216 protein-coding genes and 5 tRNA genes (1 of these 221 running past the window's edge) are annotated in these 229169 nt (G+C 56.8%); 110 read left to right on the top strand and 111 right to left on the bottom strand.

Going from position 1 to position 229169, the window contains the following annotated elements; all coding sequences use genetic code 11:
• Window positions 1–231 carry the 3' portion of a UDP-glucose--hexose-1-phosphate uridylyltransferase gene (locus tag P4L78_RS07255; protein WP_309327419.1) on the top strand. 855 nt of this gene lie to the left of the window's left edge, so the window shows 231 of its 1086 coding nt (coding positions 856–1086); its start codon lies beyond the left edge, outside the window; the stop codon is at window positions 229–231.
• On the top strand, window positions 231–1394 hold the full coding sequence (gene galK, locus P4L78_RS07250; RefSeq protein ID WP_309327418.1) for a galactokinase: 1164 nt from the start codon (window positions 231–233) through the stop codon (window positions 1392–1394). The genes P4L78_RS07255 and galK overlap by 1 nt, the downstream gene beginning before the upstream one ends.
• Window positions 1395–1471: 77 nt before the next feature.
• Here the strand turns inward: galK and P4L78_RS07245 are convergent, their stop codons facing one another.
• Entirely contained in the window at window positions 1472–2122 is a 651-nt protein-coding gene (locus P4L78_RS07245) for a hypothetical protein (protein WP_309327417.1), read from the bottom strand.
• 90 nt (window positions 2123–2212) lie between these two features.
• Here P4L78_RS07245 and P4L78_RS07240 point away from each other — a divergent pair, with 90 nt between their 5' ends.
• Complete coding sequence (locus tag P4L78_RS07240) at window positions 2213–2602, top strand: helix-turn-helix domain-containing protein (RefSeq protein ID WP_309327416.1); 390 nt, start codon at window positions 2213–2215, stop codon at window positions 2600–2602.
• Window positions 2603–2702: 100 nt separating this feature from the next.
• On the opposite strand, the gene ssb is transcribed toward P4L78_RS07240, so the two are convergent.
• The 3 genes from ssb to P4L78_RS07225 are packed head-to-tail and all read right to left on the bottom strand — an operon-like array spanning window position 2703 to window position 5870.
• A complete protein-coding gene (ssb, locus tag P4L78_RS07235; protein WP_309327415.1) occupies window positions 2703–3221 on the bottom strand; it encodes a single-stranded DNA-binding protein in 519 nt (172 codons plus the stop codon).
• Complete coding sequence (locus P4L78_RS07230; RefSeq protein WP_309327414.1) at window positions 3222–4583, bottom strand: MFS transporter; 1362 nt, start codon at window positions 4581–4583, stop codon at window positions 3222–3224.
• 36 nt (window positions 4584–4619) lie between these two features.
• Window positions 4620–5870 (bottom strand): MFS transporter, encoded by a 1251-nt coding sequence (locus tag P4L78_RS07225; protein ID WP_309327413.1) that lies wholly within the window; start codon window positions 5868–5870, stop codon window positions 4620–4622.
• Window positions 5871–6124: 254 nt separating this feature from the next.
• Here P4L78_RS07225 and uvrA point away from each other — a divergent pair, with 254 nt between their 5' ends.
• Together uvrA and P4L78_RS07215 are read left to right on the top strand one after the other, a co-directional pair.
• On the top strand, window positions 6125–8980 hold the full coding sequence (uvrA, locus tag P4L78_RS07220; RefSeq protein WP_309327412.1) for an excinuclease ABC subunit UvrA: 2856 nt from the start codon (window positions 6125–6127) through the stop codon (window positions 8978–8980).
• A gap of 87 nt (window positions 8981–9067) precedes the next feature.
• Complete coding sequence (locus tag P4L78_RS07215; RefSeq protein WP_309327411.1) at window positions 9068–9661, top strand: pyridoxamine 5'-phosphate oxidase family protein; 594 nt, start codon at window positions 9068–9070, stop codon at window positions 9659–9661.
• Window positions 9662–9764: 103 nt separating this feature from the next.
• On the opposite strand, the gene P4L78_RS07210 is transcribed toward P4L78_RS07215, so the two are convergent.
• Both P4L78_RS07210 and gloB read right to left on the bottom strand, forming a co-directional pair.
• Complete coding sequence (locus P4L78_RS07210) at window positions 9765–11399, bottom strand: LysM peptidoglycan-binding domain-containing protein (protein ID WP_283150624.1); 1635 nt, start codon at window positions 11397–11399, stop codon at window positions 9765–9767.
• Window positions 11400–11499: 100 nt separating this feature from the next.
• Complete coding sequence (gene gloB, locus P4L78_RS07205) at window positions 11500–12255, bottom strand: hydroxyacylglutathione hydrolase (RefSeq protein WP_309327410.1); 756 nt, start codon at window positions 12253–12255, stop codon at window positions 11500–11502.
• On the opposite strand from gloB, the gene P4L78_RS07200 reads away from it, so the two are divergent.
• A complete protein-coding gene (locus P4L78_RS07200) occupies window positions 12254–13015 on the top strand; it encodes a methyltransferase domain-containing protein (protein WP_283150622.1) in 762 nt (253 codons plus the stop codon). The two genes, gloB and P4L78_RS07200, sit on opposite strands and share 2 nt — an antisense overlap.
• A gap of 13 nt (window positions 13016–13028) precedes the next feature.
• Here the strand turns inward: P4L78_RS07200 and P4L78_RS07195 are convergent, their stop codons facing one another.
• Window positions 13029–13343, bottom strand: coding sequence for a hypothetical protein (locus tag P4L78_RS07195; protein ID WP_283150621.1), 315 nt, complete (start codon window positions 13341–13343; stop codon window positions 13029–13031).
• Between the two features lie 22 nt (window positions 13344–13365).
• Here P4L78_RS07195 and rnhA point away from each other — a divergent pair, with 22 nt between their 5' ends.
• The 6 genes from rnhA to P4L78_RS07165 all read left to right on the top strand — a co-directional run bounded on the left by rnhA (window position 13366) and on the right by P4L78_RS07165 (window position 17270).
• Window positions 13366–13809: a ribonuclease HI gene (rnhA, locus tag P4L78_RS07190; protein WP_283150620.1), complete on the top strand. Its 444-nt coding sequence runs from the start codon at window positions 13366–13368 to the stop codon at window positions 13807–13809.
• Between the two features lie 76 nt (window positions 13810–13885).
• Window positions 13886–14623: a DNA polymerase III subunit epsilon gene (gene dnaQ / locus P4L78_RS07185; RefSeq protein WP_283150619.1), complete on the top strand. Its 738-nt coding sequence runs from the start codon at window positions 13886–13888 to the stop codon at window positions 14621–14623.
• Window positions 14620–15339 (top strand): 2-C-methyl-D-erythritol 4-phosphate cytidylyltransferase, encoded by a 720-nt coding sequence (ispD, locus tag P4L78_RS07180; RefSeq protein WP_283150618.1) that lies wholly within the window; start codon window positions 14620–14622, stop codon window positions 15337–15339. The genes dnaQ and ispD overlap by 4 nt, the downstream gene beginning before the upstream one ends.
• On the top strand, window positions 15332–15829 hold the full coding sequence (locus tag P4L78_RS07175; protein ID WP_309327409.1) for a GAF domain-containing protein: 498 nt from the start codon (window positions 15332–15334) through the stop codon (window positions 15827–15829). The genes ispD and P4L78_RS07175 overlap by 8 nt, the downstream gene beginning before the upstream one ends.
• The gene (ispF, locus tag P4L78_RS07170) at window positions 15826–16299 is read left to right on the top strand and encodes a 2-C-methyl-D-erythritol 2,4-cyclodiphosphate synthase (protein WP_283150616.1); all 474 of its coding nucleotides are present in this window, start codon (window positions 15826–15828) and stop codon (window positions 16297–16299) included. Before P4L78_RS07175 ends, ispF begins: the two co-directional genes overlap by 4 nt.
• 50 nt (window positions 16300–16349) lie before the next feature.
• Window positions 16350–17270, top strand: coding sequence for a homocysteine S-methyltransferase family protein (locus tag P4L78_RS07165; protein WP_309327408.1), 921 nt, complete (start codon window positions 16350–16352; stop codon window positions 17268–17270).
• Here the strand turns inward: P4L78_RS07165 and P4L78_RS07160 are convergent.
• The 3 genes from P4L78_RS07160 to P4L78_RS07150 form a co-directional block, all read right to left on the bottom strand.
• Complete coding sequence (locus P4L78_RS07160) at window positions 17255–18052, bottom strand: UDP-2,3-diacylglucosamine diphosphatase (protein ID WP_309327407.1); 798 nt, start codon at window positions 18050–18052, stop codon at window positions 17255–17257. The genes P4L78_RS07165 and P4L78_RS07160 overlap by 16 nt on opposite strands.
• A gap of 77 nt (window positions 18053–18129) precedes the next feature.
• Window positions 18130–18633 (bottom strand): peptidylprolyl isomerase, encoded by a 504-nt coding sequence (locus P4L78_RS07155; protein WP_283150613.1) that lies wholly within the window; start codon window positions 18631–18633, stop codon window positions 18130–18132.
• Window positions 18634–18676: 43 nt separating this feature from the next.
• Complete coding sequence (locus tag P4L78_RS07150; protein WP_309327406.1) at window positions 18677–19246, bottom strand: peptidylprolyl isomerase; 570 nt, start codon at window positions 19244–19246, stop codon at window positions 18677–18679.
• A 110-nt stretch (window positions 19247–19356) separates the two neighbouring features.
• On the opposite strand from P4L78_RS07150, the gene coq7 reads away from it, so the two are divergent.
• From coq7 to P4L78_RS07135, 3 genes are all read left to right on the top strand, one after another.
• The gene (gene coq7 / locus P4L78_RS07145; RefSeq protein ID WP_309327405.1) at window positions 19357–20010 is read left to right on the top strand and encodes a 2-polyprenyl-3-methyl-6-methoxy-1,4-benzoquinone monooxygenase; all 654 of its coding nucleotides are present in this window, start codon (window positions 19357–19359) and stop codon (window positions 20008–20010) included.
• Window positions 20011–20172: 162 nt separating this feature from the next.
• Window positions 20173–21027, top strand: a complete 855-nt coding sequence (locus tag P4L78_RS07140; RefSeq protein ID WP_309327404.1) for a formate/nitrite transporter family protein — start codon at window positions 20173–20175, stop codon at window positions 21025–21027.
• 43 nt (window positions 21028–21070) lie between these two features.
• Window positions 21071–21781 (top strand): aspartate/glutamate racemase family protein, encoded by a 711-nt coding sequence (locus P4L78_RS07135; RefSeq protein WP_309327403.1) that lies wholly within the window; start codon window positions 21071–21073, stop codon window positions 21779–21781.
• A 122-nt stretch (window positions 21782–21903) separates the two neighbouring features.
• Here P4L78_RS07135 and P4L78_RS07130 read toward each other — a convergent pair whose 3' ends face one another.
• Complete coding sequence (locus P4L78_RS07130) at window positions 21904–22323, bottom strand: OsmC family protein (RefSeq protein WP_309327485.1); 420 nt, start codon at window positions 22321–22323, stop codon at window positions 21904–21906.
• Window positions 22324–22669: 346 nt separating this feature from the next.
• Between P4L78_RS07130 and rplM the strand changes: the two genes are divergently transcribed.
• The 10 genes from rplM to recQ all read left to right on the top strand — a co-directional run bounded on the left by rplM (window position 22670) and on the right by recQ (window position 31780).
• On the top strand, window positions 22670–23098 hold the full coding sequence (gene rplM, locus P4L78_RS07125) for a 50S ribosomal protein L13 (RefSeq protein ID WP_283150607.1): 429 nt from the start codon (window positions 22670–22672) through the stop codon (window positions 23096–23098).
• Window positions 23099–23107: 9 nt separating this feature from the next.
• Window positions 23108–23500, top strand: a complete 393-nt coding sequence (gene rpsI / locus P4L78_RS07120; RefSeq protein WP_309327402.1) for a 30S ribosomal protein S9 — start codon at window positions 23108–23110, stop codon at window positions 23498–23500.
• A gap of 239 nt (window positions 23501–23739) precedes the next feature.
• Window positions 23740–24783 carry an N-acetyl-gamma-glutamyl-phosphate reductase gene (gene argC, locus P4L78_RS07115; RefSeq protein ID WP_283150605.1) on the top strand — a complete coding sequence of 348 codons (1044 nt, stop codon included), beginning with the start codon at window positions 23740–23742 and terminating at the stop codon, window positions 24781–24783.
• 9 nt (window positions 24784–24792) lie between these two features.
• Window positions 24793–25506 (top strand): DUF6776 family protein, encoded by a 714-nt coding sequence (locus tag P4L78_RS07110; protein ID WP_309327401.1) that lies wholly within the window; start codon window positions 24793–24795, stop codon window positions 25504–25506.
• Window positions 25506–25919: a polymer-forming cytoskeletal protein gene (locus P4L78_RS07105; RefSeq protein ID WP_283150603.1), complete on the top strand. Its 414-nt coding sequence runs from the start codon at window positions 25506–25508 to the stop codon at window positions 25917–25919. Before P4L78_RS07110 ends, P4L78_RS07105 begins: the two co-directional genes overlap by 1 nt.
• A 107-nt stretch (window positions 25920–26026) precedes the next feature.
• Window positions 26027–26377, top strand: a complete 351-nt coding sequence (gene erpA / locus P4L78_RS07100) for an iron-sulfur cluster insertion protein ErpA (RefSeq protein ID WP_283150602.1) — start codon at window positions 26027–26029, stop codon at window positions 26375–26377.
• A 111-nt stretch (window positions 26378–26488) separates the two neighbouring features.
• Window positions 26489–28009, top strand: a complete 1521-nt coding sequence (gene pap / locus P4L78_RS07095; RefSeq protein WP_309327400.1) for a polyphosphate:AMP phosphotransferase — start codon at window positions 26489–26491, stop codon at window positions 28007–28009.
• Between the two features lie 73 nt (window positions 28010–28082).
• The gene (locus P4L78_RS07090) at window positions 28083–28673 is read left to right on the top strand and encodes a malonic semialdehyde reductase (RefSeq protein WP_309327399.1); all 591 of its coding nucleotides are present in this window, start codon (window positions 28083–28085) and stop codon (window positions 28671–28673) included.
• 131 nt (window positions 28674–28804) lie between these two features.
• The gene (locus P4L78_RS07085; protein WP_283150599.1) at window positions 28805–29884 is read left to right on the top strand and encodes a hypothetical protein; all 1080 of its coding nucleotides are present in this window, start codon (window positions 28805–28807) and stop codon (window positions 29882–29884) included.
• 102 nt (window positions 29885–29986) lie between these two features.
• The gene (gene recQ / locus P4L78_RS07080; RefSeq protein ID WP_283150598.1) at window positions 29987–31780 is read left to right on the top strand and encodes a DNA helicase RecQ; all 1794 of its coding nucleotides are present in this window, start codon (window positions 29987–29989) and stop codon (window positions 31778–31780) included.
• Between the two features lie 70 nt (window positions 31781–31850).
• Here recQ and P4L78_RS07075 read toward each other — a convergent pair whose 3' ends face one another.
• Both P4L78_RS07075 and P4L78_RS07070 read right to left on the bottom strand, forming a co-directional pair.
• The gene (locus P4L78_RS07075; RefSeq protein WP_309327398.1) at window positions 31851–34313 is read right to left on the bottom strand and encodes an FtsX-like permease family protein; all 2463 of its coding nucleotides are present in this window, start codon (window positions 34311–34313) and stop codon (window positions 31851–31853) included.
• Window positions 34310–35026 (bottom strand): ABC transporter ATP-binding protein, encoded by a 717-nt coding sequence (locus P4L78_RS07070; protein WP_283150596.1) that lies wholly within the window; start codon window positions 35024–35026, stop codon window positions 34310–34312. The genes P4L78_RS07075 and P4L78_RS07070 overlap by 4 nt, the downstream gene beginning before the upstream one ends.
• Between P4L78_RS07070 and P4L78_RS07065 the strand changes: the two genes are divergently transcribed.
• Window positions 35010–35624 carry an arylesterase gene (locus P4L78_RS07065; RefSeq protein ID WP_283150595.1) on the top strand — a complete coding sequence of 205 codons (615 nt, stop codon included), beginning with the start codon at window positions 35010–35012 and terminating at the stop codon, window positions 35622–35624. The genes P4L78_RS07070 and P4L78_RS07065 overlap by 17 nt on opposite strands.
• Before the next feature lie 81 nt (window positions 35625–35705).
• On the opposite strand, the gene P4L78_RS07060 is transcribed toward P4L78_RS07065, so the two are convergent.
• From P4L78_RS07060 to P4L78_RS07045, 4 genes are read right to left on the bottom strand one after another with little or no spacing between them, the layout of a single operon-like run.
• The gene (locus tag P4L78_RS07060; protein WP_283150594.1) at window positions 35706–36317 is read right to left on the bottom strand and encodes a BON domain-containing protein; all 612 of its coding nucleotides are present in this window, start codon (window positions 36315–36317) and stop codon (window positions 35706–35708) included.
• 3 nt (window positions 36318–36320) lie between these two features.
• A complete protein-coding gene (locus P4L78_RS07055; RefSeq protein ID WP_283150593.1) occupies window positions 36321–36911 on the bottom strand; it encodes a phosphoheptose isomerase in 591 nt (196 codons plus the stop codon).
• A gap of 9 nt (window positions 36912–36920) precedes the next feature.
• Window positions 36921–37280, bottom strand: a complete 360-nt coding sequence (locus P4L78_RS07050; protein ID WP_283150592.1) for a YraN family protein — start codon at window positions 37278–37280, stop codon at window positions 36921–36923.
• Window positions 37277–38494, bottom strand: a complete 1218-nt coding sequence (locus tag P4L78_RS07045) for a penicillin-binding protein activator (protein ID WP_309327397.1) — start codon at window positions 38492–38494, stop codon at window positions 37277–37279. The genes P4L78_RS07050 and P4L78_RS07045 overlap by 4 nt, the downstream gene beginning before the upstream one ends.
• Here P4L78_RS07045 and rsmI point away from each other — a divergent pair.
• Both rsmI and P4L78_RS07035 read left to right on the top strand, forming a co-directional pair.
• On the top strand, window positions 38489–39382 hold the full coding sequence (gene rsmI / locus P4L78_RS07040) for a 16S rRNA (cytidine(1402)-2'-O)-methyltransferase (RefSeq protein WP_390901569.1): 894 nt from the start codon (window positions 38489–38491) through the stop codon (window positions 39380–39382). The genes P4L78_RS07045 and rsmI overlap by 6 nt on opposite strands.
• A gap of 47 nt (window positions 39383–39429) precedes the next feature.
• Window positions 39430–39514 (top strand) — tRNA-Leu (locus P4L78_RS07035).
• 682 nt (window positions 39515–40196) lie between these two features.
• Here the strand turns inward: P4L78_RS07035 and P4L78_RS07030 are convergent.
• The 3 genes from P4L78_RS07030 to P4L78_RS07020 all read right to left on the bottom strand — a co-directional run bounded on the left by P4L78_RS07030 (window position 40197) and on the right by P4L78_RS07020 (window position 43565).
• The gene (locus P4L78_RS07030; RefSeq protein ID WP_309327396.1) at window positions 40197–41285 is read right to left on the bottom strand and encodes an endo-1,4-beta-xylanase; all 1089 of its coding nucleotides are present in this window, start codon (window positions 41283–41285) and stop codon (window positions 40197–40199) included.
• 106 nt (window positions 41286–41391) lie between these two features.
• Window positions 41392–42366, bottom strand: a complete 975-nt coding sequence (locus tag P4L78_RS07025) for a dienelactone hydrolase (protein WP_309327395.1) — start codon at window positions 42364–42366, stop codon at window positions 41392–41394.
• Between the two features lie 338 nt (window positions 42367–42704).
• Entirely contained in the window at window positions 42705–43565 is an 861-nt protein-coding gene (locus P4L78_RS07020) for a LysR substrate-binding domain-containing protein (RefSeq protein WP_309327394.1), read from the bottom strand.
• A gap of 363 nt (window positions 43566–43928) precedes the next feature.
• Here P4L78_RS07020 and P4L78_RS07015 point away from each other — a divergent pair, with 363 nt between their 5' ends.
• From P4L78_RS07015 to P4L78_RS07005, 3 genes are read left to right on the top strand one after another with little or no spacing between them, the layout of a single operon-like run.
• A complete protein-coding gene (locus P4L78_RS07015; RefSeq protein ID WP_309327393.1) occupies window positions 43929–46139 on the top strand; it encodes a hypothetical protein in 2211 nt (736 codons plus the stop codon).
• A gap of 11 nt (window positions 46140–46150) precedes the next feature.
• Window positions 46151–46465: a hypothetical protein gene (locus P4L78_RS07010; protein WP_309327392.1), complete on the top strand. Its 315-nt coding sequence runs from the start codon at window positions 46151–46153 to the stop codon at window positions 46463–46465.
• 52 nt (window positions 46466–46517) lie between these two features.
• On the top strand, window positions 46518–48689 hold the full coding sequence (locus P4L78_RS07005) for a phosphocholine-specific phospholipase C (protein WP_309327391.1): 2172 nt from the start codon (window positions 46518–46520) through the stop codon (window positions 48687–48689).
• 158 nt (window positions 48690–48847) lie between these two features.
• Here P4L78_RS07005 and P4L78_RS07000 read toward each other — a convergent pair whose 3' ends face one another.
• Window positions 48848–50296, bottom strand: coding sequence for a 4Fe-4S binding protein (locus P4L78_RS07000; protein WP_309327390.1), 1449 nt, complete (start codon window positions 50294–50296; stop codon window positions 48848–48850).
• Between the two features lie 486 nt (window positions 50297–50782).
• Between P4L78_RS07000 and P4L78_RS06995 the strand changes: the two genes are divergently transcribed.
• Window positions 50783–51028, top strand: coding sequence for a hypothetical protein (locus P4L78_RS06995; protein WP_309327389.1), 246 nt, complete (start codon window positions 50783–50785; stop codon window positions 51026–51028).
• Window positions 51029–51174: 146 nt separating this feature from the next.
• Complete coding sequence (locus tag P4L78_RS06990) at window positions 51175–51570, top strand: nuclear transport factor 2 family protein (RefSeq protein ID WP_309327388.1); 396 nt, start codon at window positions 51175–51177, stop codon at window positions 51568–51570.
• 73 nt (window positions 51571–51643) lie between these two features.
• On the opposite strand, the gene P4L78_RS06985 is transcribed toward P4L78_RS06990, so the two are convergent.
• The 3 genes from P4L78_RS06985 to P4L78_RS06975 form a co-directional block, all read right to left on the bottom strand.
• Entirely contained in the window at window positions 51644–51838 is a 195-nt protein-coding gene (locus P4L78_RS06985) for a hypothetical protein (RefSeq protein ID WP_309327387.1), read from the bottom strand.
• Between the two features lie 289 nt (window positions 51839–52127).
• Window positions 52128–54413 carry a catalase gene (locus P4L78_RS06980; protein ID WP_309327386.1) on the bottom strand — a complete coding sequence of 762 codons (2286 nt, stop codon included), beginning with the start codon at window positions 54411–54413 and terminating at the stop codon, window positions 52128–52130.
• A gap of 214 nt (window positions 54414–54627) precedes the next feature.
• A complete protein-coding gene (locus P4L78_RS06975; RefSeq protein ID WP_309327385.1) occupies window positions 54628–55194 on the bottom strand; it encodes a hemerythrin domain-containing protein in 567 nt (188 codons plus the stop codon).
• Between the two features lie 496 nt (window positions 55195–55690).
• Here P4L78_RS06975 and P4L78_RS06970 point away from each other — a divergent pair, with 496 nt between their 5' ends.
• The 7 genes from P4L78_RS06970 (at window position 55691) to P4L78_RS06940 (ending at window position 65183) form a co-directional block, all read left to right on the top strand.
• Window positions 55691–56032 carry a hypothetical protein gene (locus tag P4L78_RS06970; RefSeq protein WP_309327384.1) on the top strand — a complete coding sequence of 114 codons (342 nt, stop codon included), beginning with the start codon at window positions 55691–55693 and terminating at the stop codon, window positions 56030–56032.
• A 128-nt stretch (window positions 56033–56160) separates the two neighbouring features.
• A complete protein-coding gene (locus P4L78_RS06965) occupies window positions 56161–57051 on the top strand; it encodes a Ku protein (RefSeq protein WP_309327383.1) in 891 nt (296 codons plus the stop codon).
• 15 nt (window positions 57052–57066) lie between these two features.
• On the top strand, window positions 57067–59673 hold the full coding sequence (ligD, locus tag P4L78_RS06960) for a DNA ligase D (protein ID WP_309327382.1): 2607 nt from the start codon (window positions 57067–57069) through the stop codon (window positions 59671–59673).
• A gap of 723 nt (window positions 59674–60396) precedes the next feature.
• Window positions 60397–62229 carry a beta-galactosidase gene (locus P4L78_RS06955; protein WP_309327381.1) on the top strand — a complete coding sequence of 611 codons (1833 nt, stop codon included), beginning with the start codon at window positions 60397–60399 and terminating at the stop codon, window positions 62227–62229.
• Window positions 62230–62630: 401 nt separating this feature from the next.
• Window positions 62631–63092 carry a hypothetical protein gene (locus P4L78_RS06950; protein ID WP_309327380.1) on the top strand — a complete coding sequence of 154 codons (462 nt, stop codon included), beginning with the start codon at window positions 62631–62633 and terminating at the stop codon, window positions 63090–63092.
• Between the two features lie 492 nt (window positions 63093–63584).
• Window positions 63585–63890, top strand: a complete 306-nt coding sequence (locus P4L78_RS06945; RefSeq protein WP_309327379.1) for a DUF1272 domain-containing protein — start codon at window positions 63585–63587, stop codon at window positions 63888–63890.
• 483 nt (window positions 63891–64373) lie between these two features.
• Window positions 64374–65183 carry a PEP-CTERM sorting domain-containing protein gene (locus P4L78_RS06940; protein WP_309327378.1) on the top strand — a complete coding sequence of 270 codons (810 nt, stop codon included), beginning with the start codon at window positions 64374–64376 and terminating at the stop codon, window positions 65181–65183.
• Between the two features lie 218 nt (window positions 65184–65401).
• On the opposite strand, the gene P4L78_RS22895 is transcribed toward P4L78_RS06940, so the two are convergent.
• The gene (locus P4L78_RS22895) at window positions 65402–65608 is read right to left on the bottom strand and encodes a DUF1289 domain-containing protein (protein ID WP_283150570.1); all 207 of its coding nucleotides are present in this window, start codon (window positions 65606–65608) and stop codon (window positions 65402–65404) included.
• A 167-nt stretch (window positions 65609–65775) separates the two neighbouring features.
• Here P4L78_RS22895 and P4L78_RS06935 point away from each other — a divergent pair, with 167 nt between their 5' ends.
• The 4 genes from P4L78_RS06935 (at window position 65776) to P4L78_RS06920 (ending at window position 69346) form a co-directional block, all read left to right on the top strand.
• Complete coding sequence (locus P4L78_RS06935) at window positions 65776–66591, top strand: UDP-2,3-diacylglucosamine diphosphatase (protein ID WP_283150569.1); 816 nt, start codon at window positions 65776–65778, stop codon at window positions 66589–66591.
• A complete protein-coding gene (locus P4L78_RS06930) occupies window positions 66588–67646 on the top strand; it encodes a glycosyltransferase family 1 protein (protein WP_283150568.1) in 1059 nt (352 codons plus the stop codon). Before P4L78_RS06935 ends, P4L78_RS06930 begins: the two co-directional genes overlap by 4 nt.
• A 105-nt stretch (window positions 67647–67751) precedes the next feature.
• Entirely contained in the window at window positions 67752–68597 is an 846-nt protein-coding gene (locus tag P4L78_RS06925) for a zinc-dependent peptidase (protein ID WP_309327377.1), read from the top strand.
• On the top strand, window positions 68594–69346 hold the full coding sequence (locus P4L78_RS06920; RefSeq protein WP_283150566.1) for a class I SAM-dependent methyltransferase: 753 nt from the start codon (window positions 68594–68596) through the stop codon (window positions 69344–69346). The genes P4L78_RS06925 and P4L78_RS06920 overlap by 4 nt, the downstream gene beginning before the upstream one ends.
• 20 nt (window positions 69347–69366) lie before the next feature.
• Here P4L78_RS06920 and P4L78_RS06915 read toward each other — a convergent pair whose 3' ends face one another.
• Complete coding sequence (locus P4L78_RS06915; RefSeq protein WP_283150565.1) at window positions 69367–69900, bottom strand: transposase; 534 nt, start codon at window positions 69898–69900, stop codon at window positions 69367–69369.
• Window positions 69901–70248: 348 nt separating this feature from the next.
• Here P4L78_RS06915 and P4L78_RS06910 point away from each other — a divergent pair, with 348 nt between their 5' ends.
• Entirely contained in the window at window positions 70249–71073 is an 825-nt protein-coding gene (locus tag P4L78_RS06910) for a symmetrical bis(5'-nucleosyl)-tetraphosphatase (RefSeq protein ID WP_309327376.1), read from the top strand.
• A 37-nt stretch (window positions 71074–71110) separates the two neighbouring features.
• Here the strand turns inward: P4L78_RS06910 and P4L78_RS06905 are convergent, their stop codons facing one another.
• The 10 genes from P4L78_RS06905 to P4L78_RS06860 form a co-directional block, all read right to left on the bottom strand.
• Entirely contained in the window at window positions 71111–71998 is an 888-nt protein-coding gene (locus tag P4L78_RS06905) for a 1-acyl-sn-glycerol-3-phosphate acyltransferase (protein ID WP_283150563.1), read from the bottom strand.
• A gap of 159 nt (window positions 71999–72157) precedes the next feature.
• A complete protein-coding gene (locus P4L78_RS06900) occupies window positions 72158–72910 on the bottom strand; it encodes a GNAT family N-acetyltransferase (protein ID WP_283150562.1) in 753 nt (250 codons plus the stop codon).
• Between the two features lie 92 nt (window positions 72911–73002).
• Window positions 73003–73200 carry a DNA gyrase inhibitor YacG gene (locus tag P4L78_RS06895; RefSeq protein ID WP_283150561.1) on the bottom strand — a complete coding sequence of 66 codons (198 nt, stop codon included), beginning with the start codon at window positions 73198–73200 and terminating at the stop codon, window positions 73003–73005.
• Window positions 73201–73242: 42 nt separating this feature from the next.
• On the bottom strand, window positions 73243–74001 hold the full coding sequence (gene zapD, locus P4L78_RS06890) for a cell division protein ZapD (protein WP_283150560.1): 759 nt from the start codon (window positions 73999–74001) through the stop codon (window positions 73243–73245).
• Window positions 74002–74164: 163 nt separating this feature from the next.
• Window positions 74165–74773 carry a dephospho-CoA kinase gene (gene coaE, locus P4L78_RS06885; RefSeq protein WP_309327375.1) on the bottom strand — a complete coding sequence of 203 codons (609 nt, stop codon included), beginning with the start codon at window positions 74771–74773 and terminating at the stop codon, window positions 74165–74167.
• 25 nt (window positions 74774–74798) lie between these two features.
• Complete coding sequence (locus P4L78_RS06880) at window positions 74799–75557, bottom strand: prepilin peptidase (RefSeq protein WP_405051507.1); 759 nt, start codon at window positions 75555–75557, stop codon at window positions 74799–74801.
• A 116-nt stretch (window positions 75558–75673) separates the two neighbouring features.
• Entirely contained in the window at window positions 75674–76912 is a 1239-nt protein-coding gene (locus P4L78_RS06875; RefSeq protein ID WP_283150557.1) for a type II secretion system F family protein, read from the bottom strand.
• Window positions 76913–76976: 64 nt separating this feature from the next.
• Window positions 76977–78686: a type IV-A pilus assembly ATPase PilB gene (pilB, locus tag P4L78_RS06870; RefSeq protein ID WP_283150556.1), complete on the bottom strand. Its 1710-nt coding sequence runs from the start codon at window positions 78684–78686 to the stop codon at window positions 76977–76979.
• 300 nt (window positions 78687–78986) lie between these two features.
• Complete coding sequence (locus P4L78_RS06865; RefSeq protein WP_283150555.1) at window positions 78987–80255, bottom strand: HlyC/CorC family transporter; 1269 nt, start codon at window positions 80253–80255, stop codon at window positions 78987–78989.
• A gap of 72 nt (window positions 80256–80327) precedes the next feature.
• Window positions 80328–81134 (bottom strand): inner membrane protein YpjD, encoded by an 807-nt coding sequence (locus P4L78_RS06860; protein WP_283150554.1) that lies wholly within the window; start codon window positions 81132–81134, stop codon window positions 80328–80330.
• An 81-nt stretch (window positions 81135–81215) separates the two neighbouring features.
• Between P4L78_RS06860 and ffh the strand changes: the two genes are divergently transcribed.
• From ffh to P4L78_RS06815, 9 genes are all read left to right on the top strand, one after another.
• Entirely contained in the window at window positions 81216–82559 is a 1344-nt protein-coding gene (gene ffh, locus P4L78_RS06855; protein WP_283150553.1) for a signal recognition particle protein, read from the top strand.
• A 106-nt stretch (window positions 82560–82665) separates the two neighbouring features.
• Complete coding sequence (gene rpsP / locus P4L78_RS06850) at window positions 82666–82917, top strand: 30S ribosomal protein S16 (RefSeq protein WP_283150552.1); 252 nt, start codon at window positions 82666–82668, stop codon at window positions 82915–82917.
• Window positions 82918–82927: 10 nt separating this feature from the next.
• Window positions 82928–83479, top strand: a complete 552-nt coding sequence (gene rimM / locus P4L78_RS06845; RefSeq protein WP_309327373.1) for a ribosome maturation factor RimM — start codon at window positions 82928–82930, stop codon at window positions 83477–83479.
• Window positions 83480–83507: 28 nt separating this feature from the next.
• Entirely contained in the window at window positions 83508–84308 is an 801-nt protein-coding gene (gene trmD, locus P4L78_RS06840; protein ID WP_283151407.1) for a tRNA (guanosine(37)-N1)-methyltransferase TrmD, read from the top strand.
• Window positions 84309–84312: 4 nt separating this feature from the next.
• On the top strand, window positions 84313–84696 hold the full coding sequence (gene rplS, locus P4L78_RS06835; RefSeq protein ID WP_283150550.1) for a 50S ribosomal protein L19: 384 nt from the start codon (window positions 84313–84315) through the stop codon (window positions 84694–84696).
• Window positions 84697–84803: 107 nt separating this feature from the next.
• Window positions 84804–85331 (top strand): methylated-DNA--[protein]-cysteine S-methyltransferase, encoded by a 528-nt coding sequence (locus P4L78_RS06830; protein ID WP_309327372.1) that lies wholly within the window; start codon window positions 84804–84806, stop codon window positions 85329–85331.
• 4 nt (window positions 85332–85335) lie between these two features.
• Window positions 85336–86247 (top strand): site-specific tyrosine recombinase XerD, encoded by a 912-nt coding sequence (gene xerD, locus P4L78_RS06825; protein ID WP_309327371.1) that lies wholly within the window; start codon window positions 85336–85338, stop codon window positions 86245–86247.
• An 85-nt stretch (window positions 86248–86332) separates the two neighbouring features.
• The gene (locus P4L78_RS06820; protein ID WP_309327370.1) at window positions 86333–87163 is read left to right on the top strand and encodes a mechanosensitive ion channel family protein; all 831 of its coding nucleotides are present in this window, start codon (window positions 86333–86335) and stop codon (window positions 87161–87163) included.
• 328 nt (window positions 87164–87491) lie between these two features.
• Window positions 87492–89105, top strand: a complete 1614-nt coding sequence (locus P4L78_RS06815; protein ID WP_309327369.1) for a response regulator — start codon at window positions 87492–87494, stop codon at window positions 89103–89105.
• A 102-nt stretch (window positions 89106–89207) separates the two neighbouring features.
• On the opposite strand, the gene clpA is transcribed toward P4L78_RS06815, so the two are convergent.
• Both clpA and clpS read right to left on the bottom strand, forming a co-directional pair.
• Window positions 89208–91475, bottom strand: coding sequence for an ATP-dependent Clp protease ATP-binding subunit ClpA (gene clpA, locus P4L78_RS06810; protein WP_283150545.1), 2268 nt, complete (start codon window positions 91473–91475; stop codon window positions 89208–89210).
• The gene (gene clpS / locus P4L78_RS06805) at window positions 91472–91783 is read right to left on the bottom strand and encodes an ATP-dependent Clp protease adapter ClpS (protein ID WP_283150544.1); all 312 of its coding nucleotides are present in this window, start codon (window positions 91781–91783) and stop codon (window positions 91472–91474) included. Before clpS ends, clpA begins: the two co-directional genes overlap by 4 nt.
• A gap of 245 nt (window positions 91784–92028) precedes the next feature.
• Between clpS and P4L78_RS06800 the strand changes: the two genes are divergently transcribed.
• Window positions 92029–92232 carry a cold-shock protein gene (locus P4L78_RS06800; protein ID WP_053939930.1) on the top strand — a complete coding sequence of 68 codons (204 nt, stop codon included), beginning with the start codon at window positions 92029–92031 and terminating at the stop codon, window positions 92230–92232.
• A 230-nt stretch (window positions 92233–92462) separates the two neighbouring features.
• Here the strand turns inward: P4L78_RS06800 and icd are convergent, their stop codons facing one another.
• The gene (gene icd, locus P4L78_RS06795) at window positions 92463–93686 is read right to left on the bottom strand and encodes an NADP-dependent isocitrate dehydrogenase (RefSeq protein WP_283150543.1); all 1224 of its coding nucleotides are present in this window, start codon (window positions 93684–93686) and stop codon (window positions 92463–92465) included.
• Window positions 93687–93824: 138 nt separating this feature from the next.
• On the opposite strand from icd, the gene P4L78_RS06790 reads away from it, so the two are divergent.
• The 3 genes from P4L78_RS06790 to mnmA all read left to right on the top strand — a co-directional run bounded on the left by P4L78_RS06790 (window position 93825) and on the right by mnmA (window position 96368).
• Window positions 93825–94373 carry a pseudouridine synthase gene (locus P4L78_RS06790; protein ID WP_283150542.1) on the top strand — a complete coding sequence of 183 codons (549 nt, stop codon included), beginning with the start codon at window positions 93825–93827 and terminating at the stop codon, window positions 94371–94373.
• 477 nt (window positions 94374–94850) lie between these two features.
• The gene (locus P4L78_RS06785) at window positions 94851–95303 is read left to right on the top strand and encodes an NUDIX hydrolase (RefSeq protein WP_283150541.1); all 453 of its coding nucleotides are present in this window, start codon (window positions 94851–94853) and stop codon (window positions 95301–95303) included.
• Window positions 95304–95309: 6 nt separating this feature from the next.
• Window positions 95310–96368 (top strand): tRNA 2-thiouridine(34) synthase MnmA, encoded by a 1059-nt coding sequence (gene mnmA / locus P4L78_RS06780; RefSeq protein ID WP_309327368.1) that lies wholly within the window; start codon window positions 95310–95312, stop codon window positions 96366–96368.
• 90 nt (window positions 96369–96458) lie between these two features.
• Here mnmA and P4L78_RS06775 read toward each other — a convergent pair whose 3' ends face one another.
• Together P4L78_RS06775 and purB are read right to left on the bottom strand one after the other, a co-directional pair.
• Window positions 96459–97985, bottom strand: a complete 1527-nt coding sequence (locus P4L78_RS06775) for a YdgA family protein (protein ID WP_309327367.1) — start codon at window positions 97983–97985, stop codon at window positions 96459–96461.
• Window positions 97986–98077: 92 nt separating this feature from the next.
• Window positions 98078–99448 carry an adenylosuccinate lyase gene (gene purB, locus P4L78_RS06770; RefSeq protein ID WP_283150538.1) on the bottom strand — a complete coding sequence of 457 codons (1371 nt, stop codon included), beginning with the start codon at window positions 99446–99448 and terminating at the stop codon, window positions 98078–98080.
• A gap of 253 nt (window positions 99449–99701) precedes the next feature.
• Between purB and P4L78_RS06765 the strand changes: the two genes are divergently transcribed.
• Entirely contained in the window at window positions 99702–100613 is a 912-nt protein-coding gene (locus P4L78_RS06765) for a 2OG-Fe(II) oxygenase (protein WP_309327366.1), read from the top strand.
• An 89-nt stretch (window positions 100614–100702) separates the two neighbouring features.
• Here the strand turns inward: P4L78_RS06765 and P4L78_RS06760 are convergent, their stop codons facing one another.
• The gene (locus P4L78_RS06760) at window positions 100703–101896 is read right to left on the bottom strand and encodes a pyridoxal phosphate-dependent aminotransferase (protein WP_283150536.1); all 1194 of its coding nucleotides are present in this window, start codon (window positions 101894–101896) and stop codon (window positions 100703–100705) included.
• 205 nt (window positions 101897–102101) lie between these two features.
• Between P4L78_RS06760 and P4L78_RS06755 the strand changes: the two genes are divergently transcribed.
• Entirely contained in the window at window positions 102102–105029 is a 2928-nt protein-coding gene (locus P4L78_RS06755; RefSeq protein WP_309327365.1) for an HD domain-containing phosphohydrolase, read from the top strand.
• 54 nt (window positions 105030–105083) lie between these two features.
• Here the strand turns inward: P4L78_RS06755 and murJ are convergent, their stop codons facing one another.
• Window positions 105084–106622, bottom strand: a complete 1539-nt coding sequence (gene murJ / locus P4L78_RS06750) for a murein biosynthesis integral membrane protein MurJ (RefSeq protein WP_309327364.1) — start codon at window positions 106620–106622, stop codon at window positions 105084–105086.
• Between the two features lie 205 nt (window positions 106623–106827).
• On the opposite strand from murJ, the gene rpsT reads away from it, so the two are divergent.
• Complete coding sequence (rpsT, locus tag P4L78_RS06745; RefSeq protein ID WP_283150533.1) at window positions 106828–107100, top strand: 30S ribosomal protein S20; 273 nt, start codon at window positions 106828–106830, stop codon at window positions 107098–107100.
• Between the two features lie 302 nt (window positions 107101–107402).
• On the top strand, window positions 107403–108518 hold the full coding sequence (locus P4L78_RS06740; RefSeq protein WP_283150532.1) for a diguanylate cyclase domain-containing protein: 1116 nt from the start codon (window positions 107403–107405) through the stop codon (window positions 108516–108518).
• A gap of 103 nt (window positions 108519–108621) precedes the next feature.
• Here the strand turns inward: P4L78_RS06740 and P4L78_RS06735 are convergent, their stop codons facing one another.
• Both P4L78_RS06735 and tsaE read right to left on the bottom strand, forming a co-directional pair.
• A complete protein-coding gene (locus P4L78_RS06735; RefSeq protein ID WP_283150531.1) occupies window positions 108622–109989 on the bottom strand; it encodes an N-acetylmuramoyl-L-alanine amidase in 1368 nt (455 codons plus the stop codon).
• Window positions 109959–110438 (bottom strand): tRNA (adenosine(37)-N6)-threonylcarbamoyltransferase complex ATPase subunit type 1 TsaE, encoded by a 480-nt coding sequence (gene tsaE, locus P4L78_RS06730; protein ID WP_309327363.1) that lies wholly within the window; start codon window positions 110436–110438, stop codon window positions 109959–109961. Before tsaE ends, P4L78_RS06735 begins: the two co-directional genes overlap by 31 nt.
• Here tsaE and queG point away from each other — a divergent pair.
• The 5 genes from queG to P4L78_RS06705 all read left to right on the top strand — a co-directional run bounded on the left by queG (window position 110433) and on the right by P4L78_RS06705 (window position 115350).
• Window positions 110433–111518, top strand: a complete 1086-nt coding sequence (gene queG / locus P4L78_RS06725) for a tRNA epoxyqueuosine(34) reductase QueG (RefSeq protein ID WP_309327362.1) — start codon at window positions 110433–110435, stop codon at window positions 111516–111518. The two genes, tsaE and queG, sit on opposite strands and share 6 nt — an antisense overlap.
• A complete protein-coding gene (gene pxpB / locus P4L78_RS06720; RefSeq protein WP_283150528.1) occupies window positions 111515–112162 on the top strand; it encodes a 5-oxoprolinase subunit PxpB in 648 nt (215 codons plus the stop codon). The genes queG and pxpB overlap by 4 nt, the downstream gene beginning before the upstream one ends.
• On the top strand, window positions 112159–113091 hold the full coding sequence (locus P4L78_RS06715; protein WP_309327361.1) for a biotin-dependent carboxyltransferase family protein: 933 nt from the start codon (window positions 112159–112161) through the stop codon (window positions 113089–113091). Before pxpB ends, P4L78_RS06715 begins: the two co-directional genes overlap by 4 nt.
• Window positions 113079–113816, top strand: a complete 738-nt coding sequence (gene pxpA / locus P4L78_RS06710) for a 5-oxoprolinase subunit PxpA (protein WP_283150526.1) — start codon at window positions 113079–113081, stop codon at window positions 113814–113816. Before P4L78_RS06715 ends, pxpA begins: the two co-directional genes overlap by 13 nt.
• Before the next feature lie 91 nt (window positions 113817–113907).
• Window positions 113908–115350: a peptide MFS transporter gene (locus P4L78_RS06705; protein WP_309327360.1), complete on the top strand. Its 1443-nt coding sequence runs from the start codon at window positions 113908–113910 to the stop codon at window positions 115348–115350.
• A 90-nt stretch (window positions 115351–115440) separates the two neighbouring features.
• Here the strand turns inward: P4L78_RS06705 and P4L78_RS06700 are convergent, their stop codons facing one another.
• Together P4L78_RS06700 and P4L78_RS06695 are read right to left on the bottom strand one after the other, a co-directional pair.
• A complete protein-coding gene (locus P4L78_RS06700) occupies window positions 115441–116100 on the bottom strand; it encodes an amino acid ABC transporter permease (protein WP_283150524.1) in 660 nt (219 codons plus the stop codon).
• Between the two features lie 148 nt (window positions 116101–116248).
• Window positions 116249–117031, bottom strand: a complete 783-nt coding sequence (locus P4L78_RS06695) for a transporter substrate-binding domain-containing protein (RefSeq protein WP_283150523.1) — start codon at window positions 117029–117031, stop codon at window positions 116249–116251.
• Window positions 117032–117252: 221 nt separating this feature from the next.
• Between P4L78_RS06695 and P4L78_RS06690 the strand changes: the two genes are divergently transcribed.
• A complete protein-coding gene (locus P4L78_RS06690; RefSeq protein WP_283150522.1) occupies window positions 117253–117678 on the top strand; it encodes a hypothetical protein in 426 nt (141 codons plus the stop codon).
• A 118-nt stretch (window positions 117679–117796) separates the two neighbouring features.
• Here P4L78_RS06690 and P4L78_RS06685 read toward each other — a convergent pair whose 3' ends face one another.
• Complete coding sequence (locus P4L78_RS06685; protein ID WP_283150521.1) at window positions 117797–118648, bottom strand: nidogen-like domain-containing protein; 852 nt, start codon at window positions 118646–118648, stop codon at window positions 117797–117799.
• Window positions 118649–119151: 503 nt separating this feature from the next.
• Window positions 119152–119236 (bottom strand) — tRNA-Leu (locus P4L78_RS06680).
• A 167-nt stretch (window positions 119237–119403) separates the two neighbouring features.
• On the opposite strand from P4L78_RS06680, the gene P4L78_RS06675 reads away from it, so the two are divergent.
• Entirely contained in the window at window positions 119404–119973 is a 570-nt protein-coding gene (locus tag P4L78_RS06675) for an NADPH-dependent FMN reductase (RefSeq protein ID WP_309327359.1), read from the top strand.
• A gap of 84 nt (window positions 119974–120057) precedes the next feature.
• Here the strand turns inward: P4L78_RS06675 and P4L78_RS06670 are convergent, their stop codons facing one another.
• The 12 genes from P4L78_RS06670 to P4L78_RS06615 all read right to left on the bottom strand — a co-directional run bounded on the left by P4L78_RS06670 (window position 120058) and on the right by P4L78_RS06615 (window position 126228).
• Window positions 120058–120279: a DUF1653 domain-containing protein gene (locus P4L78_RS06670; protein WP_309327358.1), complete on the bottom strand. Its 222-nt coding sequence runs from the start codon at window positions 120277–120279 to the stop codon at window positions 120058–120060.
• A gap of 106 nt (window positions 120280–120385) precedes the next feature.
• Window positions 120386–122266, bottom strand: coding sequence for a methyl-accepting chemotaxis protein (locus tag P4L78_RS06665; RefSeq protein WP_309327357.1), 1881 nt, complete (start codon window positions 122264–122266; stop codon window positions 120386–120388).
• Window positions 122267–122671: 405 nt separating this feature from the next.
• Complete coding sequence (locus tag P4L78_RS06660) at window positions 122672–122977, bottom strand: hypothetical protein (protein WP_309327356.1); 306 nt, start codon at window positions 122975–122977, stop codon at window positions 122672–122674.
• An 83-nt stretch (window positions 122978–123060) separates the two neighbouring features.
• On the bottom strand, window positions 123061–123312 hold the full coding sequence (locus tag P4L78_RS06655) for a GlsB/YeaQ/YmgE family stress response membrane protein (protein WP_283150468.1): 252 nt from the start codon (window positions 123310–123312) through the stop codon (window positions 123061–123063).
• A 155-nt stretch (window positions 123313–123467) separates the two neighbouring features.
• Window positions 123468–123935 carry a hypothetical protein gene (locus P4L78_RS06650; protein ID WP_283150467.1) on the bottom strand — a complete coding sequence of 156 codons (468 nt, stop codon included), beginning with the start codon at window positions 123933–123935 and terminating at the stop codon, window positions 123468–123470.
• Between the two features lie 71 nt (window positions 123936–124006).
• A complete protein-coding gene (locus tag P4L78_RS06645) occupies window positions 124007–124189 on the bottom strand; it encodes a hypothetical protein (RefSeq protein ID WP_309327355.1) in 183 nt (60 codons plus the stop codon).
• Between the two features lie 142 nt (window positions 124190–124331).
• Window positions 124332–124574, bottom strand: a complete 243-nt coding sequence (locus P4L78_RS06640; protein ID WP_309327354.1) for a hypothetical protein — start codon at window positions 124572–124574, stop codon at window positions 124332–124334.
• Window positions 124575–125135: 561 nt separating this feature from the next.
• Window positions 125136–125387, bottom strand: coding sequence for a hypothetical protein (locus tag P4L78_RS06635; protein WP_309327353.1), 252 nt, complete (start codon window positions 125385–125387; stop codon window positions 125136–125138).
• Window positions 125360–125536 (bottom strand): hypothetical protein, encoded by a 177-nt coding sequence (locus tag P4L78_RS06630; RefSeq protein WP_283150463.1) that lies wholly within the window; start codon window positions 125534–125536, stop codon window positions 125360–125362. The genes P4L78_RS06635 and P4L78_RS06630 overlap by 28 nt, the downstream gene beginning before the upstream one ends.
• A gap of 367 nt (window positions 125537–125903) precedes the next feature.
• Window positions 125904–125977 (bottom strand) — tRNA-Cys (locus P4L78_RS06625).
• 54 nt (window positions 125978–126031) lie between these two features.
• Window positions 126032–126107 (bottom strand) — tRNA-Gly (locus tag P4L78_RS06620).
• Between the two features lie 45 nt (window positions 126108–126152).
• Window positions 126153–126228, bottom strand: a tRNA-Gly gene (locus P4L78_RS06615).
• Between the two features lie 259 nt (window positions 126229–126487).
• Between P4L78_RS06615 and nadA the strand changes: the two genes are divergently transcribed.
• The 3 genes from nadA to P4L78_RS06600 all read left to right on the top strand — a co-directional run bounded on the left by nadA (window position 126488) and on the right by P4L78_RS06600 (window position 128876).
• Window positions 126488–127405 carry a quinolinate synthase NadA gene (nadA, locus tag P4L78_RS06610; RefSeq protein ID WP_283150462.1) on the top strand — a complete coding sequence of 306 codons (918 nt, stop codon included), beginning with the start codon at window positions 126488–126490 and terminating at the stop codon, window positions 127403–127405.
• Between the two features lie 66 nt (window positions 127406–127471).
• Window positions 127472–128530, top strand: coding sequence for a bifunctional nicotinamide-nucleotide adenylyltransferase/Nudix hydroxylase (locus P4L78_RS06605; RefSeq protein WP_283150461.1), 1059 nt, complete (start codon window positions 127472–127474; stop codon window positions 128528–128530).
• 70 nt (window positions 128531–128600) lie between these two features.
• Window positions 128601–128876, top strand: a complete 276-nt coding sequence (locus P4L78_RS06600) for a hypothetical protein (RefSeq protein WP_309327352.1) — start codon at window positions 128601–128603, stop codon at window positions 128874–128876.
• Between the two features lie 124 nt (window positions 128877–129000).
• On the opposite strand, the gene P4L78_RS06595 is transcribed toward P4L78_RS06600, so the two are convergent.
• The 13 genes from P4L78_RS06595 to P4L78_RS06535 form a co-directional block, all read right to left on the bottom strand.
• Window positions 129001–129471, bottom strand: coding sequence for a type II secretion system protein (locus tag P4L78_RS06595; protein WP_283150460.1), 471 nt, complete (start codon window positions 129469–129471; stop codon window positions 129001–129003).
• A 1-nt stretch (window position 129472) separates the two neighbouring features.
• The gene (locus tag P4L78_RS06590; RefSeq protein ID WP_283150459.1) at window positions 129473–129862 is read right to left on the bottom strand and encodes a type II secretion system protein; all 390 of its coding nucleotides are present in this window, start codon (window positions 129860–129862) and stop codon (window positions 129473–129475) included.
• Window positions 129863–129865: 3 nt separating this feature from the next.
• The gene (locus P4L78_RS06585) at window positions 129866–130339 is read right to left on the bottom strand and encodes a type II secretion system protein (RefSeq protein WP_283150458.1); all 474 of its coding nucleotides are present in this window, start codon (window positions 130337–130339) and stop codon (window positions 129866–129868) included.
• Between the two features lie 10 nt (window positions 130340–130349).
• Entirely contained in the window at window positions 130350–132332 is a 1983-nt protein-coding gene (locus P4L78_RS06580; protein ID WP_283150457.1) for a secretin N-terminal domain-containing protein, read from the bottom strand.
• 13 nt (window positions 132333–132345) lie between these two features.
• On the bottom strand, window positions 132346–132936 hold the full coding sequence (locus P4L78_RS06575) for a hypothetical protein (protein ID WP_283150456.1): 591 nt from the start codon (window positions 132934–132936) through the stop codon (window positions 132346–132348).
• The gene (locus P4L78_RS06570; protein ID WP_309327351.1) at window positions 132936–133460 is read right to left on the bottom strand and encodes a hypothetical protein; all 525 of its coding nucleotides are present in this window, start codon (window positions 133458–133460) and stop codon (window positions 132936–132938) included. The genes P4L78_RS06575 and P4L78_RS06570 overlap by 1 nt, the downstream gene beginning before the upstream one ends.
• Window positions 133457–133984, bottom strand: a complete 528-nt coding sequence (locus P4L78_RS06565; RefSeq protein ID WP_283150454.1) for a hypothetical protein — start codon at window positions 133982–133984, stop codon at window positions 133457–133459. Before P4L78_RS06565 ends, P4L78_RS06570 begins: the two co-directional genes overlap by 4 nt.
• A 1-nt stretch (window position 133985) precedes the next feature.
• Window positions 133986–134816, bottom strand: coding sequence for a hypothetical protein (locus P4L78_RS06560; protein ID WP_309327350.1), 831 nt, complete (start codon window positions 134814–134816; stop codon window positions 133986–133988).
• The gene (locus P4L78_RS06555) at window positions 134797–136455 is read right to left on the bottom strand and encodes a GspE/PulE family protein (protein ID WP_309327349.1); all 1659 of its coding nucleotides are present in this window, start codon (window positions 136453–136455) and stop codon (window positions 134797–134799) included. The genes P4L78_RS06560 and P4L78_RS06555 overlap by 20 nt, the downstream gene beginning before the upstream one ends.
• Window positions 136452–137624 carry a type II secretion system F family protein gene (locus tag P4L78_RS06550; protein ID WP_283150451.1) on the bottom strand — a complete coding sequence of 391 codons (1173 nt, stop codon included), beginning with the start codon at window positions 137622–137624 and terminating at the stop codon, window positions 136452–136454. Before P4L78_RS06550 ends, P4L78_RS06555 begins: the two co-directional genes overlap by 4 nt.
• A gap of 23 nt (window positions 137625–137647) precedes the next feature.
• A complete protein-coding gene (gene gspG / locus P4L78_RS06545; protein ID WP_309327348.1) occupies window positions 137648–138073 on the bottom strand; it encodes a type II secretion system major pseudopilin GspG in 426 nt (141 codons plus the stop codon).
• Window positions 138074–138433: 360 nt separating this feature from the next.
• Window positions 138434–138829 carry a nuclear transport factor 2 family protein gene (locus tag P4L78_RS06540; RefSeq protein ID WP_309327347.1) on the bottom strand — a complete coding sequence of 132 codons (396 nt, stop codon included), beginning with the start codon at window positions 138827–138829 and terminating at the stop codon, window positions 138434–138436.
• A gap of 33 nt (window positions 138830–138862) precedes the next feature.
• Entirely contained in the window at window positions 138863–139816 is a 954-nt protein-coding gene (locus P4L78_RS06535) for a YafY family protein (RefSeq protein ID WP_309327346.1), read from the bottom strand.
• 111 nt (window positions 139817–139927) lie between these two features.
• Here P4L78_RS06535 and P4L78_RS06530 point away from each other — a divergent pair, with 111 nt between their 5' ends.
• Both P4L78_RS06530 and P4L78_RS06525 read left to right on the top strand, forming a co-directional pair.
• Entirely contained in the window at window positions 139928–140617 is a 690-nt protein-coding gene (locus tag P4L78_RS06530) for a LysE family translocator (RefSeq protein WP_309327345.1), read from the top strand.
• Window positions 140618–140690: 73 nt separating this feature from the next.
• Entirely contained in the window at window positions 140691–142127 is a 1437-nt protein-coding gene (locus P4L78_RS06525; protein ID WP_309327344.1) for a DEAD/DEAH box helicase, read from the top strand.
• Between the two features lie 76 nt (window positions 142128–142203).
• Here the strand turns inward: P4L78_RS06525 and P4L78_RS06520 are convergent, their stop codons facing one another.
• The 4 genes from P4L78_RS06520 to P4L78_RS06505 form a co-directional block, all read right to left on the bottom strand.
• Window positions 142204–142950, bottom strand: a complete 747-nt coding sequence (locus tag P4L78_RS06520; protein WP_309327343.1) for an SOS response-associated peptidase family protein — start codon at window positions 142948–142950, stop codon at window positions 142204–142206.
• Entirely contained in the window at window positions 142951–143787 is an 837-nt protein-coding gene (locus P4L78_RS06515; protein WP_283150444.1) for an ABC transporter substrate-binding protein, read from the bottom strand.
• Between the two features lie 103 nt (window positions 143788–143890).
• A complete protein-coding gene (locus P4L78_RS06510; RefSeq protein WP_309327342.1) occupies window positions 143891–145204 on the bottom strand; it encodes a tetratricopeptide repeat protein in 1314 nt (437 codons plus the stop codon).
• Window positions 145205–145381: 177 nt separating this feature from the next.
• A complete protein-coding gene (locus tag P4L78_RS06505) occupies window positions 145382–146770 on the bottom strand; it encodes a beta-1,3-glucanase family protein (RefSeq protein WP_309327341.1) in 1389 nt (462 codons plus the stop codon).
• A 950-nt stretch (window positions 146771–147720) separates the two neighbouring features.
• Between P4L78_RS06505 and P4L78_RS06500 the strand changes: the two genes are divergently transcribed.
• Entirely contained in the window at window positions 147721–154650 is a 6930-nt protein-coding gene (locus P4L78_RS06500; protein ID WP_309327340.1) for a beta-1,3-glucanase family protein, read from the top strand.
• 100 nt (window positions 154651–154750) lie between these two features.
• Here the strand turns inward: P4L78_RS06500 and P4L78_RS06495 are convergent, their stop codons facing one another.
• The 3 genes from P4L78_RS06495 to P4L78_RS06485 all read right to left on the bottom strand — a co-directional run bounded on the left by P4L78_RS06495 (window position 154751) and on the right by P4L78_RS06485 (window position 157193).
• The gene (locus P4L78_RS06495; RefSeq protein ID WP_283150440.1) at window positions 154751–155575 is read right to left on the bottom strand and encodes an alpha/beta fold hydrolase; all 825 of its coding nucleotides are present in this window, start codon (window positions 155573–155575) and stop codon (window positions 154751–154753) included.
• A 325-nt stretch (window positions 155576–155900) separates the two neighbouring features.
• Window positions 155901–156392 carry a hypothetical protein gene (locus P4L78_RS06490; protein ID WP_309327339.1) on the bottom strand — a complete coding sequence of 164 codons (492 nt, stop codon included), beginning with the start codon at window positions 156390–156392 and terminating at the stop codon, window positions 155901–155903.
• A 210-nt stretch (window positions 156393–156602) separates the two neighbouring features.
• Window positions 156603–157193 carry a superoxide dismutase gene (locus P4L78_RS06485; protein WP_283150438.1) on the bottom strand — a complete coding sequence of 197 codons (591 nt, stop codon included), beginning with the start codon at window positions 157191–157193 and terminating at the stop codon, window positions 156603–156605.
• Between the two features lie 369 nt (window positions 157194–157562).
• On the opposite strand from P4L78_RS06485, the gene P4L78_RS06480 reads away from it, so the two are divergent.
• The 3 genes from P4L78_RS06480 (at window position 157563) to P4L78_RS06470 (ending at window position 159752) form a co-directional block, all read left to right on the top strand.
• Window positions 157563–158489, top strand: a complete 927-nt coding sequence (locus P4L78_RS06480) for a CobD/CbiB family protein (protein ID WP_283150437.1) — start codon at window positions 157563–157565, stop codon at window positions 158487–158489.
• 145 nt (window positions 158490–158634) lie between these two features.
• Entirely contained in the window at window positions 158635–159288 is a 654-nt protein-coding gene (locus P4L78_RS06475) for a fumarylacetoacetate hydrolase family protein (protein ID WP_309327338.1), read from the top strand.
• Window positions 159285–159752 (top strand): GNAT family N-acetyltransferase, encoded by a 468-nt coding sequence (locus P4L78_RS06470; protein ID WP_309327337.1) that lies wholly within the window; start codon window positions 159285–159287, stop codon window positions 159750–159752. Before P4L78_RS06475 ends, P4L78_RS06470 begins: the two co-directional genes overlap by 4 nt.
• Window positions 159753–159796: 44 nt before the next feature.
• On the opposite strand, the gene tsaD is transcribed toward P4L78_RS06470, so the two are convergent.
• Entirely contained in the window at window positions 159797–160813 is a 1017-nt protein-coding gene (gene tsaD, locus P4L78_RS06465) for a tRNA (adenosine(37)-N6)-threonylcarbamoyltransferase complex transferase subunit TsaD (RefSeq protein WP_309327336.1), read from the bottom strand.
• A gap of 159 nt (window positions 160814–160972) precedes the next feature.
• On the opposite strand from tsaD, the gene rpsU reads away from it, so the two are divergent.
• The 24 genes from rpsU to P4L78_RS06345 all read left to right on the top strand — a co-directional run bounded on the left by rpsU (window position 160973) and on the right by P4L78_RS06345 (window position 190156).
• Complete coding sequence (gene rpsU, locus P4L78_RS06460) at window positions 160973–161185, top strand: 30S ribosomal protein S21 (RefSeq protein ID WP_053936257.1); 213 nt, start codon at window positions 160973–160975, stop codon at window positions 161183–161185.
• A 111-nt stretch (window positions 161186–161296) separates the two neighbouring features.
• Window positions 161297–161737 carry a GatB/YqeY domain-containing protein gene (locus P4L78_RS06455; protein WP_283150433.1) on the top strand — a complete coding sequence of 147 codons (441 nt, stop codon included), beginning with the start codon at window positions 161297–161299 and terminating at the stop codon, window positions 161735–161737.
• 81 nt (window positions 161738–161818) lie between these two features.
• Window positions 161819–163822 (top strand): DNA primase, encoded by a 2004-nt coding sequence (gene dnaG, locus P4L78_RS06450; protein WP_309327335.1) that lies wholly within the window; start codon window positions 161819–161821, stop codon window positions 163820–163822.
• Window positions 163823–163970: 148 nt separating this feature from the next.
• Window positions 163971–165923: an RNA polymerase sigma factor RpoD gene (rpoD, locus tag P4L78_RS06445; RefSeq protein WP_309327334.1), complete on the top strand. Its 1953-nt coding sequence runs from the start codon at window positions 163971–163973 to the stop codon at window positions 165921–165923.
• An 880-nt stretch (window positions 165924–166803) separates the two neighbouring features.
• Entirely contained in the window at window positions 166804–168054 is a 1251-nt protein-coding gene (locus tag P4L78_RS06440; RefSeq protein ID WP_309327333.1) for a glycosyltransferase family 4 protein, read from the top strand.
• Window positions 168055–168493: 439 nt separating this feature from the next.
• On the top strand, window positions 168494–169663 hold the full coding sequence (locus P4L78_RS06435) for an outer membrane beta-barrel protein (protein WP_309327332.1): 1170 nt from the start codon (window positions 168494–168496) through the stop codon (window positions 169661–169663).
• A gap of 365 nt (window positions 169664–170028) precedes the next feature.
• Window positions 170029–171555 (top strand): undecaprenyl-phosphate glucose phosphotransferase, encoded by a 1527-nt coding sequence (locus tag P4L78_RS06430; RefSeq protein WP_309327331.1) that lies wholly within the window; start codon window positions 170029–170031, stop codon window positions 171553–171555.
• 76 nt (window positions 171556–171631) lie between these two features.
• On the top strand, window positions 171632–172489 hold the full coding sequence (locus P4L78_RS06425) for an EpsD family peptidyl-prolyl cis-trans isomerase (RefSeq protein ID WP_309327330.1): 858 nt from the start codon (window positions 171632–171634) through the stop codon (window positions 172487–172489).
• Entirely contained in the window at window positions 172486–173277 is a 792-nt protein-coding gene (locus P4L78_RS06420) for a polysaccharide biosynthesis/export family protein (RefSeq protein ID WP_283150426.1), read from the top strand. The genes P4L78_RS06425 and P4L78_RS06420 overlap by 4 nt, the downstream gene beginning before the upstream one ends.
• Window positions 173278–173300: 23 nt before the next feature.
• Window positions 173301–174689: a Wzz/FepE/Etk N-terminal domain-containing protein gene (locus P4L78_RS06415; protein WP_309327329.1), complete on the top strand. Its 1389-nt coding sequence runs from the start codon at window positions 173301–173303 to the stop codon at window positions 174687–174689.
• Window positions 174686–175546 carry a polysaccharide biosynthesis tyrosine autokinase gene (locus P4L78_RS06410; RefSeq protein WP_283150424.1) on the top strand — a complete coding sequence of 287 codons (861 nt, stop codon included), beginning with the start codon at window positions 174686–174688 and terminating at the stop codon, window positions 175544–175546. The genes P4L78_RS06415 and P4L78_RS06410 overlap by 4 nt, the downstream gene beginning before the upstream one ends.
• Window positions 175547–175558: 12 nt before the next feature.
• The gene (gene xrtB, locus P4L78_RS06405) at window positions 175559–176443 is read left to right on the top strand and encodes an exosortase B (protein ID WP_283150423.1); all 885 of its coding nucleotides are present in this window, start codon (window positions 175559–175561) and stop codon (window positions 176441–176443) included.
• Window positions 176440–177135: an exosortase-associated protein EpsI, B-type gene (epsI, locus tag P4L78_RS06400; RefSeq protein ID WP_283150422.1), complete on the top strand. Its 696-nt coding sequence runs from the start codon at window positions 176440–176442 to the stop codon at window positions 177133–177135. Before xrtB ends, epsI begins: the two co-directional genes overlap by 4 nt.
• Window positions 177132–178433, top strand: a complete 1302-nt coding sequence (locus tag P4L78_RS06395; RefSeq protein WP_309327328.1) for an O-antigen ligase family protein — start codon at window positions 177132–177134, stop codon at window positions 178431–178433. Before epsI ends, P4L78_RS06395 begins: the two co-directional genes overlap by 4 nt.
• 182 nt (window positions 178434–178615) lie before the next feature.
• Window positions 178616–179770: an acyltransferase gene (locus tag P4L78_RS06390; RefSeq protein WP_309327327.1), complete on the top strand. Its 1155-nt coding sequence runs from the start codon at window positions 178616–178618 to the stop codon at window positions 179768–179770.
• Window positions 179767–180672: a glycosyltransferase family 2 protein gene (locus P4L78_RS06385; protein ID WP_283150419.1), complete on the top strand. Its 906-nt coding sequence runs from the start codon at window positions 179767–179769 to the stop codon at window positions 180670–180672. The genes P4L78_RS06390 and P4L78_RS06385 overlap by 4 nt, the downstream gene beginning before the upstream one ends.
• A complete protein-coding gene (locus P4L78_RS06380; RefSeq protein WP_283150418.1) occupies window positions 180669–181733 on the top strand; it encodes an acyltransferase family protein in 1065 nt (354 codons plus the stop codon). The genes P4L78_RS06385 and P4L78_RS06380 overlap by 4 nt, the downstream gene beginning before the upstream one ends.
• Window positions 181734–181771: 38 nt before the next feature.
• On the top strand, window positions 181772–181900 hold the full coding sequence (locus tag P4L78_RS06375) for a hypothetical protein (RefSeq protein WP_283150417.1): 129 nt from the start codon (window positions 181772–181774) through the stop codon (window positions 181898–181900).
• Entirely contained in the window at window positions 181897–183378 is a 1482-nt protein-coding gene (locus P4L78_RS06370; protein WP_309327326.1) for a lipopolysaccharide biosynthesis protein, read from the top strand. Before P4L78_RS06375 ends, P4L78_RS06370 begins: the two co-directional genes overlap by 4 nt.
• Window positions 183371–185314, top strand: coding sequence for a heparinase II/III family protein (locus P4L78_RS06365; RefSeq protein WP_309327325.1), 1944 nt, complete (start codon window positions 183371–183373; stop codon window positions 185312–185314). The genes P4L78_RS06370 and P4L78_RS06365 overlap by 8 nt, the downstream gene beginning before the upstream one ends.
• A gap of 16 nt (window positions 185315–185330) precedes the next feature.
• Window positions 185331–186605 carry a glycosyltransferase family 4 protein gene (locus P4L78_RS06360; protein ID WP_309327324.1) on the top strand — a complete coding sequence of 425 codons (1275 nt, stop codon included), beginning with the start codon at window positions 185331–185333 and terminating at the stop codon, window positions 186603–186605.
• 37 nt (window positions 186606–186642) lie between these two features.
• Window positions 186643–187551, top strand: a complete 909-nt coding sequence (locus P4L78_RS06355; RefSeq protein WP_309327323.1) for a glycosyltransferase — start codon at window positions 186643–186645, stop codon at window positions 187549–187551.
• A 48-nt stretch (window positions 187552–187599) separates the two neighbouring features.
• The gene (locus tag P4L78_RS06350) at window positions 187600–188913 is read left to right on the top strand and encodes a nucleotide sugar dehydrogenase (protein ID WP_283150412.1); all 1314 of its coding nucleotides are present in this window, start codon (window positions 187600–187602) and stop codon (window positions 188911–188913) included.
• On the top strand, window positions 188897–190156 hold the full coding sequence (locus tag P4L78_RS06345) for a glycosyltransferase family 4 protein (protein WP_309327322.1): 1260 nt from the start codon (window positions 188897–188899) through the stop codon (window positions 190154–190156). The genes P4L78_RS06350 and P4L78_RS06345 overlap by 17 nt, the downstream gene beginning before the upstream one ends.
• Before the next feature lie 327 nt (window positions 190157–190483).
• Here the strand turns inward: P4L78_RS06345 and P4L78_RS06340 are convergent, their stop codons facing one another.
• The gene (locus tag P4L78_RS06340; RefSeq protein ID WP_309327321.1) at window positions 190484–191050 is read right to left on the bottom strand and encodes an FxDxF family PEP-CTERM protein; all 567 of its coding nucleotides are present in this window, start codon (window positions 191048–191050) and stop codon (window positions 190484–190486) included.
• 597 nt (window positions 191051–191647) lie between these two features.
• Between P4L78_RS06340 and earP the strand changes: the two genes are divergently transcribed.
• Together earP and efp are read left to right on the top strand one after the other, a co-directional pair.
• Window positions 191648–192769, top strand: a complete 1122-nt coding sequence (gene earP / locus P4L78_RS06335) for an elongation factor P maturation arginine rhamnosyltransferase EarP (RefSeq protein ID WP_309327320.1) — start codon at window positions 191648–191650, stop codon at window positions 192767–192769.
• 114 nt (window positions 192770–192883) lie between these two features.
• Window positions 192884–193447: an elongation factor P gene (gene efp / locus P4L78_RS06330; protein WP_283150408.1), complete on the top strand. Its 564-nt coding sequence runs from the start codon at window positions 192884–192886 to the stop codon at window positions 193445–193447.
• A 295-nt stretch (window positions 193448–193742) separates the two neighbouring features.
• Here efp and P4L78_RS06325 read toward each other — a convergent pair whose 3' ends face one another.
• Window positions 193743–194465, bottom strand: coding sequence for a pseudouridine synthase (locus P4L78_RS06325; protein WP_309327319.1), 723 nt, complete (start codon window positions 194463–194465; stop codon window positions 193743–193745).
• Window positions 194466–194480: 15 nt separating this feature from the next.
• Window positions 194481–196499, bottom strand: a complete 2019-nt coding sequence (gene uvrB / locus P4L78_RS06320; protein ID WP_309327318.1) for an excinuclease ABC subunit UvrB — start codon at window positions 196497–196499, stop codon at window positions 194481–194483.
• Window positions 196500–196910: 411 nt separating this feature from the next.
• Here uvrB and P4L78_RS06315 point away from each other — a divergent pair, with 411 nt between their 5' ends.
• A complete protein-coding gene (locus P4L78_RS06315; RefSeq protein WP_309327317.1) occupies window positions 196911–197252 on the top strand; it encodes a hypothetical protein in 342 nt (113 codons plus the stop codon).
• A gap of 407 nt (window positions 197253–197659) precedes the next feature.
• On the opposite strand, the gene acs is transcribed toward P4L78_RS06315, so the two are convergent.
• On the bottom strand, window positions 197660–199630 hold the full coding sequence (gene acs / locus P4L78_RS06310; protein WP_309327316.1) for an acetate--CoA ligase: 1971 nt from the start codon (window positions 199628–199630) through the stop codon (window positions 197660–197662).
• Window positions 199631–199906: 276 nt separating this feature from the next.
• Here acs and P4L78_RS06305 point away from each other — a divergent pair, with 276 nt between their 5' ends.
• A complete protein-coding gene (locus P4L78_RS06305) occupies window positions 199907–200566 on the top strand; it encodes an MIP family channel protein (RefSeq protein WP_309327315.1) in 660 nt (219 codons plus the stop codon).
• 54 nt (window positions 200567–200620) lie between these two features.
• Here the strand turns inward: P4L78_RS06305 and P4L78_RS06300 are convergent, their stop codons facing one another.
• The 4 genes from P4L78_RS06300 to P4L78_RS06285 all read right to left on the bottom strand — a co-directional run bounded on the left by P4L78_RS06300 (window position 200621) and on the right by P4L78_RS06285 (window position 205285).
• Window positions 200621–201244, bottom strand: a complete 624-nt coding sequence (locus tag P4L78_RS06300; protein ID WP_309327314.1) for a 3'-5' exonuclease — start codon at window positions 201242–201244, stop codon at window positions 200621–200623.
• The gene (locus P4L78_RS06295) at window positions 201241–203049 is read right to left on the bottom strand and encodes a putative nucleotidyltransferase substrate binding domain-containing protein (RefSeq protein ID WP_309327313.1); all 1809 of its coding nucleotides are present in this window, start codon (window positions 203047–203049) and stop codon (window positions 201241–201243) included. Before P4L78_RS06295 ends, P4L78_RS06300 begins: the two co-directional genes overlap by 4 nt.
• Before the next feature lie 242 nt (window positions 203050–203291).
• Entirely contained in the window at window positions 203292–204977 is a 1686-nt protein-coding gene (locus tag P4L78_RS06290; RefSeq protein WP_283150400.1) for a cation acetate symporter, read from the bottom strand.
• Window positions 204974–205285, bottom strand: coding sequence for a DUF485 domain-containing protein (locus P4L78_RS06285; RefSeq protein WP_283150399.1), 312 nt, complete (start codon window positions 205283–205285; stop codon window positions 204974–204976). The genes P4L78_RS06290 and P4L78_RS06285 overlap by 4 nt, the downstream gene beginning before the upstream one ends.
• Before the next feature lie 267 nt (window positions 205286–205552).
• On the opposite strand from P4L78_RS06285, the gene P4L78_RS06280 reads away from it, so the two are divergent.
• Window positions 205553–206440, top strand: a complete 888-nt coding sequence (locus P4L78_RS06280) for a LysR family transcriptional regulator (protein ID WP_283150398.1) — start codon at window positions 205553–205555, stop codon at window positions 206438–206440.
• A gap of 145 nt (window positions 206441–206585) precedes the next feature.
• On the opposite strand, the gene rpmG is transcribed toward P4L78_RS06280, so the two are convergent.
• The 4 genes from rpmG to P4L78_RS06260 all read right to left on the bottom strand — a co-directional run bounded on the left by rpmG (window position 206586) and on the right by P4L78_RS06260 (window position 211632).
• Window positions 206586–206741 carry a 50S ribosomal protein L33 gene (gene rpmG, locus P4L78_RS06275; RefSeq protein WP_283150397.1) on the bottom strand — a complete coding sequence of 52 codons (156 nt, stop codon included), beginning with the start codon at window positions 206739–206741 and terminating at the stop codon, window positions 206586–206588.
• An 18-nt stretch (window positions 206742–206759) separates the two neighbouring features.
• Window positions 206760–206993: a 50S ribosomal protein L28 gene (rpmB, locus tag P4L78_RS06270; protein WP_070530970.1), complete on the bottom strand. Its 234-nt coding sequence runs from the start codon at window positions 206991–206993 to the stop codon at window positions 206760–206762.
• Window positions 206994–207138: 145 nt separating this feature from the next.
• The gene (locus P4L78_RS06265) at window positions 207139–210582 is read right to left on the bottom strand and encodes a DNA translocase FtsK (RefSeq protein ID WP_309327312.1); all 3444 of its coding nucleotides are present in this window, start codon (window positions 210580–210582) and stop codon (window positions 207139–207141) included.
• Between the two features lie 147 nt (window positions 210583–210729).
• Window positions 210730–211632, bottom strand: coding sequence for an ion channel (locus tag P4L78_RS06260; protein ID WP_309327311.1), 903 nt, complete (start codon window positions 211630–211632; stop codon window positions 210730–210732).
• A gap of 275 nt (window positions 211633–211907) precedes the next feature.
• Between P4L78_RS06260 and bioA the strand changes: the two genes are divergently transcribed.
• Together bioA and P4L78_RS06250 are read left to right on the top strand one after the other, a co-directional pair.
• Window positions 211908–213320 carry an adenosylmethionine--8-amino-7-oxononanoate transaminase gene (gene bioA, locus P4L78_RS06255; RefSeq protein ID WP_309327310.1) on the top strand — a complete coding sequence of 471 codons (1413 nt, stop codon included), beginning with the start codon at window positions 211908–211910 and terminating at the stop codon, window positions 213318–213320.
• Entirely contained in the window at window positions 213304–214917 is a 1614-nt protein-coding gene (locus P4L78_RS06250) for a hypothetical protein (RefSeq protein ID WP_309327309.1), read from the top strand. The genes bioA and P4L78_RS06250 overlap by 17 nt, the downstream gene beginning before the upstream one ends.
• 19 nt (window positions 214918–214936) lie before the next feature.
• Here P4L78_RS06250 and P4L78_RS06245 read toward each other — a convergent pair whose 3' ends face one another.
• The 12 genes from P4L78_RS06245 to dusA all read right to left on the bottom strand — a co-directional run bounded on the left by P4L78_RS06245 (window position 214937) and on the right by dusA (window position 223753).
• Window positions 214937–215836, bottom strand: coding sequence for a tyrosine recombinase XerC (locus P4L78_RS06245; protein WP_283147936.1), 900 nt, complete (start codon window positions 215834–215836; stop codon window positions 214937–214939).
• A gap of 21 nt (window positions 215837–215857) precedes the next feature.
• Window positions 215858–216568, bottom strand: coding sequence for a DUF484 family protein (locus tag P4L78_RS06240; RefSeq protein WP_309327308.1), 711 nt, complete (start codon window positions 216566–216568; stop codon window positions 215858–215860).
• 66 nt (window positions 216569–216634) lie between these two features.
• On the bottom strand, window positions 216635–217465 hold the full coding sequence (gene dapF / locus P4L78_RS06235; RefSeq protein WP_309327307.1) for a diaminopimelate epimerase: 831 nt from the start codon (window positions 217463–217465) through the stop codon (window positions 216635–216637).
• A gap of 316 nt (window positions 217466–217781) precedes the next feature.
• On the bottom strand, window positions 217782–218195 hold the full coding sequence (locus tag P4L78_RS06230; protein WP_283147939.1) for a CoA-binding protein: 414 nt from the start codon (window positions 218193–218195) through the stop codon (window positions 217782–217784).
• Window positions 218196–218224: 29 nt separating this feature from the next.
• The gene (locus tag P4L78_RS06225) at window positions 218225–218608 is read right to left on the bottom strand and encodes a Rid family detoxifying hydrolase (protein WP_283147940.1); all 384 of its coding nucleotides are present in this window, start codon (window positions 218606–218608) and stop codon (window positions 218225–218227) included.
• 47 nt (window positions 218609–218655) lie between these two features.
• Window positions 218656–219843, bottom strand: coding sequence for a radical SAM family heme chaperone HemW (hemW, locus tag P4L78_RS06220; RefSeq protein ID WP_309327306.1), 1188 nt, complete (start codon window positions 219841–219843; stop codon window positions 218656–218658).
• A 110-nt stretch (window positions 219844–219953) separates the two neighbouring features.
• Window positions 219954–220304: a hypothetical protein gene (locus P4L78_RS06215; RefSeq protein WP_309327305.1), complete on the bottom strand. Its 351-nt coding sequence runs from the start codon at window positions 220302–220304 to the stop codon at window positions 219954–219956.
• A 105-nt stretch (window positions 220305–220409) separates the two neighbouring features.
• Window positions 220410–221147, bottom strand: coding sequence for a metallophosphoesterase (locus tag P4L78_RS06210; protein ID WP_283147943.1), 738 nt, complete (start codon window positions 221145–221147; stop codon window positions 220410–220412).
• 21 nt (window positions 221148–221168) lie between these two features.
• The gene (locus P4L78_RS06205; RefSeq protein WP_309327304.1) at window positions 221169–221390 is read right to left on the bottom strand and encodes a hypothetical protein; all 222 of its coding nucleotides are present in this window, start codon (window positions 221388–221390) and stop codon (window positions 221169–221171) included.
• A 2-nt stretch (window positions 221391–221392) separates the two neighbouring features.
• On the bottom strand, window positions 221393–221986 hold the full coding sequence (gene rdgB / locus P4L78_RS06200) for an RdgB/HAM1 family non-canonical purine NTP pyrophosphatase (RefSeq protein WP_309327303.1): 594 nt from the start codon (window positions 221984–221986) through the stop codon (window positions 221393–221395).
• A gap of 79 nt (window positions 221987–222065) precedes the next feature.
• A complete protein-coding gene (locus tag P4L78_RS06195) occupies window positions 222066–222707 on the bottom strand; it encodes a retropepsin-like aspartic protease (protein WP_309327302.1) in 642 nt (213 codons plus the stop codon).
• Window positions 222704–223753, bottom strand: a complete 1050-nt coding sequence (dusA, locus tag P4L78_RS06190; protein ID WP_309327301.1) for a tRNA dihydrouridine(20/20a) synthase DusA — start codon at window positions 223751–223753, stop codon at window positions 222704–222706. Before dusA ends, P4L78_RS06195 begins: the two co-directional genes overlap by 4 nt.
• A gap of 101 nt (window positions 223754–223854) precedes the next feature.
• Here dusA and P4L78_RS06185 point away from each other — a divergent pair, with 101 nt between their 5' ends.
• Window positions 223855–224970 carry a site-specific integrase gene (locus P4L78_RS06185; protein WP_309327300.1) on the top strand — a complete coding sequence of 372 codons (1116 nt, stop codon included), beginning with the start codon at window positions 223855–223857 and terminating at the stop codon, window positions 224968–224970.
• A 54-nt stretch (window positions 224971–225024) separates the two neighbouring features.
• Here P4L78_RS06185 and P4L78_RS06180 read toward each other — a convergent pair whose 3' ends face one another.
• The 5 genes from P4L78_RS06180 to P4L78_RS06160 all read right to left on the bottom strand — a co-directional run bounded on the left by P4L78_RS06180 (window position 225025) and on the right by P4L78_RS06160 (window position 228916).
• Complete coding sequence (locus P4L78_RS06180; protein ID WP_309327299.1) at window positions 225025–225279, bottom strand: pyocin activator PrtN family protein; 255 nt, start codon at window positions 225277–225279, stop codon at window positions 225025–225027.
• Window positions 225280–226605: 1326 nt separating this feature from the next.
• Window positions 226606–226761, bottom strand: a complete 156-nt coding sequence (locus tag P4L78_RS06175) for a hypothetical protein (protein ID WP_309327298.1) — start codon at window positions 226759–226761, stop codon at window positions 226606–226608.
• A gap of 279 nt (window positions 226762–227040) precedes the next feature.
• On the bottom strand, window positions 227041–227817 hold the full coding sequence (locus P4L78_RS06170) for a DUF5984 family protein (protein ID WP_309327297.1): 777 nt from the start codon (window positions 227815–227817) through the stop codon (window positions 227041–227043).
• Window positions 227818–228036: 219 nt separating this feature from the next.
• Complete coding sequence (locus tag P4L78_RS06165) at window positions 228037–228297, bottom strand: hypothetical protein (RefSeq protein WP_309327296.1); 261 nt, start codon at window positions 228295–228297, stop codon at window positions 228037–228039.
• 382 nt (window positions 228298–228679) lie between these two features.
• The gene (locus tag P4L78_RS06160) at window positions 228680–228916 is read right to left on the bottom strand and encodes a DUF4926 domain-containing protein (RefSeq protein WP_309327295.1); all 237 of its coding nucleotides are present in this window, start codon (window positions 228914–228916) and stop codon (window positions 228680–228682) included.
• Between the last annotated feature and the right edge of the window lie 253 nt (window positions 228917–229169).

The raw sequence follows: 229169 nt of genomic DNA, 5'->3' as shown, positions 1-229169 counted from the left end.
CGCCCGACCGGCCCGACTGCGGCGGACGACAGCCGTCACTGGCAACTACATGCGCACTTCTATCCGCCGCTGCTGCGCTCGGCTTCGGTGCGCAAGTTTATGGTCGGCTACGAAATGCTGGCCGAAACCCAACGCGATATCACGCCGGAGCAGGCGGCCGCGCGCTTGCAGCAAACCAGCGAAATCCATTATTTGAGTGCACCCGATCTGCCAGGTGCAGGAGCTGTTTGATGTCCACCCCGCAACAATTTGCTACCTCACATTTTGCCAATCTGTTTGGCGTTGCCCCGCAATGGCTGGTGCAGGCACCGGGGCGCGTTAACCTGATTGGTGAGCACACCGATTACAACGACGGCTTTGTGCTGCCGTGCGCGATCGATTTTCATACCGCCATTGCCGTCAGCGCGCGCAGCGACCGCCTGGTGCGCGTCGTGGCCGCCGACTACGCGGATGAGGCGGATGTATTTTCGCTGGATGAGCCCATCGTTCCGCATCCAGACAAACTCTGGTCCACCTATGTGCGCGGCGGTTTGTTGCATTTGCAGCAAGCTGGCCACCAGTTTGGCGGGCTGGATATGGTTATCAGCGGCAATATCCCGCAAGGTACCGGCTTGAGTTCATCGGCTTCTTTGCTCGTGGCGGTGGGCGAGGCAGTCAAATGCGCCTGGCAACTGGCGCTCACGCCGCAAGCCAATGCCTTGAACGCCCAGCGTGCCGAAAACCAGTTTGTCGGCGTGCAGTGCGGCATCATGGATCAACTCATTTCGGCGTGCGGTCAGACCGGGCATGCGCTGATGATTGACTGTCGCTCACTGGAACTGACGCCAGTGTCCGTGCCTACCGACTTGACGGTGATGATCATCAATTCGCGCATCCGGCGCGGCCTGGTGGATGGCGAATACAATCTACGCCGCCAGCAATGCGAAGCGGCTGCCGCGCACTTCGGCGTCAAGGCGTTGAGGGACGTGACGCTGGCCCAGTTGCTGGAACAACGCGAACAACTGGACCCGCTACTGTTTCGGCGGGCCCGGCATATCGTCACTGAAAACGCCCGCGTCGAACAGGCCGTGGTAGCGCTGGCCGCGAATGACATGCCCACGCTGGCGCGTTTGATGGCGCAATCTCATGACTCCATGCGCGACGACTTTGAAATTACCGTGCCACTGATCGACCAGTTGGTGGACATCGTCAAAAACGTAGTGGGCGATGCCGGTGGCGTGCGCATGACGGGCGGCGGCTTCGGCGGCTGCGTAGTGGCCTTGCTGCCCCATGCGCTGGTGGCTCCGGTCGAACAGGCGCTGGCACAGCAATATCGAAATGCGGCAGGCGAAAGCGCTGTGGTTTATCGCTGCGTGGCTTCCAGCGGGGCAGGTCATCAGGCAATGCTGGACTGATCTGCCCACCACTGGCCGGTGACCAAACTGTTATCGGCCAGTGGTGATGCGTTATTCGCAGAGGCCCACGACACTGCTCAGTGCGTTTTGCGCCAGTTTCGCGCCTGCAATAAAGCTGCGATATGCAGCATGAGAAAGATCGGCACGAAATAGACCGGAATCAGCAACAACGGCAGTTGCGCCATCGGCGTAGTGGAAATTTCCCCGGCCGCGCCTGTTGCCAGAAACGCATCAAGACCACCCGAACCCACCGCCACGAATAGATCGAGTATTCCCAGCAGATTCCAGAACACGAAGGTTCGGCTGCTCGCGAAGTCAGGCCGTTTGAGTAGCGCGATCAGCATCAATGGCGCGGTGACCCCGATTGCAATGTCGCCTAGTCCGGCTGGCAGCGCGAAATGCCCCGGCAAGATGTGGTGCGCATACAGCGCCAGGAAACCAAACCCGGCGAAGCGCCAGGCCTGCATGGCCATGATCGTGCGTAGATCAGCGGCGAGTATCCATTCGCGAAACGCCAGCGAGCGCCAGTACAACAGCAGAAATATCGCCACGGGCCCCATAAATCCGGCCGCAATTTGTACCGGCGGGCTACCCGGCGGCCCGACAAAGCGCCCGGCCACACCGAGCATGACGATGGCAATAAACCAGACAGCAAGGACAACCGCTGCGCCAAGCGTTATAGCTGGCGGTGAGGATTGTTCGGGCGAGGACAAGGCGATCTGCGACATGATGGATAGCTCCATTAAGTTACTTGCATTTTGCAAGTAACTGGATTTGTAGCATACTGACTTTCACTATGCAAGTGACTGAGGCGAGCCATGCCCCTACCAGACAAGACCAATGCCGACGACCCCCAGACTTTCCGCCGCTCCCCCTGCGCTGTGGCCAATACGCTCGACCTGATAGGTGACAAATGGTCACTGCTGGTGGTGCGCGATCTGCTTTATGGCAAGCAAACCTTTAGCGAACTGCTGGACTCGCCGGAGAAGATATCGACCAATCTGCTGGCTGATCGACTCAACCGTCTGGAAGAGGCAGGCATCGTTGTGAGTACCGCTTATCAAGAGCGTCCCGTGCGGTACGCTTACTCGCTGAGCGAGAAGGGAAGGGCCTTGGGTAGCGTGCTGCTGGCGCTGGTGAAGTGGGGCACAGAGCATATCCCCGGCACTGAGGTCATGCGCAAAGCGGGATCAGCAACGAAGCCGTGACTGGACCGGATGCTGGGCGTTCAGAAAAGAGAAGACATAAAAAAAGCCTGCCACCACTGGGGTTGCAGGCCTTTTAGTTACATTCCTCTAAAGATGCCCATTAGAAAGGAATGTCGTCCTCAAAGTCATCAAAGCTACGGGCTGGAGCAGGCTTTGCCGCCGGTGCTGCAGCTTGCTGCGGACGTGGTGCCGGAGCCGGGGTTGGCGCGGATTGTTGCGCGCTGTATTCCTGGTTGAACTCGTCGTAACCGCCGCCGCCTTGTTCCGCACCGCCACCCGCACCACCGCGGCCAGCCAGCATCTGCATCTGGTCAGCGATGATTTCAGTGGTGTAGCGATCCGCGCCGGTTTGTTTGTCTTGCCATTTACGGGTCTGCAGACGGCCTTCAATGTAAACCGCGCTACCTTTTTTCAGGTACTGACCGGCGATCTCAGCCAGGCGGTTGTACATGGTGATGTTGTGCCATTCCGTCTTTTCTTGCTGCTGACCTTGCTTGTCTTTGTAGCGATCGGTGGTGGCGATGCTGAAATTGCACACGGCACCGCCCGAAGGCAGGTAGCGGGTTTCAGGATCACGGCCCAGGTTGCCGATCAGCAACACTTTGTTGAGCGATGCCATTTATTGGGTTTCCTCGATAAGTAATCGAGCGCGGGCTTCATCCCAGCCGCTTTGCAGCACTTTCAGCAAAGCCACACGCTCTTCAATCAGAACAACGGCCTCTTTTACACCGTCGATTTGGGCGAGTTTAGCAGAGAGCTGCGTTACATCGCCTGACCAATTTTCGCCGATATGAAACATGCGGGTCTTGACTGGCAACGGGGGCACCAGACCAAAGGTGACGATCAACCAGATCGCCATCAACCCGGCGCACAGCCAGAATACCGGTGTTGCTCCGGAGTGTTGATACAACCAGCCCGCTGCTGCGGAACCGACAAACATCGCCAGCGACTGGCAGGTGTTGTACACGCCCATGGCCGTGCCTTTGGCATCAGTCGGGGCGATTTTGGAGATCAGGCTCGGTTGGGTGGCTTCCAGGATATTGAAAGCAATAAAGTACAAACCCAGCCAGAAGCAGATCATCAGCAAGTTGGGCATGTACAAGGCCATGCCGGTTTGCGCGACCAGCATCAAGGCAATGGCCAACAAGAACACGCGTTTGAGCTTGTTGCGTTTCTCCGCGACGATTACTGCTGGCACCATAAACACAAAGCCGATCAGCACCACCGGCAGATACACCTTCCAGTGCCCGTCTACCGGGATATGTCCGGTGCTGGCCAGCAACAAGGGCATCACCGTAAACATGGCCATTTGCGCGGCATGCAGGGCGAACACGCCGTAATTCAGGCGGCGCAGCTGCGGGTGTTTGAGTACGGCGGGCAAGCGGCTGGTGCTGGCTTCAGCGTCGGAGTGAAAGCGCGAGATGGTCGGGGTGGGGATGATCTTCCATACGCCGATGATCGCGGCAATGGTCAACCCGGCAGTCAGCAGAAAAATCCCCGGCAAGCCTATCCACTCTGCCAGTGCGGGCGCGGCTACGAGCGAGATGGCGAAGGTGGTGGCGATACTGCCACCAATCATCGCCATCGCTTTGGTACGGTTTTCTTCGCGGGTGAGGTCGGCCAGCAGCGCCGTAATCGCCGCAGAGATTGCACCGGCACCTTGCAACGCGCGACCGGCAATCATCCATTCAATGCTGGTGGCGCTGGCGCATACAAGGCTACCAATGGCAAACATCACCAGGCCAAAGTAGATCACCTTTTTGCGGCCAACCCGGTCGGACCACATGCCAAACGGCAATTGCAGGATGGCTTGGGTTAGCCCGTAAGCACCGAACGCCAGCCCCACCAGGGCATGGTTTTCGCCGCCGGACAAGTGTGTGGCATACACCGTAAACACCGGCAGGATCAGAAACATGCCCAGCATGCGCAGGGCGTACAGCCCGGCCAGACCGAGCGAGGCGCGTAATTCCAGTGGAGTCATTGAGTTTTCAGATGATGCAGAAGCCATGCGAGCCGGTTAAGCCTTTTTCGGTTGTTCCAGGTTGGGCAAAAACGCCGTCAACAAGCCAATCAGCGGCAGGAACGCGCAGACGTGGTAAACAAAATCAATACTGGTGTGATCGGCCAGCGTGCCCAGTACTGCGGCGCCAATCCCGCCCATGCCAAAGGCAAAGCCGAAGAACAGACCGGAAACCATGCCCACTTTGCCGGGGATGAGTTCCTGGGCGTACACCAGAATGGCCGAGAACGCGGAGGCCAGAATCACGCCAATGATGGCCGTGAGCACGCCAGTCCAGAACAGATCGGCGTACGGCAATGCCAGCGTAAAAGGAGCAACGCCCAGGATCGAACCCCAGATGACATACTTGCGGCCGATTTTATCGCCCAGCGGGCCGCCAATCACCGTACCGGCAGCCACCGCAAACAAGAAGATAAACAAGTGCACCTGGGCCGACTGCACCGACAGGTGAAACTTGCTCATCAGGTAGAAGGTGAAATAGCTGCCAATGCTGGCCATGTAGAAATACTTGGAGAAAATCAGCAGCAGCAAGATACCGATGGAGAATCCCACCTGCTTGCGGCTCAGATTATGCACCGCCTTGCGACCGGCTTTGCCGCGTGCGCCCAGATGATGCGCCCGATACCAGGTGCCGACCTTGAACAACACCGCAATGGCCACCAGCGCCGCGACGGAGAACCAGGCGATGCTGGGCTGGCCATACGGCACGATGATTGCGGCGGCCAGCAAGGGGCCAAACGATGAACCCAGGTTACCGCCCACTTGAAACAGCGATTGCGCAAGGCCGTGACGCCCACCGGAAGCCATGCGCGCTACGCGGCTGGATTCCGGGTGAAAGATCGACGAGCCCGTGCCAACCAGCGCCGCCGCCGCCAGCAAGGTGCCAAAGTTGGGCGCCACTGACAGCAGTAACAGACCGCACAAGGTAAAGCCCATGCCGATCGGCAGCGAATACGGTTGCGGTTTTTTGTCGGTATACAAACCCACCAGCGGCTGCAGCAAGGAAGCCGTGATCTGGTAGGTGAGGGTAATCAGGCCAATCTGGGTGAAGCTCAGATTGAAACCGCCCTTCAGGATCGGATAGATCGCCAGAATCAGCGACTGGATCATGTCGTTCAACAGGTGCGAAAAGCTGATTGCCCCCAGCACCCGGTAGGCGGTGCCTTGTTCATGGGCGGTAGTGGAATTGGCCGTGGTGCTCAGGCTGTTCTGCATGACGTGGGGTAGGGGCGGCGGTAAAAGTGACATTCTAGCAGGCGGCAGTACGCCGTCTGGCATTGGTATGGCGATTTTATGTTTCGAATGTTTGGAGTTTCGCGCTATCGGCCCCATTTCATGCTCTGTTGCGCAGGCTTGGGGTATTTGCTGTCTATGGCTGCGCGTTTTGCAATCTCCCATCCGCTGGCGCACAAATCAGTGCTGTTCTGACCGGGCAAGGCTCCGGCTGGGCAGGCTGATTCTGTTATATTGACGGATTGGCTTTCGAGAATGGCATCAGGCGCATGAACTATCGTTCCACTATCGATCAAGATATCCCGCTGATCCGCATTCGCGGGGCCCGCACCCATAACCTGAAGAACGTCAGCCTGGATTTGCCGCGCGGCAAGCTGGTGGTGATTACCGGGTTGTCTGGCTCGGGTAAATCGTCGCTGGCGTTTGATACCTTGTATGCCGAAGGCCAGCGTCGCTACGTGGAGTCGCTCTCCGCCTATGCGCGCCAGTTCCTGCAACTGATGGAAAAGCCAGACGTGGATCTGATCGAGGGCCTGAGTCCGGCGATCTCCATCGAGCAAAAAGCCACCAGCCATAATCCGCGTTCTACCGTCGGCACCGTGACCGAAATCCACGACTATCTGCGCTTGCTGTTTGCCCGCGTCGGCACGCCGTATTGCCCGGATCACGACTTGCCACTGGAATCGCAAACCGTCAGCCAGATGGTGGACCATGTATTGTCGCTGCCGGAAGACACCCGCTTGATGATCCTGGCGCCAGTGATTATCGGCCGCAAAGGCGAGAACCTGGAGCTGTTTGAAGAGCTGCGCGCCCAAGGTTTCGTGCGAGTACGCGTAGATGGCGAGGTGTGCGAACTAGAGAACGTGCCCAAGCTCGACAAAAACAAGAAACACACCATTGAAGTGGTCATCGACCGCCTGAAAGTGCGCGCCGATCTCAAGCAACGCGTAGCGGAATCGTTTGAAACCGCGCTGCGTCACGCTGACGGTCGCGCCATTGCCGTGGAAATGGAAAGCGGCAAAGAGCACTGGTTCTCTGCCAAGTTTGCCTGTCCGGTATGCAGCTTCAGCCTGCCGGAACTCGAACCCCGCTTGTTCTCGTTCAACAATCCGATGGGTGCCTGCCCCAAGTGTGACGGCTTGGGCCAAATCACGTTTTTTGATCCCAAACGCGTGGTCGCTCATCCGGACTTGAGTCTGGCCGCTGGCGCGATCAAGGGTTGGGACCGGCGCAACCAGTTTTACTTCCAGATGCTGTCCAGTCTGGCCGCGCATTATGAGTTCGACCTGAACACGCCGTGGGATGACCTGCCGGAAGAAACGCGCAAAGTGGTGTTGTATGGCTCGGGTCGCGATGAAATCCGCTTTATCTATCTGAACGAGCGCGGTACCAAGTTTGAGCGGGCGCACACCTTTGAAGGGATCATTCCCAATCTGGAGCGCCGCTACCGCGAGACCGATTCGGTTGCGGTGCGCGAGGAGCTGGCCAAATACCAGAACAACCAGTCGTGCCCGAGCTGCGGCGGTTCGCGTTTGCGCCGTGAAGCGCGCTTTGTGAAAGTGGGTACCGAAACTCTGCACCAGATTGCGCAGATGGCATTGCGTGATTCCAGCAAGTTCTTCACCGAACTGGCGTTTGAAGGCAACAAGGCGCAAATCGCCGAGAAGATCGTCAAGGAAATCCGCGAACGCCTGGGCTTCCTGGTGAACGTGGGGCTGGATTACCTCAGTCTGGAACGCAGCGCCGATACCTTGTCGGGCGGCGAAGCGCAGCGGATTCGGTTGGCATCGCAGATTGGTTCCGGCTTGACCGGCGTGATGTATGTGCTGGATGAACCCTCAATCGGTCTGCACCAGCGCGATAACGATCGCTTGATCGGCACGCTGATGCGCCTGCGCGATCTGGATAACACGGTGATCGTGGTTGAGCACGATGAAGACGCGATCCGCGCTGCCGATTACCTGGTCGATATGGGACCAGGCGCGGGTGAACACGGCGGCGAAATCATCGCCGAAGGCATTCCGTCTGAAGTGATGAAGAACCCCAATTCGATCACTGGGCAGTTTTTATCCGGTGCGCGTCGTATTGCTCTACCGGAAACCCGCCGCACGCCTGATCCGGAAAAATGGTTCACGCTCAAAGGTGCTCATGGTAATAACCTGAAGTACGTTGATCTGGCATTACCGGTTGGCCTGCTGGTCTGCGTGACCGGCGTATCGGGCTCGGGAAAGTCCACGCTGATCAATGACACGCTGTATGCCATTGCGGCGCGTGATCTGAACGGGGCTTCGACTGAGCCCGCGCCATATCAAGAGATCAACGGTATGGATCACTTTGACAAGGTGATCAATGTCGATCAGTCGCCCATTGGCCGCACGCCGCGTTCCAATCCGGCCACTTACACCGGCTTGTTTACGCCGATCCGCGAGTTGTTTGCGGGCGTGCCAACCAGCCGCGAACGCGGTTACGGGCCGGGCCGTTTCAGTTTTAACGTGAAGGGCGGGCGCTGCGAAGCGTGTCAGGGCGATGGCGTGATCAAGGTGGAAATGCACTTTCTGCCGGACGTTTACGTGCCGTGCGATGTTTGCCACGGCAAGCGCTACAACCGCGAAACGCAGGAAGTCCAGTACAAGGGCAAGAACATTACCGAAGTGCTGGAAATGACGGTGGAGAACGCGCTGGCGTTCTTCCAGGCCGTGCCGACCGTGGCGCGCAAGCTGCAAACGCTGATGGACGTGGGCTTGGGCTATATCCGGCTCGGCCAGTCCGCCACGACGTTGTCGGGTGGTGAAGCGCAGCGGGTGAAGCTGGCGCTGGAGTTGTCCAAGCGCGATACCGGGCGCACGCTATATATCCTGGATGAGCCAACTACCGGTTTGCACTTCCACGATATTGATCTACTGCTGGGCGTGGTGCGGCGCTTGCGCGAACATGGCAACACCGTGGTGGTGATCGAACACAATCTGGACGTGATCAAAACTGCGGACTGGATTGTCGACTTGGGGCCGGAAGGTGGCGCGGGCGGTGGCGAGATCATTGCCGTGGGTACGCCAGAAGAAGTGGCCAAGAGCGAGAAATCGCATACGGCCAAGTACCTCAAGCGCGTGCTCGATAGCCACCAATAACTGGCTGACGATCTGTCTGGCGGATGTATGCAAGAAAAGCCTCCCTTTGTGGAGGCTTTTTCACGAAGAGGCAAACAGGAGGACCCAATGGTGCAGCCGGTTGAATATCTGCAGCAGTTGTATCTGACGGCGATGGCAGAGGGCGATCCCTGTGCCCGCTTTGTGACGCTGATGACCGTGGACGCTGACGGTTACCCGGTATCGCGCATGGTCACGGTGCGCCAGTTTACGGCGGACGAAATTGCGATTTCGGTCAACATGCTCAGTCCGAAAATCCGCCAGCTGACTGCCAATGACAAATGGGAACTGGCTGGATTCTGGCCGCAATCCATGACGCAATTTCGCTTGCGCGGCAGTTATTCCCTGCATTGTGGTGCGGCAGAACACTCCCTGTGGCGTAACAAACCACATGCCAGCCAGATCATGGATCTATATGCCGAAAGGGTTCGCCAGCAAAGTACGGAGGTGGCATCGCGGGCAATCATGCAGCAAGAGGTTGCTCAATTGACGTCACAACTGGAACAACTGCCGCAGTTGCCAGTGGCGGAACATATCGGTTTGCTCTGGCTGCAGCCGCAGATGATCGAGCTATGGCAACAATCCGACGCAGATCGCATGCATGACCGTCGTTTGTGGTGTTTGCAGAATGGCGCTTGGTCAGAGAGCACGCTGGTGCCATGATGGACTGATAGCCCCGAGATATTTGTACTGCTAACGGTCTGTCCAAACGACAACAAAAAACCCGCAAAGCGCGGGTTTTTTGTTGGGCCAACCAGGCAAGCGTTTAGCTATTGGGTTGGTAAATCACCAGGTGCACGCCGGGCGTGAACGATTGCTGCGGGTTCCAGCGCTTCAGGTCTGCAGTATCGACATTGTGACGGCGGGCAATGGAGCTGACCGTGTCACCCTGCTTGACCACATACTTCTGAGCTTCTGGCGGGCTGTAGCTGATGCGCTTGATCCCGCCAGTGTTGCTCGCCAGCTTGAGTGTCTGACCTTGCGAAATATGGTTGCTGCGCAGGCCATTCATGGATTTCAGCGACGCTACCGTAATGCCGTAGCGCTTGGCGATGTTGAACACGGTATCGCCACGCGCCACGCGGTAGGAAACCACGTTGCTATCGTCAGTGGCGATCTGGCGGGGGCTGGCTACCGCGCTGACACGACGTACTTGCGGCTTGTCGTTCGCGCCGGTATCCAGTGGGTCAGCTGCGCGGTTGGCGGCCAGAGCCAGCAAGGTTTGCTGCTCAGCGCCATCCACATCGGCACTCTTGGGCACCAGGATCGTCTGACCACGCGCTACACGCTCGCGGGTGTTGATATCGTTGACGTCTTTCAGTTCGCCAGCCGGAATGCCAAATGAAGCGGCCAGTTTGTCAAAGTTTTCACCCTGGTGAGTGACATAGGGCTGCCAGTTCAGCAGCGGCTTGTCATAACTGGCCAGGTTTTTCTGGAATACATCGACTTTGTCGGCTGGCAAGACCAATTGGCGATCATCTTTATGCGCAATGACCGGGCGGATAAAGCCTGGGTTGAGTCGCAGCAGTTCTTGCACTGGCGTTTCGGCCAGTTCCGCTGCCACTTTTACGTCCATGTGCCGATCCGGGCTGACAGTCGCAAAGTAAGGGCGATTGGGGATGTCGGTCAGCTGGATGCCGTACGCTTGCGGGTTGGCGATGATATTGCGGATCGCCAGCAGCTTGGGTACGTAATTGCGAGTTTCATCGGGCATACGCAGGCTGGCGTAATCGGTCGGCATACCTGCGGCCTGATTTTTGGCCACGGCTCTGGCTACTGCGTTTTCGCCCCAGTTGTAGGACGCCAGCGCCAGTTGCCAGTCGCCGAACATCCCGTGCAGTTCTTCCAGATAATCCAGTGCGGCCTGGGTTGCGGCAACCACATCGCGGCGACCGTCATACCACCAGGTACGTTCCAGCCCGTAACGCTTGCCGGTATCAGGAATGAACTGCCACATGCCAGCGGCACGGGCGGGGGATTCAGCCTTGGGGTTGTAGGCGCTTTCAATCATCGGCAGCAGCGCCAGTTCCATCGGCATGCCGCGCTTTTCAACTTCACCCGCCACGTAATACATATAGCGCTGGCCGCGATCCATGATCCGGTTCAAGTATTCCGGGCGAGCGGCGTAATAGTTTTCCCACTTGGTGACCAGTGCAGGGTCGGTGTCCTGCATGGCAAAGCCGCCGCGTACGCGATCCCACAACGAATCGTACTGAATGGCTTGCACCACAGCGTCATCAAACAAAATGGAAACAGTTTGACGGGTGTCGTCGGTGATCTGGAAAGCGGGGTCGTGGAGTTGGTAGTCGAGCCGGGCAGAACCGACTGGAGTGGTGCTGTCAGCAAAAGTGGCTGCGCTGAGCAGGCTGGCAATAATGCCAGCGAGCAGTCGGTATTTCATGATGCCAAGGCCCTGATTATTCGCAAATTCGGTCGATGTTGCCGGTGCATGCCAACACTGTCAACAAGGTATTTTCGATCGGCGGCAGGGCCTGCGCCGATCAACCGCGAAAACCATCCTTCCATTGGCGAAGAGTGGCAAAAATACCAATCGGGTCACGGCTGCTGGCTCCACGCGCTTCGGCGGCGCTGATTACGGCTGGAACCGTGGTTCGCAGGAAGGGATTGGTAGCGCGTTCCAGGGCGATACTGGACGGCAAAGTCGGCTGGCCCGCCGTGCGTTTGGCGGTTTCTCGCGCCACGCGTTGTGCCAGTTCCGGGCTGTCTGGCTCAACCACGCTAGCAAAACGCAAATTAGCCAGCGTGTATTCGTGGGTGCAGCACACCAGCGTGTCCGCGGGCAGCGCAGCTAACTGGGCCAGCGACTGGAACATTTGCGCTGGCGTGCCCTCGAACAGCCGACCGCAGCCGGCGGCAAACAGCGTGTCGCCACAAAACACCGCGCCCGCTCCCACATAGCCGATATGATCCAGCGTGTGGCCGGGCAGGGCGATAATCCGGAAGCCCTGATCCAGCAGACGAATGGCATCTCCCGCTGTGACAGGATTGGTCACTAAGTCGATACTGCCCGGGCCGTACACCGGACACGGCGCGGCGGTTGCCAGTTGGGCCAGCCCGCCGGTATGGTCCGCATGGTGATGCGTGACCAAGACCGCGGCCAGATGCAGATGATGGGCCGCCAGGTAATCAAGCAAAGGCTGGGCAGTACCGGGGTCGACGGCGACAGCAGCGCTGCCATCGTCTAAAAGCCAGATATAATTGTCATTAAAAATGGGAATCGGGGTGATCTTGAACATGGACATGCCCGTCGATGTGGAAAACACGTTTGATTATTTTGCCGCCTGGCTGCAAAGCCCGCTAGGCAGCTACGTGCTGGCCGAAGAAGCCAGCTGGTTTGATCGTACAACCACAGATATCTTTGGCTACAAGGCCATTCAGCTGGAATTGCCGCAGGTTGATTGTTTGCGCAGCAACCGCATGCCGTGGCGAGCCATTGCAGGTCAGTCTGCCGGATCGCGCGTGCGCTGTCTGCCAGAACAGCTACCGTTCGAGAGCCAGTCGCTGGATTTGCTGGCGCTGCCGCACGTGCTGGATTTCTGCAAAGACCCGCATCAGGTACTGCGCGAGGCGGAACGGGTGCTGGTGCCGGAGGGGCGTTTGCTGATTACCGGTTTCAATCCGTGGAGCCTGTGGGGTATGCGCCGTTTGCGCAATCGGCAGCAAGAGGTGCCGTGGCGTGGCCAGTTCATCGCGTTGCCGCGCTTGAAAGACTGGTTGTCGCTGCTGAATCTGGAATCCATGCGCGGCGAATATCTATGTTACAGCCTGCCGGTGCAGCAAGAAAAATGGCTGCACAGGTCGCGCTTTCTGGAAAACGCCGGAGATCGCTGGTGGCCGGCGGCAGGTGGCGTGTATTGCCTGGACGTAGTTAAACGTGTGCGCGGCATGCGGGTGATTGGCCCGAAATGGCGGCGCGTGCCCACGCCGGCAGGTGCTCCGGCTACAGCGATCGACAAAATGCACTATCAGGCACAAAAGGATCGCTGTAAGCCCTGAACGAATGAGGACATCAGGAGGATTTATCTTCCCGATCACACGTCCGCGCAGTTTCAGTCAGATCTTTCAGGATTTTTTGCGCATCGTCGCGGTTTTTGACCGGGATATGCAGATCGTGCCCGCTGCCCAGATTGCCGCCACCAAACACGACGTGCACATCGTTATCGGTGACGTCGACATATTGCACCACGGTGAGATTTAACCAGCGATCCGGTTTGCCCTGCACATCCTTGCCCCACGGGGCATGCCACAAGCAAAATGGCGCGGCTGCAACACTGGCCGAGGTGAGGGCCGCAAACAAGGACGCAACCAGGAAAGTAGAACGCATTGTGTTCTCCATAAGGATTTGAATGGCCATTGTAGAGATGTATACCGACGGTGCCTGCAAGGGCAACCCGGGACCGGGCGGTTGGGGCGCTTTGTTGCGTTATGGCACCAAAGAAAAAGAATTGTTTGGCGGCGAAGCCCATACCACCAATAACCGCATGGAATTACTGGGCGTGATCAAGGGGTTGTCGATCCTGGTGCGGCCATGCGAGGTGCTGGTGTACACGGATTCGCAATATGTCAAAAACGGCATTGAGACCTGGATTCATGGCTGGAAACGCAATGGCTGGAAAACCGCCGACAAGAAACCGGTCAAGAATGCCGATCTGTGGCAACAACTGGACACCGAAGTGCAACGCCATCAAGTCACCTGGAAATGGGTGAAGGGCCACTCCGGCCACGAATTCAACGAACGTGCAGATCAACTGGCCAATCGCGGTGTCGATCTTGTACTGGGTCGTGCGTAGGCGGCTGCAGGCCGCGTCATAAAGCAATCATTCTCTCCGGATTGAATCCGGACCAGACAGAAGCCATATAGCCATCATGCGCCAAATTATTCTTGATACTGAAACAACCGGTCTGCGCGTTGACGACGGCAACCGCATTCTGGAAATCGCCGCGCTGGAAATGATCGATCGCAAGATCGTTACCGAGCACACGCTGCATTTGTATATCAACCCTGAACGTGACAGCGAAGAGGGCGCACTGAACGTCCACGGGCTGACCACCGAGTTTTTGGCGGACAAACCCAAATTTGCGGCAATCACTGATGACTTTCTCGCCTTCGTCACCGGCGCCGAGTTGATTATCCATAACGCGCCGTTTGATGTGGGCTTTTTGAACGCCGAGCTTGGCCGTTTGGGTAAAGGCAAGATCGGTGATTACGTGGCGGGCGTGATCGACACGCTGGCCATGGCTAAAGACCAGTTTCCGGGCAAGCGCAATAGCCTGGATGCACTGTGTGACCGCTTTGAAGTGGATCGCTCCGCGCGGGTGCTGCACGGCGCACTGATCGACTGCGAGTTGCTGGCGGAAGTCTACCTGGCGCTTACGCGCGGCCAGGACAGTTTGCTGATCGACTTCCAGGTAGATGACAGTCCGGCCGGTACCGCCAGCCTGGCGCTGGCGCGGGCATCGCGTGCGCCCTTGCGCGTGCAACAGCCCAGCGAAGCGGAACTGGCCGCACACAATGCTTATCTGGATGATCTGGATAAGGCCATTAAAGGCCAGTGTCTGTGGCGGGCCATCGAGTCGCCGGTTACGCCCGAGGCCGGGCAATGACCTGCATCGCGCTGGTGCCTGCTGCTGGCAGCGGTAGCCGCATGGGCGCTGCCAGTCCCAAGCAATATCTGGATTTATGCGGTCAAGCCGTGGTTCGGCACACCGTCGCCGCGCTGCACGCGGTGCCGGAGATCGATATCGTTGCGGTGGTATTGTCGGCAGATGATGAGCACTGGGATCAACTGGATTGGCAGGGTTTTGCGCGCCTATTGCCGCTGCGCTGTGGTGGCGATAGCCGCGCTGAGTCCGTGCGCAATGGCCTTGAAGCTTTACGTGCCGCTGGTCATGCAGCGGACGTTTGGGTGCTGGTGCATGATGCCGCCCGCCCGTGTATCTCGCCCGCGCTGGTTTCCAGCATGATCGCCGAACTGCGCGATGACCCGGTCGGTGGCATTCTGGCCGTGCCGGTGGCCGACACGCTCAAGGCCGCCACTGCCGATCAGCGCATCGCCCAGACCCGCTCGCGCGATGGTTTGTGGCAAGCGCAAACGCCGCAGATGTTCCGCTTGCAGGCTTTGCACGACGCGCTGGTGAGCGGTGCTGGTCCGGATATCACCGACGAAGCCAGCGCCATCGAAAAAACCGGGAAAGCGCCGCGACTGGTGGTTGGTAGCCCGTGGAATCTCAAAGTGACCTATCCGCAAGATCTGCACTTGGCAGCATTGATCCTGCGTGACGCACGCGAACAAATAAACAAGGAGCCAACGCATGGCTGAAACATTGGTAATTGAAGCTGGCAGCAAGGCCGAACGTTACGCCTCGCTGGAACGCCAACTGGTCGCTTTGCTGGATGGTGAGCACGACGAAATCGCCCGCATGGCCAACACGGCCGCGGCGTTGCAACAGACCTTTGGCTGGTTGTGGATTGGTTTTTACCGCGTAGTGGGCGAGCAACTGGTGCTTGGACCGTTTCAAGGCCCCATCGCTTGCACCCGCATTGCCTTTGGCAAAGGCGTGTGTGGCGGTGCCTGGGCGCGCAATGAAACGCTGGTGGTGCCAGATGTGGATGCATTTCCTGGTCATATCGCCTGCTCGTCGCTATCGCGCTCTGAAGTTGTTGTGCCGCTGCATGATGCCGCAGGCAAAGTGACTGGCGTACTGGATGTGGACAGCACTGAACTGGCGACTTTTGACCAGGAAGACGGCTACTGGCTGGAGCGGCTAATGGCTGTGATGACTGCTGCAAAGATCGAGGCAACCGTATGAGAATCGGTCAGGGTTGGGATGTGCACCGGCTGGTGGAAGGTCGCAAACTGATTCTGGGCGGGGTGGATATCCCGTTCGAACTGGGCTTGCTCGGCCACTCTGATGCTGACGCGCTGCTGCATGCCATTACCGATGCCATTCTCGGTGCTGCCGGGCTAGGAGATATTGGCCGGCATTTCCCGGATACCGCTGACGAATTCAAAGGTGCGGATAGCCGTGTTTTGCTGCGCGAAGCCGTGCGGCGAGTGGCCGAAGCCGGTTGGCAGGTCAGCAATGTCGACGCCAGCATTTTGATCCAGCGTCCAAAGATGGCGCCGCATATTCCAGCCATGGTTGCCAATATTGCCGCTGACCTGGGCGTGGCGGTCACGCAAGTGAATGTAAAAGCCAAGACTTACGAAAAACTCGGCCCTGTCGGTGCGTCTGAAGCCGTCGAAGCTCAAGCTGTCTGTTTGTTGTTGCCGCGCTAAAGGCGTGGCTCCGCTCGTTAAGCGTCAAATAAATCACCAGGCGGTGCGCAATGCGTGAAGTGACTTTGCTGGATGGCGGCATGGGCCGCGAACTGAATCGCATTGGCGCGCCGTTTCGCCAGCCAGAGTGGTCGGCGCTGGCGCTGATTGAGGCGCCGCATTTCGTGCGCGCCGTGCATGATCATTTCATCGCCGCTGGCGCGCAGGTGATCACCACCAACAGTTACGCCGTGGTGCCGTTTCATGTCGGAGAGGCGGTGTTTGCGGTGGAAGGGCGTGAGTTGGCGACGCTGGCCGGGCAACTGGCGCGTGATGCCGCCAACGATGCTACTCATCCTGTGCGCGTAGCCGGATCGTTGCCGCCGACTTGTGGCTCTTACCGGGCTGACTTGTTCGACCGGCAGCAGGCCGACCGGATTCTGGCCTGCCTGATCGGGGGCTTGTCGCCCTTTGTTGATTTCTGGCTGGCTGAAACGCAAAGCACCACTGCTGAAATCCTCGCCGTGCGGGCTGCGCTCAATGCCGCTGGCGAACAAAAGCCGCTGTGGGTGTCCTATACCCTGGCCGATGAAAACCCTGGCGCAGGTATTTCGCGGATTCGTTCTGGTGAAACCGTTGAACAAGCAGTCACGGTGGCGGTGGAACAAGGTGCCGCAGCTGTCTTGTTCAACTGCAGCCAGCCTGAAGTGATGAGCGCCGCAGTGCGGGCCGCGCAAACCACGCTGGCGCAACTGGGCGTGCCATTACCGATTGGCGTGTATGCCAATGCCTTTCCACCGCAATCAACCGATGCCGAAGCCAATGATGGCCTGGATGAGTTACGCCCGGATCTGGACCCGAAAGGCTACGCACGCTGGGCACAGCAATGGCTGGACGAGGGCGTGGGCATTGTTGGCGGTTGCTGCGGCATCGGGCCGGACCATATCGCCTGCGTGCATCGTTTGATCGACCAGACTCACTCCGACCATTGATGCGCTGGCGGCAGGCTGTCTGGCAACGACTTGCCAGTGTCGTCAAGCAGCGGCGTATCGTTGAGCGTCAACATCTGCCATTGGCCATCTTGCCATTGCAGATAACCGCCCATTCCGGCGTACCAATCCGGTAGCACCCAGCGCGTACCAGCCGCTTCCTGGTGACGGGCGGGGCGGTGAGTGTGGCCGTGGATCAGCGTATCCACTTGTGCCCTGCGCAGTGCGTTCTCGATCGCCGCAGCGTTGACATCCATGATTGAGCGCATCTTGTTGCGATTCATCGCCGAAGATTGCTGGCGCAGTTGTCCGGCTTTGCGATTGCGCCAGCCAAACGGCAAGGCCAGCCAGATCATGCGGACCAATGGATTGCGGATAATGCGCCGGAACCGCATATACGCGACGTCATCGGTGCAATAAGCGTCGCCATGCGCCAGCAGTACGCGTTGCCGGTTGGCCAGCGTAATCACCGAGGGATCAGTAAGAATTTGCAGTTTGGCGGCTTGGGCAAAGCGCGTGCCGCATACAAAGTCCCGGTTGCCAGGCATGAAAAACACCGCAACGCCTTGCTCGGCCAGCGTTGCGATGCTCGCGGCGACCTCGGCGTAAAACGGATCATCCAGCTGGTCGTCGCCGATCCACATCTCGAACAGATCACCCAGGATATATAACTGGCTGGCATGCCGCGCCTGCTGCGTCAGAAAGCGCTGGAATGCCTGCGCCGTTGCCGGGTCGGCGGGCGAGAGATGAAGATCAGAGATGAACAGGGTCTTGGACAGGGTCATGGGGCAAGAGCATACAAAAAGCGCGGCATGAAAGCCGCGCTTTTTTTACTAACCGGCCAGCTGGGCCGATGGCAGGATCAGGCCAGTACTTCGGCGCTATTGATCAGTACGTCGTCACGCGGCACGTCCTGGTGGAAACCCTTGTTGCCGGTTTTCACCCCTTTCAGCTGGTCAACCACATCTTTGCCTTCAACAACCTTGCCGAACACGGCATAGCCCCAGCCTTGCGGAGTAGGCGATTTGTAGTTGAGGAAGTCGTTGTCGCTGACATTGATAAAGAACTGCGCAGAGGCCGAATGCGGTTCTGGTGTGCGTGCCATGGCCACGGTGTAGGCATCGTTCTTCAAGCCGTTGCCGGCTTCGTTCTCGATATTTTCGCGGGTCGGTTTTTGTTTCAGGCCGGGCTCAAAGCCGCCGCCTTGAATCATGAAGCCATCAATCACGCGGTGAAACACGGTGCCGTTGTAATGACCGTCTTGTACGTACTGTACAAAATTGGCTACCGTTTTCGGTGCCTTGACTTCGTCCAGTTCCAGCACGATATCGCCCAGAGTGGTAGAGAGCTTGACTTTAGTCGCCATGATGGGGTCCTTTGAGGTTCTGCTAACTGATTGATGGGTTGGATTATTTACCGGCAGCGGCGCCTTCAACGCGCACGCTTTTGATCAGTACCGGAGTAGCCGGGAAGTCGCCAGGCAAAACGGGCACGGCGGAAATGGCATCGACCACATCCATGCCTTTGACTACACGCCCGAACACCGTATAGCCATAATTGTCGCGGCCAGGGTAGTTCAGGAAGTCATTGTTTTTCAGATTGAAATAAAACTGGCTGGTTGCCGAATCAGGATCATTGGTACGGGCCATGGCCAGTGTGCCGCGATCATTTTTCAGCCCGGCTTTGAATGCGTGTTCTGCCTCGTTTTTGACCGGTGCATTGGTCGGGCGTTCACTCATTTTTGGATCGTAACCACCGCCTTGCACCACAAAATCTTTCACTACCCGATGAAAGATAGTGCCATCGTAGTGTTTCTCTTTCACATATCGCAGGAAGTTGGCGACAGACGCCGGGGCTGCATCGGGATACAGCTCGACGGTGATCTGGCCTTTGGCGGTATCAAGCACCACTTGCGGATTTGCAGCTGCGGCAACGCTGGCGATCAGCGTCAGGCCCAGTGCCAGCAAGAACTTTTTCATGCATCGTGACTCGGTTAGGGACAAGAGCGGCAATGATATCACGGGCCGCTATGCCGCCATTGCGCTAGAATGGCACGCAATTAATTGCCGCAAAACCAAGAGTCCCCGCCATGTTGCCGCTGCCCAAACTGCCTGCTTTGCCTTCGGTTGATCGCCTGATCAATGAGTTTGACGTGATGCTGCGTACGCTGGCGGCACCGGCAATCAGTGAACGTGCTCATCCGGATGCCCACATCGACGAAGCCGAAATGAGCGAAGCCGACAAAACACACGCGGCCGGTTTGATGCGGGTGAATCATAGTGGCGAAGTCTGCGCGCAAGCCTTGTATCAAGGGCAAGGATTGACGGCACGTGACCCCAAGGCGCGGGAAGCGCTCAAGCAAGCCGCGCATGAAGAAGTCGAACATCTGGCGTGGACTGAGCGTCGCTTGCAGGAACTAGGCAGCCGTCCAAGTCTGCTAAACCCGTTCTGGTATGCCGGAAGTCTGGCCATGGGTGTCGCAGCGGGCGTGATTGGCGACAAGTGGAATCTGGGCTTTTTGGCCGAGACCGAACGGCAGGTCGGCGCGCATCTGCAATCGCATCTGCATACTTTGCCGCAGCAAGATGCCAAAAGCCGCGCCGTGGTCGAGCAAATGCATACCGATGAACTGGGTCATGCGGAACAAGCCGTGCAACTGGGCGCGGCACCACTGCCTGCACCGGTGGCCGGTTTGATGGCAACAACATCCAAGGTAATGACATCTCTGTCGTACCGCTTGTAAATCGGCCAAACGAGCTAGTTCGGCACTAATTCACAGCCTAAATTTGATATCAATCAAAGGTCGGCTTATTCACATGGCATAACCGGAAATTGTTCACAGCAGCCGGGTAAAGTGGCCGCGTATAACTGCATGTCATACCAATCTGACCTTGCAGGCGCCCCAATGTCGCAAATACGCACCCCAGCCGAAATAGTTGAATACATGTCGCACCACGGTGCGGAGAAGGCAACCACTCCCACGTGGCGCCTTGGATTGATGGCCGTGCTCGGCGGCATGTTTATTGGCCTGGGTACGTTGCTGGCAATGGAAGTAGCCGGAGGTTCGACTGGGCTGGCAGCCAGCAACCCGGGGCTGGTCAAGCTTCTGTTTGGTGCAGTGTTCCCGTTGGGCTTTATTGCGGTGACACTGACCGGCGCTGATTTGTTCACTTCCAATTGTGCCGGCGGTTTTGTGTCCTGGTGGCGACGCGAGATCGACTGGCGTTTGCTGAGCCGTTTCTGGGCAATCTCATTTGCGGGTAATGCAGTTGGCGCAATTGCCGCTGCCTGGGTGTTCGGCCTGGAAACCCATTTGCTGACCACAGACGCCGCAACTCAATACTTGATTACCATTGCTAACGGCAAAGTGTCGCATCCGTTCTGGATGACCTTCACCAAGGGTATGTTGGCCAACTTGCTGGTGTGTGTCGCTTCGATGCAGGGTTATTCGGCCAAAGACACATTGGGTCGCATGTTGGGCATCTGGTTCCCGGTGATGGCCTTTGTCACCCTGGGTATGGAGCACAGTATCGCCAACCTGTTTATTATTCCTGCAGCGATGATGGCCGGCGCCGATATCAGCGTCAGCCAGTTTGTCTTTGCCAATCTGATCCCGGCAACATTGGGTAATCTGGTGGGCGGCGCCCTGCTGATTGGCCTGCCGTACGCCTTGATCTATCTGCCGCGGCGGAAGGCTGCGGTAACTGCAGCCAAAGCCGAAATGCCGAATGCGGCATGTGTGCCCGACCTGGTGCCCTGAATGGCAGGCAGGTTGATTTCAGCCTGAACTGCACGGAGCAACAATGAAAACCATCGGCGTAATTGGTGGGATGAGCTGGGAATCTTCGGCGGAGTACTACCGGTTGTTAAACCGCTACGCCAAGGAAAAGCTGGGTGGACATCACAACGCACCCAGCCTGATGCTGACGCTGGACTTCGCTGCCATTGAGGCGAGCCAGCGTGCCGGAGACTGGGAAGGCTTGGGCGAGCAATTGGCCGCTGCGGCGGCGCAATTGCAGCGCGGTGGTGCTGAACTGGTGATTCTTGCCACCAACACCATGCACCGGGTTTACGAACCGATTGTGCAAGCCATTAACGTACCCTTTATCCATATTGCCGATCCCACCGGGCGGGCATTGCGAGTGGCGGGAGTCGAGCGCGTTGGCTTGCTGGGAACTCGCTACACCACGGAGCACGCCTTTTACGCTGGGCGACTGCGTGAAAAGTATGGGCTGCAGACGGTGATTCCCGACGAGCTTGATCGCCAGCAGGTGCATCGCATTATTTATGATGAGTTGTGTCATGGCGTGATCAACCCGGATTCGCAGCGCATTTACCAGAACGTGATTGGCGATCTGGCTGCGCGTGGCGCTCAGGCGGTGATTCTGGGGTGTACTGAAATCACACTGTTGATCGGGCAGCAAGACTCGGTTTTGCCGGTTTTCGATACCACGGCATTGCATGCACAGGCGGCAGTGGATTTTGCGATTGGCACGGAAGATGCGACAGCCTGAATGCGGCTGCCGGTAGTGAAGCTATTTATAACGTATAAAAAAATGGAAAAAGCCACGACTTGATCGTGGCTTTTCTTTTGGCTATTGCCGACCTGCGCCGGACGGCGATCAACACGTGGGGGTCAGTCAGCTTCACGAATCTCAAAGTCGTGCGTGATATCCGCTGTTTTGCCCAGCATGATCGACGCCGAGCAATATTTTTCTGCAGACAGCTTGATCGCCCGTTCCACCACTTCCGGCTTGAGTGCTTTGCCAGTCACCACAAAGTGAAAGTGAATCCGAGTAAAGACTTTCGGATCTTCATCCGCGCGGTCGGCATCCACTTCAACTATGCAATCGCGCACATCGGCGCGACTCTTCTTCAGAATATGGATAACGTCATACGTGGTGCAGCCAACGGTGCCCATTAATACCAATTCCATGGGGCGCGGACCCAGGTTGCGACCGCCGCCTTCCGGGGCGCCGTCCATCAGAACGGCATGACCGGAGCCGGATTCGGCCAGGAAGCTGACCGCTTCAACCCATTTCAAACGTGCTTTCATCGCAGATTCCAAGGTAGGTAGGTTCGGGCTGGATTGTAGCGCGCCCAAGCCTGCGCTTGCCAGCAAGGGCGCCGCCTGGCGTATTGCCGCACTGCAACAAAAATGCTTGAAATGCCGTATTTGTTTGTCATATACTGCAATTGCAACGTCGGGGCCTGCCTTGATGTTGTCTCCTCCATCCTCCTTCTTTGGTGGAATTCTGCGCAATCCACTCCCTGGATTGCGTTTTTTTTACTGCTACCCGATATAATTCTTGTCCGCTAACCCGAATAGGTTTGACAGCGCCTTGAATACGGGGCTAAAATCCGCGACTTTCTCCAAATCGAAATTGTGGACACGAGCAGTTATGAAAACTTATTCTGCCAAGCCGCACGAGGTAAAGCGCGAGTGGTACGTCGTTGACGCCACTGACAAAGTGCTGGGTCGTCTCGCGGCTGAAATCGCCAAGCGTTTGCGTGGCAAGCACAAAGCCGAATACACCCCGCACGTTGATACGGGCGACTACATCGTAGTGGTTAACGCAGATAAGCTGCGCGTTACCGGTGACAAGGCCACCTCTAAAATCTACTATCGCCATTCCGGCTTTCCGGGCGGTATCTACGAACGTACCTTCACCGAACTGCAAAACAAGTTCCCGGGCCGTGTGCTCGAGACCGCAGTGAAGGGCATGCTGCCTAAGGGTCCCCTTGGCTACGCTATGCTCAAAAAGATGAAGGTGTATGCAGGTACTGAACATCCGCATACCGCGCAATTGCCGAAAGTTCTGGATATCTAAGGATCGACCATGGTAGGTAAATACTATTACGGTACCGGCCGCCGCAAGAGCGCAGTTGCTCGTGTGTTCCTGGCTAAGGGTACTGGCAACATCGTGGTCAACGGCAAGCCGCTGGACCAATACTTCGCTCGCGAAACTGGCCGCATGGTTGTTCGTCAGCCGTTGCAAATCACTGAAAACCTGGAAGCATTCGACATCCTGGTTAACGTGGTTGGTGGTGGTGAGACTGGCCAGGCCGGTGCACTGCGTCACGGTATCACCCGTGCCCTGATCGACTTCAATGCTGACCTCAAGCCAGCTCTGAAGGCAGCCGGTCTGGTGACTCGTGATGCTCGTGAAGTCGAACGTAAGAAAGTCGGCTTCCGCAAAGCACGTCGTCGCAAGCAGTTCTCCAAGCGTTAATCCGCTTCGAGCGCTCTGCGTTCAAGAAAAACCGCCTTCGTGGCGGTTTTTTTCATTTCTGGTGCGGTTTGCGTCACTCGCGAGTCCACGCGCTCTGTGTTATTGCCCTGAACACGGATACGGACGAGCGGCCCGATCAGGCGGATTTGCGTCCGGCTGGTCGTCCGATATGACAGTAAGGTAAGCGATTTAGTCTGCTAGAATCGCTGGTCTGACTTTTTAGCTGAAGGAGAAGCAACATGATCAAGGTTGGTATTGTTGGCGGCACCGGGTACACCGGAGTGGAGTTGCTGCGCCTGCTTTCCCGTCATGGTGGCATCGAGCTTAAAGCAGTCACTTCCCGCAAAGAAGCCGGTATGCCGGTCGCTGATATGTTCCCCAGCCTGCGTGGCTCGGTGGATATCGCCTTCTCTTCGCCGGAAGAGTCCGATTTGAAACAGTGCGACGTGGTGTTCTTTGCCACGCCGCACGGTGTAGCCATGGCGCAAGCCCGCGAACTGGTCGATGCCGGCGTAAAGGTGATCGACCTGGCGGCAGATTTTCGTCTGAAAGACGCGGCCGAGTTCCAGAAATGGTACGCCATGGAACACAGCTGTACTGATCTGCTGGCCGAAGCCGTCTACGGCTTGCCAGAGGTTAACCGTGAAGCCATCAAACAAGCCCGCATCATTGGCATGGCCGGTTGTTATCCGACATCGGTGCAACTGGGTTACATGCCTTTGCTCAAAGGCGGCAAAAAACTGATCGACACCCAGACCCTGATCGCCGATTGCAAATCCGGTGTTTCCGGTGCTGGCCGCAAGGCTGAAGTCGGTACACTGCTGGCCGAAGCGGGCGACAATTTCAAAGCCTATGGCGTGAAGGGTCATCGCCATCAGCCGGAAATGATCCAGGGCCTGACTGCCATTCATGGTGCGCCGGTCAATCTGACCTTTGTGCCGCATCTGGTGCCGATGATCCGTGGCATTCATTCCACGCTTTATGCCCGCATCCTGCCTGAAGCGCGCGATACCGATTTCCAGAAACTGTTTGAAGAGTGTTTTGCCGACGAGCCGTTTGTGGACGTGCTGCCCGCAGGCGCAACGCCGGAAACACGTTCGGTGCGCGGCTCCAATATCGCGCGTATCGCGGTCCATCGTCCGGGCAATGGTGATTTGCTGGTGATTCTGGTGGTGGAAGACAATCTGGTTAAAGGCGCATCCGGCCAGGCGGTGCAAGTCATGAACCTGATGTTCGGCTTGCCCGAGCGTCAGGGTCTGGACATCGTTCCGTTGTTGCCATAAGTGGCGACCATGCGACGGCTTTACCGTCTGCAAAGGGCGCGGCTTACTGCCGCGCCATTGTCCGTGCGCCCGGCGCTGGGTTTGCCGGGTCGGCTACTGCAACTGACCGCGCTGATTGGCGCGCTGGTGCTGGCAGTCGTGGCTGGAGTCTGGTGGGGCTATCACTCGGGTCAGGAGCAAGAGCGCGTGCGCTTGGGTAATGCGGCCAAAGCGGTGGTGGCCAATGCCAGTGCGCTGGCCCAAGCCAACGCGCAGCTGGCCGAGAAAGGGCAGCAACTGCAGATTGCGGAAGCCGCACGCGCCGCATTGGCCAGCGATCTGGCCAACGCACAACAGGATCTGGCGAGCAGTCATGAGCGGCTGGCCTTTTTTGAAACATTGTTGACCGCAAATGATCGGACGCACACAGTCAGTTTTGCCTCCTGCGAGTTTGAAGCCGGGGGCAACAACCTATGGCACTACCGGTTGACTGTCGTGCAAGGTGTTGATCGAGCGCCTGAGTTTGATGGCGTACTCAATATCGTGGTGCTCAACAAACCAGGTAACAAAACCGTTCGTATCGAATTTCCAGAGCAAGCGGTGCGGGTGAAGCACTACCAGCGCCTTGAAGGGGATGTGACGTTACCAGCAGGGGCCAAGCCAGAGGCGTTTGTGGCCACGCTGGGAGTCAAGGATGCCAAGACCACATTGGCGCAATGTCAGAAAAAACCGGGAGCAACGTGATGTTCAAGAACAAAAAAGGTAGTCAGCGGATTGATAGCCTGATTGGCCAGGGTAGTTCCGTGAGTGGCGACGTCGCGTTTGCCGGTGGCATGCGCATTGATGGTACTGTTCGCGGCAGTGTGGTGGCGGCCGATGAAAAAAATGGCACGCTCGTCGTCTCGGAAAAAGCAAAGGTTGAAGGTAGCGTCCGGTGCAGCCATCTTGTACTGAATGGCGAAGTGGTAGGGCCGATTGAGGTCTCGCAATTTGTTGAATTGCAACCCAAAGCCCGCGTGATTGGCGATCTCACCTACAAAACCCTGGAAATGCATCCGGGCGCGGTGATTGAAGGCCGGTTGATTCCAATGGCTGGCGCTCGCGTGGTTACGCCAGAGCCAGGCAAGGAAAAGAGCAAAGCCTTTGCTGAAGTGTGAGCGTGGCATCGTATTGACGGTGATGCGCTGCGGCAAGATGGATTGACCGTACGGCGTGCCGGGCGGATAATCCCACTATATTAGTCAACTATTTGCAGGAGCATCCCATGAATGCGGTAGCCGAAATGCCAAGCCCGTTCATTTTTACCGATTCCGCAGCTGGCAAAGTGCGCGAGCTGATCGAGGAAGAAGGTAATCCCGGTCTGAAGCTGCGCGTATTTGTGACCGGTGGCGGTTGTTCGGGCTTCCAGTACGGGTTCACCTTTGACGAAATCGTCAATGAAGATGACACCGCAGTGGAAAAAAGTGGCGTGACTCTGCTGGTTGATCCAATGAGCTACCAATATCTGGTTGGTGCCGAGATTGATTACGTGGAAAGCCTTGAGGGCTCGCAGTTCACTATCAAGAATCCGAACGCGACGTCGACTTGCGGTTGCGGTTCTTCGTTCTCTGCCTGAACATCAAGCACGCTGCACACTGCAGCCTGATCAAAAAAGGAAGTCTTCGGACTTCCTTTTTTTTTGCTTTGTCGCGCCATAATGGGGTTTTGCCGGTAACAGGAAAACATCATGTTTGAAGCCGCAGAGCTCGGGCACAAAATCAGCAAAGCCGTTTACAAAGAAGAAGAGCCCAAGTTGCGCGAGGCTTTGCTGGACTTGCAGTATCAGTTGCATGAGCGGGCAGACCGCTCGGTGGTGATTTTGCTGAGTGGCGTGCCGACTGCGGGCAAGGGCGAAATGGCCAATCAGTTGATGGAGTGGATGGACCCGCGTCATATCTCCACTCACGACTTTGGTGCGCACACGGATGAAGAAGCTGCTCGTCCGGAAATGTATCGCTTTTGGCGGACTTTGCCGCCCAAAGGCCAGATCGCCATTCTGTTTGGTGGCTGGTATACCGGACCGATCTGGGCGGGAGAGCACCAAAAAGATCAGGCCTTGCTCGAGCGCGAAGCGGAGCGGCTGGTACGGTTTGAAAGGATGCTGGCTGGCGAGGGCACCTTGTTGCTCAAGTTCTGGCTGCATCTGCCGCATGCAGGGCTCAAAGCGCGGATGCAAACGCTTGCCGGTAATCCACGCACCGCGTGGCGAGTTAACGATGAAGACCACGCTTACCTGAAGCACTACCAGCAAAACGTGGATATGGCCCGCAAGCTGTTGATGGCGACCAATCTGGCCGATGCCCCATGGCGCGTTGTCGAGGGCTCCAATGACAACTTCCGTGCGCTGTCGGTGGGACGCCAATTGCAGGAGGCGCTGGAGCATCATCTGGCCCGCGGCAATGCAGGCGAAAGCCGGATCGATGCGCCGCCTTTGCTGCCACCGGTGGATGGTGTGCGTTTGCTCGACACACTCGAACTCAATCACGAACTCGACAAACCCGCTTATCTTGAACAACTGGAAGTATTGCAAGGCCGCTTGAACCGTCTGTGCCGCGAGCCCGGGTTTCGCAAGCTGGCGGTCGCCGTGGCATTCGAGGGCATGGATGCGGCCGGCAAAGGCGGCAGCATTCGCCGTATCACCGAGGCACTGGATGTACGGCAGTACCGGGTGACGCCCATTGCAGCACCTACCGACGAAGAAAAGGCGCAGCCGTATTTATGGCGCTTCTGGCGCCATGTGCCGGCTCATGGTCGCTTCAGTATCTTTGACCGTACCTGGTACGGCCGGGTGCTGGTTGAGCGCATTGAAGGTTTTGCCAGCCAGGCCGAATGGATGCGCGCATACAACGAAATCAACGACTTTGAAATGCAACTGGATGCGGCCAATGTCATTGTGGTGAAATTCTGGCTGGCGATTGATCCGGATGAGCAGCTAAAGCGCTTTCAGGAGCGCGAGCGGGTTGAGTACAAGCGCTTCAAAATCACCGATGACGATTGGCGCAATCGCGAGAAGTGGAGCCAGTACATCGAGGCTGCCAGCGATATGGTCGAGCGCACCAGCACCCCATTTGCACCGTGGCACCTGATCGGTGCCAATAACAAGTATCATGCGCGAATTGCCGTGTTGCAGACGCTGTGCGACGCCATCGAAGCCCGGTTACGCAAGCGCCCGTCTGACAAAACGGCCGGTTCGCGCAAGAAAAAATAATCGTGAGGCCGCCCGGGATGGGTGATCTCTCCTGTATGACTGTTTATCCGCCATGTCCGTTGGAGAAATGCGTATGAAGCCAATTCTTGATGCTGCCGTGCTTGATCAACTGTTTGTTGAAGCGCGTACCCATAGCCACTGGAAAGACACCCCGGTGACCGATGAAACGCTCAAGCGCTTGTATGAGCTGTTGCGTTACGCACCCACGTCGGCCAACTCTTCCCCAGCGCGCTTTGTATTTGTGAAGTCGCAGGAAGCCAAAGCAAAGCTCAAGCCCACACTGGCACCCGGTAACGTGGATAAAACCATGGCTGCGCCCGTGACCGTGATCGTGGCGCACGACATGGAATTCTACGAAAAACTGCCAAAGCTGTTCCCGCAAGCCGATGCCCGCAGCTGGTTTGTTGGCAACGACGCCATGATTCAAGGCGGGGCTTTTCGCAATGGCAGTCTGCAAGGCGGCTACCTGATCACCGCAGCCCGTGCGTTGGGTCTGGATTGCGGCCCGATGTCCGGTTTTGACAATGCCGCAGTCGATGCCGCTTTCCTGGCTGGCACAACCTGGAAATCCAACTTCCTGATCAATCTGGGTTATGGCGACGATACTTACCTGCACCCGCGCAATCCACGTCTGGATTTCGACGAAGCTTGCCGTATCGACTGATATGCCCGGTTGCTGGTTAAATTGATCAATACCGTTTTACAGAAAAATGATAATGCCAGCGCCGATCCCCAGCCGGGATCAGGCGCAGGCCGGTGGATGCAACGCATCCACCTTGGGGAGACACAAGCACGATGAGCGACTGGAGTGTCTGGAGAGCGCTGGAAGAGTGGCGCAGCCGCAAGCATGAACTGGACCCATTGTTTGCCACTGCCGGCGTTGCGCCGGAACTGGAATCCATGGTCACGCGCGTGTTGGTGGATCTCCGGCGCGCGCCGCCCACAGCCCCGTTGAGCAGCGGCAACAAGCTGCATGACGAAGAAGAGTTCAAGCGGTTCTTTGATGCCTTTGAGCGGCATTACGACGACAGCTTGTTCAAGGCTGAATCCTTGCTGCGCCACCCATGGGTGCCCGAGGCCGAACCGATAGCGCAAGCCGTGCGCGCCGAAGTGAGTAAAATCCGGCAGCTACTGGCTAAACAGCCTGGCAAACAACCCGACTTCAGTCAGCTGGAAACGTTGTTGCAGCACTACATCAAGCTCAATCACCCGGCGGCCACCGTCAGCGAGCAAACGCTGGAATCGCGGCGCCGTACCCTGACTGACATCGCAGGTTTTCCGTTGCTGGTACAGCACGTGCAAGGGCAGCCGTTCAACGACGCGGTACCACCGCTGGCTTCGGCGGCCTTCCAGCAAGAATTCAACGACCGTATCCAGTCTTATCTGCAAACACCGTGGCTGCATTGCCGGCTGGTTTCTCAATGGTTCATTACCGTAGCCATCGACATGGCTCTGGCGCGCAAGAAAAAGGATGCGGTTGACGATGCATATATCCGCGAATCCTTGTCTTTTCGCTGGCCGGCGCCGTCGGTGTGGTTCTCCGATTTTGAGCAGGGCGACCAGATCTGGTATCTGTTTCTTATCATCATCGCCATTGCGGCCTTGTTTCTGGAATGGTGGTGGGTGGCGTTTGGGCTGATTCTCTGGCTCAACCTGTCATTGGGCGCTTTTCGACGCGAACGCAAGCAAATTGAAGCCCGCCGCGCGCAAATCATCGCGCGTATCCAGACCATGAAAAAAGTCCGCGACCGCTTTGCCGCTGGCCATACCACGCTAGAGAAACTCGAAACCCAACTGCAACAGCTGGATGAGCGTGGCGAATTCTTCGATGAGTCGATTCTCTCGGTATTGCATCTGCACCAACACCTTGCCTGAGCATTCAGGCGCAAGGGCAGGGTGGCGCTGGCAGTTTGTCCATGATTCAGCGGCGCGCTGGCCGGGTGCGGTACAATCGCTTCTTTCCTGCAGTTAGCGCCCATGTCCGCCCGTCCAGCTCCCCTCGAAATCCTGCATCATGTCTTTGGTTACCGCGAATTTCGCGGCATGCAGGCTGATATCGTCCAGCAAGTTGTGGGCGGCGGTGATGCGCTGGTCCTCATGCCCACCGGCGGCGGCAAATCTTTGTGTTATCAGATTCCGGCGCTAGCGCTGCCTGGCTGCGCGATTGTGGTGTCACCGCTGATCGCGCTGATGCAGGATCAAGTCGACGCCCTCAAGGAACTGGGTGTTGCGGCAGCGTTTCTGAACTCCACCTTGAGTCAGGACGAATCACGCGAAGTCGCGCAAGCCTTTGCCAATGGCGACCTCAAATTGTTGTATGCCGCGCCAGAGCGGCTGGTGACGCCGTCGTTCATGGCCTTGCTGCAACGTGCGCAAATCTCATTGTTTGCCATTGATGAAGCGCATTGCGTGTCGCAATGGGGCCATGACTTCCGCCCGGAATATCTGGGTTTGTCGGTGCTGGCAGAGCAATTTCCTGGTGTGCCGCGCATCGCCCTGACGGCCACGGCAGACCACGCCACCCGTGAAGAAATCGTCAACCGACTGGCGTTGCAGAACGCGCGCCAGTTCGTCACCAGTTTTGACCGCCCGAACATCACCTACACCATTGTTGAAAAGAAAAATGCTCGTGATCAGTTGCTTACCATGCTGCGGCGCGAGCATGAAGGTGACGCGGGCATTGTTTATTGCCTGTCACGCAAGCGCGTAGAAGAAACTGCGACGTGGCTGCGTGAGCGCGAAATCAAGGCGCTCCCGTACCATGCTGGTCTGGATGCCTCTACCCGCGCCAAGCACCAGCAGCTGTTTTTGCGGGAAGAAGGCATTGTGATGGTGGCGACGATTGCCTTTGGCATGGGCATCGACAAGCCTGATGTGCGCTTTGTGGCGCATCTGGATTTGCCTAAATCCATCGAAAACTACTATCAGGAAACCGGTCGTGCTGGCCGTGACGGTTTGCCCGCAACCGCATGGATGGCCTATGGCTTGAACGAAGTGGTGATGCTGGCCGAAATGATCGAGCAGGGGAACAGCGGCGACGCGCAGAAGCAGGTGGAACGGCGCAAGCTCGATGCCATGCTCGGGTTGTGCGAAGCCACCGGCTGTCGTCGTCAGGCTTTGTTGAGCTATTTTGGCGAACGCACTGAACCCTGTGGTAACTGCGATAACTGCTTGAATCCGCCACAACTCAATGACATGAGCGAAGCTGCGCGCAAGGCGTTGTCCTGTGTATTCCGGACTGGCAACCGTTTTGGCGTTGGCCATCTGGTCGATGTGCTGCGCGGCAAGACCAACGACAAAGTCAAAAGCTGGTCACACGACAGCATCAGCACCTTCGGTATTGGCAAAGATGTCGATGAGCCCACTTGGCGTGCCATTTACCGCCAGCTACTGGCCGCTGGCGCCTTGCAGGTGAGCGGGGACGGGCACGGTGGTCTGGCCTTGGGCGACGCAGCCAGACCCATTTTACGGGGCGAGACGCCCTTGTATTTGCGCGCCCGCACCGAGAAATTTCGCGTGCGTGATCGTGATGTCGAGTTTACCGAGCCTGAAGACAAGCATTTGTGGGCCGCATTGCGGCGGCGGCGCAAAGAACTGGCCGACGAACAGAATGTGCCAGCCTACGTGATCTTTGGTGACGCCACGCTCAAAGAGATGGTACGGCTGCGCCCGGCCGATCGCTACGAACTGGCGCGGATATCCGGCGTGGGTGACCGCAAGCTGGAAAAATACGGCACGGACTTCCTCGACGTGATCGCGGGATTTGCCTGATTAGCCTGGCGCTGCAGGCTAAACAGTCTCTTGTGTGTCCGAGTCAACGCCAGTAATCAGGTCGAGCCGTCTAGGCCGGATCACGCAGCAATTCAAGCGCAGTAACCCGGCTAAGCCGACGTCGCTCCCATGCGGTGACCACGCTGGCCAGCAGCACGCCGCTGATCAAGCTTGCCAGTGGCAGCCAGAAATTGAAGGTGACTGGCAGGTTCAACACCTGCTGGCCCAACAACCAGCCCGCAGCACTGGCTCCCACCCCCGCTACCAATCCCGCAACCGCGCCAATCGCCAGACCCTCCCAGCGCTGAATTGCCGCAATATGCTGTCGCTGCGCACCGAGCGCCCGCAAAATGGCCACCTCGCGTTGGCGTTCAGGCGCGGTGGTTTCCAGCGCGGCTATCAATACGACCACTGCGGCCACCAGGCAGAACATGAACACCATGCTCAAGGCGCTGGTTGCCAGCCCTAGCACCCGCCGCACTTCCGCCAGCACTTCGCCCACATCAATGATCGTCACGTTCGGGAAGGCATTGACCAACTGCCGTATGAGCGTGGCGTTATTGGCCGGTAGATAGAAGCTGGTGATCAGGCTGGCGGGCAGGTTGCGGAACAGCGCCCGCGTGCCGGTGACAAAGAAATTAACCTTGAACGAATCCCAATCCACCTTGCGCAGGTTGATCACCTTGGCCGTGATGGGGGTGCCGGCCACATCGAAGGTCAGCTGATCGCCAAGCTTGATCTTGAGCGTTTCTGCCAGCCCGGCCTCAACTGAAAAACCGGGTTCGGATTCACGCAGAGGGACGCCACTCACCAGTCGGTTATCTTCACGCAGCGTGTCGCCCCAGGATAAATTGAATTCGCGCTCGGCCAGTTGGCGGGCCCGATCTTCCGACATTTGGGTTGGCTGCACCGGATGGCCGTTCTGGGTAGTCCAGCGCCCGCGTATCATCGGTTGCAGATGCACATCGGCAATTCCGCCCGCATTCAGAGCATGCATAAACTGCATCGACTGGTTGGGCTGGATGTTGATGGCGAATTGATTGGGCGCTTGCTCCGGAATCCGGCTTTGCCAACTGCTCAACAAATCGTTTTCAACCACGGTGAGCAACCAGACTCCCAACAGCCCCATCGCCAGTGCAGCCATTTGCGCCATAGACAACCAGCGGCGCCGTAGCAGCTGGCGCAGGGCGATTCGCGCCGCAAAGCCACGGCTAAAGCGCCCCAACAGCGCCAGGCAACCCCAACCCAGAATCGCCGCAGCGATCAACGCCGCTGCCATTGCACCCAGCACGATCAGCGTGAGTTTGAGATTGCCGCCGAGCCAGAACAGCAGGGCGATGGCGCAGATGCCCGCCAGCAGCCAGCTTGCCCACAATGCGGGTGGCGCAGTGCTGTCGTGCCGCAGCACGCGCAATGGTGGTGTACGGGCCAGTTGCAACAGCGCCGGGCCAGCAGTCCCGAGCAACAAAATGCCGCCCAGTAACGAGGCGATAAGCCAGTGCCACCAATCACCAGGCGGCAATGGCGCGGGCAAGTGGTCACGTACCAACCAGCCCAGCCCGGCTTGCGAGCCCCAGCCCAGAGCGCCACCTACCAGTACCGCCGCTAGCCAAAGGATGATCAGTTCTGTCCAAAGCATCAGTGCAATTCGGCGTCGCGATGCACCTAGCGCCACAAACAGCGCTACCGCATCGGTCTGGCGTAGTGCATGGCGGCGGGCTGCCAGCAACACGGCAGCGGCGGCCAGTGCGGCGGCGAGTAAGGTCACCAGACGCAAGAAGTCTTCTGCGCGTTCGAGTGTCACTTTGACTTCAGGCCGGGTATTGCGTACGTCTTCCAGCCGCTCGCCGCGCTGCAGATGCTCGCGGGTATTGGTCTTCCAGAGCGCAACGTCGGCATCTGCCCCGGCCACCAGCAGGCGATAGCGCACCCGGCTGCCAAAGCCGATCAGGCCGGTTGCTGGCAGGTCCGCAGCGTTCATGATCAAGCGCGGTTGCAGACTGGAGAAATCCAGTGCTGCGTCGGGTTCTTTATCCAGTAAAGCGGCAACCTGCAAGGTGCTGCGACCCACCTGGAATTCCGAACCTGGTCGCAAACCCAACAATGCCGCCAGTCTCGGATCGATCCAGGCCTGGCCGCTGGCCGGTATACCCACTGCCGGTTTGATGGATTTGCCATCCAGCAAGGTCACAGTCCCGCGCAAGGGATACCCAGCGCTGACCGCCTTGATCGCGGCCAGATGGGTTTTGCCATTAAAGCTGACCATGCTGGGGAACGCCGCGCTGTTGGCGGTGCGCAACCGTGCCTGATGCGCGCTTTGTTCGTGCTCGGCAGAAATCGGGTGATCGGTAGAGAGAATTGCATCGGCCGCCAGCAAATTATTGGCTTGGGCGTTCAGCAAGCCGCCGATGCGCCCGGTGAGTAGTCCCACGGCAGTGAGCGCCGCAATGGTGACAATCAACGCCGCCAGCAAAGTGCGATAGTCGCCCGCTGCCAGACCACGCCAGAAGCGCCGCAAGGTCAGCCGGATCATGCGTTAACCCAGTCGATCATGCGGCCCGCTTCCAGCCGCAAACGGGAGCCACAACGGGCGGCCAGGGTTTCGTCGTGAGTGACTAGCACCAGCGTGGTATTGGTTTCGCGATTCAGTTCAAACAACAACTCGGCCACGTGTTCGCCGGTGTGGCTATCCAGGCTGCCCGTGGGTTCGTCAGCAAACAGGATATCCGGACCCGTGACAAAGGCCCGTGCCAGCGCGACCCGTTGTTGCTCGCCACCAGACAAGGTACGTGGCGTGTGAGCCAGCCGCTTGCCCAAGCCGACGCGATCCAGCCAGCTCTGGGCAGTCTGGCGCATTTCGTCGGTGCTGGTTTTTTTACCAAGCAGCTCCAGCGGCAGCATGACGTTTTCCAGTGCAGATAATTCGGGTAACAGCTGGAAGGACTGGAATACAAATCCTGCATGTTGACCCCGCATGCGGGCACGGCCATCCTCATCCAGTTGGGTTAATGACTGGCCAGCCAGCAGCACTTCGCCGTGACTGGGGGTGTCCAGTCCAGCCAGTAAAGACAGTAATGTCGATTTACCGGAACCAGACGCTCCGACGATGGCCAGACTGGCACCCGCCGTGAGCGTGAACGAGATCTCGTGCAGAATGTCGATGGTTTCATCACCGGCAGTAACCCGTTTACCCAGTTTGGTCACAGTCAGCATGTCAGGAGAAAGTCCGTTGCGTATATCGTTCATTGTTGCTGCTTTGATCCTGTTCTTGAGTCAGGCGGTTTACGCCGTGGCACCGGCGCCAGTCATTCTGGTATTTGGCGATAGTCTATCAGCGGGCTATGGCCTTGCGGCAGACCAGGCGTGGCCCAGCTTGCTGCAGCGCGATCTGGCCGGTACCAGCAAACAATATCGCGTCGTCAATGCCAGTGTGTCCGGTGAAACCACAGCGGGCGGATTGACGCGTTTTCCAGCGGCGCTCAAAGCGCATCAGCCCAAACTGGTGGTGCTGGAGCTGGGCGCCAACGATGGCTTGCGTGGTTTGCCGCTGGATGTTGCGCAGCACAACCTTGCCCGGATGATTGAGCTGGCGCAAGCCTCTGGCGCGAAAGTGCATCTGGTGGGCATGCAACTGCCACCCAACTTTGGCCCGGATTACACCCAACAGTTCGCCAATATGTATTCAACGCTGGCAAAAAAATATCGGACCGGTCTGACTCCGTTCTTGCTGGCTCCGGTGGTGATGCATCCGGAGATGTTCCAGGCTGATCAACTGCACCCCACTGCTGCTGGACAACCACTATTGGCCAAACAGATACAGAAGGACCTGGCGCCGCTGTTGTAGTCGTGAACTCGCAGGGCGCAGACAAACAAAAAGGCGCGAATCTTCGCGCCTTTTTGTTTGTTCCAGAGGCCAGCCCCGCGCTTAGTTAGCGCGATCCGCCGGGCCTTGTGGCTGGAATTCCACCAGCTTCACGACCTGTTCCACACCAGAGACCAAGCTAGCGGCCTGTGCGGACTGATTGGCCACATCAGGTTTGGCGATGCCCATCAGGTAAACCACTTTGCGCTCGGTCACTACCATCAAGTGGAAACCACTGGTATCGCCGCCCTGACCGATGATCGACGCTTTAACGCGCGTGGTCAGTTGGGTGTCATTCAGGCGGTCTGTGGTCGAAGAAAGCGGGGCAACCACCGTCTCGTTGTAAACGTGACGCACGCCAGTCTGGCTTTGCGCAATCTGTTGTACACGGGCGCGGGCGGCTTCATCCGGGACTTCGCCAGTCAACAGGATATTGCTGTTGAACGTGTTCACGTTAACGTGCGCCTGATCTTTCCAGGTATCAATAATGGTGGCGCTGATTTTGCCCCCGAGATCCAGATCGCCCTTCATGGTTTCGGCCGGACGCGGATCAGTGCCGACCAGGACGCCCACGGCAGCCCCGCCCACAAACACCAATGGCACACATCCTTGCAGGCCCAGCAATACGGCTGCGCCGATAACGGCCAGATGCTTTTTGTTGATCAATCTGGTCATGTTTTATTCGCCCCCTAACAACAAGTAATCGATAGCGTCACACACCGCATGAATGATGGTGACATGCATTTCTTTGATTCGCGCCGTGCGTTCGACCGGCACGCACAGCAAGGTGTCATCACCGGAGAGGATGTCGGCTACTTGCCCGCCGTCCCGTCCTGTCAGCGCGATCACGCTCATTTGCCGATCATGTGCTGCGTGTATGGCAGAGATGACGTTGGCGGAGTTCCCCGAAGCCGAAATCGCCAGCAGTACGTCGCCTGCCCGGCCCACAGCATGCACCTGGCGGGAAAATACCATGTCAAAGTCATAGGCGTTAGCGATGGCGGTCATTGCGGAGGTATCGGTAGACAACGCAATGGCGCTTAAGCCAGGACGTTCGCGCTCAAAGCGGCCGACCATTTCCGAGGCAAAATGTTGGGCATCGGCCGCCGAACCACCGTTACCACAGGTCAGAATCTTGCCATCGGCGATGAGCGTCTGCATCAAGCGCTCGGCTGCTTGCGCAATCTGCGGCGACAGGATTTCCCGCGTTAGCTCAGCGGCAGTAATGTTGTCGTCGAAGTGCTGGCGCACGCGTTGCATCAAATCCATTCAAATTCCTTAGTAGCTCGCTGAATAATCTTCAGTGGCATCAATACAGTTCTTCAACCACGTCAGCGCCGATCCTTCAATGCAGATTGCATCAAAGCGGCACGGTGGCTGGGGGTGCAATTGGGCCAGATAAAGGGCCGAAGTGGCAAGCAATCTGGCGCGTTTGGCCGGGGTGATGCTGAACGCCGCACCCCCAAAGCGCCGGTTGCTACGTTGACGAACTTCCACAAATACCAGTGTTTCGCCGTCGTGCGCAATCAGGTCGATCTCACCAAAGCGGCAATGCCAGTTGCGCTCGATGATGACCAGCCCGTTTGCGCCCAGATAATCAGCGGCGCGGGCTTCGGCGTTTTCTCCGGTGCGGTTCATTGTTCCGTGGACGGAACAGAGGCGGGGGCCTCGGTATAGCCGGGGGCTTCGGCATTGGGAATCTGCACTGTCAGCACTTGTGGCACCAGCGAGCGCTGTATGGTGCCGGTCGCATCAACGTGCAAGCTGCCCGTCAAACCATCGGTAATACCCAGTTGGTCTGGCGGCGTATCGAGCAAGGCCGCGGTTATTTTCCAGGCATCGACGCCCATGGCGAACAAGCGCTCCAGGTCATTTGAAGGCGAGCGTGCGTGTTCATAGATTTTGTATTCTGGCGTATTGGGTTGGGTAATCCACGGCATGTCCAGGAAATGGATACCAGCCAAGTCCAGCAGCGCTGTGGCGGGTTGTTTGCCGATATTGATCTGGCTGGTGGCATAGATAGCACGCGTAGTGCCGATAAATGGTCTGATCTTGCGAGCCTGGCGCGCATCCATGGCCAGAAACACCGCGTCTGCGCCGTCGATATCCAGTTGGGCTTTGAGCTGCGCGTAATCTTTGCCCGTAGTTTTCAGAATGGGGACAATGGTTTGATTGGCACTGCGCCAGCCATCAGTAAACCCTTGGGTCATGCGTTGCGCCAGCGCACCATCGACTGTAACGATGACGGGGTGGGTAAAGCTGTCATCCCGCATTTGTTGTGCGACCTGGGCCGCTTCGGATTCCACCGACAGGCTAAAACTGTAAAAGCCGGGGCGGTGCAGGGTATTACTATCAAAACTATTCAGCGCCAGAACCGGAATATCAAAATGGCCATTATCGCCGATATTGTTAACAGCGCTTTTGGTCAGCGGCCCTATCACCGCTGCTGCACCCAGGCTAATGGCCCGGTTGAATTGCGCCAGGATATCGTCGTCCGCGTCGGTGGTATCAAAGATGCGTAAGGGTGGTTGGTCTCCGTCCGACAAGGCTGATTCGGCGGCAAACAAGCCGCTCTTGATCGCCTCAACGGCGGGTTTCCAGGCTTTGGCTTTGGCGGGCAGGATTACCGCTATAAAATTGCCGCCCTTGTGAGTGGCGGCTGGAGCAGAAGCGGTTTCATCCGCTGGCTGCGAGGCATCGGCAGTTGCACTGGCAGCAAGCTGCGCCGGGCTCGAAGCAATCTGGGTGCGAACAACGGGCTCTGCATGCGCCGCGCTGGTCGACAGCAAGGCCACACCGTATAGTACGGCCGCTACACCGCGCATTACCGCAGGGAGAACCCGAGCGTGCATATAGAGCCTTTTGCTGTCAGTAAGTCTTCATTATATGTGGTGGCTACGCCCATCGGAAATCTACAGGATTTGACGCCCCGAGCGCAGACGATTCTGCGTTCCGTCAGTGTCATTGCCGCAGAAGACACCCGCGTTACCGGTCAAATGCTCAAGCATTTTGGCATCACCACACCAATGATCAGTTTGCGTGAGCACAACGAACGCGCTATGTCGGAGAAACTGGTCGCCCGCTTGGCCGCCGGAGAAACCGTCGCCCAGGTTTCTGATGCCGGAACGCCAGCCATTTCTGACCCCGGTGCGCAGCTGGTAGCGGCCGTACACGCGGCAGGTTTCAAAGTGGTGCCAGTACCGGGCGCCAGTGCTTTAACCACGGCCCTGAGCGGCGCCGGTTTCATGTGCCCGCACACTTTGTTTTACGGTTTTCTGCCGCCTAAATCCCGGCAACGTCAGGATGCGATTGCACCGCTGGCGGGCTTGCCTTATGCCACTGTATTTTATGAAGCGCCACACCGCATTCTGGATACGCTGAACGATCTGGCCAACGGCTTTGGACAAGACCGCATCGCACTGGTCGCGCGCGAACTGACCAAAACCTTTGAAACCTTGCGCCGCGCTCCACTGGGTGAACTGCTGGCTTGGGCCACGGCCGACGCCAACCAGCAACGTGGTGAGTTCGTCATCGTGATCGACGCCGCTCCACCGGCCGAGCCAGATGAAGCCAATGCGCACGACCACGTGTTGCGTCCATTGATGGCCGAATTGCCGCTCAAACAAGCCGTCGCGCTGGCGCAGCAAATTACCGGTGCTCCCCGCAATGCCCTGTACGAGCGCGCGCTATCGCTCAAGGCCGATAACCAGAACGACGAAGAAATCGACACGGAATCGTAATAAGCACTTGCCAGTTTTCGCACTCTGGTTGATAATCCGCCCCTCCTGCCCGAGTGGTGGAACTGGTAGACGCGCCGGACTCAAAATCCGGTTCCGAAAGGAGTGTCGGTTCGATTCCGACCTCGGGCACCAGACACTGAATCACGCAAGTGATTCAAAAGCCCGCAAAGCCCCGTTGATAAAGGCTTTGCGGGCTTTTTTACGTCCCTCGTTTTTTCCCCTTCTCCGCAATAAATCGCAGTTTTACACTACGCGGTGTGTCCCGACGGTGTTCCAAACGGCGACGATAGAGAGTTCGCAGACTCTCGCAAAAGTGATCATGTTTGCTGTTAAAACTGGTCAGTGAATTGCTAGAACCTGCACATCACGCTGTTCCGGTCGATAATTTTATGCAGGTTGCGGTAGGGCTATTACGGATTAGGGTGAGTGCTGATGGGGTTGCACTTCGAATCCTGGAGAAGCTGATGCTCAGCTTCTCTCCCCAGTGGGTATTTCGTAGCTGCTGATTAAGCATTCCTGAATGAGTGAGCATGCGCACTGTAGATTCAGGGCCTGTTATTCCGGAAGTAGTGAGTTAGTGCGACGTGGTAATGGCTCATGTGAGGTGGCCCGTATCTTTCAGGGTTGGCAATCGTTGAAGTTGTCACGCTCGACCAACTGCAGACTATCGGCCCAATCCACTGGATTGGATGGATTTCGGCCAAAGTGCCCATCTAGTCGCTGGGGCTAAATGTCTGGAGTGCGATGCAAAGCAATCTGTCGCCATCGCCTGGCACTACAACTGGCGATTGCGCCAAGCGACCGGTCATGAGCCCTACCGCCGCGCCGCTTTGAACACCGCCCAGAACGCGCCTTTGGGTTGACCTTGCGCGTCAAACAACAGTGGCTGGTCATTGTGGTCCGCCGGGGCGTCCTGGTTGAGCCAGGTGCCGGCATCGGTCACGCCCCACCAGGTTGCGGCGGTCACGTCCGGGTGGTTGTGGATCATGCGCATGATGTCGCCATAGCGCCGTGCTTGCAGCGCTAGCAGGTTGTCGCGGGTGTCGTACAGGTGGTTGTCTTTCCACTTGTACAGGCTCATGTCGATTTCCGTGATCTGGTTTTCCAGACCAAGGCGGGCGAAGGCGGTCAGGGTCTGGTCAATGTCTTCTACACGCGGGTAGAACACAGAGATGTGCATCTGGTGGCCAATGCCGTTTACAGGCACGCCACGTTCTTGCAAGCCTTGTATCACACGCAGCAGGCAGCGTTGTTTGGCCGTTTCAGTGGTGGAGTATTCGTTGATGAACAGGCGCGCGGCGGGATCGGCGGCGTGGGCATAGCGAAAGGCGTAATCCACGTAGTCCAGGCCCACCACTTGATGCCATTTATCGTTGCGCAGGCAGTCGGGCTGTTTTTCGTCGATGACCTCGTTGACGACATCCCAGGCATACACCTGACCTTTGTAGTGTCCTACTTCGGCGTCGATGTGCCGTTTCAGACGCGCCAGCACCAGATCACGATCTGCGGGCTGGCCATTTTTGCCCTGCCACATCCAGTCTGGTGTGTGCAGGTGCCAGAGCAACGTGTGGCCGCGGATGGCCATATTATGGCTCTGGGCAAAGCGGACGATGGCATCGGCGGCTTCAAAATGAAATTCGCCTTCACGTGGTTCGGTCGCCATGGGTTTCATGGCGTTTTCTGCCACCACGCTACTGAACTGGTCGGCAATGAGCGTTCCCTGACTTTGGATGTTCTTCTCATCCACCGCCGCGCCGATCAGCACTTGGCCCTGCCAGGCTTTTGCCAAGGAGGGCGTGGGCACGGCGCTGGCGGCAACATGCGGCGTCACGGGCGTACCCGTGCAGGCGCCAAGAATGATGATCGTGCTGGCAAGCCCAAAGCCGCGCAGACGCTTATGCATGCATTTATTCCTTTGCGTGGCTCGTCGGCCCGCCTTGTAAATTTTGGGCTACCGTTGCCAGCACGCGGGTCCGTGGGCTTCCATTTTTTCCGACCGGCCTCAGGCATCAACGCGTTGGGGGTCCGGCCAGATGTGCCCGGAAAAACGCTGTGACCTGGGTATTGAAGCGCTGGTGAAATGCTACGCGATCAAAGCCCGGCCGGTCGGTGCACAGCCTCGGCACAGAGGCGGTCATTTGCGCCGGGCATGGGCTCAGAAAGCTGAAGTGGCCTGATCCTGCCACGCTGTAAAACTCCGGCGCATGGGGCAAGCCTTTGCGGATGGCCGCCACGCTTTCCGGCGTAACTCCATCGCCGCCATATTCAGAGGCCCACAACTGCACGGGCACGCTGATTTTTGCCAGCCCCTCTTTACTGAACACCGACAGCGGATCGGCAATTACCGCCACCTTGATGCGGGTATCAGCCGGTGGCATTGAGGGTAGCGGGCCTTTAATTTCAGTGCAGAATGGCAAATCAGGCTGGTGCACGCAGAACGCTTCACCCAGCGTCAGGTCTGGCACCGCACCGATACTGACCAAGCCGGTGTAGCCACCGCGAGAAAACCCGAAAAAGCCAACGGCCTGTTCATTGACGTGGTTGGCACCTGACCAGCCATGGGTCATCCACGAGATCAGCCGCGATATGTCACGTGGTCGCGAAATAAATGGCGCGACATGCATCTGCTGGCTCAGGTCTTGGTAGTTATCGCCGGGGTGGTTGATGGCTGCGACCACAAACCCGGCATCAGCCAGTGCGATAGCAGTGTCCTGATGCCCCAGCGCACTGCCACCAGTGCCGTGCGACATGACCACCAACGGTAAATGATCACCCTGCACCGGCGCGTCTTTGGCCACGTTCATGGTAAAAGGGCCAAGCTCCAGTGCAGCCGGTGGCGTGGCACTTGGATACCAGATGGCGCCCTTCAAAGCCGGGCCATCGGCATCAGCCGGAACGCTGATCCAGGCAAACTCGGCGGCATTAGCCAGGAAGCTGCTCATGGCCAGGACGCCGGCAGCAAGGTATTGGTGAATGTGGTTCAACGCTTGCTCCTTCTGCTATGCCCAGCTCGCATGGGAATCATCAAACGGGTGTGCAGCGCAGGCTGTACGGTATCTCGTGGCGAATTCAGGAGGTGTTCGTTCAAGTACGGGGCGATTCTCCGCTTCCTGGCCACGTTGCGGCAACCCCATCTGAATTGAGCGCGTTGATGGTTGAATTGTCTGAGCTTTCATAGCCGGTTAATGGCCGTTCTCCAGCGTAGAGGGGACGTGAATTGCTGTGCGCCGCGCCGGTTGTTTTGGCCGCACGCGGAGCATGGGCTGCGGGGGTGGTATCGGCCGAAGCGGATATTGGCTGTCACCAAGTTCAAGGCCCTCAGTTACCTGCCAGGACGGCGACAACGTTCAACGGCGGTAAAAAATGAGGAGACCAGCCGGCTATCACGTCGTTCGCTAAGGCAGCACACATGGATGTGCGTCTCAACGGGCTCGCCTTCAATTCGCAGTGGCCGCAGCCTGTCATCAGAGATGTACTCCGCTTGAGAGACCGTCCCGACCCCCAGACCCCGTGCCACCGCTTCGCGCAAAGCTTCCCGGCTCCCAATATCCATGACCACGCGTGGCTTCAGCCTGGCAGCGTCCATTGCATCTTCCAGCGCGCGGCGCGTGGTGGAACCTGGCTCACGCATGAGTAGCGGCTGCGTGGCCAGATCCTGCAGGGTCACGCTGGAACGGCGGGCAAAAGCGTGCGATGCCGCGACGAAGGCAATGACCGGAAACGACCCATAGGGCTGGGTAAAGTAGCGTGCATCTTCGAACGCGCGAGCAACAACGCCCACGTCACAGCTGTATTCATCGAGATTGCGCAGGATTTCTTCAGAATTGCCCAGCTTCACCGACAGATGCATTCGTGGGTGGATGCCGTGATAGGCCTCGATCATTTCGGTGACATGAAAAGGGCCAACTGCACCGACCTTGAGCGTGCCACTGTCGTGCAACATCGAGATCGCATCTGCTTCGCAGCCCGCCATGCGCCGTGCCACCGGTAAAAACTCGACGCCCAGGGCAGTCAGCTCGACGCGCCGACCGCGTCGATGGAACAACTCCACGCCATGGTCTTGTTCCAGCGTCTGGATTTGCGATGTAAGTGTGGTCTGACTCATCGAAAGCGCCCGCGCCGCAGCGGTGAAACCACCATGTTGTGTCACAGCGATAAAGCTTCGGATTTGTGTGAGGGTCATGGCCATCCACCTGGAAAATGGGTTGCAAGCGCGCTAAGTGATCGAATTTTTAAATATACCGACGCAGTGTGACAAAACCCGTCGTCTCACTGGACTCTGACATCAGGCAGGTCAATGCGCACAACGCTCTTCGCCCAAAAACAGTCTGCAATGGTGCCAGTTTAAAAACGAAAAAATCGGTGTATAGAGCGGAATCGATTGGTAAATCCGTCATTTCGACGTAGTGGGCCTTCCCTATCCTCTGCTCATACTTACCCATCCCAATAAAAAGGCATGAGCATGCGAGCAAAACGATGTGGTTCCGTTTTTACGGAAAGCCGATTGTTGCCCCGATTTCGATCTGCTGTGGGCAAAGATTTCACCGTGGTCATTCCCCATCTCGAGCAGGTGAATACATCCGGATCGCGGCTGAGCGTGGGTCGTCTCGGCGGCCTGCTCGCACTGTTTCTGGCTACGGCGGTCACGCTGACGGCCTGTGGTGGTGGCCAGGCGACATCTGCAGCACCCATAGACGGTGCGACAACGCCCACAGCGGACAACACGCAAACCAGCAGTTCACCGGTTTCGCCAAGCAATCAGTCCACCGGGACCCCAATCAATCACGCGCTGGTTATTGATCTGGATGGGGCAACATATAACGCCTTGCAAGCGGGTATTGCGGCTGGCACCTTGCCGAACCTTGCCAAGCTGAAGGTACAGCTTGCGTACAACGGTGGCATAACCGGAACCGTCGGTCAGCAACCGACACTGGACACGCCGGGATGGGCCACGCTGCTGACCGGGGCATGGGCGGTACGTCACCAGGTTCTATCCGATGCGCCTCAACAGACACCCCACAGCAAAAGTGTATTTCAGTTGACTAAGGCAGCGAGCAGCGGCCTGAATGGCGTGGCTGTGGCGTCGAGCGGGCTCGCCCAATTGCTGTCGATGGACCACAGTGCCGGGTACCTGGACACCCTGGCCGATTGCTCCACCAGCGCCACGGCCTCTGACTGCGTAACAGGCCAGGCCGTGCAAATGATCGACAATGGCTATGCCTTGATTTTTGCGCAGTACCACGCGGCGCAAGACGCCGCCGTCAATTACGGGCAAGGGGCAGCGCAGTACGCCAATACCTTGACGCAGCTGGATCAGTCCGTCGGCACCCTGGTGGCTGAAACCGTGAAGGTGTCAAATAGCCAGTGGTTGATCGTGGTCACCGGCAATCATGGGCTGAGCGCCAACAGCCAGGCTGATGGCTTGCCGCTGGTGCCGGAGTCCACCACCTTTATCGGCCTGAACCAGAGCACCAATCGCACCGCTGGCTTCACGGGTTCGGTGGCACCCTCAACCTTCAGCCAGCTGTATGTGGCACCCAGCGTGGCAGACGTATCGCCGTCACTGCTGGCTTACCTGAACATCCCGCAGACCGCTGCCAGTTACGCTATGGACGGTGCAGAACTGCTCGGCGCACAGCCGGTGTCGCAACTGGTTGCCACCGTCAATAACAACAACTCAACCAGCGCGAACGTCGGCCTGAGCTGGACCGCCCCGGCGAGCGGCACGATCAACGTGCTGCGCGACGGCGTGGTGATCGCCTCGAACCTGCCCGCCGGGACAAGCAATTACACCGATACGCAACTGGCGCAGGAACTGACGACCCAGGGCAGCTATCTGCTGAACTACACGGTACAGGTCGGTGCGACATCGAGCGCTGCCCTGCGCTCGACCCTGTCGCGGGTATCGTTCGTGCCGCCGGTCCCGCTCGCGGCCACCCTCAGCAATGGCCTTACGGTCTACTACCCATTCAGCAGCACCTTGCCGCCAATCGACAAAATGGGCCACAGCACCATGGTGCCATATGCAGCCGATCTACCTGCTGGGGCAGGGGCAGTCGTCTCAGGGTCACCAGGCAGCGCATATGGGCTCCTGATCGATACCCACTTTGTTGATAGTAATGGCCTGGAAGGTTACAAACTGGCGCCAGCGTCCGGGTTCGACGTCTCACAAGGGACCACGCCGCAATTCACCATCGGCTTCTGGTTCAAGGTGCAGTCTTGTGTCGCGACAAACGATGTACCGGTGTTTTCCAACAAAAACTACGTCAGTGGCGGCAATGCCGGCGTGGCGATTGGCTTGTTCGCCAGCAGCACCGCCAATCAATGTGGCATCGCTTTCAATATCGGTTCGGGCGGCGTACGTGCTGACGGCCCAACCAGCCCCTACACCCAGATCAGTGTGGGGCAATGGGTCTACATCGCACTCTCGGTCGACGGCGTGGCCAAGACGATGAGCATGTATGCGCTGGACCCGGTACTTGGCAAAACTGAAATCCTGGGCAAGACCACCGGCTCGGTAGACCTGACCAAGTTGTCGCCGTTCGCGCAGTGGGGTGTGGGTGAAGATGGTACAGGCAGCTATCTGATGAACAAATGCAGCATGACTCCGCCCTATACGGCTGGCAAATGCACTACCGCACCGATGTACCAGGAAATGTTTGGTGATCTGGCCATGTGGAACCGGGCGCTCAGTCAGGCCGAAGTCGAATCCATCTTCCTGTCGCAAAAGCCGCTCTCCACACTGTTGCCCAATTGAAGGGGATTGAGATGAACACATTGATCCCGTTTGCGCGACATTGCGCCTGGGCATTGCAACGCGTATGCGCGGCCGGGGCAGCGACCACCACTGTTGCCGCGTGCCTGCTGCTATCCGGATGTGGTGGCGAGACCGGAAACACTTCGGCCAGCAACAGCCCTTCAACCAACCAGGCGGTGAGTGGCAACACGGCACCATTGGGCGCGGGTGGCGTCACCACCGCAGTGCCGATCGTGCTGACGCCGGCACCTGGGCCGTGCGCCGCTTCGGGCACCGCCGCGCTGCAATCGCCGCTGCTGAATTCACAGATCGACTGCGCACCTTGAGTCGAGCCGCAAAGACCTGCCTTGATAAAACACACTCCACACTGGATCTACCATGACCCAAATGAGTCGCCGCAATTTTTTGCGCGCAGCCGCTGCCACAGCCGCATTCAGCGCTTTTCCGCCGGCCATCCAGCGCGCGCTGGCCATTCCGGCCAACAACGCGACCGGCACCATCAACGATGTCGAGCATGTCATCATTTTCATGCAGGAGAATCGCTCATTCGATCATTACTTCGGCACGCTGCCTGGAGTACGGGGCTATAGCGACCGCTTCACCATTCCCATGGCCTCCGGCAACCCGGTGTGGATCCAGCAGGGGGCGTCGGGCAATGTACAGCCGTATTACCTTGATCCCGCACTGGGTAACGGGCTCTACATTGGCGGCACCCACTCATGGAGCGACCAGCAGGGCGCATGGGACGGCGGCCGGATGGCCGCATGGCCCAAGGCCAAGAGCATTGCCGCATCAATGGGCTATCTGCAGCCCAAAGATCTGCCTTTTCATGCGGCGCTGGCCAATGCATTCACAATTTGTGACGCCTACCATACCTCGACGCATACCGGGACTTTCCCGAACCGTATTTTTCTGTGGAGCGGCACCAACGGCTCGAACGTCGTCAACCACTCGGTCACCAGCAACACCAGTTGGGGCTACACCGTTTCCGGCAACACAATCGGCTCTTCTGCCACAGGCTTGCCATGGACAACGTACCCGGAACGCCTGGAAGCCGCGGGCGTAAGCTGGAAGGTGTATCAAAGTCCCACCAACAACAGCAACAACAACCAGTTGGGCGCATTTGCCAGCTACCGCGCCGCCGTCGAAGCCATGGTGGCGCAAGGCTATACGGTCAATACGCCTTATTCCTCGTCGGTGATGAACCCGATTTCGCCGCTACTCAAAGGCGTCGGCAACACCATGCCGGACGGAGGATATTTGCAGGCTTTCGCCGATGACATCGCGGCGGGCACCTTACCGCAGGTGAGCTGGATCGTGGCACCGGCGGCTTATAGTGAACATCCCATCTCGTCGATTCCGGACCAGGGCGCCTGGTATATGCAGACGATACTGGACATGCTGACCGCCAATCCGGATGTCTGGAGCAAGACGATCTTGCTGATCCCCTACGACGAGAACGATTGTTTCTTTGATCATGCCCCACCGCCCGATCCGCCATGGCGCAATAGCGACGGCAGTTATCTGGGCAAGTCGACCGTCGACATTTCAGCGGAACATTTCACCATGCCGCACCTTCCGTATGACGCCGACACCACCGCGCCGGATGGCCGACCATTTGGCGCTGCAGCTCGTGTACCTATGCTGGTGGTTTCGCCGTGGAGTACAGGCGGCTGGGTTAACTCCCAAGTGTTCGACCATACCTCGACGCTGCGCTTTCTTGAACAGCGTTTTGGCGTCATTGAAACAAACATCAGCCCATGGCGGCGTGCGGTCTTTGGCGATCTCACTTCGTGCTTCAATTTCAGCACCCCCAACAACGCCACGCCAACGCTGGCGACTGCACCAAGCAAGGCGCAGGCCGATGCCACCTATTCACAGCAAAAGGCGGCAGGCGTGGTGCCCGTACCTGCGGTTGGGTCCGTGCCATTACCCACGCAACAGGCCATGTCGAGACCGTCTCGGGCATTGCCGTACCACCTGCATACCAGCGCCAATGTCGACACGGCTGACGGCCTGGTGTGGCTGACTTTCAGCAACACCGGTACTCAGGGTGCGCTATTCCACGTCTACGACCGCTTGAACCTGGCAAGTTACCCACGGCGCTTTACCGTGGAAGCTGGCAAGGAGATATCCGACTCGTGGAATGTCGCCGTCAACTCGCCGACCGGTCAGTACAGCCTGTGGGTGCTCGGCCCGAATGGCTATCATCGACTGTTTGAGGGCAATGCCGCAACGGTAGCGACCGGCGCCAATCCGGAGGTTCGGGTTTGCTATGACCATGGCAATAACGCCATCTACCTGACCATCATGAATAGCGGTGACGCCGCAGCCCAAGTAACTGTCACCTCTAACGCTTATCGCAGCGACGGCCCGTGGACCTACACGGTGGCCAGCAATATGCAGGTAGAGCCGTACTGGACCTTGTCGCAATCCGGTGGCTGGTATGACTTTACGGTCAGTGCGGGAAACCAGTTTGTGCGACGCTTTGCCGGGCGCCTTGAGACCGGTAAGGATGGCATGAGTGATCCGGCGATGGGCGTGAGCTGATCATTCTGGCGCCCGGCATTCGTTCATGATGGAATCATGGGTCTGTCCACGCCTGTGTGGACAGGCCAACTTATCGGCTAGTGCTTTGGACTCGCACCAGAGACGGGGCGGAATGACAGCCAACCTGATTTCACATTTTCGGGAGCCAAAATAGTGCGTTATGCGCCGAAAATTGCTGGCCACCAGCAGGCTCCGATCACGATGCTTCCCGCAATTCCAGGGAGAATTGGCAGCCATCGCTTCGATGCACGCACGCCCTGACGAGCCAGAATTTTCTGGCTAAGCCAGACACTCCACACGACACCAACCACATACAGGCTACCTTTGAGGATCTGCACGCCTGCCGGGCCGAGGGGCGTAAATTTGATCGGGTCGAACAGCATGGCACCCAAGCCGATGACCAGAGAAACCATGGCCACAGGCGCGTATTGATAACCCAGCTCACTGAAGCGTCGGCCGAAACTGCCGTCACCGCCAACCAGCCGGGACAGGTGTGCGGCGGCGCTCGTGGTCGCTGCCAGTAACGCGGTCAAGGCAATCATCCAGGTGACCATGAAGCCGCTGATGGTGAAGAAATCGAGCCAAAGGAACACTTCGCCGCGTTGCGGGTGAACACTAACTAACCAGGATGGCCCGATTTCAAGAAACCATGTCCATCCCTTTTCTATAAACCAGACACCAATACTCTGCCGTATGGCCTGATACTGAGGTAACACTAACCAGAGAAAAGCACCGAGCGCCACACCCGTATCCAGGAAAAGAAACCAGGCTTCAGCCGGGTTTGCGCGATTATCGCGGATGTTCTCGATCTCCAGCCCTGGTCGGCGAAATTCCATGCGAACGCTGCCCTTGGCGGCTGGATTGACGCAGCGAAAGCATTCAATGCAATGACGCGATTCGTTCTTCCCGACAAGATCAATCATGGTTGGGCATGCTCCTTTCTGGCTGTAGGCATCCCGCCCCGGACGTCTTACCTGGGGGGCGAACTCGATCGCGCCTAGCCTGGAGTACAGACCAAGTAGACGGCCAATCGGGCATAAGTGCCGACACCAGGCCCGTTTCTTGCGCCCATAAAAAAAGCCAACCACAAGGGCGGCCAGCATCGTGCCACCCAAAATTTCAGCGGCGGCTTCTGGGTGATCCCGCACGCCGAGCGTTTGCCCCAGAATCGTGGTGAGTACAAAGCTGACAGCGGGCGTCCCTTCCCAGCGCATCCAGGCTGGAATGGGTCGCTGTGGCCCGATTTTGTTCAACCATTCGGAGGCGGCGCCCATCGGGCAAAGCAATCCGCACCATGAGCGCCCGGTAAAAATGACCGAAAGAAAGACCAATGGAAACCACAGTCCCCACATCGCGTAATTCGCGAAGGTAGTGAAATGGGTGAACGGTGTAGCAGTTTCCGGGGGTTCCGAAAGAAACAGCGGAAGAAAGATGACTGCAATAAATGCCACGAAAGCTGCAGCATGTACCCAGATCAATTGATGTCGGTGTCGGACAAAAAAACCTTCTATCGCATCACGGACAGGCTTGGCTGAACTGGACTGCATCCCAACAGAGTTCTCCGTGATGGGGAGAACAGGGATGGTGACATGTTGCTTCTGAGACATTGGTGCACTTTTGGCAAAGGGATAGACAAAACAAGCCCAAGGTGAAATCTCAGAGCCACTTTTGGATATCTGCTACGACGACAAACCGGCGTGGAGCCCCTTGAACTGGCGAATCGACTGCAGCAAAAATAGCCTCATCAATGAGAACCATTATCACTTCTTTGGGAGAGGGGGCGGATTTTCAATAATGCGAATTTGATTTGAATCACTAAAACCACCGTGGGCGTACCTGTCCTGGCAGTCCGCCCGCCAACTGCCCCACGCACCAACTCTTCCATCACGTACAGGATCCGGTCGGCGAACAGAGGCCTCTCTCCCTTGCGCCACTGTCCGCGATTCCTGCCAGATTTTTCCCACTTCAAAACAGGCGTACATCGTGTTTTTACAGGTGGGGAAATCTCCTAGATTTCTGCCTGATACATCTCGCAATATCCGGGCTTGGCGATCGTTCATCTCAATAAGCTCATTTTTCGGGAAGAGACAGCCATGGCGCGCGAAATCAAAAGCAGGGAGTTCATCCAGGAGTGGCTTTCGGATGAGATCAACGGCAGCTGCGAAGTGGTGGACGATGGTCGGTACTTGCGGGTAGCGACGCCAGTCTGGAGTGCCGAAGCGGCCGACGGGTGCAATTGGCTAATTGCCGCGTGGAAAAATGCGCAGCCCTACGCAATGGTCATACAGGAAGCATTGAACAAAGCCCGCGCCAGATTCAATCTGCCCGAGCCAGAATAAATCCGCATTAAATGTGCCCGGCAAGCTCCCATACTGCGTGCCGGGCGTTGTGTCTGCGGTGGAATACCCGGCAGTCTGGTCAGCCGTCAATACGCGGAACAGACCTTGGGGCTTGGCCCATACTGGTTCTTTGGGGGAAATGAACTGTGGTATCTGTAAATCGTAACGAGCCAGTCCTGCCCAAGTCGAACAAAGAAATTGTCACGGAGTTGATGGACGCCATTTTCTTGAGCAACAACCCCCTTCAGGCAATGGCGGCGATATCCGAACGTTGTGTCGACCACTCCCCGATTACCAATGCCAACGCCGTTGCGGCCCGCAAGGTGCTGCAAAGCCTCCCGCCTGGAACCTCTTACACTCCCGGCGCCGTAGTGGGCGAAGGGGACGTGGTAATGGTTCATGGACGCTACTACTGCGAAGGGCAGCCCGTGGTTTCGGTCATTGATACCTTCCGGCTGGCGAACGGCAAAATCTTTGAACACTGGGTGGTATTGCAAGACGACGTCGTGCCGGACGATGTGCTGGACCGACGAGCCGGGTGAGCGAGTGCATCCCCACCGAAACGACAAAGGCCCGGAGATAATCCCCGGGCCTTTGTCGTTTTGCCAGTTTCATTTAGCTGTTCTTGTGGCTTTGGCGGCCAGCCTCGACATGCTGTTCATGCGACCCGCCGCGCGACCCGCTCTTCTCATCGGCATTGCGGGACTGGCTCTTGTTCGAGTCGGATTTATTTTGTGAAGCAGAATGCTGCTGACTGGTGCCAGTGTGCTTAGAGGATTGGTTCGACGAATGGGGTTGATGATTAGCCATGATGAACTCCTGAAAATTTTGAAGAAATCGTTCCACCCCAAAAGAGGGGAACGCGTTGCGATGCAACGTGACTTCAGATTAACGGAGCGCCCTGGCCCACTTGATCAGCCAATGCCGGGGATTCGGGTAGGAGATTCCGAATAAAAAAAGCCGGTTTTAAAGGCTTTGGAGGACTCCTCCTGCAAACCGCCGACAGGATGGCAGTACGGGGGTAATACAAAAAAACGCCTGGCAAGTTAAAAACCTGGTCAGGCGCTGCACCGTTCATGCTCTTGGAAAAGTGCGCAAATCAGGTACTCGGTGGATTGGTTTCCCGGCTGTAAATCCGTTGTGAACCCAGCACATTGATGAACTCGGCAAGCTGGGCAGTCGGGTCGTCACTTTCGACGCGAAACAGGGCGGGATCGTCTGAGCCATCGGGCAAAACGCTTGGGATGCCCGCGAGCGACAACAAGTCTGCCGCGCTTCCTATCACCAGCAACGGTTTGCCGTGGCGGTACTGCAGTCTTATAAATTCCCAGACCAAGGCATCGTCACTCAATTGCCTCACGGTATCCGCTCCATCGGCAATGATCACGGCATCGAACAGGACGGGCGGACTAGCCGACAACGGCATATCCACTTTCAAGGTGTCGCCATTGCTGGTCAGCGGCACCATGCTGGAAGCAATCACCTTGGCCACCGCGCCTTGCTTTTGCAGGGTCTCCCGGATCGCGTTGATAACGCCCGGCTGTGTGTCGCTACCCACCAGGATGGCAACCTTGCGGGTTCGGATACCCTTTTCGCCGGGGTGAGCAAACAACGAAAGGCTGGGCGAAGGCGAGTATTCGGGAATGGGCTCCGTGCTGGCCAAGGGCATGGCGAGGGGAACGGCAAAGCCCAAACCCTTGGCAACTTGTCCGGCCAGCGCTGGGTCCACATTCACCAGCATGGAGACCACGCGTTCGCGGATCGCCGGAGTCTGCACATGCGCCAGTTCAAAACAAAACGCATTGATGATGTGCTGCTGCTCTGGCGGGCTCTGGCTTTGCCAGAACAGACGGGCTTGCGAGTAATGATCCGCAAACTTTTCCGGCTTGCCGCGTACTTTATCGGCCTCGATATGCTCGGCAAAACTGGTAAAGCCTGCCATGCCGGCCTGAAACGGACATCCGCCTGCCAGCGAATTGGGCTCATAAGCCACGCGTCCTCGCGGCAACGCTTGCCGGTGAATGCCATCGCGCTGGTTGTTATGGACCGACGCGAGCGGGGCGTTGATGGGCAATTCATGAAAGTTGGCGCCACCCAAACGGCTGATCTGTGTATCCAGATATGAATGGATGCGCCCCTGCAATAGCGGGTCATTGCTGAAGTCGAGACCCGGCACAATGTGCGCGGTGCAGAAGGCGACCTGTTCCGTTTCAGCAAAGAAATTATCCGGATTGCGGTTCAGTACCATTCGGCCCACCGGCGTCAGCGGCACCAGTTCTTCGGGCACCAGCTTGGTCGGGTCCAGCACATCAAACGCAAAGCTATCCGCCAGCGCTTCGCCAAAAATCTGCAGACCCAGTTCCCATTCAGGATATTCGCCAGCCTCGATCGCTTCCCACAGATCGCGCCGGTGGAAGTCGGGATCGGCTCCGGTCAGTTTGGCCGCCTCATCCCACACCAGCGAATAGGTGCCGTCGACTGGCGTCCAGTGAAATTTGCAGAACACAGACTCGCCCTCGGCGTTGACCAGCCGAAAGGTGTGCACGCCAAAACCTTGCATCATGCGGTAGCTGCGCGGGATCGCCCGGTCAGACGTGTGCCACATCAGCATGTGCATCGTTTCCGGCGATAAGGAGGCGAAATCCCAGAACGTGTCGTGGGCGCTGGCCGCTTGTGGAATGCCATTGTTGGGTTCCGGTTTTACCGCATGAATCAGGTCCGGAAACTTCATGGCGTCCTGGATAAAGAACACCGGAATATTATTGCCCACCAGATCCCAGTTGCCTTCATCCGTGTAGAACTTCACGGCAAAACCGCGCACGTCGCGCACCGTATCGGCAGAGCCACGCTCGCCCGCGACCGTAGAAAACCGGGTAAACACGGGCGTGATTTTGCCGGCCTCGGCAAACGGCGCTGCGCGAGTTAAATGCGACAGGTCGACGTAGCTTTCAAAATAGCCATGGGCACCCGAGCCTCGGGCATGCACCACGCGCTCCGGGATGCGCTCATGGTCAAAATGGGTGAGTTTCTCCCGGAGGATGAAGTCCTCCATGGCGGTGGGGCCGCGCAAACCCGCTTTGAGCGAGTTCTGGTTGTCGGCCACCGGCACGCCCTGGTTGGTCGTCAAGCGCTGATCAGAGGCGTCGGTGCGGGCACGGTCCAGTGATTCACTGGCGGGGCTTGCACCGTACAGTGGCCGCCCACCGCCAGTTTTGGCAGACGAGGTGGTTTCGCTCACCGTGCTGGCAGTAGCAAGCAAGGACTGCGAAGCCAGATGATCTCCCTCTGCGGGGCAACTGGCTTCTTCGCCGTACTCCCGCTCTTTGGTGCGGTTGAACGGCATTCCCTCGGCCAAGGCCTCGACGGCGTTTGATTGTTCCGCCATGGTGTTCTGACGCTGTTGCCGCTCCGACGCGCTCACATCGGTTTTGCCCGTATTTCCGCCGCCAGCCAACGGGCGATTACCCAAATCGGGCGCCAACGGTTTTCTGAAATTGCTCTGCATAGCCCACCTCACATCAAACAACATCGTGCAATGCCCGCCGACTGGCGAACCGGAGTCACCGCACAAGGGCGATCTCCGGTTCAGGTGCCAGGAATCAGTGCGCGCTCGCTACTGCAGTGTCCGCAGATAGCGTCTGCTTGAGCTCTTTCATTTGCTCGCCCAGTTCATCCAGGTTCAGCCCCTTCAATTTGCGGACCTTGGGGAAAAGCTCGGTTTCCTCTTCTTCAACATGGTGTTCGATGAACTCGGACAAGACCGTGAAGCGGGCATCAAACAATTCATCGCCCGGTTTCATGACGGAAAGCTGCGCGATCAAGTCTTTGCAACTGGCATGCTCGACGACCGCTTCGTCGATCATGTCGCCGTCTTTACCCAAGGCGGCTTTCACTGCCGGGTAGAAAATTTCTTCTTCCACCCGGGTGTGAATTCGTAGTTCAAGACAGGCCTGCGCCACGATTTGCGCTTTTTCGGCCGGGGTGCCTTTGGTTTTACTTTTTTCAAACTGTTTGAAGAGCTTTTTGACCTTGGCGTGATCAGCCATCAGCAAGGCGGTCGCTGGGTCATGGTCCCTGGTAGTGGTGGTTTTGCTTTTGGCTGGGGCACGGGTTTGTGCGGGCTTGCGGGTAGCGCTGCTGTGGGCAGGCGTATGCGATGTGGCCATGATGATCTCCTGAAGTGTGGAACGAACCGCAGTTGATGCTATGCGCACTGCAAAACGACCGTTGTCCGCCGTCGGCGTATTCCGGTGAAAGCGCATCGCCTGCTTGCTCCTACACAGGTGCAAATTCGATCCTCTCCCGCCACGCGCTGATCACGATCTGGTCAGCGGCCCTCTGAAAAACTCGTAGTCCTGCCGGTCATTATTTTTGTTTGATCACAGTAAAGCGCGCCGGGCAACGGTTCGCGTCTGCAACGGGTGGAAGTCCTACAACTCGTAGGCGCGGGCCGGATGGCACAGCCCAGGGTTGCCGCGGAAGATGTTTATCGTGGCCGCGTACTGCCGCCTTCCCCAACGTGGTGTCCGGGGAGCTAGCCACGTCTGGAAAATCCGCTTTGCCACCGAAGCAGCAGGAACAGCGGCCAGGTATTCAAAGCTGGATGAAAAGCTGGATGACTGACTCACTCTCGCTCGCCATGTGGATATCTGGAGCTTCGATATGAGTAAACCTCGCAGTGATACGGTGGACGCATTGGCAAAGAACACGCGCTCCAACGACAAGTTACAAAGTGACTTCGACTCCAATTATCCGGACGGCGCGACCCCTTCGTCCGGCCGAAGCGAGCGACCCCAACCCGACCCGCCGGTGCAGACCACCACGCAGCATCACGACGATCAATACGGGTCGTCACCGCCGCGTGACCAGATTCGCCCGCCGCAAATGGACCCTCCGGCCCAACGAGCCAGAAAGAAGCATGAACAGGTGCCGAAATCGGTTACGGAACGCAAGGAAGGTGAAGAATACGCCCGGCATTACGGGGTCAAAGGCAGCAAAAGCTAAGCCGCGTGTAGGTTGTGTCTTTCCTGAAAAGATGCTGCAAATGGGCAGTAATTGCCGCGCCAGGCTGACAGGCCACGACGCTGCGCCGGGCCAGACTAAACATGTTGCCTGTGAAGTGGAGTACGACCATGCCACGCGCCTTATGGACGGGAGCCATCAGCTTTGGACTCATTTTCATTCCGGTTTCGCTCAAGTCTGCCGAAGCGCCGGATGAGCTTGACCTGACTTTGCTCGACAAGCGTGACTTTGCGCCGGTGGGCTACAAACGGGTGAACAAAACGACCGGAAAAGAAGTCGCTTGGGATGACATCATCAAGGGCTACGAGCACGAGCCCGACCAATACGTGGCGTTGTCAGAAAAAGATTTTCGCAAGGCCAACGTCGCTGCAACCCAGACCATTGATCTGCTCGCCTTCGTTGAGCAAAGCGACATTGATCCGATCTACTTTGAAAAGCCCTATTACCTGGTTCCCGGAAAACGTGGCGAAAAGGTGTATGCGCTGCTGCGTGATTCGCTCAAACAGTCGGGCAAAGTGGGTGTGGCGCAGATTGTGATCCGGGTGAAGCAGCATCTGGCCGTCGTCGCTGCAGTCGATGACGCATTGGTCCTGAATACCTTGCGTTACCCGCAGGAAATCAAAAGTGTGGCGTCGCTGGAGCTGCCGGCTGCTGCAGTTGGCACTGAATTGACTACCAAGGAAATTGCCATGGCCGTGGCGCTGATCGAGAGCATGTCTGAGCCATGGCAACCCAGCCAGTATCGCGACCAATATCGCGACGACTTGCTCAAGTTGATCCGCCAAAAAATCAAGGCTCACCAGATTCATAGCGTGAGCCCGGCAGATGACGAGCCGGAAAATGCTGAGGCCGAAGCCCCGGCGGCGGACGTCATTGATCTGATGGCGCTACTGAAAAAAAGTTTGCCCAAGACGGCCGAGGCAGCTGCTTCCGCGCGCTCATCGACCACCCAAACCGGCAAGGCCCGGGCATCCGCCAAAACCCGGGCGAAAGCCGCATAAAACCGGGAGCTCGCCATGGCCTTGCACGCCTACCGCGCCAAACGTAATTTCAAGGCAACGCCGGAACCCGAAGGCAAGACGACCAAGTCAGGGCCAGTGTTGCGCTATGTGATCCAGAAACATGACGCGCGCAATCTGCATTACGACTTTCGGCTGGAGCTGGATGGTGTGCTCAAAAGCTGGGCGGTTCCCAAAGGGCCGAGCCTTGATCCCGCAGTTAAACGCCTTGCTGTGCAGGTGGAAGATCATCCGATTGCCTACGGCGACTTTGAGGGTGTCATTCCGCCGCATCAATATGGTTCAGGCAAAGTCATGCTGTGGGATCGCGGTACCTGGCAGCCACTGGAAGATGCCGCCAAAGGTTATGCCAAAGGGCATCTGCATTTCCGGTTGAATGGCGAAAAACTGAAAGGGACTTGGGATCTGATTCGCATGCACCACCGTCCTGACGACAAACGCGATGTGGAAAACTGGCTGTTGGTCAAAGTGGACGACGATGCCGCGCGAACTGGCGCGGCGGCGGAAGTTACCGATGAGCTGGATAAAAGCGTGGCAACAGGCCGCTTGATCGACGAAATCGACGACGCCCCGGTTGCCGCCCGCGCTAGTAGCCGGACAAACGACGCTGTGGCCCACACCGCTGCCAAACGCTCGCGCGGTAAACCAACGTCACCAGCAGAAAGTACGCTGCCGATCATGGTCAAGCCGCAACTGGCCAGCTTGGTCACCACCTTGCCCGTTAATCACCAACACTGGATTGCCGAAATCAAGTTTGACGGTTATCGCATGCTGGCGCGAATCGAAGCGGGCTCTGCCAGGCTGTATAGCCGGAATGCCAAAGACTGGACTTCCCGCCTGGAAAAGATCGCCAGCGAACTGGCCCAACTGCCGCTGGATACCGCTTGGCTGGATGGCGAACTGGTTGGGGTCAAACCGGATGGCAGCATGAGCTTTCAGTCATTGCAGAATGCGTTTGCGGACGACCCGGGCAACGACAAACCGCCGCGGCTGATGTACTACATTTTTGACGTGCTATTCCTGGATGGCGTAGATATCCGCCCCGAGCCCTTGCTGACTCGTAAACAAAAGCTGGCGGCATTGCTCGATAAATTGCCCAAGAATAGCGCGTTACGGCTTAGCGACCACTTGCAAGGTCAGATGGACGACGCCTTCGCCCATGCTTGTCATCATGGGCTGGAAGGTTTGATCCTGAAGCGCGCCGATGCACCGTACGAGTCGGTGCGCAACCGTAACTGGCTCAAGCTCAAGTGCCAGCAACGACAAGAGTTCGTGGTGGGTGGCTTCACCGCGCCGGAAGGCAGCCGCAGCGGATTTGGCGCGTTGTTGCTGGGCACTTACGATGCCGACGGCCATTTTCAGTATGCCGGGCGCGTAGGGACTGGTTTTAATGAAAAAATGCTCAAGCTGCTCGCCACGCGGCTTGAACAACTGGAACGCAAGACAGCCCCATTTGACGACGCAACGAGCCGGATTGCACCGCGCGAACGGGCGCATGTGCACTGGGTAAAACCGGAACTGGTGGTGGAGGTGCGCTTTGCCGAATGGACCGCAGAGAAGCGTCTGCGCCAGGCTGCTTTTCTTGGTCTGAGGCCAGACAAACCGGCTCACGCGGTCGTGCCGGAAACGCCCGTCGACGTGCCGAAGGCTCCATCAAAACCAGCCGCGCAAGCCATCAAAGTCAAGGCCAAACCCGCCTCACAGTCCGCAGCGACGGATGTTGCGGGTGTCTCCATCACTCATCCTGGCCGGATTGTTTTCCCGGGCACTGGCGACACCAAACTGGCCATCGCGCGCTATTACCAGGCAGTTGCCGATTACGTGCTGCCGCAATTGCACGATCGGCCATTGACGCTGGTCCGCTGTCCGCAAGGCGCAGAGCATCCGTGTTTTTTTCAAAAACATCTAAGTGATTCTTTGCCTGAAGGACTCACCGCCATTGATATCGCTGGCGAAAGTGGTTCCGCCAGATACATGATCGCCAATGACTTGCACTCGGTGATCGCACTGGTCCAGTCGGGCGTGCTGGAACTCCATACTTGGGGTTCCACGGCCAAAACACTGGAGAAACCGGACCGACTGATCTTTGACCTGGACCCGGCACCAGAGGTCGCTTGGCAAACCGTCGTAGAAGGCGCGCAACTGTTGAAAGGCTTGCTGGAAGAACTGGATTTACCGACGTTTCTGAAAACCACCGGCGGCAAAGGCTTGCACGTGGAAGTGCCCCTCAAACCATCTTTGAACTGGGAAGAGGCGAAGGCATTGACCCATGTGCTGGCCTCACATCTGGCCACTGCCTTGCCGGAGCGCTTCGTCGCGATCATGAGCAAAGCCCAGCGTACAGGTCGGATATTTGTGGATTACCTGCGTAACGCGCGGGGCGCAACAGCCGTGGCCGCATACTCGACACGGGCGCGCGAAACGCCGAGTGTTGCCACCCCCATCTCATGGGACGAACTGCCCTGGTTGGAAAGTGCCTCTTTCTGGACCATCCACAACGTCCCCGACCGTCTTGCACAGCAAAAGGTCGGCCCTTGGGCGGAATACGACCAGCAGCGCGTGCGACTGACTGACTCTTTGAGACAGCGGTTTGCGTCATCGTGACGGATTACGACACGGGTTGGTCTGCGGAACCGAAGTGGATACACAGTTGATGGCGTTAGCTATTGCCACGTGATCAGTCCGCTTAGGCCGGGAAGCAGGCATTGCTTATTGAGGATAGTTCTGGCTTCCTGAGCGTTGCAATCCAGAAACTCTCAGACACATACCACAATGTTGAGCCGCAGACCGTATCGACCTGATCCCGCTTGATCAGCCTTGTTGCGCTGGCTACCGGTCTTCTTCCTTCTTTCCTGTTTTTCTCATCCAAGAAGAAGTGGCATCAGCCCAATAATGCCGGCTTGCTGATACGCGCTTGATTGCGGAGCTTGTCACAGACCAGGCTGCGGAGCCGGTTTTCTCATTGGCGTACCGGATGACGAAGCGCCATTTGCGCAGTCCTTTGAAAACAGCTGTTTTAGCTTGATTTCAGTTAAAGTTCACGCCTGCTTCCTGTTCTTCCGTTCTGCTCAGATTTGCTCAGGCTCACTCTTCTGAAATCCATTAAAAGAGAACGTTTACCACTCACGTCCATCGTTGATCCATTGCAAACCGCATGGAGCGGGGTGGTTACATTGCAATTTATCTCAGAGTTAGTTTATGGACCGCAGGGCATTCCTGGCATTTGCTTCGTTGATTCCCGTCCTGTCTGCATGTGGTGGCGGCGGAAACGACTCCCCCAGCACAGGCTCTTCGGGAGGCACGGGCAGTCCAGTTGAACCGGTACCCGTGGGGCGGCACGCATTCTCATTTGCCACCAACAGCAACGACTTCCTGATTGACGGGCAGTCGTTCCAGATTCGCAGCGGTGAAATGCACCCGGCGCGCATTCCAGTCGAATACTGGCAGCACCGTATTCAAATGGCGAAGGCGATGGGGCTGAATACCATTTCCATCTACATCATGTGGAACTACCACGAGTCCAGCCCAGGCGTGTTCGACTTCAGCACCGAGAACAGGGATATCGAGTCGTTTATCCGGCTGTGCCAATCCGAGGGCTTGTGGGTGTTGGTCCGCCCAGGTCCCTACGTGTGTGCTGAGTGGGATCTTGGCGGTATTCCCTCATATCTGCTTGCTTACCCTGACATCAAACTACGCACAGACAGCGTTTCCGACCCACGCTATATGGCCGCAGTCCGACGCTATATTGCCGAACTGGCACCGCGTATCGCGCCGCTGATGGCCAGCAATGGCGGCCCAATCCTGATGTTGCAGGTTGAAAACGAATTCGGCTCGTTCGACAGCAACGCTGTATATATTGAAGAAATCCGGCAATGCTGGCTGCAGAACGGAATTGCCGGGCCGTTCTACACCGAAGATGGCATAGCCGAACTGATGCATAGCCGCTCCAACGTGGCCGGCGGTGCCATTGCCCTGAGTAACGGGTCGTCATCCGCGATCAGCACGTCCCGCAGTCACTTTGCTGCGGTGCCTGCGATGGCAGGCGAGGTCTATACGGGGTGGTTCTCGCATTGGGGTGATGCCGAATTGGGCGGATCGACAGCTGACATTTCGTCGGAACTGGCCAGCTTCATGCAGAGAAAGCAGTCATTCAATCTGTATATGGTGCATGGCGGTACGAGCTTTGGCTTTTTTGCTGGCGCCAATCTTGAAATAGGGACTGGGCAGTATCAGCCTGACATTACCAGTTACGATTACTTCGCTCCGATCAGCGAACAAGGTGCGGCAACGGCCAAGTTCCAGACATATCGTAATCTGATTGCATTTCATTTGAGTACACCACCCGCCGCAGCACCTGCACTTCCCGGCACTCTGACACTGACCGGTGCCAGTGCACCGCTTCCGACGCTTTATGCATCGATCTGGGACAACTTGCCTTCGGCGCTGCCTGCCAGCCAGACGATTGCCCCGTTGCCCTTTGAGATGTTTGGCCAATCCTTCGGATTTGCGTTGTATCGGAGGACATTGGGCTCCAGTGGCGCCGAGAAAATGAAAGTGACCGAGCTACACGACTACGCCACGATTTTCCTGGCGGGCCAATATGCCGGCGCTCTTTCCCGGCCAGCAGTCCCCGTTGGCTACACGCGGGACTACGCGGCGGTGACCCCGGGAACTGACATGACACTTCCCGCGGTGCCATCAAACGCGTTGCTGGAGATTCTGGTTGAAGGTATGGGGCGGGTTAATTATGGCACCGACATGATTGACCGGAAGGGCATAACGCAGTCGGTTTCGCTGACCGATTCGATGGGCCAGACCAGCCAGTTGCAGGGATGGGAAATCGTGCCACTGCCAATGGATGAGTTGTTCATTGCCAATTTAAAAAGCGTATGCACGAATCCAGCGAAGAGCGGCCTGTTTTTCAAAGTGAGCTTTAATCTGACCGAAACAGGGGACACTTTTCTAGACATGAGTCAGTGGACCAAGGGCGTTGTGTGGGTCAATGGCCGCAATCTTGGGCGCTACTGGAAAATCGGTCCACAGACGCGGCTTTATTGCCCAGCGCCCTGGTTGCGAGCAGGGATAAACGACATCATCATTTTTGACTTGCACCAGCTTGCAGCCGCTCCAATTCCGCTAGTGGGACGGCCTGACGCTTGATTTTCAGTTATTCGTTTTCACGCAATTACTTGCTGCAGCACCTTGGGCCCAAAAATATAAAGACGGAGCGGCGACAATTTTTGGAGGGTTCTTGTTTTGGCTGCCTCCACACAAAGGATGTACGGCAAATGCGGACAGTGAATACCTGATCATCGCGACAAGGGGGGCGCATGGGTGACGATTTCGAAGACCGCAGAGGCGACCGTCCAGCAGGAGCGTGTTGGGCGCTGCTTATTAGAGTAGCCAGCGGCGAAGGGCTGACTACAATGCAGGGTTGAATGCGAAGCAGTAAAGGCGGTCTGTTCAGACATAAAAAATCGGGGGCGTGACGTTTCAATTCCTTTATTGGAGGCCTCTCTATGAGCTGCCTGAGCGAAAGGATTGTCGACGCAGTTTTCTTTATGCTGAGCGGATATGCATTCGCGGATGGCATTGTCATTGAGTCGCCCCGTGAAGTGACCATTGCGAATATCGTGCCGCCGCCCGTGACGATTGCGCGGGCCAATTCGGAACCAGGCTATTTGCACCGCTCTGAATTGGAATATCGGGTGACTCAGGGCAAGCCGTTTTACGTGCAAGCTGAGAACTTCTATAACGCACAGTTCGCCCACGACTTCCCGATTGCTCCCGCAGGGAAGGCCGCGCCATCGACTGCGGCCGGGCAGCAGACTCCGAATTATTTTCATATGGGTACTTCAACGGCGCCGCAACTCATGCTTGCCCAGTCGTCGAACCCGACATCACCGTTTGGCCCACAACCGCAGCGACGACTATCGTTGATCGTTAGCGACTGGGCGTTTTCTGGTTCCGCGCGGGTCACCCACAACAAGGGTGCGACGCTGACCGTTCGGCATAGCTTTTAATCTGCGGTTTACCGTGCGACCCGATGTCCGCGACTGCCTTGGGCATGGGGTGCGGTTTCCTAATGGCGATCGAACCCATAAAGCGAGGGAGTGGCCTGCTGATCTCGAAAAGTAGCCACCTCTTTCATCCCAGGTTGGGATTTTATCGATTAAAAGACAGGTAAAAATACGGCCTTGGGTTGATGTGATCGATAGATAACTCGGCGCTAAATATCCTTTCAAGAAATATCTTGGGAATTCAAAGAACCCCTGAAAGCCAGGCTTTCAAGGGTTCTTTGCGTTCGTACACAAATGGCACGGTGGAGATCGAAGCTTGGGAGTGTTTTTGACGTTTTTGACGTTGGCCTCGGTGGAAAGGGCCGCAGAATGCCAGGTAACTCCAGTCCGACCGACGTGACCTGAATTGTCCGGGAGTGGTCTTGGGCAGGCATTGGCTGGATGACGATTTGTCCATATGGTTATGGTTCAATCAACCGAAGTGGATGATCTGCCATGCTGGAACTCAGGCCAAGTTGTGAACAATGCAATAAAGCATTGCCTGCCGATTCGCCCGAGGCGCGCATTTGCTCGTATGAGTGCACCTTTTGCGCGGATTGCGTCGAGGCGTTGCTGAATGTGTGCCCTAACTGCGGCGGGGGCTTTGTGCTTCGGCCCATTCGCCCGGCGCAGGATCGCAAGGATGGCAATTTTTTGGGGAATGATCCGGCGAGCGCTGTCGTGAGGTACAAGCCCGTTGATCTGGCGGCACATCAACGCTGGGCAGCGGCACTGAGTGTCATCGCGCCGGGGCAGCGTTAACCGTCTGGCCGCGCTAATGTCTGGCTTCGCCAGTGTTCGATAGTACTGGGCTACTCTTCTTTTGTAAGTAACTTCCAATTAGTGCTGCGGTGGCGTTTGTCAGCGGCTGAAGGGCCATTTCAGTCTTGTCTGTAGCATCCGCCTGGCAGCTATTTGTTTTTAATACGACTCGTAATGCTCTGGGCGGGATAAAGACAAGCATGTCGCATGGCCGCAGTGTGCTATTTGACTGGGTTTTGAAAATTGCTCGACACTTGGGCGGATGTATTTTTACTGCCGCGTTGGCTGCGAGTGCAGGCTCGAATCTAGCAGAGACTCTTTCGCCACGCTTATCGCGGGCGTCTGCGATTTTGTTCAGATGAAAGGCACTTGCGTAAGAATTTAACTTTCTATAAATTTAATTTTACTTACAAAATAAATAATAATTACATCGGAAAGTAAGCGATTTGAATTTAGGCAAGTAGTTTTTCCGGAGATGCAAGCATGTACAAAAATGCGGCGAAAATAGCGTTGTTGCTGGCGGGGCTGGGGGTCAGCGCGATAGCTGGGGCTTATACGGTCACGGGGACGTTGATGGCTGACTATTATTCAGACACCAATCACGACCCGGATTTTGAGGGGCACTGTTGCAGCGATGTTTTTTACAACATGGTTAACCCGACGCTCTATAACGGTCTGCCGACGTTGAACACCGCATATTCAAGCAATCCCTCAAATCCTGTGGTGCATGATATTGATGCCAATCGCAATATCAACTGGTGGGGACGAGGGAGCGACGTCAGCAACAACAGCCATTTGAGCTACGACGGCTCGGGCTACACCACGATGTTGCCGGTTGCGCTTAACGATATTTATGCGCCGCATGCTTCCGGCAGTAATGATTCTTCTGCGTTCCAGACGGCGGTCTATACCGGCTGGTTCAAAACCACAGGCACTACAGCGCTTACTTTTTCGCTGCGGGCTGATGACGACGCGTTCGTATTCCTCGATGGTCATCTTGTGCAGCAAGTAGGGGGCGTGCATCCGCTGCCGTCGTTTGCCGACCTGGCCACCGACACCGTGGGTCATGGCTGGCACGAACTGGAGATTTTCTACGCTGACAGGCATACCGTTGATGCCAGTCTGGATTTCAGTATCAACGCTTCGATTCCCAGCGTGCAGTTACTGTCAGCGGTTCCCGAGCCGGAAACCTGGGCTTTGCTGGGTCTGGGCATGATCGGGATGGGATGGCTGTCGCAGCGAAGCAAAAAGCGCGCAGACTCATCGGATGAACCGGCATTGCTGGTGTCCTGATCGCCCAGTCTTGATCTGCACACTGTGCAGCGAGCGCCTGAAAAAACCCGCGATTTGCGGGTTTTTTGTTGTTTGGACTCCGGTTGCCACTACAGCTGACAAACCTCGTCGTCACTTCATCGGGGCGATGGCCCTTGCTGCAAGGTTTGCTTCATCAAACCGTCACGCGAGAAGACTAGCGTGGGCGGTCCGGATCAAACATCGAGTGGAAACGGGCACTACTTGCGCAGCCACGGCGGCGTCAGGCCAAGTCCGGCCCAGTGGGCTTCCAGCCTTTGCCAGACGGCTTCGCGCTCCTGTGCCGTCAGCGCTACCCAGTGGGCAACCTCCTGAAAGGTTCTGCCGCAACCACGACAAACGTCGTCACCGAGCCCGGTGGAGCAAACGGCGATGCAGGGGGTGTCGGGGCGGACAGGCTGGTTCATGGTGATGCTTTGGTCAGGCAAAGGTACGGCCCTGACTATCCCTGTCGCAGTTACGGTATGTCAAGAACCTGCCGCCTGGCGCGAGTCACGCAGTCGTCATCAAAACGACGCGGCTTTGTCATGCGCGCTGGGCAAGATGCGCCAAACCAACGGCTGGAAACCTCGTCATGGCGGATCACTCCCTGAAATTCCGCAGTATCTGGATCTCCGATCTCCACCTTGGCACGTCGGGCTGCCAGGCAGATTATCTCCTCGACTTTCTCAAAAATACTGAGTCTGAATATCTCTATCTGGTCGGAGATATCGTCGATGGCTGGGCGCTCAAGCGCTCGTGGTATTGGCAACAAAGCCATAACGACGTCATCCAGAAAGTGCTGCGCAAGGCGCGCAAAGGCACTCACGTTATCTACATTCCCGGCAATCACGACGAAGGCGCCCGGCAGTTTCTGGGGCTGATGTTTGGTGATATCCGCATTGAAGATGAAGTGATCCACAAAACCGCAGACGGCCGCCAGTTGCTGGTGCTGCATGGCGACAAGTTTGACGGTGTAGTGCAGTGCGCCAAGTGGCTGGCGATTGTCGGTGACCGCTTGTATGGCGTGACGCTGAAGCTCAACTACTGGTTCAACCGCCTGCGGGCCCGCATGGGGCTGGGTTATTGGTCGCTCTCGCAATATCTCAAACACAAAGTCAAAACAGCGGTGAACTTCGTCAGCAGTTTTGAAAATGCCGTGGCGCAAGAGGCGCGCGAGCGCGGGCTGGATGGCGTGGTGTGCGGACATATCCACAAAGCCGAGATGCGCGAGATTGACGGCATTCTTTACTGCAATGACGGCGACTGGGTGGAAAGCCTGACCGCACTGGTAGAACTCCCCACCGGCGAGTTGCGCATCGTGACCTGGCAAAAGTTTTTTGACGAACAATCTGCGCAAATTAACGCGCTGACCATTCCATCCATGGGACTGCACGGAGCTGCCGCATGAATATCCTGATTGTGACCGATGCATGGGAACCGCAAGTCAACGGCGTGGTACGTACCCTCAAGCAAACTCGAGCCGAGTTGCTAAAGATGGGCCACGCGGTAGAAATGATTACCCCGCTGCAGTTCAAGACTTTTCCTTGCCCGACCTACCCGGAGATTCGTCTGTCATGGCGACCAGGTAAAAAAATTGCCGAACATATCGACCGCTTCAAGCCGGACGCCATTCACATCGCGACCGAGGGTCCGCTGGGCATGGCAACGCGGCGTTACTGCATCAAGCACAAGCTGCCGTTTACTACCGCGTATCACTCGCGGTTTCCGGAATATGTGCAACTACGCTTTGGTATTCCACTGAGCTGGACTTATGGCTTTCTGACCCGGTTTCACAATGCCGCTCACGCCGTGATGGTGCCGACCAAAGTGGTGGTGGACGATCTGGAAGCGCGCGGCTTCAAAAACGTGGTGATGTGGTCACGCGGGGTGGATCTGGACATCTTCAAACCCGGTGCCCGTGATCGCCTGCAAACCCGGCGGCCGATTTTTGTGTACGTCGGGCGCGTGGCAGTAGAAAAGAATGTAGAAGCCTTCCTGCAACTGGAGCTACCTGGCTCGCGCTGGGTTTGCGGCGATGGTCCGGCAGCGGCGTCACTCAAAGCCAAATATGGCGAGGCGCAGGGCGTGCATTGGCTAGGCGTGCTGAGTCAATCAGAACTGGCTGAGGTCTACAACGCCGCGGATGTGTTCGTATTCCCCTCAAAGACCGACACGTTTGGCCTGGTGTTGCTGGAAGCCATGGCCAGCGGTTGCCCGGTAGCAGCATATCCGGTCACGGGCCCGATTGACGTGATCGGCACGGACGGCCCGGGCGCGCTTAACGACGATTTGCAGAAAGCGTGTCTGGACGCACTGCGCGTGGACCGGGAAGCAGTACGCAAGCATGCCGAGAAATTCTCTTGGGCTGCGGCCAGTCGGCAGTTCCTGACGCATCTGCACCCATTTACCCAGTCGGCGCAGCGCGAAGTGGAGCTGGTTGCACAAGGCGCGCTCGGCAAATAAGGGGTGTTCGCCCGCGCTGGCGGGCTGAGCAAGAGGGGGCGGCTTGAAATGTGCTGACGACCCCCTCACCTGAAGAGGGTCGATCCCTCTTCGGTTCACCCCTGCATGTTTGAATTTCTGCGCACCCGTCGTCGCGAGCATTACCTGGCCGCCAATCCGATTCCGGATGCGCTGTGGTATCCCGTCCTTGCCATGCCGCTATTTCTCGGGTTGACCGAGGACGAAAAGCAGCGGCTGCGCGAACATACCGCCTGGTTCCTGCACGAGAAAACCATTACCCCGGTGCATGAGCTGGAATTGACCGAACATGCGCGGGTGTTGCTGGCGGCACAAGCCGTGCTCCCAGTCATCAACCTGGATTTCGACGCTTATGACGACTGGTCAGAAGTGGTGGTTTATCCCGGACGTTTTCTAAGTCGCGATCGCTACACCGACGCCATTGGCCTGGTGCACGAATACGAACAGCATCTGGCCGGGCAAGCGCGCCCGGAGGGGCCGGTACTGTTGTCCTGGATGGATGTGGCTGAGTCGCCCTGGCTGGATGGCTGGAACGTAGTGATCCATGAGCTGGCTCATAAACTGGATATGCGCAATGGTGAAGCCAATGGTCGGCCAGCGTTACATGCCGGTATGGATGCCGCTGAGTGGAAGGCGGCTTTTTCGGATGCGTTTTCCCATTTAAGCAAACTGGCGCACCTGGGCTTGTATAGCCCGATTGACCTGTATGCCGCCGAAAATCCGGCCGAGTGCTTTGCGGTATTTAGCGAATATTTCTTCGAAACACCGCATGCGGTATCCGAGCACTATCCTCGCGTCTATGAACAACTCAAACAGTTTTACCGGCAAGACCCGCTGCAACGCTTGCCCCGAGTGCGCTATCGCCCGGCTTTCGAGCCGTTGGCCATGGCACCGGTGATTATGCCGACGACAGCACCGGGGGCGTGGGCGTGAATATCGGGATTGTGGCAACAGAAGTGGCTGACGAACTCACGTTGCTGGCTGAGCGGTTCGGCTTGACCTTGCTGGAAAACGCACCGGAAACCGGGCATTACCTGGTCTGGCAAGATGACCGCTTGGCGCTGGCGCAGGCGGATGAAAAGGCTTTGGTGTGCGTGGATCTGGTCGATGGCGCTCAAGCGCATCGCCGTAAATTTGGCGGCGGCCGCGGGCAACCGGTGGCCAAAGCAGTGGGTCTGAAAGCGGGCAATACGCCCACGGTACTGGATGCGACGGCCGGTTTGGGGCGGGATGCCTTCGTGCTGGCTACTTTGGGGTGTGAGGTACAGATGCTGGAACGCAGCCCGGTGGCGTGCGCCTTGCTGGCCGATGGCTTGCGCCGGGCCATGATGCATGATGAAACGGCATCCATAGTCGCGCGTATGCGATTGCTGCAAAGCAATGCTCTGGAGTGGCTGGTGCAAGAGGGCAAGCCCGCAAGTTTCGATGTGGTCTATCTAGACCCGATGTTTCCCGAGCCCGATAAACGCGCGCGCGCCAAGAAAGAGATGCACGCTTTTCAGACGCTAATCGGCGGCGATACCGATGCCGATGCACTACTGGAACCCGCTCGCCGGATCGCCCGGCAACGAGTGGTCGTAAAAAGACCCCGCACAGCACCATGGCTGGCGGGGCTAAAGCCGGACTTTTGTTTTGATGGAGAAAGCACGCGGTTTGACGCGTATTTGCCGCTCAAAACTTGAGGATGTGCACGGCGACGCGCTCAAGGCGTGATGCCGCCATCCTCAATCAGCCGCTTGTATCGATATAGCGTGGCAATCGACACGCCCATGTCCCGCGCCACTTCTTTGCTATGGGTGCCGTTGCGCAGGCTTTCAGCCAGTGTGCGCACGGCCGTGGCATTGAGCTTGGGGCGGCGCCCACGTTGTTTGCCCAATGGCTTGCTGCGGGCAGGGCGCTCTGAGCGCAGTTGCTGAATCAGCAGGCTCAGCAGAATGCGCTGACCGTCCGGCGTATTGGAGCTCAGACCCAGCGAGGTGATCTCCAGCGCCGAACCACGGCGATCCAGTTGTTCCAGCAAGCACAACAATTGATAAGCGCCAAGCCCCGCGCCATCCATGTTCTGGATCACCAGGGTGTCGTGGCTGACCATGCTGGCCAGCGCCATCGAGAGTTGCCGGCGCGAATGGCTACTCTGGTCAATGAAAATAGCCTGACAACTCCAGGTTTGCATCAGGGCCTGGCGTTTTTGGTCCAGCCCATCGCGGTTTTCTTCCAACAAATACCCGATTCTCATTTTGCGTCCCCATTTGCTCCCAGTGCATGAATCCGGAGTGCGCTATCGGCAAGCGGCTAAATCCGGTACTGGTAGAGAACCGACAAGTTAACGGTCTGGCAAATTACGATCTATGAGACTTTTCTGAAATTCGCATAAGCAATGGACGCCTTTATCACAATTACGGCAAAAGACGTCGGGCAAAGATTTATTCCGTCACACGTCGGGCCGTGCGGCGGCGTTTTATGTTGCCATGCAGCGTTGCCGGGGGCTTGCGGGTATACTTTCAGGAATATTTCGCCAGAGCAAAATGCACCTGAGACGCTCGGGTCGGCTGGCTGGAAGCGGTATTTCTCGCAAAGGATCAGGATGTCGCGTTACGTAATTGGAGATGTTCAAGGCTGCTTTGACGAACTGGTCTTGTTATTGAAACAACTGGATTTTGACCCGGCAAACGATCACCTGTGGCTTGTCGGTGATTTGGTGAATCGCGGCCCGCGTTCGCTGGAAGTATTACGTTGGGTGATGGGCCAAGGCGCGGCGGTTCAGACCGTGCTTGGGAATCATGATCTGCATTTGCTGGCCGTGGCTGCAGGCGTTTCCAAACGCAAAACGGGCGATACGCTGGATGCCATTCTGGAGCATCCGCAGTGCGCGGCCTTTTGCGACTGGTTGCGCTACCAACCGTTGATGATTGATCTGGGCGACGCGGTGGTAGTGCACGCAGGCGTCTGGCCCGGCTGGAACAAAGAGAAGGCGCTCGAAGCGGCTGCAGCGGTCGAGGCGGTCTTGCGCGGCGAGCAGTGGCGGGACTTTCTGACTGAAATGTATGGCAATCAGCCCACACACTGGAGCGAGGCCAAAAGTAAAGCAGACCGTTTACGATTTACTGTAAACGCGTTTACCCGCATGCGTTTTGTCGACCAGAGTCTGAATTTGCAGTTGAAGTACAAAGGTGAACTGGACCAGGCGCCCGCCGGATTGCAGCCCTGGTTTGCCGTGGCTGGCCGCAAGAGCGTGCCACGGGTATTGTGCGGACACTGGTCCGCCTTGGGTCTACTGCAGTCGGAGTCGGTCTGGGCGACGGATACTGGGTGCATCTGGGGCGGGCAACTCACCGCGATCAACCTCGATACGGGTGTGGTAGTGCAGCAACCGGCGTTGCAAAGCTATCAAAGCATCACTCAGGAATGACCACATCAGCCGTCGGGTGAGGCCATGAGCCCGCCAGCTAAACGGCGATACGGCTCGCGTGGCAGAGCGTTTCTTCCATATCTTCAGGGTCTTGCTGTCGCGGCGTAGCCGGACTGGCCGATGCAGCGACGGTGCAAGGCGCAAACAGCGCCTCGCAGTCACCATTGCCTTCATTGAGTGCGCGATGGGCGGCGATGATGCGCGCCTCCACAAACTGCGTCAGATGGCGCCGGTCGGCATGGTCGGCTGGAAACGGTGCCAGGAAGGTGATTTCGGCATGCAAGCCACGGGCTCCCAAAATCTGCCACAGCGACTTGCCAATCGACATGTCATCTACGTAGGCCGGGGTCGGGTTGTAATTGCCATCAGCATCGGTGTAGCGCAGGTAAACCGGCTGGATGGTGGCATGGCTTTCGAGCGCCGCCTGCATCAGCGATGAGCGAAAAGGCAGAATACGCGACCCATCAGAAGTAGTGCCTTCCGGAAATACGGCGACACAATGTTCTGATTGCAGAGCCTCAATCATGGCGTTGTTCACGCGGGCAGCATCACGCTTTTTTTCACGTTCGATAAACAGCGTGCCGGTGTGATGGCACAACCGCCCAATCAGGGGCCAGCTGCGGATTTCCGACTTGGCAACGAAACGCGAAACGGTGACCGCATTCAGGATAAAGATATCCAGCCAGGAAATATGATTGGCCAGCAGCAGGTGATTAGGCGGATACAGCCCCGGTGCAATCCCCTGCACCCGCACAGTAATGCCCAGAATCTGCGCCAGTTTTTCGGACCAGCGCTGGATATAGACAATGCGCTGTTCCTGCGTAAGGCCGGGAAAACGCCAAGCACCTGCTGCAAGACCGCGCAGCAGGTGTAGGCCTAATCGGGAAAGTCGGCTGACTCGCAGCGCGGTGCGTAGAAGCGGCATGGCGATCAAGACAGTGGGGTAGCACGCCTCTCGATATTCTGAGGAAAGAACACGCCCCATCTGTTTCAATTTGATAAATGAGAACCAAGTTTAGTCGCTTGCCGCGCATGCCGAAATGGTCTTATTGCAGACTGTCTCGCATGGGCGACTAATAACCAACTAGCGCATGAAGTGCTTGGCGTAACGCTGGTCAACCTGGTGCATGGACAGCAGCAAGAACAGATCGGCGGTGTTGAAGTCCGGGTCCCAGGCAGGCGTGCCGCACAACTGTGCACCAGCGCGCAGATAGCCTTTGATCAGGGCCGGAATCTCGACATCCAGCTTCTGGTTGAGGGCGGGCAAGGGCAATGGGCAGCGTGGGAAAACCCGCCATTCCACCGGCCCCATGGCGGTGTCTGCCAGCTTGCGATAGATACTGGCCGCGGTATGCCCGCCATCCGCCAACGAGACGCTGGCACAGCCGACCAGGTAGCGGTAATTGCGCTCACGCATGTAGCTGGCCAGACCATGCCACAGCAGGGTAATGGTGGCGCCGGTGCGGTAATCCGGGTGCACGCAGGAGCGGCCGATCTCTACAATCTGCGAGCGGATATGGCCCAGTCGGGTCAAATCGAATTCGGTGTCGGAGTAATAGCTGCCCAGCTTGCGGGCTTGATGCGGCGGGAGAATGCGGTAAGTGCCGACGACTTCGCCGGTGTCGTCATCCTGCACCAGCAAGTGGTCGCAATATGGATCGAACAGATCCTGGTCCAGACCGGCTTCACGAGCGTGGATGCGAGCGCCCATTTCTTCGGCAAAAATGCGGTAGCGCAATGCTTGCGCGGCGCGGACCGCGCCTTCGTGATTCGCCAGCGTAACCGACAGGCGACGTTTCTGTTTTGTGGGTGCGGCGTTCTGAGTCTGGAGCATCATTTCCCTCCTGTAGGTATGGAGAGAAATTAAGCGGAGCGCATGACCACGCAATGACGATTTATTGAAGAAACAGTGACGGGACTGCGACGAAACTATGACAGTCGGGGCGGTGTCTGTTCGTCCAGGTCATCAGATTCGACTGGCACGCGATAGCTTTCCGATGCCCATTGCCCAAGGTCAATCAAGCGGCAACGCTCGGAACAGAACGGCCGGAACGGATTTTCGGGCGAGTACGCGCTTTGCTTTTTGCAGCAAGGGCAGGTGACAAAGCGGGAGGTGGATTGCGTCATGAGTGTTTCAGATCTTTCGCGATTGTGTGGCGAACGTGTGAATTACAGATTGCAGTAACCCAGCGCGAATTCAATATCGGCCTCGACCAGTTTGGTGCGCTCGCCTGAGGTTGATGGCTGAATGAAGCGAACGTTGATGGCGTAGCGATTGGCCGACAGTTCTGGTACCACCGGTAAGTCCGTTGGCAAGGTGACGCGCAGCATCTGGATCGTCTTGCCCCCCGACATTTGCTGGAAAGCCCCTTGGCGCGCGGTAAAATGCGACACCTTGGCCGAATCGCGTAACAGGCGCAGCACAATCTGGATGCCGTTACGAATCGGCATCAGTGGCGACAACCAGCGCTCCAGGTCTGCCTGGCGCCGCTCAGGTGCCAGCTGGCGCCAGTAGTGGTACGACGGCAGATCAAACTCACAGGCACCACCAGGAATCGCCAGGCGCTGTTTGATAGCCATTAGCCACTCGTTCTCACGCAAATACTGGCCGACCTTGCCGGTCATTTGCAGTAACTGGCCATGCGTGTCTTCGATATCCGAGAGCACGCGCTCCAGCGCTTCTTCCGAGATATGCGGGTTATGGCGCAACGCTGACAGGGATTGACGCTGGCGTTCCAGTTCTTGCAACAAGTCGGATTTGAGATCCGCCCGACTCGCTACTTCCATAATCTCAAACAAGCCGATCAACGCTGTGTGATGGTCGAGTGAATGCTCCCGAGCGGCCAGCGTGGTGGTTCGGTCGTAGATGTCTTCTAGACGCAGCAGCGTGCGGATCCGCTCGTTGATGGGAAATTCGTAGCTAATCACGGTGTGCCGGGCTGTTGGGGGAGGGCAAAGATACACAATTCTGCAGCAACCGTAGACGTTTGAAAACCCGTCTGTAAGTTTGCATGTGTCAATTTCACAGGAATTGGGCTTAACTCAATTCGTGTCTTGTAACAATACGCGAAAAATGGGTGTAGCGCGGGGATTATGCCGATTTTGTCAGCTTTATAAAGGTCCGGTGAAGCGTAGCAACCTGGTCGGCAAGCTCTTCGTGGCTGCCGTCATTGCGGATGACCTCATCGGCCAGAGCCAGCCTTTGCTCTCTGGAAAATTGCGCAGCCAGCAATTGGTCGATAGCTTGCGTGGTCAAGCCCGCGCGCTGGGCAAGGCGAGTCCGCTGACGCTCAACCGTGCAATCCACAGTGACAGTACGGGAGACTAAAGGCAAAAAGCGCCCAGACTCGAACAGCAAGGGCACTACAACCAAGGCGTAATGGTGCGTTGCGGTGAGCGTTTGCAGCTGTTCTTTAGCCAATTGCAAAATTCTGGGATGAAAAACGGCCTCAAGTCGCCCCCGCGCCGATACATCCGACAAGACCAGCTCCCGCATGCGCGGACGATCCATGCTGCCATCTTGCGCAATGAACTTATCGCCGAAAACGGTGCGGATTTCATCCAGTGCGGCTGACGGCGGGCGGGATAGCTGATGGGCAATCACATCCGTATCGACAATGCCGGCACCATGCTCGGCAAATAGATCTGCCACCGTTGATTTGCCGCTGCCTGCTCCGCCAGTCAGACCGATTACCAGCATATCCCGCCTCGTTTGTTCTGGGGTTTTACAAGCCACCAAAGAGCAGGCTTTGCAGCTGAGGTCCCCACAACAAGGTGGCGAAACCGGCGACCGCCAGATAGGGGCCGAATGGCATAGGCTTGCCAAAGCCGCGTTTGGCCGCCACGGTCATGATGATACCCAACACCGCGCCAGCAACTGAAGACAGCAAGACGATGATGGGCAGGCTTTGCCAGCCAAACCAGGCGCCCAGCGCAGCGAGCAGTTTAAAGTCGCCGTAGCCCATCCCTTCCTTGCCGGTGGCCAGTTTGAATAACCAGAACACACACCACAGCGCCAGATAACCGGCAGCTGCGCCGATCACGGCAGATTGCAGCGAGACAAAGCCATGATCGATATTGAATAGCAGACCGATCCATAGTAGCGGGAGCGTAATGGAGTCAGGCAACAAATACGTGTCTGCGTCAATAAAGAACAGCGCAATCAGGGCCCAAGTCAGCACAATGGCGGCCAGTGCCTCACCTGAAAAACCGTAATGTGCCCCGACCCAGGCTGTTAGCAGGCCTGTCAGTAGCTCCACGGCCGGATAGCGGATGCTGATTGGGGCTCGACAGCCCTTGCATTTACCGCGCAAGGCCAGCCAGCTAAGCAGAGGGATGTTCTCCAGCGCGCTAATCTGATGTCCACACGATGGGCAAGCCGAACGCGGCACCACCAGATTGTAACGGCTCGCTGGCGCGGGTAATGGTGCATCAACTGGAAGATCAATGACGGCGCATTCCTGGCGAAATTGGGCTTCGATCATGCGTGGCAGTCGATGAATCACCACGTTGAGAAAACTGCCGACCAAAAGGCCTAGAACTAAACAAAACCCGCTGAAAAGCAGCGGGTTTTGTGTGAACAACCAAGCAAATTCCTGCATTAACCGACCGCCTGACCCATTTTGAAAATTGGCAGATACATGGCGATCACCAAACCGCCAATCAAGGTGCCCAAGACCACCATGATGATAGGTTCCATCAGGCTGGACAAGGCTTCTACCGCATTATCCACTTCTTCTTCGTAGTAGTCGGCGACCTTGCTGAGCATGGCGTCCAGCGAGCCGGACTCTTCGCCAATCGAAGTCATTTGCAAAACCATGTTGGGAAACACATTTACGTTCTGCATCGCCGTGGTCAGACTGGTCCCGGTGGAAACTTCGGTCTGGATTTTGCGAGTGGCAATCTTGTACAGATGATTGCCGGCGGCGCCACCCACAGATTCGAGCGACTCAACCAGCGGCACACCCGCAGCAAACATGGTGGACAACGTCCGGCTCCAGCGGGCCAGAATCGAGTTCTTCATGATGTCGCCCAGCACCGGCAGCTTGAGCAACCAGCGATCCATTACGATCTGCATGGCCTCGGAACGTCGCCATGCTTTCATGAAGAAATAGAAACCGCCAAAAATGCCGCCAAAGATTAACCACCAGTAATGCACAAAGTAGTCGGAGATGGCCATCACCAGCAGCGTTGGGCCTGGCAAATCGGCGCCGAAGCTGGAGAACAAATCTTTAAAGGCTGGAATCACGAAGATCATGATGACGGCGGTGATGACAAACGCCGCCACAATCACGGCCGTTGGGTAAAACATGGCCGACTTGATCTTCTTTTTAACACCCAGCATCTTTTCTTTGTAAGTTGCCAGACGTGCCAGCAGCGTATCCAGAATACCGGCTTGCTCACCGGCCTGGATCAAGTTGCAATACAGCGCGTCGAAATATTTGGGGTGCTTGCGGAACGCCTGGGTCATGGAAAACCCGCTCTCGATATCCGATTTGATTTCCATCAGCAGCTTGGTCACCGATGGATTGCTATGACCCTTGGCCACAATATCGAACGACAGCAACAACGGCACGCCCGACTTGAGCATGGTGGAAAGCTGCCGGGTAAACATGGTGATATCTTCGTCGGTAATGCGTTTGCCGCCGCTGACGCGCTGACGCTTCACCCGGATAACGTTGATACCTTGCCGCCGCAAATGGGTTTTGATCACGGCTTCGCCGCTGGCCCGGCTTTCGCCTTTGACGATCTTGCCGTTGCGATCCTTGCCTTCCCAACTGTAGGTATATTCCTTGACCTTCAGCGTCTGCTTGGCTGGCCTGGCTGTTGTTGTCGCCATTTACTGGTTCCCTTTCCTGCTTGGGGCGGTTGTATGCCCGTTTGATGAGTTTGCAGAGCAATGATTATTCATTGGTAATTGCCATGACTTCTTCTAGCGAAGTCACTCCCAGCTTGACCTTGATCAGCCCGGACAAACGCAAATCGCGCACACCTTCGCGCCTGGCCTGATCGGCAATATCGATGGCGGTGCCGTTTTTCATGATGATACGGTTCATTTCGTCAGAAATCGGCATGACCTGATAAATGCCCACCCGGCCCTTATAGCCGGTACCTTTACAGTGATCACAGCCCACCGGGCGATAAGGTGTCCAGCTGCCATCCAGGTCGGCTTCAGTAAAACCGGCATCCAGCAATGCCTCGTGCGGGATGTCCATTGGTACCTTGCATTGCGAACACAAACGCCGGCCCAAACGCTGCGCCGTGATCAAAATGACCGACGAGGCGACGTTAAATGGTGCGACACCCATATTCAACAAACGGGTGAGCGTGCTCGGCGCGTCGTTGGTGTGCAGGGTAGAGAACACCATGTGACCCGTCTGCGCCGCCTTGATCGCAATGTCGGCGGTTTCCAGGTCACGGATTTCGCCGACCATGATCACGTCCGGATCTTGCCGCAAGAAGGCCTTGAGCGCGACGGAGAACGTCAGCCCGGCTTTTTCATTGACGTTCACCTGATTCACGCCGGGCAAGTTGATTTCGGCCGGGTCTTCCGCCGTCGAAATGTTGGTGCCCGGCACATTCAGAATATTCAAACAGGTGTACAACGACACCGTTTTGCCGGAGCCCGTTGGGCCGGTCACCAGCACCATGCCGTAAGGCCGGTTGATGGCACGCATCAGATATTCTTTCTGATCCGGGTCGTAGCCGAGCGCGTCGATGCCGAGCGTGGCTGATGACGGGTCCAGAATCCGGATACAAATCTTTTCGCCGTGCAAAGTCGGCAGCGTGGAGACCCGGAAATCAATGGCACGGGTGCGCGATAGCACCAGTTTCATCCGACCATCTTGCGGCACGCGTTTTTCCGAGATATCCAGCTTGGAGATCACCTTGATCCGCGAAGCGATTTTTTCTTTGATGGCCAGCGGGGGCTGCGCCACCTCGCGCAAAATACCGTCTTGGCGATAGCGGATGCGGTAGAACTTTTCGTATGGCTCGAAGTGGATATCCGAAGCCTCGGCTTTGATCGCATCCAGCAGGATTTTCTGGATATATTTCACCACCGGCGCATCGTCAACATCGACCGATGCGACTTCTGGCTTGTTCTCTTCTTCACCGCCGCTTAATTCAAGTTCGGCGTCATTGACTTGCAGGTCTTTAATGGAAGCGCCCGAGGCCTCAATCAGCTTGAACAGCAAGGCCAGCAATTTGGCATCTTCGACCACGATGGGTTCGATTTGCTGGCCGGTCTGAAAGCGCACTTCTTCCAGCGCCTGCATGTTGGTGATGTCAGAAATGCCGATAAACAGCCGCGTGCCGCGCTTGAATAGCGGCACCAACCGCTGCGCTTGCATCAGTTTCGGATCAAGCACCCCTTGTGGAATATAACTGTCGTCAATCTGGTCCAGATCCAGTAATGGATAACCAAAGGCCTGCGAGCTGAACTCGGCAATTTCTTTGCCCGTCATCTTTTTGCTCTGGATGAGCTGTTCGATGAACGAGTTTTTGCCTTCACCTGGCGTCTGGTGAATGGCTTCGATATCGGATTCGGCCAAGCGCCCGTGCTGAACCAGCAGGCGTGCCAAGCCGGAAATAGGGGCTGAAGTTGTGGACATAGGCGTCGTATTCAGTTTCGAGCAGATTCAATCAAGCCGGCATGTGCTCTGGTCCATGGGGACAACCCGGTTAATCCGCGAATCTTTTGAATCCCGAATCACCACAAAGCGCATAACGGTACGGCTGCGGCAGAACCATGCAAGGGATACCGCGTTATCTGCCCGAGCATTTTAAGAATTGGTCTAATAGCTCAGTCTAACAAAGGCCACACCGTATTGTGCGTATTCTGCGAGTCATAGCAAGCTACCGGCGCGCGGCGCTGAACGGTGTCGCGCTTTTGGCACATTTATGCGTATTGGCTACCGGGGTTCAGGCTGCGGATAAAGGCGGATCATCTTGATGCTGCGATCCTGGGTTTGCATGATTTCCAGGCGCTCGCCAGCAATGGTCAGGCAAGTGCCCGCATCCGGAATGTCTTCAAAGTATTCCAGCACCAGGCCGTTGAGCGTTTTCGGGCCATCCAGTGGAAAATTGCGTTTGAGCTTGCGATTGAGTTCGCGCAGGCTCATGGAGCCATCCAGCAAATAGCTGCCGTCGGACTGTTTTTCCAGGCGCGAGCCGGTGCCGGGTGCGTTGGTGGTGAATTCGCCAATGATCTGTTCGAGGATATCTTCCAGCGTCACCAGCCCACGCAACTCGCCATACTCGTCGACCACCAGCCCAATGCGCCGCCGGTTTTCCTGAAAATTCTGCAACTGGGTAAATAGTGGTGTGCCGGAAGGAATGAAATACGGCGGGCGGATCAGCGCGCGCAGGGTGTCCCCGGTGACTTCATCTTCGTGCAATGACAGGGCTTTGCGTGTGTGCAATATGCCGACCATATTGTCCGCATTGCCTTCATACACCGGCAAGCGAGTGTGATGGCAAGTATAGAGTTGATGGCTCAGTTCTTCGTGCGGCGCTTCCAGATCAAGCGCCTCAATCTGATGGCGCGGAGTCATTACGTCATCGACGGTAATGTTGGCCAGTTCAAACAGATTCACCAGAATGGTGTGATGCTTCTTTTCCATGAAGCGGCCAGATTCGAGCACCAATAAACGCAATTCCTCCGGGCTCAAGCTGGTGTGGTCCTGCTTCTTGCCGGACAACTGAAACAAGCGCAGCAGCGCGTGCACAAACAGGTTGATGAACCAGACTGCCGGGTAAAACACCTTCAACAACAAGGTAAGCGGGAAACTCGCCAGAACAGCGGTTTTTTCCGGATGCGTTGCGGCGATTACCTTGGGGGTGGCTTCTGAGAAAACCAGAATGGCAAAGGCAACCAGCAGCGTGGCAATGCCGAGCGCGTAATGCGTGCCAGCGAACAAGCGCGTGGTAATCAGCGTGGCCAAGGTCGCTGTGGCGGTATTGATCAGCGTATTGCCCAACAGAATCACACCCAGCAAACGGTCAGTGTGATCAAGCAGCTTGCGTGTGAGGATGGCGCCTTGATGGCCTTGCTGGGCACGGGCTTTGAGGCGGAAACGATTGACCGCCATCATGGCGGTTTCCGAGGCGGAAAAAAAAGCGGAACTGAAAAGGCAGATGATCAGGGCAGCGATCAGTCCACCTATGGGGATGTCGTCCAAAGCGGCATTCCGGAGTGGCAATGGCGTGGATTATAGCAGCGCCAGGCTCGCTTTAATTCAATAACCTGGGCTTTAGCCTGGGCGGTGCAGCAAGACATCCAGTACAAAGCGGCTGCCGATATAGCCCAGAATCAGCAAGCAGAAGCCGGTGGTTGCCCACAGTGTGGCAACACGACCACGCCACCCACGTAATTTACGACCCACCAGCAACAGTCCATAAACCACCCACGCGGCTACCGACAACACAATCTTGTGATTGAACTCCAGCGCTTTGCCAAAGATTTCTTCGCTGAAAGTCACACCGGTAATCAGTGCAATAGTCAGCAACAAGAAGCCGGTGGTAATGCAGGCAAAGAGCAGTTTTTCCAGCGCCAGTAGCGGCGGCAACTTCTGGACCAGCAAATTGGCCGAGGCGTGATGCAGCCGTTTATCTGCCAGCCGCATCAAGATGGCGACGCCAGTGGCGTTGGTAAACAAGCCGTACGCCAGCATCGCGGCCATAAAGTGCAGGCGGGAAATGCCGTTCTGGGTGTAGGTCAAAACGTGACCCGGAGGTAGCAGCAGACTTGCGCCCAGTAATAACACGGTCATGCCCATAACGGGCGGCTGCAAACCTTCCAGCGGGAAGGCCAGATGACCGACCAGATAGGTGATCAAAGCCAGCCAGGCCACAATCGACAGTGCCTCTGATGCGCCGAAATGCAACGGTGGCGCGGCCAGTGAGGGCCACAACGCCAGGCCATGAACTGCCAGTGCCAGGAGCAAGAGTGCGTGTTCGATGCCCGGGTGAATGGTGCCGCGACCAGCTAGCCGGGTGCGGCAAAAATGCCACCCAAGAGCCAGATAAATGAACAAAGCGATCAACGCGAGCCAGGACACGGATATCAAATCAGTTAGAATCGGGGGATTGATTAGTCTAACAGAGCCGGCTTGGCCGTCGAGCCTGCAAGGAAAGAATTTATGCTGGATAACCTCTCCAACCGCCTGAGCGGGGTTGTTAAAACCCTGCGCGGTCAGTCCCGCCTGACTGAAACCAATATCCAGGATGCCCTGCGCGAAGTGCGCATGGCGCTGCTAGAAGCCGATGTGGCCTTGTCGGTGGTTAAGCAATTTATCGCCGATGTGAAAGAGCGCGGGCTGGGGCAGGACGTCATTGGCAGCCTGACGCCGGGTCAGGCATTCATTGGCGTAGTGTATGAAGAACTGACCAAGCTGATGGGCGCGCAGAACGATGCGCTCAATCTGGCTGCGGTGCCGCCCGCTGTGGTGTTGATGGCGGGCTTGCAAGGCGCGGGTAAAACGACCACCTCTGGCAAGCTGGCCAAACGGCTGAAAGAAGAACACAAGAAAAAAGTCTTGCTGGTGTCCACCGACGTGTATCGCCCGGCGGCGATTGAGCAGTTGAAAACGCTGGCGGCACAAATCGAGGTGGAGTGGTTTCCGTCTGATGTGGCGCAAAAACCGGTCGACATTGCCCTTGCTGCACACGATTACGCCAAGAAGCATTTTCACGATGTACTGATCGTCGATACGGCGGGCCGTCTGGCGATTGATGAAGCCATGATGGCCGAGATCAAAGAACTGCACGCCTCGGTGAATCCGGTCGAAACGCTGTTCGTAGTCGACGCCATGCAGGGCCAGGATGCGGTCAACACGGCCCGTGCGTTTAATGAAACGCTGCCGTTGACGGGTGTGATTCTGACCAAGCTCGATGGCGATTCGCGCGGCGGTGCGGCGTTGTCGGTGCGCCAGGTTACCGGTAAACCGATCAAGTTTATCGGTGTCGGTGAAAAGCTAACCGGTCTGGAACCGTTCTACCCGGATCGTATGGCCAGCCGCGTGCTGGGCATGGGCGATGTGCTGTCGCTGATCGAAGACGTGCAGAAAAACGTCAACGAAGCTGAAGCGCTGCAGATGATGAAAAAGGTCAAATCCGGCAAGGGTTTTGACCTGGAAGATTTCAAATCGCAGATCGGCCAGATGAAAAAAATGGGTGGCATGGGTGCTTTGCTGGACAAATTGCCAGGCCAGGTCAGCCAGATGGCAAATAGCCAGGTGACCGACAAATCCGTAGCGCGCATCGAGGGCATTATCAATTCGATGACCCCACTGGAAAGACGCAAGCCGGAATTGATCAAAGCCAGCCGCAAACGCCGTATTGCGGCGGGTGCAGGCGTGAGCGTGCAAGAAGTAAACCGTCTTTTGAAGCAATTTGAAGAGACGCAAAAAATGATGAAGCAGTTCTCCAAAGGCGGCATGATGAAGATGATGCGCGGCATGAAAGGCATGCTGCCGGGGATGTAAATCGTTGGTCCGGGCGCAGGCTTTCGAGCTAAACACTTGTATTGCTTTGCGCTTTTCACATACAATCGCTGGTTTCGCGTAAACCGATTTCTACTGGGTATCAATCATGGTTGTGATTCGTCTGTCCCGCGGCGGCGCCAAAAACCGTCCGTTCTACAATGTTGTTGTTACTGATTCGCGCAATCGCCGCGATGGCCGCTTCATCGAGCGCGTGGGTTTCTATGACCCGTCCGCCGGCGAAGGCCAGGAACCAGTTCGTTTCGCGCTTGATCGCGTGAACCACTGGGTTGGCGTTGGCGCGCAAGTGAGCGACACCGTTGCTCGCCTGCTGAAGGGCTACAAGCCAGCTGCTGCATAAGCAGTTGATCGTGGCTAGCAATAAACCGACAGCCCCGCAAACGCAATCTGTTGCGACCGTTCCAGAAGATCTGGTCTCAATGGGTTATATCAGCGGGGCTTTTGGCATTCGTGGCGGCATTAATGTCGTTGCGGATACCGAACATCCCGACAGCTTGCTCGACTACAAAACATGGTGGATCGGGCGAGACGGTCAATGGCGCGCCTACACACTGGTAGAAGCCGCAGTACAGCCGAAAAAGCTGTCTGTGACGCTGGCCGGTGTGGATGATCGTGACAAGGCATTTGCCCTCAAAGGCTGCCAGGTCGCGGTGCCGCGTAGCCTGATGCCGCAAGCTGGCGCTGATGAATATTACTGGGCTGACCTGGTCGGCCTGGCAGTAGTCAACGCTCAGGGTGAACACCTTGGTGTGGTCGAGAAGTTATTCGAGACCGGTGCCAATGATGTGATCGTAGCCAAAGACGGCGATGTCGAGCGCCTGCTGCCCTTTGTCGGGCATGTGGTGCTCAAGGTCGATCTGGCAGCAAGGATCATCACGGTGGACTGGGGCCTTGACTACTGAGGCTGTAGTACCGGAAGCAGTGGTCAAAATGCGTTTCGACGCCATTACGCTGTTTCCCGAAATGTTCGAAGCGATCACGCGTTACGGGATTACCCAGCGCGCGGTTGACCAGGGCATTATCGATTTTGCAGGGTGGAATCCACGTGATTTCACGCATGATAACTATCGCCGGGTAGACGACCGCCCTTATGGCGGTGGTCCAGGCATGGTGATGCTGCCGCAACCGCTGGAAGACGCCATCGCGTCGGCCAAGGCGCGGCAAGCGCAGTTCGGCATTACGCCGAAAGTGGTTTATCTGTCACCGCAAGGTGCACCGTTAACCCATGCAAAAGTGCTGGAGCTGGTGAATGAGCCCGGTCTGATTCTTTTGTGTGGCCGTTATGAAGGGGTCGACGAGCGCGTGTTGCAACGCCAGGTCGATCTGGAAATTTCGGTCGGTGACTATGTCTTGTCTGGCGGAGAATTGCCCGCCATGGTGCTGATGGATGCGCTGGCAAGACACTTGCCCGGCGTGTTGAACACGGCGGCGAGTGCTGTCGAAGATTCGTTTGTGGATGGGTTGCTGGATTGCCCGCATTACACCCGTCCCGAAGATTACCGCGGTATGGCGGTTCCGGAAGTTCTGCTTTCGGGAAATCATGCCAACATACGTCGCTGGCGTTTGAAGCAGTCGCTGGGCCGCACCTGGTTGCGTCGTCCGGATCTGTTGCAAGGTCGTCAGCTTTCAAAAGAAGAAACTCGTCTTCTGGCCGAATTCAAGGCGGAGCACACGGCAAATGTCGGCTCTCTCCCTCGTGGGGAAGAAGGAACAAGTTTCGTAAAGGAGTAAGGTCATGAACCTGATTCAAAAGCTCGAACAAGAAGAAATCGCCCGTCTGGGTAAAACCCTGCCGGAATTTGCACCTGGCGATACCGTCGTGGTGCAAGTGAAGGTTAAGGAAGGCAACCGTGAACGTCTGCAAGCGTTTGAAGGCGTTGTGATTGCCAAGCGCAATCGCGGCCTGAACAGCGCGTTCATCGTGCGCAAGATTTCCGCTGGTACTGGTGTTGAGCGTTCTTTCCAGACTTACTCGCCGCTGGTTGCTTCCGTTGAAGTGAAGCGCCGTGGTGATGTGCGTCGCGCCAAGCTGTACTACCTCCGCGATCGTTCGGGCAAGTCCGCACGTATCAAGGAAAAGCTGCCAGCACGCAAGATCAAGGAAACCGCTGCACAATAATTTGTGCCGATTTTCTGAAAACGCGAAGCCCACGTGCTTCGCGTTTTTTTTCGTCTTGGGTTTGCCAATCCTGGTTAGGATGTCTCTTTGCACCAGAGGAAATCGTCATGGCTGAGCACGACGCGGCCACTGCAACCGCATATCCCGAATACCAGTCCGTCATAATTACCCCAGTTGGCAAAGTGGGGCTGATTGCGCAGGCTGAGGTGTTGGTCAAAGTGGATTTTCTGCCAGAGACTGAACCGTTGCGGCCGCTTTCCAGTGCCATCTTGCGCGAAACCGCCCGACAGATTGCGGCCTATTTTGCTGAGCCAGATTTTCGTTTTGATTTGCCAACCCAACTTGAGGGTTCAGTGCATCAACTCGCGGTATGGCAGCAGATATCTGAAATCGCTTGTGGCGACGTCACCACTTATTCAGAAATTGCTCGCCGTATTGGCTCGGTACCGCGCGCGGTCGGTGGCGCATGCGGGCAAAACCCTTTGCCGATTCTGATTCCGTGTCATCGGGTCGTGGCCACTACCGGCATTGGCGGTTTTAATGCCCATCGTAATGGCCGGGATTGGGTGCCGATCAAACGCTGGTTGCTGGCGCACGAAAGTCAGGATCTGTTTTCAAATCTGAGCAGGCTGTAAACGCATGGCATTGGCCGCAAACCCGCAGCATCAACAATGGATAGACCAGTTCATCGATAACATCTGGCTAGCCGATGGTCTGGCGCAGAACACGGCAGAAAGCTATCGCCGCGATCTGGTGATCTGGGCGGTCTGGCTGCAAGAGCAGCACAAGACCATGCAAACTGCGCAGCGCGACGACGTGCAAGCCTTTCTGGCCGCCCAGTCGCGCGAGGTGAAAGCGGCAACGATGGCGCGGCGCATGGCCAGCTTGCGCAAGTTCTATCAGCACTGGCTCAACAATGCCCAAATCCAGCACGACCCAACGCTGACTTTGGTGACTCCCAAACGCGTACGGCCATTACCCAAAGAACTTTCTGAAGCGCAGGTAGAGAGTTTGCTGGCCGCGCCGGACGTGGAAACCGAGGCTGGTGTGCGTGACCGGGCGATGCTGGAAGTCATGTACGCCACCGGCCTGCGCGTCTCCGAACTCATCGGGCTGGATCGCGCCATGCTGCATTTAACCGAAGGGTATCTGCAGGTGGTGGGCGGGAAGGGCGGCAAGCAGCGGTTGGTGCCTTTGGGCGAAGAGGCGCGGCACTGGCTGGAGCAATACATCAGCAAGGCGCGCCCACTATTGCTGGCTGGCAAAAGCCAGGGGTTGATCTTTGTAAACCAGCGCGGTGAACCGCTGACCCGGCAAGGTGCGTGGTTCATCATCAAAGGTTACGCTGCCCAAGCTGGTATTGATGCTTCGCGCTTGTCTCCGCACGTCATGCGTCATGCCTTTGCCACACACTTGCTCAACCATGGCGCCGACCTGCGCATGGTACAGGTGCTGCTAGGGCATTCCGATATTGCTACTACCCAGATCTACACCCACGTCGCCACCGCACGCTTGCAGGCACTGCATAAACTGAGCCATCCCCGTGGATGACAGATGAATTTTTCCGATTTTGTGCCAGGCTGATTGAGGTTCAATTTATTTAATAACACTGGCTTTGGAAATCGGAGATTCAACTATGGATTTGAGTTCTGCTGACGTCGTGCACTACCGCGATTTGGCGATCGGCATTCTGACTGAGTTCGGAATCAAGATCATCGCGGCAATTATTTTCTGGGTGCTCGGGCGTTGGCTGATTGGTGTTGCAGTGCGAATGGTAGAAAAATCGCTGATGCGGCAGAAACTCGACGCAACAGTATTGCGCTACATTGGCTCGGTAATCACCGTTACGCTGAATGTACTGCTAGTGATCGGCATCCTTGGTTATTTCGGCGTGCAGACCACTACCTTTGCGGCGCTGATTGCGGCAGGCGGGGTGGCGATCGGGCTGGCCTGGTCGGGCTTGCTGGCCAACTTTGCTGCAGGTGCATTCATTATTGTGTTGCGCCCGTTCAAGGTCGGGGACTTTGTCAGCGTCGCGGGCACAGTGGGTACGATCAAGGAAATCGGCCTGTTTGTTACCGGTATCAATACGCCCGACAACGTGCTGACCCTGATTGGTAACAACAAGATTTTTGGTGATGTTATCCAGAACTTCACTGCCAACCCGTATCGGCGGGTGGAGTTGAAAGCGCAACTGGCCGGCTCTACTGACCATCGTTCCGCTATTGCCTTGCTCAAGGAAAAGATCGCGGCGATTCCCAATGTGCTGGCAGAGCCCGCGGTGGATGTTGAGATTCTCGAATTCAACCTGGTGGGGCCAGTGCTGGCGGTGCGTCCGTATTGCCACAACGACAATTACTGGCAGGTGTATTTCGACACCAACAAAACCATCCGCGAAAGCTTTGGCGAAGCGGGTTTTGCCTCACCAATGCCAGCGCAAGCGGTGATAGTGCAGCAGCACGCCTGATCAGCTTGATCAGGGCTGGCATCACAAAAAGCAGCATAAAGGCAACGCGGTAGGGGATGAGCCGCGTCCTTTGTGCTTTCTGCTGATTCATTGCCGCATTCCTGCCGGACGCCCCTGACTGGAGCAGATGTCCATTACGGCGGGAGTTGAAGTAAAAAAAGAGTCGTAGCGACGGTCTTGCCACGCGAGGGCAGGGCCATTGCCTTTATCCATTGGGGATGCGACCAGCGCCATATCAGACAGGTGTTGTAATCCGGTTTGATCTCAGCCACCAAACGTGTGGCGGAGCGGCTTCACCACCTCGCGACGCATGCAGTGAAGGGATGCTATGACCAGACCAGAAGGCCGCCTGCGCGGCTCGCCCGCCGACATTAAAACCGGGTTGCAATCCACGCTCGACGCCCTGAAAGGGCAGGTTGAGCAATATCTGGAACACGGCCTGGATGCCGCCGACCACGCGCAACTACGCGCCCGGATTGAACAATTGCACGAAACTGGCGCCGAGTGGATGGCCACCGGCGTGCGCGCAGCCGCTTTGTCGCTGGAACGGCTTTATCTGGAATACCAGAGCCACACCCCGCAGACGCGCTCGCAAACCGCGACACGGCTACGCCACGGTATGGATGCCCTGGCCCAAGCCGTTACACACTTCCTGGCGTCGGGGCTGGAACAACTGGCCGATGCGCTGCCCACGGTTGAAGCCAGACCCGAACAGGTGGTAATCGTCAGCAACGATCTGGCGACCAGCGAACTGCTGCAAATCGAGCTGGCGCTGCAGATGCCGGGCGCGCAGGTTATTTTGCGCTCGACCTTGCCGGAGCAGCGGGTTGATCTGCTGCTGTTGGACCTGGATAGCCAGTCCGCGCCATTTGTAACGTTGACCGACTTTTTGCCTAACGGCGTACGTGCGCCGCAGCGATTGGTGTGTTTGTCTACGCAGTCGGATATCGCCACCCGCTTGATTGCGGCCCGATTTGGGGCGCAAGCGTTTATCCACAAGCCGGTTCACCCTGATGAATTAGCCGAGTTATTCAACCGGCTGGAGCAACAGCGCAAGCATCCGGCCTATCGCATCCTGATCGTGGATGATGAGCCCGACGTGGCCGAGTATTACGCCGAGATCCTGCGGGAGGCGGGAATGGTGGTGCAGATGGCCAACGGGCCGGTGCAGATGTTCGAGAAAATTGCCCAGCTCAACCCTGAGCTGATCGTGCTTGATCTGTACATGCTGGGCTGGAGCGGTCTGGAAATTGCCAGTGTGCTACGCCAGCAACCGGCCTATATGAGTGTGCCGATCGTGTTCTTGTCTTCAGAACATGCGCAGTCCAAGCGGCTGGAGGCAATGCGGCGTGGTGCTGACGATTTTCTGGTCAAACCCATCGAGCCGGACTTTCTGGTCGCCGCCATCCAGACCCGCGCCGCGCGCTTTCGCTTGCTGCGCGAGCAACATACTCGCGATGCGCTGACTGGCATGTTGGGGCGACAGGCGATCATGCAATTGCTAGAGGTTGAGGCCGCCCGCTGCAAACGCAGTCGCCAGCCATTGGGCGTGGTGATGCTGGATATTGATGGTCTGCAACGCGTTAACCAAGCCTTGGGTCATCAGGCGGGCGACCAGCTATTGCGGGCGTTGTGTGCTTTGCTGCGGCAGCGTTTGCGTGTGAGCGATGGCATCGGGCGCATCCAGGGTGGATCGTTTCTGGTGGTGCTGCCAGATGTCGAACAGAGCGATGTGCTTGGTTTGATTGATGCGTTGCGCGTGCGCTTCGGGCGCACGTTATTGCCAGGGCACACCGGCGCGACAGTACCCATCAGCTTTAGCGCTGGCGCCACCGTCAAACGGGTAACAGAAACCATTCCCGCGTTACTGGAAAGAGCCGAGGCCGCATTGCGCGAAGCAAAAGCCGCAGGTGGTAACCGGGTTTACACCCAGTTTGAGTGAGCCTGGCCCGCGCAGAGGTGGTTTCAGGTAAAGCGCAGCCAAATAAAAAGCCCCAGGCAATGAAAATTGCTTGGGGCTTTTTGTTACGACAACTCAGGCCAATCAGGCTGGAACGGTTTCGCTTTCCGGCAGATTCAACACCACCTTGTCGTCATCATCCAGATCAATGGTGACTTCACCGCCATGAGCCAGACGACCAAACAATAACTCGTCGGCCAGCGCCTTGCGGATGGTGTCCTGAATCAGACGGGCCATCGGTCGGGCGCCCATGAGCGGATCGAAACCCTTCTCGGCCAGCATCTCTTTAAGTGCTGGTGTGAAGTGCGCGTCCACCTTCTTCTCTTGCAGTTGCAGTTCCAGTTGCATCAGGAACTTGTCGACTACCTGCAGGATGATTTCGTGAGTCAACGGTGCAAACGAGATCGTAGCGTCCAGCCGGTTGCGGAACTCTGGCGAGAACAGGCGTTTGATTTCCTGCATCTCATCGCCCGCTTCCTTCTTGGCAGTAAAGCCCAGAATGGCCTTGTTCATTGACTCGGCACCGGCGTTGGTCGTCATGATCACGATCACGTTGCGGAAGTCCGCCTTGCGTCCGTTGTTATCGGTCAGCGTGCCGTGGTCCATCACTTGCAGCAGCACGTTGAAGATATCCGGATGTGCTTTTTCGATTTCATCGAGCAGCAACACCGAATACGGATGCTTGGTGACCTGTTCCGTCAACAAACCGCCTTGCTCAAAGCCCACATAACCCGGAGGCGCACCGATTAAACGGCTGACCGCATGACGCTCCATGTACTCGGACATATCAAAGCGAATCAGCTCAACGCCCAGCGTATACGCCAGTTGTCGTGCCACTTCGGTTTTGCCGACACCGGTCGGGCCAGAGAACAGGAACGCGCCAATCGGCTTTTGCGGATTGCCCAGACCAGCCCGCGCCATCTTGATTGCCGAAGACAGCGCATCAATGGCTTGTTCTTGCCCGAACACCACACTCTTCAGATCACGATCCAGCGTCTTGAGTGTGCTCTTGTCATCGTTCGAGACACTCTTGGGTGGAATGCGCGCGATCTTGGCGACGATCTCTTCGATCTCGTTCTTGCCAATGGTTTTCTTCTGCTTGGACTTGGGCAGAATTTTCTGCGCCGCGCCTGCCTCATCAATCACGTCAATGGCCTTGTCGGGCAAATGACGATCATTGATGTACTTGGCGGCCAGCTCTGCTGCCGTGCTCAAAGCAGTTGCCGTGTACTTCACGCCATGATGCTTCTCGAACTTGTCTTTCAAGCCTTTGAGAATCTCAACGGTTTGCTCAACAGTCGGCTCAACCACGTCGATCTTCTGGAAGCGACGCGACAGCGCGTTGTCTTTTTCGAAGATGCCACGGTATTCCGTGTAAGTAGTCGCACCAATGCACTTGAGCGTGCCGTTGGACAGCGCTGGCTTGAGCAAGTTGGATGCATCCAGCGTGCCACCCGAGGCCGCACCGGCACCAACGAGGGTATGAATCTCGTCAATAAACAGAATGGCGTTGCGCTCTTCGGTCAGTTGTTTGATCACCGCTTTCAGGCGTTGCTCAAAGTCACCACGATATTTGGTGCCAGCCAACAAGGCACCCATGTCGAGCGCATACACGGTGGCATCGGCAAGAATGTCTGGTACTTCGCCTTCCACGATGCGGCGCGCCAGGCCTTCTGCAATGGCAGTCTTGCCCACGCCAGCCTCACCCACCAGCAGCGGGTTGTTCTTGCGGCGACGGCACAAAATCTGCACCACACGCTCCAGCTCGGAATCGCGCCCGATCAACGGGTCGATTTTGCCAGCCAGGGCCTGTTGATTCAGGTTCTGGGTAAAGTTTTCCAGTGCGCCACCCGGGCTGACTTCGGGGTCATGCTCTTCCGAGCCTTGATCCGAACGCGGCGGGGTAGAGGCGTTGGGTGCGCTCTTGCTGATGCCGTGGCTGATAAAGTTGACCACGTCCAGACGCGTTACCCCTTGCTGATGCAGGAAGTACACGGCGTGACTGTCTTTTTCGCCAAAGATCGCAACCAGCACATTGGCACCGGTGACTTCCTTCTTGCCCGAAGACTGGACGTGCAAAATCGCACGCTGAATGACGCGCTGGAATCCAATCGTCGGCTGTGTCTCTACCTCACCCGTGCCAGAAACGACCGGCGTGTGTTCGGTGACAAAGTCGGACAACTGATGACGCAGTTCATCCATGTTGGCGCCGCAGGCCCGCAGGACCTCCGCCGCTGACGGGTTATCAAGCAAGGCGAGCAGGAGGTGTTCCACGGTGATGTACTCGTGGCGCTTTTGTCTCGCCTCCATGAAAGCCATGTGCAGGCTGACTTCTAGTTCCTGGGCGATCATTCGTTTACCTCCATGATGCATTGGAGCGGGTGCTGATGTTGGCGGGCGTGCTCGGTTACCTGCGCCACTTTTGTTGCGGCAATGTCCTTGGGGAACACACCACAAATGCCTCGTCCTTCAGTATGGACTTTGAGCATGACTACGGTTGCTTGTTCGCGCTGCATGGAAAAAAAAGTTTGCAGAACGGCAACCACAAATTCCATCGGGGTGAAATCGTCGTTTAAAAGCACGACACGGTACATGGAGGGAGGCCCGGTACGGATCTCTTTCTCTACTATTTCCCGCTCAAATTGATGCTGCTGCGCCATAACTATCCAACCGAGTTTCTATTTATCATTTTGGCCCGGAACAGGGCTTTTTCAAGCGTTTCCTGGAAACAACAGTTTTACCGTATACGGCGTTGCCTTGCTTGACCATCAAAGTAAATATCGCGTAAAACGAATGCGCGTTTGATGGACAAGTTTCATGCTGTGCCGGTCTAACCCGCTGTACAGGTCTTGACTTCAAACCTTGGGAAAATGCTTTAACTGTTTATCTTGGAGAAAGACCTAATATGGCAACGGGTACAGTCAAGTGGTTCAATGATTCCAAAGGCTTTGGCTTTATTACTCCGGACGAAGGCGGCGAAGACATCTTTGCTCACTTCTCCGCGATCAATATGCCTGGTTTCAAGACCCTGAAAGAAGGCCAACGTGTGACATTTGAAGTTGCACAAGGCCCTAAGGGCAAGCAAGCTGCAAACATCCAGGCTGCCTGATTTCAGGTTCCTGAAGCGTTTGAAAACCCCGCCATGTGCGGGGTTTTTTGTTGCGCTGCATCCAGCACCCCGCCACACAGTCTTACTGTAGATGGTGCGCTGCCAGAAAAATACAATAGCTACGCAAATGTGTCAGAACGCCACACCCCGAATACCGCCCATGAAAAAGCCCCACCGCGGTGGGGCTTTTCTGTGCCATGCTGGCTGACCGCTTGCGCGATCCAACACCATTACATGCGCTCGACAATCGCCTTGCCAAAGGCCGAGCAGCTGACTTCTTGTGCGCCTTCCATCAAGCGGGCGAAGTCGTAAGTCACGATCTTGTCTTTGATGGTTTTTTCCATCGCCACAATGATCAGATCTGCCGCTTCTTTCCAGCCCATGTGACGCAGCATCATTTCAGCTGACAGCAACAGCGATCCTGGGTTTACCTTGTCCTGGCCAGCGTACTTCGGTGCCGTGCCGTGCGTAGCTTCAAAGCAAGCTATGTTGTCAGACAGATTGGCACCCGGAGCAATACCGATACCGCCCACTTCTGCCGCCAGCGCGTCAGAGATGTAGTCGCCGTTCAGGTTCAGGGTCGCGATCACGTCGTATTCAGCCGGACGCAGCAGAATCTGCTGCAGGAACGCATCAGCAATCACGTCTTTGATAACGATGCCGTTAGGCAGTTGCAGCCACGGGCCGCCGTCGATCTCAACACCGCCGAACTCGCGCTTGGCCAGCTCGTAACCCCAAGTACGGAACATGCCTTCCGTAAACTTCATGATGTTGCCCTTGTGGACAAGCGTCACGGATTTACGGTTGTTGTCGATGGCGTACTGAATCGCCTTGCGCACCAGGCGCTCGGTGCCTTCGCGCGAAACCGGCTTGATACCGATGCTCGAAGTTTCCGGGAAACGGATCTTCTTCACACCCATTTCGGTTTGCAGGAATTCGATGACTTTCTTGGCGCCTTCAGATTGCGCGTCCCACTCAATACCAGCGTAGATGTCTTCGGTGTTTTCACGGAAGATCACCATGTCGATCAGGTGTGGTTGCTTGACTGGCGAAGGTACGCCGTCGAAGTAACGCACCGGGCGCAGGCAAACATACAGATCCAGCTGCTGACGCAAAGCCACGTTCAGCGAGCGGATACCGCCACCAACCGGCGTTGCCAGCGGGCCTTTGATCGATACGACGTATTCTTTCAGCGCATCCAGCGTTTCTTGTGGCATGTAGGTGTCATTGCCGTACAGCTTGGAAGCCTTCTCACCACAGTAGATTTCCATCCAGTGGATTTTGCGGCTGCCGCCGTAGGACTTGGCTACTGCAGCGTCGACCACTTCTTTCATCACAGGGGTGATATCAGCACCGATACCGTCACCTTCGATGAACGGGATGATTGGGTTATCCGGCGTGGCGAGATTCGGAACGATCTTCGCGCCCTCTTTGGGTACTTGAATGTGGCTCATTAGGTACTTCCCATGCAGAGATTAGGACAACGCCGTATCGGCGCCAGACAAGCCGCGATTATCGCGTGAACGCGGGCGAAAGCCAAGCGGGCATCTGCGGTTACGCTGTCTGGTCCGGCAGAAGGTTAGAATAGCGGCATGAACAAAGTCATTCTTTTCAATAAACCGCATGGCGTGATCTGCCAGTTTTCGCCCAGCCCGCCGCATCAATGTCTGGCCGATTATGTTTCGGTGAAAGGCGTTTATGCCGCTGGCCGTCTGGATACAGATTCAGAAGGGCTGCTGCTTTTAACGGATGATGGTGCTCTGCAGCATAAAATTGCCGATCCGCGTCATAAATTGCCCAAAACCTATTGGGTGCAAGTAGAAGGGGCGCCCGATGACGCCGCGCTGGCGCCACTGCGCCATGGCGTTGATCTGGGGGATTTTGTAACGCAACCGGCCAGTGTGCGCCTCATGCCCGAGCCACCTGGTTTGTGGCCGCGCGTTCCGCCGATTCGCGAGCGCAAACAGATACCCGTTAGCTGGCTGGAAATCATCATCCGCGAAGGCAAAAATCGCCAGGTGCGGCGGATGACGGCTAAAGTCGGTTTTCCGACATTAAGGTTGATTCGCTACGCAATTGGCCAATACACGCTGGATGGATTGCAATCGGGGCAGTGGAAAGAAATTGATATCCAGCGTTGATAAGAAAACCTGAATCATTGCGTTTGAGTGGATGCCGATTTGAACTGGTTTCAAAGCTTTCTTTCCAGGTTCTTTCCGTAAATTATTTTCGATTAAATTTGCTGTAAATAACGTCATCAATTGCCGTTCATTCAATGTAATTATTTTTGAATCAGTCGTGGCTGGAAATGGCTGATCAATATTCAGGGCAAGTTGGGAATCACCAATAAATCCGGCCTTTCAATAGATGGCGCAAGCCTGCGGACTGGATTTTTTCAGCATTGGCGGTGGAATCACACATCGCTGCCAGATCAGAACAATGGCCTGTGGCGATCCGGCATATTCCGCCAGACGGCGAGATTTCATGCCCTCCGTCGCCCGGTGCGCTGCCATTTACCTGGCGCTTTATGCGCATACGCCTAAACCATTGTCAGCATGTCGCCTGACGGGATCGGCGCATTACGGTAAAATCCGCTTTTGATTTTAGTGTGTTGCAGCATGTTCAAACCCAATGCGGTGGTTGCGGCGGTGGTCGAGCGCGACGGGCGTTTTCTGATGGTTGAAGAGATCATCAATGGCCAACTCACGCTTAACCAGCCAGGCGGACATCTCGAATTTGGTGAATCGCTGATTGCTGCGGTGATCCGGGAAACACTGGAAGAAACCGCACACCATTTTGTGCCCGAGGCGTTGATGGGCATCTACCAATGGTCGCCGTCCGGGGATGAACAACGGACCTTTCTGCGCTTTGCTTTTGCCGGAAAGTTGACCGGTTTTGATGCCGGTCTCGCGCTTGACCCGGATATTGAACGCGCCCTGTGGTTGACTCGGGACGAATTGGCCGCACGTAGTGAACAGCACCGCAGCCCCTTGCTGATGCCGTGCATCGACGATTACCTTGCTGGTCGCCGTTATCCGCTGGAAATCCTGCAAGACTTTGACCGGAAGTAATAACGAATGAATGACAAGATTGTGGTGGGTTTGTCGGGTGGCGTGGATTCATCCGTCACCGCGCACCTGCTCAAAGACCAAGGCTACGACGTTGTCGGCGTGTTCATGCAGAACTGGGAAGACGACAACGACGACGAATACTGTTCGATCAAGGAAGACAGCATGGATGCCATTTCTGTGGCCGACCTGCTGGATATCGATATCGAACTGGTGAACTTCGCCAAAGAATACAAAGATCGCGTGTTCAGTTATTTCCTGGCTGAATACTCGGCCGGGCGCACGCCGAATCCGGACATCCTGTGCAATAGCGAAATCAAGTTCAAATGCTTTCTGGATTACGCTATCAAACTGGGCGGCGTGAAGATGGCTACTGGCCACTACGCGGCCAACCGCGTGCGTGCCGATGGCCGGACCGAGTTGTTGCGTGCGGCGGATCAATCCAAAGACCAGACCTACTTTTTATACCGCTTGAGCCAGCAGCAGGTAAGCCACGCGGTGTTTCCTTTGGGCGGCATGCAAAAGTCTGAGGTGCGCGAGATTGCAGAACAGATCGCGCTGCCGAACGCCCGCAAGAAAGACAGCACCGGCATCTGTTTTATTGGCGAACGGCCATTTCGCGAGTTCCTGAACCGCTATCTACCTAAAGTGCCCGGTGCCATGAAAACGCCGGAAGGGCGCGTGGTTGGCGAACATATGGGCCTGATGTACTACACCATTGGCCAACGCCAGGGTCTGGGTATCGGCGGTGAAGGTTTGCCGTGGTTTGTGGCGGGCAAGGACATGGAAAAGAACGAGCTGATTGTGGTGCAAGGTCACGATCATCCCTTGTTGCTCAAACATGACCTGTTAGCGCTGGATTGCTCGTGGATTCTGGGTGAAGAACCTGCGCCTGGCCGATATACCGCCAAGACTCGTTATCGCCAGCAGGACGCTGCGTGCACGCTTGAGCATTTTGAGGGCGGTGTCAAACTGGTGTTTGACGAGCCGCAGTGGGCGATGACGCCGGGGCAATCCATGGTGCTGTATGACGGCGAGGTTTGTCTGGGCGGCGGGATTATCCAGTAACAGACGGTGCTGGCGCATGTGAGTCATGCAAAATAAAAGGGGGCGATTGAATCGCCCCCTTTTTTTACATAGCTTGTTACAAAGCCAGGTTTACTTCGATGCCTCAACCTTCGCCGGTTTTTCAGCTTCGGTAGCGGCACCAGCCACAGCGTGTTGCACCTGTTCCCACGGCAGCGGCACGTTTGCGCCATTCAGGATGAACTTGCCACCTTCCAGCGATGCGGTTGCGGAAATGGTGTCGCCATCGACGCGGATCAGCTTTTGTTCCGACATGCGGTCCAGCTGGCCTTCAACAAACTGGCCGGCCAGGTAGTCCAGATCTGCTTGTGACACGCCGTTATCGGCGTTGCCAAACATATTGCGCGCTTGCCAGGTCACGACAGTCGAAATGACTTTACGTGGCACATTGAACTCTGCCTTCGCCACCAGCTTGCGCATGAACACCGCCGGCTGATCCAGGTCTTCTGGCTTGAAGCCTTGCAGGCCCACTTCGCCGCTGAAATGAATGCTGCTATCAGGCAGTTTGATATCCAGCTTGCGAATGGCCAGGCGCGGGTCATGCGTCAGCAGTGGCATGCCTTCGGCTTTAGCCAGCTTCATCAACTCGCTCGACAGCTGCTCGCGGGTCAATTGCTGTTTTTGCAGACGGTTGAATTCGTCGCCCAGCTTGGCCAGCGTCGGGCCGTGCAAGTGGTTGGCTTCAGCCAGCAATTCGGCTGGGCCATAAGGCTGATCGTTCAGGACCAGCTTTTCCAGCATGAAGTGAGCGCTGCCGTCGATCAATTCGCCATTTTCGGCCAGCTTGCCGTCATAGCTCAGGTTGTGTAATCCCAGCTTGAACGGGTTGTCGCCTGGCATATCCAGCGTGAAGTCCGCAATTTTGGCGGACGAGGTACCAATCATCAGGCCGGTTTTGCCGCGCACATGATCGGACTCGAAGGTCATGTCGGTGGCCGTAAACTGACCTTTGCCCTTGGCTTCGCCGCTCAGGCCGGGGGCGGTGGCGATCAGTTTGACGCGATTGAAATCGCCGCCGTAATCCAGCGTGGCGTTCAAGCCTTGCCATTTGGCTTTGACGCCGGAAATCGCTTCTTCATAGTCAAACGACGGCACTTTGATGGTCATCAGGCCATCGTCGTTGAAGCTGATGCGGTTTTCAATGCTGATCGGTTTTTGCGTGCCAAAGAAGCGCGACAGTGTTTTCTGGGTTTCCGGAGAGAACTGGAAATCCGTAGTAACCACTGCCTTGTATGGATGCGGATTGAAGTGGCTTAGCAGCGGCAGCGGGCCGTGCTGGATATTCTGGGTGTAGGTCACTTCAAAGGTCGGCAGCGGTTCGCCTTCCTTTTCCAGGAAAAAGCGATACAACTGCGGATTGATTTGCAGTGTGGTTTTTTCAGTGGAAGAGAACCAGCCGCGATGATATTCGCGGTTTTTGACGATGAAGTACGGCAGGCTGGAAAGCCACTGGTTCTGCTTTTCGAGGGTGTCTTGCACCGAGCGTCCGGCCATCCACGAGCTGCCGACATAAGCCGCGCCCAGCAGCACAACGGCAAGCGTGCCGCCAACCAGTACTTTGCGTTTCACCGGGTAAATCTCCCCTTGATTCAATATCATGCCGGCGGCTCTTGGGCCGCCGGCTTTGCGAGACAACTACTAATTTAATTACTGCTACCAGGTCATCCTGGCTTCTTTAACGAAGCGCGAGATCAGATCCGGTTGGCCAGCTCAACGGCTGTACCGATGTACGTCCATGGCGTCAGCGCCTTCAGTCGTGTCTTTTCGCTGTCTGGAATAGCCAGACCATCGATAAACACGGCCAGCGCTTCCTTGGTAATGCCACTCTTGCCGCGTGTCAGTTCTTTCAACTGCTCGTACGGATTAGGCACGCCATAACGCCGCATGACGGTCTGGATTGGCTCGGCCAGTACTTCCCAGTTGTCATTCAGGTCGTCCAGCATCGCCTGGCGATCCGCCAGCAGCTTGTTCAAACCCTTCAGGCATGACGCATAACCCAATTGTGCATAACCCAGACCGACGCCCATATTACGCAACACGGTGGAATCGGTCAGGTCACGTTGCCAGCGCGAGATTGGCAATTTTTGCGACAGGTGCGTCAACATCGCATTGGCCAGACCCAGATTGCCTTCGGCGTTTTCGAAGTCGATCGGGTTAACCTTGTGCGGCATGGTCGAACTGCCAACTTCATTCTTGTTTACGCGCTGCTTGAAGAAGCCCAGCGAGATGTAACCCCAGATGTCGCGATTCAAGTCGATCAGAATCGTGTTGATGCGCGATACGGTGTCGTACAACTCACTCATGTAGTCGTGCGGTTCAATCTGGATTGTGTACGGGTTGAATGTCAAACCCAGGCTTTCGACGAAGCTGCGGCAGAATTGTTCCCAGTCGATTTCCGGATAGGCCGACAAGTGTGCGTTGTAGTTGCCCACCGCACCGTTAATCTTGCCCAGCACTTCCACTTTTTCCAGGCGTGCCAGCTGGCGTTCCAGGCGGTAGGCCACGTTGGCCATTTCTTTACCCATGGTAGTCGGCGTCGCCGGTTGACCGTGGGTGCGGCTCATCATGGCTGCATCGGCCAGTTCATGCGCCAGATCTTTGAGTTTGGCGGTGATTTCACGCAGCTTGGGCAGCGTGACCGAATCACGCGCAGCTTTGAGCATCAGGCCGTGCGACAGATTGTTGATGTCTTCCGAAGTACACGCAAAGTGAATGAACTCGTTTGCGGCAGACACTTCGTGATTACCGGACAAACGTTCTTTCATCCAGTATTCAACGGCTTTCACATCGTGATTGGTGGTGCGCTCGATGGTTTTGACTTCCATCGCGTGCTCAATCGAGAACTGCGCTACCGCCTGATCAAGCTCGGCAATGGTCGCGGGCGAGAATGGCGCGATCTCGGTAATGGCGGGTTCAGCTGCCAGTGCCTTAAGCCACGCGATCTCAACAGTGACGCGGTGTTTGATGAGTGCGTATTCGCTGAAAAACGGACGCAGATCGGCCAATTGCTTTTCGTAACGGCCGTCGAGGGGGGAAAGCGCGGTCAGTGCAGAGAGATCCATATCGGTGATGGCTAGCCAAGCAGTTGAATCGAAGCGCGAAATTTTAACACAGCCGCGCGACAAGCTCTTGCACGCTTACAGATGGCAGTTTTTTGCCGGGATCACCTACCGTGGAGCGGGTGGACTGTTGCGCCTGTTGTGCTTGTGGTCACGGTACGGATGACACGGCGCGCGGCAACGGTTAAAAATGTCAAAAATAACCAGACATACGTACTCAAAAACGTACTCACAAAAAACGAGGATGAGCAGTCGAATGGAAAAAATCACCAATATTTCGCCAGACTGGCAGAAGTGGATCGTCGACAACCTCGGTCGTGGCTGTACCGCACAATCGCTGATTGACGTGATGGTCGAAAAAAACTTCGACCCCATGTTTGCCAATGCCATTGTGTTTCATTTCTCCACCACCCATAAGGGCGGCGTGTCTCCGGTGCTTGCCGCACAACCGGTAGCGCAACCGGCAGTGGCCAGTAGCGGTGTCAAAGAGCGCATCGCTGCAAACAGTTACCGCTACGAAACGCCACGCTTCAAGCCGGGCAACTTTATCCAGACTAATGACCGGGTGGTGCAGGTCGTCAGCCGCGTGGAGAAACCTTATATTGCCGTGCTCGATGACGTATTCAGCCATGAAGAATGCGATGAACTGGTGAAGTTGTCGCAAGCGCGGCTCAAGCGCTCCACCATTGTTGATCCGAAAACCGGCCAGGATGCGGTGATTGAAGAGCGCACCAGTTTTGGTACATTTTTTCATGTGAACGAAAACGAATTTATCGCTCGCCTGGATCGGCGCATCTCCGAGGTCATGAACTGGCCGGTCGAGAATGGCGAGGGCCTGCAGATTCTCAATTACAAGGTGGGCGGGGAATACAAGCCGCATTTCGATTACTTCCCCGAAAGCGATCCGGGTAGTCGCGTGCATCTGGATCGTGGCGGGCAGCGTGTTTCCACGTTGATTGTTTATCTGAATGATGTGGAAGAGGGCGGTAGCACGGTGTTCCCGGAACTGGGTCTTACCGTGGGGCCAAAGAAAGGCGCTGCCGTGTACTTTGAATACACCAACAGTAGCGGCCAAGTTGACCCAATGACCCTGCATGGCGGGCTGCCGGTGCTCAAAGGCGAGAAGTGGATTGTCACCAAGTGGATGCGCCAGCGTCGCTTTGGCTAAGCAATCCGCCGATTACGGTCTGATTTCTGCAATAAAAAACGGAGCCCTGGCTCCGTTTTTTATTGGGTCACCACACGATTGGTCGCGGCTTAGCTCAGTGCCTTTTCAATGCGCGCCAGTGCTTTTTCCAGGTTCTGCATGCTGGTCGCAAACGAGATCCGGAAATAACCCTCTGCGCCAAACGCCGAGCCTGGCACGACGGCGACGTCTTGTGTTTCCAGCAAGTACGCGCCCAACGCCATATCGGTGGCTTCGGCCAGCTTGCCTTCTGCAGTCAGCGTTTTGATGGCTTCGCGCGCGTCGACAAAGGCGTAGAACGCACCACCTGCGGTCAGGCACTTCAGCCCGCGGATGCTATTGAAGCGCTGCACCACAAACTGATGGCGCTCGTTGAAAGCCACCAGCATTGGCTTGATGCAGTCTTGGCTACCCACCAGCGCCGCTTCGGCCGCAACTTGCGAGATCGAAGTCGGGTTAGAAGTCGATTGTGACTGGATGTTTTCCATGGCCTTGATCAGCTTGGCCGGGCCGCCCGCGTAACCAATGCGCCAGCCCGTCATCGAATACGCTTTGGAAACACCATTGAGCAAAATGGTCTGCTCATACAGTTCCGGGCAGGCATTGAGGATGTTGTAAAAGCGCGTGGTGCCCAGCATCACGTGTTCATACATATCATCCGAGGCGATCAGGATGTCCGGATGTTGTTTCAGCACTTCGCCCAGTGCCTTGAGTTCTTCCAGCGAGTAAACCGCACCGGTCGGATTGGACGGGCTGTTCAAGACCAGCATTTTGGTCTTGGGGGTAATTGCAGCTTGCAATTGCGCTGGCGTCAGCTTGAAGCCCTGTTCAATGCCGCAGGCCACGATGACCGGTTTACCTTCGGCAATCAGCACGATATCCGGATACGACACCCAGTACGGCGCGGGCACGATCACTTCATCGCCCGGGTTGATAAACGCCTGGCACAAGTTGAAGAAACTTTGCTTGCCACCCACCGACACCAGAATCTGGTTGGCTGCGTAATCCACGCCGTTATCGCGTTTGAATTTATCAATAATGGCTTTCTTCAGCCCGGGCGTGCCCGATACCGGGGTGTATTTGGTAAAGCCACGGTTAATAGCTTCAATCGCCGCTGCCTTGATGTGATCCGGGGTGTCGAAGTCTGGTTCGCCAGCTGCCAGCGCAATCACATCGCGGCCCTCTGCTTTGAGCTTGCCCGCTTTGGCGGTGATGGCAAGGGTCGGCGATTCCTTGATGGCAAGAACACGATTCGAGAGCTGCACGGTGCAATCCTTTGGCGATTCAAGAGACGGGAAAAAGCTATTTTACCCTGCTGTCATGACTGCACCCAAGTCTATCGACGGGCCAGGTCGTCATATCTCAATTTTTGGCGCAGACCGGCTAAAAGCTTGTTCCTGAGCATTGCTCGTCTAAGCTCAGACAGAGCGGTGCATGTAGCCGCGTTTCTTTCTGCTAAAGGCGGGCGGCATGGGTATTTTCGACGGGACCAGCGAGCGCAGGCGATATCCGCTGCATATTCATATTGCCTGGCTGTTTATCCTGCTGATCGTGACCTATGCACTGGTCAATAACTGGTACAACGACCGCCAGAGTCGCCGCATGTTATTGGCATCTTCGCAGGAGCTGTTCAACCAGATTGGTGGGCGCACTGGCGATACCGTGTCGGGTCTGTACGCCAGCACCGGGCTGGCGGTGGATTTGCTCGCGCGGGAAAAACTCGCCCGCGCCCGGTCACTGCAAGAGCGTTTGCAAAGCCTGGCTTATCTGGTGCAGGCCTTGCGTGATCAGCCTGCCATCACTGCCGCCTATGCCGGCTACGCCAATGGCGACTTCTTTTTATTGCGCCGCCTGCCCACGCAGGCCGATCTGCGCAGCACGTTCAATCCGCCACCGGATACCGCTTTTCTGGTGCAAAGCATGGAAATCAAAGGTGGCAAGCAGGATGGCCGCTTTCTGTATTTTGATGACCACCTGAAATTGCTGGCGAGCCGCCCCAAGCCGGACTATCAATATGACCCACGTACGCGTGACTGGTACAAAAAAGCGCTGGCAGCAGGCGCACGGGCGATCACGCAGCCGTATGTGTTTTTCACTACGCATGAAATCGGCACGACGTTTTCGCGGCGCAGCGTAGACAAGAATTCGGTTGTTGGCGTGGATGTCACGCTGGCCGCTTTGGGCGGCATGCTGGCGCAGCAACGCGTCACCGAGCACAGCGAGCTGGCTTTGCTCGATCCGGCCGGACAAGTGCTGGCGTGGCGTGATACCGGAAAGCTTGTGCGGGCGGATCGGGGCGGCAGCGTCAAGCTGGGGCGGGTGCAGCAAATGGGTATTCCGGCCATGTCCAGCATGATGGCAGACCCGGCACGCTACAAAGGTAATACCGGCCCGATTGAACTGGATAACGGAACCTGGTACGGCTATCTGGCGCCCGTTTCCATGCCGGAAGGCGACAACTTGCTGCTGGCGGTTGTCGCGCCGGAAAGCGAATTACTGGCCGATGCCCGCGAGTTGCGCAAAGAAACCGCGCTTATCTCGATCTTGCTGCTGCTGATTACCGTGCCGATTGCCATGTGGGTATCGCGGCTGGCTTCGCGCCCGCTCAAGGCGTTGATTGCCCAGGCGCGCGATATCCAGTCCATGCGTTTTGATTCGCCGCTGGTTGTGAACTCGGTGGTGCGGGAAATCCACGAACTGGCCGATGCCATGCGCCGCATGAAACTCACCATTGCCCAGTTTCGGGATATTGGTGATGCGCTTGCCGATGAGCGCGAGTTTCCGCGCTTGATAGAACGCATTCTGATCGAAACCGTGCACATGGCGGACGCGCGCGGCGGCATTGTTTATCTGACCGAGCCAGATGGTCGTCTAGTGGCTGAACAAGCCTGTCGGGCAGATCAATGCATGGTTGATACGGCCGCGTTGCCAACGCTGGTGCCGCAAATGCAAACGCAACATCCGGCGGTGCTGGCCGACGTGAGCGGGCAGACGCAATCAATCTGGCTGGAGGCTGATCGGCTCAATAACTGGTTCGGGCAATTGCAGCCGTTTGATCACAACGCCGTGGCCGTGGCGATTCCGCTTATCAATCGCCAAGAAGAAACGGTTGGCGTATTGGTGTTGTTTATCGAAGCCGCCGAGGCGCTGCGTGGTGGGCATCCGATGCTGGCGCTGCTGGAGGCTGTATCCGGCACAGCTGCTGTCGCCATTGAAACCCAGCGGCTGATCCAGGAGCAGCAAGCGCTGCTGGAGTCATTCATTCAACTGGTTGCCGGAGCTATCGATGCCAAAAGTCCATACACCGGCGGCCACTGCCAACGCGTACCGGAGCTGACCAAAATGCTGGCGCACGCCGCCTGCGATACGCTTGAAGGCCCTTTCAAACAGTTCTCGCTGAGTGATCAGGAATGGGAGGCGTTGCACATCGGCGCGTGGCTGCACGATTGCGGCAAAGTCACCACGCCGGAGTACGTAGTCGACAAAGCCACCAAGCTGGAAACACTCTACGACCGCATTCACGAAATCCGCATGCGTTTTGAAGTGCTCAAGCGCGATGCATGGATTGCCTATTGGCAAGGCGTTGCACAAGGTGGCGACGCGCAAACGCTGAGCGCCACCCGCGAGCAATTGCTGCATACGCTGGATGAAGAGTTCACCTTTGTCGCTCGCTGCAATGAGGGCGGCGAGGTCATGGCCAAAGAGGATATCGAGCGGCTATATCAGATCGGCCAGCGCACTTGGCAACGTACGCTGGATGACCGCATCGGTATTTCGTATGAAGAACACGAACGCAAGTCGCGCATGCCGGCATCGCTGCTCCCGGCCAGCATGCCATTACTGGCGGATGCGCCGGATCAGGTGATTTACCGCAACGAGCGCGACCAGTTGCCGCAGGGTTACGGCTTTGAGATGAAGGTGCCGGAGTATCTCTATAACCGTGGCGAGCTGCATAACCTGTCGGTGAGTCGTGGCACGCTGACCGAAGAAGAGCGCTACAAGATCAACGAGCACATCGTGCAAACCATTGTGATGCTGGAGAAACTGCCTTTCCCGCGCCATTTGCGTAACGTGCCGGAGATTGCCGGTGGACATCACGAAAAAATGGATGGCAACGGCTACCCACGCCGGCTCAAGCGCGACGAAATGAGCCCGCTGGCACGAATGATGGCGATTGCCGATATCTTCGAGGCACTCACGGCAGTGGACCGTCCCTACAAGCGCGGTAAAACCCTGGCCGAATCCATCGCCATCATGGCGCGCATGCGCCGTGAACAACATATCGATGGCGAGTTGTTTGAGCTGTTTTTACGCTCAGGCGTCTACCTGCATTACGGCCAGCGGTATTTGCGGCCGGAACAAGTGGATGAGGTGGATATTGAGGCAGCGCTGGCGTAGGGCGAGCATTCGAAAGAAAACACCGCCCCACAATCTGACAATCTGCGTGGACGATTAATGGACCGCGCTGCGGGAGAAATGTCCAGGTCGAAAGCCCAGTACCCCTAACGCGCCAAAGTAAGCCACCAAGCCCATGCCCACCAGCGCGGCCAGACGCAGAATGCGAACCGGCATCGCGCCGGTATCCCACGCGGGCATCAGATATAAAGCGCCAACCAATACCAGCGCCATGACGATAACCGCAGCGACCAGCTTTGCAAAAAACACCTTCCAGCCAGGTTGCGGCGTAAAGATGCCGTGGCGGCGCAACTGGTAATACAGCAGTGAAGCATTGCAACACGCGCCCAAGCCAATCGCCAATGCCAGACCAGCGTGCTTGAGTTGCCAGACAAAAGCCAGGTTCATTAGCTGGGTGATTGCCAGCGTGACGATGGCGATCTTCACCGGCGTTTTGATGTTCTGGCGGGCGTAGAACCCGGGCGCGAGGATCTTGACCATGATCAGCCCGATTAAACCCACCGCGTACGCTACCAACGCGTATTGCGTCATCAAAGCATCGTGCGCGCCGAACTTGCCGTACTGGAACAACGATGAAACCAGCGGGCCGGAAATGACCGCCAGCGCCACAGCGGAAGGCAGAGCCAGCATCAGGCACAGACGCAAGCCCCAATCCAGCAATTTTGAGTATTCCGCCGGGTCCTTGCTGGCATGCGCTTTGGCCAGCGACGGCAGCAAAATGGTGCCCAGTGCCACGCCGAGCACGCCGGTGGGGAACTCCATTAGCCGGTCAGCGTAATACATCCACGAGATCGAACCGGAGACCAGCCACGAGGCAAAGATAGTATTGATCAGCAGAGAAATCTGGCTGACCGATACACTGAAAATGGCGGGGCCCATTTGTTTGAGCACACGCCAGACGCCCGCGTCTTTGAGGTTCAGCCGTGGCAATACCAGCATGCCGATCTTCTTCAAGTGTGGCAGCTGATAACCCAGTTGCAGCACGCCACCAACGATGACGCCCCACGCCAGCGCCACAATCGGTTCGGCAAAGTGCGGTGCGACCACCAGCGCGAAGAAGATTTGCGACACATTCAGCAGCGTCGGCGCAAAGGCCGGGACCGAGAAGCGGTTCCAGGTATTCAGAATGCCGCCGGCCAGCGAAGCCAGTGAGATCAGAAAAATATACGGAAAGGTAATATGTAACAGTCGCACCGTCAGGTCGAACTTGGCGGGCGTATTGGCAAAGCCCGGGGCGGTAATCCACAGCACGATTGGCGCGGCGATTACGCCGACGACGGTGATGACCGCCAGCACCAGCGTTAGCAGGCCCGCTATATATGAGATGAAAATACGGGTGGCTTCTTCGCCCTGTGTGTTCTTGTATTCGGCCAGAATCGGCACAAAGGCTTGCGAGAAGGCACCCTCAGCAAAGATGCGGCGTAGCAGGTTGGGTAGCTTGAAAGCCACATTGAAGGCATCGGTGGCCATGGTGGCACCGAACATTCGTGCGACAATCGCATCTCGGGCAAAGCCCAGCACACGAGAGGCCAGCGTCATGGAGCTGGTGGTGGCGAGCGATTTCAGCAGATTCATGGACAAGTGCAGCTACTATTTCGAGAAGATTGCGCATGATATCGAAAGTGATATCGAATGCGATATCACTTTGAGCAGCCAGATTGAGCATAGAAGTTGCATCGATCACAGAATACAGATATCATCGGCGGTTTCCGAATTAAGTCGACCTGTTGCCCGAGGGGCTAAGGGGTCGTAAACCGATATAAGTCAGGAGTTTTTACATATGGCAAACAGCGCCCAAGCTCGCAAGCGTGCGCGTCAGGCTGAACAGGCCCGCCAACACAATGGTAGTCAGCGTTCAGAATTCCGCACCGCGATCAAGAAGGTGCTGAAGGCTGTAGCAGCTGGTGACAAAGCGGCTGCACAAGCTGTGTTTCAGCAATCTGTTAGCGTGATCGATAGCATCGCTGACAAGAAGATCTTCCACAAGAACAAGGCAGCTCGTCATAAGAGCCGTCTGTCTGCTGCAATCAAGGGCATGACAACTGCTGCTTGATTGACTGCTTAGGCGTCTTGTAGAAAAAACCCCGGTTACCCCGGGGTTTTTTGTTTTTCTGGGTCCCTGTTTTGTATGGCCGATCTGTCTTTCCCCAGTCTGGCCGGTCTGGTTTACACCGGTAATGCCATCTTTCTTTACGGCATTTCATCTGATGGCTGATGCTGATCCGGGCTGACCACGGCCATCGTTCTGTCCGATTGTTGTTTGTAGTGCTTGAGCCTGGCGGAGACGAACGGCGAGCATGATGCATTTGTGCTAGATTTCTATCTCGTATTGCAATCACGGTTTGTTTACAAAATATGCAAGCAAATGAGCTGTCTCCGTTGCCGCGCGTGCTGGTTGTTGATGATTCGCGCATCGTCCGTGCCACCATCAAAAAGCACCTTGCCGGTGCTTATGATGTGATCGAAGAAGCCGATGGCGAAGCAGGCTGGGCCCGGCTCCTGGTCGATGAATCCGTTTGTTTGATGATCTCTGATCTCACCATGCCCGAACTGGATGGTATGGGCTTGTTGGCGCGAGTGCGTCAGGCGCCGGAAGCACGTTTTCGGCTGCTGCCCATCATCATCGTGTCGGGTGAAGAAGATGAAGAAACGCGCCAGAATTGCGTAACTGCCGGGGCGAGCGACTTTGTCACCAAATCGACCGATCGGGCTGAAATGCTGGCTCGCGTTGCGGCCAATATCGAACTGGCTCGTACGCATCGGGAACTGGATGCCGTGCGCGAAGCGCAGTCGCGGACCAGTACTCACGTGGCTGAAGGCGTCGGCAGTAACCATCTGCTCAAGTTGCAGATCGAACAATCCTTGTCTTACGCCCGTCGCCATCGTAGTGAAGTCACCGTTCTGCTGATCGAAATCGATGATTTCTCCGGCGTGCAAGCTCACCTTGGCGAGCGCGTTGCCAGCCAGATGCTGCAATTGCTGGGCAAACAGCTGTCCGGCAAGTTGCGTAACGAAGACACGCTGGCACAGGTGGCCGGGCCGCAATTTGCCGTGGTATCGGCTGCGACCACGCTGGCGGAATCGCGCATTCTGGGTGAGCGTCTGCGCCAGGCTATCGCCAATGCCCGCATCAATTTCCGTGGTGAGCAATTGCAGGTCACCGCCAGCATTGCGGTAGCCAATTCATTACACGACGACGCAGATGATACCGATGCGCTGCTGGCCGCCGCTGGCGAGCGTTTGCGCGCCGAGATTGGCAGCAATCGGGTATTGGTCCCGGAGCCGTCGCCAACGCACGTACCAACTCCGGCGATTGCCGAGGCGCTGGCGCTGCTGCATAAAGGCGACGCGGCGGAAATCGCTGCGCTCACCCCACATCTGCCCGCCTTGCTGGCCAATCTGGCGCCGTTGCTGGAGCTGGCTAACCGCGAGCTTGATCTGGGCTGGAGCATGGAGCGTTTCTCTCTCTGACATCCGGCCGGTCTTGGCGGGTCAGCGTCGAAATACTCGAAATAAAAAAAACGGCTGCGTTTGATGCAGCCGTTTTTTATTTGCCAGAGTCAGCGCCAGCCAGTTAGCTCTGGGCCAGTTTGGTCCGGGGCGCGGGCGGGTTTTTGGCAAAGTATTTACGAATGCCGGTATGCAAGGTTTCAGCCATTTTGTCCTGAAAACTCTCGTCGATCAGCCGTTGTTCTTCCTGTGGATTCGAGATAAAAGCCGTTTCGACCAGGATGGACGGAATATCCGGTGCCTTGAGCACGGCAAAGCCAGCTTGTTCCACCGCACCTTTATGCAGCCGGTTTAACCCGCCCAACTCAGTCAGCATGGCGCGGCCAAAACGCATGCTGTCGTTGAGCGTGGCGGTTTGCGTCAAGTCCATCAGCGTGTGCGCTAGGTATTTATCTTGCGTATTGCTGATTTTTACGCCGCCAATCAAGTCGGCATCGTTCTGGGTTTGCGCCAGCCACTTTGCCGCTGTGCTGGTGGCGCCTTTGTCTGACAGTACAAACACCGACGAACCGTTGGCATCGGGCCGGATAAACGCGTCAGCGTGGATCGACATAAACAAATCTGCCTGCACGGCCCGCGCCTTTTTCACGCGCACGCCCAGCGGCACAAAGAAATCGGCGTCGCGGGTCATGACTACGCGGATGTTCGGGTCGGTTTCCAGCCGTGCCTTGAGCTTCTTGGCAATCGTCAGCACCACGTTTTTCTCGTGATTACCCTGCGGGCCGGTTGCGCCCGGGTCTTCGCCACCATGGCCAGGGTCCAGCACCACGGTAATCAAGCGGTCGACCTTGAGCTTGCTGCGGTCGATTGATTTGTTGCTGTCAGCCTGCGCCATGACGCTGTCGTCGGGAGAACGATCGGGTGGTTGCGCAGGCGCGCTGGCCTCAGTATGGGTGTCGAGCTTGAGCTGCGGTGGCGTATCGGGCGTGGATTGGTCATCCAGAAACGCCAGCAACGGGTCTTTCTGCACGGCAGGGTAGAGATCGATCACCAGCCGGTTTTTGTATTCTGCGACCGGGGCCAGGGTAAAGACCTGCGGTTTGACCTCGGTTTTCAGATCCAGCACCAGCCGCACGGTACCAGGCTTGTTGCGCCCGGCGCGCAACTGCTGAATGTAGGGATCGTCTGCACCCACTTTGCCGGCGAGTTTTTGCAACTCGTCGTTCAGGTCCACGCCTTCCAGATCAACGACTAGCCGATCCGGATTTTTGAGGGTGAACTGGTTAAAAGTTAGTTGAGTGGTGGATTCAATAGTCAGCCGGGTATAGGCCTGCGCTGGCCAGACGCGCACGGCGATTACATTGGCCGCCGCTGCCGCGCGGGCCATGCCGGCCGGAACGACGCTCAAAAATAACGTGGAAACCGCCGCCCGCAGTGCATGCCGACGGGCAGAATCAGGGGTCAGGGCGGGGTGGCGAGTTGCGCGAGACATGCCGTGCCGTGCTCCGTATGTGCTTGAATTTCAATGCTTCTACCTTCACCCGAAGGTGCAAGGAGAATCGTCCAGTCGGCGGCAGGTAACAAACCCTGTGCCTTGTCAGCCCATTCAATCAGGCAGATGGTCTGCGGGTTGAAGTAATCCCGAAAGCCGGCATCCACCCATTCCATCGGGTCTTGAAATCTATATAAATCAAAATGATACAAGTTTAAATTAGAAACAGCATAAGGTTCAACAAGAGTATACGTCGGACTTTTCACGCGGCCGGCAAAACCGAGCCCGCGCAGGATGCCGCGAGTGAGCGTGGTTTTGCCCGCGCCCAGGTCGCCTTCCAGAAAAATGGTCATGCCCGGTTGTAGCGCGGCAGCAATCTGCGCGCCCAACGCCAGCGTTGCGTTCTCGTCTGCCAGATAGCGGCATGCAGTATCATCGGCACCATGCATAAGGAATATTCACCCATCGAATCGTCAGAACTGGACCTGCCTGCGCTGGCTGGCCGGATCAAGGCGTGGGCAGCCGAACTGGGCTTTGCCCGCGCGGCTATTACCGGCACGGATTTGTCACATGCAGAACCGGGATTACTGGCCTGGCTAGAGGCCGGTTTTCACGGCGAGATGGATTATATGGCACGGCACGGCCTGAAACGTGCGCGTCCGGCAGAATTGGTGCCCGGAACGGTGTCGGTGGTCAGCGTTTTCATGCCGTACCTGCCTGCTGGTACGTCCAACGCCGAGGCCATCCTCGCCGATGACAGCAAGGCATATATCTCGCGTTATGCGTTGGGTCGTGATTATCACAAGATATTGCGCAACCGGCTGCAAAAACTGGCCGAGCGTATGCAAGCCGAAGTCGGCCAGTTCGGGCATCGCGTGTTTGTCGATTCGGCGCCAGTGCTGGAGGTCGAACTGGCCAAACAGGCCGGTTTGGGCTGGCGCGGCAAGCACACCTTGTTGCTCAATCGCGAGTATGGCTCGTTCTTTTTTATTGGCGAGCTGTTTACCGATTTGCCGCTGCCGACCGATCCGCCAGAACAAAACGAGCATTGTGGCCGCTGTACCAAATGCATCAACGTTTGCCCCACCCAGGCCATCGTTGAGCCTTACAAGGTTGATGCGCGGCGTTGTATTTCCTACCTTACTATCGAGCTCAAAGGAAATATCCCGGAAGAATATCGGCCCATGCTGGGCAATCGTGTCTATGGTTGTGATGACTGCCAACTGGTTTGCCCGTGGAACCGCTTTGCAGTAGATAGCAAAGAGGCGGATTTTCATGTGCGGCACGGCCTTGATGATGTCGAGTTGGTGACGGTATTTGCCTGGGATGAAGCCACTTTCCAGCAAAAAATGGCAGGAAGCGCCATTTTGCGCATTGGCCATGAACGCTGGCTGCGCAATTTGGCGGTTGGGCTCGGTAATGCCAAAACAACGCCGCAGATTATTGCGGCACTCAAATCCCGCGAAAACGACCCAAGCGAAATGGTGCGCGAGCACGTCGCCTGGGCCCTGAAAAGGCACGGTGCATGAATCCGGTAATTCAACCCCTGGGCGACACCGCCCTGGTCTTGAGTGTGTCCGCAACGCTGGAAGACCAGCGCCGCTTGTGGATCATGCAAAAGCTGTTGCAGCAGCGCTTTCCGGCATGGTGGGTCATGCTGGGAATGGGCAATCTGACTGTGCGTTTCGACCCGATGATTGAAGACGCGGCGATCATCGAAAGCGGCATTCAGGCCGCGTGGCAAAGCAGCCGCAAAGGCAAGCAGATTGCCGGGCGCCATCACGATGTTCCGGTGTGTTACGGCGGTGCCGCCGGGCCGGATCTGGCGCTGGTGGCCGAACACGCCGGTATGTCCCCGCAACAAGTGGTGGAACGCCATGCTGCGGCCAATTACGTTGTTTACTGCGTAGGATTTTTGCCAGGCTTTCCTTACTTGGGCGGGATGGACCCCGCTTTGGCCATGCCGCGACTGGATACCCCGCGGCTCAAGGTGCCCGCCGGATCGGTGGCGATTGGCAGCTCGCAAACAGGTATTTATCCCAGCGAGTCTCCCGGTGGCTGGAGTTTGATTGGCCGCACTGATCTCAAATTGTTTGATCCTGTCCAGATGCCACCCGCGCTGTTTGCGCCAGGCGATACCCTGCGCTTCGTGCCAATGGAGGTGCGCGCGTGAGTATCAGCATTCTAAAAACCGGACCATTGGCAACTATCCAGGATCTGGGCCGTTACGATGGCGCGCAGTGGGGCGTGCCGCTGGCAGGGGTAATGGATATTCCGGCCAGCCTGATTGGCAATTTGTTGGTCGGCAATTCGCCGGAACTGGCCACGCTGGAAATCACGCTGGGTGGTTTCAGCGCCCGCTTTGAGTGCGATACGGTCATTGCGCTGACCGGGGCAGTGGCTCCCGCAACGCTCGATAAACAGCCTATTGGTTGCTGGCGCAATGTGCCGGTACGCGCCGGGCAAAAACTGAAGATTGATTTTGCCCCGGCAGGCGCGCGTATATATCTGAGCGTGAGCGGCGGCGTGGACGTGCCCATGGTGCTAGGCGCCCGGGCCACTGATCTAGCCGGACATTTTGGCGGTTTGAACGGACGAGCCCTTAAAGCGGGCGACGTGGTGCCGCTAGGCCAGCTCACCGGCCCGGCGCCGGATGCGCAGGTGCGGGCGCCAGAGCGTGGCGACGTGCTGCGGGTGTTGCCCGCAACCGAATGGAGTGCGTTCAGCCCAGCGGCGCAGCAAGCGCTGCTGACCGAGCCGTGGCGCGTCACTCCTGATGCCAATCGCATGGGCGCCAATCTGGCTGGCCCGGTACTTGAGTTGGGGCAGCCACTGGATTTGTCATCACACGCGGTGCAGCCCGGTGTATTGCAGGTGCCACCGTCAGGTCATCCGATTCTGCTGCTGCCGGATGCCCAGACGACCGGCGGATACCCCAAGATCGCCCAGGTCATCCGTGCTGATTTGTGGCGCACCGGGCAGTTTCGACCCGGCGACACCATGCGGTTTGTGGAGGTCACACTGGAGCAAGCACTGGCGGCGCTGGCGGAGCAACGCCGCTGGCTGGCGCAACTGGAGAATCAACTGAAATGGCGCGTTTGAGCATTGATCTGAACGCGGATCTGGGTGAAGGCTATCCGTTTGATGCGCAACTGATGGCCTTGATCAGCTCAGCCAATGTTGCGTGCGGCGGCCACGTTGGCAACGACGCGTCCATGCGCAGCACCGTGCGGCTGGCGCGCGAATACGGTGTGACGATTGGCGCGCACCCCAGCTACCCGGATCGCGAGCACTTTGGCCGCCGCTCGCTGGATATCGATCATGCCGAATTGCTGGCCAGCCTGATCGAGCAGATTTCTGCCCTCAAGAAAATCTGCGCGGAAGAGGGCGTACCGCTGGTTTACGTCAAAGCCCACGGCATGCTTTACAACGATGCGGCGCGTGATCCGGCGCTGGCCGACGTGGTCATCGCCGCCATCCATACTGTGGACCCGCAACTGGCGGTCATGGTGCTGGCGGGCAGCGCGATGGTTGGGCGCGCACAAACTGCCGGGTTGCGGGTCATTCAGGAAGCGTTTGTGGATCGCGCCTATCGCGATGACGGCAGTCTGGTGCCGCGTAGCGAACCCGGCGCCGTGCTGGATGACGATGCTGCCGCCGTGAACCAGGCGCTGCGTTTCGCCCGGCAAAGCGAAGTGCAGACTCAATCCGGCAAGGTGCTGCGGCTGCCGGTGGATTCGTTGTGTCTGCATGGCGATACACCGCATGCCTTACAGTTTGCGCAGCGACTATATAACCAATTGGAACTAACACAGACGCGAAAGTGAAAAATTCCCAGGCATGCGGGGAATAGTTCGACGCCATGCCCTTGCTCAATCCGGACAATCCTTATTGAAACGTCATATTCAGGAGAGTTCGATGAGCAGCGCTGAAACCACCATCGATGAGATAGCCGGGGCAGGCGTGGCCACCCCGGCGCAACGTCTGTCCAGCCAGGCCGGCAAACACCCGCGCGGTTTGTATTTGCTGTTTGCCACCGAAATGTGGGAGCGCTTTTCCTACTATGGTAATCGCGCGCTGCTGGCGTTGTTTATGGTGCACGCGCTGGCCTTTGATAAACAGTTCGCCGCATCGCTTTACGGCCAATATACCGGTCTGGTTTACCTGGCTCCGCTGATTGGCGGCTATGTGGCCGATCGCTACTGGGGCAATCGCCGCTCGATTTTTGTGGGCGGCGTACTCATGGCCGCGGGCCAGTTTCTGCTGTTTGCGGCGGGCAGCATGCTGCAAACGCCCTCAACCGCCATCATGTTGTTCTACTGCGGCCTGGGTCTGATTGTCGGCGGGAACGGCTTCTTCAAACCCAATATCTCTAGCATGGTCGGCCAGTTGTATACCCAGAACGACAAACGTAAAGACTCGGCCTATACGATCTTTTATATGGGGATCAACCTGGGCTCGTTTGTGGCGCCGCTGATTTGCGGTTTTCTCGGTGATACCGGTAATGCGGCCGACTTCCGTTGGGGCTTCTTTGCCGCTGGCGTGGGCATGTTGCTGTCGCTGGTGGTGTTTGGGTTATTCCACAAACGCTATCTGGTAACGCCCAGTGGCGATCCGGTTGGTCTTGCGCCCAAAGCCTGCTCCAAGGCGCAAACCGCCAGCCGCAATGAACCACTGACCCGCCAGGATATTGATCGCATGATCGTGATCGGCGTGATCTCGTTCTTTGTGATTTTCTTCTGGTCTGCGTTTGAACAAGCGGGGGTGTCGCTGACCTTCTTTGCCGAAGAAGCCACCAATCGCACGTTGTTTGGTTACGTCATCCCCGCGTCCTGGTTTCAGTCGCTCAATCCGGTGTTCATTTTGGTTTTTGCGCCCGTGTTGGCGCAACTGTGGACTGCCCTTGGCCGTCGCAACAAAGAACCGAGTTCCCCCACCAAAATGGCGTGGGGTCTGATGTTGCTGGCGGTTGGTTATCTGGTCATCGGTTTTGGGGTGAAGGATATGTCGGCCACGGCAAAGGCCAGCATGATCTGGTTGACCGCGATGTACCTGATGCATTCGCTGGGCGAGTTGTGCCTGTCGCCAATCGGCTTGTCGCTGGTGAACAAGCTGGCTCCGGCGCGGTTTGCCTCGCTGATGATGGCCGTGTGGTTTATGGCCAATGCAGCGGCCAACTGGTTTGCCGGCATTCTCGCCACTTTCTATCCAAGTGCCGGGCGCACTCCAGTGTTCTTGGGATACCAGATTACCGGTCTGCATGAATTCTTCATGTTGTTTGTGGCGATGGCCTTTGTGGCTGGTGCCGTGTTGCTGATGTTGACCAAGCCGCTGCAAAAGATGATGCATGGCGTTCGCTAAACCAGCGTTCTTGACCGGGCATTAAATCAAAAATGGCGTCACAACAAAGCCTGTTGCGACGCCATTTTTTTTCCAGCACACCTCGGATGCTTAGCGGGCAAGCGTCCGGTTCATGCGTGCTTCCAGCCAGCGTTGCACCTGCTCAAACGCCAGACTCAGGCACCAGTAAATCGCCCCGGCGGCCAGATACAGCGGAAACGGCTGGAAGGTGGTGGAGATGACTTCCTTGGTGGCCAGCATCAATTCGGTGACGGCAATCACAGACACCAGCGAGGTATCTTTGATCAGGCTGATCAGGCTGTTGGACAAACTCGGCACCGCCAGCCGCAAAGCCTGTGGCCAAACGATGTAGCGCAAGGTTTGCAGGTGCGACATGCCCTGGCTCATCGCCGCTTCCCATTGCCCGCGATCCACGCCATTGATGGCGCCACGTATCGTTTCAGATAAATACGCGCCTACATTCAGGCTCAACGCCAATACGCCGGCGGTGATCGGATTGAACTGGATACCAATCGACGGCAAGCCGTAGTAAATGAGAAAAATCTGCACCAGTAAGGGCGTGCCGCGCATGCAGCTCACATAAATGGCCGCAGGCCACGTGAGGATGCGCCACTTTGACAAACGCAGCAGCGCCACCGTGCCGCCCACCAGCAAACCGCCGACCATCGCACTGACCGCAAACAGCAGCGTATAGCCCGTGCCTTTAAGCAAGTAGGGCCAGGCGGATTGCAGTAGATCGACGATATCCATGAATGTTTTTCTCCCAAGCAAAACCCCCTGCAGCGGGCAGGGGGTTTGTGTATGTCCGTAATTATAAGTCGTCACGGACAGGGCGTAGCCACATTCTGATCAGGCTGGGATCGGATGGGCTATGCCTGTGGGGCTGGTGCATGGCCCATTACTGGATCGTGGGGGCCTTGCTCACATCGCGGCCAAAGTATTTCTGCGAGATCTTGCCGTAAGTGCCATCAGCCTTGATATCCGCCAGCGCCTTGTTCAGTGCGGCCTTGAACTTGGGATTGTTCTTGGCAAACGGAATGCCGTTGCTGGAAGGATCGCCCACCGGCGCGCCCGCTTTGAGCGGCAATTTGGTCTGCTTGATCAGGTAAGGAATCATCAGCGTATCGTTCAGCGCTGCATCTACCCGGCCCAGTGCCAGGTCTTGCAGATATTCCTGCTCGCCCGGGTAGGTTTTCACATCCACACCCGCCACGGCACGTGCCATATCCGCGTAGTTGGTACCTTGGCCAACACCCAGCTTGGCGCCTTTCAGATCATTCAGGCTCTTGAACTGACGCGTTTCGTTTTTGCGCACCACCAATTGCGCTTCAGAAATCACATAGGGATCGCTGAAATCGAATGCTTCCAGACGCTTGGGCGTAATGCCGACCTGATTCACGATCACATCATATTTACCGGCTTGCAGGCCCGCCAGGATGCCGCTCCACTCTGTAGTGGTGAACTCGGCTTTGACGCCCAGCTTTTGCGCCAGAGCACTGGCGATTTCGACATCAAAACCGGTGAGCTGGCCGTTATCTTTGTAATTGAATGGCGGGTAAGTCCCCTCCAGCGCCACCTTCAGCGTCCCGCGTTGCTTGACGGTATCCAGCAGGTCAGCGGCAGTCGCCGACAATGCGGTGAGGCCCAGGATCGAGGCGATCAGCAAATGGCGCATATTCATATTACTTTTCCTTATAATGAAATTACATAAATACTCGGCACAAGCATTAAAGGTAAGACATGAGCATGACCAATGCCAATTAGGGTTATCGCCAAACATTGCGCTGCAATACAGCGCTACATGATGATTGGAAAAATACTACCCAGTAACCTTGTCAGGTATTCGTGCCACTTGCGGCAGCTAATCTTGTAGCAATCAGGATAGGCGGGAGGAGAGCCGTAATGAGATATCAAATTATTCCTGTCTATGAAGAGGGCGGCTCGCAACAAGATGAAGTCGGTTGGGTGGTGATCAACCCGGCGGGCTTCAGGGTTTCCATTGTTTACAGCGTGGACGCGCTCTGGTTGGCAGAGCGCCAGTGCGATTACCTGCAATCCGGATTTGACAACTTACTCCACATCGCCAGCGGTCTGGGCAAGACGGTCCTTCTCAACACCAGCGGGCGTTTTCCCGGCGTGGTACTGGGTATTTACGAGAAACACGTGTTGGTGGATGCCGGACGGGAACACGCCTATGCCGTGGAAATTTTCTTGCTGAATCAGGCAGGGATCTCGCTGCATTTGCAGGATCGAGTCAAGCTCGCCTTCATTGAAGGGCGTATGGTTGATCTGGCGCCACCGGGTAATACACATTCGGTTTCCTGCTGATGCATTGGCCGAAATACCTGGCGTCTCGCCGGTAATCCTCGCCGCCGTGTGACATTCGTAAAAAAGCCGCCATTACTGGCGGCTTTTCACATTTGCGATTCAATCGCCGGCAATGAAACTACGCAGCGGCCATATCCTGATGCTGATCCTGGCTTGGGCTGGACGTATGGCGGCGACGCTTGCCGATGGCCACCATCCCGACCAGACCTAACCCCAGCAAGGCGTAGGTCTCTGGTTCCGGCACTGCAGGCACAGTGACTACACCACCGCCGTTTGCCACGTTAAACCAGATATGGCTATCGCTGACAATCTGGTTGATGTTGTTAGCCTGGGAAGAAGCCAACACTTGTGCGTCGCCGTTGCCATCACCAAAACCAACGGCGGCTGGCGATCCACCAAAGCCCCCGACGCCACTGCTGGCGTCACCCGTGGTCCACTGGATATCTTTATAAAAAAAGCCGATCTGGCCTTGGCCGGTAGGCACCAGTGCATCGTCGCCACGCAATACCAGTTGGAAGCTGGCTGTTTTGTCATCGTGCTGGTTGAAATAACCCACATCGTCCCAGGTTACGTACAAAGTATTGCCGTCATCGCGGTAATACACCAGGCCGCTGGCCGGGTTGCGAGTATCTACATCGGAAAAATAAGGGGAGATAATCGGCACATTAACGCCGGTGGGGCCTTGCGGGGTATAAGTTGAAAGCGGGTTATTGAAGGTTACGTTGCCGTTGTTGTTGATGTACAGGCTAGTGTAGGTGTTGCCGTACAACGTGAAATTGAATCCCAGATTGATCAGCGTTGATGAACCATCATCGTTACGGTCCATCGCCGGATCGCCCAGCGTGTTAGTGAAATAATCGGTAGAACTGACCAGTGCACTGTCCGGAATGATGGATGTCGTGGCAAAGGTTGGACTGGCTAGTAGCAGAGTCGCCGCTGTTGTCAGGGCAAACTGGATTTTATTTAGCATGACGAGTACCTCAATCTATCCCGTAGATGCGCTATCCCACCGTTGCATTGGCTGATGTGGCGCGTTGTTTGTATGGAGCTTTCAATAGCTTTGTTATGGTGCGTAAGGTGTTCGGCAATAATTTTAATTTGCTTACTTGTAAATTAATATATCCGTTTGTCTGATGTAAATTAATTAAATACTAATATGCAGACAAACGTGGCTGCACCGCAGGCTGCGCATGACGTTTAATGGGGATTAAGTGCCGGAACGAGACGATAGAAGGATGTCAGCAGCTAGCTGACGAGGGATGGAAGGCCGCTGCAGGATTGATTGCGTGGCAAGACGGCCGGTTCGCACTTCGTCATGATCGGTATGCGAACTGACCAAAGTAACGCGGTGTGTACGGGCCGGAGACGGATTGATGAAGCGCGGATGGTGGCACGGCGGAGAGGGGCGGTGCAGATTGCACCGCGAAAAAAACCAGCCCACCTGAGTGACCTGGAGATTTTTAATTTAGAGGCTGGTACCCGGGATCGGACTTGAACCGACAAGCCGTAAGGCGGCGGATTTTAAGTCCGCTGTGTTTACCAATTTCACCACCCGGGCATGGGCAGGGCCGCATTGTAGCAGGCTTGCGCGCAATCTCACAGCGGCTTGGCGCAGTTGAGGACGGTGGGGCTGGGCCCGCAATCGCTATAATGCGCTGGAGTTCGGGCGCGTTGCCGAACGCATATCCGAATGCATATTCAAACTGTTTGTGGGGCTGGCGGGTTGTGGCAAAGATCAAAATTGTGGGTGTTTCGGGAAGCTTGCGGCAGCAGTCGTTCAATACGGCGTTGCTGCGCAATGTGGCGGGTTTGCTGCCAGCAGACGCTGAACTGCTTATCTATAGGGAATTAGCGGAGTTGCCATTGTTCAACCCGGATATCGATGCATTGGAGGCAACTCCGGCGGTGGCGCATTGGCGGGCCGCTTTGCGTGCTGCGGATGCAGTGATTTTCTCCACGCCTGAGTATGCTCATGGCGTACCGGGTGCGCTGAAAAACGCGCTGGACTGGGTCGTGGGGAGCGGCGAGTTGGTGGATAAACCCATGCTGCTTTTCAGCGCGTCGTCATCGCCGACCGGGGGCGACAAAGCGTCAGCACATCTGGCGGGGACATTGCAGGTCATGACCGGCGCGATTATTGAAGGTGGTGAATTGTGCGTTGGGTCAGTTGGCAAAAAGATTGATGCCAACGGCCGGTTGCATGACGAGGCAACAATTACCTTGATCCAGGCAATGTTGCTGGCGCTGCTGGAGCAGATCAAGACTAATCGTGCCGCTGAGCTGAGTATGTCCTGAGCTGCCAGGATTGGTAAACGCGGCCGGAACAGGGCTGATTATGGGGCGGATCTTCTGACAGAAAACCACGCCCTTTTCCGCGACTTATTTCTGGGATAGGGGCACAAACCGCAGCGAGCCATCAGCCAGCGTGCCGTTGAACATGTCGGTTGGTCGCACCCACAACCCTTGCTCATGGGGCCAGAGGTGTTCGTAGATGGTCATGGATTCCAGCGTTTCCGAGTGACGAGCCAGCCCGACTATCCGGTAAAGGCCGCCTTTGTAATGGCGATGGCTGGCAAGCTGCAGAGCTTCTGCTTCGGTCATGGTTTGGTTCCGTGAAGTCGGATTAAAGATAGCCTTGATCTGCGCAGAGGCGTGCGCCTGAACAGATCAAGGCACGAGCACGTGGCCCGTTGGCTGGCGGTCGAAATTAAAGCTGGAATTGCGCCACCAGCGCATGCAACGCGCCAGCTCGTTCGTTCAATTGCTTGACTGTACCGGATGCATGCTGGACGGCTGCATCGGTTTCGTTCGACAGGCGATTCAGTTGCTCGGCTGCTTTGGCCATTTCATTGGTCGCGACCGATTGCTCGCGGGTCGCTTCGGCGATTTCGCGAATGCTGCTCACCACGTGTTCCATTTGCCCGTGGATGCCGCCGATGCGGTCGGCGACAGCGTGAGATTTCTCCACACCCGCGCTGACTGACTCGCGAGTCTTGTCCATGTTGCCCAAGGCAGCCTGGATTTGCTGATCGGTTTCGCCAATCAAACCGCCAATCTCGACTGTGGCTTTGGCGGTGCGTTCAGCCAGTTTGCGTACCTCGTCGGCCACCACGCTAAAGCCACGACCCGCTTCACCAGCGCGAGCGGCTTCGATGGCCGCATTCAAGGCCAGCAGGTTGGTCTGGTCGGCGATCTCTTTGATCACGTCGATAATCTGCGTGATCTGGCCCGAGCGTACGCCCAGCGCGCTCAGGGTGTCGGCAAGCGCATCGACGGATTGGGCGATGTGATCGATATCCGAAGACAATAGTTGCACATCCTGTGCTGAACGCAGCGAGACGGCACCGGTCTGGCTAGCGGTGTTTTCGCTTTGGCGTGCGCCATCGGCAATGTGGTTGATGCTGACGGTGATTTCTTCAATGGTTGCCGCAGTGGCGCTGGAAATATCGGCCTGGCGCTGCGATTCGTTGGAAAGCTGGGTCGTCACATCATGCAAATCGCGCACGCCGCCGGTTAACTGCACCGAGTTGTCGCGCACATCAATAAACAGTGTGCGCAGCCGCGACACAAAGCGGTTGAAGGCCTCTGCCGTCAGGCCGATTTCGTCACGGCGTGTCACTGGAATACTGCGGGTCAGATCGGCATGGCCGGTGGAGATTTCGGCCAGCGCATCGCGTAGCCGTACCAGCCCGGACAACAAGCTGCTCAACGCGGCGGCGGCCAGAATTACTGCCAGCACACCGACCAGTACACCGGCAATCAGTAGCGTAATCAACAAGCTGTTGAGCGGCGCGAGCATGGCCGATTTATCGCTGACCGTAGTCAATACCCACTGAGTGCCCGGTACGGCGGAGGCAGTGACATATTTGTCGGCATTACCGATGGTGACTTCCACCAGATCGTTCTGCTTTTCGGCGTCATCCAGCACGGTTTGGGTCAGCCCCGGCATGACGTCGCCCACGGCTTTGAGCGTGGCGTCGGCATTCGGGTGCGCCACGATCTTGCCATCATGTGTGGCCAGGAAAGCGTATCCATCGCCGCGCAATTCAATGCCGGTGACCACTTTGATGACGTCTTCCAGCGCTACGTCGCCACCCACCACACCACTTTGCGTGCCGTTCTCAGTAATCGGAGCAGCAAAGGTCACGCCCAGCTTGCCGGTCGAGGCAAACACGTACGGATCGGACACGATCGGGCCATGGGCTTCGCTGGCTTTTTTATACCAGGTGCGCGAAGTAGGGTCGTATCCCGCGGGCGGCTGTTTGCTTGCCAGCTGATAAACCATCCGGCGATCAGCATAACCGGCAAACAGCTGGTCAAACTCACCCGCTTGTTGCCCGGTTTGCAAAAAAGGCACCGGATCAGCCAAGCCCGGCAAACGGGCAGAAACGGCCATGACCGCGTTGCGGTGTTGCGTAACCCAGCGGGCCAACGCCTCGCTATTGCCGTGCACCGCGGCGTGAATCTCGTTGCGGGTGCCAGCAATGATTTCGGATTTCATCCGCAGATAAGCAACAGAAGACAGCACGGCAATGACCACTGCAACCAGCAGGGCCACAAACAGAAGAAGGCGGGACTTGAGCGACATTGACTAACCTGCGGGAGGCACAAAACGGGGAGGATGCCATTAAATCGTTGCATGGCTAATTATGTAATTGGGATATTCCGTAAGCAGGAAGTCTGAGCGCCCGATGACACTTGTAATCAGGAACAAGGAGTTACGAGAATGCTGTCGTCTAGCGGCGACTTGATCGTATCTTGATGCCGTTTGCGGCAATCAGACGAGCCGCCGTCGCGTCCGCATACCTGGCTGTGCGCCATCAATTGCGCGCAAATGCGGCAGCGCCCATGCATCTGGGCTTGAGAATGGCTGTTCTCCCTACCGAGGGTGCGCGGGCCTGTTGCATCTACGCGTGCTAAGCAACGTTGTGATGTTGCGATAGCGGCAATTACACGCCAGCTCTTTTTGATTCGTTACCCCGATGATCTCCCATCAGTGCAGCAACGAGCCCATGCCAAGCTGTATTGCTGAAGCTGCAGCAGCGTGGGCTCCCGGGTGTGCAGCCCGCCACAGTACCGATAGATGGAAATACAGCTTGATGGCATGCACAGCCAGCGATATGGCAAGTACGGTGGCCAGGGCAGCCAGCAGCAAAATGCCCATGACTCTTATGAATCCGGGCTTTCTTGGAATGTGCACCACGTCGCTATCATGCTGGTCCGTATGAATTGCTGATCGTTGTTTCAGTCGAGCGAGTCGCTGCCAGTGGCGGGCCGCGTCTGTGCGCATGTCACGCATTTGTGTCCCCATGCTGATGGGTGAACCTCCAGGCTATCCATACATCACAAACAGCGGCGGCCCACCCCGCAATACCAATCCGCTTACGCTCGTTTGATCAGTCGAATGATGAACAACAGAATCACGGCACCGATTACGGCCGTAATAATTGAGCCAATCCAGCCTGCGCCCAGCGAGATATGCAGCACGCTCGCCAGCCAGCCGCCAATGAATGCACCGACGATACCTACGACGATATCAACGATCAGGCCAAAGCCACCTCCCTTGACCATCACGCCCGCTAGCCAACCTGCCACCGCGCCGATCACCAGCCATGCAATGATGCCGTGTTCCATATTTATTCCTTCGTAGTTGTGCACTGTTAAAAAAGTTTACGGCTTGCCCTTGATGGGGCAAACGCGCAGTCGATGCCAGAAGCGACTCCAGCACGTGTTGCCGTACTGAAAAGCCCGGTATTGTCGGGGTTTAGTCCGCCGCTTCTCGCGCTCGCTTAGTGGCAAGCCTTGCCGTGATCGGCGTGATAGCCCTTGGCCAGCGCATCGGCTTCGGACATATAACTGCCATCTTTGGTCTTGCCATAATACTTATCGGATGGACAGTGGTAGACCTTGGTACCGGCGTTACCCCATACCTGGCCCGCGCTTCCAGTCGGTGCCGGTACAATCGGCTTGACGATGGCGGCAGAGGCTACGGCTTTTGCTGGTGTAGCAGGCTGGCTGGCAACTGAAACCGCCGGCTTGGTCATTGCAGCGGTAGACGTTGCTTGGGGTGTAGCCAGCCAGGTTTTGACGCCTTTATGACCCGAACAGGCTCCGCTTTTCGCGATGCCGGCGAACGTAGTGCCGTCCTTGCATACCGCGCTAACGCTGGCGGGCACACTTGCCGCCCCTTGGGCATGACTCAAGCTCGAGACCAACAGTCCTGTTGCAATGCTCATCAAAAATAAACGCTTGTTCATGGATGTATTTCTGTGAAATGAAACGTTGGGTGAAACCGGTTGTGTAGCAATTTGGCTGGTATTCACCTGCCTTATGCTTGCTCACCTGGTTGAGGGTTTGTGTTGGATTTGTCCATATATTCTGCGGCCGCCTTTACGCCTTCAAAGCCAGTGATCGCAGCAATCCCTTCCGTCAACAAAGATGCATTTGGATCTAGCTTTTCAACACCTTCCACTGCAACCACGGCACCAATGATTTCGTTCAGTAAACTCATGCTCATTCCTTATTCGGGCGGTTGAAAGGGCATCTGGTTTGTGTGGGGAATGTATCCATATCACTGCGCTGCCGGTGCCTTGTAATAGTGCAAAACAACTGCAGCAGGCACCGGTCAGGTCAGACCATCAAAACCGCTGAGGTCATTTCACAGTGTGGTGATGGTGATGTTTCCGGGCATGACGTTTGGCTTGTGCTTTTTGGGCGGTTGCCGATGCTGCGGAAGCTTTGGTTGCGTGCTTCCGGTTGGCTTTGTGATGATGTTTGGAATGCATGGTCTTGACCGCAGGGGTAGACGCGGCCACCGGGGCGCTTGCCTCTGCAGCGAACACTGGTGCGGTAAACAGAATACCGGCAGTAACGGCGAAAGCGATCAGGGTTTTCATTCAATATCTCCAATTCAATTAAATTACGGTTTCACCGGAGCGAGTAATTCCGGTTGCCAGCGGAGAATGGCATGGATGATTTAATTCGATTGTGAACATGTATTGCCTTGAGCAACAAATGGTACTAACGCGAGGTTCGATTAATCTGAATTGATTGAGGTCAAACTGAATTTTAAATATCAATAAAAGGAGATATATATTTGGCAAAATAAACGACCACATTATTTCAATTAATGTAATGGATAAATTAATTTAAGTGAAAAAATAGCGGATGTGCAATTCCTCGCATCGCGGTGGAATCGCGTTAAGAAGGGATGATGAGGGCAGATCAAGTAATCCTTCCGCCATTTTTAGCCGGGCAGCAATCCGGTTAAAAGCGATACTCTATATCTATGTAAAAACACGCGGGGTTATTTCATCGGGATAGTTCAGAGTGCGCCGTGGACCTTGCTGCGCTTGATCGGTGCAGTAGGCGGTGGGGTGGGGGCCGAAATTCAATCAGTGCGATTGCCTGGGCAACATAACTGCGTGAACGGAAGATTATGTGGTGTCTCTCTGTCGTTAGCGGGCACCGGGCATGGGTTCAATATGTGCCTCACCTTTCCGGCCCATGTACGTAACCTGCTCTCCGGCAATCCAGGCAACGTAGCCAACACAGCCTGCAGCCATCGTCAGTGCCATGAACTCCGGATATTTCACCGCCCCGCTTTGTGCGCCGAGAATGGCTGATTGCAATGCTTGCGGGTCGAATGCCTCGGCAATCGATACCGCAGGCACAGGTAGTGTTAGCGTGCAGGTTTCGCCCTCAGGCATGTAAAGGTTGTCGCAGCGGCCCGATAATCAGCGTAGTAGGACTCGATACCGGCCAGCACCAAGGCTTTGACCACGCCACCAAAACTCGTTGTGCCGGCGCAGGAGTCTTTGCTGCATTGTTCAATGACTTGTCTGACTGAATCATCCATGACCATTTCCCTTCTTGTATTTGAGCTTTAGGGCGCCGGTGGCACTGGGTAATAGCGGGATTCCAGTGCGAGTAGTTGGGCAGCAACGAAGAGTATGGCTGGAGCACAGCCCATCATGTTGCCCGCCAATTCCAGCCTGGCAACCATCTGTGCTTTCTTGGCACCTTCCCGCCAGTTGCGCTGTGATTCTTCGATCTGGTCGCGCAAACAAACGTGCCACGATACCTGCTGCCTCGCTCAGGACCCCCGGATCAAGTCGGGGTAAATCCACACCAAAGTCTTTCAGGGGCGGGTAGCCAACGTGTTTACGTAGATGCAGAAAAACAAAAAGGCCACCCCGAAGGATGGCCTAAGTGTTTGATGTTACTGGAGGCGCGAGCCGGAGTCGAACCGACCTACACGGATTTGCAATCCGGTGCATAACCGCTTTGCTATCGCGCCAGAAACTTTTGTACAAAAAAGGGAAAGTCAGCGCTTTCCCTTTTTTCAAAATTCTGGAGCGGGAGAAGAGTCTCGAACTCTCGACCTCAACCTTGGCAAGGTTGCGCTCTACCAACTGAGCTACTCCCGCATGGAGTGGTGTTGCTTTACATCATTTGTTGCAGCCTGGATTCAGTGGAGCGGGAGAAGAGTCTCGAACTCTCGACCTCAACCTTGGCAAGGTTGCGCTCTACCAACTGAGCTACTCCCGCACTGTCGTGTGCTGCAACGAGGAGCGCATTATGGCTAAGCCAATTCGGGCTGTCAACACCCGCTTTGCCGAAAAACCGAAAAACGGTGCTTTTATCGTCACCTGTTTGTGCTAATCTGGTCGGTCTGGCGCGGTGCTGCGGGATTCGCAGCGCGGAAAAAGCGTCGTATTGGCAAGGACTTGCCGCAATTGAGGGCAAGGCAGTAACAACCATCATCCGTTTGCGGGAAAGCCCGCAACTTTTTACATGGAGGATCGCCATGTCACGTCGCGTCGTCACGCTCGCTCATTACTACACTGAGCCCCATATCCAGCAAATGGCCGATAAAGTCGGCGACAGCCTGGAATTATCCCTTTATGCCAAAGAATGCGAAGCCGACACCATTGTGTTTGCTGGCGTGCGCTTTATGGCTGAAACCGCCAAGATTCTGAACCCGCAGGCCGAAGTCATTCTGCCGGATCGCGGTTCAACCTGTTCTCTGGTGACGCAAACCGATGTCACCGCCCTCAAAGCATGGCGTGAGAGCTACCCAGATCACGTACATGTGTCGTACATCAATTCTTCTGCAGAACACAAAGCCTTGTCGGACTGGATTGTTACCAGCCGCAATGTCGATGACATCATTGCCCATCTGTATGCCGAGGGTAAGAAGGTCATCTTCTCGCCTGATCGCAATATGGGTGCGTATCTGAACTTTCAGTATGGCTACGACATGCCGCTGTGGTCTGCCGTGTGCGAAGTCCACGACAAGTTCAATCAGGCCGCGCTAGATGAAGCCTATGCCGCTGTCAGCACGGCCAAATACCTGATCGCCCACCCCGAAAGCCCGCTGCCCGTGCTGCAAAAGGCTGATTACGTCGGTTCGACCTCTGGCATGCTGAACTGGATCAAGTCTTATGCCAGCGAGCCGGATGCCACCATCTTCGTCGCAACCGAAGACGGCATCCTTTACAACATGCGCCAGGCGCGGCCTGATCTGACCATTGAGCAAGCGCCAATCTACGCCGGTTGCCAGTGTAATCAGTGCCCGTACATGAAGCTCAATACCACGCAAGCCGTGCAGCGTGCGCAGGCGGGCGAGGGTATTCGCATCGATTACCTGAGTGCCGAACAAATGGATGCAGCACGTCTGCCCATTGAACGCATGCTGGATTTCTCCAAACGCTATTATCAGTAATCAAAACAGGGCAAAAGGGCGTGTGTAACGCCCTTTTTCTTGTTGATGCATTCCGGAGCACAACGCATGCGTCATGACTATCTGGTTTTTATTGGCCGCTTTCAGCCGCTGCATCTGGGCCATATGAAGGTGATCGAGGCCGCCATGCAGCAGGCCGACAAGCTGATCATCATCTGTGGCTCGGCCCGCCAGGCGCTCAGCCCGCGCAACCCGTTCACGCTGGATCAACGTGAAGAGATGCTGCGCGCTGCATTGCCTGCCGAATGGCAAGACCGCGTGTTTCTGGTTGGCTGTTCGGACCGCATGTACAACGACCAGCAATGGGTGACGGAAGTCCAGAATCTGGTCGACAAAGTGATCGCGGTAGATACCGCCAACCTGGGCAGCCGCGAAGCGCAGTTCAAGATTGGCGTGATCGGCAGCCCGTCACGCCGCCATACCTGGTATCTGGATTTGTTCCCGCAATGGGAGCGCATTGAGGTCGCAGATGAGCCAGATATCGATGCCTCGCATCTGCGCCAATATCTACTGTGCGATGGCGGCGCGCATTTTGCGCAATCTGCCGCCAAGGTGCCATCCGCTGTTTACCAATGGCTGGATGGCTTTCGCAGTAGTGAAACCTGGCAAACGCTGGCCACGGAATACCGCTTTCTGCTGGATTTTCGCAAAGCATGGTCAGTCGCGCCGTATCCGCCCACGTTTGTAACGGTGGATGCCGTGGTGATCCACTCGGGCCACATCTTGCTGGTTCGTCGCCGTAACTTGCCTGGGCGTGGCTTGTGGGCACTGCCAGGCGGGTTTGTCGATCAGGATGAGCCGATTCGTGATGCGGCGATTCGTGAATTGCGCGAAGAAACCCGTTTAAAGGTGCCCGCGCCGGTGTTGGCGGGGTCTATCCGCTCAAGCCGGGTATTTGACCACCCGCACCGCAGCTTGCGCGGCCGCACCATTACGCACGCGTTTCTGATTGAATTGACGCCGACGGGCGATGGTTTGCCCAAGGTCCGCGGCGGGGATGATGCGGATCGGGCGCAGTGGGTGCCGCTGTTTGAATTCAGCCGCATGGAAACGCAGCTGTTTGAGGACCATTTTTATATCGTGAACTGGTTTTTGGGGCAGATTTGAGCGGCGGGGATGTTGCTATATTTCGAACCTGTTTGCGGCCAATGGGCGTGGAAATTTATAGAGGGGCTAAATGAAGCAAATTTTATGTAGCTGCTTGCTATTAGGCGCATGCGCCGCAAACTCGGGGGTTGTGCCAATGGGCCAAGAGAGTTTCATGGTTTCGCGGCAAGCGGCAACGGGATTTTCAGGATCGGGGACGTTGAAGGCGGATGCTTTGCGTGAGGCGAATGACTTTTGCTCGCATCAAAATGAGTCAATGCAAATCGTCAATGTAGTCGAAGCCCAGCCTCCGTATATCTTCGGCAATTTTCCGAAAGCAGAAATACAGTTCAAGTGTCAGAAGTGAGACTGGTGCTGATAAGCCCCGTATCGCCATGCATCAGCGGGTAATCCGCCTTTGAGTTTGTCCATACCCCCTCCCGGATTGCTACGCGAATCCGGGCTACGGCAATCCTGGGTACTAGTCAGCCTCACCGCCGCACCATCCCCCCGCTCGGCCATTGCACAAATTTCCAGTCCTGATAACTGTTCTTGTTGGCAAACGTGGCGTAGCTGGCAGGGAAGTTGTCTTGTTTGAGCGGTTTGTCGGTGGATTTGCTGTACACGCCCATAAAGCCGCCACCGGGTGCGGCGATGTACAGCCAGTCTTCGCCGGTGATCGGGTCTTTATAGGCTTTGCGTAGAAAGCGGCGAGGGAAGGGGACACGTGGGTCTTGCACCAGTTCATCCAGACTCTTGGGGAACTGCACACTCTGGCCATTACCCTGCGCCAGAAAGCCAGCCAGCGCCCGCCCGATTTCATCGCCCTCGATCATCAATTCTTGTTCTTTCAGGCGGCGGATACGGGTTTGCCAGACGTCGGCGACTTCGGCCAGATAAATGCCGGTAATCAGCACCATCATCAGCGCCCAGGCGTAGGCAAAGCCCCGTTGCCGCCGCACGTTACCAGTCCCTGTAGGACGAACCGTCGTGGGCGGTGCCGTCGGCGCCGCTTTTGACGTCGTAGACGCCGGTGCCGTTTTCCGGGGCGATGATGACCCATGTTTCACGGCTGCCGGAAACTGGGTCCAGTGGCACCTCGCGCAGATATTTGCGGGTGACCAGTTCATCCAGGTTTTCGGGGTAGTGGCCCGTGTCGGCGTCAAACTTGTCGATGGCATCACGCATGGCCACCAGGTTGTGGCGCAGTACTACTTCGGTTGCGCGGTCAGTTTGCTGAAAATAACGCGGCACTACCAACGTGAGCAGGCTGGCCATGATCGCCAGTACCACCAGCAATTCAATCAGCGTAAAACCACGATGCAAACGACGAAGGGCGACAAGAATCAACATGAGTTACCACTGCCGGTACGGCTGGCCATTGACGCCCACCGCTTCAGATAAAGAATAAACGTCATACACGTCCTTGCCTTCTTCGGGCGAATCGGGCGGACTGGCGTAGCTGCGTTTGCCCCAGGTTTCGTCATTGCTGCGACTGGCGCAATCACAAAATGGATCACGCGGAATACGCCGCAGAAAATACATTTTGTGCCCGGCCGGGTCTTTCAGGTCTTTCACCCCGTCCACCAGAATGCCCAGCGTCGGCGGGTAACCGGTTTCTTCAATCGACTTGTTGATGCGGCCATCATCCACGGCTTGTTTATAGGCATCGATGGCGCTGCGTATTTGCCATAAATCGCGGCGTAACTCTTCCTCGCGGCTGCGCTGGGCGGCGATTTGTGTCAGCGGCAACGCCACCGTGGCCAGCACGGCCAGAATGGTGAGCGTCACCATCAATTCGATCAGCGTAAAGCCGCTGTGTTGCTTCATGATGCGTTCGTCAGCGCCGCAAACCCGTCCCGCTACGTGCCGGGACTGGAGTAATGGCGGGTTGCACTTGCTGTTGCGGCACTGGCTGTGGTGCCGGTACGCCGGGCAGTTGCGCCGGTGCGGGGGCCGTTGTCGCTGCCGGAGGAGCGGGCGGCGGTGGCGGCGCCGGGATGCTGCCATCAACCGAGTTGTTGATGTTCACCGTGGATTTACTGCGCAACAGCAGTGGCTCAGTGGTCAGCTGGCCATCGGTGCCGCTATCAAAGGTGGTGATGTAAGAGCTGGGCAGTGGCAGATTGCGCACGATATGCGGGGTAATCAGCAGCACCAGTTCGGTCTTGTTTTTCTGGGTGGATTTGGTACCAAAAATGCGATCCAGTACCGGCAGTTCGCCCAAGCCTGGAATCGCATTGCCGCTGGTTTGATCGTTGCGCTGCAAGAGGCCGCCCAGCACCTGGGTTTCGTTATCACGCGAGGCCATCACCGTTTCCGCGTGGCGCGTGCCGATCTGGTACACCGTCAGCCCGGTCTGTGTGGTGATGGTGTTGGCCACATTGGAGACTTCCAGCGTTACTTTCATGCTGATATCGCCATCAATCGAGATGGTCGGCTCCACATTCAGCGTCAGACCCACGTCCTGGTAGTTCACGTTCTCACTGGTCACTCCGTTGGAGGTGGTATTGGTAATCACCGGCAAACGGTCACCAATCAGGATTTTGGCTTTTTCCTTGTTTTTTACCCGGATATTGGGCGAGGCCAGTACGTTGGTGATGCCCTTGTTGTGCTGCAGATTGGCGGTAATGGTGGGTTGGCCAAAATTGATCAGCGCATTGCCGCGATTAAACCCAGCCAGGTCTTGCAGCGTCAAAGTGCCGTTGTAGCTATTGGTGCTGGTGCCCACGGTGGCGCTGATCGAGTTGGGGTACTGAATGCCCAGGTTGAGCAAATCAGTGCTGGTGACTTCCAGAATCTGCGCGCTGATATCCACTTCTGACTGCGGCAGGTCAATCGCCGCGATCAGGCGTTCGGCCACTTCAATGGCTTCGGGCGTGTCGCGCATGACGATCATGTTCAGCCGGTCATCAATATAGATGTCGCGGGTTTTGGTCATCTGCTTGAGCATGGCCAGCACTTGTTTGGGGTCGGCGTTGCCCACATAGAACGTGCGCATCACCAGGTCTTTGTAGTCGCGGTCTTTATCCGGGCGCTTCGGGTAGATCAGGATGGTGTTGTCGTTGAGGATCTTTTTATCGAGCTGATTGGTGGTCAGCAGCAGGTTGATCACGTCCTGGACGGTAGTGTCACGGGCAAAAATGGTGGTTTTCAGATTCGGTGGGACGTCGCGGTCAAAAATGAAGTTGACCTTGCCGATGCGCGAAATAATATCGAACACGCTGGTCAGTGATTGATCGCGAAACTGCAGCGAAATCGGGCTGCGCAAGGCGGCGGCCAGATTGGGTTTGAGCGTGGCATTGCGGGTGATCTTGCTCTGGATTTCATCCTTCAAACGCACCGCCTGGATATTGCGGGGATTATCCGCCAGCACTTGTTCCACCACGACCAGCGCGTTGTCCGGTTGTTCATTCTTGATGGTTTGTGCGTACTTGAGCATGGAAGCATGGCGTATATCATCCTGAATCACGCGCATTGCTTCTTTGGCAATGGCGTTGCCCGGGTCCCACTGCAAGGCGTGCTGGAAGGCGGCGACTGCATTGGCACCATCGCCAGCCGCCCGCGCTGATTCGCCCTGGCGCACCAGGTTCTGCACATAAATCTGCCGCTGACGCTCATACGTGGCGCGCACCTGCAGGTCGTCCGGATTGGCCTTGAGCTGATCCTGCAGATATTGCAGACCCTGTTCCGGATCACCCTGCAGCATCATCTGGCGCCCGGTCTCCGGCGCGGAAGGCGGCATGCAACCGGCCAGCAAGGCGGGCAGCAAAGCAGCAAGGAGCCGATGTCGCAGGCGGTTTTTCAAGTGATTCATCATCATGTGTTTGCGCCGGTCAAGGCGCTCCTCCGACGGGAAGCGTCTGCGGTTCATTCAGCGGCAGATAAGTCAGCGACACTGCATCGCGGGTGACTTTATCCACTCGGTAGATACCTAGCAGCACTTCTCCTTGTTGTACTCGTCCCAGCGCGTCACAGCGCGTGCACAGAACATATTGTTGTCCAGCAACCTCAATCACCACCTGATCGCCTTGTGGATCATGCCAGGTGGCCACGACGCGCATGGGCAGCGGCGGTGCCACCGGCTTGGGCGTTGGCGTGGGTTTGGGTGTCGGAGTGGGCGGTGGTGGCAGTGGTTGCCAGTTTTGCCGTGGAAACAGATCAACAAATGCGGCGGCCGAAGCCGCGGAGGCCTTGGATGCGCCCGATGCCAGTTTGCCAGCCACAACGCTGGCGGGCGCACTTGCGGCCTGGGCGTTACTGTCAGCAGCTTCGCTGGCGATTTGCGCAATGCGCGCCGGGCGGGCGCGGGTTTGCAGGCGCGAGCCATCCGCCTGGTCGGCATCGGCCTGACGGCCTTGCCACCAGGTATAACCAGTCAGCAGCAGGGTAACAGCGAGCACAATCTGCAGCGGGCGCGACAACATCAACGCACCTCCGTCAGATAGCTCAACTGCAATTGCATGAACAACATGTCTTCATCAATGCGCCCGCGCGTCAGAATCAGGGTTTCCACGCGTACGCCGGGCTGCGCCTGCAGGTCTTCAACCAGTCCACGGATATCTACATAACGGCCTTGCGCCGGAAACTGCACGCCGTAGCGCACCAGATGTCCGTCGGCTTCGGCGGAGGATTTGTAGTCACTTTGCGAAATGGCAATGTGATGCTTGTCGCCCCACAGGCTGACGTTGCGCAAGAACTCGGTAAAAGTGTTGGGTGTTTTCAGCGGCGGCAGCCCGGCTACGGTCGATGCGGCAATGGCGTTGCTTTTGAGACGTCGCGCCATGTCTTGCACATCCGCTTCACGCCGGTCCAGATCACGATTGAACGGCACCACGGTCTGCCGGTAAATCAGCACGCCGGCCACAATCAAACCCAGCCCAACCCAGCCGAGCAGCCCGGCGTATTTGGGCCATTGGCGCAAAGTCCAGATGATTTGCGCTTGCTTCATGGGCGCGGCTCCCGCCACAACACTTCCAGCGCCGACTGAGTAGGCTTGAACGGATCGGTAATCTTGGTGCCCTGATGCGCCAGCGTCACTTTGCTCACGGCGGGGTTGCGCGTCAGCGTATCGACCAGCAGCAGCGAGTCATTGAGCGTGCGCGATTCCAGCTCCAGTTTGACGTCGCGATCGGACGTGTTGATCTCGAGCTTGGTATACGCGAGATTGGGCTGCCAGGTTTTTTCCAGCAAATTGAGCGCAAACAGCGGGCTGATCAGCTGGTTGCGGCGAATCGTGGCGATCTTGTCATTGGCTGGCGTTTCTTTACGAGCCGCTTGCTGTGCTTGTTCCTGCTTCTTTTTCAGCCACGCCACCTGGTCTTCGCGCTCGGCAATCTGGTCGCGGCGTTGCTTGGCAATATCTTGCTGAGTCATCGCCCACAACAGCACCACCACGCCAATAGTGGTCAGCGCCAGGCCCAGCCACGGTGTGTTGGACGGTTTGCGATGAAAATCGAGTTGAACTGGCTGCATGTCAGATCTGCCCGGCCACAAGTTGCCCTGGCTGCGGTTCGCGCCAGTCGGCCGGATAAGCAAAACGCGCATGCACGCCGCCCAGCCATTGCAGGCTGAAGTCGGTGGCTTGCAGGCCAGATAACTGGATGTCCGACGACACCACGTAAACCTGTTTAGGCATGAAATCAGAGACCAGCATGGCGGCATCGCGCACCAGCGCGGCAATGTCTTCGCCTTGCGGGCGCGGCACCAAGGCAAACGGCAGGGTGATGGCACTGCGCCAGCCAGAGCGCCAGAACACACAGGTGGCGTGTTCCGCTTCAATCAGCACCAGCACAAACTCTTTGCCCTTCAATTGCTTGTGATGACGATTGATGGCGGTGGTGAGCAAGGGCTCGCAATGCGTCAGGCGCAGTTTCTGAGTGCGTGCCAGTTCGACCAGGGTCTGATACAAACCTTGATCCAGCGCTGCTGCCAGGCGCGGTCTGCCATAGGGCCCCGGTGCTACCTGCACTCGCCAGGTTTCGGTGCCGACATCGTATTGCTGGCTTAGCAACACGCGGGCATACCCTTGCCAGTCGGCATCGCGCTTGAGGTTGTCTTGCCACGGCAGCACGGTGTAGCGCACCCACGGCGCACCGATCATCAACTGCAAGGTATCAACGCCGATGCGCCCACGCGGACGTTCAGCCAGCAATTGCTGCAGCCGCATGACCACGTTGTCGGTCGTCAATTGCTCAAGGGCAACCTGACGCCGTTTGGGCAGCTCTTTGCTCCACATCGGGCTGCTGGCCAGCAACAAATGGCGCCGGGAAAACCACGCGTGATGGTTAATCCACAAATGTGACACGGTTCACCTCCTGCAATGTGGTTTCCCCGCGTGCCACCACGGCCATGGCCGCTTTACGCATGCTGATAAAGCCCAGACCGGACGCCAGTAGTTTGATTTCCACCGCCGGAGCACGGCTGGCGATGGCTTGTTTGAGTTCGTCGTTCAGCCGCAAGACTTCGGCAATGGCTTTGCGCCCCAGGTAACCGGTGCCGCGACAAGCCTGGCAGCCCGTGCCTTTACGGAAACGCCAGGCGGCGGTTTGATCACGCGTTACGCCGGAAGTCGCCAGCAGTTCGTCATCGGGGTTGTCGTCGGTCATGCAGTGCGGGCAAATCTTGCGGATCAGCCGCTGTGCGACCACGCCAATCAGCGCATCGACAAAGCTGTTGGGTTCCACGCCCATGTGCATGAAACGGTCCAGCACCGAGAACACGTTGTTGGCGTGGACGGATGTGAGCACCAGGTGACCGGTCAGCGCGGCCTGCACCGCAATGTTGGCGGTTTCGCCATCACGGATTTCGCCGACCAGAATCTTGTCCGGGTCGTGCCGCAAAATCGAGCGCAAGCCGCGGGCAAAGCTGAGGCCTTTTTTGTCATTCACCGGAATCTGCAAAATACCCTGCAACTGGTATTCCACCGGGTCTTCAATGGTGATGATTTTTTCTTCGCCGCTATTAATCTCGGACAGCGTGGCGTACAGCGTGGTCGATTTGCCCGAACCGGTTGGCCCGGTCACCAGCAACAAGCCGTACGGTTCGGTGGCCAGACTGCGGATATTGGCCATGGTGGTGTCATCAAACCCCAGGATGTCCAGCCGCAGGGTTTTGAAGGCGTCGCCCGTGTTTTGTTTGTCCAGAATCCGCAGTACTGCGTCTTCGCCAAAAATCGACGGCATGATTGACACACGAAAATCCACGTCGCGCCCGTTCATGATCACTTTGAAGCGACCATCTTGTGGAATGCGCCGCTCGGAGATATCCAGTTCGGCCAGTACCTTGATGCGCGAGATCACCTGCTCGGCGGTTTCCACACCGTTGGCACCGCCGATATGCAACAGCACACCGTCGATGCGGTATTTGATCGCCAGCCCGCTGACGGTGCTTTCCATATGGATGTCCGAGGCTTTGGCTTTCAGTGCATCGTACAAGGTGGAGTTGACCAATTTGACGACCGGATTGGTGTCATGCGCCAAGGTCGCCAGCGAGATTTCCGGCACGCCCGCGTGACCGTTTTCGCTGTCCGAACCGGTGGCCAACTGGTCCATGGCGCGGTGCGAGGTCTCGAAGCTTTCCAGGTAAGTGCGCACATCATCGTAATGCGCGAGTACCGTGATAAACGGCAGCGCCACACGTTGTTGCACCCAGTTGCGGGTGACGCGATCAAACGGATCGCCCAAGACCAGCCGCAAGGTGCCGTCGACATCTTCGGCCATCAGGCATTGGTGGCCGACCGCGTCGCCATACGGCAGCAAGTCATAACGTGGAAACTGCGCTGACAAGTCCTCACGGCCCAGCGCGGGCAGACCCAGAAAGCGGCTGATTTCCTGGCGATAACCGTCGTTATCCAGCCCCAGGGTTTGTTGCAGCAACAGCGGCAAACCGGCGTCACTGGCGTTCTGGCGCAAATGGGCAATCAGCTCAAGATTCAGGGCGGTCATTGCATGCTCCCTGCGAGCTGGAAGATCGGCATATAGAGCAAGAACACGATGGAGCCGATCATTACGCCAATCAGCAACATCAAAATGGGTTCAAACAAGCGGGTAAACATCTCGATGGCCCGATCCAGTTCTTCATCACAGAACTGCGCCGCGCGTTCGCTCATGGTCGCCAGCTCGCCACTTTGCTCGCCCACGCGCAACAAGCGTTCGGCCACTGGCGTGGTCAGGCCGTAACGGGGCAGGGTGGAAGAAAGCGACTGGCCGGATTTGATATCGACAATGGCTTGGGTGAGTGCCAGGCGCATCGGCGTGGGCAGCAACTGCGCCGCCAGTTCCATCGCGGCCACCAGCGACACCCCGCCCGACAACAACAAGCCCACAGTGCGATAAAAGCGGGTGAGAGAAAACAAGCGGCGATAGTCATTCATGCGTGGCAAGCGCCAGAACGTTTCGGCCAGTGCTGCTTTCACCGCCGGGGTCCGCAATAACACCACCGCCAGGATGATCGTGCCGATGATCCCGCCAAACAGCACTTCACCGTGCTGGTGCACCAGCTCACCCCACCACAGCAATACTTCGGCGGCGAACGGCAGGTTTTTCATGCTGGCGTAAATCTGGCTGAATTTGGGGATCACATAAAACAGCAAAAACAGCATGATGCCGCCGCCGATGGTGATGATCACCATCGGGTAAATCAGCGCCGAGATAATCTTTTTCTTGACCGCCGCCAGCCGCGATTCGTAATGGTGATAACGCTTGAGCGCGTTGGCCAGGTGGCCGGTTTTTTCGGCAGAACCCACAGTGGCGATATACAGCGGCGGAAAGTGTTCCGGCATCTGGCCCAGCACTTTGGAAAAGGTCTGCCCCTGGTACAGGCCATCAATCATGATGCCCAGCACTACGCGGTTGCCGTCGGCGGCGCTTTTTTCCTTGAGAGTTTCAATGGCTTCGACCAGCGTTAAGCCGGCTTCGAGTAGTGCAATCAATTCCTGGGTGAACAACGACAGCGCAAAGTCACTTTTGCGCAAAGTGAGCCGTTGCACGGGACGTGCCGAAACCAGAGCCGACCCCTGCGCCGCGAGCCGCTCTTTCAGCTCGGCTTCGTTGGCAGCGTCCAGCTCCAGTTCCTGCAGATTACCGGCAGAAAGGGCAGTCACCTTGTAGCGCATGGCGCGGGGCCGTCGCTGATCAGTTATTGAAAGTAGGAAATGTCGGCGTCCTCATCCGAGCCGCCAGCCTTGCCGTCGGCGCCGTAGGAGATGAGGTCAAAGTCGTGGCCGTTTTCACCTGGGCGGCGATAGACGTATGGGTGATCCCACGGATCGTTGGGCACGTCCTTGGTCAGATACGGCCCTTGCCACTTGGCTTCGTCGTTGGGCTTGCTGTTGAGCGAGACCAGACCCTGTTCGGTGGTGGGGTAGTGACCCACATCCAGACGATAATGATCCAGCGCATCGGCGATCGATTTCATCTGGCTGGCAGCGGTTTTGATCTTGGCTTTACCCACTTCGCCAAACAGCTTGGGGCCGACATAGCCGGCCAGCAGGGCGATGATCAACAACACGACCAGCAATTCGAGCAGCGTAAAGCCGCCTTGACGCTTACGACGATATTGCATTGCTTGTATCTCTACTTTTGTTTTTACCTTCGTCGGTCACGCCTTTTTGTTCTGGCGTAACTCCATCCTCGAATCGCATCGTATACGGCACTTTTCACACCGGCAAGCGAGGGATACGACGGGAGAGGGAAGGTGTGCGAAATGAATCGGTATTGTTCGATAAACCCACAGCAGGCTGACAGCCAGCAAACAGAATCTACAACGGTTGCACAAAAAATGGTCAGAAAATCAGATGTTTGTCGGCTACAGGCAACAACTTGCGTGAGGTTTTGCAGATTGTCTGAAAATACCCGCCGTTGAACCGGTGAGGCCGTCCGCTCATACGCATTGCACCTCGATGTGTTGCTGTTGATCCGCGGGTTATGGCAATGGCGTGCCCTGATGAAACACCATTTGCCAGCGATCCCGCGTGAGTCGCCAGACGGAGCTACGCAAAGAGTCGGCGGCGGGGCGCTGGGCTGTGGCGACTCTGTGTGCATGGTAAGTGACCAGCGCCACACTGTCGGCCAGCAGGTTCAGTTTGAAATCGCTGATCTGCCGTGTGGAAAACGCTTCGCCTGCCAGCGCGCTGATAACGGCAGGTTTGGTCCAGACCGTGCCCGCCACGCCTAACTCAAAGTAGTCATCGGCCAGCAACTGATCCAGCGCCTGAGCATCCGCCCGCACCGCCTGGGCGTGCAGTTGACGTTCCTTTGCCAGCAAATGTGCGGCCAGATCAGCGTTGGAATTCCCGGGTGATTGCGTAGGGTTGGGCATGGTGCGATTTTTGCGAAAAGATAGACCTGCTGATCATAGAACCCGTAATTGCGCAGCGCCAAGCTTGTGCGCCAACGCATGCAGTTCAGCCAGTAGTTCGGGCGGCGAGATCACTGCAAACGGGAACGGCAATTGCGCCAGCTGGCGCGCCATCCAGTCCAGCGTGGTGACCTGGCTACGCAATCGCACGCCGTCGGTTGTCGCTTCCAGCACGCCCAGTTCGGCATAGATTTCGTGGCGGGCCTGGTCCAGCGTGGTCTGCAGTAACACTTCAACGGTATGGCTGCGCGGCATGACGGCCACGGATTGGGTCAGATATCCCAAAATATCAAAGCCGGTCGGGCGCAGAAAACTGGCCGGGATCGCATGCACACTCACAATGCGATCCAGCCGGAACGAGCGCAAACCGGCGCGTAGATGACAATGGCCAACCGCATACCAACGCCCGGCGCGGTAAGCCAGCCCGTAGGGATCAAAGTCGCGCTCGGTTTCCGCGTTCTCGGCGCGGTAGTGCAGATGAACCCGTTGTTGTGACTGAGCGGCGGCACTGAGGGTGAGTAGTGCGTCGTTATCGTGAGCGGGCGGGGCCTGGGATAAATCCAGCGTCACGGTTTCTGCCACCGCTCGCAGGCGCCGCTTCAAGGTGCTGGGCAGTACTCGCTCCAGCTTGGCTTGTGCGCTGCTCACGGCGGGTGCGGCTTCGGCCAGCCCCAGACTACGCGCCGCCAGCAGTCCCAGCGATACCGCCAGCGCTTCTTCGTTGGTGAACATCATTGGCGGCAGCTTGAAGCCGTGCATCAAGCGATACCCACCATCGCGCCCGCGTTCGGCGGTGACGGGAATACCCATCTCCTCTAGCTGGGCGATGTAGCGTCGCAGCGTGCGGGTATCTATTTCCAGCTGGCGGGCCAGTTCACTACCGCTGACCAATCCCTGGGTCTGCAGCATTTCCAGCAACGCCAGCAAGCGATGTGTCGGATTAGCCATTTATGCATATTACATTTTAATCAGGGCGGTTTATGTCCTGATTGGCTCTTACAGTGGCCTTGCGGCAAACGGACCGCACCGGATCAGAAAGCGTGCTGAGGAGCGACAAACATGGGCGACACTGCAAATTTGTGGGTTTATTTTCTGCTGGTTTTTGGCGTGATTGCCTTACCCGGCATGGATATGGCGTATGTCATGGGCAGTGCCATGACCAGCGGCCGTCGCGCTGGTCTGGCAGCGGTAGCGGGCATTGTGGTCGGCGGCGTTTGCCATATGGTGATGAGCACCACTGGCATCAGCCTGGTGCTGCAATTGTTGCCGGGCGCTTTCACGCTGATGTTGATCGCCGGAGTCGCTTATATGATCTGGATCGGCTGGTCGCTGATACGCTCAGCCAGCGTGGCTGTGGAGGTTTCGGTCCAGCACGCCCGCACCCCGGTGGCGAGTTTCAAGCGTGCAGTGCTAACCAGTTTGCTCAATCCCAAGGCTTATCTGTTCATGCTGGCGGTATTTCCACAGTTTATCCGTGCCCAGGCCGGGTTGATCTGGGCGCAGGCCTCGGTGCTGAGTGCCATTACCGCTGCCACGCAGACCAGCGTTTATGGCGGGCTGGCGCTGCTGGCGGCGCAAGTCCCGTCCTGGCTGGCGGCGCATCCACACGCCAATCGTATCGTCGCCCGGCTGGTGGGCGGGTTGCTGATTGTGGTGGCGCTGTGGGCGCTCTGGCGCGGCATGCCGGTAGTGCATCTGCCGCCGGTATATGTGTCGGTGGCGTTCACACTGAATTTGTTTAACAGCTAATCGCCGGAAAACGGCCAGTTGTGGCCGTGAAGCTTTAAACTTGCAACCTTGCCTTCATTGCCGGACCTGACCGATGTCGTTTGCTGCCCTGGGTTTGATCGACCCGCTCCTGCGCGCGCTGGAAACCCTCAAGTATCAAACTCCTACGCCAGTGCAGGCGCAGGCTATTCCCGCTGTGCTGGCAGGGCGCGACCTGATGGCCGCCGCGCAGACTGGCACTGGTAAAACCGCTGGTTTTGCTTTGCCGCTGTTGCAGCGCCTGGCCCAGGAAACCACGCCGGTTGCCAGTAATTCTGTGCGGGTGCTGGTGCTGGTACCCACGCGGGAACTCGCCGAACAAGTGCACCAGAGTTTCAAGGATTACGGCGCTCACCTGCGGCTGCGTACGCTGGTGGCTTATGGCGGCGTGAGCATCAATCCGCAAATGATGGCGCTGCGCAAAGGCGTGGATGTATTGGTTGCCACGCCGGGGCGTTTGCTTGATTTGTTTGGCCATAACGCGGTCAAGCTGAATCAGGTGCAAACGCTGGTGCTGGATGAGGCCGACCGCATGCTGGATCTGGGCTTTGCCCGCGAGCTTGATAGTGTGTTTCGCGCGTTGCCACAGCGGCGGCAGACATTGTTGTTCTCGGCCACGTTTTCAGACGAAATCCGCCAGATGGCCAGTAGCATCCTGCACGACCCGGTCAGCGTGTCGGTGAGCCCGGCGAACTCCACCGTGCAAAAGATCAAGCAGTGGGTGGTGCCGGTCGACAAGAAACGCAAAACCGAATTGTTTACCCACTTGCTGCAAAAGAAGCGCTGGAAGCAGGCGCTGGTGTTCGTCAAAACGCGCAAAGGTGTCGATCAGTTAGTGGATACGCTCAGTGGTATGGGTTTCAGCGTGGATTCAATCCATGGTGATAAACCGCAACCCGCCCGTCTGCGTGCGCTGGATCGCTTCAAAGCGGGTGAAGTGAACATGCTGGTCGCCACCGATGTTGCCGCACGCGGCCTGGATATTGATGATTTGCCGCTGGTGGTGAATGTTGATCTGCCCATCGTGGCGCAAGACTACGTGCACCGGATTGGCCGCACAGGCCGCGCCGGGGCGACTGGCGAAGCAGTGTCGCTGGTGTGCGCGGACGAAGTGCAAATCCTCGCGGCGATAGAAGCGCTGACCCGGCAGACTTTGCAACGGGTGGAAGAACCCGGTTTCGAGCCCGAACATCGGGTGCCACAGACGGATGCTTCGGGCCAGATACTGAAAAAACCGAAGAAACCCAAAAAGCCGAAGGTGCCAGGGCAAGCTAAGCCAGCGGTTGGTGGCAAGCCGGGGAATGCTGCTGCGCCAGCGGGGAACGTCTTGCGCAAAAAGCCACGGCCACCGGCTAAACCTGGCGTTGCCCAACCGGCGGGCGCAAAGCCCGCTACCGGGAAGCCAGTCGGGGCGAAACCGGCTGACAATCGGCCTGCGAGCAACCGTCCCAGTGGACCCAAGCCAGCAGGCAAACGCTCCCGTCAGCCGTAACGGGTGTCTGGGTGGTGCTACCCAACTGCGCTGCCCAGCCAGGAAACGTTAGCCGCCGGGCAGATTCACTGTTGCTCTAAAACAATGGCTGATTCTGCGCCGCAGCCGACTTGGGCCGCCCGGGCAAGGGCATCGGCTTGGCAATCATTGCTTCGGTGGGGTAGAGCGTCAGAAAACTGCGCGCCAGCTCCGGGTCTTTGCACTGCAACCAGGCGTCGTACTCACGCTCGGGCACGATCACCAGCGAGCGTTTCTCGTCGCCAGGCTTATGCATGCGCCGCATCAGTGGATGCGCGTCGGCGTTGATGGTGATCTGGGTGAACGAATAACTCACGCCTTCATCGGGTTCACGCCACGCCCGCAGCAAACCGGCCACCGCAAATGGCTCGTCGCTGGCCATGCCAATCTGCCAACGCTCGGCTTTACCGGATTCATAACACGGTTCAAAGAAGCCAGTCATCGGCACCAGGCACAATTGCCCGCGCAGCCACGGCTGGCGATAACTGCGTGTTTCACCCAGTGTTTCCGCCCGCGCATTCATGGTGCTGTAACGCACGCCATCGGGCATGCGGCGCCTGGGGATCATGCCGTAATTACCCACCAGCACACGGCGCTGTTGTTCAACGGCGACCAGGATCGGCGCTTGATAGTCCTGCCACGCCTCTTGCGGCCAGTCGTGCTCAATGGCGTTGTCGGCTTCGAAATACTCGACCAGTTGTTTGGGCTGCGGGGGAGTGTAGTTAACGCACATGGCGTGTCCGGTTTCTGCAATGACCAGCGATGCCAAAGTTAAACAGACGCCGCCCGCAATGGCAACGGCCAATCAATTACCCAGTTCGTGTTCCACATAAGCCGCCCAATCAAACTTGGGACCGGGGAAGTCCAGTCCGTTGGCAAGGCTCAATTCACGGACTCGGCCACTGTTGATGGCGTCGTTCATGGCGCGGTCAAACTGGCTGGCGAGCGCAGTACCGCGCCATTTACCGGACATGGCGAAGTAACCGGCAGAGAACTGGATCGGCGGATCGAGTGGTATGACAGCGCTGGCATAAGGCGGTCTGCTTATCAGAGGGGCGAAGTTGCGTTCATTGCCTGCCAACAGGCTGATGCGGCCGGTGAGCAGCAGGCGCAAGGCCTGGTCGGTTGAATCCACTTCGACCAGACTCAACATGGCCCGAAAAGCGTCGAAATGATCTCCCAGCGACCAGCCCCGCACGATGGCAATCGATTGCCCTTTCAACGCGGATAACTGGCCGTTCCAGAGTTGAGGTGTCTGTTTCAACGCGAAAAACAGCGCACGGTCTAGATAAAACGGGCGGCTCAGATAATACATATCGAGCAACCGCGCCCGCGTGCGATAGGGGCCAATCAGAATATCGGCCTCGTTGTGCGCCACCATGGCTTGCGCCCTTTTCCAGGGCAGCAATTCCACATTGCAATGAAAACCGCTTTTGTCGCCCAATTCATTGAGCAAGGTAATTGCCAGACCTCTTGGGCCTTGCGGGGTCGATTCCGTCAGGCTGGTAAATTCTGTGCCAACACAGCGCAATTCGGTGACGGCAATGGTGTGGGCGGCAATGCCGGACAGCAGCAGGCAGATCATTGCCCGTGCCAGCCAATGACGAGTCGATACGTGAAGTGGCCACCGTGGCTGGTTCATGAAGTGGGGTATCTATGCATGATGAATCAGCATATCACGGCCAAGCCAACGTCATAATGACGGAGCCCCAACTGAACAAGCCGGGCTTGTTTCTGGCCTGAGATCAGGCGTTGGCTGGCCGTTGAGTGCTAATGAATTCGCCAATGATTGGATAACCAGATTCGTTCCTGATTTGCACTTCGGCCACATGTTCAATGGTAAAGCCGGTTTGAGTCAGCAACGCCATCAGATCATCATGGCGATGGCTATATCTGCCACTGGTATTCAATTGCCAGGCCTGTTCGGCGGCGGCAGGCGATTTCTCTGTGCTGAATAACAGTCTGCCGCCCGGTTTGAGTTGGCGATAAATCAGCGTTAATAGCTTATCCAGGCGGCCAATATAGATAAACGTATCCATGCAGGATATGAGATCGAACTGCTCGTGGCAGTCCTGCAGATAGCTGGCGATATCGGCTTTGTGTAGTCGGGAATAACAGGCCCTGGCAGTGGCTTGCTCCAGCATGGCCTGGCTCAGGTCGATGCCGATCAGCTTGTGGGTATAGGGCTGAATGACTTCACCAATCAACCCGGTGCCGCAACCCAGATCGAGCGCAGCCAATTGCCCGGCCGGTAGCGCCAGGCTGGACAGGTAATCCTGCACCAGTTGCGGACCGCAATATTTCAGACGGCCAAGGATAATGTCAAAACTGCGGGCAAAGCCGTTGAAGGTGGCTTCAACATAGGCGCTGCTGCATTGTGCTGGCGCCGCCTCAGCCTTATAAGCCGCCAGTAAATGCAGGGCTTCAGCGTTGCCCGGGTCGGCTTGTAGCCAGTTTTCAAATACGGCCAGCGCGTCGTCGGTGCGCCCGAGCGCGTGGTATGCCTGACTCAGCAGGATGCGCGATTTGCTTTGCTTCGGGGCCGCAACCACGCCGCGATAATTAAACTGGCGCGCTTCGTCATAACGTTGCCGCTTCAGGCATAGGGCGGACAGCAAATACCACGCGTCCGGGTAATCTGGATTAATGCGCGTGGCGCCGGTGTAACACTGTTCGGCACGCACATCGTCATGATCGGCTTCAAACGCGGTGCCCAGATTGGTCCAGTAAAAATACTGATACGGGTCTAGCGCAATCGCGTTGGTAAATGCCTCAATGGCGGCGGCAGGCTGTGCTTGCCGGGCCAGCACAATGCCCAGGTTGAAATGCCATTCGGCGTGCGTATCATCCAGCGCCAAGGCTTGCGTGAGTTGCGCAAATGCTTCGGGCAAGCGATCGGTTTGCTGCAACAAAAAGCCCAGGTAATGCCTGGCCTGGGCTTGATCTGGCGTACTGGCCAGAATGTCGCGGTAGAGTATTTCCGCCCCAGCCAGGTCGCCGTCGATATGCTGGCGCATTGCGCTGGCCAACAGTGTCTGAATACTCGCCCCTTCGGTCATTGCGGCGCTGCCTTTTTCCCAAGTTATGGAGCCCACTCATCCAGATTGGCTGAGTGGACCTGTGTGTTGCCGCATCATGCCGCGTGTTCCAACTGATAGCCAGTGGCTGTTGGATGAGTAAGTGGCTTGTCCGGGATAGCAGCGTTGGATCGGGCTGAACGCACACGACCGGCGTGATTACCAGCCCACAGCCACAATCAAATGGGTCGGGTTGTTGCAGCCGATGTCGGAAGAATGACTGCCCACATCGTCATAAGAAAACCCGTAGGCCAGGCCGCCGATGCCGTGCTCATGCCAGAACCGCGCGTAGTAATTGGCCGGTGCTGCCGGGTAGAACGCGCTTTGCGGCACGGTGCTCCAGAACTTCGGGTTTACCAGCGTGCCGTCGGCTTTGAAGGTGCCGGGTTTTTCAGCCACGTGCCGTTCCACCGCAGCGATCAGGTCGGGGCGGGAGCCATCGGCAAAGCGTAAAAACGGCGTTGGCTTGGGCACGATGCTCGGGTCAATCCCGTTGGCGGCCCAGACTTGATCGATATACGCGTTGTAATACGCCGCATTGGCGCCAGTGGCGGCGAAGTTGTTGGCCGCACCCGGTTCCACAATTCGGTACGGCGCAAATTGTGTGCCGGTGGCTTGAAACTCTGTGGGGACATCTGCCAGATATTTCTGGAATGTCACGCTTCGATCTTCCAGGAACGTCCCGTAATCCTCGCCGCGTGCCACGTCGGTGCCATCTGCGCACTGTAGCCGGATCGCCAGCTTCAGCCCAAAGGCATCCACCCGCGTGGTGTCGCCGTTGAAGTTCCACGGCTGGCTGCTGTTGCTGCGGCCCAGATTGAATTCGATGAAATCGTAATAACTGCTGGCGCCGGTGGTGGCTGCGGCCTGGTTGGGCGCAATAAAGAAATACATGCGCGCGGAGTTGATGCCCGGCATGTCGTAGACAGGGTTGTCGGCAATCGAATGGAACTCGCTCACCGGCGTATTTGCCGCCGAGGTGCCGGATATCTTCCAGAAAATCTGGCTATCCGGCACTTTGCCATTGGTCTGGTTCACAAACGAAACCGTCATCACCTGCGTGGCTACTGGCAAAGCGGCCGGGTTGCCCCAGAAACTGGCCGGTGGCGAGCCATCGGCATTGGCGTTCAACGCAAGTGTGGCAGCCGTCGAAGCAGTGGTGCCGCTGCCATTAGATACCGCCACAGCGTAGCTGGCACCCGCATCCGTGCTGGCTGCGGCCGGAGTAAAGTAATTGGGCGTGGTCGCGCCGGTGATCGCCATCCCGTTTTTGTACCACTGAAACGCTGTGGCGCCAGGCGCAGTGACAAAGAAGAAACCTTGCTGTCCCACTGACACCTTCTGATTGGCAGGCTGGGTGGTAATGGCCGGCCCGTTTGCTGTGGTGGTCAATGGCAATGGCGGGGCATTGCCAACCGGCACGGCAGGGTTGGCTACGGCAGAAGAATTGCCGCTACCACCACCGCCGCCGCAAGCGGATAACAAGGCAATTGCGACAGCCAGCGCAGCTAAAGGCGCAGCACGTTTTACTGCTTGAGGATTCAACATGGTCTATTGCCTTTGAGCGTGCGCGGGATAACGCGAAGAAACAAACAGGGAAGGGTGTTGGTGCGGTGGGCGGATTATGGCACTGACATATCGGGTTACATGGCGCGTTTATCGGGCCTGTCTAGCCACATGTCTGCAGTGGCGTTTTGTCATCAGCGATGGCATGACGGCGAATCTCAGGTGTACTACCTATTATGAAACCGTTTTCATATAAATCAGACGGTTCTGACGTACATTGATAATTACTGGAAAGCTTATTGGCCTACCTCTTGTCAGTAAAAATCATCCGAACAGGGGGTTGGTAAATTTGTTTTTGCCAGTTACTGGCCTAGAATCACCAAATTGTTGCATTTGTACCTGTGCATTGCACAAAAAGTGGGCGGTTACCGGAAACGAGCTTCGTCAGGTAAGAACGGGTCATCTGGTTTTACATACGCGTTATTTTGAAATCGATTTCATTAATTGATTTTGAGATGGACCGACGCTTGTTTCAGTTAATACGAGTACTTGTGCGAGTTGTTGGTTGTTAGAAGAAATAAAAAAGTATTTCCGAAATGAAATCAATTTCATTGGTAAAGCAACTGAAATTGAATCACTGCAACGCCTCCCGCGCCTGATCTGAAGGGCCGAAGCGAGGCGGCAGTGGCAAAAACAGGGCCAGCTCACTGAGCCCATAAAACGATACAAAAGGTTGTTTCAAATCTGCCAGTCATACGCAGCAACGCGCCTGCAGCCATCCGCTGCAAGCGTGCGGGTGCGTCATGGCTTTTGTGCTGCGAGCGCCGCTGCCTGATCCAGGCATGGGCGCTGTTATGTCATGCGCTGACCACACCGGTTGGCGCGTACCAGTTTGTGCGTCTTTTTGAAGCAACCTGTATCAACCCAGCCGGCGATCCAGTCGTTCGACGAATCCGTCGCCGTGCTATCCGCAGTATGCGAAGGGGTCATTCATGAAACTTTACGGAACCGGGGCGTGGGGGCGGATATGCATCTGTCTTACCGCCATTTCGGTGTTCACGGGGCTACTGGCGCCTGCCGCTGAGGCGGTATCGCTGGCGCCCTCTGAACGCGTCAAAATCAATCTTGGCGAAACGCCATGGAAATACATCAAGGATCAGGACCCGGCCACGGCCATGCAGCCGGGGTTTGATGATTCTGGCTGGCTGTCGGTCGGCGTGCCGTACTCAGCCAATCAGCTCAATACCTTTATCAACACTGAATCAGGTGGCGGCGAGGGCGATCTGGACGGCACCAAAAACTGGTATCGCAAGCATTTCACGCTTGATCCGTCCTACGCCAGCCGCAAGGTGATGGTGGAATTTGAAGGTGCCCACACCGGCGTGCAGGTGTACATCAATGGCACCTTCATTCCCGGCACCAGTGCCATCAACCCGCAAGCCACACACGTGGTCGGGTTTATTCCGTTCGTGGTGGATCTGACGCCGTACGTGAAGTTTGACGGCTCGGACAACGTGCTGGCGGTGAAAGTAGCTAAGGGCGACACCTTCTTTGAATCGCCCGGATTCTCGCAGGCTTTCCGCTTTGGGCAGTCCGATGCGGGTCTGTTCCGCCCGGTGTACATGTACATCACCGACAAGGTGCATATTCCGGTCAACGTGTATTCCGGGCAAAACACCTGGGGCACCTACGTGGCAACGGTGAGCGCCAGTGATGCCTCGGCCACCATTGATGTGCAGACCAACGTGCTGAACGAGGGCACGTCGGCACAACCGGTGACGCTGACTACACAGATTGTAGATGCCAGTGGCAATGTGGTGGCCACCGCGCAAAGCCAGAAGACCATTCCCGCCAATGCGTCGCCGGGTTTGCATCCGCAGTTGTTTGACCAGACCCTGACGGTGACCAACCCGACACTCTGGTATCCCAACAACAGCATTTACGGCAAACCGTATATGTACAAGGTGTTCCACACCGTCAGTATCAATGGCGTGGTGGTCGATGCCGTGCAAAGCCCGCTGGGGATTCGCACCATCACCTGGGACAAAGACCTGCCCAGTATCAATGGTCATCGCATGTTCTTGTGGGGCGGTTCCAGTCGTTATGACTATCCGGCGCTAGGCACCTCGGTACCGGAAGAACAACAGTGGCGCGATTTGAAACTGATGGCTGCCGCCGGTGGCAATCTGTGGCGGCCAGGGCATTCCACCTCCAGCCCGGAATTTGTCGATGCCGCTGACGCTTACGGTATTTTCATTATCCAGCCCAGTGGCGATGGCGAAAACGGTTTTGCCGACGCCTGCACCACGCCGCCGTGCGACAAGCAGACACTCAAGAGCGAACTGCATCGCGACATGATTATCCGCGACCGCAGCCACCCGTCGATTCTGGCGTGGGAAGCGGATAACGGCGCCACGGACACCACCTTCGCACAGAGCCTGAAAGCGCTGTCGCAAGTATGGGACCCGATCAACACCCGCGCGCAATCTGACCGCACGCCCAATCCGGCCAACGGCGATATCCTCGGTTGCACCATGGAAGGTTGCGAGGTGTTGACCAAGCAAACCTACCCGAGCAAACCGGCCTGGGGTTCTGAATACTGGGGCGCCGGTACAGCGCGTCAGGCTTGGGATTACGAACTGGCTTTTGCTGCGCCGTTCCTGGATAACTGGCGCAAAGGCGTAGCTGTGAACGCCTTCGGCATGGCGCAGTGGTATTTCGCCGATTCTCCGGGCGAAAGCAGCACCTACGTGGAAGGCACGACTGGCCCCGGCGTACGTTCGCTGGGTGCTTCCATGGTCGACATGAACCGGTTCCCCAAGCTGCTGTACTACGTTTACGAAGCCGCGTGGACACCGTATTCGCTCAAGCCGGTGGTCAAGCTGGCGCACCACTGGAATCGCTCTGGCAATATCCAGGTAAACGCATTCAGTAATTGTCCGGCAGTGCGTTTGCTGATCAATGGCCAACCGCAAGGCGCCGATCAAACGCCGAATCCGTGGAACTCCGATTCCAGCGCCAATCTGAGCCAGAACACCACCAAAATGCCATTTCAGGTGCACTGGAATGTGACTTGGGCAGCGGGGACGGTCACCGCCGAATGTCTGGATCAATACGGAGCCGCACAAGCCACCGACACCAAAACCACGGCGGGAGCCGAAGACCATATCCTGCTGACGGTTGAGCCAGGTCTGGTCAAGCCGGATGGCACGGCGTTTGCGGTCACTGCCAATGGCTCGGATGCGGCCTTCATTACTGCGCAGGTGGTCGATGCGCAGGGCAATCTGGTGCCGACTGCGGCCGACAATGTCACCTTTGCGGTGAGTGGTCCGGCCACATATCAAGGCGGGTCTGAGCAGTATGTAACAGCGGGCCAGCCGCTGACCTATCACGCGCCGGGCGATCATGAACTGCAAGTAGAGGGCGGTCAGACCAAAATTGCCCTGCGTGCCCAGTTCACTGCTGGTGCGGTTACGGTCACGGCGACAGCGCCGGGGCTGCGCAGCGGGTCGGTGACGTATACCGTCCAGCCGATCAACCACACCACGCCACCGGCAGAAGCGCCGTCAATCATTGCGCAACCGGTGGCGACTTCGGTTACGGCCGGGCAACCTGCGTTGTTCTCGGTCACCGCTTCGGGCGCGGCACCGTTGCTGTTCCAGTGGTACAAAAACGGGGTGGCGATTTCCGGTGCGGTAGGTGCCAGTTACAGTTCGCCAGCGACCAGTCAGGCCGACAGTGGTGCCAGCTTTACGGTGAAAATCACCAACAGCCTGGGCAGCGTGACTTCCAATGCTGCGGCGGTCACCGTGGTCAACGCCGCCGCACCGGCTATCCAGACCCAACCGGCTGCGCAGACAGTCGATGCCGGTCAGACGGCGCACTTTGCCGTGGCGGCCAACGGTTCGCCCACGCTGCAGTACCAGTGGCTGAAAAACGGCGCGGCGATCTCTGGTGCCATCGGGACCAGTTACGACACGCCGGTGGTCAGCACTGCCAACAACGGCGAGTTGTATTCGGTGACGATCACCAATCCGGTAAGTTCGGTGACTTCGGCTGCGGTACGGCTGACGGTGAACGCGGCCACTGTGCCAAACATCACTACGCCACCGAACAGCATTGTGGCCATTCCAGGCCAGCCAGCCAGCTTCACGGTGGTGGTATCGGGCTCGTCGCCGTTCCATTATCAGTGGCAGAAAGACGGCAGCAATGTCGGGACAGACTCGGCCACCTTCACCATTCCGGCGGTACAGAACAGTGACGCTGGCAATTACACGGTGACGGTGAACAATATTGCCGGCACCGTTACCAGCGCGGTCGCCACATTGAAAATGGCACCACCGGGCGTGAATCTGGCGCTGAACAAAACGGCCTCGGCCAGCAGTTACGAGAACCAGCAAGGTAACCCGGCTTCCAACGTGGTGGATGGCAGTACCAGCACCAAGTGGGGCTCGGCGTTTGTTGATCCATCCTGGATTGAAATCGATCTGGGCGCGGTGACGGCGTTCAACCGCATCATCCTGCGCTGGGAAGCCGCTTATGCCGTGGCTTATCAGATTCAGGTGTCCAACGACAATGCCAACTGGACGACCGTTTACACCCAGACTGCAGGCACGGGTGGCAATGAAGACTTCAGCTTTCCGACAGCACGCGCCCGTTATGTGCGGATGTACGGCACCCAGCGCGGCACGCAGTACGGATATTCGCTGTATGAGTTCGAGGTCTATAACGTGGCCAATTGCGGTGATGCCAACGAGCGTTACACGGTCGTTGATACCGCCACAGTGAAGGACAATCTGACGCAGTTGTTGTGGAAGCGTGCGCAATACACCTACACGACTCAAGGGGCGCAGTTCACCCAGCAAGTCGCCGCCGGTTACTGCGCCAGCCAGAACATGCGCTTGCCGACCAAGGACGAAGCACTCGCCATCAGCGGCAATAACGCGGCCTCATGCGCCTTCCCGTCGCCGTGGAATACCTGGACTTCGACCGCCTACGAGCAAGACAACACATATGCATACTGGGTGTCGTCTTCGGGCAATGCCACGCCAGCCGTAGCCAATAACTTCCCGGGTTGGGCGTTGTGCACGGCAGGTTCGTCTGCGGCAGCACCGACCATCACCGCGCAACCGGTCAATCAGACGGTGGCAGTGGGCCAGACAGCGACGTTTACCGTCACGGCCAGCGGCACCGGTTTGAGTTACCAGTGGTTGAAGAACGGCACGGCCATCGCATCGACTACCGTCGGTTCGTACACCACGCCAGCAACGGTGGCGGGTGATAACGGCGCTGTCTTCTCGGTGCTGATTACCAACAGCCAGGGCGGCAGCGTGACCAGCAATACCGCCGTGCTGACCGTGACTGGCGGCAACAATGGTGGTGGCGGCACTACGGTGAACTTGGCGCTGCATCAAGCGGCAACGGCCAGTGGCTATGAAAACCCCACCGTCAATGCGGCATCGATGGCGTTTGATGGTGATACCACCACCACCCGCTGGTCCTCGGCCTTTGTTGACCCGGGCTGGCTGGCGGTTGACCTGGGCTCGGCCAAAGCGTTTGACCATGTGATCCTGCGTTGGGAAGCCGCGTATGCCACGGCCTACCAGATTCAGGTATCCAGCGATAACCAGAACTGGACTGCGGTCTATACGCAAACTGCGGGCGTGGGTGGCGTGGAAGATATCCACTTTGCTGCCACCACCGCACGTTATGTGCGCATGTATGGCACAGCGCGGGCGACGGCATATGGCTACTCACTGTGGGAATTCGAGATCTATTCGACCACAGCGCCAACCATCACCACGCAACCGGCTAACCAGAGCGTAACTGCTGGTCAGACCGCCAACTTCAACGTGGTTGCGACGGCAGGTAGCACCTTGAAATACCAGTGGCAAAAGAACGGCTCGGCGATTGCCGGGGCGACTGGCGCCAGCTACACCACGCCAGCCACGGTGGCTGCCGATAACGGTGCGGTGTTTAGCGTCACCATTACCGATGCCAATGGCACCAGCCTGACCAGCAATCCGGCCTCGCTGACCGTAGGTGCTGGTTCGGGTGGCACGGGTGGAAGCGGCGGTACTGGCGGCACGGGTAGCACTGGTACCAACCTGGCATTGGGCAAAACCGCCACGGCCAGCGGCAATGAGAACCCGGCGTTCTCGTTACCGGCCTACGTGACTGATGGTGATCTGACCACTCGTTGGTCTTCGCTGGCGGTCGATCCATCATGGGTGCAGATTGATCTGGGTTCCGCCCAGACCATCGGACGCGTCATCCTGCGTTGGGAAGCCGCCTACGGCAAGGTGTACCAGATTCAGGTGTCCAGTGATGCCCAGAACTGGACCACGGCCTACACGCAGAACAACGGCGTGGGCGGGACGGAAGATATTTCCTTCCCGACCGTGAGCGGGCGTTATATCCGCATGTATGGCACGCAACGTGGCACGGGTTATGGCTACTCGCTGTATGAGTTCGAGGTCTATACCGCGCTAGCGGCAAGCGGCAGCGCGCCAACCATTAGCGCGCAACCGGCCAGCGAAACGGTGGCTGTTGGTGCCACGGCGCAGTTTGCCGTGACGGCTGGCGGCACCGGGCCATTTACCTATCAATGGAACAAAAACGGGACTGCAATAACGGGAGCAACCGCAGCCAGTTACACCACGCCAGCAACCACTGCCGCCGATAATGGCGCCACCTTCAACGCCGTGGTGAAGAATGCGGGCGGGTCGGTGACGTCCAGCAACGCGGTGTTAACGGTTGGCGGTGCTGTCGGTGCCAGCGCACCGGCGTACACCGTCTATCCAGGCTTTGTGGGGATTGATCTGCAAAACAATACCCACGGAGCATGGACTGATAGCCAGGTGTATATCGCGGTGATCGGGCGTGATCCGGCAACCGGCCAGTTCTCCTGGCTCAAGCCCGATGGCACCATCACCCAGGCGCAAGTGGCAGATAACACCGGACCTAACCACCTGACCAAGAACGGCCAGAACTATTCGAACTACTTCTTCACGTTGGCGCAAAGCAAGCTGCTGAAGTTGCCGAAGATGGATTCGGGCCGGGTATTTGTGTCGCTGGGCAGCCCGATGTATATCCCCATCCTGACTGATGCCAATGGCAACGTCGGTTTCGCCGGGCCTAACCCGTTGAATACCAGCGATTCCAACATCGACGTCAACTATGACTGGTACGAGTTCACCTACAACACCACCGGTTTGTGGATCAACACCACGCAAGTGGATGAGTTCGGCATTCCGCTGATGGTCGATGTATGGGGCGCTAACCAGACCTTCCACATGCAGACCGGTACCGGTGAACCCGTCGCCGCCATCTACAACGAGTACGTGAACGAAACCCCGGCCGAGTTCCACCTCACGCCGCCCGCGCTGCCCCGCATCATGGCGCCCGGCAAGAGCACGTTTGATGTCGGCCAGGCTAATCAACACTACTTTGATGCCTACGTGAACCAGATCTGGACCCAATACACCACCAGCACCCTCACGGTAGATATGTGGGGTGGCAGCCGCCGGTTTGTGGGGCAGGTGCAGGGTACGACCATGGTCTTTACCGAGGTCAACCTGAACAATGGCGCGTATGTGGGCGGTACCTACAACGTCAGCAAACCCACCACCCAGGACATTCTGGAAGGCAAGGGCACGCTGGCGACAGGTAACAGCACCGAGCTGGCACTGGAGGCCCAGATTTGCGCTGCGTTCAATCGTCACATCATGCAAGACGTTACGCAGTGGGCCACTCCCGCAGCGTGGTATCAAGCTGCACCGGCCAACTACTACGCCAAGTTCTGGCATACCCACAGCGTGGGTGGCCTGGCGTACGGCTTTGCTTATGACGATGTGTCTAACCAGAGCTCGACCATCATGTCGCCTTCGCCAGAACATGCGGCGCTGGGTATCAGTTGGTAATGAGGTAATGAGTTCGGGCTGACAGCCAACAAAAAGCCCCTTCCGTGTGGAAGGGGCTTTTTTTATCCGATTTATCCGATCACGCCAGATAGCGGACTGGTCAGCTCTGGATAAACGCCAGCAAATCGGCGTTCACCTGGTCTTTATGGGTATCGGTCAAACCATGTGGTGCGCCCGGATAAACCAGCAATTTGGCGTGTTCGATGATCTTGGCCGAGGCTCGGCCCGCTGCGTCAATCGGCACAATCTGGTCATCGTCGCCGTGAATGATCAAGGTCGGGATATCAAACTTTTTCAGATCGTCGCGAAAGTCGGTTTCTGAAAACGCCTTGATGCTGTCATAGGTGTTTTTGTGGCCACCAATCATGCCCTGGAGCCACCACGAATCAATCAAGCCTTGCGACACTTTGGCGCCCGGCCGGTTAAAGCCGTAAAACGGGCCGGACGGAATGTCCTTGAACAGTTGCGAGCGATCCGCCAGCAGCCCGGCACGAATGCCGTCAAACACCTCAATCGGCAAGCCGCCGGGGTTGGTGTCGGTTTTGAGCATCAGCGGCGGCACGGAGGAGATCAGCCCCGCTTTAGCCACGCGTTTGGTGCCGTGGCGACCAATGTAGCGGGCCACTTCACCACCACCGGTCGAGAAACCAAACAGCACGGCATTTTTGATATCCAGCACCTCAAGCAACTCGGCCAGATCATCGGCGTAATGATCCATATCGTTGCCATCCCACGGCTGGCTGGAACGGCCGTGCCCGCGGCGATCATGTGCAATGCAGCGATAGCCATGCGATGCCAGGAAGTACATTTGTGATTCCCAGCTATCTGAATCCAGTGGCCAGCCGTGGCAGAACACCACCGGCTGCCCGCTACCCCAATCCTTGTAATAAATTTCCGTACCGTCACGCGTGGTAATGGTGCCCATCTGGTTACTCCGTGGTGAAGTATTGCTTTGGGTTGGAAGGACTTGCTACGAGGTGATTTGAACGGGCGGCAAAGCTGCGAAGACAATGTGCACAAGCTGACTGAATGATTCGGCCCTCGACATTGCACTGCAGCAAAATCACCCGGGTGGTTCAGATTGGTAGCTGATCACTGTTTTCGAAAGGAAAAATATCCAGCGCACGACAGGCGGCGGTTTGCCCACCTGATAACCGCCTGCTTGCGCTGACTTTTGAGGCTTGAACAAGCAGGATGCGGTTGCGGGCGCAGACAGAGATCGCCGCGGGGAGAGGCGTGATGCGGCCAGGCTAGATCCTGGATGCGGTTCTTTTCAGATAGCGCAATTGCAGTGTGGCCCCGATCAAAAACAGCAGCACCAGCACCGCTGTGGCCGCTTTCAGGCCGGGCGCATCGGCGTTTTCAAAGATCGGCGCGCCTTGCGGCAGGCGAGTGGAGGTTTCGGTAATGGCCGGAATGAAATGAAACAGGATGGTCAGTGAATAGGCCAGTGCTTCGACTTTCCCGGCCGCCCCGCCAAACCATGGCGTCAGCACCGCTGCGAGCGCAACTGCCACGGCGATCAAGGTGAGGATCGCCAGCGCATGCGGTTTGCCAAAGCCACCATGTTGAAAGATGCCTAGCGCGGTAATGCAGGTAAGGACGGTGGTGCAGACGTACACCTTACCCAGCGCCGTGCGCCAGGTAATGCGCTTGTCGAGCACTAGCGCTACAAGGCCGGCGGCAAGCGCGACAACGCTGATGGCGGTATGGACCAAACCCAGAGTGGTGAGTGCTGACATAGGTGGACCCCTGAAGTTGAATGATCAAAAATGACAATGGCATTCAACAGCATAGTTGCTGTGGTCCAACAGGCCAGACTTTCCGGGTAGAGATGAGGTGATAGGGTTTGCGAGGCCATAAAAAAGCCCTGCTGCGGTATGCAGAGGGCTTTTTTTTGCAAGATGCTCAGGCTTGTTCACAAAGATCTGTGAACAAGTTCCGGCAATTGCTTAGGCGAAACGTTGGGCGATTGCGTCCCAGTTCACCAGCTTCCAGAAACCACCAAGGTAGTTCGGACGGCTGTTGCGGTAGTCGATGTAGTACGCGTGTTCCCACACGTCACAGGTCAACAGGGCAACATCAGCGCCGGTCAGCGGGGTAGCCGCGTTGGAGGTGTTGACGATATCAACCGAACCGTCGGCCTTCTTCACCAGCCAGGTCCAGCCGGAACCGAAGTTGCCAGCAGCAGAAGCATTGAATGCTTCTTTGAACTTGTCGAACGAGCCCCACTTGGCATCGATGGCAGCAGCCAGAGCGCCAGTTGGAGTGCGATCTGCGTCAGCCGCGTTCGGTGTGAAACCCAGCCAGAAGAAGGTGTGGTTCCAGATTTGTGCGGCGTTGTTGAACAGGCCACCTGCTGGCGCTTTCTTGACGGTTTCTTCCAGGCTGGCGTTCTCGAACTCGGTACCCTTGATCAGGTTGTTCAGGTTCGTGATGTAAGTCTGGTGATGCTTGCCGTAGTGGTATTCCAAAGTTTCTTTGGACATGTACGGTGCGAGTGCGTCGAGTGCGTACGGCAGTTCAGGCAGTTGATGCGCCATGGGATTCTCCTCGGTTGGCAGGGTTGGCAGATCGTCGCGGGCCTGGCCTGAAAGGCTGCCTGATACGTCTGCACCTGGAAAACGGAATGTGGAAATGTGATTTTATAACAAATTGGGTGACAGGCAGATGATTTCAACCCCGCCGCCCAGGCGAATTAACCCGCCCCAGGTCCGCCTGTTTGGGCGGTCATCACCGCCTGTGGTATCTTGCGGGCCTGGAGTGTTGGCGCCAGGCGTTTGTTGCTGCGGGCGCGCCAACTTTACATCTATCCTGTAATCATACGAAAAATCCGAAGCGGCGCCGCACGTGTTAGCCCGATTTGCCGGTCAGCCCCGTCTGACAGTTGCCCGCTTCGCTGGATGGAACTTATGACCTTTCTGTCACTGATCCTTGCATTGGCGCTTGAACAACTGCGCCCCATCAGCAGCCGCAATCCGGCTTATCTGGCATTTGTGCGCATGGCCAATAATCTGGAACGCAGCCTGGATGCTGGCGAATTCCGCAATGGCGTTTATGGCTGGTTGCTGGCCATGCTGCCACCGCTGGTTGTCGCCATTGCCGTGTATTTCCTGCTGGCACATAACAGCTCAGCGCTGGCCATCGTCTGGACCGTGGCCGTGTTGTATTTCACCATGGGCTTTCGCCAGTTCAGCCACGCGTTCTCCGGTATCTCCAAAGCCTTGCAAGTGGGTGATGTCGACGGTGCACGCCTGCTGCTGGCCGACTGGACTGGCCAACACACCTCGGAAATGAGCGAAGACGAAATCTCGCGTCTGGCCATCGAACAAGGTCTGGTGGATTCCTACCGTTACGTGTTCGGCACCGTATTCTGGTTTGTGGCGCTGGGCTGGTTTGCTGGCCCCGCTGGCGCAGTGTTGTATCGCACCTCCAGCCTGCTGGCGCAAAAGTGGGGCGCGTTCGAGAACCAGAACGCCTTCGGCCGCTTTGCGCGCTGGGCGCAAGACATGCTTGATTACATTCCGGTGCGTCTGACCGCGGTGAGCTTCGCCATCATGGGCGACTTCCAGGACGCCGTGGATTGCTGGAGCGCACAGGCGCGGACTTGGGTGGATTACACCAGCGGCATCTTGCTGTCGGCAGGCGCGGGTGCCATCGGCATCAAGTTGGGTGACGTGCTGCATCAGGATCACACCGTGAAATTCCGCCCCGAACTGGGTTTGGGCGATGCGGCCAATCCGGATTATCTGGCCAGCGCGGTTGGCTTGATCTGGCGTTCGGTGTTGTTGTGGCTGGCGCTGATTCTTTTGTTCAGCATTGCGCGCTGGGTTGGCTGACAGGGCAGGCATCTGCCGGGACGTGGTTGCAGCCATTCGCATCCCCGTACGCAGCAAATAACTCGTTGGAAAAAGCCCGATAACGGTTTTGTTCACAGCCTCAAGCGTGCAAAATAGCGCCTCGACCAGCCCAGTGGAGAGCCTCGTGCCGCAAATCCGGATTGCCGATCAACAGTTCGCTGTTGCCAATATTTTCTGTGTGGGTCGCAATTTTCAGGCCCATGCAGCCGAAATGGGCTCTTCCATCGGCGAAGAGCCCATGGTGTTTCTCAAGCCGACCTCTGCCATTGTCCCGCCCGGCGCCACTATTCCGCTGCCGTCGTGGTCGAAAGAAATCCATCACGAAACCGAACTGGTTGTCGCCATAGGCCGCAGCGGACGCGATATCGCCAAGGCCGATGCCATGTCTTATGTGGCCGGTTATGCTTTGGGACTGGATTTAACCGCGCGGGACATACAGGCCGAAGCCAAAAAGAAAGGCCAGCCCTGGACCTTGGCCAAAGGCTACGCGGGCGCCGCCGTACTGACCGACTTCGTGCCCGCCAGCGCCATCCCGCATCCAGAACAAATTGGTTTCACGCTGCACATTGACGGCCAGCTGCGCCAGAGCGCCGATACCCGCAATATGGTGTTTGATATCCCGACGCTGATTGCGTGGATTTCTGCGCGCTTTGGGCTGACTGAAGGTGATCTCATTTACACCGGCACGCCCGAAGGCGTTGGCCCGATCCACGCCGGTGAAACCTTGCAACTGGTTTTGCCCGGCTTGATTGATCAAAGCTTCACGGTGGCGCAATGAAGGTGCTGCGCACGGGCGCGGGCGATTTGTCGGCGCTGCAGGCCTGTTTCTTTGCCTCGGTTTCAGTGCTGACTGCCGCTGATTACAGCTTGCAGCAACGGCGCGCCTGGATTGACCGGGCGCTGGCAAAGCAGGAAACCTGGCGCGAGAAGCTTTCCAGCCAGTTTGGCTGGAAGGTAACCGATGAAGACCGCATTCTCGGCTTCGTTTTGCTGGTGCCGCAAGATTGCCTGATCGACTGGTTATACGTCGCGCCCACTGCCGCCAACTCGGGCGTGGCCACGTTGTTGCTGCGCGAGGTCGAGCGCACCGCACGCATTCTGGGTATGCCCACGTTGCGCACCGAAGCCAGCCTTACCGCACAACCCTTCTTTTTGCGGCGCGGTTATGCGCTGGTGGAGCAGCGCAGCGTGGATATTGATGGCTGCGTCTTGCCCAACGCACTGATGGAAAAAACGCTGTAGGGTGGCTTCGCCGCAGGCCAGCCACCGCTGCGGGCGGTGGATTGCTACGCCACCGATGGCAAGCTGGCCAGATCCCAGCGCGGTCGCACGTTGTAGCTGTAATCCGGTTCGGCAAACTTCAATCGCATGGCCCCCGCAAATGCAATCATCGCGCCATTGTCGGTACATAGCTCAAGCGGTGGATAGAACACTTCATGCCGACGGCGCTGCGCAGCGTCGTTCAAGCCTGCGCGTAATTGCCGGTTGGCGCCCACACCGCCCGCAATCACCAGTCGTTGCATGCCGGTTTGCTTGAGCGCGGCCAGACACTTCTTGACCAGCACTTCGACGATTGCTTCCTGAAACGCCGCGCAGATATCGGCGGTGGTGGTTTCATCCAGCACGGGCTGCTGTTTTACCAGATTCAGCACAGCGGTTTTGAGGCCGGAAAAGCTGAAATCCAGGTCGCCCGAGTGCAGCATCGGCCTTGGCAGTTTGAAGCGGGTGGCATCGCCGGTGTCGGCTAGCTTGGACAGTGCCGGGCCGCCTGGATAACCCAGACCCAATAGCTTGGCCGATTTATCAAAGGCTTCGCCAGCAGCATCATCCACGGTTTCACCCAACAATTCATATTGGCCAATCCCGAGTACCGCCATCAGCTGCGTGTGACCACCAGATACCAGCAAGGCAATGAAGGGAAAGGCGGGGCGCGGTTCGGCCAGCAACGGTGACAACAGATGGCCTTCCAGGTGATGCACCTCAATCACCGGCTTTTGCAGCGCAAAGCCCAAGGCATTGGCCACACTCGCGCCCACCAGCAACGCGCCAGCCAACCCGGGCCCGGCGGTATAGGCGATGGCATTGAGGTCTTGCAGTGTGACGCCAGCTTCAGCCAGGCAGGCTTCGGTCAGCGGCAGCACGCGGCGGATGTGATCGCGCGAGGCCAGTTCCGGCACCACGCCACCATATTCGGTATGCATGGCAATTTGCGAGTGGATGCGATGCGCCAGCAAGCCACGCTCGCTGTGATACAGCGCTACGCCGGTTTCGTCGCAGGAAGATTCGATGCCTAGCACCAGCATGTTGTAGCCTTGTCACTTAACGTATTGATTAACCAGGGCGTAATCGTACCCGTTCACGCCACACCCGCAAAGCAGAGGGTTTTGACATTTGCTTTTCTCTGATGGATAATCGCTGCCTTTATTCCGGGCTTTAGCCCTAACACACAGGATTTCTGCTCGATGCCTTCTGTACGCGTTAAAGAAAACGAGCCTTTTGAAGTAGCAATGCGCCGCTTCAAGCGCTCGGTTGAAAAAACTGGTTTGTTGACTGAACTGCGTTCGCGCGAGTTTTACGAAAAGCCTACTGCTGAACGCAAGCGCAAGCTCGCTGCAGCTGTGAAGCGCCACTACAAGCGCCTGCGCAGCCAGCAATTGCCCCCGAAGCTGTACTAAGCCGGGTAGCAACCGAATTCTGAGAGGCCGCACGTGTGCGGCCTTTCCGTCTTTGTGTCGTTCGCTGCTACATCTGTCCGCTGTCTATTCATTCATCAAAAAGGAAACATCATGAGCCTTAAGGCACGCATTACCAATGACATGAAGACGGCGATGAAGGAAAAGCAGACAGAGCGGCTGGGTACGATCCGTCTGTTGCTGGCAGCCATGAAGCAGCGCGAAGTCGACGAACGCATCGAACTGGATGATGCCGCCATTGCGGTCATTATCGAGAAGATGCTCAAGCAACGCAAAGACAGCATCACCCAATTTGAAGCCGCAAACCGCCAGGATCTGGCCGACAAAGAGAAATTCGAAGTCGGCGTGCTGACCGAATATCTGCCGGCACGTTTATCCGATGCAGAAGTGGCTGCGGCCGTTGATGCCGCCATCACCACGCATGGCAAGACCCCGACCGCAATGGGCAAGATCATGGCTGATCTGAAAGCACAGCTGGCTGGCAAGGCCGATATGGCCGAAGTGAGCAAGCTGGTTAAAGCTGGCATGCAATAAGAAGTGAGGGTGAGCAAGAGGTTGGACGGACTGGTTTCAGATTGAAATCACCTTCGTTTTGATCGCTTGCCCGTCACGCTGATGGCCCGTATTCCAGAGTCGTTCATTCAGGATTTGTTGAACCGCGTTGATATTGTGGACGTGGTTGAACGCTATCTGCCGCTGAAAAAAGCCGGCATGAACTACTCTGCCTGCTGCCCGTTCCACAAAGAGAAATCGCCATCATTCACGGTTAGTCCGACCAAGCAGTTTTATCACTGCTTCGGTTGCGGTGCGCACGGTTCTGCCGTGGGTTTTGTCATGGAGTTTGAAGGGCTGTCTTACCCGGAGGCGATCCGCAAGCTGGCGGAAGTTGCCGGGATGCAGGTGCCCGAAGAGGCAGGTAGTCCGGAAGAAGCCAAGGCAGAGCCGGGGATTTACGACGTCCTCAAGGCGGCGAGTGATTATTACCGCCAGCAGCTCAAAACTGCACCGCAAGCCATTCAGTATCTGAAAGGGCGTGGGCTGGACGGAAAAACTGCAGCGCGCTTCGGTCTTGGCTATGCGCCGAGCGGTCAGGCGCTCAAAAAAGTATTTGAAGACTACGACTGGAACAAGTTGCTGGCTGAGGCTGGGTTGGTGGGCGACGATGAAGAAACGCATCGACGTTACGACCGGTTTCGGGATCGGGTGATGTTCCCGATTCTGAATCAGCGTGGTTCAGTGATCGGTTTTGGTGGTCGGGTGATGGGTGATGCCAAGCCCAAGTATTTGAACAGCCCGGAAACACCGGTATTTGAGAAAGGGCGAGAATTGTACGGCCTGACTCAGGCGCGAGCATCCATTCGCGAGCGCGGCCGGGTGCTGGTGGTTGAGGGCTACATGGATGTAGTGATGCTGGCGCAGCACGGCGTGGAATACGCGGTGGCAACGCTGGGCACCGCGTGTACACCCAACCACGTGCAAAAATTGCTGAAGCTGGCCGATGAAGTGGTTTTCTGTTTTGACGGTGACAAAGCGGGGCGCAAAGCAGCCTGGCGGGCGCTGGAAAACAGTCTGGAATATCTGGTAGACGGCAAGCGACTGGCGTTTCTGTTTTTGCCGGAAGAACACGATCCGGATAGTTACGTGCAGGCCTTCGGGCGTGAGCGCTTTGAACAAGTCTTGGCGCAAGATGCGGTGCCACTGGCGCAATTTTTACTGCGTGAACTTGCATCGCAGGTTGAACTGGAAAGCGAAGAAGGGCGTGCGCGGCTGGTTCATCTGGCCAAGCCTTTGATGGCGAAAGTCCATGCCCCGGCGTATGCGCTGATGGTCAAGAAACGACTGGCGGAATTATGCCGACTGGAACTCTCCGAGCTTGAACCCATATTAGGTACAACAAGCACCGGAAATACCGGCAGGAGCTTTGCTGGTCCTGGCGCAAGTGGTTATGGGCAAGGCGGTGTTGATGGTGGCAACTTTGATGATGCGGATTTTCACCACCAACAAGCCAACAGCTATCGGGATGAGGGAGATTTTCAGTCGCCGCCGCCAAGACAGTTTCAGCGGCGCAACGAGAATTCCGGTGGCTGGAAGAGCGACTTCAAAAGCGGTAGCACCTGGAAAGGTAAGGGGCGTGGCAAGTGGCGCAATGATGCGGATGAGCGCCCGTTTCTGCCGCCGCGAGTCCAGCCAGACATGGTGCAAGGGCTATTGCAATTGTTGTTGTTTGACCCGTCATTGGCCACGCATGGCGAGCCGGTCTGGCTGACCTGGCCCACCAATGGTGACGATCTGCTACTGGATATTTTGCAGTCCGCAAGGCAGTACGGTTCACGCATGAATTCGGCGCAGTTGCTGGAGTTGTGGCGTGAGTCTGAAAGTTATAACAAGTTGGCGGGAATGGCCCGTACTGGCGCTGCCAGATTTGAGCGCTGGTCGGCCGAAGAGCGGCAGCTGGAGTTTGTGAATTCGCTAACTGCAGCCGGGCAAAGTCTGATTCGCGCGGCTACACTGAACCGAAAGGAAGAACTGGAATTCCGGCAGGCCCACGGTGGTTTGTCTGATGTTGAAAGGCAAGAGTATATGGCGCTGCTGGTCCAGTCCCGTACAGCGACAAACTGACATGAAACAAATGGATGTCACTGTGACCCAGTGTCCGAAAGGGCCTTTGGCACTATGACAAGTAAACGAATCTTCTGATCCCCTGTGGGTCAGAGGGTTATCTGATATAATCCTCGGTTTTTCCGAATCTTTCTGAGTCTCACGAGTCATGGCGGCAGAACACGAATTCGACAAAGAAGACATCGAACGCACCGATTTCCGCGAAGGGAACCGGGAGGGCGACGATGAACCACTTGATCCAGAAGCCCGGAAGGCAAAGTTCAAGTCACTGATCGTGCTCGGTAAAGAGCGCGGTTATCTTACGTACGCTGAAATAAACGACCACTTGCCTGAAGACATGCTCGATGCCGAGCAGATCGAAGGCGTGATCAGCATGATCAGCAACATGGGTATCCAGGTCTACGATGAGGCGCCCGACGCCGAAGACCTGCTGATGTCCGATGCCACACCGGCAGTTGCAGATGATGATGCGGTTGAAGAGGCCGAAGCAGCACTTTCCTCTGTGGATTCCGAGTTTGGCCGTACCACCGATCCGGTGCGTATGTACATGCGCGAAATGGGCACGGTTGAGCTGCTGACCCGCGAAGGCGAAATTGAAATCGCCAAGCGGATCGAAGACGGCCTCAAGCACATGATCCAGGCGATCTCGGCTTGTCCGACCACCATCACCCAGATTCTGGAGTTGGTGGACAAGGGCTTGAACGACGAGATTCGTATCGATGACATCATCGACGGTTTCATTGATCCGAACGCGGTAGAAGAAGTTGCTCCGCCGCCGGTTGAAGTGACTGAAGAAGATGAGCTGAGCGATGACGAAGAAGCAGAAGAAGGCGATGAAGAAGCCGACGCTGCCGCCATCTCCAGTGCCAATCTGGAACTCCTGAAAACCCAGGCGCGCGAGCGCTTCGAGATCGTGCGTGCTGCTTATGCCCGCATGGTGGCATCGCTGCAAAAAGACGGCGTGCAAAGCAAGGGTTATCGCGAGTCGCAGCAAACCATCGCTGACGAATTCCAGAACATCCGCTTCTCCGCTCGCCAGGTTGAAGCGCTGTGTGATCACCTGCGTACCATGGTTGATGAAATTCGCGGTTACGAGCGCGAAATCATGGACCTGTGTACCCAGAAAGTGCGCATGCCGCGTGAACACTTCATCAAAACCTTCCCGGGTCGCGAAACCGATCTGGAATGGGTCATTGAAGAGCTGTCTTCTGGTCAGAACTACGCCGACATCCTTGAGCGCTATCAACACGCGATCATGGAAAAGCAAGGTCGCCTGAAAGAGTTGCAAGAAAAGGCAATGCTCCCGATCAAGGAGCTCAAGGAAATCAACCGTCAAATGTCGACGGGTGAAGCCAAGGCACGTCGCGCCAAGCGCGAAATGATTGAGGCCAACCTGCGTCTGGTGATCTCCATTGCCAAGAAGTACACCAACCGTGGCTTGCAGTTCCTCGACCTGATCCAGGAAGGCAATATCGGCCTGATGAAGGCCGTGGACAAGTTCGAATACCGTCGCGGTTACAAGTTCTCGACCTACGCAACGTGGTGGATCCGTCAGGCCATTACGCGCTCGATCGCTGACCAGGCACGCACCATCCGGATTCCGGTTCACATGATCGAAACGATCAACAAAATGAACCGTATCCAGCGCCAGATTCTGCAGGAAACCGGTCTTGAGCCGACTCCGGAAGAACTGGCTGGCCGGATGGAAATGCCGGAAGACAAGATCCGCAAGATCTTGAAGATCGCCAAAGAACCGATTTCGATGGAAACACCGATCGGTGACGATGACGATTCGCATCTGGGCGACTTTATTGAAGACTCGGTCACGGTAGCTCCGGCAGAAGCAGCGGTTTACGCTGGCCTGCGTGAAGCGACCCGTGAAGTGCTCGATACCCTCACACCACGTGAAGCCAAAGTGCTGCGCATGCGTTTTGGTATCGATATGAGCACCGACCATACGCTGGAAGAGGTAGGCAAACAGTTTGACGTGACGCGTGAGCGGATTCGTCAGATCGAAGCCAAGGCGCTGCGCAAGCTGCGTCACCCGACCCGGTCAGAACGGTTGAAGAGTTTTCTTGAAAGTGTGAGCAACGAGCCTTAATATCACGCCTCTTGCCGGTGCTTGTTCTGCTTTGGCCTTGTGCCAGAACAGGACCGCCCCGGCAGGTAGCTTGAGTAAGTAGGGCCTCTAGCTCATGCCTGGTTAGAGCAGCGGACTTAAAGGATGATCTTCCTGCGGCTCGCAAGAGTACGGAAAATCATTGTATGGGTTGCCTTGGGGTAAGTTGACTCTGCCCCTTGGTAGAACTGCTCAAATTCGGGGAAGCCTCTGGCTGCGGTTGGGTTGCAGGCCGTGGTAATCCCGAGCGAAGCCTGTTTGTTCAACGCTGGTTGTATGAACAGGAACGTGTAGAGACTGTACGGGCAGGTCGTAAAGACAAGAGACAGTCCAGACCACAAACCCGAAAGGGGCGGCGAAAGCCGTAGCTGGTAAGCATAATCCGTTGGTGCCGAGTTCGACTCTCGGGGGGCCCACCAAACATCTGTGTGCTGCCTGGCAGCGCCCAAAAACCCCTGCAAGCGCATGCTTTGCAGGGGTTTTTTCATTTTCCCCTATCCCAAAGCCCATAAATTCACCTCGCACGATCCGGATTTTTGCGCGGCAGGATTTACCGTTTCCTGAACCCGCAGATATGGCTTGAGCATCGTGATTTGTCTGCGTTGTTATTCTCTCCTTAGAAAAATTTCATTCAAGTTTGCGCTAGACTGACTGACTCTTTCTGCTAATCTGCAGCCATTGAAAGATAAATGCTGCGATGCAGTATTGGGGTTTATTCCGGTCCGCATTTGTGCCCAAGCCGGGTCAACAGGTTGGCAAATGAACAGAACATTTGCCGACCGGAGCCTGTGCCCACTGCAAGATTGCTTGGGCTGGATTGACTGCAATTGAATCAAGTTTGTAACGGGGAAACGACAAGACCATGCCCAACCGGCCAGAACAAGACACAGTGCAGACACCGCCACGCCTTGCCGTCATGATTTGCGAAGAACTGCCTCGTCCGGGCGAGAACGGGCCGGGCAGCTACAATCTCACCATCTTGCGGGCGCTTGCCGCACTGGGTTACCACTTGCATATTGTGGTGACCGGTCTGAATGTTGGCGGGCGCGCCAGCCCGGCACAAATCGATTGCACCTTGCAGTTTCTGCATGCTCGCCGCGTCGGGCCGTGGCTTGTTCCAACCTCGCTGGGTGCCGCTGCGCGCTTTATCAAAACAGTGCTCAAAGCGGGGCCGCGTAAAGCTGGTGCAAATGGCAGCAAGGTGGCGTGGATTGGCCGCTTTTTGTCCGATGCCGAGACTCGCGCCATTGCCGGCAAGCTGCCTCAGGGGCGCATCGATGCGGTGTTCATCGATACCATCTTCCGTTCGGCGGCGTTGCAGTCTGTCGTCGCGGGCACCAGGGCGCTAGTGGCACACGACGTGTTTTATCAACGCAGTGCATCATTTCGGGCCAATGGCTTTACCCCCAAGCCCGCCGTTGATGCCAAGCTGGAAGGGCAGAAGCTGCAATCGTTTGACGCGATTATTGCGATTAATGACCGCGATCACAGCGAACTGGCCGAACTGGCGCCGTCATCGCGCGTGTGTACGATTTTGCCGGTGGTGGGGGATGCAGGCGCGTGCATTTCGGCCAAAAGCGATGCCCGCCGCGACCCGCACAAGATCTTCTATCTGGGCTCTCGGGCGTATCACAATGTCGATGGCATTCGCTGGTTTCTCTCGCATGTCTGGCCGCTGGTGCAGACGCACATTCCCGATGCCAGTATCGAGATCGTGGGTGGCGTTTGTGCCGAGGTCCCGCCTGGTCTGAACAATGTGACCTTGCACGGGCGGGTGGAGCAACTGGATGAGATTGCCGACCGCTGCAGCTTTGCGGTCAATCCGGTGTTGATGGGCAGCGGCATCAAAATCAAGATGGTTGAATATTTCTGCCTGGGGCTGGGCTGCATCACGACCGCCAACGGTGCCGCAGGCTTTCCCGAAGAGGGCAGCCTGCCCTACACAGTGGCCGACGGCGTAGAGGCTTTCGCCCAGACCATCGTTGCCATGATGCAAACCCCCGCTGAGCCCAAAGCCCTGCGCGATGCCACTCAGGCATATACCCGCCATTTTTCTCATGAAGCGGCCGTGGCCAAAATGCATGCACTGCTACAGCAGGTGCAACCGCACTGACGGTTATCTCTCGCGCCACTGGCCTGCGTTCTCATTTATCCCTCACTGCGCGCGTCGCTGACACATTGCTGCGACTGTGAACTAGCTCGCATAAATATCCAGTCAGGTGCAATGGCTGTTAGCTCAATTGCGTGGTCATCCTGTCAGCTGCAATGGCGCTGGTGACTGATGGCGGTTTCCGAATTGTGTATCCATAAGCTGTTGAAAATGAAATATTTTCTTTCATGATATTCGCGTAACGCACCAGTTCTGGCTTGCCTGGGCCAGTTGGTTCTTTTGTAAACGCTGCACTTTCATGAAATAAATAATAGTTATTTGAAAGACTGCGGTAAAAAAGTATAAAGAAAGCTGCACTGTTATCGCCCCTGTTTTATAAGCCGTGTGCAGAGCGATGGGCGACGCGGTAACTCCCGATACCTGCTCCAAGGAGATTAAAAACATGAATAAGTCGAGGCTGCTGCCAGCGGGCACGTTGCTGGTGTCCGCAATGAGTATGGCGGCGTACGATCCCAGCGACTCTGTGACCAGTTACGCTGAGCTGGGCTATGTCTACGATAGCAACGTGTTCCGGCTGAGTGATGACCAGAATACTCAGCAAGCGCTGGGCAAAGACACGCGCAGCGACTCCATTGTGACGCCCAAAGTAGGTGGGCATGTCGATGCCACCGTATCGCGCCAGGTGTTCTCGGCGGATGCGGATGTCTATGCACCCCGTTACATCACCTTCAGCAATCTCAATTACGTAGGTTGGGATGCCAGTCTGGGCTGGACTGGTGATATAGGTCACAGCTGGTTTGGGTCTGCCACGTTGCAAGACCAGAAAGCCCTGTCAGATTTCGGTGACGTGATACTGAACGAGGAAGACTTCACCCGTACTACCACAGCCTCCGGTCAGCTGGGCTATCACATCAACAGCAGCTTTTCGCTGATTGGCAACGCCAGTGACGCAAAGGTTGATCACAGCCGCGAAAACTCGCTGGATTTGCGCAACGAGAATTACGGTTTGAAGGTGCAATACCAGACGGATCTGGGCGGAACGCTGTCACTGGGAGAGCAATATCAGAGGGTTACTTACGACCAGGGCACCTTTAACGGTGTTGTGATCAACAGTGATTACACCCAGCGCATTACCCAGATTTCTGCGTACTACCCGATCGATGCCAAGTTGAGTATCTCTGGGGGATATGGCTTGGTAAAACTGCAGACTGACCAGACCGACGAATCCGACTGGCAGGCCAATGCTGCCGTCAACTGGCGTCCGACCGACAAGACCTCTTTGGCATTGAGCTATCTGCATGCGCTGAACTCCCCGGGCAGTACTTTTGGCCAGTCCATTCGCTCGCACTATCAACTGTATGGCTCGTGGGCCATAACCGAAAAAATCTCCACTAACGCCACCCTGGCCTACGACAAATACGACTATCCAGCTGCGTTGAATGTCGCTGCCTACAACGACAACGTGAAGTTCGCCAAAGTCGGGGCGACCTGGACACCCAAGACTTCCATTCAAACCTCGATCTATGCCTCTTACCAACAGCGCGATTCTACCGTTGAGCTACGTACTTACGACGACTGGCAGCTTGGCGCAACCATAAGGGTACTTTTTTAAATTGCTTAAGTGTCATTTAAGGTTGTAAGAAATAAACTAACTTCCATTGAAAGCAAATCACTTGTCATTTTGTTTTTTTGGATGTAAAAAGCTTTCTGGAACTTTTTTGTTGCGACGCACAAATCGGTGAAGTGAAGCCATGGCGTTGTAAATTGCCGCAAGTTTTCAATCTTTATGCGGCATGCAAGAAGGCTCCCCGCTTGCATGGAGACGGTTTTACTGGCCGTAGCGATGGATGCGCAGGTGATTGGCAGACAACCGCCAATCACAGAAGTATTCAAGGTCTATCAGCATTTGCTGACATTACTTTTTTGTTGAGTAAGTAATGAATGCCGGTTGAAACGTGTTGAGATGGAGGTGCCGCCATGGAAAGACTCATCACTCGCAAGCAAAACACCGAACAGATTGCCTCTGCCAGCCCTGTTGGCGGGACGGTTGTTCACTTGTCCAGTCGCGAGACAGAAGTACCTGCAGTTGGAATGCTGAACGACCGCTTTGACGAATTTTCCAAGGCGGCACCGATCGCCAGCTTGTTCAAGCTGCTGATCGACCCCGTCATGGTGGTCGCAACGTTGCTGGCGCTGGCCCGGGCATTTGATCTGGCACTGGATGGCTACGTTGTGGTGCTGGCGGTCATAGCGTTTTTGCTGTCCGCGTTAATCCTGGAGGGTACTTTCCTGTTTGTGCCAGGTTATACCCGGCCGCTATTGGGGCTGGCGCGCTTCGCTACAGGTTGGGTGCTGATTTGCGCGCTGGTGGTCATGATCGGCTGGGCGACCCATTGGGCGGTGTACTACGACCAGAATTTTGTGCTGGCGTGGATGTTGTTGGCACCGGTGTGCCTGGTGGCTACCCACTGGCTGATCCGGGTGGGTTTCCTGTTTACCGAAGGCCGCGCCAAATCGACTGATGCCCGCCAGGTGGTGGTGATTGGTGCCAACAAAATGGGCCGGGCGCTGGCTCGGCGCATTCAAGCCAGTGCGCTGCAGAACATGAAGTTCCTGGGCTTCTTTGACGATCGCGGGCTGGATCGGCTCGATGGCGTGAAAGAAGAAGAACTGCTGGGCGGGCTGGAGCGCTTGCCCGACTTTGTGCGGGACAACGATGTGCATGAGTTGTACATCTCTTTGCCCATGACCAAGCAACCGCGTGTGATGCAGATGCTTGATGAAATGCACGACAGCACGGTGTCGATCTTTTTTGTGCTGGATTTTTCGGTGTTCGATCTGATTCAGGCGCGCTTTGAACTTGCCGCCGGCATGCCAGTGGTGGCGGTGTGCGAAAGCCCGTTCCTCGGTTTGCGTGGTCTGGTGAAGCGCATTTCTGATGTGGTGCTGGCTATTTTGATTTTGCTGTTGATCTGGCCGGTCATGCTGGCGGTGGCCGTTGCGGTGAAGCTTACCTCGCCTGGTCCGGTGCTGTTTACCCAGCAACGTTATGGCGCAGATGGCGAAAAAATTCAGGTGTACAAGTTCCGCTCGATGAAAGTGCATAACGAAAATGCGGGAGTGATTACTCAAGCTACCCGCAATGATCCACGACTTACTCCTATTGGTTCGTTTTTACGTCGTACCTCGCTGGACGAATTACCGCAATTCATTAATGTGCTTGAAGGAAAAATGAGCATTGTTGGTCCACGTCCACATGCCAATGCGCATAACGAAATGTATCGCAAGCTGATCAAGGGCTACATGATGCGCTACAAGGTCAAACCGGGAATTACCGGTTGGGCGCAAGTGAATGGTTATCGAGGTGAAACAGAAACTCTGGACAAAATGCAGAAACGGATCGAATACGATCTGGATTATCTGCGTAACTGGTCTCTTTGGCTGGATATAAAGATCATCCTGGCTACGGTCTTGATGGTTATCCGCGATAAGAATGCCTATTGAAATGGCATTCAATAGAGGTGAGGGAAAAATGGAGCAGCGAATCGGTGTCAGTATTGCTATGACCATGGCGGCGTTAATGCTTTTGGCTGGATGCAAAAACGAAACCAAGGCAAATGCAACACCAAGCCAGGTATTGGCCAGAGTGAATGGCGATGAAATCACCGTCAATCAGCTTAACTATCTGCTCGCATCGCAAAAAGTGGCAGATGACAAAACCAAGCAGGCCATGCTGGATAACCTGGTGATGCAGGATGTGCTGGTACAAAAAGCCATCGAACTCAAACTCGATCGTGATCCACGCGTGCTCAGCAGTATCGAGTTCTCGCGGCGGCAGATCCTGGCGCAAGCCGTGGTGGCGACCGAGGTGGGCAAGCTGCCAGATATCACGTCAGCCGACGTCCAGAAGTTTTACTCTGAACATCCGAACCTCTTTGAAAAGCACGCCGTATATGGCTTCTCGACTTTCTTGATCCCGGCTGCTGCGCTGAACGATACGCTGAACCAGGCGCTGGACAAGGCGCATAGCGTGCCGGAAGTACGCACAGCGTTGCAAACAGCTGGAGTGACCTTCAAGGAATCAACCCAACGCGCCCCGGCGGAACAGGTGCCTTTGCAATTGCTGGACAAGCTGGCAGCGATTAAGCCCGGTGATACGGCGGCAATGGTGCATGGTGACCAGGCCATGTTGTTGCATGTCGACTCGGTTGACCCTTCGCCAGTTGCCCTGAAAGATGCAACCCCGTCGATTCAGGCTTATATCCAGAAACAACGCTCTGATTCGCTGGCAAAAGACAAAATGGAGTTGTTGAAGAAGACGGCAAAAGTGGAATACGTACAGCAATTTGCTTCAGCGCCTGCTGCTGTGGCAATAGCAGAAAAAGTAGACGCCGCTGAAGGTGACGATCATGTCAAATCTGGAATGAGGCTTAAATGATGAAAATAATCAGACTTTGCGCCGGATTACTGTTTTTTGTAGCGATGTCGGTATTCGCTGCCGACCCTTCTGGGGAATATCGGTTGGGTACAGGCGATATTCTGAAGATTTCGGTATATGACCACCCGGAACTGGAAAAAGAAATTCAGGTGAGCCAGGAAGGCACCATTACATATCCAATGATCGGGATGGTTTCAGTTAAAGGTAAAACATTTTCTGAAGCAGAAGCTGCGATTGCCAAAAAACTGGTTGATGGTGATTTCATCAAAAAACCAAATGTGAATATTCTGGTAACGCAATATCGCAGCCAGATGGTTTCGGTGATCGGTGAAGTCAATCACCCAGGGCGCTTTCCGCTGGATTCAGCAGTAAACGTCATTGATCTGCTGGCACTGGCGGGCGGGGTATCCGCAGCGGGTGGCGACAAAGTGTATCTGGTGCGCGATAACCAGCGCACCGAAATCCTGTTGCCCAAATTGCTGGCCAATGCCGACGCCATGACCCAGCAACAGATTCATATGCGCAATGGCGACGTCGTTTACGTACCGCGCATGGCAATGGTTTATGTCTACGGCGACGTGAATCGGGCGGGTGGATTCCGGCTGGAACAAAACATGTCGGTGATGCAGGCCTTGTCGCTGGCTGGCGGCTATACCTTGCGCGCCTCGCATTCCAGCTTGGTGGTGACCCGCACCAAAGCGGACGGAACTGTAACCAAAATCGATGCCAAGCCTGGCGATGTCTTGCAGGAAAACGATGTTGTTTTCGTGCCTGAAAGCATCTTCTGATTGCCTGTATCAAGGAGCCTACGATGACCACCGGTCAACTTTTCCAGATACTTAAAGCCAGAAAACGGCTTGTGCTCGCGGTGACTACGGTCATGGTGCTGCTCATGGTGGCGGTAGTCATGTTCTATCCGCCACGCTATGCGGCCGAGGCCATCCTTACCATTGACGTGGGCTCGGTTGACCCGATCAGCGGCTTGCCTGACGCCTCCACCAACGTGCCGGGCTACTTGTCCACACAGGCCAAAATCATTGAAAGCCATAACACGGCGATCAAGGTCATCCATGCACTCAAGCTGAACGAGAACAAGGATGTGCAAGATGCCTTCGTGGCCGCCACGCAAGGTCGTGGGGCGCTGGACGACTGGCTGGCCGACAAGTTGTTGCAGGATATCGACGCCAAAGTGGCGCGTGACAGCAACATCATCACCATCAAATACACCTCGGGTGATCCGAAGTTCTCGTCGACACTGGCCAATGCCTTTGCCAGTGCCTACGTCAGCATGGTGACGGATATCCGCTCAACCGGGCAGCAACAGAACAATGCGTTCTTTCAGACGCAGTTGAAATCCTTGCAGGCCAACCTGGCTGCTGCCCAGCAAAAACTGGCGGATTTCCAGCAAAAGAACGGGATCATCGCGACTGACGAGCGCCTGGATGTGGAAACGCTGCGCTTGAATGACCTGTCTACCCAGATGGTGGTGGCGCAGGCGCAATCGATGGAAGCACACTCCCGTGCTCGTGGCGGTGCCAATCAGCCGGATGTACTGAATAACCCGCTGGTCCAGAACCTCAAAGCGCAAGTGGCCCAACTGGAGTCCAAGTTCAAGGAACTGGCCGCCAAAGAGGGCAGCAACAACCCGGCCTACCAACAGGCCCAAGCCGAATTGCAGGAAGCTCGCTCGCAACTGAATCAGGCTATGGCGACCTACAGCTCCGGTTTGTCCAGTACCGCCAGCAATGCCGGTTCACGTTTTGCCGATCAGAAACACGAACTGGAAATGCAGCGGGACAAGGTCTTGCAACTTAAGACGCTGCGCGCCCAGTCGCAGATTCTGGAACAGGAAGTGCTAAGCGATCAGAACGCCTTTGACGCTGCGTTGCGCCGGCAAACTGAAACCTCCATGGAATCTCGCGTAACGCGTGGCAATCCTGGCGTGCTGAAGTCAGCACCTGAGCCGCTCGGCCAATCGTTCCCGAAAGCACACGTATTGATTCCATTGGGTCTCATCCTGGGCTTGCTGTTCGGAACCGTGATTGCCGTGCTGGTTGAACTGTCTAACCGCCGCCTGCGTTCTGTGATCGATGTTGAACTGCTACTGAATCTGCCGGTGCTGGCCACGATCAGTCCCAAACACGGGAAGATGGCCTTGCTGCAATCGAAGTTGACGCTCAATTCGGGAGCCGGATCATGAAAAACGAAATCGTCATTGCCGAGTCCGCCGATCAATCCGCGCGTATTGGTCAGATATTGTTGAGCGATGGCAAGATCAGCCAGGCTCAGATTGACCAGATCAGCGAAGTGCAGCAGGAAACCGGCATGCGCTTCGGTGAGGCTGCCATCAAACTCGGGCACGTGACGGATGAAGATATCCGCCGCGCCGTGGCCCGCCAGTTTGACTACTCGTGGCTGGATGCTCGTGACGGTGCCTACGACACCTCATTGGTGGCGGCGTACAAACCGTTCTCCAAAGAGGTCGAGCAGTTGCGCAACCTGCGCAGTCAGCTGGTGCTGCGGGAAGACGCCGTGGCAGAGCGCTGCTTTGTGGTTGCCAGCGTGGATGACGATTCGGCCTCCAGCTGGGTGGCTGCCAATCTGGCCGTGGTGTTTGCCCAGTTGGGCGAACGCACATTGCTGATTGACGCCAACTTGCGTACCCCGCACTTGCAAAAGTTGTTCCGGCTGGGCACCGGTCATGGTCTGGCCGACATTCTGGCCGGACGTTCCGGCCCGGAATGTGTGCAGAGTCTGGGGCAACTGGGCGATCTGTCGGTGCTGACGGCTGGCACCGTACCGCCTAATCCGCAAGAGTTGCTCTGCCGTCAGTCATTTCGCAGCTTGTTGCTCGAAGCCCGTCCGCGCAACGACGTGATCATTATCGATAGCCCGCCATTACGCGAAGGCGCTGACGTGCAGTTGCTGGCAGCGCGGGCCGGCGCGGCTGTGCTGGTGGCGCGGCGGCATAAATCGTCGGTCAAGGCGATGTTGCAGTTGCGTGATGAACTGCTGGTGACCGGGGCAACCGTGCTCGGTGTGGTGATGCTCAACTAAGGCCACCCACATATGGATCGCATCCCGGTTACTCCTCAGATTGTTTTGCCTGGTTTTCTGGCTGGTCGTCGTTTGATCGCGCTGGCGGCGCTGGCGGCCATGATTCCCACGTTGTACACATTGGCGACAGTGCTCTGGGTCAATCCGGACCAGGAGCATGGCCCGATCATTTTGATGCTGCTGGTGTGGTTGTTCTGGCGCAAACGTGGCGAGCTGGCCGCGCTGCCAGCGCAAGCCAATCGCGCGGGCTGGGCGTGCCTGGCCGTGTTCGTCTTTGCCTATGCCTTGGGGCGCTCGCAAGGGATCTATTTTCTGGAAGTCGGCGCGTTTGTCCCGCTAATTGCCGGTTATCTGCTGCTGGAAAAAGGCTGGCCTGGCGTCAAGATCATGGCGTTCCCGCTGTTCTTCATGGTTTATCTCATGCCGCTGCCGAGTCCGCTGGTTGATGCCATTACCAGTGGTCTGAAAGAGTCGGTCTCGCACGTCGCGGAATCCTTGCTGTATTCGATGAACTACCCGATCGCCCGCAATGGCGTGATTCTGAATATCGGTCAGTACCAGTTGATGGTGGCGGATGCGTGTTCCGGTCTCAATTCCATGTTCAGCCTGTCGGCGCTGGGTTTTCTGTTTGTGTATCTGACGCAGCCAGCGCACTGGTGGCAACGCGCCATTATTGTGTTGTCGCTGCTGCCCATTGCCTTTGTTGCGAACGTGGTGCGGGTGATGGCGCTGGTGCTGCTGACCTATTACTGGGGCGATGCGGCCGGACAGGGTTTCATGCATACCGCAGCCGGTTTGTCGGTGTTTGTGGTGGCGCTGGTGCTGGTGGGTGGGCTGGGCGAATTGCTTAATCGCCTGGGTGGACGTTTGCAACATCCCCGGAGCGTCGCACGATGATTCGTCCTTTGACTCTACCGCACTGGCGGCCCTTGTTGATTGCCGCGCTGATCGTCAGCGGGCCGGTGCTGGCGTGGACACTCACGCCACGCCACCTGATGGCCGACAGTCGCCAGAACGTGAACCTGGAAACCATGTTTCCGGCCCGGATCGGTGAGTGGCAAATGGTCAAGGACGACAAAGCCACGGTGATTTCGCCGGATGTCCAGGCCGCGCTGGAACGTTTTTACTCACAAACGCTGACCCGCATTTATGTGAATCCGCAGGGTTACATGCTGATGCTGTCGATTGCCTACGGGCGTCAGCAAACCGACTCGCTGCGCGTGCATAACCCGGAAATCTGCTACGCCGCGCAGGGGTTTGCATTGTCTGGGCGCAGCAATGCCACCGTGCTGGAATCGCGTGGTGAGTTGCCGATCAAGCGGGTCTTTGCCCAGGCCGGGCAACGTAACGAGCCAATCAGCTACTGGATCACGGTGGGTGATCGCGTCGCCAACGAAACCCCGATGCGCAAGTGGCTGCAGATCAAATACGGTCTGGGGGGGCAAGTGCCCGATGGCGCGCTGGTGCGCGTCTCCAGTATCGACCCCGATGTAGACCGGGCCTATGCCATGCAGGACTCGTTTATCGGCAAGCTGGATCAGTCTCTGACCGCAGATGGCGTACGCATGCTGCTGGGGCAGGCATCATGACCGTCAGCAAGCTGACCCGGCCCCAGCCGTCGCTGGCATTTCGCGAGGAACAGGCGCGCCCCAAGTCCGAGCGGGACTGGAAACGCTTTCGCAATTTGTGGCTGCTGGCCAACGGGTTCATGACCGTCAATGTCGGTGTGCTGTTCCAGCTCGGTAACCTGAACTCGCTGGAAAAAGCTTTGTTTTTGCTGACTTCGCTGGCTTATTTGCGAAGCAAGCCGGTGGATGGGCGCAATCTGGCCCTGGTCGGTGGCATGTTTGCCGTGGCTTGGGTTTTTGGGGTGATTACTCCGTTCCCCGACTTCGGCTGGTTTCGGTTTATATCGGCGGCAATCTCGCTGTTCGCAGTGCTGGCGTTCTTTTGCGCATGGCCTACACCACGTGAGCGCCTGTTGATTTTACATACGCTGGCGCTGGTACCGGTGGGCATGGTGGTGCTGGGCGGGCTTTACGATCTGGGCGGTATCTCGCGCGTGCTTACGCACGATTACGTCGGGGTAACGCGGCTGCAGGGCAACACGATTCCGGCCTTCCTGGCGGCTGCGGCCTTTGCCGGAAGCGTTGCTTCGGCCTTTTTGACCACGACGGTGGATCGCCGGTTTATTTTGCTGACCGCCGCGGATCTGGCCATCACTTTTCTGACCGCCACGCGTATGCCCTCGGTGGCGGCGCTGGTGGCGGTTTCGGCCATTCTGTTTACCGGACTGCGTTCCGGCGTGTGGCGTGTGGCGATTCTGGTTTACGGGGCTTCGCTGCTGGCTGGTTTTGTGGCGTTGTTTGGCCAGCAACTTGTGACACGCATGGAAGACGGCGGCACCAGCGGACGTGAACTGATCTGGAACTCGCTGCAAGCCTCGCTGGAAAGATATCCGTGGACCGGCGTCGGTTTTGGTCACCACGGTTTGCTGATTCCCGAAAATGTCTCGCGCTTTACCGGCACTGTCGCGGCCCACAACGAATTCCTGCGTTTCGCCGTTGAACTCGGCTATATCGGCGCCTCGCTGTTCCTGCTGGTGTTCCTCGGCTTGATCGCCCGCATGGCATTTGACGCCCGTAATGGCAACCGCCTGGCGTTTGTCGTTTCGGTGGGCATGTTCTTTCTGGACTCTTATTCCGACAACACCTTCACGGCAACGAGCTGCTTCATGGTTGTGCTCGCTGCATTCAGTGGCGCGGCTCTGGCCGAGCCCGCTCAAAAATTACCTAAAGTCATGCCTCGTGCCATGCGGGGTGGCGCAGGCCCGCGGGCTTTAAGTGGGACAAGAGACGTTCGCGCTGCTCAGCGCTTGCAAGGTTGAGTAGCTAATAAAAACAGCTGTGTCATGACCCCAAAGCCTGCCCGTAGAGCGAAAACGCCACGGCTGGCGCGGTAAATGGGGCATCCAGATTTGAGTGCCAATGTCGGGAGATGCTTGAACATGCAAGCACTAAATAAACCGTGCCAGGTTTCGTTTGTGCAGACAGTGCTGAAGAGGTGCCTATGAGTGCTTCTGATAGCCAGGTGATGGGGGCGGCCGCGCGCGCCGCCGCCAATCTACGGTCCGGCCATGATCTGGCGATGCCAGCCGCAATCTCGCAGCGCTTTGCCTTGCTGCGGTTTCCACTGATCGTCGCCGTGGTGTACATCCACAGCTTCGTCACGACGGTGGGGATGTCTTCGTTCCGCATCGGCAATATGTATTCCTCGCCCGAGTCATGGATGGTGCGCGAGTTCTTTTCGCAAGAGCTGTGCCGCGTGGCGGTGCCGGGGTTTTTCCTGATCTCGGGCTATCTGTTTTTCTGGAACTTCCACGGCACGCTGGCTGAGTATGGCTCGCGGCTGAAAAAACGCGTGCCCACGCTGCTTATTCCCTATCTGCTGTGGAACCTGCTGGTGATCGGGCTCTATGCCGCATTGCAAAGCCTGCCCGCCGCCAGTTCATTTGTTTCGGGCCAGAACGTGCCGGTGTCCCAGTTTGGTGCACTGGACTGGCTTGATCAATTTGTTGGCTGGCGCCGTTATCCCGCCGCCTATCAGTTCTGGTTTATCCGTGACTTGATGGCGCTGGTGCTGCTGGCCTTGCCCGCCTACTGGTTGCTGCGTGCAGCTAGTCATGTGGTGATGGTTTTGATGCTGGCGGCATGGTTTTTGCAGGTGTTACCTGGTATTCCGCCATTTGATGAGCCGCCCCTGTTTTTCATGGCGGGCGCCTATATCGCGTTTCATCGTCTGGACTTGAGCGCACTAGATCGAGTAGGCCCATGGGCCGCCGTCTTGACGCTATTGCTGGCCGCGCTGTCGACCTTGAATGCCGTCTACGAATGGGGATTTGGCGCTGCGCCGCACCAGATCATGATCTTGAGCGGCTTGATCTCAGTGTACTGGCTGGCGGGCATGGTGCCATCGCGCCCTACGTTGCATCGCGGGTTGTTATGGGCCGCTTCCGCCAGCTTCTTTGTGTTTGCCGCGCATGAACCGCTGATGATGGGCATGCGCAAACTGATTTACTACGTGGTCCGGCCCGACGCGACCGGCGCTCTGGTTTTGTATTTTGTAATCCCGTTGCTGGTCATTGGCGTGTGCCTGCTGGTCTGGAGCGCCTTACGCATTGTGCTACCGCGCACGCTGGCGGTGTTGACTGGAGGTCGGCTATGAAACCGTTATCCGTTCCCGTAGCTACCCGGTCTTTTGCCGACATCATTTTGTTAACCACTTGCGATTACCAGGGTGGGCGCAAGGATGAACTTGAGCGTCTGCTGGCCAGCATTCAACAGAGCGTGAGCGACTACGGCCTGAGCGTGCGCCACTACCTGTTGCTGCAGCGCTGCCAGCCCGATCAGGCCGACCCGGTGGTGCCGGACTACACGGTTGTCATGCGGCTGGATCATCAAGTGTCTTTGTCGGCTGCCCGCAACCTCATGCTGCATCAGGTGCACCGCGACGGTGTGCTGGAACAGGCCAGCATCGTATGTTTTCCCGACGACGATGCGTGGTATCCAGCGGGCACCTTGCAGGCCATTTCGACCTTGTTTGCGCAACAGGCGCAACTCGGTGTGGTGATTTGCCGCTACGCCTCCAGCCCGGTCACCATTGCGCAATGCGCAGGTGGTCTGGCGTTGGCGCGGCGGCCAGGCGCACGCGAGTTTGTGGTCAACGCTTCATCCAACACCTTGTTTGTGCGGGCGGCGGTGGTGCAACAAGTGCGCTACTTCGACGAGCGGCTTGGCGTGGGCGCTCGCCTCAATGGCGGAGAGGATCTGGATTTTGCATTGCGGGCACGCGCTTTGTCTCGCGGCCAGGTGCTGTGGCTGGATGCCCCATTGGTTGGCCATCGCGACAAAAACCGCACCCTGCGCGCACGTTATTTTGCGGGCAGTTTGTATGCCATTGCGCGCTCCTCGGGCGACCCGGCGGTGGCGTTGCAGGCATTCCGCAAATTGCTGGTGGGCTTGTACATGGTGCTGGCGGGCGATTTCGCGCCGCGAGATCTCGCTCGTTCCATGCGTATTGGCATGCAGGCACTATCCGAGCGAGAACCTGAGGTGAGCAGCCAATGACCCAGGATTCTTCTGCCTCGGCCATCTTTGCCAACACCGGTGCTGCAGCAGCGGCGGCAGAACCGCGCCAGGTTGCCAGTACCCGTTGGCCTGATATCGAACGCGGTAAAGGTCTGGCGATTGCGCTGGTGGTCTTTGGCCATCTGCTCAAATACGACACGCTGTCTGAACCCGCCTGGTACGAATGGCTGAAACACACCATCTATTACTTTCACATGCCGTTTTTCATGTATCTGAGCGGCTTTGTGTTTTTCCTGGTGGGCTCCCAGCAAACGTGGGGCAGCAACTTGCTGCAATACGCGAGCAAACGTGCCACCCGCTTGTTGCTGCCATTTGTGGTGTTTGCGGTGCTGATCATCAGCGGCAAATATCTGGCCGGGTTCTACCTCTACGTGCAGGACCGGCCTGACGGCTATTGGGCCGGGTATTACCACTTGTTCTTTGAAACCGAGCAAAGCCCGGCCTTGTCGGTCTGGTATGTGCTGGTGCTGTTTGTGTATTCCATGCTGACGCCTCTGCTGTGGCGCATGGCTGGCGGACGCATTCTGTTGCTGCTGGCGCTGGCCGTGTTGCTGCATTTTTTACCGGTAACAGACGATTTTTATCTGGATCGTGTCGCCCGGTTCTTTGTGTTCTTCCTCGCTGGTGGCGCCATGGCGATCCATCGCGAGCGCTGGCTGCCGTGGCTGGATCGTCTGGCCTGGCCTGCACTGGCATTGTTTCTGGTGTGCGCGGCCACCTTCAATGACGGCCCCGCGACGATGTTCATTGTGGGTGGTTTGTCGCTGTTTGCCTTGCACGCGTTGGTGCGCCAGCCGCTGTTTGCCAACGACCAATTGCTGTACTTCCTCGGCCGCAATTCAATGGTGATCTATTTGTTCAACACCATTTTTATTGGCCTGGCCAAAGGCATCTACCTCAAAGCCCTGCCTTATACCGGCAACTGGGTATTTCTATTACTGCTCGTGACCTTCGTCGCGGGTTTGTTCCTGCCGATTTTGCTTAAACAGGTCATTGGCCGTTTTGCTGTGCTCAATCCGCTCTCTCGCATCATTGCCTGAGCCGCGACTTGCGCCCACTCATTACCGGAAAATCGAACATGACACTCATACAGCCACTTGTTGATGCCACTTTGTTTTACTGCCAGGTGAAGTCACGCGCACCGTTACTGGTGCTGGCTCGCATTGCCGTGTCCGCTGATGGCGACGTGCCAGGTCGGTTCCGATGAATATCCGGGTCGATGATGGCGCGATCCTGGCCGACGATAACGTTGCCAGCAAAGTGCGCTCCAGCCTGATCTGGTCGGCGGTGCGCAACTGGGGTGGCCGCCTGGTCGGGTTTGTTATTTATTTTCAGCTGGTGCGCTTGCTCGATCCGGCATCGATTGGCGCCTTTGCCGCTGCTTTCGCCGTGTTCGCCTTTCTCGAACTCTTTGTAGATCAGGGCTTGGGCGATGCCATCTTGCAGCGCCCCACGGTATCGCAAGGCCAGCTCAATACGGTTTTCCTGCTTAATTTTCTGGTGTCGCTGCTGGTTGTCGGCGGCATCTGGCTGTGCGCGCCGCTGGTCGAGCAGGGCATGAAGATTCATGGGCTCTCCAATATCTTGCGCATTGGCAGTTTGTCTTTGTTGATCAACGCCTTGGGGTTTTGCCAACTGGCGCTGTTCCGGCGCGAATTTCAGTTCAAGCGCCTGGCCATGCGCGGGCTGGTGTCCACGCTGGCGGGCGGGGTGGCTGGCGTAGCACTGGCCTGGCTGGGTTTTGGCGTGTGGGCATTGGTTGCGCAATTGCTGGTCGCAGCGGTGGTTAATCTGGCCATGCTGTGGTGGCGTTCGCGCTGGTACCCAAGCCGGGAACTCGATTTTTCCGGACTGGGCCAGATGAGTCGCTTCGGCATCAATATTCTGGGCGTGCGCGTCATCGAGTTCAGCAACTATCGGCTGATCGACCTGGCCGTTGGATTCTGGCTCGGCGTGGTCAGTCTGGGGATGTATTCGGTTGGCTCCAAACTGTATTACATCTTTGCCCAGCTGCTCGGTTCGGTTTTGCTGGATGTAGCCATGCCGGCTTTCTCGCGCATGGCCGGAGATCGTGTTCGCATGCGCGAGGTGTACTACCAGGCGGTGACCATGACGGTGTTTGTCGCCGTGCCGGTGTGGATATTGGTTGCCGCGCTGGCACCAGAGCTATGCCACGTGGCATTCGGCGCGCGTTGGGCGGGCAGCGAACACATTCTGGTGCCGCTGGCCTTTTTGGGCGCGGCTCAGGCGGTGCAGTACTACGACAGCACCATTCTGAATGCCTGCGGCAAACCGTCGCACTCCTTGTTGCTGTCCTCACTCAAAGCCGTGGCCACCCTGATCAGCATCTGGATTGCGCACAGCTATTCCTTGCTGGCCATCGTCATTGGTTGTGCCCTGGCCCAGGTCGCGCTGATGCCGCTGAGTTACTGGCTGGTGCGGCAAGCGTTGGCGATTTCGCTGCGCGAATGGCTGGGCCGGATACTGCCTTTCCTCGCTGCAGTGGTGGTGTTGTGGGGCGGCATTTATCTGCTGGCTGAGCCTTGCGCGAGCTGGCCACCGTTACTCGCACTGGTGTTCAAGGGCGGCGTCGGTGCTGTGTTGTATCTGGGAACGCTGGGTTTGTTTGCCCGTCAGCGCTTGATGGGTTTACTGGTCGCAATCAGGAGTCTGAAACATGGCTAAGCATTTGCGACTGGGCATGATAGCCAGTGGATGCGTTTTGCTGGCGCTGCTTGAGGCAGGCATTGTCCATGCCGCGGACGCAGACAAAGACGTGCGCGAACGCATGGGTGACGTCAAGGCGGGCACCGGGACTTATGCTCCGGCCAGGCAGGCCACCGACGATTGGGACCGCGCGCGTAATCTGGCCAAAAATGATCCGGCCTGGCGCGACTGGGTTACCCAGCGGCGCTATGGTCTTAATGCCTGGATGAAGCTGTCGCATGACAACGCAGATCTGCCCGTGGGCTGGGTGCACGACTATGTCGATCCATCCACCGGCGCCTGGCTGACCTGGACGCCATCCACGCCCATGCCGGCAGCCACCGGCAGCAATCAAAAACAGATCGCCGCCTGGGTGGCGCTGGAGCGCTTGTACAACCAGGGACAGATGCTGGAGGCCGCGCGGCAATTCAAACTGCAGGGCGACGTGCGCTATCGCGACTGGGTTGTCGCGCAAATGGATTTCTACGCCCGCAATTACATGAAGTTTCCGCTGCAAACCTGGAACGGTCAGTCGCGCATGTTTTCTCAGGCGCTGGACGAATCCAACCAGATGTTCCTGCTGGTGGAGGTGATCCGCTTGTTGCGCGGCAGTGTGGATAACGCGCGCATTGCCGACTGGCAAACCAATCTGATTGCGCCGATGGTCGCCAATCAGATGCAGTCGCGGCGCAAAGTACACAATATCTCGGTGTGGGAGGCGGGCGCGATTACCGCCGCTGGCTTGGAGTTCAACAATCAGGAATGGATCAGCAGCGGTCGTGATGGCCCACTGGGTTTGCGCGGCCTGCTCGATGGCGGCATGTCCAGCGACGATTTCTGGTTCGAGGGCTCGTTGTCGTATCAGGAATACGTGGTGCAGGCGCTGGTTTCCGTGTTGACGGCCGCGTCGGTACGCAACCAGCTCGATAGCCTGAAAGACGTGTTATGGCGGGCGCAAAACCTGATGATTGCGCCGGCGCAGCTGACCTTCCAGCCGGGTGTTTCGCCAGCAATTAACGATACGCCGCCAAACCGGCCATCACCCAACCGTCCGTTGTGGGCACAGTCGTATCGTGTGTTGCCCACCTGGGTGGCGCTGAGCGACGTTGCCACCGCCCGCAGTTGGGACACATTGCTTGATCCGCCCGCCGCCTCGACCAAGCCCCAGGCTGTGCCTGCGGTGGTGTCTCGCCATTTCCCCGGACTGGATGCGGTGCAAGTGGTTAATCGCGACTGGCACGCCTTGATGGTTTACGGCCAGAAGGCGCCATCGCATGCTCACCAGGAAGCGCTGAATCTGCAACTGCAGCATGGCGATACCTGGATTCTGCAGTCACCTGGCACCGTGGGTTACGGCTCGCCATTGCATGCCCGCTATTTCCGGCTGGCCCCGGCGCATAACGTGCCGTTGATTGATGGTGACGGGCAAATGCCGTATCCGTCAGAAGGGCGTTTCATTGCGTTGTCTGCAGACGGCAATACCGCTACGGCCGCGCATCCGACCTATCGCAAAGATGCCGCCGTGCAACGGCAAATGGCCGTCAGCGGAAATGACTTTGTCGATACCGTTGATATCACCCGGTCATCATCAGCACCGGCCCGGCTAGGGCTGATCTACAACACCCTGTGCCAGGTGACGCCAGATGGCGCCAAGGCTGGGTCGGGCGACTTACCCGAGGGCAGCGCCTTCAGCTACTGGAAGAACACCACCGTTTACGCCGCGCCTGCCAGCTGGTCGGCCACTTTGGTTTGCGGCAATAAAAGCTTTCGTTTCAGCGTGTCTGGCCCCGCATTGCAACGGGTATTTGTCGGCTCGGTGCCAAGTTCAGTCAAGCCGTATTTCCGCCAGGGCATTTACCTGGAAGGGAATGCCGCCGGGGCTCACTTTGTCACGCGCTTTACTCCTTTGAATTAGGCCAGGACTACCGACAATGCGACTGACCTTCATTTGCGCCCAATTGCCTTATCCACCCAACCACGGCGGTACCGTGGATATGTGGCGGCGGGTGTGCGCCTTGCATGATGCAGGCGTCAAACTGCGCATCGTCTGCTGGCATCAAGCTGAAGCTGGTGACCCGGAGTTAGCAGAAAACCTAGCCCGGATTCGCGAGAAGGCAGAATCCGTGGTGGTCTTCCCATTCCAGACAGGCCTTGCCTCAAAACTGCCCCGCCTGGCCCGGCTGCTGACGCTACCTTGGGCCGCAAGTGCGCGCTCGCTGTCAGAGCAGGCCTATGCCGCAGTGCTCGGTAGCGAACGCGCTGCCGCTGTGGATGCAGTGTGGCTGGATGGTCTGTATGGCGGTGATTTGGCGCTCAAACTGGCCCACGCATTGCAACGCCCGCTGTTTTATCGCTCGCACAATATCGAGCACCGCTATACCCGTTACCAACTCAATTCCGCCCACGGTATGCGCGAGCAAGCGCACTGGCTGCTGCGCAATTGCAATGTCGAACATTTCGAGCGCCGGGTGCTGCGCGAGGCCGAGGCATTTTTTGATATCTCGGTGGACGACCTCGCCTACTGGCGGGCCTGCGGATTTACCCACGGGCATTGGCTGCCAACGCTGGTTGATCAGGAAATGGCCGCCAGGTTGAGCGCACCAGTTAGCCGCGCGCCCGAGTTTGATGTGGGTTACCTGGGCAATTTGTTCATGCCCAACAACGTGTTTGGCATCAGCTGGTTTATCGAACAAGTGGTGCCTACGCTGCTGCAACGTAACCCGGCACTGCGCATTTTTATCGCCGGTAGCCGCCCCAATGAACGCATTCGCGCGCTGTTGACCGCGGTGCCTCAGATCACCCTGATCGAAAGCCCGCCAGATGCCGCAATGGTCTTGCGCAACGCCAAGGTGCTGATCAACCCGGTGTTTGCGGGCAGCGGGGTTAATGTCAAATCGGTGGAAATGCTGTTTACGCCCGCTGCGCTGGTGAGCACGCCACAAGGTTTGGCGGGCTTGCCCGAAAACGTTGCGGCTTGCTTTCAGGTGGCGACCGAGGCCGACGCCTTTGCCCAGGCTATCCAGAATGCCTTGCAAGCAGATCTGCATACCCCGGCTTACGCGTTGCAACGGCAGCGCGCCCGCCAATGCTTTCAGTCCAGCCGTATTGCCGAGATTCTGCCGGTTTTGCAAAACAGCCGAGCCCATGAGATTGCTGCTCCAACCCGGACTGTTGCCGTTCGCGGCATTGACCAGAAGGTGGGTTGAGATGCCACGTTTTTTTATTGTTAGAGAGAGCTGAACGATGACAGCCCATGACGCCACCGTGAGCGTAATCGTGCCGACTTACAAGCGCGCTCACCTGATCGAAGAGACGTTGCTGACGTATCTGCAGGAAAACGTGATCGAATTGATCGTGATTGATGATTGCTCGCCCGACGATACCGCAGCAGTGGTGCGTCGCCTGATCACGCGGGACAGCCGCATCCGTTATTTTCGGCAGGCAGAAAACCTGAGCCAGACCGCCGCCAAAAACCGGGGCAAGGCACTGGCTCGTGGGCAGTACATCTATTTTGGCGACGATGACTCGGTGCTGTTGCCAGGCTCCATCCGTAGTTTGCTGGAGACCGCAAGCCAGCATCCGGGAAGCATTATCGGCGCGTCAGCAGTGTATATGAATCACGATGAAACCTCGGCCACGCTGGCGGCGGCCCGGCGTACCCGCGTGCAAACCGCCGAGCAGGTGGCAGACCTCAAACGCCTGCGTTTCGAGTTCGATTGCGTTGCGGACAAAGTGCTGGAAGTGCCGGTTTGCCATGCCAGTTTTTTGATCGAGACGCGCCAGGCGGCACGGCTTGATTTTGACCGGGTGTATCGCGGTAACGCCTATCGCGAGGAAACCGATTTCCTGCTGCGCAGCCGGGCATTGGGGCAGCAGATATTCCTCGACACGCGTGCGGTGCAGGTCAATTTGCCGGCGGCCCAAGCCACCGGTGGCGCCAGAAAACGTTTCTGGCGGACTGAGTATTTCATCATGGCCAACACTTGGCTGCTCATTAAGCGTAACCAATTGATTATTCGTCAATTGTCTCCTGATTTCTCGGCGCCAGCGGCAATGCTGGCGCTGCTTGGACAACGCATTGGCGGGGTTATCCGGCGTAACCGGGCCCGCGGCAGAAAACTTTGGAAAATGCTCAGTGCGGCAACTGCCTGAGTGTTTTGAATCGGTATCCGGTTTTGTTATCACATGGGGTAAAGCAAAATGAAAATCAGCATATTCGGGTTGGGATACGTGGGTGTCGTCGCCGCCGGTTGTCTGGCCGGTGAAGGGCATACTGTCATTGGGGTTGAGCCTAACGCCAGCAAAGTAGACCTGATCAACCGGGGCATTCCCCCGATTGTGGAAAAAGACATCGCCGAACTGGTTTCGGAGGCGGTTTCTGCCGGTCGTTTGCGCGGGACCACGGATGTGCATGCCGCCGTGCTGGCGACCGAGATGTCGTTCATTTGCGTGGGCACGCCCAGCCAGCTGAACGGCGCGCTGGATTTGCGTTACGTACGCCGGGTTTGCGAAGAGATCGGCGCGGCGCTTAAAGAAAAGAGTGATTTTCATATCGTGGTGGCCCGCAGCACCATGCTGCCCGGCACCATGAAAGACGTGGTGATTCCTACGCTGGAACAGCATTCCGGCAAGAAAGCCGGGGTGGATTTTGGCGTGTGCAATAACCCGGAATTCCTGCGTGAAGGCACTGCGGTATGGGACTACCGGAATCCTCCTAAAACAGTGCTCGGCCAGACGGACGTGCATAGTGGCGATGTGCTGGCGGGTTTATACAGCGAGCTCAAGGCGCCACTGATCCGTACCGATATCGAAACTGCCGAAATGGTGAAGTACGTCGATAACGTCTGGCATGCGCTGAAAGTGTCATTTGCCAACGAAATCGGCAATATCTGCAAAGGTCTGGAAATCGATAGCCATCAAGTGATGGATATCTTTTGCAAAGACACCAAGCTCAATCTGTCACCGTATTACCTCAAGCCAGGCTTCGCCTTTGGCGGTTCTTGCCTGCCCAAAGACGTGCGCGCGCTGAACTACAAAGCGCGCAGTCTTGATCTGGAATTGCCGATTCTGAGCGCCATTTTGCCCAGCAATGACCGCCAGGTGGAACGCGGCTATTCCATGATCACCGCCAAGGGCAAACGCAAGATCGGCGTACTGGGTTTCAGCTTCAAAGCGGGCACCGATGACCTGCGCGAAAGCCCGATTGTGGAGGTGATCGAGCGCCTGATCGGCAAGGGCTACGATCTGAAACTGTACGATCGCAACGTGAACCTGGCCGCGCTGACCGGCGCCAACAAGGATTACATCTTCAATATGATTCCGCATATTTCGCGCATCATGGAGCAATCGCTGGATGCGGTGCTCGATCACGCCGAAGTGCTGGTCATCGGTAACAATGCCCCCGAGTTCAAAGACGCCTTTACCCGTCTGCGGCCGAATCAGGAAATCATCGACTTTGTGCGTGTAGTCGATCACAAGAGCGAGGAGGGAAAATACGATGGCATCTGCTGGTAAACCCCGCAAAGTACTGATTATCGTGGAAAACCTGCCCTCGCCATTTGACCGGCGCGTGTGGCAGGAGGCCACCACCTTGCGCGACGCCGGTTACGTAGTGTCGATCATTTGCCCTACCGGCAAAGGCTATGAGTCGCACTTTGAAGTGGTCGACGATATCCACATTTATCGCCACGAGTTGCCACTGGAGGCGGAAGGCGCCAAAGGCTATTTGCTGGAGTATTCGGCGGCGTTGTTCCATGAGTTCCGCCTGGCGTTCAAGGTCATGTTCGGGCGCGGTTTTGATGCCATTCATGCATGCAATCCGCCCGATCTGATTTTTCTGGTCGGTGGCTTCTTCAAACTGTTTTTTGGCAAAAAATTCCTGTTTGATCATCACGATATCAACCCGGAATTGTATGAAGCCAAATTCGGGCGGCGGGATTTTTTCTACAAGCTGATGGTGCTGTTTGAGCGCTGGACCTTCAACACCGCCAGCGTATCCATCGCCACCAATGAGTCGTACAAGCGCATCGCCATCGAGCGCGGCGGCATGAAGCCGGAAAACGTCTACGTGGTGCGCAGTGGCCCCAAGCTGGATCGGCTATGCCAGGTGCCGGCGGTACCCGAACTGAAAAAGGGACGGGAATTCCTGGTGGGCTACGTGGGCGTGATGGGCAAGCAGGAAGGCATTGATTACTTGTTGCGCGCCATGGCGCATATCGTGCATGAACGCAAACGTACTGATGTGCAACTGGGTCTGGTGGGCGGCGGCACGTCGCTGGCGCAGATGCAGGCCTATGCCAAAGAGTTGGGCATTGCCGAGTATGTGACCTTCACCGGTCGCGTGCCGGACCAGCAATTGCTGGAAATGCTCAATACGGCGGACGTATGCGTTAATCCGGACGTGGCCAATGAAATGAACGACAAGTCCACCATGAACAAGATCATGGAATACATGGCGCTGGCCAAGCCCATCGTTCAGTTTGATCTCACCGAAGGTCGCTTCTCGGCGCAAGAGGCTTCGCTCTACGCCAAACGCAATGATGAAGTCGACATGGGCGAGAAAATTCTCGAACTGCTAGCCGACCCGGCTCGCCGCAAGACCATGGGCGAGTACGGTCAACGACGCGTGATGAACGAACTGGAATGGAAGTACGAAGTACCCAAGTTGCTGGCGGCGTATGAGGCGCTGTTTGCGCCGGCTACAGCCAAAGCAGGCATCCCGCAGACGGCCAAGGAAACCTCAGCCCGTTCGGAATGAGGAGCTGCCATCTCTGCGCGAATGTGCTCTTGCGGTGGTGTGATAAGTAAGAAGTAAGAGGATATTTGCGGGTGTCTACCAAGCGGGCCTGGTTTCATTACCAGGCCCGCTTTATTCTGTGCAGCTGCGGGAAGGCTGGCAGATCAGCCCAACCATAAGCGGGTGACAATGCACGTTGATCCTCGGCCTGCCGACCCGAGGCGATGCATTTTCAATGGATGCAGAAAAGCCCACGACCGAAGTCGTGAGCCGTTCTGTTCTTGCGTGATACTTTACTGCCCGGGTGTGTCGCCCCGTGAGGCGAAACGTAGCCGGTCCGGCAAACCCTTAGGCCGCAGTTGCGGACACCGAGTTAAAGCTGGTGTCACCCAGTTTGCGGCGACGAGCACGTGCTGCAACCAGAGCGACCACACCCAGACCCATCAGGGCATAGGTTTCTGGTTCTGGTACCGGGCTCAATGTACCCAAAATGCCATAGATACCTTGCACCGCGCCTGGTACCAGAGTGCCGGTTACTTCCAGCGCATAGGTATGGCCAGAGAAGAACGTAGCGGTTGAAGTGAAAGGAGGCTCATCCAGTGGCACACTACCCAGGAAAACATTGGGGCCTGAAGTCACATCCCACAAAGACAAAGTTGCAGCTGCGATATTTTGCAGGTTGCCCAAAGTCAATTGACTGAAGAAGACGTTGGAAGCGTACGAGGTTGGGTCAACACCAAATGTGATGTAGTCATCAAATGATGAGGTCGTGACGGTATTGTCAATGATGAAATTCCGGGGAGAACTGACCACCCCGATATCATGATTGTCTGTATAGGTGGAGGTCGGGATGGCAAAAGCCCCCGCAGACGCACCAATGAAAGCCAAGCCAGCAACCAGATTACGTAGTTTCATGACTTACTTCTCCTGATTTATTTCGGACTTGATGAAACCTGCGGCAGAACAGGTCTCGCTTTTTGCCCATCAGAATTTAAAAACCATCCTCACTTTTGGGCTCAGAGTGAAGATAAAAACCTCGGGACCACTTTTCCCCCCGCGGCGGTAGTTCGGCGATATTTTGAGAAGGGTCGTCGCCCCATGAACGCCTTGCGATGTGCTATCAGATACTCCTGACTACACATTTCAATGACCAATTTTATCAAGTAAGCAATTTGCTTTCAAATACTATTTATTAAATTTAACTTAAAGAAAATATAAGTGTAAGCAAACGAAGGCTGGAACGGTTTTTGCTGCGTTGCAATATCATATTTAGTTGCTCTTGAAAGGGCTTTTTTTTGAAAAAAACCTTTTTAAAATAAAGGGTTTGAAACTGATAGATAAAGTTAAGTATTATTATGGTGCGTAAGATTTGTCGGAAAATAGATCAAATTCTTACCATTAATTGTAAGAAATATGCTTTCTACAGTTTTACCTTTTGTCGGGTTTTGCTGCAAAGAAGTGTGTTCTTTTCGCAAAAAAATGTTTCGTGTAAGTCTTTTGTGAGGTTGGGCGATGAGGTGGAGCTTGTTTTGTCGTGTGGTAGACAACTTTGGCGACATTGGGGTGTGCTGGCGGCTGGCCCGGCAATTGCAGCAGGAATACGGACAAAACGTCACTTTGTGGGTAGACGACCTGGCCGCGCTGGCACGCATTGCGCCCACCGCCGCGCCGCTGGAAGCAAACCAGACTCTGGACGGCGTGCAGGTCCGGCACTGGTCGGTAAATGCCCATCCCGCCGACGACGCTGATGTGGTGATCGAAGCGTTCGCTTGTGAAATCCCGGCCAGCATGCTGGCAGCAATGCGGACTCGAGCCACCGCTCCGCTATGGCTGAATCTGGAATATCTCTCAGCTGAAGACTGGGTGACAGGATGTCACGCGCTGGCGTCGCCGCAAGGCGGTGGCCTGAATAAATACTTTTTCTTTCCTGGCTTTGTCGCGGGCACTGGCGGCGTTATTGGTGAAGAGCAGGCACGCCAGGCGCGGGCGCGGTGGTCGGTTCAGGAGCGCGAGGCATTGCTCACGGCGCTTGGCGTGGCGAACCCGACCGCGCTGACATTAAGCCTGTTTGCATATGAGAATCCGGCTTTAGCCGCGCTGATACAGCAAATCGCGGCTACGCAAGAGCCGGTTAATCTGCTGGTGCCGGAGGGCAGGGTGCTTCCAGAGCTGGCCAAGACTCTCGACTTGCCGGCATTGCAGGCTGGTCAGCAGCATCAGCTCGGCGCGTTGAATATTCACATTCTCCCCATGGTCGCGCAGGCCGATTACGATCGTTTGCTGTGGAGTTGCGATCTCAACTTTGTGCGCGGGGAAGACAGCTTTGTGCGAGCGCAATGGGCGGCAAGACCGCTGGTGTGGCATATCTATCCACAAGACGATGCGGCGCACGAAGCCAAGCTGGCCGCCTTTCTCAAGCTGTATACCGCTGGCTGGGATGAATACCGCGCAAGTCGTTTGGCGGCGTTCTGGTTCGGCTGGAATCGCGGCGAACTGGCCGCTGGAGCGTGGGCGGATTTGCGTGAAATGCTGCCGCAAGCGCAGCAATATGCTGCAGCTTGGGCCACCCATCTGGAAAGTCTCGGTAATCTGGCAGCAAATCTGGTCAGCTTTGCCAAAGATAAGTTAAAATAGCGGGTTACCAGTTTCCGTTTTGTAAACTGCCGCCCGACAGTGATTGCTGGAAGATTGTTCGGGGCAGCCTGCAAACACCCCTATCCCAGTTCAAGCAATCAGGAATCATCAGCAATGAAGACCGCACAGGAAGTCCGTTCGGGTAACGTAATCATGGTCGACGGCCAGCCGCTCGTTGTCCAGAAAACCGAATACAACAAGTCTGGCCGTAACTCTGCCGTTGTTAAAATGAAAATGAAGAACCTGCTGAACGACTCCCCGTCCGAAGCAGTGTACAAGGCCGACGACAAGTTCGACGTCGTGACCCTGGACAAGAAAGAATGCACCTACTCGTACTTCGCTGACCCGATGTACGTGTTCATGGACACTGAGTACAACCAGTACGAAGTCGAAGCTGAAAACGTGGGCGACGCTGTCGGTTACATCGTTGACGGCATGGAAGACAAGTGTGAAGTCACTTTCTACGACGGCAAAGCCATCTCCGTAGAACTGCCGACCACCATCGTGCGCGAAGTGGAATACACCGAGCCAGCAGTGCGTGGCGATACTTCCGGCAAGGTGATGAAGCCTGCCAAGATCAAGGGTGCTGCTACCGAGATTCAAGTGGCTGCATTCATCGAAATCGGTGACAAAATCGAGATCGATACCCGCACTTACGAATTCAAGCGCCGCGCTTGATTGCTTCGTTGGTGTAGCAAACAAAAACCCGCCGCTGGCGGGTTTTTGTTTGGGCGGCATTTATGGCCGGGATTATTGCGCGACCCGACCAGCAAAACTCATAGCCCGGATGAAGCATGCTCCTCGGGGGTACCCCCACAAAGCTCTTGGAGAATTGCATATGACAGTTGCAGTGGGGCAGCGAGAATCCGGGGTTGCCACATATCAACAAGCAATCGCCTGTGACATTTGCCGATGCCGCATCTTGGATTCCCGCCCTGCGGGCTCGATCCGGGCTACGAGTTCCGAATCCACCCTACGCCGGTACTTCCCATCCCAACGCCTGAATAACGCCAGCAAACTCTTCCGCCAGCGCGCAGCGCAAATCCAGCACCTCCCGACTCACCGGATGCGGCAAACACATGGCGCTGCAAGCCAGAAACAAGCGGTTTACTCCGAGCTCTTCGGCAAACTTGCGGTTGTGTTGCCCCTTGCCGTAGGTGGCGTCGCCAATGATCGGATGGCTGATGTGTTTCATGTGGCGGCGTAACTGATGACGACGGCCGGTGACGGGTTCCAGTTCCATCAAGGCGTAACGCGTCTGTGGATATCGATCAACCGACCACGGTTGTTCGGTTGCGGCTAGGCGTTTGAACCGGGTAACCGCGGGCTGGATCGGGCCCTGTGGCGCGCCCTTGGTGATCTCTGATTCATCTAGCTGCTTGGCCAGCGCATGGTCGATAGTGCCTTGTTCCTCAGGCCAGCCACGCACAATGGCGTGGTAACGCTTGTCGACCAGTTGCGCTTCAAAGCTCATCGACAACGCCCGGCCGATTTCTGGCGTCAAGGCAAACAGCAACAAGCCAGATGTTCCCTTATCCAGTCGATGCGCCGGATAAACCCGCCGCCCCAACTGATCGCGTAGCAACTGCACGGCAAAGCGGGTCTCGTGCCGGTCCAGCATGGAACGATGCACCAGCAGCCCAGCCGGTTTGTGGATGGCCACCAGGTATTCGTCCTGGTAAATGATCTCTAGCATGTGCTGCAACTTTGCTCAGTTGTGCCCGAAAGCGCGTTCACGCAGGGTCTTCAACTGATCGCGCAGTTGCGCCGCTTTTTCGAACTCCAGGTTTTTGGCTGCGGCCATCATGTCTTTTTCCAGACGCTTGAGTTCACGCGACAATTCTTTCTCATCCATCGCTTCGACCAGGCGCTGGCGCTTGTTCTCGATGCGTTCGGCGGCGGCGTCTTCGGCGTTATACATGCCGTCGATAATGTCCTTGATGCGCTTGGTGACCGAACGCGGCACGATGCCATTGGCTTCGTTGAAGGCAATCTGCTTGTTGCGACGGCGATCTGTCTCGTCGATGGCGCTTCTCATTGAACGTGTGATCACGTCGCCGTACAAGATCGCCTTGCCATTCAGATTCCGCGCCGCCCGCCCTATGGTCTGGATCAGCGAGCGCTCACTACGCAGGAAGCCTTCTTTGTCGGCATCCAGAATCGCCACCAGTGAGACTTCTGGAATATCCAAGCCCTCACGCAGCAAGTTAATGCCGATCAGCACATCAAATACACCCAGGCGCAGGTCGCGGATGATCTCGACGCGCTCCACCGTGTCGATGTCCGAGTGCAGATAACGCACTTTGACGCCGTGTTCGCTCAGGTACTCAGTCAGTTGCTCAGACATGCGCTTGGTCAGCGTGGTCACCAGCACCCGCTCGCCCAGCGCAGTGCGCTTGCCGATCTCGGACAACAAATCGTCGACCTGCGTGCCCACCGGCCGGATTTCGATTTGCGGATCGACCAGCCCGGTTGGTCGCACGACTTGTTCGACGACCTGGCCCTGATGAGTGCGCTCGTATTCGGCCGGTGTGGCGGATACGAACACTGTTTGCGGCATCATGCCTTCAAATTCTTCAAACTTGAGCGGACGGTTATCCATGGCCGACGGCAGCCGGAAACCGTAATCGACCAGGTTCTCTTTGCGCGCCCGGTCGCCTTTGTACATGGCGCCCACCTGGCCGATCAGCACGTGCGACTCGTCCATAAACATCAGGCTGTCTTTGGGCAGGTAGTCGATCAGCGTTGGCGGCGCTTCACCGGCTTTCTTGCCGGAGAAATGGCGTGAGTAGTTTTCGATGCCTTTGCAAAAGCCCATCTCATTGAGCATTTCCAGATCAAAGCGCGTGCGTTGTTCCAGCCGCTGCGCTTCGACCAGCTTGTTTTCTTTGTGATAGAACTCAAGCCGGTCATGCAGTTCGGTCTTGATGGTGTCCACGGCGCGCAGCACGGTCGCGCGCGGCGTCACGTAATGGCTGGCCGGGAACACGGTAAAGATGCCCATACGCTGTTTGATATGGCCCGTGAGCGGGTCGAACAAGTGGATGGTTTCCACTTCGTCATCAAACAAACTGATGCGCACCGCCAGTTCGGCGTTTTCCGCCGGGAAGATATCGATCACGTCGCCGCGCACCCGGAAATGTCCGCGACTGAATTCCATCTCGTTGCGGTCGTACTGCATCACGGTCAGGCGTTTGATGATCTCGCTTTGCGGGCGCGTTTCACCTTCGCGCAAATGCAGAATCATCTGGTGATAATCGGATGGATCACCGATACCGTAAATGGCCGAAACGGTGGCGACGATAATGCAATCGCGCCGCTCCAGCATGGCCTTGGTGGCCGACAGTCGCATTTGTTCAATGTGCTCATTAATCGAAGAGTCTTTCTCGATAAACAAGTCTTTGGACGGAACGTACGCTTCCGGCTGGTAGTAGTCGTAGTACGAAACAAAGTACTCGACGGCGTTTTCCGGAAAGAACTCACGGAATTCGGAATACAACTGCGCCGCCAGGGTTTTGTTCGGCGCCATCACAATGGCAGGCCGCCCGGTGCGGGCAATGACATTGGCCATCGTATAAGTTTTGCCAGAGCCGGTTACGCCCAGCAAGGTCTGAAACTGCAGCCCGTCGTCCAGGCCCTCAACCAGTTGCCCGATCGCCACCGGCTGGTCACCAGCAGGCGGGAAGGGCTGAAATAGTTTGTACGGGGAATTCGGAAACTCAACGAACACGGGCACTCCTTTGCGCAGGGCGGGCGTGGGTCGACGGCAATCGTACTATTCTACTCGCGGTTGGCGGCAAATGAAACGAACGTTCTATGTGGGGTCGGTATCTGAGTTAGATATGGTCTGGTGGCGCTTTGAAAAGAGAGTGGATGTGCGAAGCGGGCGCAACCCGCTGGGTGGTGGTTGTGCGTGCTTCAAGAGCTTGTTGTTGGTGCCTTCGGCACGGGTTGTAAAGGCGTTTGATACCCGGGGGTGACCGGGGACACGTTACTTTTCTTTGCGTCGCCAAAGAAATGAAACCAAAAGTCCCGCAGAGCGGGATAGCAAAAGGCGACCGGGACGCAGGCGTCCGACGGGGCCCAAATTCAAAAGCCGCGCCCCTTGGGGGTACCCCCACAATGCGGTTACGTGCATTGGATGCAAGTTGCAGCGGGTAAACGAACCGTCTGTTGGCCTGGTGTTTTTGCGCGCATCCTGCGTTCCCTCGGTCGGCCGGAGCCTAAGGTCTCCGGCTCTCGCTCGGCGTGGTTTGCAGAGTGGAATGCCATTTGCAGCAACAGCAACAGCAACGGCAACGGCAACGGCAACGGCAACGGCAACGGCAACGGCAACGGCAACGGCAACGGCAACGGCAACGGCAACGGCAACGGCACGAAACCCTTGCAGACCAATCACCTTGTCATTCCCGGCCTCGGCGGCCCCCTTGGCGGGAATCCAGCGGCGACGTTTGCCATGGCGGCTGGATTCCCGCTGGAATGATGAAATGGTGGAGGCAAAGGTGCATGAGGAGTTGAATCGCAATCGCTCGCCAACAGACGAAGTGCTTTTCCTCCCCTGTCAGGCGCCAAGCGAAACATGATTGACCCGGGGTTTCGGGTGACGCCTGTCCGACGCCCGCTTGCGGGCTAGTTCGTCGACCCGCCGGGGTAATCATGTGAAAGCGCGGGTATCCAGCCGCAGGCTGGACGCCGGTTCGGGGTCGCCTTCTTTTTGGTGACTTTTTCTTGGCGGGGCAAGAAAAAGTCACGTGTTCCCGGTCACCACCGGGTATCAAAACATCGTGCCGAAGACACTCAAGTTGTTAAACCCAAACCCATCAAAACAAAACCCCACGTCCAAGGTGGGGTTGTGTGATGCTGCCGCTCATCCCGGCTAAATCAGATAAATCAAATCACACTCTGCCGCAACTGTTCCAGAATCGCCGGATTCTCCAGGGTGGAGACGTCCTGGGTCACTTCTTCGCCCTTGGCGATCACGCGCAACAGGCGGCGCATGATTTTGCCGGAACGAGTCTTGGGCAGATTTTCGCCGAAGCGGATTTCATCCGGCTGGGCGATCTTGCCGATTTCGTGGGCGACCCATTCGCGCAGTTCTTTAGCGATGCGCTTGGCTTCCTCGCCTTCCGGGCGATCTTGCTTGAGCACCACAAAAGCCACGACTGCTTCGCCTTTGATTTCGTGCGGTCTGCCGACCACGGCGGCTTCGGCGACCAGCGGGTTGGCGACCAAGGCGGATTCGATTTCCATCGTACCCAAGCGGTGACCAGAAACGTTCAGCACGTCGTCGATGCGACCCATGATCCAGATGTAGCCGTTCTCATCAAAGTGCGCGGAGTCACCAGCCAGATACAGCTTGCCGTTGAACTCCTCCGGGAAATACGTTTTCTTGAAACGCTCGGCATCGTTCCAGATGGTACGAACCATTGAAGGCCAAGGCCGCTTGATGACCAGCGAACCCCCTTTGCCCGGATCAACCGGCGCGCCGGCTTCATCCACGATATCAGCCATGATGCCTGGCAGTGGCAGGGTGCAAGAACCTGGCTTGGTCGCAACGGCGCCCGGCAGTGGTGCCACCATATTGGCGCCGGTTTCGGTTTGCCACCAGGTGTCCACAATCGGGCAGCGCCCGCCGCCGACGACTTCGTGATACCAGATCCACGCTTCCGGATTGATCGGCTCACCCACGGTGCCCAACAGGCGCAGGCTGGACAGATCATATTGTTTAGGCAGATCGGCACCCAGCTTGATCAACGAGCGGATCGCGGTTGGTGCGGTGTAGAAGGTGGTGACCTTGTGCTTTTCGATCATCTGCCAGAAGCGGCCAGCGTTCGGATAAGTCGGTACGCCTTCGAATACCACTTGCGTCGCGCCGATACCCAGCGGGCCGTAGCACACGTAGCTGTGGCCGGTAATCCAGCCCACATCAGCGGTACACCAGAACACGTCACCTTCGCGGTAGTCGAATACCCACTTCATGGTCACGATCGTGCCCAGCAGATAGCCACCAATGGTGTGCTGAATGCCTTTGGGTTTCCCGGTCGAGCCGGACGTATACAGAATGAACAGCGGGTCTTCGGCGTTCATCCATTCCGGTTCGCACTGTGCGGGTTGGCTGGCGGTGAGCTCATGCCACCACAGATCACGACCGGCCTTGAATGGCACGTTGTCGTGATCGGCGCGGCGGTAAACCACTACGTTCTTGATCGACTCGCTGCCTTCCAGCGTCAGCGCTTCATCAACCACGGCCTTCAGCGGCACCGGCTTGCCGCCGCGTACGCCTTCGTTGGCGGTAATGACCAGCGTGGCGACCGCATCTTGAATACGGTCACGCAGGGCTCCGGCAGAGAAGCCGCCAAACACCACCGAATGGATCGCACCGATCCGTGCACAAGCCTGCATGGCCACAATGGCTTCTACGCTATGCGGCATGTAAATGACGACGCGGTCGCCTTTCTTCACATCCAGCGCTTTGAGTGCGTTGGCGAACTGGCAGACCTGGGCATGCAACTGGCGATAGCTGACCTGTGTTGAGCTGCCGTCATCGGCTTCGAAAATGATGGCGGCTTTATCGCCGCGTGCATCCAGATGACGATCCAGGCAGTTGTACGAAATATTCAGTTCACCATCTTCAAACCATTTGAAGAATGGGGCGTTGGTTTCATTGAGCACCTTGTTGAACGGTTTCTTCCAGGTGACGAGGTCGCGAGCAAGTTCTGCCCAGAAACCTTCGTAATCGTTATTGGCCTTGTCGCACAGGGCGTTGTAGCCCTCCATGCCAGAGACATTGGCCTTGATGCGAAAGTCTTCTGATGGCGGAAACAGGCGGTTTTCCTGGAGAACGGAATCAATGGTGCTCATAAAGGCTCCTTAGCCGCAGAGGTAAGTAATTTGCTGTAGGAGGACTCTATCCGGCCCGGCAGGGGCGATCCAATCGTGTTTTTTGATGCGCTGAATCAGTTACGCTGATATTGCGCTGCAGCACCAAATAATGTGGCTATAACGGTAATCGTGTCTGGTGACTTTTACGCCGCATCAGAAACCGCGCCAGACAGTTCCAGCTAATTCTGATTGGCGGGGACAGGGGGCAAACGTTAGATTGCGGCCTCTTCGATATTTTCCCATTGGGGGTGTCTAGTGTCTGCGAAAGCCTATCGTGCTGAGTTTCTTGGCACACTCATTCTCGTGTTGTTTGGTTGCGGCTCGGCGGTGTTTGCAGGTGATCACATTACCTACACCGGTATCTCGCTGGCTTTTGGTCTGGCGATTGTGACGGTGGCTTATGGTTTTGGTCATTTGTCCGGCGCGCACGTAAACCCGGCGGTGACCTTGGGTGTGCTGGTGTCCGGGCGGATGAACCCGGGAACAGCAGTGGGTTACATGGTGGCCCAATGCCTGGGCGCGCTGGCTGGCACTGCGGTCATTTACCTGATCGCCACCGGCATGGGCCAACATGCAGGCCAGTTTGGCCAGAACATGTTTGCGCCGGGGACCATGCAGGCTGCACTGGTGTTCGAGTTTGTCGCCACGTTTATCTTTGTACTGATGATTCTGGGCGTGACCTCACGCTCTGGTAACAGCATGATGGCTGGCCTGGCCATTGGCCTGACCCTGACCGCAATTCACCTGGTCGGCATTCCCATCACCGGCACTTCGGTTAACCCGGCACGTAGCCTGGGCCCGGCCCTGTTTGCCGGCGGCCAGGCGCTGCAACAACTGTGGTTGTTTATTGTGGTGCCGTTAGCTGGTGGTCTGGTGGCTGGCCTGGCGCATCGGCTGTTGCTGGAAACCGACTGAGATTGCGGATGATCGCGTATCTGATAAAAGCGGCCTTGCGGGGCCGCTTTTGTTTTATGGATGCCGCTGCAATTTGAGAAAAATCAGTGCAGCGATAACCGCATCACAGAATGGATCGTGGCGGGGTAATTGCGGTAACTGCAGATCGTTGCAGATGGCTGGCAAGGACAAATCAACTTCTGGCTGCCACGCCGTCACCTTGCGGTCGTAATACAGACCGGAAACCTCAATGACCGGGTTGGGTAAATCGATACCCAGCCACGGTCGCACATAGCGGTTGAGGATGGCCAGGTCGAACTCAAGGTAATAACCAACGATGGGGCGGCTGCCGATGAACTGCAGTAATTGCTCCAGCGCGGCCTGAGGGGTTAAACCTTGCGCGACATCCTGAGCACGCAACTGATGAATCGGAATCCCCGCGTGGCTGATTTCGCCTTGCGGGCGCACCAACAGCTGCAAATGGCTGGATGTCTCAATGCGCTGGCCGGATATTTTGACCGCAGCAATCGATAGCAACTCGGCGTGTTTGCGGTCCAGGCTGGTCGTCTCGCAGTCCAGACTCACATATTCATCGGCAGGTGGCGGGTCCAGTAGCCACTGCCATGCCGGATCACGCAATTGTTTACGCAAACGCGCCACGCGCCTGGCCTCTCGCCAGCGGCCCAGTGCGCCGGTCATAGCGAGTCCAGATGAAAATGATGGCGCAGCAACTGGCGAAAGCGCTTCACCACACTGAGCGCATCCTTGAGGAGTTCGCGCTGCAAGGTGCCCAACAGATCGGGTCTGATGAGGTAATCGGGCGACTGGCCCAGACTGATTTGCTGCAAGCCGTGCTGCAAATGCAGACCCTGCAAAAAAGTCAGCGTTTCTTGCAGGTCTGCGGCCAGTTGTGGCTCCAGCTTGTTGGTCTGCTGCAGCGCCTGCAATCGGGCGTAGGAGTTCTGCTCGCTCAACCCGGCCTCTAGCGCCAGGCTGCGCAAGCCGTGGACGATGGGAAAGATGCCTGCCTTTTTCAGATCCAGCGCGGCCGTGGCAGTGCCCGCATTGAGTAACCGACCGAGCATGCCGCCCGGTGGATCAAATTGCTCAACCGCCAAGGCAAAGCGCGCCAGGAATGCGGGTTGTGTATTCAGATTGCGTTGCAGATACGCTTGCGTCTGTTCCAGTAGCCCGGTATTGCCGCAGACGGCTTGCGCGTCGGCAAGAATGGCCAGATTCATGACCGCCGCGCCGTCGGCAGCATCAATCCATTGGCCAATCTGTTGCTGGAATGCCGTCGTGCTCAACCGCCAGCGTGGGTTGCGTACCATGATTTCGCCGGGGCAGAGCGGATAACCCAGGCGGTTGAGTTGCTCATTGAACTGATTTGCCAGTTCGGGCAAAGCCGGGTGGTCGTAGCCGTCTTCGATCAACAAGGCGTTATCTTGATCGGTTTTCAGAATCTGCTCGCCACGTCCTTCAGAACCCAGCACCACCAGGCAGGTGTGGGCCAGTACTTCCGGCGGCGCCAGTAACCGATACAGCCGCGCCAGCAACTTCAGATGTAAAGCGCTGACCAGTTCAGCAATCAACCTCACCTTGCTGCCATTGCCATGCAGCAACTCCACCAGCTTGTCCATGCTGCTGGCAGCTTGCTGCAGTTCTTCGACACTTTGTGCGCGCTCAATCCGCGCCGACACAATATGCGAATGGTTGGAGAGATAAGACAACAACTCCACCTGTTCCAGCACGCCTGTTACTTCACCATGCCGGGTGACGATCACCCGTTGTACCTCGTGCCGGGTCATGGTCAGCATGGCCTGAAACAGGAAGTCATCTTCATCCACCGTATGCAGCCGGTATTGTGCGTGGTGGCTTAAGGCCTCGGCGGATGCCTGCAAGCCACCGATTACAAAGTTGCGTAAATCGCTCTGGGTAAAAATGCCTATGCGTTCACCTGCGCGCACCAGCACCGACGTCGCATGATGCGTCTGCATCGCCTTGGCTGCATCGAGCACCGTCGCGTTGGCGTCTTGCCAGACCGGCGCAGATACGCAGGCCTGATGCACACGCGCCAGCATCAACGACTGAGCTTGTTGCTGCAGCGGGCGCTGCGCCAGCGTTGCCATGCGCCGGGCGATGTCCTGGTAGAAAAATGCACCGAACAGTGGGGCGCTTTGCGTGAGGGCGAGGATGGCAGCGCGTGGCAGGCGTCCGACGATGCTGTCTTCCTCGGCTTCAAAGCGGGCGCTGGCGATACCTGTTACCACTGCGCGCGCATCAAAGACTGCGTTGACGGCCAGCGTGTCGCGTAGCTCGTCAGCAGCGTATTCATGGATCAAGCCTTTGATGACCACAAACAGGCTATCGACGCTGCTGTTGCGCGCCATCACCGTGCTGCCTGCAGGGAAAAACTCGATATCGGCCTGGTTTTGCAACCGCTCACGCTCAAGCGGGCTGAGCAGATCGAATGGCGGGTGGTCCAGATTAATCAAGGCAACCATGGGTCAGATCCAGATGTGTGTCGGGTTGGCCACTCTGTGATTGTAGTGCTGCGGCTATCGCTGGCTGCTGATGTTCCGGCAAGCAGGTTTGAGTGAGCGCAGCGGTCGATATGAAAAACGCCCCGACGATGCGGGGCGTTTTTCGTTTCTTTTAGTTATTTGCAGTGTCGTACCTTCTTGTCGAGGTTCCGTTTGCAGTCCTTCCATCCTGTGATGCTTGTTACCTTGGTTACGCTAACTGCTTAATGCTTTGCCGCGCCTTCTGCACCCACGCCAGTCATTGAGCGGACAAACTGGGCCGGGAAGGCGTCATGTTCACGCTTGGCCGAAGCGCTGGTATCCATCTTCGAAACCAGATAGATCACCAGGAAAGCCAGCGGCATCGAGAAGATCGACGGGTTGTCGTACGGGAAGATAGGCGCTGCGTTGCCCAGAATCTTCACCCATACGGTCGGGCCGGTGACAATCATCAATACCGCGCACAGCAGCCCGGCTGAACCACCGGCTACCGCGCCACGGGTCGACAGGCCACGCCAGAACATCGACATGAACAACACCGGGAAGTTGGCCGAAGCCGCTACCGAGAACGCCAGACCCACCATGAATGCAACGTTGGTTTTCTGAAAGGCGATCCCCAACAGAATGGCAACGACACCCAGCGCCAGTGTGGCGTACTTGGATACGCGGATTTCTTTGGCTTCGTCGGTATGACCGCGAGCAAACACGTTGGCGTACAAGTCATGCGAAACCGCCGACGCACCAGACAGGGTCAAACCAGACACCACGGCCAGAATCGTGGCAAATGCGACTGCCGAGATAAAGCCGAGGAAGAAGTCTCCGCCAACCGCATTGGCCAGGTGGATGGCCGCCATATTGGTGCCGCCAATCAACTGAGTGACCGCCTTGCCTTTTTCCATGACAGTGGTGGTGTACTCAGGCTTGCCCAGCACCAGCATGATCGCGCCAAAGCCGATGATGAAGGTCAGGATGTAGAAGTAGCCGATGAAACCTGTCGCGTAGAACACCGATTTGCGAGCTTCTTTGGCATCTTTCACCGTGAAGAAACGCATCAGGATGTGGGGCAGACCAGCGGTACCGAACATCAGGCCAACACCCAGCGAAATCGTGTCAATTGGCGACATCGTGCCCGGTGACATGATCGCCAGACCTTTCGGATGGGCTTTGATGGCCGTGTTGAACAGGGTTTCAAAACTGAAACCGGCTGCGGACATCACCATAAAGGCCATGAAAGTAGCGCCACAGAGCAGCAGCACCGCTTTGATGATCTGTACCCAGGTCGTGGCCAGCATGCCGCCAAAGGTGACATACAACACCATCAGCACGCCCACGATCAGCACGGCGTAGGTATAAGGCAGGCCAAACAGCAACTGGATCAGCTGACCGGCACCCACCATCTGGGCGATCAGGTACAGCGTGACCACGACCAGCGTGCCAATTGCGGCAAAGGTGCGGATCGGTGTTTGTTGCAACCGGTACGAAGCTACATCGGCAAAGGTATATTTGCCCAGATTACGCAGGCGCTCTGCCACCATGAAGGTGATCAGTGGCCAACCCACCAGAAAGCCCAGCGAATAGATCAGGCCGTCATAACCTTTGGTAAACACCATGGCCGAAATGCCGAGGAACGACGCCGCGGACATGTAGTCGCCCGCAATTGCCAGACCATTTTGCAAGCCGGTAATGCCGCCGCCGGCCGCGTAAAAATCTTTGGCCGAGCGGGTGCGGCGTGCTGCCCAGAACGTAATGCCCAGGGTAAACGCTACAAAAATGAAAAACATGATGATGGCGTGCCAATTAATGGAACGCTGCGTAACCGGGCCTTCGAGCGCACCGGCCGCCCAGGCGGGCAGGCTGGCGCAAACACCCAGCGTGGCCAGCCCGATACGGTTTACAAGTCGGTTGGTCATTTGCGGGCATCCTCGACAAGTTGTTGATTGAGTTGGTCAAATTCGGTATTGGCACGGCGCACATAAATGCCGGTCAAGACAAATGCCAGAACAATCAAGGCCAGACCGAGTGGAATGCCCAAGGTAATGACGCTGCCAGCGGCGACAGGGGTGCCCAGCACGGCAGGCTCAAAAGCAATCATCAGAATCAGCCCGAAGTAGGCCACCAGAATGATCAAGGTGAGCATCCAGCTCAGGCTGGTTTTTTTCTGTACAAGTTCGTGGAATTTCGGACTGTCCTGGATTCGCTGAATCACTTGGTCATCCATCTTTCTCTCCTCTCGTCTGTGCGGTATGCCCCGGGCGTGCCGTGTCGGCTCACTCTCCCAAGTGAAAAATACCAACACTCTCGGGGTCCACGGCCACTGTATGAGGACGAGGGGGTAGAAGCTAATTGCAAATTCTGATGCTCAGAATCAAAAACGTTTATGTTGCGTTGCACGAAACTTACTGAGAATGGCGTAGTTGCTGGATTTGAGCTACACAACGCACTGCTTTGCAACACCGTATGAACGTTCTGCGCAATAATCGGGCATATGGAAATTTATCAATTGCGTACTTTTGTTGCAGTTGCGCAGCAAGGCCACCTGACACAGGCTGCCGAGTTGCTGCATCTTTCCCAGCCCGCAGTGACCGCGCAGATCAAGGCACTGGAAGAACAATTGGGCATGGCGCTGTTCGAGCGTTACCCTGGCGGTGTGCAATTGACTGAGGCTGGCAAGGCGTTTTTGCCAGACGCAGAGCACATCCTCGCCGTATCGCAGGACATGCTCTACCGTGCCAAAGCCATGTCGGCCGAACCCAAGGGCAAGGTGCGGATTGGTACGGTGGGCGTGGCGGCGCGTTTGCGCATCGGGCCGTGGCTGGCGTTGTTGCGTCAGCGCTGTCCCTTGATGACGGTGCAGACCACGCACGGGATATCCGGAGTGATTCTTAACGATGTGCGCAAAAAGCTGCTTGATGGCGGCTTCTACTTTGGCCGCAATCCCTATCAGAACGTCAACACAGTACAACTGGCCGAACTGGGTTTTTGCGTGGCGTTACCCCCGGCCATGGCTGACACCCATGCCGAAGCAGACTGGAAGACTCTGGGCAAATTGCCGTGGCTGGGTTTGTCACAGTTCATGAGTCTTTCCGGCATCACCCAGGAGCTCTGGCGCACGCATAACATCGCGCCCAAACGGGTGGGGGAGTTTGACGACGAAGGCACGCTGGTCGAACTGGTAAAAGCAGGATTGGGGGTATCGTTGCTGGCAGAACGTACGGCGCGACGCTTTGCGGCCGATGGTTCTATTGTGTTGTGGCGCGGTGGCGAGATTGCCATCTCGGCCCCATTACAGTTTCTGTATTCGGCGGAACGGCAAAGTGATCCAACGATCGGCTTGCTGCTGGATTCGTTGCGCGAAATCTGGACGCCGGAATGATGGTGAGATGAGTGAGCTGCTGAACTGACAAATGAATGCCAGATAGAAATGACAAATAAAAAACCCGCTGCAATGAGCGGGTTTTTTATTTCCGGCACGGGACCAGGGAATCCTTTTGCCGTTGGTATTCCAACGACTAGCTGAATTACTTCAGCTTGATTTCCTTGTAAATCACATGCTTGCGGACAACCGGATCGTACTTTTTCAGTTCGATTTTTTCCGGAGTGGTGCGCTTGTTCTTGGTGGTCGTGTAGAAGTGACCGGTACCGGCGCTGGATTCGAGCTTGATTTTTTCACGCATGATCGTCTATCTACCTGGTTACAGTTCGCCGCGGGCGCGCAGGTCGGCCAGAACAACGTCAATGCCGTTCTTGTCGATGGTACGCAGGGCAGCATTGGATACGCGCAGGCGCACCCAACGGTTTTCGCTCTCAACCCAGAAACGGCGAGATTGCAGATTCGGGAGGAAACGACGCTTTGTTTTGTTGTTGGCGTGGGAAACATTGTTCCCTGTCATCGGGCGCTTGCCGGTGACTTTACATACACGTGCCATGGTTAGGATTCCCTGACTTCTGGAAAAAACACGATTTATAACATGACTCAGTGATTTTGTTCAAGCCAAATCAGCGAGTCGCGGTAAAGGGGCGACATCCTCACACTGCAAAATGGCGCCCATCTCAATACTGTTTCGGCTGGCTTTATTCGCTCGGTGGCGCTAAAACCGTACGGTTGCCGTTGGTTTCCATCGGCGAAACCAGCCCCGCGCCTTCCATCTGCTCAATCAAGCGCGCCGCACGGTTGTAACCGATGCGCAGCTGGCGCTGCACGGACGAGATTGATGCCCGGCGGCTCTTGAGCACGAACGACACCGCTTCGTCGTACAGCGGGTCGGTTTCTTCGCCACCAGCTTCTGCCCACGCACCACCAGCACCGCTGGCCGCCGCTTCCGCATCAAAGCCGCCGTTGAGGATCGCCTCGACATAATCCGGCTCCCCGGTGGTCTTCAGATACTCGACCACACGATGGACTTCATCATCGGCCACAAACGCACCGTGGATGCGTTGCGGGTAACCGGTGCCCGGCGGCAGGAACAGCATGTCGCCCTGGCCGAGCAAAGCTACCGCCCCCATCTGGTCCAGAATCGTGCGACTGTCGATCTTGGACGATACCTGGAACGCCAGCCGGGTCGGGATGTTGGCCTTGATCAGGCCGGTAATCACATCCACGCTCGGGCGCTGCGTAGCCAGGATCAGATGGATGCCCGCCGCCCGCGCTTTCTGTGCCAGGCGGGCGATCAATTCTTCAATCTTCTTGCCCGCCGTCATCATCAGATCAGCAAACTCATCCACCACCACCACCACAAACGGCAGATGTTCCAGAGGCTCCGGGTTGTCCGGGGTCAGGCTGAACGGATTGGTGAGCGGCTTGCCCGCCTTTTCAGCTTCTTTCACTTTCTGGTTGAAACCGGCCAGGTTACGCACGCCCATCGCACTCATCAGGCGGTAGCGCTTTTCCATCTCCGCCACACACCAGTTCAGCGCGTTGGCGGCCAGCTTCATGTCGGTGACCACCGGGGCCAGCAAGTGTGGAATGCCGTCGTAGACGGATAGTTCCAGCATCTTCGGGTCGACCATGATGAAGCGCACTTCGTCGGGCGTGGCTTTGTACAGCAACGACAGGATCATCGCGTTCACGCCCACCGACTTGCCCGAGCCGGTCGTCCCGGCCACCAGCATGTGCGGCGCCTTGGCCAGATCGGTCACCACCGGCTTGCCGGTGATGTCTTTACCGAGCGCCATGGTGAGTTTGGAGCCAGTGCTGGTAAATTCTTCCGCCGCCAGAATCTCGGACAAGCGAATCATCTGCCGGGTCGGGTTGGGTAGTTCCAGACCCATGCAGGTCTTGCCCGGAATGGTTTCCACCACGCGAATCGAGACCAACCCCAACGCGCGGGACAGATCCTTCATCAAATTGACGATCTGCGCGCCGCGTACGCCAACGGCGGGCTCGACTTCGTAACGGGTAATGACCGGGCCAGCGTATGCATCCAGCACGTTGACCTTCACCTTGAACTCGGCCAGTTTTTCTTCGATCACAATGCCGCGATCAATCAGGTCGTCCTGGCTGATCGGGTCAATCTGCGCAGCCGGTGGTGTCAGCAATTCCAGTGCGGGCAGGCAACTGTCGTCGTAAAGCGGGCGGGGCGGAGGTACTGACGCGGGCGGGGGGCGATCCACAATGGCGGCGGCCCATGCTGACGGTTGATAGCTCGCCTGCTCCGGCTGCACCACTTCGTCGCTGTCAAAGGTGCTGAACGCGCTGGACGCCGCGATCGGATCAGTGACTTGATGCGCAACGCCGGAGAACGGGCCGGGCAGCCACGGTGGGTTGGCCTCTGCTGCATCTTCGTCATCCGCGGCGTCTGTCCATGCTGAATCGGCAACAAAACTTGCTGCAACCGGGGCAACAGCGGCGAATTGAGTCGCATGGGCCGTCACTGGCACGCTGCTGGCGATTGGTGCTTCCGGCACAAAGGCTGGTATCGGTGCGGAGACGGCGGATGTGAACGTTGTGAATGGAGTGCCTGGCTGGGTGACTTCGAGATGGACTGGAGTGGTTTCCAACGGCCCGTGCGCCAAGGAATCAGCTGCGGCTAATTCTGGCAGTACCAGGTCTGGCGCAATAGGGTCGATACGCGACGGGATCGGCGCAGCAGTGCGCCAACTGGGTGGCGTGTGCAGTGCAGGTGTGGCAACCGGTGGTCTTGCGTTTGCGCTCACTGCCGTATTGGGCACCGCGACCGTCGGGGTGAACTCCAGCGCGGGCAGCTCTATTGGTGCGGCAGGCGCTTCCGGCTCGACCGGACGTGGGGCTTGCCAGCCCAGTGCGCGGGCAGTGGGCGGCGGTGTGATTGTTGTTTCTGCCGGGGATGGCGTCGGCACTACAGCTACAGGTTGCAACGGCGTTGCAATGTGCGGCTCGGCTATGGCCGGAATTTCGGCGGTTGTGGGAACCGGTTCCTGTGTTGATGACTGGTTATGCCGCGCCGTAATGAATACGGCACCATCGGCATTGCTCACTGTGCGGCGGGACCGCACCACAATCGGCGCGCGCGATACCGCTGGTTTGGCGGGTTCCAGCAGAGGGGCTGGCCGTTGCACCGGCGTTTCGATGCGCTGGGTGCCACGATGACTATGCAGTGCTTGCAGGCGTTCGCGAATTTCATCGGCCTCAATGCGCGGCAAATTGGGAGCTGGTGTCGCTTGCGCCAACCGGTTGGAACGCGTTGCCACTCGTGGAGGTGGTTGCAATACCTGTTCTCGTCCCAGTACGGGCAATGGTTTGGGCGGCGGTGCTGGCTGTGCCGCTGCCGGTTTGATCAGCGTGACCAGCGGCAAAGGCTCGGCAGGACGTGGCTTGCTGGGTGCCCAGACGTTCTTGTTGCGCGTATCCAGTTTGGCCGCCGCTGCTGCCAATGCCGCAAGCCGTTCGCGTTCGACTTGGGCGGCGTAGTCGGCCACTGGGTCGTGCGCAACTTCGGTCGTTGTCTGCGCTTTGGCGAAGACGGGCGCGGCAGCTGGCATTGCCGTGACGGATTCTTCCTCTTCATCAGCTGCGTCATCGGCTGGCGTTGCTGGCGGCGCGGCTTTAAGGAAGGGCGAGTCTTTGCCAATGCGGCGCAAGGTGTTTTCAATGCGGGCACCGACATTTTCCGTCAGCCCGTTCCAGCTCTGTTGCAGCCAAAGCGGCAGACCTGCAGCAACGCCTGCCGCAAGTACCACCAGGCCCGCAAGCGGGTTTTGCCACGGGCCAACCAGCCAGGTGCCCAGTGATCCGCTGGCCAGCAATAATACGAAACCCAGCGGACTACGCCAGCCCGGCTGGATTACCCGGACCGGTTGATGGCGGAACGACTGCCAGGCGGCGATGGCACAGGCGCCCGCCACCCACCAGCCGCCGATGCCAAGTCCTGCATGCCACCATTGCGGCAAGTGCGTAACCTGGAAAATGAGGCTGGCTGCGGTCGCCAGGGTAAGGGCGAGCGAACGCCCCAAATGTGTTGAAAACGCGGAGGTGCGGTTGTTGCCGCGAGGCCGGCTGGGGGTCGGGCGCGGCGTGCGCTGCGGTTGGCCTTGGGTCATGTCTGGATCTGTGCTTTGTTACCGGCGCAAGGTGAACGGACGTTCTGTCGCGCCAAACCGGCAATCATAAGCTCGTATGGCGCAATCGTCATTAGCAACCGACCGCTGCATTGTTACAGTATTTGGTGTAAGTGCCGGGCGCGGCCCCTAGCCGGTGGCTTGTTCGCTCTCGGCGAGCGGGTAGATTTCGTCCAGTTGGGCGTAATCAACGTGCTGCTGGCCGTTCTCGTCGGTGTACAGCAAGTCGGCATAAGCATGCTGCCAGCGGATCAGACTGTGATCAAAATTGTGGCGTGAACGCATGGTCTGCGTCGTGGTCTCATCGGTGCCATCCAGGCTCAGGATCAACGAACTCTGGTACGTCGCCAGCGTTTCTGGCGTCATGCCATGCAAAGGGCTGGATTCGTCAATCACGTGCATCACGGTCCAGCTCAGTACAAACATGGGATGCTCATCACGCACCAGCTGCAAGTCGTAAATGCGGCGAATGCGAAAACCCTCGCGGCTGGTTTCCTGGCGTAACAACCGTAAACGGGCGTTGGCATCGACAATCACATTCTGCCGGGCGTTAGCGGCGCGCATCATCAGCACGGTTTGCCCGTCCACCTGGCGCACCACCGGATGCCTGGAAAACACGATGCGGGCATGCGGGCGAGAGAAGCGGGCGAACATCACGCCGGTGATCAGCGCAATGCTCATCATGCCCCAGAAAATTTCTACGGTAGCCACCAGGTGACCATAGAGCGTTTGTGGATGCATATCACCGTAACCGACCGTGGCGATGGTCTCTACGCTGAAGAAGAACGCACCGCGAAAATCCGGCGGTAACTGGTTGGCAATCGGGTGCTGGCCCAACTGATAAAGCCCGGCAAAAAAGGCGTTCAAAACCAGAAAGGCCAGACCTATCAGTAGAAAGAAAACTGGCCATGTGACCGTCATGCAGCGGTGATAGAGGTCACTCCAGAATTGCTTTTGCAAGCCGTGTGTAATGATCTCGCGATCACCCAACCGCATGGAGCTCTGACTAAAAAACGGTCGCAAGTTGACCATGGCAAACACTCATTTTATTGTTTGTTTCAATGATTATGACCTCTTTCGGGCTGACCGCATGGATCGGAAACTGCCATTTTTTGTAGGCGATTTATGTCACTTGTGCCGAAAATTGTCACTGCGAATTTAACGTAATTGAATGAAAACAGAAAGCTTTGTGAAATTATTTGCGTAATTCGCATTAGGTGCTTAACAGCCACTACCTGAATCGTATAATCTGCCGCTCAGTCGGTTCTGAACGGGTGACGATTGGCACTGTCTGGATCGGGTGCAACATGGAAATATCCAAGGTCTGTATGCAGGAGAAGAAACTGGAAAGCAAGATGAGTCCGGCCGAACATGCCACAAATAATGACAACCTGCTCGCGCGTAGCCGCGCGGCGGTGTGGCATCCGTGCACGCAAATGAAGCGCCTTGAGACTTTGCCGCTGGTACCGATCGAGCGCGGCGAAGGGGTCTGGCTGTACGATTGCGACGGTAAGCGTTATCTGGATTCCGTTTCCAGCTGGTGGGTTAACCTGTTTGGCCACGGCGAGCCGCGGATCAAAGCCGCCATCAAAACCCAGCTAGACAAGCTTGAACACGTGATGCTGGCCGGGTTCACGCATCGCCCGGTGGTCGAGTTGTCGGAGCGTCTGGGCGAGCTCACTGGCTTGGGCCACGCCTTTTATGGTTCGGATGGCGCTTCCGCCACCGAAATCGCACTCAAGATGTCGGCGCATTACTGGAAGAACAGTGGCCGCGCCGACAAAAACCGCTTTGTTTATCTGGCGGGCAGCTATCACGGCGAAACCGTCGGTGCCTTGTCGGTCACCGACGTGCCGGTGTTCCGCAGTGCGTATTCCAGCCTGGTGCGCGACAACTTTATTGCGCCATCGCCCGATAGCCGTCTGGCGGGCCCGGGCGAGACCGCCAAAGACGTGGTCGAAGCCGCCGCCAATGGCCTGGCTGCCATTTTTGCGGCCCACCACACCGAAATCGCCGCCATTATTCTGGAGCCGCTGGTGCAGGGCGCGGCCGGGATGGCGATGTACGACCCGCATTATCTGGTGCGCGTGCGCGAATTGTGCGATCGCTACCAGATTCATTTGATTGCTGACGAAATCGCCGTGGGTTTTGGCCGTACAGGTACGCTGTTCGCCTGCGAACAAGCCGCCATCAAGCCCGACCTGCTGTGTGTCTCCAAAGGAATTACCGGCGGCTTTTTGCCGCTGGCGGCAGTGCTGACCACAAATGAGATTTATGCCGCCTTTTATGACGAAGACGTCACTCGCGGCTTTCTGCATTCGCATTCCTACACCGGTAATCCGCTCGCCTGCGCCGCGGCGCTGGCGGTGCTGGACATCTTTGCCAGCGACAACGTGATCGCCGCCAATGCCGAGCGCGCTGCCCGCTGGTCGACTCGCTTTGCCACTTTCGCCCAGCATCCACGGGTAAGCCATTATCGTAATACCGGCATGATCTGGGCTTTTGACGTCGCCGACGAGCGCCCGGGCTTTGCCCAGCGCATGTATCGCGCGGCGCTGGCCGAGGGATTATTGCTGCGGCCAATTGGAAACACGGTGTATTTCATGCCGCCTTATGTGATGCAAGACGACGAAGCCGATTGGCTGGTACAGGGCACTGCCCGCGCGCTGGAAGTCGCGCTGGGTGGTCAGGAGGAGCAGGACGATGCAGCTATCGCTTGATCTGCCGCAACCGGATGCCCGGCTGGCCGCGATAGTCGAGACCGATCCGCGTGCATTGCGGATGTGGCTGATCGGCTTGCCCAGCGGCCAGGTGCTGGAAACAGGACGGCAGATTTTTGACTCGCTGGCATCGTGTAATCGTACCGTCATTGATGCCGATACCCGGATCAAGCTGCTTGATGAATACCGGCGCGTGCTGGACGTGATGTCCGGCGATTTTGCTGCCCAAGCGGTCTCGCAGGGCATGCCGATGCGCGACAAACCACGCCAGGCCATGCTGCTGATGCGCAATTTGTGGCTGGAACTGGCGGGTGGCTACAAGCTGGCGCTGGTCGAACGCGTGGAAAAACGCTCGTTCTTTGGTGGCACCACGACCAGGCAAGTGCCGCAACTGGTGCAGTTGATCATGCTGCTGTTTTATCGGGCGTTTCAGCTCGATTGCCGTATGGCCATGCCCCCGGCAACGGGAATGTGGCGTGAACTGCATCAGCTATTTCAGCTGGTAGCGCAATCGCGGCAACTGGACGAACCCAAGGAAGAAGAACTCGGCCCGCCGGTGGGCGTTTTGTACAAGCGCATTGTGTTGCTGTCGCTGGCCGATCCGCTGCGCTTTTCCACGATCGAGCTGGAAAAAGTCATCGAGATTATCGATAACTATGCGCCCGCCGCGCACTTTCAGCCTGTGGCACAGCATGCCGGTTCCGGTGGGTTCTTCCTGACGCGGCTGGATACTGACGAGCCGCCGTCTTATTACGGTGCCAACTTGCCGGGTGATCATACTGGCCCGGCCATGTTGATCGATACCATCGAGTTGGGCAAAAAGCTGCATCGCATGCTGCAAGGGCTGGAAACCAAAGCGCCTGGCGTGCCCGATCGCGTCAAGATTCAGTTCTGGATGGATATCCTGCGCCGCTTGCTCAAGCAGTGGAGCATCGCGCCCCGACGGATGTTCCAGCGTATTCCCAAAGCGGCTACGGTGCATCTGTGCGTTGGCCTGCGCAACGTGGCGGCCTGCGCTCATGACATGGAGGTACCACTGCCGCCGTCCCAGCTCGAACAGGCCGGTATTAGCATTGAGCCAAGCCCGCAGGCGTGGGAAGTACAGGACGAAAGCCCGGGTGGTTATGCGCTAAGCAAGCGCGAAGCGCCGCCCGAGCGTTTACGCGTGGGCGAACTGGTGTCGGTCAAACCCCAAGATGCCGGTGCTAACTGGATGTACGCTGCCGTGCGCTGGATTCAGCAAAGTGTGGATGGCGCATTGGAAATCGGCGTGCAGATTTTTTCAGCACGTGCCGAACTGGGCTTGCTCCAGGTGGCTGGTGCGGCACCAGGATCGCCCCCGCAGGCCGTTTTGTTGCTGCCAATGATGTCGATCTTGCGCCAGCCTGCCCGCATACTCGCGCCACGCGGCACCTTTGTGCATGGTGGGCAGTTCGCGGTAACGACCGGCAGCGAGACGTTGTTGCTGACCGCAGTGCGGCTGGTAGAACAGCAAGCGGGGTTTGATCTGTTTGAATACCGTTTGCCTGATGCAGTCGTGGCAGATGCAGTGCCATCCCGATCTGCTGCCCCGCCATCACCGCAGCCATTGCGTTAGGGCGTTCGCAGGTTATCGGTCAGGTCTCTTCGTCATCCTTGCGCTTGGCGCGCGGATGGAACGCATCGTAACCCTTGGCCAGGGCTTGCCAGTCCAGATGGGTATATACCTGCGTGGTCGATAGGTTGGCGTGGCCCAGCAATTCCTGCACCGCCCGCAGATCGCCTGAGCTTTGCAGCAAGTGAGTGGCGCAACTGTGGCGCAACTTGTGCGGGTGCAGCGGTTCAGTCACGCCCAAACGTGCTTCCCACGCCTTGAAGCGCAATTGCACGGCGCGGGTAGTCAGTTGTGCACCCTGTTTGCCCACAAACACGGTGGTGCAATCTGGCTTGGCCCACATCGCCCGCATTTTGAGCCAGTGGCGCAGTTCATCCAGCGCCGCCGTGCCAATGGGCACCATGCGGGTTTTGTTGCCTTTGCCGGTAACCCGCGCCAGTCCGCCGCCCAGATCAACGTCGGCCAGTTGCAGCCCCACCAGTTCGGATACCCGCAAGCCCGATGAGTACGCCAGTTCAAATATGGCTTTGTCGCGGCAAGAAATCATTTCATCGTCGGGCATGTTGTCGAGCAAGCCAATGGTGGCATCGACATCCATGGCCTTGGGCAGGCGCTGGCGTTTTTTGGGTGGTTTGACGCTGGCGGCAGGGTCTAGCTGCCAACCCAGATCCCGCGCCATCAGGCGATAGAAGGTGCGCCACGCGGAGAGCATGCGGGCGATGGTGTAGGCCGATAATCCACGCGAAGCCAGCTGCCGCACGAAACCGCGCACATCCAGTGCGGTGAGTTCATTGAGCGGCGTGTTTTGTGCCAGCGCGACCAGATCATGCAGGTCGCGCAGATAGGCCTTGCGGGTTTCCGGGCTGGCGTGTTTTTCGCCTTCCAGATATTGCGAAAACCGCGCCAGCAAGGCCTCGTTCATGATGGCATGCGCCAGATGCACTTATTGCAGTTCATCGCTCAGCGCAGGGGTTTCAGCGACTTCGGCCAACAGCAGTGGCGGGCCCGAGACCACCACGCGCTTGATCGCAGCGGCCAGCAGTTCGGACAGGCGTTGCAGATACAGTGTGCCCATGTCCGGGAAGAAGCGGTCCGCATCGTCGCTGGCCAGCACCATGATGCCAAATGGCTCATCCGCGGTTTTCAGAGCGAACAGCGCGAAGGACTTCAGGCTGCTGCCGCTGCCTTCAAACCATTCGGTGACTTCTTCAGTCACGTACGGGCCACAGTAAGGCGAGACCAGATTGGCAGCCAGTTTGTGTACCACGTCGCCCACTGGTGTGAATTCACGCAGTTGCACATCGGCGGCCAGCCACAGACGCAGCGCCACATGCGGCACCAGGAAGCGTTCTTTCAGGTGGTATTCCAGCGTGCCGATAATGCCGGGCAGATCGTTGGCCTGCATCAGTCCGACGGTGAGCTTTTGCAGCAAGTCGGAGATCACATCGTTTTCTTCGCCAAACTGCAGCAACTCGCCCATGCGCCGCTCCATGGCGCGATTTTTGTCGCGCAAGGTCAGCAACTGACGTTCCGCGAGCGAAACGGCCTGGCCGTTGTGGCTGTGCGGCACAAAAATATCGGCAATCTCGTCTGCGTAGTCTTCAAAAAAACCGGGGTTTTCCTGCAACCACTGCATCACTTCCTGGGCTTGCATCGCGCTACTCGCTCTTGGCTGATTTCTGGATATGAATGAACTGGATTGGAACTGGATTGAACTGGCTCAGATTTCAATCTGGCCGGTGAATACGCTCACGGCCGGGCCGGTCATGAACACGGGCTGGCCGGGGCCCCCCCAACGAATGGTGAGATCACCACCGCGAGTGGTAACGCGTACGGTTTCATCAAGCAGACCACGGCGAATACCTGCAACAACCGCTGCGCACGCGCCGGTGCCGCACGCGAGGGTTTCGCCCGCGCCGCGTTCGTGCACGCGCAGTTTGATGGCGCCACGGTCGATAATCTGCATGAAACCGGCATTCACCCGTTCCGGGAAGCGTGGATGAACCTCGATGGTCGGACCTTGTTGCGCCACTACGCCGCTATCGACATTGGCCACGACTTGTACGGCATGCGGGTTGCCCATCGACACCACAGTGACATCGACAGTGACATCGCCCACCACCAGCGGATGCACAACGGCATCACCCGCGGCCACAAACGGGATTTGCGCGGGCAACAATCCTGGCACGCCCATATCAACTGTTACCAAGCCGTTGTCTTCCAGTCGTGGCCGGATCATGCCTTTGGCGGTATCGACGACGATTTCGGTTTTGTCGGTCAGTCCCTGGTCGTGCACGTAACGCACAAAACAGCGCGCGCCGTTACCGCATTGCTCAACTTCACCACCATCCGAATTGAAAATGCGATAGCGAAAATCGATGCCTTCGCGGTCGGCAGGCTCAACCAGCAACAGTTGGTCAAAGCCAATGCCGAAATGACGATCGCCCAGTTTGCGGATCGTTTCGCTGGAAAGCTGCAGTTGCTGGCGCACGCCATCGAGCACGATGAAATCGTTGCCCAAGCCCTGCATCTTGGTAAAGGTGAGATTCATGGTTCCTGCTGGCTGCGGTTTTTGTTCAGTTTGTTCAGGCTAAACGTGAGCGGGGTTCGTTGCAAGATGACGTTGGTATTGCTGTGGTCATTTCGGTTGTCTCGCCACTTCAGTGTTGCAAACCTCGGCTTCTCGCAAGAAGCCTGCTTTGTCTGGACTAAAACAGCCTTGTCTCCCCTCTTTTGGAAGAGGGGCCGGGGGAGATGGCCGCAATGCTGGGTTAATCATTGCAGCGCGATCCGGCCCAAAACCAATCTCCCCTAACCCCTCTTTGTAAAAGAGGGGGACTAAGTTCCCGGTACGTCGGTCTTGAAGCTCACAAGCACAGCCGCATGTATTCAATCTTGATGCACTTATCCATAACCACAACCAGCCCGGCATCTTTGGCTTTTTGCGCGGCCTCGTTGTTCACAATGCCGAGTTGAATCCAGATGGCCGGTGCGCCAATGGCGATGGCTTCATCGACAATGGCATCAATTTCCTCGGCGCGGCGAAATACGTTTACCAGATCAACCGGGCCGGGCACATGGGCCAGGTCGGGATAGGCTTGTTCGCCCAGAACTTCGGTCACCAATGGCCGTACCGGCACAATCTGGTAACCGGCGCGCTGCATGATTTGCGAAACCCCAAAGCTGGGCCGATCCGGCTTGGGCGATAAACCGACCACGGCAATGCGCTTGACGCGTTTGAGCAGATCGCGGATTTCGTCGTCAGAAGGGTTCTGGAACATGCAGGCTCCGGCGTGAAATGGCGTTGCGTTTACTTGGACAAAACCAGTACGCCATCTGCTTCTACCACCGCGCCTTTAGGCAATGCCGCAGCCTGGATTGCCGCGCGAGCCGGGTAGGGTTCGACAAAGTATTCGGTCATGATTTCGTTCAGACGGGCGAAGTTGCCCAGGTCAGTAACGAACACGCCCAGTTTGACGATATCAGACAAATCGCCACCCGCCGCTTGGGCCACGGCGCGCAGATTGGTGAACACCTGATGCGCTTGGGCATCGAAACCTTCCACCAGATTGCCGCTGACCGGGTCCAGACCAATCTGGCCAGACAGATACACGGTATCGCCCACTTTCACTGCCTGAGAATACGGGCCGACGGCTTTAGGGGCTTTGTCGCTATGAATGATGGCTTTGCTCATGGGAACTCCAGCGGTAACTTGGAAAAAGAGGGTTTCAGTGTACCTGCTCACTGCTCGGGCAGGAACCGCTCCAGCAAGGTGTTCAAAAAGCGTCGGCCACGCTCGCTGGGTTGAATGTGGTGCAGGTCGCGGGTGATCAGGCCATCAGTCACGGCGCGTTCGACCTCATGGATGACTTTGGTCAGCGGCAGGCCAGTGCGTTGGGTAAACAGGTCGATATCAAACCCGTCAATCAACCGCAGTGCGTTGAGCATGAATTCGAACGGCAGTTGCTCCAGCGTGACTTTTTCTTCGGTCTGCACCGCGTTGCCAGCGGCCATTTGCGCCAGGTATTCGGACGGCTGTTTGTAGCGCATTTGCCGGATGATCTTGTCCGGAAAACTGATCTTGGCATGCGCGCCCGCCCCAATGCCCAGATAGTCACCAAAGGTCCAGTAATTGAGATTGTGTTTAGCACGACGGCCCGGCAAGGCAAACGCGCTGGTCTCGTAATGCTCGAAGCCAGCCTTGGCCAGATGCTGTTCAATGGCGTCTTGCATGTCGGCAGCGGCATCGTCATCCGGCAGCGCGGGCGGGTAGCGGTGGAACAGCGTGTTCGGTTCCAGCGTCAGATGGTAAGCCGACAAATGCGTTGGCTTGGCGGCGATGGCACTGTCGATATCGCTCATGGCTTGCTCCAGCGTTTGCTTGGGCAAGGCGTACATGATGTCGAGATTGAAGTTGTCAAAATGCTTGCGAGCAATCTCGATGGCCTTGTGGGCTTCTTCATCGTTATGAATGCGACCCAGTGCCTTGAGGTGATCAGCGTTAAAGCTCTGGATACCAATCGACAGGCGATTGATGCCCGCTGCGCGATACCCGGCGAACTTGTCCGCTTCAAACGTCCCCGGATTGGCTTCCATGGTGATTTCGGCATCGGGTTGCAAGCGCACGCGGGCGCGAATGCCAGCCAGCAGCTCTTCCATGGCTTCGGCCGAGAACAAGCTCGGCGTGCCGCCACCCATGAAGATGGTGTTGACCTGACGGCCCCACATCAGCGGCAAACAGGATTCCAGATCGCGCAGCAGCAGGTCGACATACTGTTTTTCTGGCACACCCTCGCGCACGGAATGACTATTGAAGTCGCAATACGGGCACTTCTTTACGCACCATGGGAAATGGATATACAGCGACAACGGCGGCAGCGCCGTGAGGCCCCAAGTGGCAGCGGAAGCAGGTTGCAGAATGGTTGGCATGATTGATTTAAGTCCGGCAGTGCGGTGCGCATTACGCTGTTGCACAGCACAAATGCGCACCCTACGTAGGGTTTGCACGCCATGCGTGCGAACGCGTTCAGCAGGTTGGGTTATTCACCTGCGGGCTCAATGTCGACAACCGCAGCGGGCGCGTCGGCCTCTTTGGCCAGCAGCATGCTGCCATCGTACAAAATCAGTTTGCGGCGTACGCGGTTCAGGCGATCCAGTTCAAACAGCATCTCGAAACCATCTTGCTCGCGCTCGGCCAGTTTGCGCTGGGTGGTCCAGTGCAGCTTGAGATTGGCCGCTTGCGATTGCTCCAGAAATTCCGGTTGTGCCAGCCATTGGTTGGTGACCAGTTTTGGGGCCGTTTCTTTCCAGCGGGACCAGATTGCGCCTGCTTTAGGCCGGGAATAAAACACCCCGGAAACTTCAAAATCAAATACAAAATCCTGCGACAAGTGAGACTTCCTTCAAATTAATTAGACGCAATCAATGGGATCACGATGGGACCGCGCTGCGGTCAAGGGTGTTTGATGAATGCGGGCCAGTTGTGACTGACCCCGTTACCGGACATATCCCGTCGTTAACGCCCGCTCCCAGTCGGCAAAGCCACGCGCTGCGGCGGCTTGGGCAGAGGAGAGGAAGTCGTACGGTACAGCAAGTAACTCGGCATGCCAGTTGCCATCGCATTGTTCGCAAATGGCATAACGGGCATGCGGTGAACCGTTTTCAATCGCATGCGGCCACGGATGAGCATCGTCATAGGCCGGTAAACCCACACTGCCCGGGTTCACAATCAGCTTGCCGGTGCGTGTACTGACGATACGCGGATAGTGCGTATGGCCGCAGGCAATCAGATCAGCGTCGATATCACCCAGACGCTCTTCAATTTCTTCCGCCGAGGCCAAACGAATACCGTCTGGTTCAACGGTTTCCAGAAAATACGTCAGATCACTGGTTGGCGTGCCGTGGCACAAAAACACCGCTGGCCCCAACCATGCGGTACCCGGCAGTTTATGCAGCCACGCGAGGATTTCCGGAGTGAGCTGGCTATGCGCATAGATATCCGACGCGCTGCGTTTGACCGGGTCGAAATCCAGCAATTGCCGTTCGTGATTGCCAGCCAGTTGAATCCAGCGCTGGCGCATCAGGAACTCTGCCGTTTCGCGCGGCCATAACGGGCCGGACAAACTGTCGCCCAGGTTCACAATGGTGCCGACGCCGCGACTATGAGCGTCGATCAAAACCGCTTCCAGCGCTGGCAAATTGCCGTGTATATCGGAAACCAGTGCAAATCTCATGCTGTACCTACCTGAAGGCCATCAGCCTTTCTGCCAGGGATTTTCCAGCGCATCGACCATGCGATGCAGCACTTCACGCATCTGGGCCGGTGCCACTTCCATCAACAAGCCATCTTCGAACGCGTCTTGCATTAGCTGCACGATCTCGTCCAGGTTCTCGTTCATGACTTTTACTTTCTCGGTGCACGACACCACACTGCCGTCGTCACGTACAAATACTGCCCAGCGCTTTTCATCTGCCATGTTTACAAACCTTCTTCCCGCAGTTTGGCGATCAGCGCGGCGAGCGCTTTTCCTCTGTGGGAAATGAGGCCTTTCTCCTCAGACGTCAACTGCGCGGCGGTGCGATTGTAATGAGGAATCAAAAACAGCGGGTCGTAACCAAAGCCGCCATCGCCATGCGCGGCTTCCAGCACATAACCGTGGCAGGTGCCGTCGGCGATCAGCGGTTGCGGATCATCAGCATGGCGCACCAGCACCAGCGCGGCGTAATACCAGGCGCGGCGATCTTCTTGGCCAGCCAGCTCCGTCAGCAGTTTTTCATTATTGCGCGCATCAGATTTGGGCTCACCGGCAAACCGCGCCGAGAACACCCCCGGCGCGCCGCCCAGCGCGGCCACACAAATGCCCGAGTCATCGGCAAGCGCGGGCAGTCCGGTTATCTTTGCCGCATGCCGGGCTTTGGTCAGTGCGTTTTCAATAAACGTGAAATACGGTTCTTCGGCTTCGGGCACGCCCAGTTCGCCCTGCGGCACGATTTCTATCTCGAGCGGGGCAAACAAGCGCTGGAATTCACGGACTTTGCCAGCATTGTTGCTGGCCAGGACGATGCGTTTCATTGAGAAAAACCTGTTGAAGCTGGCACGGTAGAAAGTGCGATAACGCTATTCTAGCAAGCTGTGGTGCACAGCCTGCGCTTTAGTGCGTGCGGGTGAGGACCATGAGCGAGTTTTCCCGCTTCACATCGAACTGCGACATCACGGACATACCAATCAGCGCAAATTTTGGATCGTCACCATCTAGCACGGCAGCGGGCACGTTGTTTAGTGTAATGTTATCTAGCGTGATTTCCGGCACCGTAACCAGCCAGGTGTGCGCATTGCCATTGGCTGTCATGGAGGTGGTCATCTGGCCCGAGCGGTAGTTGATCTTCATCTGGTCTGCCATCGTGCGGGACAACGTCAGATGGCTGGCGCCGGTATCGACAATGGCGCGCACGCTTACCGCACCGACATGCACAGTGGTGTAATACTGGCCGCGCTCGTCCGGTCGCAAGATCAATGTGGTGTTACCCCGATCGGCCGCCTGGTAGCCTTCCCCCAGCTTCAGCTGGCGGGTTTTGCCATTGATCTGCACGGTGGCGCTGTCTTCAGTTAACTGCACCAGCCGCACATTCTGCGTGGTTTGCCCCACCGCCAACAGTACCCGTTGCCCATCTATCGTCAGCATGGCTTTGTTACCCATCGCCGCCATAAAGGTCAGCGATTGCGCATTGGCATTGAGCGCCAGCCACAAGCTGCACACGCCCACCAATAACCAGCGCGCAAGGGGAGCAATCATTGGGTCTCTACTTGTTGAGGACGGCTTTGGGTTTGTTCCAGCGCCAACTCGATCAGCGACCAGTTGGCATCTTTCAGTAATTTGGAATCAGACAGCATCCGCCGCCAGTTACGTGCGCCATGCTGCCCCTGGAACAAGCCCAGAATATGGCGGGCGATAAAGCGCAGCGGCGTACCGGCCTTTAACTCGGCCTCAATAAACGGGCGCAAGGCACGAATTGCCTCTTCACGGCTGATTTCTGTCAGCGGCTCACCGTAAAACAGATGATCCACTTCAGTCAGCGCAAACGGGTTGTGATAAGCCTCGCGCCCCACCATTACGCCATCGACATGTTGCAGGTGCTGCAGCGCGGTGGCGTGATCCGTAATGCCGCCGTTGATGATGATTTCCAGTTGCGGGAAATCACGCTTGAGCTGGTACACGTAATCATATTTGAGTGGCGGAATATCGCGGTTTTCTTTGGGCGACAAGCCTTTGAGAATGGCATTGCGCGCATGCACGATAAACGTCTGGCAGCCGGCCTGCGCCACTTGCCCGACAAAATCGCGCACGTAGTCGTAGGTTTCAACTTGATCGATCCCGATACGGTGCTTGACCGTGATATCGATGCCGCTCACCGCATCACGCATGGCTTTGACGCAATCGGCGACCAGTTGCGGCTCGGCCATCAAACACGCGCCAAAACTGCCCGATTGCACGCGCTCGGACGGGCAACCGACATTCAGATTGACCTCATCGTAACCCCAGTCTTCGGCAATCTTCGCTGCACGCGCCAGATCGGACGGATCTGAACCGCCCAGTTGCAGGGCCAGCGGATTCTCGATCTCGTGAAAGCGCAAATGGCGCATCTTGTCGCCATGCAAAATCGCCCCGGTGTTCACCATCTCGGTATAAAGCCAGGCGTGCTGCGATAAGGTGCGGGCGAAATGGCGATAGTAACGGTCAGTCCAGTCCAGCATCGGGGCTATGGAATAGCGTCGAGATGGCTTATTCTCTGTATTTTTGGAGTTTTCAGGGCGATTTTGATTCGGGTTTTTGTGCGGCATTTGGTGCTATTTTGTTAGGTTTGGTGGGATTTATTTTGCCATTGTGCTACAGAGGTGCTACAAAATACCCTGTCTGATTACTCGTGTAGCACCGGCAATTTATGGCAACCATTACCAAGATTAAAAACAAGAGCGGTGCATTGTCCTATCGCGCGCAAGTCCGGGTCAAACGGGGCGGCCGACTGGTACATGCGGAGGCTCGTACGTTCCCACAATTGAAGCTCGCGGAGGATTGGGCCTCACGACTGGAAAAGCAGCTCGCTCTGGATGACGGAGTCGAAAAACGGAAAATCGGCAACCGCTCGATTGGCGATTACATTGGGCTGTATGTGCAGCGGTCAAACGAACTCAAGCCAATGGGTGCCACCAAGCGCAGCGTGTACCGGATTTTGTGCGATTCGCCGATCAGCGATGTCCCGGTGATGGAGCTGACGCCAGCCCATATCATCAAGCACTGCCAGGAGCGTGGCCGGCTAGGTGCAAAACCACAAACCGTAATGCAGGACATTATTTACCTTGGCGTTGCCTTGGGGGCGGGCTCTGCGTTACTTGGTCTGCCAGTGACGAGAAAAGCCGTCGATGAAGCGTTGCCACTGCTGTGGGCAAACAATCTGGTTCGCAAGTCCAGTGAGCGCGAACGCCGCTTAATGCCTGGCGAATTCGAGCGGCTGATGGTGTTTGGTGCCAAACGCGAGGCCATGCCAAATGCATTTGTGCCGATTCGCGAACTTGTCCGTTTTGCCATTGCAACCACGATGCGTGCCGGTGAGATCACCAGCATCCTCAAGTCTGATGTCGACCGAAGTAAAAGGACGGTGTTGATCCGGGACCGCAAAGATCCGAAAAACAAGTTCGGGAATAACCAGCGTGTTCCTTTGTTGGGAGAGGCTTGGAAAATTGTTGAACAGCGGTTGTCAGAGGAGCCAGTCAACGAGCCGAGGATTTTTCCGTATCACGAAGACAGTATTGGGAATGCGTTTCGATTGACTGTGCTTGAAGCGGAGATTCAGGACCTGCGGTTTCACGACCTTCGCCATGAAGGGATCAGCCGATTGTTTGAGCTGGGCTACCAGATTCAGGAGGTTGCGATTGTCAGTGGCCACAAAGACTGGAAGAGCCTGAAGCGCTATACCAACCTGCATGCCCATGACTTGCATCGAGACCCGCTTTTGCCAACTCAAACGCCGCCCGTTGAAGGACGAACTGACCGGCGCTAATTGGCCACTTCTCCCCAAATGTTGTAATCGTATGGGCGAGGATCTGGGCGCAAGCTACACGACACTGCGTTCCCAACTGGACCGTGCTTTTTCTGCAAGGTCGTCAATATATTGCGCCAAATCCTCAAGCCGCACAAATAGCGGCGCTTTCTGACTGTCAATCAATCGCATGGTCGGAAATGGTAAGTTGTTCAGGCCGGCACGGCGGCGCGCTTCTTTTTCGCTGATTCCCAAGTATTGGGCGCCAACGTCCTCCAGCGGAAGCAGTGCTTTTCCGTGCACCGCCATTAACGCAAAAGCTGTGTTCATCGATGTTCCCATGTCCCTGTACCCCTGTCAGCCGGCGTTGATTTGCGTGGCAGAGCCCCCAGATGGAGGCCTCACCCAAATCCGGGTGAGGCCTCGAACTGTCTGCTCTTGCCGCGCGCCGCAAATTTCCCTGGCTCTATTTTCGCGTTTTTGAGCTTTGGGTCAACTCCCCAGTTGGCGAGAAAAGAGGCTATGGCACAAGGTTGGTGATAGAGATGAATTTCGCAAAAACATATTTAAAAACAAGGCAGTATTTGGGGTTTGTGGCAAAGGACAAATAACCGGAATAAAAAAAACGCTATCGCGAAAATTGATTTTTCTAACTTGTCCAAAGTGTTGATACGGCTACATCCGGTCTTAATCAACCGATATGAGAGAATGATTTCTTGAGGATTTGCGTGCTTTTTTGGAGTCGCGGTTTTCTAACTGATGAACGGCAGAAGTCGCCTTGGTATTGATGGGCGTTTCCAGTGGATTTGGGCATTTTGCGGAGGTCATGACATTCATGCCGAACGCTCAAATTGCGTTTCCGTCATTTCCTGTTCGATTGGATCGGTTGCGTCGTTGGAATGTTTGGATCTGAAGAATGTTGTGGTGATTATCCACAGAAATTTTTGCTCTTATAATTGCTTTTAAATACTTGTATAACTAATTGGGGACTTTTGTTAAATCCTCTGCAGGCCGCATCAATATTGGCTTATGAGTGTTTAAGCGTGGGTGTATTTATGAGTGTTTAAGCGTAGTCGTCTGAGTGTTTAAGCGTGCGCATAAACACTCAGATATTTCCGAATTACTTTTATCGATCAAAATGATAAGTGAGTTTTCCACAGGGTAAAAATCCATGAGTGTTTAAGCGTGGATAACTTCCTTGAAAACGGGGTTTTCCACAGGGTTATCCACAGTAAAATGTTAGCCATTTCTCCCGTATACCAAGGACTAGATTCGGGCTTTTCAGCTCGTAATTGTGGCAGACGGAACAGGAAGCGGGGCCGTAGCGCGATCAATCAGGGTGTATAGATTGACAGGCAGCTTTCTTACCCTGAATCGACCTTTTGTTTGCATGTTTGAAGGCGCGCCACGATCTGGCCTCATCAAATAACTGTTCACCTTCTCCCGGAACAAAACGATATGAATGGGCTGTGGGGTATCGTTGTTGCTCGAGGACTCCCGCAATGGCAATTGCTAAGCCATTGAGATAAATGTTCCAGAACACTTGGATTTTTGTCACAACCCGAAAGCCCGCCGGTCCGGAAGGAGCAAGGAGTCGCTCACTATGAACGTTTAACCTCACAATACGCTCGTGATTTTCCTTTACCGGGCAGTCCCTTAGCTCCGAAAAAAACCATACGCAATGGTCGCCAGCTCTTTAGCTTTATCACCACAGAATCTCACATCCATATCGAACGGTAGCGTGTCGTTGTCTCCGTGCTTGGATACTCCGAGAGCGGCCCTCTCGAAGTGACGAAATTCGGGCTTGAGCATGAAGATATCTCCAGTTTTTTTGATTAGTGCAACCATTTAGCAAAGAGCTTGCCAAGTTGCGCTGAATCGGCCGGGCTTCAGTAGACAAACCCCTGCTTCACTCCCTTCGCAGCTTATGCTGCCCAGGCACCATGTCAATGACGAATATTCGGCCGAAGCAGATGTTGGTAGCTCTCACCGTCAATGGCCGCAACCGACCCTTAGCGGTAATTGCCGGCTCGAAGAAGCAGACGTTCAGGGACGCGCCGACGCTAGGCGCCGCGTCTCCTGCAAGCATGGCTAGGCCTCGCGGATTTCACGGATAGCCTTTTCAACTTCTTTCCAGTCGGTTTTCGGACAAAGGTTAAGGGATGTGTCGAGCGTGCGTATACGCCGCTCTTGTTCCTTAACCAAGCAAGGTAAGTCAATTTCAATTCCCGGTGCCAGAGCGCCTTTCTCAGCTTGTATGACTCGAGTTGCCATTTGTTCCATCAGGCGCAAATGAAACGATTTCATTTCTTTGATGAATTCGTTTCGAGGCATCTTGTACGAGCCAAGGATAGCCGACCATGCTGGCTTTCCATTGAATCGCCTGTCGCGGTTATCCCATTCGATATGGACGTATTCTTCATCCGACCAGATTGCGATATTCGCAGATGGAGATAGGTAGGCACTATCCAGCCATCGCTTTCCGGTCCACGCGACTGCTGCATTATAGGTCTCGTCGAATCGCGAGCTTTCAAGAACGTCGTAGCTCTTATCGCACCAGGTGTTGCAGGTCTTCTGCCAAGCATTTGCGGTTTCGCCACATATGTATTGGGTAAGCGACTTGGGAATTGGTTCTAGGATATAGGGGAGCATTTCCATCAAGTCTTCGTAGAGGCGAACGACCTGATAATCGCAGTAGCGACCGGCGCCTGCAGTCTGTGCATCATCGCTGTGCTCAAAGAGTGCGGCTTCGCCCGCTTGTATCCAATATTCGCCGTCTGTTAATCCAAACCAATGAAGGCGATAGGCCCCCGGTGTCCCCCACGGGCGGATTTTCTCGACTGGTACAAGGGAGAAATTAATGAGCACGGAAATACGAAGCCTAATAGTTATGCAGGCCTAGAAAATGTCGGCACTATTGCAAATAGTACGGACATAATTGCAACGCCTGTAAGCTCATCGATGGCATGGAAATTATCCAATGCCAGCCTGCTTTTCATTCAAAAATCATGCGAACCGAAGCAATGTCCGCTAAGTGGCGATTTCCTAAGAGACTACTCTTGGCCGATTGCAGTCATCCATTTCAAATCAATCTTTACTTACGAATAGCTTCTCCGCTGCTGTTTCAGTCTCATCATCGTGCCACCACCATTGAATTGGCATATCACTTACGCTATCTCTAAACGTCAACACAGTGGAGGAATCATAATGGCTATAGGAAATGCTGTCCAAGACGTAGGTTAAGCCAAGAGAGAAATTTATTGGCACTCCTTTTATCTCCTCTAAAGCGGTATATACATTGCCGACTTTAAACGAATGTTTGCGCCAAGTTGAATTTGTGAGTGCCATGATTGTTGATTTTTCTGTTTCTGGCCGATTGCGGAAGCAACGCGACAATCTAATTGTAATTTGGCCAAGCAAGCTGGACGGCACAAATACAGGACGTGATGAGTGCTGTGGATTTCGCTGGCAGATTCGTGGGATTTTTTCGTAGCCTCGCCAAGACCACTCCAAGCTCGCCAAGACATTCCATCCCTGTGGCCCCAGCTGTCATTGCGTCATGAACTTGGTGGGCTTCGTCCTCTCGCCCAAGTCGTGAGAGCTCTTCTGCGAGTTTGCGAAAGCAATCATATCCGTCGCTAGAGGCCATATTAGTCTGCGAAAATTCGGATTTAAGTAGTTTGATAAAGAGTCTGCTTCTGGCCGGTTGCCGACGCTCACTGGCCCGTGATTAGTCGCGACGGCCCACGTTGCTGTTGCCCTTGGTTGAAACCTTCTCGAAGTGCAATTGGACTAAAGAGGCAGCGGGAAGAGTAGCGAGCGCGTAGGTATGGCCGGTCCGGTCAACAAATTCGACTTCAAAGTGTGTGCCACCAACATGCTCATGAACGATTGTTCCAACTTGACCTCGGATGAGCCCCTCTTCAGGAAAGTCGTCCAAGCAGGCAATAACGTCTAACTCTTTCATGAGCACCTCCCACCAATATCAGAAGCCAGTCTAGCCCAGAAAACAGAAAAGCCACATGGAGCTGGCTTTTCTGTTTTTCTAACTTGGCACGGCGTACGAAGCGGTGGGCAAACTGGTCTGGCCCGGCCTCGATGGACACTGACTTAAGGTGGATAATGCCCACCCAGGAGTTGTGTTCATGACCAAGACCAGACGTACTTACCCCGAATCCTTCAAACGTGATGCAGTAAACCAGGTGCTGGCCGGCACCCCG

This window comes from Silvimonas sp. (assembly GCF_031291215.1).
Taxonomy (GTDB): domain Bacteria; phylum Pseudomonadota; class Gammaproteobacteria; order Burkholderiales; family Chitinibacteraceae; genus Silvimonas; species Silvimonas soli.
This window is presented reverse-complemented; position numbering and strand designations above follow the sequence as displayed.

What these genes read in the sequence shown, in the direction of transcription:
- earP (WP_309327320.1), top strand. Translation starts at nt 191,648, where the DNA reads ATGAGGTGGAGCTTGTTTTGTCGTGTGGTAGACAACTTTGGCGACATT.
- P4L78_RS06630 (WP_283150463.1), bottom strand. Translation starts at nt 125,536, where the DNA reads ATGGATGATTCAGTCAGACAAGTCATTGAACAATGCAGCAAAGACTCC.
- P4L78_RS07240 (WP_309327416.1), top strand. Translation starts at nt 2,213, where the DNA reads ATGCCCCTACCAGACAAGACCAATGCCGACGACCCCCAGACTTTCCGC.
- P4L78_RS07155 (WP_283150613.1), bottom strand. Translation starts at nt 18,633, where the DNA reads ATGGCGACTAAAGTCAAGCTCTCTACCACTCTGGGCGATATCGTGCTG.
- P4L78_RS06690 (WP_283150522.1), top strand. Translation starts at nt 117,253, where the DNA reads ATGAGATATCAAATTATTCCTGTCTATGAAGAGGGCGGCTCGCAACAA.
- P4L78_RS06395 (WP_309327328.1), top strand. Translation starts at nt 177,132, where the DNA reads ATGACCGTCAGCAAGCTGACCCGGCCCCAGCCGTCGCTGGCATTTCGC.
- P4L78_RS06375 (WP_283150417.1), top strand. Translation starts at nt 181,772, where the DNA reads ATGACACTCATACAGCCACTTGTTGATGCCACTTTGTTTTACTGCCAG.
- P4L78_RS07210 (WP_283150624.1), bottom strand. Translation starts at nt 11,399, where the DNA reads ATGAAATACCGACTGCTCGCTGGCATTATTGCCAGCCTGCTCAGCGCA.
- hemW (WP_309327306.1), bottom strand. Translation starts at nt 219,843, where the DNA reads ATGCCAACCATTCTGCAACCTGCTTCCGCTGCCACTTGGGGCCTCACG.
- P4L78_RS06930 (WP_283150568.1), top strand. Translation starts at nt 66,588, where the DNA reads ATGAATATCCTGATTGTGACCGATGCATGGGAACCGCAAGTCAACGGC.
- P4L78_RS06435 (WP_309327332.1), top strand. Translation starts at nt 168,494, where the DNA reads ATGAATAAGTCGAGGCTGCTGCCAGCGGGCACGTTGCTGGTGTCCGCA.
- P4L78_RS22895 (WP_283150570.1), bottom strand. Translation starts at nt 65,608, where the DNA reads ATGAACCAGCCTGTCCGCCCCGACACCCCCTGCATCGCCGTTTGCTCC.
- P4L78_RS06370 (WP_309327326.1), top strand. Translation starts at nt 181,897, where the DNA reads ATGAATATCCGGGTCGATGATGGCGCGATCCTGGCCGACGATAACGTT.
- P4L78_RS06915 (WP_283150565.1), bottom strand. Translation starts at nt 69,900, where the DNA reads ATGAGAATCGGGTATTTGTTGGAAGAAAACCGCGATGGGCTGGACCAA.
- P4L78_RS06880 (WP_405051507.1), bottom strand. Translation starts at nt 75,557, where the DNA reads ATGATCGAAGCCCAATTTCGCCAGGAATGCGCCGTCATTGATCTTCCA.
- P4L78_RS07140 (WP_309327404.1), top strand. Translation starts at nt 20,173, where the DNA reads ATGTCGCAAATACGCACCCCAGCCGAAATAGTTGAATACATGTCGCAC.
- P4L78_RS06210 (WP_283147943.1), bottom strand. Translation starts at nt 221,147, where the DNA reads ATGAGATTTGCACTGGTTTCCGATATACACGGCAATTTGCCAGCGCTG.
- P4L78_RS06645 (WP_309327355.1), bottom strand. Translation starts at nt 124,189, where the DNA reads ATGAGTTTACTGAACGAAATCATTGGTGCCGTGGTTGCAGTGGAAGGT.
- coq7 (WP_309327405.1), top strand. Translation starts at nt 19,357, where the DNA reads ATGTTGCCGCTGCCCAAACTGCCTGCTTTGCCTTCGGTTGATCGCCTG.
- rplS (WP_283150550.1), top strand. Translation starts at nt 84,313, where the DNA reads ATGAACCTGATTCAAAAGCTCGAACAAGAAGAAATCGCCCGTCTGGGT.
- P4L78_RS06635 (WP_309327353.1), bottom strand. Translation starts at nt 125,387, where the DNA reads ATGCCTGAGGGCGAAACCTGCACGCTAACACTACCTGTGCCTGCGGTA.
- P4L78_RS06430 (WP_309327331.1), top strand. Translation starts at nt 170,029, where the DNA reads ATGGAAAGACTCATCACTCGCAAGCAAAACACCGAACAGATTGCCTCT.
- pap (WP_309327400.1), top strand. Translation starts at nt 26,489, where the DNA reads ATGTTTGAAGCCGCAGAGCTCGGGCACAAAATCAGCAAAGCCGTTTAC.
- P4L78_RS06900 (WP_283150562.1), bottom strand. Translation starts at nt 72,910, where the DNA reads ATGATGCTCCAGACTCAGAACGCCGCACCCACAAAACAGAAACGTCGC.
- P4L78_RS06895 (WP_283150561.1), bottom strand. Translation starts at nt 73,200, where the DNA reads ATGACGCAATCCACCTCCCGCTTTGTCACCTGCCCTTGCTGCAAAAAG.
- P4L78_RS06180 (WP_309327299.1), bottom strand. Translation starts at nt 225,279, where the DNA reads ATGAACACAGCTTTTGCGTTAATGGCGGTGCACGGAAAAGCACTGCTT.
- ffh (WP_283150553.1), top strand. Translation starts at nt 81,216, where the DNA reads ATGCTGGATAACCTCTCCAACCGCCTGAGCGGGGTTGTTAAAACCCTG.
- clpA (WP_283150545.1), bottom strand. Translation starts at nt 91,475, where the DNA reads ATGATCGCCCAGGAACTAGAAGTCAGCCTGCACATGGCTTTCATGGAG.
- P4L78_RS06205 (WP_309327304.1), bottom strand. Translation starts at nt 221,390, where the DNA reads ATGGCAGATGAAAAGCGCTGGGCAGTATTTGTACGTGACGACGGCAGT.
- P4L78_RS06300 (WP_309327314.1), bottom strand. Translation starts at nt 201,244, where the DNA reads ATGACCGGCGCACTGGGCCGCTGGCGAGAGGCCAGGCGCGTGGCGCGT.
- galK (WP_309327418.1), top strand. Translation starts at nt 231, where the DNA reads ATGTCCACCCCGCAACAATTTGCTACCTCACATTTTGCCAATCTGTTT.
- P4L78_RS06945 (WP_309327379.1), top strand. Translation starts at nt 63,585, where the DNA reads ATGCTGGAACTCAGGCCAAGTTGTGAACAATGCAATAAAGCATTGCCT.
- P4L78_RS06315 (WP_309327317.1), top strand. Translation starts at nt 196,911, where the DNA reads ATGCAAGTTGCAGCGGGTAAACGAACCGTCTGTTGGCCTGGTGTTTTT.
- P4L78_RS06260 (WP_309327311.1), bottom strand. Translation starts at nt 211,632, where the DNA reads ATGGTCAACTTGCGACCGTTTTTTAGTCAGAGCTCCATGCGGTTGGGT.
- queG (WP_309327362.1), top strand. Translation starts at nt 110,433, where the DNA reads ATGCATAAGGAATATTCACCCATCGAATCGTCAGAACTGGACCTGCCT.
- P4L78_RS06360 (WP_309327324.1), top strand. Translation starts at nt 185,331, where the DNA reads ATGCGACTGACCTTCATTTGCGCCCAATTGCCTTATCCACCCAACCAC.
- recQ (WP_283150598.1), top strand. Translation starts at nt 29,987, where the DNA reads ATGTCCGCCCGTCCAGCTCCCCTCGAAATCCTGCATCATGTCTTTGGT.
- P4L78_RS06965 (WP_309327383.1), top strand. Translation starts at nt 56,161, where the DNA reads ATGCCACGCGCCTTATGGACGGGAGCCATCAGCTTTGGACTCATTTTC.
- P4L78_RS06425 (WP_309327330.1), top strand. Translation starts at nt 171,632, where the DNA reads ATGCTTTTGGCTGGATGCAAAAACGAAACCAAGGCAAATGCAACACCA.
- P4L78_RS06350 (WP_283150412.1), top strand. Translation starts at nt 187,600, where the DNA reads ATGAAAATCAGCATATTCGGGTTGGGATACGTGGGTGTCGTCGCCGCC.
- P4L78_RS07105 (WP_283150603.1), top strand. Translation starts at nt 25,506, where the DNA reads ATGTTCAAGAACAAAAAAGGTAGTCAGCGGATTGATAGCCTGATTGGC.
- P4L78_RS07160 (WP_309327407.1), bottom strand. Translation starts at nt 18,052, where the DNA reads ATGACCCTGTCCAAGACCCTGTTCATCTCTGATCTTCATCTCTCGCCC.
- P4L78_RS07245 (WP_309327417.1), bottom strand. Translation starts at nt 2,122, where the DNA reads ATGTCGCAGATCGCCTTGTCCTCGCCCGAACAATCCTCACCGCCAGCT.
- P4L78_RS06925 (WP_309327377.1), top strand. Translation starts at nt 67,752, where the DNA reads ATGTTTGAATTTCTGCGCACCCGTCGTCGCGAGCATTACCTGGCCGCC.
- P4L78_RS06950 (WP_309327380.1), top strand. Translation starts at nt 62,631, where the DNA reads ATGCTGAGCGGATATGCATTCGCGGATGGCATTGTCATTGAGTCGCCC.
- P4L78_RS06480 (WP_283150437.1), top strand. Translation starts at nt 157,563, where the DNA reads ATGACCTTTCTGTCACTGATCCTTGCATTGGCGCTTGAACAACTGCGC.
- P4L78_RS06420 (WP_283150426.1), top strand. Translation starts at nt 172,486, where the DNA reads ATGATGAAAATAATCAGACTTTGCGCCGGATTACTGTTTTTTGTAGCG.
- P4L78_RS07130 (WP_309327485.1), bottom strand. Translation starts at nt 22,323, where the DNA reads ATGAAAGCACGTTTGAAATGGGTTGAAGCGGTCAGCTTCCTGGCCGAA.
- rpoD (WP_309327334.1), top strand. Translation starts at nt 163,971, where the DNA reads ATGGCGGCAGAACACGAATTCGACAAAGAAGACATCGAACGCACCGAT.
- P4L78_RS06500 (WP_309327340.1), top strand. Translation starts at nt 147,721, where the DNA reads ATGAAACTTTACGGAACCGGGGCGTGGGGGCGGATATGCATCTGTCTT.
- P4L78_RS06345 (WP_309327322.1), top strand. Translation starts at nt 188,897, where the DNA reads ATGGCATCTGCTGGTAAACCCCGCAAAGTACTGATTATCGTGGAAAAC.
- rpsI (WP_309327402.1), top strand. Translation starts at nt 23,108, where the DNA reads ATGGTAGGTAAATACTATTACGGTACCGGCCGCCGCAAGAGCGCAGTT.
- rpsU (WP_053936257.1), top strand. Translation starts at nt 160,973, where the DNA reads ATGCCTTCTGTACGCGTTAAAGAAAACGAGCCTTTTGAAGTAGCAATG.
- P4L78_RS06340 (WP_309327321.1), bottom strand. Translation starts at nt 191,050, where the DNA reads ATGAAACTACGTAATCTGGTTGCTGGCTTGGCTTTCATTGGTGCGTCT.
- P4L78_RS06775 (WP_309327367.1), bottom strand. Translation starts at nt 97,985, where the DNA reads ATGATATTGAATCAAGGGGAGATTTACCCGGTGAAACGCAAAGTACTG.
- P4L78_RS07200 (WP_283150622.1), top strand. Translation starts at nt 12,254, where the DNA reads ATGGACATGCCCGTCGATGTGGAAAACACGTTTGATTATTTTGCCGCC.
- P4L78_RS06830 (WP_309327372.1), top strand. Translation starts at nt 84,804, where the DNA reads ATGGCTGAGCACGACGCGGCCACTGCAACCGCATATCCCGAATACCAG.
- P4L78_RS06570 (WP_309327351.1), bottom strand. Translation starts at nt 133,460, where the DNA reads ATGAAGCAAGCGCAAATCATCTGGACTTTGCGCCAATGGCCCAAATAC.
- P4L78_RS06550 (WP_283150451.1), bottom strand. Translation starts at nt 137,624, where the DNA reads ATGCGCTACAAGGTGACTGCCCTTTCTGCCGGTAATCTGCAGGAACTG.
- P4L78_RS06505 (WP_309327341.1), bottom strand. Translation starts at nt 146,770, where the DNA reads ATGTTGAATCCTCAAGCAGTAAAACGTGCTGCGCCTTTAGCTGCGCTG.
- nadA (WP_283150462.1), top strand. Translation starts at nt 126,488, where the DNA reads ATGTCACGTCGCGTCGTCACGCTCGCTCATTACTACACTGAGCCCCAT.
- P4L78_RS06940 (WP_309327378.1), top strand. Translation starts at nt 64,374, where the DNA reads ATGTACAAAAATGCGGCGAAAATAGCGTTGTTGCTGGCGGGGCTGGGG.
- P4L78_RS07085 (WP_283150599.1), top strand. Translation starts at nt 28,805, where the DNA reads ATGAGCGACTGGAGTGTCTGGAGAGCGCTGGAAGAGTGGCGCAGCCGC.
- P4L78_RS07230 (WP_309327414.1), bottom strand. Translation starts at nt 4,583, where the DNA reads ATGACTCCACTGGAATTACGCGCCTCGCTCGGTCTGGCCGGGCTGTAC.
- clpS (WP_283150544.1), bottom strand. Translation starts at nt 91,783, where the DNA reads ATGGCGCAGCAGCATCAATTTGAGCGGGAAATAGTAGAGAAAGAGATC.
- P4L78_RS06225 (WP_283147940.1), bottom strand. Translation starts at nt 218,608, where the DNA reads ATGAGCAAAGCCATCATTCATAGCGACAAAGCCCCTAAAGCCGTCGGC.
- P4L78_RS06980 (WP_309327386.1), bottom strand. Translation starts at nt 54,413, where the DNA reads ATGGCGGAACAATCAAACGCCGTCGAGGCCTTGGCCGAGGGAATGCCG.
- erpA (WP_283150602.1), top strand. Translation starts at nt 26,027, where the DNA reads ATGAATGCGGTAGCCGAAATGCCAAGCCCGTTCATTTTTACCGATTCC.
- ispF (WP_283150616.1), top strand. Translation starts at nt 15,826, where the DNA reads ATGAGAATCGGTCAGGGTTGGGATGTGCACCGGCTGGTGGAAGGTCGC.
- P4L78_RS06175 (WP_309327298.1), bottom strand. Translation starts at nt 226,761, where the DNA reads ATGCTCAAGCCCGAATTTCGTCACTTCGAGAGGGCCGCTCTCGGAGTA.
- P4L78_RS06755 (WP_309327365.1), top strand. Translation starts at nt 102,102, where the DNA reads ATGGGTATTTTCGACGGGACCAGCGAGCGCAGGCGATATCCGCTGCAT.
- xrtB (WP_283150423.1), top strand. Translation starts at nt 175,559, where the DNA reads ATGGATCGCATCCCGGTTACTCCTCAGATTGTTTTGCCTGGTTTTCTG.
- P4L78_RS06555 (WP_309327349.1), bottom strand. Translation starts at nt 136,455, where the DNA reads ATGACCGCCCTGAATCTTGAGCTGATTGCCCATTTGCGCCAGAACGCC.
- P4L78_RS06600 (WP_309327352.1), top strand. Translation starts at nt 128,601, where the DNA reads ATGAAGCAAATTTTATGTAGCTGCTTGCTATTAGGCGCATGCGCCGCA.
- P4L78_RS06485 (WP_283150438.1), bottom strand. Translation starts at nt 157,193, where the DNA reads ATGGCGCATCAACTGCCTGAACTGCCGTACGCACTCGACGCACTCGCA.
- P4L78_RS06540 (WP_309327347.1), bottom strand. Translation starts at nt 138,829, where the DNA reads ATGCCCAACCCTACGCAATCACCCGGGAATTCCAACGCTGATCTGGCC.
- P4L78_RS06455 (WP_283150433.1), top strand. Translation starts at nt 161,297, where the DNA reads ATGAGCCTTAAGGCACGCATTACCAATGACATGAAGACGGCGATGAAG.
- P4L78_RS07135 (WP_309327403.1), top strand. Translation starts at nt 21,071, where the DNA reads ATGAAAACCATCGGCGTAATTGGTGGGATGAGCTGGGAATCTTCGGCG.
- coaE (WP_309327375.1), bottom strand. Translation starts at nt 74,773, where the DNA reads ATGCTGGTAATCGGTCTGACTGGCGGAGCAGGCAGCGGCAAATCAACG.
- P4L78_RS07045 (WP_309327397.1), bottom strand. Translation starts at nt 38,494, where the DNA reads ATGCACGCTCGGGTTCTCCCTGCGGTAATGCGCGGTGTAGCGGCCGTA.
- P4L78_RS06440 (WP_309327333.1), top strand. Translation starts at nt 166,804, where the DNA reads ATGCCCAACCGGCCAGAACAAGACACAGTGCAGACACCGCCACGCCTT.
- P4L78_RS06495 (WP_283150440.1), bottom strand. Translation starts at nt 155,575, where the DNA reads ATGGGCACCATTACCACGCGTGACGGTACGGAAATTTATTACAAGGAT.
- dapF (WP_309327307.1), bottom strand. Translation starts at nt 217,465, where the DNA reads ATGAATCTCACCTTTACCAAGATGCAGGGCTTGGGCAACGATTTCATC.
- P4L78_RS07215 (WP_309327411.1), top strand. Translation starts at nt 9,068, where the DNA reads ATGGTGCAGCCGGTTGAATATCTGCAGCAGTTGTATCTGACGGCGATG.
- P4L78_RS06970 (WP_309327384.1), top strand. Translation starts at nt 55,691, where the DNA reads ATGAGTAAACCTCGCAGTGATACGGTGGACGCATTGGCAAAGAACACG.
- ispD (WP_283150618.1), top strand. Translation starts at nt 14,620, where the DNA reads ATGACCTGCATCGCGCTGGTGCCTGCTGCTGGCAGCGGTAGCCGCATG.
- purB (WP_283150538.1), bottom strand. Translation starts at nt 99,448, where the DNA reads ATGGATCTCTCTGCACTGACCGCGCTTTCCCCCCTCGACGGCCGTTAC.
- P4L78_RS06160 (WP_309327295.1), bottom strand. Translation starts at nt 228,916, where the DNA reads ATGAAAGAGTTAGACGTTATTGCCTGCTTGGACGACTTTCCTGAAGAG.
- epsI (WP_283150422.1), top strand. Translation starts at nt 176,440, where the DNA reads ATGATTCGTCCTTTGACTCTACCGCACTGGCGGCCCTTGTTGATTGCC.
- rpmB (WP_070530970.1), bottom strand. Translation starts at nt 206,993, where the DNA reads ATGGCACGTGTATGTAAAGTCACCGGCAAGCGCCCGATGACAGGGAAC.
- tsaE (WP_309327363.1), bottom strand. Translation starts at nt 110,438, where the DNA reads ATGCATGGTGCCGATGATACTGCATGCCGCTATCTGGCAGACGAGAAC.
- P4L78_RS06355 (WP_309327323.1), top strand. Translation starts at nt 186,643, where the DNA reads ATGACAGCCCATGACGCCACCGTGAGCGTAATCGTGCCGACTTACAAG.
- P4L78_RS07150 (WP_309327406.1), bottom strand. Translation starts at nt 19,246, where the DNA reads ATGAAAAAGTTCTTGCTGGCACTGGGCCTGACGCTGATCGCCAGCGTT.
- P4L78_RS06985 (WP_309327387.1), bottom strand. Translation starts at nt 51,838, where the DNA reads ATGGCTAATCATCAACCCCATTCGTCGAACCAATCCTCTAAGCACACT.
- P4L78_RS06525 (WP_309327344.1), top strand. Translation starts at nt 140,691, where the DNA reads ATGTCGTTTGCTGCCCTGGGTTTGATCGACCCGCTCCTGCGCGCGCTG.
- acs (WP_309327316.1), bottom strand. Translation starts at nt 199,630, where the DNA reads ATGAGCACCATTGATTCCGTTCTCCAGGAAAACCGCCTGTTTCCGCCA.
- P4L78_RS06585 (WP_283150458.1), bottom strand. Translation starts at nt 130,339, where the DNA reads ATGAAGCAACACAGCGGCTTTACGCTGATCGAATTGATGGTGACGCTC.
- rpmG (WP_283150397.1), bottom strand. Translation starts at nt 206,741, where the DNA reads ATGCGTGAAAAAATCAAGCTCGAATCCAGCGCCGGTACCGGTCACTTC.
- P4L78_RS06995 (WP_309327389.1), top strand. Translation starts at nt 50,783, where the DNA reads ATGGCGCGCGAAATCAAAAGCAGGGAGTTCATCCAGGAGTGGCTTTCG.
- rpsT (WP_283150533.1), top strand. Translation starts at nt 106,828, where the DNA reads ATGGCAAACAGCGCCCAAGCTCGCAAGCGTGCGCGTCAGGCTGAACAG.
- P4L78_RS06650 (WP_283150467.1), bottom strand. Translation starts at nt 123,935, where the DNA reads ATGAACAAGCGTTTATTTTTGATGAGCATTGCAACAGGACTGTTGGTC.
- P4L78_RS07165 (WP_309327408.1), top strand. Translation starts at nt 16,350, where the DNA reads ATGCGTGAAGTGACTTTGCTGGATGGCGGCATGGGCCGCGAACTGAAT.
- ligD (WP_309327382.1), top strand. Translation starts at nt 57,067, where the DNA reads ATGGCCTTGCACGCCTACCGCGCCAAACGTAATTTCAAGGCAACGCCG.
- uvrA (WP_309327412.1), top strand. Translation starts at nt 6,125, where the DNA reads ATGAACTATCGTTCCACTATCGATCAAGATATCCCGCTGATCCGCATT.
- P4L78_RS06265 (WP_309327312.1), bottom strand. Translation starts at nt 210,582, where the DNA reads ATGACCCAAGGCCAACCGCAGCGCACGCCGCGCCCGACCCCCAGCCGG.
- P4L78_RS06535 (WP_309327346.1), bottom strand. Translation starts at nt 139,816, where the DNA reads ATGGCTAATCCGACACATCGCTTGCTGGCGTTGCTGGAAATGCTGCAG.
- P4L78_RS06700 (WP_283150524.1), bottom strand. Translation starts at nt 116,100, where the DNA reads ATGGATATCGTCGATCTACTGCAATCCGCCTGGCCCTACTTGCTTAAA.
- P4L78_RS06905 (WP_283150563.1), bottom strand. Translation starts at nt 71,998, where the DNA reads ATGCCGCTTCTACGCACCGCGCTGCGAGTCAGCCGACTTTCCCGATTA.
- P4L78_RS06410 (WP_283150424.1), top strand. Translation starts at nt 174,686, where the DNA reads ATGAAAAACGAAATCGTCATTGCCGAGTCCGCCGATCAATCCGCGCGT.
- P4L78_RS06415 (WP_309327329.1), top strand. Translation starts at nt 173,301, where the DNA reads ATGACCACCGGTCAACTTTTCCAGATACTTAAAGCCAGAAAACGGCTT.
- rdgB (WP_309327303.1), bottom strand. Translation starts at nt 221,986, where the DNA reads ATGAAACGCATCGTCCTGGCCAGCAACAATGCTGGCAAAGTCCGTGAA.
- P4L78_RS06295 (WP_309327313.1), bottom strand. Translation starts at nt 203,049, where the DNA reads ATGGTTGCCTTGATTAATCTGGACCACCCGCCATTCGATCTGCTCAGC.
- rpsP (WP_283150552.1), top strand. Translation starts at nt 82,666, where the DNA reads ATGGTTGTGATTCGTCTGTCCCGCGGCGGCGCCAAAAACCGTCCGTTC.
- P4L78_RS06385 (WP_283150419.1), top strand. Translation starts at nt 179,767, where the DNA reads ATGAAACCGTTATCCGTTCCCGTAGCTACCCGGTCTTTTGCCGACATC.
- P4L78_RS06165 (WP_309327296.1), bottom strand. Translation starts at nt 228,297, where the DNA reads ATGGCACTCACAAATTCAACTTGGCGCAAACATTCGTTTAAAGTCGGC.
- gspG (WP_309327348.1), bottom strand. Translation starts at nt 138,073, where the DNA reads ATGCAATATCGTCGTAAGCGTCAAGGCGGCTTTACGCTGCTCGAATTG.
- P4L78_RS06735 (WP_283150531.1), bottom strand. Translation starts at nt 109,989, where the DNA reads ATGTCTCGCGCAACTCGCCACCCCGCCCTGACCCCTGATTCTGCCCGT.
- P4L78_RS07000 (WP_309327390.1), bottom strand. Translation starts at nt 50,296, where the DNA reads ATGTCTCAGAAGCAACATGTCACCATCCCTGTTCTCCCCATCACGGAG.
- gloB (WP_309327410.1), bottom strand. Translation starts at nt 12,255, where the DNA reads ATGTTCAAGATCACCCCGATTCCCATTTTTAATGACAATTATATCTGG.
- dnaQ (WP_283150619.1), top strand. Translation starts at nt 13,886, where the DNA reads ATGCGCCAAATTATTCTTGATACTGAAACAACCGGTCTGCGCGTTGAC.
- P4L78_RS07060 (WP_283150594.1), bottom strand. Translation starts at nt 36,317, where the DNA reads ATGACCAGATTGATCAACAAAAAGCATCTGGCCGTTATCGGCGCAGCC.
- P4L78_RS07090 (WP_309327399.1), top strand. Translation starts at nt 28,083, where the DNA reads ATGAAGCCAATTCTTGATGCTGCCGTGCTTGATCAACTGTTTGTTGAA.
- P4L78_RS06490 (WP_309327339.1), bottom strand. Translation starts at nt 156,392, where the DNA reads ATGTCAGCACTCACCACTCTGGGTTTGGTCCATACCGCCATCAGCGTT.
- P4L78_RS06875 (WP_283150557.1), bottom strand. Translation starts at nt 76,912, where the DNA reads ATGGCGACAACAACAGCCAGGCCAGCCAAGCAGACGCTGAAGGTCAAG.
- P4L78_RS06245 (WP_283147936.1), bottom strand. Translation starts at nt 215,836, where the DNA reads ATGAACGAGGCCTTGCTGGCGCGGTTTTCGCAATATCTGGAAGGCGAA.
- P4L78_RS06390 (WP_309327327.1), top strand. Translation starts at nt 178,616, where the DNA reads ATGAGTGCTTCTGATAGCCAGGTGATGGGGGCGGCCGCGCGCGCCGCC.
- tsaD (WP_309327336.1), bottom strand. Translation starts at nt 160,813, where the DNA reads ATGCTGGTGCTAGGCATCGAATCTTCCTGCGACGAAACCGGCGTAGCG.
- P4L78_RS06530 (WP_309327345.1), top strand. Translation starts at nt 139,928, where the DNA reads ATGGGCGACACTGCAAATTTGTGGGTTTATTTTCTGCTGGTTTTTGGC.
- P4L78_RS06935 (WP_283150569.1), top strand. Translation starts at nt 65,776, where the DNA reads ATGGCGGATCACTCCCTGAAATTCCGCAGTATCTGGATCTCCGATCTC.
- P4L78_RS07110 (WP_309327401.1), top strand. Translation starts at nt 24,793, where the DNA reads ATGCGACGGCTTTACCGTCTGCAAAGGGCGCGGCTTACTGCCGCGCCA.
- argC (WP_283150605.1), top strand. Translation starts at nt 23,740, where the DNA reads ATGATCAAGGTTGGTATTGTTGGCGGCACCGGGTACACCGGAGTGGAG.
- P4L78_RS06705 (WP_309327360.1), top strand. Translation starts at nt 113,908, where the DNA reads ATGAGCAGCGCTGAAACCACCATCGATGAGATAGCCGGGGCAGGCGTG.
- xerD (WP_309327371.1), top strand. Translation starts at nt 85,336, where the DNA reads ATGGCATTGGCCGCAAACCCGCAGCATCAACAATGGATAGACCAGTTC.
- rnhA (WP_283150620.1), top strand. Translation starts at nt 13,366, where the DNA reads ATGGCCATTGTAGAGATGTATACCGACGGTGCCTGCAAGGGCAACCCG.
- P4L78_RS06185 (WP_309327300.1), top strand. Translation starts at nt 223,855, where the DNA reads ATGGCAACCATTACCAAGATTAAAAACAAGAGCGGTGCATTGTCCTAT.
- P4L78_RS06250 (WP_309327309.1), top strand. Translation starts at nt 213,304, where the DNA reads ATGCAGCTATCGCTTGATCTGCCGCAACCGGATGCCCGGCTGGCCGCG.
- P4L78_RS06325 (WP_309327319.1), bottom strand. Translation starts at nt 194,465, where the DNA reads ATGCTAGAGATCATTTACCAGGACGAATACCTGGTGGCCATCCACAAA.
- P4L78_RS06785 (WP_283150541.1), top strand. Translation starts at nt 94,851, where the DNA reads ATGTTCAAACCCAATGCGGTGGTTGCGGCGGTGGTCGAGCGCGACGGG.
- P4L78_RS07075 (WP_309327398.1), bottom strand. Translation starts at nt 34,313, where the DNA reads ATGATCCGGCTGACCTTGCGGCGCTTCTGGCGTGGTCTGGCAGCGGGC.
- rplM (WP_283150607.1), top strand. Translation starts at nt 22,670, where the DNA reads ATGAAAACTTATTCTGCCAAGCCGCACGAGGTAAAGCGCGAGTGGTAC.
- P4L78_RS07055 (WP_283150593.1), bottom strand. Translation starts at nt 36,911, where the DNA reads ATGGATTTGATGCAACGCGTGCGCCAGCACTTCGACGACAACATTACT.
- ssb (WP_309327415.1), bottom strand. Translation starts at nt 3,221, where the DNA reads ATGGCATCGCTCAACAAAGTGTTGCTGATCGGCAACCTGGGCCGTGAT.
- P4L78_RS06815 (WP_309327369.1), top strand. Translation starts at nt 87,492, where the DNA reads ATGACCAGACCAGAAGGCCGCCTGCGCGGCTCGCCCGCCGACATTAAA.
- P4L78_RS06605 (WP_283150461.1), top strand. Translation starts at nt 127,472, where the DNA reads ATGCGTCATGACTATCTGGTTTTTATTGGCCGCTTTCAGCCGCTGCAT.
- P4L78_RS06695 (WP_283150523.1), bottom strand. Translation starts at nt 117,031, where the DNA reads ATGAATATGCGCCATTTGCTGATCGCCTCGATCCTGGGCCTCACCGCA.
- P4L78_RS06380 (WP_283150418.1), top strand. Translation starts at nt 180,669, where the DNA reads ATGACCCAGGATTCTTCTGCCTCGGCCATCTTTGCCAACACCGGTGCT.
- P4L78_RS06290 (WP_283150400.1), bottom strand. Translation starts at nt 204,977, where the DNA reads ATGACCAACCGACTTGTAAACCGTATCGGGCTGGCCACGCTGGGTGTT.
- trmD (WP_283151407.1), top strand. Translation starts at nt 83,508, where the DNA reads ATGCGTTTCGACGCCATTACGCTGTTTCCCGAAATGTTCGAAGCGATC.
- P4L78_RS06975 (WP_309327385.1), bottom strand. Translation starts at nt 55,194, where the DNA reads ATGGCCACATCGCATACGCCTGCCCACAGCAGCGCTACCCGCAAGCCC.
- P4L78_RS06470 (WP_309327337.1), top strand. Translation starts at nt 159,285, where the DNA reads ATGAAGGTGCTGCGCACGGGCGCGGGCGATTTGTCGGCGCTGCAGGCC.
- P4L78_RS07050 (WP_283150592.1), bottom strand. Translation starts at nt 37,280, where the DNA reads ATGAACCGCACCGGAGAAAACGCCGAAGCCCGCGCCGCTGATTATCTG.
- pxpB (WP_283150528.1), top strand. Translation starts at nt 111,515, where the DNA reads ATGAATCCGGTAATTCAACCCCTGGGCGACACCGCCCTGGTCTTGAGT.
- P4L78_RS06510 (WP_309327342.1), bottom strand. Translation starts at nt 145,204, where the DNA reads ATGACCGAAGGGGCGAGTATTCAGACACTGTTGGCCAGCGCAATGCGC.
- mnmA (WP_309327368.1), top strand. Translation starts at nt 95,310, where the DNA reads ATGAATGACAAGATTGTGGTGGGTTTGTCGGGTGGCGTGGATTCATCC.
- P4L78_RS06820 (WP_309327370.1), top strand. Translation starts at nt 86,333, where the DNA reads ATGGATTTGAGTTCTGCTGACGTCGTGCACTACCGCGATTTGGCGATC.
- dusA (WP_309327301.1), bottom strand. Translation starts at nt 223,753, where the DNA reads ATGCCGCACAAAAACCCGAATCAAAATCGCCCTGAAAACTCCAAAAAT.
- P4L78_RS06365 (WP_309327325.1), top strand. Translation starts at nt 183,371, where the DNA reads ATGGCTAAGCATTTGCGACTGGGCATGATAGCCAGTGGATGCGTTTTG.
- P4L78_RS06765 (WP_309327366.1), top strand. Translation starts at nt 99,702, where the DNA reads ATGGAAAAAATCACCAATATTTCGCCAGACTGGCAGAAGTGGATCGTC.
- efp (WP_283150408.1), top strand. Translation starts at nt 192,884, where the DNA reads ATGAAGACCGCACAGGAAGTCCGTTCGGGTAACGTAATCATGGTCGAC.
- P4L78_RS06740 (WP_283150532.1), top strand. Translation starts at nt 107,403, where the DNA reads ATGCAAGCAAATGAGCTGTCTCCGTTGCCGCGCGTGCTGGTTGTTGAT.
- P4L78_RS06665 (WP_309327357.1), bottom strand. Translation starts at nt 122,266, where the DNA reads ATGTCGCTCAAGTCCCGCCTTCTTCTGTTTGTGGCCCTGCTGGTTGCA.
- murJ (WP_309327364.1), bottom strand. Translation starts at nt 106,622, where the DNA reads ATGAATCTGCTGAAATCGCTCGCCACCACCAGCTCCATGACGCTGGCC.
- dnaG (WP_309327335.1), top strand. Translation starts at nt 161,819, where the DNA reads ATGGCCCGTATTCCAGAGTCGTTCATTCAGGATTTGTTGAACCGCGTT.
- P4L78_RS06685 (WP_283150521.1), bottom strand. Translation starts at nt 118,648, where the DNA reads ATGCTAAATAAAATCCAGTTTGCCCTGACAACAGCGGCGACTCTGCTA.
- P4L78_RS07005 (WP_309327391.1), top strand. Translation starts at nt 46,518, where the DNA reads ATGACCCAAATGAGTCGCCGCAATTTTTTGCGCGCAGCCGCTGCCACA.
- P4L78_RS06670 (WP_309327358.1), bottom strand. Translation starts at nt 120,279, where the DNA reads ATGACCGAAGCAGAAGCTCTGCAGCTTGCCAGCCATCGCCATTACAAA.
- P4L78_RS06800 (WP_053939930.1), top strand. Translation starts at nt 92,029, where the DNA reads ATGGCAACGGGTACAGTCAAGTGGTTCAATGATTCCAAAGGCTTTGGC.
- P4L78_RS06565 (WP_283150454.1), bottom strand. Translation starts at nt 133,984, where the DNA reads ATGCAGCCAGTTCAACTCGATTTTCATCGCAAACCGTCCAACACACCG.
- P4L78_RS07070 (WP_283150596.1), bottom strand. Translation starts at nt 35,026, where the DNA reads ATGAACGATATACGCAACGGACTTTCTCCTGACATGCTGACTGTGACC.
- P4L78_RS06655 (WP_283150468.1), bottom strand. Translation starts at nt 123,312, where the DNA reads ATGGAACACGGCATCATTGCATGGCTGGTGATCGGCGCGGTGGCAGGT.
- P4L78_RS06280 (WP_283150398.1), top strand. Translation starts at nt 205,553, where the DNA reads ATGGAAATTTATCAATTGCGTACTTTTGTTGCAGTTGCGCAGCAAGGC.
- P4L78_RS07195 (WP_283150621.1), bottom strand. Translation starts at nt 13,343, where the DNA reads ATGCGTTCTACTTTCCTGGTTGCGTCCTTGTTTGCGGCCCTCACCTCG.
- P4L78_RS06240 (WP_309327308.1), bottom strand. Translation starts at nt 216,568, where the DNA reads ATGCAAGCCCAGGAAGTGATGCAGTGGTTGCAGGAAAACCCCGGTTTT.
- P4L78_RS06790 (WP_283150542.1), top strand. Translation starts at nt 93,825, where the DNA reads ATGAACAAAGTCATTCTTTTCAATAAACCGCATGGCGTGATCTGCCAG.
- P4L78_RS07225 (WP_309327413.1), bottom strand. Translation starts at nt 5,870, where the DNA reads ATGTCACTTTTACCGCCGCCCCTACCCCACGTCATGCAGAACAGCCTG.
- P4L78_RS06575 (WP_283150456.1), bottom strand. Translation starts at nt 132,936, where the DNA reads ATGTTGTCGCGCCCGCTGCAGATTGTGCTCGCTGTTACCCTGCTGCTG.
- P4L78_RS07175 (WP_309327409.1), top strand. Translation starts at nt 15,332, where the DNA reads ATGGCTGAAACATTGGTAATTGAAGCTGGCAGCAAGGCCGAACGTTAC.
- P4L78_RS07010 (WP_309327392.1), top strand. Translation starts at nt 46,151, where the DNA reads ATGAACACATTGATCCCGTTTGCGCGACATTGCGCCTGGGCATTGCAA.
- P4L78_RS06910 (WP_309327376.1), top strand. Translation starts at nt 70,249, where the DNA reads ATGTCGCGTTACGTAATTGGAGATGTTCAAGGCTGCTTTGACGAACTG.
- bioA (WP_309327310.1), top strand. Translation starts at nt 211,908, where the DNA reads ATGGAAATATCCAAGGTCTGTATGCAGGAGAAGAAACTGGAAAGCAAG.
- P4L78_RS06640 (WP_309327354.1), bottom strand. Translation starts at nt 124,574, where the DNA reads ATGAAAACCCTGATCGCTTTCGCCGTTACTGCCGGTATTCTGTTTACC.
- pilB (WP_283150556.1), bottom strand. Translation starts at nt 78,686, where the DNA reads ATGTCCACAACTTCAGCCCCTATTTCCGGCTTGGCACGCCTGCTGGTT.
- icd (WP_283150543.1), bottom strand. Translation starts at nt 93,686, where the DNA reads ATGAGCCACATTCAAGTACCCAAAGAGGGCGCGAAGATCGTTCCGAAT.
- P4L78_RS06590 (WP_283150459.1), bottom strand. Translation starts at nt 129,862, where the DNA reads ATGTTGATTCTTGTCGCCCTTCGTCGTTTGCATCGTGGTTTTACGCTG.
- pxpA (WP_283150526.1), top strand. Translation starts at nt 113,079, where the DNA reads ATGGCGCGTTTGAGCATTGATCTGAACGCGGATCTGGGTGAAGGCTAT.
- P4L78_RS06230 (WP_283147939.1), bottom strand. Translation starts at nt 218,195, where the DNA reads ATGTTCCAGAACCCTTCTGACGACGAAATCCGCGATCTGCTCAAACGC.
- P4L78_RS06515 (WP_283150444.1), bottom strand. Translation starts at nt 143,787, where the DNA reads ATGAACCAGCCACGGTGGCCACTTCACGTATCGACTCGTCATTGGCTG.
- P4L78_RS06580 (WP_283150457.1), bottom strand. Translation starts at nt 132,332, where the DNA reads ATGATGATGAATCACTTGAAAAACCGCCTGCGACATCGGCTCCTTGCT.
- P4L78_RS06660 (WP_309327356.1), bottom strand. Translation starts at nt 122,977, where the DNA reads ATGCGTGACATGCGCACAGACGCGGCCCGCCACTGGCAGCGACTCGCT.
- P4L78_RS06195 (WP_309327302.1), bottom strand. Translation starts at nt 222,707, where the DNA reads ATGATTGCTCCCCTTGCGCGCTGGTTATTGGTGGGCGTGTGCAGCTTG.
- P4L78_RS07030 (WP_309327396.1), bottom strand. Translation starts at nt 41,285, where the DNA reads ATGCATAAGCGTCTGCGCGGCTTTGGGCTTGCCAGCACGATCATCATT.
- P4L78_RS07020 (WP_309327394.1), bottom strand. Translation starts at nt 43,565, where the DNA reads ATGACCCTCACACAAATCCGAAGCTTTATCGCTGTGACACAACATGGT.
- P4L78_RS06285 (WP_283150399.1), bottom strand. Translation starts at nt 205,285, where the DNA reads ATGGATGACCAAGTGATTCAGCGAATCCAGGACAGTCCGAAATTCCAC.